The sequence below is a fragment of the Pseudomonas sp. Pseusp11 genome, assembly GCF_047304405.1.
GTDB lineage: Bacteria > Pseudomonadota > Gammaproteobacteria > Pseudomonadales > Pseudomonadaceae > Aquipseudomonas.
In genome coordinates this window covers 1-179,329 of record NZ_JBGLZF010000010.1, presented here as the reverse complement: position 1 = coordinate 179,329, position 179,329 = coordinate 1, and the positions used below count along the sequence as shown (strand labels likewise).

At 59.4% G+C, this 179,329-nt stretch carries 142 protein-coding genes, 1 tRNA gene and 2 pseudogenes; 71 read left to right on the top strand and 74 right to left on the bottom strand.

Annotated features, from left to right (window positions below):
- The first annotated feature begins 295 nt into the window (after positions 1-295).
- Positions 296-2,188: a penicillin-binding protein 2 gene (mrdA, locus tag ACCC96_RS11040; RefSeq protein WP_258672930.1), complete on the top strand. Its 1,893-nt coding sequence runs from the start codon at positions 296-298 to the stop codon at positions 2,186-2,188.
- Positions 2,189-2,199: 11 nt separating this feature from the next.
- On the opposite strand, the gene ACCC96_RS11035 is transcribed toward mrdA, so the two are convergent.
- A complete protein-coding gene (locus tag ACCC96_RS11035; RefSeq protein WP_413695816.1) occupies positions 2,200-3,159 on the bottom strand; it encodes a LysR family transcriptional regulator in 960 nt (319 codons plus the stop codon).
- A gap of 156 nt (positions 3,160-3,315) precedes the next feature.
- On the opposite strand from ACCC96_RS11035, the gene ACCC96_RS11030 reads away from it, so the two are divergent.
- The 9 genes from ACCC96_RS11030 to ACCC96_RS10990 all read left to right on the top strand — a co-directional run bounded on the left by ACCC96_RS11030 (position 3,316) and on the right by ACCC96_RS10990 (position 12,724).
- A complete protein-coding gene (locus ACCC96_RS11030) occupies positions 3,316-4,617 on the top strand; it encodes an MFS transporter (protein WP_413695815.1) in 1,302 nt (433 codons plus the stop codon).
- Entirely contained in the window at positions 4,614-5,369 is a 756-nt protein-coding gene (locus tag ACCC96_RS11025; RefSeq protein WP_007940199.1) for a class II aldolase/adducin family protein, read from the top strand. Before ACCC96_RS11030 ends, ACCC96_RS11025 begins: the two co-directional genes overlap by 4 nt.
- Positions 5,366-6,307, top strand: a complete 942-nt coding sequence (locus ACCC96_RS11020; protein ID WP_413695814.1) for a 2-hydroxyacid dehydrogenase — start codon at positions 5,366-5,368, stop codon at positions 6,305-6,307. Before ACCC96_RS11025 ends, ACCC96_RS11020 begins: the two co-directional genes overlap by 4 nt.
- Before the next feature lie 128 nt (positions 6,308-6,435).
- Positions 6,436-7,815 carry an MFS transporter gene (locus ACCC96_RS11015; protein WP_413695813.1) on the top strand — a complete coding sequence of 460 codons (1,380 nt, stop codon included), beginning with the start codon at positions 6,436-6,438 and terminating at the stop codon, positions 7,813-7,815.
- 18 nt (positions 7,816-7,833) lie between these two features.
- Positions 7,834-8,226, top strand: a complete 393-nt coding sequence (locus ACCC96_RS11010) for a RidA family protein (RefSeq protein ID WP_007940202.1) — start codon at positions 7,834-7,836, stop codon at positions 8,224-8,226.
- Complete coding sequence (locus ACCC96_RS11005) at positions 8,219-8,839, top strand: RraA family protein (protein ID WP_413695812.1); 621 nt, start codon at positions 8,219-8,221, stop codon at positions 8,837-8,839. The genes ACCC96_RS11010 and ACCC96_RS11005 overlap by 8 nt, the downstream gene beginning before the upstream one ends.
- A 46-nt stretch (positions 8,840-8,885) precedes the next feature.
- Entirely contained in the window at positions 8,886-10,196 is a 1,311-nt protein-coding gene (locus ACCC96_RS11000) for an OprD family porin (protein WP_413695811.1), read from the top strand.
- A gap of 85 nt (positions 10,197-10,281) precedes the next feature.
- Positions 10,282-11,511 carry a Zn-dependent hydrolase gene (locus tag ACCC96_RS10995; protein WP_413695810.1) on the top strand — a complete coding sequence of 410 codons (1,230 nt, stop codon included), beginning with the start codon at positions 10,282-10,284 and terminating at the stop codon, positions 11,509-11,511.
- A 187-nt stretch (positions 11,512-11,698) separates the two neighbouring features.
- Entirely contained in the window at positions 11,699-12,724 is a 1,026-nt protein-coding gene (locus tag ACCC96_RS10990) for a histone deacetylase family protein (protein WP_413695809.1), read from the top strand.
- A 104-nt stretch (positions 12,725-12,828) separates the two neighbouring features.
- Here the strand turns inward: ACCC96_RS10990 and ACCC96_RS10985 are convergent, their stop codons facing one another.
- Genes ACCC96_RS10985 through mfd form a run of 3 tightly spaced genes read right to left on the bottom strand, consistent with a single transcriptional unit; the run spans position 12,829 to position 19,569 of the window.
- On the bottom strand, positions 12,829-15,519 hold the full coding sequence (locus ACCC96_RS10985) for an SNF2-related protein (RefSeq protein WP_413695808.1): 2,691 nt from the start codon (positions 15,517-15,519) through the stop codon (positions 12,829-12,831).
- An 11-nt stretch (positions 15,520-15,530) separates the two neighbouring features.
- A complete protein-coding gene (locus ACCC96_RS10980) occupies positions 15,531-16,109 on the bottom strand; it encodes a CsiV family protein (RefSeq protein WP_019649614.1) in 579 nt (192 codons plus the stop codon).
- Between the two features lie 10 nt (positions 16,110-16,119).
- Complete coding sequence (gene mfd, locus ACCC96_RS10975) at positions 16,120-19,569, bottom strand: transcription-repair coupling factor (protein WP_258672933.1); 3,450 nt, start codon at positions 19,567-19,569, stop codon at positions 16,120-16,122.
- A 354-nt stretch (positions 19,570-19,923) separates the two neighbouring features.
- On the opposite strand from mfd, the gene ACCC96_RS10970 reads away from it, so the two are divergent.
- Complete coding sequence (locus ACCC96_RS10970; protein WP_413695807.1) at positions 19,924-21,387, top strand: glyceraldehyde-3-phosphate dehydrogenase; 1,464 nt, start codon at positions 19,924-19,926, stop codon at positions 21,385-21,387.
- A gap of 99 nt (positions 21,388-21,486) precedes the next feature.
- On the opposite strand, the gene ACCC96_RS10965 is transcribed toward ACCC96_RS10970, so the two are convergent.
- From ACCC96_RS10965 to ACCC96_RS10955, 3 genes are all read right to left on the bottom strand, one after another.
- Positions 21,487-22,176: an endonuclease gene (locus ACCC96_RS10965; protein WP_413695806.1), complete on the bottom strand. Its 690-nt coding sequence runs from the start codon at positions 22,174-22,176 to the stop codon at positions 21,487-21,489.
- A gap of 4 nt (positions 22,177-22,180) precedes the next feature.
- The gene (locus ACCC96_RS10960) at positions 22,181-22,471 is read right to left on the bottom strand and encodes a DUF1654 domain-containing protein (RefSeq protein ID WP_007940214.1); all 291 of its coding nucleotides are present in this window, start codon (positions 22,469-22,471) and stop codon (positions 22,181-22,183) included.
- A 164-nt stretch (positions 22,472-22,635) separates the two neighbouring features.
- Positions 22,636-23,724: an asparaginase gene (locus tag ACCC96_RS10955; protein WP_019582839.1), complete on the bottom strand. Its 1,089-nt coding sequence runs from the start codon at positions 23,722-23,724 to the stop codon at positions 22,636-22,638.
- A 336-nt stretch (positions 23,725-24,060) separates the two neighbouring features.
- On the opposite strand from ACCC96_RS10955, the gene ACCC96_RS10950 reads away from it, so the two are divergent.
- From ACCC96_RS10950 to ACCC96_RS10915, 8 genes are all read left to right on the top strand, one after another.
- Positions 24,061-24,513, top strand: a complete 453-nt coding sequence (locus ACCC96_RS10950) for a hypothetical protein (protein WP_413695805.1) — start codon at positions 24,061-24,063, stop codon at positions 24,511-24,513.
- 175 nt (positions 24,514-24,688) lie between these two features.
- Positions 24,689-25,645, top strand: a complete 957-nt coding sequence (locus ACCC96_RS10945; RefSeq protein WP_019582837.1) for a sugar ABC transporter substrate-binding protein — start codon at positions 24,689-24,691, stop codon at positions 25,643-25,645.
- 56 nt (positions 25,646-25,701) lie between these two features.
- On the top strand, positions 25,702-27,255 hold the full coding sequence (locus ACCC96_RS10940) for a sugar ABC transporter ATP-binding protein (RefSeq protein WP_413695804.1): 1,554 nt from the start codon (positions 25,702-25,704) through the stop codon (positions 27,253-27,255).
- Positions 27,252-28,229 (top strand): ABC transporter permease, encoded by a 978-nt coding sequence (locus ACCC96_RS10935; RefSeq protein WP_007940220.1) that lies wholly within the window; start codon positions 27,252-27,254, stop codon positions 28,227-28,229. The genes ACCC96_RS10940 and ACCC96_RS10935 overlap by 4 nt, the downstream gene beginning before the upstream one ends.
- A gap of 3 nt (positions 28,230-28,232) precedes the next feature.
- On the top strand, positions 28,233-29,252 hold the full coding sequence (locus tag ACCC96_RS10930) for a LacI family DNA-binding transcriptional regulator (RefSeq protein WP_019649606.1): 1,020 nt from the start codon (positions 28,233-28,235) through the stop codon (positions 29,250-29,252).
- Between the two features lie 59 nt (positions 29,253-29,311).
- On the top strand, positions 29,312-30,229 hold the full coding sequence (rbsK, locus tag ACCC96_RS10925) for a ribokinase (RefSeq protein WP_413695803.1): 918 nt from the start codon (positions 29,312-29,314) through the stop codon (positions 30,227-30,229).
- On the top strand, positions 30,226-30,630 hold the full coding sequence (gene rbsD, locus ACCC96_RS10920; RefSeq protein ID WP_413695802.1) for a D-ribose pyranase: 405 nt from the start codon (positions 30,226-30,228) through the stop codon (positions 30,628-30,630). Before rbsK ends, rbsD begins: the two co-directional genes overlap by 4 nt.
- 33 nt (positions 30,631-30,663) lie before the next feature.
- Positions 30,664-31,692 (top strand): nucleoside hydrolase, encoded by a 1,029-nt coding sequence (locus ACCC96_RS10915; RefSeq protein ID WP_258672939.1) that lies wholly within the window; start codon positions 30,664-30,666, stop codon positions 31,690-31,692.
- 38 nt (positions 31,693-31,730) lie between these two features.
- Here ACCC96_RS10915 and ACCC96_RS10910 read toward each other — a convergent pair whose 3' ends face one another.
- Positions 31,731-31,937: a hypothetical protein gene (locus tag ACCC96_RS10910; RefSeq protein ID WP_019582831.1), complete on the bottom strand. Its 207-nt coding sequence runs from the start codon at positions 31,935-31,937 to the stop codon at positions 31,731-31,733.
- A gap of 132 nt (positions 31,938-32,069) precedes the next feature.
- Between ACCC96_RS10910 and ACCC96_RS10905 the strand changes: the two genes are divergently transcribed.
- Together ACCC96_RS10905 and ACCC96_RS10900 are read left to right on the top strand one after the other, a co-directional pair.
- A complete protein-coding gene (locus ACCC96_RS10905; protein ID WP_258672940.1) occupies positions 32,070-32,375 on the top strand; it encodes a hypothetical protein in 306 nt (101 codons plus the stop codon).
- A 166-nt stretch (positions 32,376-32,541) separates the two neighbouring features.
- Positions 32,542-32,859, top strand: coding sequence for an I78 family peptidase inhibitor (locus tag ACCC96_RS10900; protein ID WP_413695801.1), 318 nt, complete (start codon positions 32,542-32,544; stop codon positions 32,857-32,859).
- A gap of 72 nt (positions 32,860-32,931) precedes the next feature.
- Here the strand turns inward: ACCC96_RS10900 and ACCC96_RS10895 are convergent, their stop codons facing one another.
- Positions 32,932-33,144: a cold-shock protein gene (locus tag ACCC96_RS10895; RefSeq protein WP_003179963.1), complete on the bottom strand. Its 213-nt coding sequence runs from the start codon at positions 33,142-33,144 to the stop codon at positions 32,932-32,934.
- Positions 33,145-33,434: 290 nt separating this feature from the next.
- Entirely contained in the window at positions 33,435-33,737 is a 303-nt protein-coding gene (locus ACCC96_RS10890; RefSeq protein ID WP_018930277.1) for a hypothetical protein, read from the bottom strand.
- Between the two features lie 373 nt (positions 33,738-34,110).
- Here ACCC96_RS10890 and thrS point away from each other — a divergent pair, with 373 nt between their 5' ends.
- From thrS to rz1, 10 genes and pseudogenes are all read left to right on the top strand, one after another.
- On the top strand, positions 34,111-36,033 hold the full coding sequence (gene thrS / locus ACCC96_RS10885) for a threonine--tRNA ligase (RefSeq protein WP_413695800.1): 1,923 nt from the start codon (positions 34,111-34,113) through the stop codon (positions 36,031-36,033).
- A complete protein-coding gene (infC, locus tag ACCC96_RS10880) occupies positions 36,033-36,584 on the top strand; it encodes a translation initiation factor IF-3 (protein WP_172435341.1) in 552 nt (183 codons plus the stop codon). Before thrS ends, infC begins: the two co-directional genes overlap by 1 nt.
- Before the next feature lie 60 nt (positions 36,585-36,644).
- On the top strand, positions 36,645-36,839 hold the full coding sequence (rpmI, locus tag ACCC96_RS10875) for a 50S ribosomal protein L35 (protein ID WP_002553160.1): 195 nt from the start codon (positions 36,645-36,647) through the stop codon (positions 36,837-36,839).
- A 28-nt stretch (positions 36,840-36,867) separates the two neighbouring features.
- The gene (rplT, locus tag ACCC96_RS10870; protein WP_007905879.1) at positions 36,868-37,224 is read left to right on the top strand and encodes a 50S ribosomal protein L20; all 357 of its coding nucleotides are present in this window, start codon (positions 36,868-36,870) and stop codon (positions 37,222-37,224) included.
- 109 nt (positions 37,225-37,333) lie between these two features.
- Positions 37,334-38,350, top strand: a complete 1,017-nt coding sequence (gene pheS / locus ACCC96_RS10865; protein ID WP_007940232.1) for a phenylalanine--tRNA ligase subunit alpha — start codon at positions 37,334-37,336, stop codon at positions 38,348-38,350.
- A gap of 26 nt (positions 38,351-38,376) precedes the next feature.
- Positions 38,377-40,758: a phenylalanine--tRNA ligase subunit beta gene (gene pheT / locus ACCC96_RS10860; RefSeq protein ID WP_413695799.1), complete on the top strand. Its 2,382-nt coding sequence runs from the start codon at positions 38,377-38,379 to the stop codon at positions 40,756-40,758.
- Between the two features lie 3 nt (positions 40,759-40,761).
- A complete protein-coding gene (ihfA, locus tag ACCC96_RS10855) occupies positions 40,762-41,064 on the top strand; it encodes an integration host factor subunit alpha (RefSeq protein WP_002553164.1) in 303 nt (100 codons plus the stop codon).
- Positions 41,045-41,401 (top strand): MerR family transcriptional regulator, encoded by a 357-nt coding sequence (locus tag ACCC96_RS10850; RefSeq protein WP_003179985.1) that lies wholly within the window; start codon positions 41,045-41,047, stop codon positions 41,399-41,401. Before ihfA ends, ACCC96_RS10850 begins: the two co-directional genes overlap by 20 nt.
- 89 nt (positions 41,402-41,490) lie before the next feature.
- Positions 41,491-41,567 (top strand) — tRNA-Pro (locus ACCC96_RS10845).
- 478 nt (positions 41,568-42,045) lie between these two features.
- A pseudogene (rz1, locus tag ACCC96_RS10840) lies at positions 42,046-42,156 on the top strand (lysis system o-spanin lipoprotein Rz1); the annotation flags it as partial.
- Here rz1 and ACCC96_RS10835 read toward each other — a convergent pair.
- From ACCC96_RS10835 to ACCC96_RS10825, 3 genes are all read right to left on the bottom strand, one after another.
- On the bottom strand, positions 42,133-43,011 hold the full coding sequence (locus tag ACCC96_RS10835; RefSeq protein WP_258672943.1) for a sterol desaturase family protein: 879 nt from the start codon (positions 43,009-43,011) through the stop codon (positions 42,133-42,135). The pseudogene rz1 and the gene ACCC96_RS10835 overlap by 24 nt on opposite strands.
- A gap of 200 nt (positions 43,012-43,211) precedes the next feature.
- Positions 43,212-43,838, bottom strand: a complete 627-nt coding sequence (locus ACCC96_RS10830) for a LysE family translocator (RefSeq protein ID WP_026345860.1) — start codon at positions 43,836-43,838, stop codon at positions 43,212-43,214.
- Positions 43,839-44,157: 319 nt separating this feature from the next.
- Positions 44,158-44,547, bottom strand: coding sequence for a MerR family transcriptional regulator (locus tag ACCC96_RS10825; RefSeq protein WP_019582817.1), 390 nt, complete (start codon positions 44,545-44,547; stop codon positions 44,158-44,160).
- A 74-nt stretch (positions 44,548-44,621) separates the two neighbouring features.
- On the opposite strand from ACCC96_RS10825, the gene ACCC96_RS10820 reads away from it, so the two are divergent.
- Complete coding sequence (locus ACCC96_RS10820; RefSeq protein ID WP_258672945.1) at positions 44,622-45,701, top strand: SDR family oxidoreductase; 1,080 nt, start codon at positions 44,622-44,624, stop codon at positions 45,699-45,701.
- A 259-nt stretch (positions 45,702-45,960) separates the two neighbouring features.
- Here ACCC96_RS10820 and ACCC96_RS10815 read toward each other — a convergent pair whose 3' ends face one another.
- From ACCC96_RS10815 to ACCC96_RS10770, 10 genes are all read right to left on the bottom strand, one after another.
- On the bottom strand, positions 45,961-46,167 hold the full coding sequence (locus ACCC96_RS10815; protein ID WP_018930267.1) for a hypothetical protein: 207 nt from the start codon (positions 46,165-46,167) through the stop codon (positions 45,961-45,963).
- Between the two features lie 93 nt (positions 46,168-46,260).
- Positions 46,261-47,652, bottom strand: a complete 1,392-nt coding sequence (locus tag ACCC96_RS10810; RefSeq protein ID WP_413695798.1) for an aldehyde dehydrogenase family protein — start codon at positions 47,650-47,652, stop codon at positions 46,261-46,263.
- A gap of 23 nt (positions 47,653-47,675) precedes the next feature.
- A complete protein-coding gene (locus ACCC96_RS10805; protein WP_413695797.1) occupies positions 47,676-48,500 on the bottom strand; it encodes an HpcH/HpaI aldolase/citrate lyase family protein in 825 nt (274 codons plus the stop codon).
- Positions 48,497-49,339, bottom strand: coding sequence for a MaoC family dehydratase N-terminal domain-containing protein (locus ACCC96_RS10800; protein WP_413695796.1), 843 nt, complete (start codon positions 49,337-49,339; stop codon positions 48,497-48,499). The genes ACCC96_RS10805 and ACCC96_RS10800 overlap by 4 nt, the downstream gene beginning before the upstream one ends.
- Before the next feature lie 25 nt (positions 49,340-49,364).
- Positions 49,365-50,321: an electron transfer flavoprotein subunit alpha/FixB family protein gene (locus tag ACCC96_RS10795; protein WP_413695795.1), complete on the bottom strand. Its 957-nt coding sequence runs from the start codon at positions 50,319-50,321 to the stop codon at positions 49,365-49,367.
- Positions 50,322-51,071, bottom strand: coding sequence for an electron transfer flavoprotein subunit beta/FixA family protein (locus tag ACCC96_RS10790; protein WP_413695794.1), 750 nt, complete (start codon positions 51,069-51,071; stop codon positions 50,322-50,324).
- Between the two features lie 37 nt (positions 51,072-51,108).
- Entirely contained in the window at positions 51,109-52,311 is a 1,203-nt protein-coding gene (locus ACCC96_RS10785) for a CaiB/BaiF CoA transferase family protein (protein ID WP_413695793.1), read from the bottom strand.
- 20 nt (positions 52,312-52,331) lie between these two features.
- Entirely contained in the window at positions 52,332-53,495 is a 1,164-nt protein-coding gene (locus ACCC96_RS10780; protein ID WP_413695792.1) for an acyl-CoA dehydrogenase family protein, read from the bottom strand.
- Positions 53,496-53,561: 66 nt separating this feature from the next.
- The gene (locus ACCC96_RS10775) at positions 53,562-54,158 is read right to left on the bottom strand and encodes a thiamine pyrophosphate-dependent enzyme (protein WP_019581903.1); all 597 of its coding nucleotides are present in this window, start codon (positions 54,156-54,158) and stop codon (positions 53,562-53,564) included.
- Positions 54,146-54,685: a thiamine pyrophosphate-binding protein gene (locus ACCC96_RS10770; protein WP_018928360.1), complete on the bottom strand. Its 540-nt coding sequence runs from the start codon at positions 54,683-54,685 to the stop codon at positions 54,146-54,148. The genes ACCC96_RS10775 and ACCC96_RS10770 overlap by 13 nt, the downstream gene beginning before the upstream one ends.
- A 344-nt stretch (positions 54,686-55,029) precedes the next feature.
- Between ACCC96_RS10770 and ACCC96_RS10765 the strand changes: the two genes are divergently transcribed.
- Positions 55,030-56,334: a dicarboxylate/amino acid:cation symporter gene (locus ACCC96_RS10765; protein ID WP_258672956.1), complete on the top strand. Its 1,305-nt coding sequence runs from the start codon at positions 55,030-55,032 to the stop codon at positions 56,332-56,334.
- 71 nt (positions 56,335-56,405) lie between these two features.
- Here the strand turns inward: ACCC96_RS10765 and ACCC96_RS10760 are convergent, their stop codons facing one another.
- From ACCC96_RS10760 to ACCC96_RS10725, 8 genes are all read right to left on the bottom strand, one after another.
- Positions 56,406-57,011 carry an RraA family protein gene (locus ACCC96_RS10760; protein WP_413695791.1) on the bottom strand — a complete coding sequence of 202 codons (606 nt, stop codon included), beginning with the start codon at positions 57,009-57,011 and terminating at the stop codon, positions 56,406-56,408.
- A gap of 137 nt (positions 57,012-57,148) precedes the next feature.
- Positions 57,149-58,495 (bottom strand): MFS transporter, encoded by a 1,347-nt coding sequence (locus ACCC96_RS10755; protein WP_019649585.1) that lies wholly within the window; start codon positions 58,493-58,495, stop codon positions 57,149-57,151.
- Between the two features lie 399 nt (positions 58,496-58,894).
- The gene (locus ACCC96_RS10750; RefSeq protein ID WP_019649584.1) at positions 58,895-59,647 is read right to left on the bottom strand and encodes an SDR family oxidoreductase; all 753 of its coding nucleotides are present in this window, start codon (positions 59,645-59,647) and stop codon (positions 58,895-58,897) included.
- Between the two features lie 147 nt (positions 59,648-59,794).
- Positions 59,795-60,694, bottom strand: a complete 900-nt coding sequence (locus ACCC96_RS10745; protein ID WP_413695790.1) for a LysR family transcriptional regulator — start codon at positions 60,692-60,694, stop codon at positions 59,795-59,797.
- A gap of 93 nt (positions 60,695-60,787) precedes the next feature.
- A complete protein-coding gene (locus ACCC96_RS10740; RefSeq protein ID WP_413695789.1) occupies positions 60,788-62,002 on the bottom strand; it encodes a pyridoxal phosphate-dependent aminotransferase in 1,215 nt (404 codons plus the stop codon).
- On the bottom strand, positions 61,999-62,637 hold the full coding sequence (locus ACCC96_RS10735) for an RraA family protein (RefSeq protein WP_413695788.1): 639 nt from the start codon (positions 62,635-62,637) through the stop codon (positions 61,999-62,001). The genes ACCC96_RS10740 and ACCC96_RS10735 overlap by 4 nt, the downstream gene beginning before the upstream one ends.
- Complete coding sequence (locus tag ACCC96_RS10730) at positions 62,637-63,299, bottom strand: RraA family protein (RefSeq protein WP_413695787.1); 663 nt, start codon at positions 63,297-63,299, stop codon at positions 62,637-62,639. Before ACCC96_RS10730 ends, ACCC96_RS10735 begins: the two co-directional genes overlap by 1 nt.
- Positions 63,299-63,964 (bottom strand): RraA family protein, encoded by a 666-nt coding sequence (locus ACCC96_RS10725; RefSeq protein ID WP_413695820.1) that lies wholly within the window; start codon positions 63,962-63,964, stop codon positions 63,299-63,301. Before ACCC96_RS10725 ends, ACCC96_RS10730 begins: the two co-directional genes overlap by 1 nt.
- 121 nt (positions 63,965-64,085) lie before the next feature.
- Here ACCC96_RS10725 and ACCC96_RS10720 point away from each other — a divergent pair, with 121 nt between their 5' ends.
- Both ACCC96_RS10720 and ACCC96_RS10715 read left to right on the top strand, forming a co-directional pair.
- Positions 64,086-64,979, top strand: a complete 894-nt coding sequence (locus ACCC96_RS10720) for a LysR family transcriptional regulator (protein ID WP_258672962.1) — start codon at positions 64,086-64,088, stop codon at positions 64,977-64,979.
- A 161-nt stretch (positions 64,980-65,140) separates the two neighbouring features.
- Positions 65,141-65,956, top strand: coding sequence for an alpha/beta fold hydrolase (locus ACCC96_RS10715; RefSeq protein ID WP_413695786.1), 816 nt, complete (start codon positions 65,141-65,143; stop codon positions 65,954-65,956).
- A gap of 75 nt (positions 65,957-66,031) precedes the next feature.
- Here the strand turns inward: ACCC96_RS10715 and ACCC96_RS10710 are convergent, their stop codons facing one another.
- On the bottom strand, positions 66,032-67,408 hold the full coding sequence (locus ACCC96_RS10710) for an MFS family transporter (RefSeq protein WP_413695785.1): 1,377 nt from the start codon (positions 67,406-67,408) through the stop codon (positions 66,032-66,034).
- A gap of 497 nt (positions 67,409-67,905) precedes the next feature.
- Here ACCC96_RS10710 and ACCC96_RS10705 point away from each other — a divergent pair, with 497 nt between their 5' ends.
- Positions 67,906-68,847, top strand: a complete 942-nt coding sequence (locus ACCC96_RS10705) for a LysR substrate-binding domain-containing protein (protein ID WP_413695784.1) — start codon at positions 67,906-67,908, stop codon at positions 68,845-68,847.
- Positions 68,848-68,983: 136 nt separating this feature from the next.
- Positions 68,984-70,093 carry an MFS transporter gene (locus ACCC96_RS10700; protein WP_413695819.1) on the top strand — a complete coding sequence of 370 codons (1,110 nt, stop codon included), beginning with the start codon at positions 68,984-68,986 and terminating at the stop codon, positions 70,091-70,093.
- Positions 70,094-70,134: 41 nt separating this feature from the next.
- Here the strand turns inward: ACCC96_RS10700 and ACCC96_RS10695 are convergent, their stop codons facing one another.
- Positions 70,135-71,037 (bottom strand): LysR family transcriptional regulator, encoded by a 903-nt coding sequence (locus ACCC96_RS10695; protein ID WP_413695783.1) that lies wholly within the window; start codon positions 71,035-71,037, stop codon positions 70,135-70,137.
- A 117-nt stretch (positions 71,038-71,154) separates the two neighbouring features.
- Between ACCC96_RS10695 and ACCC96_RS10690 the strand changes: the two genes are divergently transcribed.
- The 6 genes from ACCC96_RS10690 (at position 71,155) to ACCC96_RS10665 (ending at position 76,636) form a co-directional block, all read left to right on the top strand.
- The gene (locus tag ACCC96_RS10690) at positions 71,155-72,345 is read left to right on the top strand and encodes a CaiB/BaiF CoA transferase family protein (protein WP_413695782.1); all 1,191 of its coding nucleotides are present in this window, start codon (positions 71,155-71,157) and stop codon (positions 72,343-72,345) included.
- Between the two features lie 14 nt (positions 72,346-72,359).
- Positions 72,360-73,328: a hydroxymethylglutaryl-CoA lyase gene (locus ACCC96_RS10685; RefSeq protein ID WP_413695781.1), complete on the top strand. Its 969-nt coding sequence runs from the start codon at positions 72,360-72,362 to the stop codon at positions 73,326-73,328.
- Positions 73,325-73,720 carry a VOC family protein gene (locus tag ACCC96_RS10680; protein ID WP_007995886.1) on the top strand — a complete coding sequence of 132 codons (396 nt, stop codon included), beginning with the start codon at positions 73,325-73,327 and terminating at the stop codon, positions 73,718-73,720. Before ACCC96_RS10685 ends, ACCC96_RS10680 begins: the two co-directional genes overlap by 4 nt.
- Positions 73,717-74,658, top strand: a complete 942-nt coding sequence (locus ACCC96_RS10675) for a D-2-hydroxyacid dehydrogenase (RefSeq protein WP_413695780.1) — start codon at positions 73,717-73,719, stop codon at positions 74,656-74,658. Before ACCC96_RS10680 ends, ACCC96_RS10675 begins: the two co-directional genes overlap by 4 nt.
- Positions 74,659-74,824: 166 nt before the next feature.
- Positions 74,825-75,208: a VOC family protein gene (locus tag ACCC96_RS10670; RefSeq protein ID WP_026345858.1), complete on the top strand. Its 384-nt coding sequence runs from the start codon at positions 74,825-74,827 to the stop codon at positions 75,206-75,208.
- A 96-nt stretch (positions 75,209-75,304) separates the two neighbouring features.
- On the top strand, positions 75,305-76,636 hold the full coding sequence (locus tag ACCC96_RS10665) for a dicarboxylate/amino acid:cation symporter (protein ID WP_413695779.1): 1,332 nt from the start codon (positions 75,305-75,307) through the stop codon (positions 76,634-76,636).
- Between the two features lie 97 nt (positions 76,637-76,733).
- On the opposite strand, the gene ACCC96_RS10660 is transcribed toward ACCC96_RS10665, so the two are convergent.
- The 7 genes from ACCC96_RS10660 to ACCC96_RS10630 form a co-directional block, all read right to left on the bottom strand.
- Positions 76,734-77,642 (bottom strand): MurR/RpiR family transcriptional regulator, encoded by a 909-nt coding sequence (locus ACCC96_RS10660; protein ID WP_007940239.1) that lies wholly within the window; start codon positions 77,640-77,642, stop codon positions 76,734-76,736.
- Positions 77,643-77,761: 119 nt separating this feature from the next.
- Complete coding sequence (locus ACCC96_RS10655) at positions 77,762-78,526, bottom strand: ABC transporter ATP-binding protein (RefSeq protein ID WP_413695778.1); 765 nt, start codon at positions 78,524-78,526, stop codon at positions 77,762-77,764.
- 18 nt (positions 78,527-78,544) lie between these two features.
- A complete protein-coding gene (locus ACCC96_RS10650; RefSeq protein WP_413695777.1) occupies positions 78,545-79,657 on the bottom strand; it encodes a succinylglutamate desuccinylase/aspartoacylase family protein in 1,113 nt (370 codons plus the stop codon).
- A 9-nt stretch (positions 79,658-79,666) separates the two neighbouring features.
- A complete protein-coding gene (locus tag ACCC96_RS10645) occupies positions 79,667-80,365 on the bottom strand; it encodes an ABC transporter permease (protein ID WP_018928327.1) in 699 nt (232 codons plus the stop codon).
- Between the two features lie 14 nt (positions 80,366-80,379).
- A complete protein-coding gene (locus ACCC96_RS10640) occupies positions 80,380-81,069 on the bottom strand; it encodes an ABC transporter permease (RefSeq protein WP_413695776.1) in 690 nt (229 codons plus the stop codon).
- Between the two features lie 91 nt (positions 81,070-81,160).
- Positions 81,161-81,937: an ABC transporter substrate-binding protein gene (locus ACCC96_RS10635; RefSeq protein ID WP_019581928.1), complete on the bottom strand. Its 777-nt coding sequence runs from the start codon at positions 81,935-81,937 to the stop codon at positions 81,161-81,163.
- Positions 81,938-82,230: 293 nt separating this feature from the next.
- On the bottom strand, positions 82,231-83,934 hold the full coding sequence (locus tag ACCC96_RS10630; protein ID WP_413695775.1) for an ABC transporter ATP-binding protein/permease: 1,704 nt from the start codon (positions 83,932-83,934) through the stop codon (positions 82,231-82,233).
- Between the two features lie 106 nt (positions 83,935-84,040).
- Here ACCC96_RS10630 and fhuF point away from each other — a divergent pair, with 106 nt between their 5' ends.
- Entirely contained in the window at positions 84,041-84,787 is a 747-nt protein-coding gene (gene fhuF / locus ACCC96_RS10625) for a siderophore-iron reductase FhuF (protein ID WP_413695774.1), read from the top strand.
- Here the strand turns inward: fhuF and ACCC96_RS10620 are convergent.
- The 8 genes from ACCC96_RS10620 to ACCC96_RS10585 all read right to left on the bottom strand — a co-directional run bounded on the left by ACCC96_RS10620 (position 84,778) and on the right by ACCC96_RS10585 (position 122,159).
- Positions 84,778-86,421, bottom strand: coding sequence for a cyclic peptide export ABC transporter (locus ACCC96_RS10620; RefSeq protein ID WP_413695773.1), 1,644 nt, complete (start codon positions 86,419-86,421; stop codon positions 84,778-84,780). The two genes, fhuF and ACCC96_RS10620, sit on opposite strands and share 10 nt — an antisense overlap.
- Positions 86,418-90,245: a non-ribosomal peptide synthetase gene (locus ACCC96_RS10615; protein WP_413695772.1), complete on the bottom strand. Its 3,828-nt coding sequence runs from the start codon at positions 90,243-90,245 to the stop codon at positions 86,418-86,420. Before ACCC96_RS10615 ends, ACCC96_RS10620 begins: the two co-directional genes overlap by 4 nt.
- 58 nt (positions 90,246-90,303) lie before the next feature.
- A complete protein-coding gene (locus ACCC96_RS10610; protein ID WP_413695771.1) occupies positions 90,304-99,408 on the bottom strand; it encodes an amino acid adenylation domain-containing protein in 9,105 nt (3,034 codons plus the stop codon).
- An 87-nt stretch (positions 99,409-99,495) separates the two neighbouring features.
- A complete protein-coding gene (locus tag ACCC96_RS10605) occupies positions 99,496-113,448 on the bottom strand; it encodes a non-ribosomal peptide synthase/polyketide synthase (protein ID WP_413695770.1) in 13,953 nt (4,650 codons plus the stop codon).
- 58 nt (positions 113,449-113,506) lie between these two features.
- Positions 113,507-116,569, bottom strand: coding sequence for a non-ribosomal peptide synthetase (locus ACCC96_RS10600; protein ID WP_413695769.1), 3,063 nt, complete (start codon positions 116,567-116,569; stop codon positions 113,507-113,509).
- Between the two features lie 112 nt (positions 116,570-116,681).
- Positions 116,682-117,728 carry a TauD/TfdA family dioxygenase gene (locus ACCC96_RS10595; RefSeq protein ID WP_019649560.1) on the bottom strand — a complete coding sequence of 349 codons (1,047 nt, stop codon included), beginning with the start codon at positions 117,726-117,728 and terminating at the stop codon, positions 116,682-116,684.
- 17 nt (positions 117,729-117,745) lie between these two features.
- Positions 117,746-121,174 (bottom strand): condensation domain-containing protein, encoded by a 3,429-nt coding sequence (locus tag ACCC96_RS10590; RefSeq protein WP_413695768.1) that lies wholly within the window; start codon positions 121,172-121,174, stop codon positions 117,746-117,748.
- Between the two features lie 7 nt (positions 121,175-121,181).
- Positions 121,182-122,159 carry a TauD/TfdA family dioxygenase gene (locus ACCC96_RS10585; protein WP_413695767.1) on the bottom strand — a complete coding sequence of 326 codons (978 nt, stop codon included), beginning with the start codon at positions 122,157-122,159 and terminating at the stop codon, positions 121,182-121,184.
- Positions 122,160-122,417: 258 nt separating this feature from the next.
- Here ACCC96_RS10585 and ACCC96_RS10580 point away from each other — a divergent pair, with 258 nt between their 5' ends.
- Both ACCC96_RS10580 and ACCC96_RS10575 read left to right on the top strand, forming a co-directional pair.
- Entirely contained in the window at positions 122,418-124,478 is a 2,061-nt protein-coding gene (locus ACCC96_RS10580) for a TonB-dependent receptor (protein WP_413695766.1), read from the top strand.
- A gap of 117 nt (positions 124,479-124,595) precedes the next feature.
- The gene (locus ACCC96_RS10575; RefSeq protein ID WP_413695765.1) at positions 124,596-126,017 is read left to right on the top strand and encodes a diaminobutyrate--2-oxoglutarate transaminase; all 1,422 of its coding nucleotides are present in this window, start codon (positions 124,596-124,598) and stop codon (positions 126,015-126,017) included.
- 101 nt (positions 126,018-126,118) lie between these two features.
- Here ACCC96_RS10575 and ACCC96_RS10570 read toward each other — a convergent pair whose 3' ends face one another.
- The 3 genes from ACCC96_RS10570 to ACCC96_RS10560 all read right to left on the bottom strand — a co-directional run bounded on the left by ACCC96_RS10570 (position 126,119) and on the right by ACCC96_RS10560 (position 127,638).
- On the bottom strand, positions 126,119-126,385 hold the full coding sequence (locus tag ACCC96_RS10570) for a FecR/PupR family sigma factor regulator (RefSeq protein WP_026345856.1): 267 nt from the start codon (positions 126,383-126,385) through the stop codon (positions 126,119-126,121).
- Between the two features lie 135 nt (positions 126,386-126,520).
- Entirely contained in the window at positions 126,521-126,982 is a 462-nt protein-coding gene (locus ACCC96_RS10565) for a MarR family winged helix-turn-helix transcriptional regulator (RefSeq protein ID WP_192351466.1), read from the bottom strand.
- A gap of 197 nt (positions 126,983-127,179) precedes the next feature.
- Positions 127,180-127,638 carry an Ohr family peroxiredoxin gene (locus tag ACCC96_RS10560; RefSeq protein WP_413695764.1) on the bottom strand — a complete coding sequence of 153 codons (459 nt, stop codon included), beginning with the start codon at positions 127,636-127,638 and terminating at the stop codon, positions 127,180-127,182.
- A 252-nt stretch (positions 127,639-127,890) separates the two neighbouring features.
- Here ACCC96_RS10560 and ACCC96_RS10555 point away from each other — a divergent pair, with 252 nt between their 5' ends.
- Positions 127,891-128,898, top strand: a complete 1,008-nt coding sequence (locus ACCC96_RS10555; RefSeq protein ID WP_413695763.1) for an Ldh family oxidoreductase — start codon at positions 127,891-127,893, stop codon at positions 128,896-128,898.
- Positions 128,899-129,093: 195 nt separating this feature from the next.
- On the opposite strand, the gene ACCC96_RS10550 is transcribed toward ACCC96_RS10555, so the two are convergent.
- From ACCC96_RS10550 to ACCC96_RS10475, 16 genes are all read right to left on the bottom strand, one after another.
- Complete coding sequence (locus ACCC96_RS10550; RefSeq protein WP_413695762.1) at positions 129,094-130,674, bottom strand: aldehyde dehydrogenase (NADP(+)); 1,581 nt, start codon at positions 130,672-130,674, stop codon at positions 129,094-129,096.
- A gap of 204 nt (positions 130,675-130,878) precedes the next feature.
- Positions 130,879-132,276 carry a fosfomycin efflux MFS transporter AbaF gene (gene abaF / locus ACCC96_RS10545; RefSeq protein ID WP_413695761.1) on the bottom strand — a complete coding sequence of 466 codons (1,398 nt, stop codon included), beginning with the start codon at positions 132,274-132,276 and terminating at the stop codon, positions 130,879-130,881.
- Between the two features lie 71 nt (positions 132,277-132,347).
- Entirely contained in the window at positions 132,348-133,265 is a 918-nt protein-coding gene (locus ACCC96_RS10540; RefSeq protein WP_018928306.1) for a dihydrodipicolinate synthase family protein, read from the bottom strand.
- A 325-nt stretch (positions 133,266-133,590) separates the two neighbouring features.
- Positions 133,591-134,619 carry a trans-3-hydroxy-L-proline dehydratase gene (locus ACCC96_RS10535; RefSeq protein WP_413695760.1) on the bottom strand — a complete coding sequence of 343 codons (1,029 nt, stop codon included), beginning with the start codon at positions 134,617-134,619 and terminating at the stop codon, positions 133,591-133,593.
- A gap of 25 nt (positions 134,620-134,644) precedes the next feature.
- Complete coding sequence (locus ACCC96_RS10530) at positions 134,645-135,367, bottom strand: amino acid ABC transporter ATP-binding protein (RefSeq protein ID WP_019581950.1); 723 nt, start codon at positions 135,365-135,367, stop codon at positions 134,645-134,647.
- Positions 135,360-136,010, bottom strand: coding sequence for an amino acid ABC transporter permease (locus ACCC96_RS10525; RefSeq protein WP_205890706.1), 651 nt, complete (start codon positions 136,008-136,010; stop codon positions 135,360-135,362). Before ACCC96_RS10525 ends, ACCC96_RS10530 begins: the two co-directional genes overlap by 8 nt.
- A gap of 10 nt (positions 136,011-136,020) precedes the next feature.
- Complete coding sequence (locus ACCC96_RS10520; protein ID WP_413695759.1) at positions 136,021-136,686, bottom strand: amino acid ABC transporter permease; 666 nt, start codon at positions 136,684-136,686, stop codon at positions 136,021-136,023.
- The gene (locus ACCC96_RS10515) at positions 136,679-138,457 is read right to left on the bottom strand and encodes an aconitase X (protein ID WP_413695758.1); all 1,779 of its coding nucleotides are present in this window, start codon (positions 138,455-138,457) and stop codon (positions 136,679-136,681) included. Before ACCC96_RS10515 ends, ACCC96_RS10520 begins: the two co-directional genes overlap by 8 nt.
- A gap of 10 nt (positions 138,458-138,467) precedes the next feature.
- On the bottom strand, positions 138,468-139,286 hold the full coding sequence (locus tag ACCC96_RS10510) for a transporter substrate-binding domain-containing protein (protein ID WP_019581953.1): 819 nt from the start codon (positions 139,284-139,286) through the stop codon (positions 138,468-138,470).
- A 426-nt stretch (positions 139,287-139,712) separates the two neighbouring features.
- Entirely contained in the window at positions 139,713-140,072 is a 360-nt protein-coding gene (locus ACCC96_RS10505) for a DUF6124 family protein (protein WP_413695757.1), read from the bottom strand.
- A 450-nt stretch (positions 140,073-140,522) separates the two neighbouring features.
- Positions 140,523-141,272: an AraC family transcriptional regulator gene (locus ACCC96_RS10500; RefSeq protein ID WP_105347244.1), complete on the bottom strand. Its 750-nt coding sequence runs from the start codon at positions 141,270-141,272 to the stop codon at positions 140,523-140,525.
- 71 nt (positions 141,273-141,343) lie between these two features.
- A complete protein-coding gene (locus ACCC96_RS10495) occupies positions 141,344-142,597 on the bottom strand; it encodes an FAD-dependent oxidoreductase (protein WP_413695818.1) in 1,254 nt (417 codons plus the stop codon).
- Entirely contained in the window at positions 142,594-142,830 is a 237-nt protein-coding gene (locus tag ACCC96_RS10490) for a (2Fe-2S)-binding protein (RefSeq protein ID WP_008074690.1), read from the bottom strand. The genes ACCC96_RS10495 and ACCC96_RS10490 overlap by 4 nt, the downstream gene beginning before the upstream one ends.
- Complete coding sequence (locus tag ACCC96_RS10485) at positions 142,823-143,938, bottom strand: NAD(P)/FAD-dependent oxidoreductase (protein WP_413695756.1); 1,116 nt, start codon at positions 143,936-143,938, stop codon at positions 142,823-142,825. The genes ACCC96_RS10490 and ACCC96_RS10485 overlap by 8 nt, the downstream gene beginning before the upstream one ends.
- Positions 143,935-144,867 carry a 4-hydroxyproline epimerase gene (locus ACCC96_RS10480; RefSeq protein ID WP_019649542.1) on the bottom strand — a complete coding sequence of 311 codons (933 nt, stop codon included), beginning with the start codon at positions 144,865-144,867 and terminating at the stop codon, positions 143,935-143,937. Before ACCC96_RS10480 ends, ACCC96_RS10485 begins: the two co-directional genes overlap by 4 nt.
- Positions 144,868-144,981: 114 nt before the next feature.
- Entirely contained in the window at positions 144,982-145,653 is a 672-nt protein-coding gene (locus ACCC96_RS10475; protein ID WP_007935506.1) for a GntR family transcriptional regulator, read from the bottom strand.
- Positions 145,654-145,802: 149 nt separating this feature from the next.
- Between ACCC96_RS10475 and ACCC96_RS10470 the strand changes: the two genes are divergently transcribed.
- Complete coding sequence (locus ACCC96_RS10470; RefSeq protein ID WP_019581959.1) at positions 145,803-146,150, top strand: hypothetical protein; 348 nt, start codon at positions 145,803-145,805, stop codon at positions 146,148-146,150.
- Between the two features lie 109 nt (positions 146,151-146,259).
- Here the strand turns inward: ACCC96_RS10470 and ACCC96_RS10465 are convergent, their stop codons facing one another.
- Positions 146,260-148,383, bottom strand: coding sequence for a TonB-dependent receptor (locus ACCC96_RS10465; protein ID WP_413695755.1), 2,124 nt, complete (start codon positions 148,381-148,383; stop codon positions 146,260-146,262).
- Positions 148,384-148,572: 189 nt separating this feature from the next.
- Between ACCC96_RS10465 and ACCC96_RS10460 the strand changes: the two genes are divergently transcribed.
- The 5 genes from ACCC96_RS10460 to ACCC96_RS10440 all read left to right on the top strand — a co-directional run bounded on the left by ACCC96_RS10460 (position 148,573) and on the right by ACCC96_RS10440 (position 153,247).
- Positions 148,573-148,935, top strand: a complete 363-nt coding sequence (locus tag ACCC96_RS10460; protein WP_019581961.1) for a metalloregulator ArsR/SmtB family transcription factor — start codon at positions 148,573-148,575, stop codon at positions 148,933-148,935.
- Positions 148,936-148,982: 47 nt separating this feature from the next.
- A complete protein-coding gene (locus ACCC96_RS10455; RefSeq protein WP_413695754.1) occupies positions 148,983-149,987 on the top strand; it encodes an ArsJ-associated glyceraldehyde-3-phosphate dehydrogenase in 1,005 nt (334 codons plus the stop codon).
- 9 nt (positions 149,988-149,996) lie between these two features.
- On the top strand, positions 149,997-151,217 hold the full coding sequence (gene arsJ, locus ACCC96_RS10450) for an organoarsenical effux MFS transporter ArsJ (protein WP_064616862.1): 1,221 nt from the start codon (positions 149,997-149,999) through the stop codon (positions 151,215-151,217).
- 338 nt (positions 151,218-151,555) lie between these two features.
- Positions 151,556-152,155 carry a trypsin-like peptidase domain-containing protein gene (locus ACCC96_RS10445; protein ID WP_018928290.1) on the top strand — a complete coding sequence of 200 codons (600 nt, stop codon included), beginning with the start codon at positions 151,556-151,558 and terminating at the stop codon, positions 152,153-152,155.
- Between the two features lie 189 nt (positions 152,156-152,344).
- Complete coding sequence (locus ACCC96_RS10440; protein WP_413695753.1) at positions 152,345-153,247, top strand: universal stress protein; 903 nt, start codon at positions 152,345-152,347, stop codon at positions 153,245-153,247.
- Positions 153,248-153,416: 169 nt separating this feature from the next.
- Here ACCC96_RS10440 and ACCC96_RS10435 read toward each other — a convergent pair whose 3' ends face one another.
- On the bottom strand, positions 153,417-154,595 hold the full coding sequence (locus ACCC96_RS10435; protein WP_413695752.1) for an O-antigen ligase family protein: 1,179 nt from the start codon (positions 154,593-154,595) through the stop codon (positions 153,417-153,419).
- Between the two features lie 651 nt (positions 154,596-155,246).
- Here ACCC96_RS10435 and ACCC96_RS10430 point away from each other — a divergent pair.
- Positions 155,247-156,293 (top strand): glycoside hydrolase family 99-like domain-containing protein, encoded by a 1,047-nt coding sequence (locus ACCC96_RS10430; RefSeq protein WP_413695751.1) that lies wholly within the window; start codon positions 155,247-155,249, stop codon positions 156,291-156,293.
- A gap of 315 nt (positions 156,294-156,608) precedes the next feature.
- On the opposite strand, the gene ACCC96_RS10425 is transcribed toward ACCC96_RS10430, so the two are convergent.
- Positions 156,609-157,736 (bottom strand): FAD-binding protein, encoded by a 1,128-nt coding sequence (locus ACCC96_RS10425; RefSeq protein ID WP_413695750.1) that lies wholly within the window; start codon positions 157,734-157,736, stop codon positions 156,609-156,611.
- Positions 157,737-158,276: 540 nt separating this feature from the next.
- Entirely contained in the window at positions 158,277-158,693 is a 417-nt protein-coding gene (locus ACCC96_RS10420) for a hypothetical protein (RefSeq protein ID WP_258674159.1), read from the bottom strand.
- Positions 158,694-158,971: 278 nt separating this feature from the next.
- On the opposite strand from ACCC96_RS10420, the gene ACCC96_RS10415 reads away from it, so the two are divergent.
- On the top strand, positions 158,972-159,808 hold the full coding sequence (locus ACCC96_RS10415; protein ID WP_413695749.1) for an undecaprenyl-diphosphate phosphatase: 837 nt from the start codon (positions 158,972-158,974) through the stop codon (positions 159,806-159,808).
- Between the two features lie 69 nt (positions 159,809-159,877).
- Here the strand turns inward: ACCC96_RS10415 and rfaH are convergent, their stop codons facing one another.
- From rfaH to galU, 3 genes are read right to left on the bottom strand one after another with little or no spacing between them, the layout of a single operon-like run.
- Positions 159,878-160,384, bottom strand: a complete 507-nt coding sequence (rfaH, locus tag ACCC96_RS10410) for a transcription/translation regulatory transformer protein RfaH (protein WP_413695748.1) — start codon at positions 160,382-160,384, stop codon at positions 159,878-159,880.
- The gene (locus tag ACCC96_RS10405; protein WP_413695747.1) at positions 160,381-160,812 is read right to left on the bottom strand and encodes a phosphomannomutase; all 432 of its coding nucleotides are present in this window, start codon (positions 160,810-160,812) and stop codon (positions 160,381-160,383) included. Before ACCC96_RS10405 ends, rfaH begins: the two co-directional genes overlap by 4 nt.
- Positions 160,813-160,861: 49 nt before the next feature.
- Entirely contained in the window at positions 160,862-161,695 is an 834-nt protein-coding gene (gene galU / locus ACCC96_RS10400; protein WP_018928284.1) for a UTP--glucose-1-phosphate uridylyltransferase GalU, read from the bottom strand.
- A gap of 659 nt (positions 161,696-162,354) precedes the next feature.
- On the opposite strand from galU, the gene ACCC96_RS10395 reads away from it, so the two are divergent.
- The 16 genes and pseudogenes from ACCC96_RS10395 to ACCC96_RS10320 form a co-directional block, all read left to right on the top strand.
- The gene (locus ACCC96_RS10395; RefSeq protein ID WP_172901207.1) at positions 162,355-162,795 is read left to right on the top strand and encodes a low molecular weight protein-tyrosine-phosphatase; all 441 of its coding nucleotides are present in this window, start codon (positions 162,355-162,357) and stop codon (positions 162,793-162,795) included.
- Positions 162,796-162,841: 46 nt separating this feature from the next.
- On the top strand, positions 162,842-165,067 hold the full coding sequence (locus tag ACCC96_RS10390; RefSeq protein WP_413695746.1) for a polysaccharide biosynthesis tyrosine autokinase: 2,226 nt from the start codon (positions 162,842-162,844) through the stop codon (positions 165,065-165,067).
- 122 nt (positions 165,068-165,189) lie between these two features.
- The gene (locus ACCC96_RS10385; protein ID WP_413695745.1) at positions 165,190-166,575 is read left to right on the top strand and encodes a flippase; all 1,386 of its coding nucleotides are present in this window, start codon (positions 165,190-165,192) and stop codon (positions 166,573-166,575) included.
- A 146-nt stretch (positions 166,576-166,721) separates the two neighbouring features.
- Positions 166,722-167,855: a polysaccharide pyruvyl transferase family protein gene (locus ACCC96_RS10380; protein WP_413695744.1), complete on the top strand. Its 1,134-nt coding sequence runs from the start codon at positions 166,722-166,724 to the stop codon at positions 167,853-167,855.
- 373 nt (positions 167,856-168,228) lie between these two features.
- Complete coding sequence (locus ACCC96_RS10375; RefSeq protein WP_413695817.1) at positions 168,229-169,251, top strand: glycosyltransferase family 4 protein; 1,023 nt, start codon at positions 168,229-168,231, stop codon at positions 169,249-169,251.
- On the top strand, positions 169,241-170,365 hold the full coding sequence (locus ACCC96_RS10370) for a DUF1972 domain-containing protein (protein ID WP_413695743.1): 1,125 nt from the start codon (positions 169,241-169,243) through the stop codon (positions 170,363-170,365). Before ACCC96_RS10375 ends, ACCC96_RS10370 begins: the two co-directional genes overlap by 11 nt.
- Positions 170,366-170,367: 2 nt before the next feature.
- Positions 170,368-171,438 carry a dTDP-glucose 4,6-dehydratase gene (gene rfbB, locus ACCC96_RS10365; RefSeq protein ID WP_413695742.1) on the top strand — a complete coding sequence of 357 codons (1,071 nt, stop codon included), beginning with the start codon at positions 170,368-170,370 and terminating at the stop codon, positions 171,436-171,438.
- Between the two features lie 45 nt (positions 171,439-171,483).
- On the top strand, positions 171,484-172,362 hold the full coding sequence (gene rfbA, locus ACCC96_RS10360; RefSeq protein ID WP_258673008.1) for a glucose-1-phosphate thymidylyltransferase RfbA: 879 nt from the start codon (positions 171,484-171,486) through the stop codon (positions 172,360-172,362).
- Positions 172,359-172,898 (top strand): dTDP-4-dehydrorhamnose 3,5-epimerase, encoded by a 540-nt coding sequence (gene rfbC / locus ACCC96_RS10355; protein WP_019649523.1) that lies wholly within the window; start codon positions 172,359-172,361, stop codon positions 172,896-172,898. Before rfbA ends, rfbC begins: the two co-directional genes overlap by 4 nt.
- A 431-nt stretch (positions 172,899-173,329) precedes the next feature.
- The gene (locus ACCC96_RS10350) at positions 173,330-173,623 is read left to right on the top strand and encodes a hypothetical protein (protein ID WP_258673009.1); all 294 of its coding nucleotides are present in this window, start codon (positions 173,330-173,332) and stop codon (positions 173,621-173,623) included.
- Positions 173,624-173,710: 87 nt separating this feature from the next.
- Positions 173,711-174,823 carry a polysaccharide biosynthesis/export family protein gene (locus ACCC96_RS10345; protein ID WP_413695741.1) on the top strand — a complete coding sequence of 371 codons (1,113 nt, stop codon included), beginning with the start codon at positions 173,711-173,713 and terminating at the stop codon, positions 174,821-174,823.
- 14 nt (positions 174,824-174,837) lie between these two features.
- On the top strand, positions 174,838-175,497 hold the full coding sequence (locus ACCC96_RS10340; RefSeq protein WP_413695740.1) for a YjbF family lipoprotein: 660 nt from the start codon (positions 174,838-174,840) through the stop codon (positions 175,495-175,497).
- On the top strand, positions 175,494-176,261 hold the full coding sequence (locus ACCC96_RS10335) for a capsule biosynthesis GfcC family protein (protein ID WP_413695739.1): 768 nt from the start codon (positions 175,494-175,496) through the stop codon (positions 176,259-176,261). The genes ACCC96_RS10340 and ACCC96_RS10335 overlap by 4 nt, the downstream gene beginning before the upstream one ends.
- A gap of 8 nt (positions 176,262-176,269) precedes the next feature.
- Complete coding sequence (locus tag ACCC96_RS10330) at positions 176,270-178,360, top strand: YjbH domain-containing protein (protein ID WP_413695738.1); 2,091 nt, start codon at positions 176,270-176,272, stop codon at positions 178,358-178,360.
- Entirely contained in the window at positions 178,357-178,716 is a 360-nt protein-coding gene (locus ACCC96_RS10325) for a VanZ family protein (protein WP_413695737.1), read from the top strand. Before ACCC96_RS10330 ends, ACCC96_RS10325 begins: the two co-directional genes overlap by 4 nt.
- A gap of 230 nt (positions 178,717-178,946) precedes the next feature.
- Positions 178,947-179,171, top strand: a pseudogene (locus ACCC96_RS10320) (VanZ family protein); the annotation flags it as partial.
- Positions 179,172-179,329 lie beyond the last annotated feature (158 nt).

Genomic DNA, 179,329 nt, shown 5'->3' with positions numbered 1-179,329 from the left:
ATCGCCGATGGTAGTGTGGGGTTTCCCCATGTGAGAGTAGGTCATCGTCAAGATTAAATTCCGAAACCCCTATCTGCATACGCAGGTAGGGGTTTTGTTTTGTCCGCAGGAAAAGTGCTTTGGCAGTAGAGGGCTAGCGGATGGCCATCCCTGGTAACGGTCGCATCGTTCGTGAAACTTCGGCAGAGCGCGCTAAAAACCACGCCGTTTTTGGTATGGTGCAGCTCGTTTCAACGGACTGACTGCAAGCCTACGGATCGGTACTCCCGTTTATAGTCAAAGAGTTGCTGCAGAAATGCCCGAACCGATACCAATCAAGGACCACGAGAAAGAGACGCTCCTGGTCAACAAAAGACTGATGGCCTGCGCCTTGTTCGTCGCCGCCATTACTTGCGCGCTGGTGGTGCGCATGTACGTCCTGCAGGTTGTCGAGTTCGACTATCACTCGACAATCTCCGAAAACAACCGCGTCCATGTCCTGCCGATCACTCCAACTCGTGGGCTGATCTACGACCGCAATGGTGTGGTCCTGGCAGACAACCGGCCCAGCTTCAACCTGACCATCACCCGCGAACGCGCTTCCGATGTCAAACGCGAGCTGGATGAAGTGGTCAACCTCCTGCACCTGCCGGCCGAGGACCGTACGCTGTTCGACAAGGCGATGAAGCAGGCCAGGCACCCCTTCGTCCCGGTCACGCTGTTCTATGAGCTCAGCGAAGAACAGATAGCCGTACTCGCGGTCAACGAGTTCCGTCTGCCCGGAATCGATGTAGAGCCGCAGTTCGTTCGCCACTACCCCATGGGCGCGCACTTTGCGCATTCGATCGGCTACGTCGGTCGCATTAACGAAAAAGAATCCAAAGCCCTGGACACGGTGGAATACCGTGGCACCCAATCCATTGGCAAAACCGGTATCGAGAAATTCTACGAATCAGAATTGCACGGCCATGTGGGTTACGAAGAAGTCGAAACCAATGCCCAGGGCCGCGTGCTGCGAGTGCTCAAGCACACCGACCCGATCCCCGGCAAAAACATCGTCCTGAGCCTCGACGTCAAACTTCAGGAAGCCGCCGAGGAGGCATTGGGCGATCGGCGTGGCTCGGTGGTCGCTCTCGATCCGTCGACCGGCGAAGTATTGGCCATGGTCAGCAAGCCAAGCTTCGACCCGAACTTGTTTGTGACGGGCATCAGCTACAAGGAATACGCGGCACTGCACGACTCCATCGACCGGCCGCTGTTCAACCGCGTGCTGCGCGGGCTCTACGCACCTGGCTCGACCATCAAGCCGGAAGTGGCGATCGCCGGCCTTGACGCCGGAGTCGTAACCCCGCAGACCCGCGTCTTCGATCCGGGCTATTACCAGTTACCGGATTTTGATCATAAATACCGTAACTGGAATCACAGTGGTGATGGCTGGGTGAACATGGACACGGCGATCATGCGCTCCAACGACACCTACTTCTACGATCTGGCCCACAAGCTGGGAATCGATCGTCTGCACGACTACATGGCGATGTTCGGCCTTGGCGAGAAGGTCTCGCTGGACATGTTCGAAGAGTCTCCCGGTCTGATGCCGTCTCAGGCCTGGAAGCGCGCCACGCGTCGGCAGGCATGGTTCCCCGGCGAGACAGTGATTCTCGGCATTGGCCAGGGCTACATGCAGGTCACTCCTCTGCAGCTGGCACAGGCCACCGCGCTGATCGCCAACAAAGGTGTATGGAACCGGCCGCACCTGGCCAAGACCGTGGACGGTGTCGCGCCGGTGGACGAACATCCGATGCCAAACATCCTGCTCAAGGATCCGCGTGACTGGGAGCAGGTCAACCACGGCATGCAGATGGTGATGCACGACGCCCGCGGGATTGCCCGGGCGGCGGCGGAGGGCGCGCAGTACCGCATCGCCGGCAAAAGTGGCACCGCGCAAGTGGTGGCGATCAAGCAGGGTGAGCGCTACAACCGGGCGAAAACCCTTGAGCGCAACCGCGACAACGCCTTGTTCGTCGGTTTCGCCCCGGCTGAACATCCGCAGATTGTCATCTCGGTGATGATCGAAAACGGCGAGGCCGGTGGTCGCGTCGCCGGCCCTGTGGTGCGGCAGATCATGGATGCCTGGCTACTCGATCAGGGCGGCCACCTGAAGCCGCAATACGCCGCGCCGAGCAAAGCCCCGGGCGACCCTCACGTTTAAGGATCAAGGCTTCACAGCACAGGCTCACGAATGCTGAGCATGTGCTGGAAGCTTTCCAGGAACACGGTTTCGGCCTGACTCATCTTCTGCTCGCGATTCCACAACAGCTGGATATCGAAATCCACCACGCCATCTTCCGGCGGCAAACGCCACAGCAAACCTTGCTCGACATCCCTGCGCACCAGATGAGTCGGCAAACACCCGATACCAAACCCTGCGCAGATCAAGCGGTAAATCTCTTCGAAACTGGTGGATGAAGCAACGATCTTGCCGGTAAAACCTTGCTGGTCGCGAAACAGGGTCAGGGGTGAAAGGTTGCCGCCGAGCTGATCGCTGGTGAAGCTGACGAAATTCTCTGCAGCGAGCTGTTCCAGGGTCAGATTCTCTTGTCCAAAAAGTCGATGACGTTGCCCGCAAAAGTACGCATAGCGCTCGCGAAACAATACCCGCTGTTCCAGTCTCGGTTGCGGTAAACGGCACAATCCGACGCCAATGGTCGCGGTCTTTTGCAGCAACGAACTGATGATGTTCGAACTGCCCATCACCTCGACTTCCAGCTCGACTTTCGGGTGGGTTTCATGGAAATCGGCGAGGAATTCATCGTAGTGCCGTGCTTGCACGCCGCTGACGGTGAGGATGCGAATCTTGCCGACTACGTCGTCGTGTCGACTCTCCAGTACCGTTCCCAAGCGCGAAATATCGCCGTAAATGTCCGTCGCGATGCGCAGGACTTCTTCCCCGGTTTCCGTCAGATCGAACCGTCGCCCACTGCGGGCGATCAACACACATCCCAGTTGCTCTTCCAGGCGCTTCAAAGCCTGGCTGACCGCCGACTGAGTGATGTGCAGCCGCGCGGCAGCCCGACTCATGCTGCCTTCCTGACTGATTACCAGATAAGTGCGCAGCAGGTTCCAGTCGAGACGGTCATTCAGAAAGCGGCGGCCGACCCACGGGTTGGAGGTGGAGGACATAGAAACCCCATGTAGTAGCAGTACTAATAGTAAAGATAAGAATATGAAAATTGACTAATCCTGGCACGAAAGCGATAAAGCTCACAAGCGCCACAGAGTGCAACCGTAACCAGCCTTCAGTACCTGCCCAAAACTATAAATACACAGGGTCCTTGCATGCACACTACTCCCCAACCGCGACGAGCCGCGGCCGCAGCTTTCATTGGCACGACCATTGAGTTCTACGACTTTTACATCTACGCCACGGCGGCGGCGCTGGTGCTCGGGCAAGTGTTCTTTCCCAGCAGCGACCCAGTGATGAGCACGTTGGCAGCCTTCGGCAGTTTCGCCGTTGGCTTCATTGCCCGTCCCATGGCCGGTATGGTTTTCGGACATTTGGGCGATCGCCTGGGCCGCAAGAAAATGTTGCTGGTGACCATGGCACTGATGGGCATCGCCACCGCCGGCATCGGCATGTTGCCGAGCTACGCCAGCGCCGGTATCTGGGCACCGATCGGTCTGATTGTGCTGCGATTGATTCAGGGAATTTCGGTCGGCGGCGAGTGGGGCGGGGCGGTGTTGATGGCCAGCGAACATGCGCCGGCCAAGCGCAAAACCTTTTACGCCTCATTCGCCCAGCTCGGCAGTCCGGCCGGTTTGTTGCTGGCTTTGATCGCCTTTCGTCTGGTGACCGCCCTTGAGCCGGAGGACTTCCTCGCCTGGGGCTGGCGTCTGCCGTTTCTCGCCAGCGGTGTGCTGATGATGGTTGGGCTGATGATTCGTTCCGGCGTCCACGAGTCTCCGGAATTCGCCAAGGCGAAGGACAACAACGAAACGGCGAAATACCCGGTGAAGGACGTGATCCGCACCTGCTGGCGGCAGATCCTGTTTGCTGCCGCAGCCGTGACCATCGGTTCGGCCGGGTTCTTCTTCACCAACACCTTCATGATCACTTACGTCACCCAATACCAGGGTATCCCGCGCTCGACGATCCTCGATTGCCTGTTCCTGGTGACTGTCATTCAACTGCTCTCGCAACCGCTTTCCGCACTGCTCGCCGAGCACATCGGCGAAGGCCGTTTCCTCAAGCTCGTCGCGCTGCTGTGCATGGTCACGCCGTATCCGATGTTCTTGCTGGTGAGTACGCAGAACATTGTGCTGATGACCGTCGGCATTGCCTTGGCGGTGGTGATCCTCTCGGCGCTGTACGCGGTGATTGCCGGTTACATGACCCAGGCGTTCCCGGTGCACCTGCGCTACTCGGGCATTTCCATCGCATACCAGTTGAGTTGCGCGCTCGCCGGCGGCACCACGCCGCTGATCGGCACGCTCTTGGCGAGCAAGTTTTCCGGGCAGTGGCTGCCATTGGCGGTGTTCTTCACATTGCTGTCGGCCCTGTCCTTGATCGGTGTTTGCGGCCTGGCCCGCCTGCGCGCTAACCCGGTCGTCACCCACGCTGCTAAAGAGGTGTATTCGTGAGTAAACCTGAACACATCGGTCCGGTTGAATGGCAAGCCCGTTGCGAACTGGCCGCGCTGTATCGCCTGGTCGCGCACTTTCGCATGACCGACCTGATCGACACCCACATTACCCTGCGGATTCCAGGGCCTGAGCATCATTTTCTGATCAACCGCTACGGGGTTATTTTCGACCGCATGCGCGCCTCGGATCTGGTGCGCATCGATCAGGAAGGGCGAGTGGTCGATCCGGCTTACGAAGGTCATCGGGTCAATGCCGCAGGCTTTGTGATTCACTCGGCAATCCACATGGCTCGCCCGGATCTCAACTGTGTGATTCACACCCACACCGCCGCCGGCATGGCCGTCGCCGCGCAGAAGCACGGTTTGTTGCCGATCAGTCAGCACGCGCTGAAGTTCTACGGCAAGTTGGCCTATCACACCTATGAAGGCATTGCCTTGTCGCTGGATGAGCGCGAGCGTTTGATTGCCGATCTAGGGCCGCACCGGGCGATGATCCTGCGCAATCATGGCCTGCTGGTCGGCGGCTCAGGCGTGGCTCAGGCGTTTCAGGAAATTCACTTCCTGGAACGCGCCTGTCAGGCACAGGTCCAGGCGCTGGCCGGTGGCTCGGCACTGCATTACCCGTCCCCGGAAGTCTGTGCGCACACCGCCGAACAGTTTGACCGCGATGAACAGGACAACATCATCGACCTGGCCTGGGAGGCCGCTCTGACCCTGATCGAATCCCAGCGCGAGTCCTACTTATCGTGAACACCGTCATCAACACCGTGGTTTTGCTGTCCCGCGACAGTCTGCTGCTCAAGCAATTGCAGGCTGCGTTTGCCCGCAGCGCGCCGCAACTCAAGGCTGTGTTGGCCGATGATCCACAAGCGGTCGACGCGCAGATTGCCGCATGCTGGTTCCCCTTGCCGGGCAGCCTCGGTGCGTTGCCGAACCTGCAGGTCATTCACTCGGTGGCCGCCGGTATCGATCACTTGGAGCACGACCCGTCGTGCCCGGATTTGCCGGTATGCCGGGTGGTCGATCCCGGCCACCGTCAAGGCATGACCGAGTATGTGCGTTGGGCGGTGATTCACTATCACCGTGGTTTTGATCGAGTGCTGGAGCAACAACGGGAACAGCGCTGGGAGCGCCCGCTGCAACGGGCGGCGGGCCAGTTCAAGGTCGGGGTGATGGGGCTTGGCTCGTTGGGTAGCGCCATTGCCGAGGATCTGGCCGCCGCTGGTTACGACGTACGCGGTTGGGCTCGCCGCAGCAAGGACTTGCCGGGCGTGCAGACTTTCGCCGGGGCCGAGGCATTCAATCCTTTTCTCGACGGTGTGGAGTTGCTGATCAACCTGCTGCCGCTGACCAGCGAAACCCGCGGCATTCTCGGCAATGCAACGTTCGAGCGATTGGCCAACGGCGCCGCGCTGGTCAATTGTGGCCGGGGCGGTCATCTGAACATCGACGACCTCGAACAAGCGCTCAAGCGAGGAAAACTGCGCGGTGCTTTGCTGGATGTTTTCGAACAAGAACCGCTGCCGGTCGATCACCGCCTCTGGAACATGCCCGGCGTCACTATCACGCCGCACATGGCGTCGGCCGCCTCCCATGACTGTATTGCCGAACAAGTGGCGGAGAACTTCCGCCGTTTAAATGCCGGTGAGCCGTTATTGAATTGTGCGGACAGAACACTGGGTTATTAATAAAAAAGTGCCTTGCAAACTCGCCCGCTTAGTTGGGCGAGATATAACAACAATCCCTCACATCAAACGTTTTACTGCCAGTAAAAACAATTAAATAACGAGTTCTTGAAGAATTCCTGGAGACAGTGATGAGCGATCTATCGCCTGTAGAAAAGTCCGGCGCGCCGCCGGAAGTTGCAATCAGCATGAAGAAAGTGGCCGTGGCCAGTGTGATCGGCACCACGGTGGAGTGGTACGACTTGTTCGTTTTTGCCACCGCCTCGGCGCTGGTGTTCAACAAAGTGTTCTTCCCGGACTTCGTGCCATTGATTGGCACGTTACTGGCCTTTGGTACTTTTGCTTCGGCGTACCTGGCGCGGATCGTCGGCGCTGCCTTGTTCGGGCATTTCGGTGACCGTTTGGGCCGCAAGTCGATGTTGCTGATATCGCTGCTGACCATGGGCGCCGCCACTTTCGCGATCGGCTTACTACCGAACTATGCGGCCATTGGTATCTGGGCGCCGATCCTGTTGTTGCTGTTAAGGGTGATTCAAGGCCTGGCATTGGGCGGCGAGTGGGGCGGGGCGGTGCTGATGGCGGTGGAACATGCGCCGGCCAACAAGCGCGGCTTGTACGGTTCATGGGTACAGATCGGCGTTCCGGCCGGGACCATGATTGCCAACCTGGCCTTCCTGCTGATCGCGGCGTGGCTGTCGCCTGAAGACCTGTTGGCCTGGGGCTGGCGCATTCCGTTCCTGGCCAGCGTGCTGCTGATCGCCGTGGGCTTGTACATCCGCTTGAACATCGCTGAAACCCCGGCCTTCAACAAGGTCAAGGAAGCCGAAGTCCAAGTGAAAATGCCGCTGGCTGAAGTCTTCCGCAAGTACTGGAAACAAGTGGTACTGGGCGGGATCGCAACGATGTCGACCGGTGCGTCGTTCAATATCATCGTCGCGTTCGGCTTGACCTACGGCACGCAGAATCTCGGCTTCAGCCGCAGCGTGATGCTCGGCGTGGTGCTGCTGTCCTGCGCCTGGTGCATCGTCATGTTGCCGGTGTTCGGCGCGCTGTCGGACCGCTTCGGACGCAAGCCGATTATTGTCGCCGGCATCATCGCCGAAGCCTTGGTGGCGTTCCCGATGTTCTGGTTGATGGACACCAAAGAGTTGCCCATGGTGATCTTCGGCTACTTGCTGTTGATGACCGCATTCGCCGCCAACTACGGACCGATCGCGACGTTCCTCGCCGAACTGTTCGGCACGCGTGTGCGTTATTCGGGATTGTCCATCAGCTACATGTTGTCCGGCCTGCTCGGCAGCGCCGCGACACCTATCGTCACCACCGCATTGCTTGCGGCGACCGGCAAAGGTTCGTCAGTGGCCTGGTACATGATCGGCGCGGCGTTGATTTCGCTGATAGCGCTGTTGTTGCTGACCGAGACCTTCAAGCGAGACATCAGCGACGTCCCAACGGCAGTGCCGGCGGACGAGCCAGCCCTCGGCAAACCAATCAAATCGGCTGCCGCCTGATTAATGGAGTTCAACAACATGCGCAGAATTCAGTCAGCCCCAGGCTTTATCGGCCCGGTCGGCCCTTACTCCCAGGCGGTGGTCAGCGGTCACCTGGTGTTCACCGCCGGGCAAATTCCGGCCCAGAGCGGGCTCGATGACCAACCCGCCGATTTCTCCGAACAAGTACGGCAAACCTTACGCAATCTGGAGGCGATCCTGATTGAAGCCGGGTCCGACTTCAGCCACGTGATCAAGGTTAACGCCTACCTCACCGATCCCGCGCAACTGGAGCCGTTCAACGCGGTGTATCGCGAGTTCCTCGGCCATGCGCCGCCGGCTCGCACCACGGTCTGCGTGGCCCTTTGGGGCGTGTCGCTGGAAATCGACTGTGTCGCCGAGCTGATTGCGAAGGAGCCGCAGCATGGATGAGTCCCGGTTGATCGAGCAGCTCAACGCGGTGAGCTTTCCAACCCTCGGGCATTTTCTCGAGCAGGGTTTTGCCGACTCACAACTGCGAGCCATGGTGCCTAATGTGAGACTGGTCGGCCGCGCGCTGACCCTGAAACTGGTGGGCGCCGACGCCATCGCGGTCAACCAGGCATTGGCGCTGATCCAGCCCGGCGATGTGTTGGTGATCGACACTGACGGTGACTGGCAACACGCCCCCGTGGGCGCCGTCACCAGTTGCGCCGCGAGTTGCGCGGGTGCGGTGGGCATTGTGGTGGACGGTGCGGTGACCGACTTGCTCGAACTGCGTGAAGCCGGGCTACCGGTCTTCGCTCGGGGCACCAGCCTGCTGACCACCAAGTTGCATGGCCGTGGCGACAGCCAGATCAATCAGCCGATTCACTGCGCCGGTGTCACGGTGCATCCCGGCGATCTGGTGCTGGCGGACGACAACGGTGTGTTGTTTCTCGATCCGGCTACCGCGCAAGACGTCATCGAGCGCGCACTGGCATCGGACCGAGCAGAACCGCAACTGCTGACCCGGCTGATGGCGGGTGAGCCGGTATCCAGTGTCTTGAGCATAAATCTCTCTTAATGACCGGCCGCCAGCCAGACCGCTGGCGGCTCAGGAACTTCAATCAATGAATAAACAACCGTTGGCACTGATTGCGATCGGCAGTGCTCTTTTCAGTTCGTTGAGCATGGCGGACTTTATTAAAGACAGTAAAGCGACCCTCGGGATGCGCAACTTTTACTTCAATAACGATAATCGCGATGGCGCCGCGAGTCCTTCCAGAACCGAAGAGTGGGCTCAGGGATTCATGCTCAACTATCAGTCGGGATACACCGAAGGCACGGTCGGCTTTGGCGTTGATGCACTCGGCTTGTTGGGTGTTCGCCTGGACAGCGGTGACGGTCGCCATGTTGGCAGTTCGATGATCCCCAGTGATGGCAATGGCGCCGCCGAGCAATGGGCGCGTTTCGGTGCGACGGCGAAGATGCGCTTTGCCCAGACTGAAATGCGTTACGGCACCCTGACACCGAAGTTGCCGATTCTGCAAGCCAACGACGGCCGGCTGCTGCCGCAGACGTTCGAAGGTGGGCAGATTGTTTCCAACGACTTCGAACACCTGACCCTGACCGGTGGCCATCTTGAACACGCCACGGGTCGCGGCTCCAGCGACAGCACCGGCCTGGCCGTGGCCGGCGGTACTCGGGAAAGCAACGCGTTCAATTTTGCCGGTGCCGATTACAAGGTCAGCGATGCGCTTCTGGCGCAGTACTACTACGCCAATCTCGAGGACTATTACCAACAGCATTTCGCTGGCCTGGTTCATAACCTGAAACTGGGGGATTTCGGTGCGCTGAAAACCGATCTGCGCTACTTCAAGACCACCGCCGACGGCGCCAATGACTCGGCCGCCGGGCGGGCCAGCGGCTATCGCACCAGTGGCTATACGCAGAACGGCGACGGCAAGATCGATAACAACACCTGGAGCCTGGCGTTCACCTGGAGCATTGGCGCTCATGCGCTGATGGCCGGTTATCAGCAGGTGTCCAGCGACAGCGGCTTCGTGCAGCTCAATCAGGGTGGTTTGCCGGATAAAGGAGCTGCGGGCGCAAGCGTCTACCTGCTGACCGACCGTTACATCCAGAACTTTACCCGCGCCGGAGAACGTACCGGTTTCGGCCAATACACCTACGATTTCGCCGCCCTAGGCCTACCAGGGCTCAAGGCCTCGGCGATGTATCTGTCGGGGCGTGGGATCCGGACGACGGCCGGGCCTGAGCAAGAGGAGTGGGAGCGGGACCTGAGCGTCGATTACGTGATCCAGAGCGGGCCGTTGAAAAACGTTGCCCTGGGTTGGCGCAATGGCGTGTCGCGCAGTGAGGCGTCACGCGATGCGGATCAGAACCGCTTGGTGGTCAGCTACAGCCTGCCGCTGTTCTGATCGGCTTGTCCATTACCCGTCGCCATGCCAGCGCTCAGCGTTTGGAAATGGCCTGCGTTTGATCAAAAAACTCCAGGAGTGACTCATGTTGAAGATTAATGGTGAACGCCTGTGGGCGAGCCTGATGGCCATGGCTGAAATCGGTGCGACGGCTCGTGGCGGCAGTTGCCGTCTGGCGCTGAGCGATGAAGACAAGGCCGGTCGCGAGCTGTTCTCCCAGTGGTGCCGCGAAGCGGGCATGACCTTGAGCGTGGATGCCATCGGCAACCTGTTCGCCCGCCGCGCCGGCACCGACCCGGATGCCGAGCCGGTGATGATGGGCAGTCACCTCGACACCCAGCCTGAAGGCGGACGTTTTGACGGCGTCTATGGTGTGCTCGCCGGTCTGGAAGTGGTCCGTTGCCTCAACGACCTCGGCATCCAGACCCGTAAACCGCTGGAAGTGGCGGTGTGGACCAACGAAGAAGGTGCGCGTTTTACCCCGGCGATGTTCGGCTCGGCAGTGTTTACCGGGATCATGGAACTGGACGCTGCATTGGCGGTGCGTGACGTGGATGGCATCAGCGTTGCCGAGGCGCTGCAACGCACCGGTTATGCCGGCGAGAGGCCGTTGGGCGGGGCCGTGGATGCGTATTTTGAAGCGCACATCGAACAAGGGCCGATCCTTGAAGACAACGCCAAGAGCATCGGCGTGGTCAGCGGCGGCCAGGCGATTCGCTGGCTCGACGTGCGGGTCGAAGGCATGGCCGCCCACGCGGGCACCACGCCGATGCCGTTGCGCAAGGACGCCTTGTACGGCGTGGCGCGGATGATTCAGGCAATTGAAGGTTTGGCCACGGATTTTGCCCCTGAAGGCCTGACCACGGTTGGCGAGTTGAGCATCAACAAGTCGTCGCGCAACACCATTCCGGGCCTGGTGAACTTCACAGTTGACCTGCGTCATCACCGCGACGAAGCCATCGAGGCGATGGAGCAGCAGGTCCGCGCACGGCTCCAGGCGATTGCCGACGGTCGCGGTTTGACGGTGACGATCACCCCGCACTGGATCAGCCCGGCGACCCCGTTCGACGCCGATTGCGTGGCGGCGGTGCAGTACGCGGTGGATGCGCTGGGCTACGCTCAACAATCGATTATCAGCGGTGCCGGGCATGACGCGATTCACCTGGCGCGGTTCTGTCCGACGGCGATGGTGTTCATTCCTTGTGTTGGCGGATTGAGCCATAACGAAGCCGAAGACGTGCTGCCTGAAGATGTGCGTCAGGGCACCGACGTGTTGCTGAACGCCGTGCTGTCCCGCGCTGGCGTTGTCAATTAAAGAACGGTGTAGTGAACACAAATCCTGTGGCGAGGGAGCTTGCTCCCGCTTGAGTGCGCAGCACTCACAAAACCAGTGAGGACTGCCAGTGTTTTGGGGCCGCTACGCAGCCCGGCGCGAGCAAGCCCCCTCGCCACAGAGTGTTCATCCAGGCAACGATCTACGTTAACTGACAGGTATTAACCCCATGCGCAGTTTTTTCCATCCCGAACAATTGCTCCACCATCCGCGCAGCTACTACTCCCGCGGGCAGATGCGCACGCCGCAGGAAGTGCCCGAGCGCGCACAACGGCTGGTGCAGGCGTCAAAGGCGTTGGGCTTTACGGTCGAGCAACCGGTCGATACCGGGCTTGCCCCGTTGCTGGCGGTGCACGGTGCGCCGTACCTGACGTTCTTGCAGGAAGCGCATCAGCGCTGGAAGGAAGTCCCCGAAGATTGGGGCGATGAGGTGATGTCGAACATCTTCGTGCGCGAGCCCAACGCGTTGCGCGGGGTTCTCGCTCAGGCCGCGCGTTATCTGGCGGACGGCAGTTGCCCGGTGGGTGAGCAGACCTGGCGCTCGGCTTATTGGTCGGCGCAAAGCGCGATTGCCGGCGCCCAGGCATTGCTCGATGGCGATCCGGCTGCGTATGCCTTGTGCCGTCCGCCGGGTCATCACGCTCGGGCCGAAGCAGCCGGTGGGTTCTGCTATGTGAACAATGCTGCAGTGGCCGCTCAGGTGTTGCGTGCAGGGTTTGAGCGAGTCGCGGTGCTCGACACCGACATGCACCATGGGCAGGGAATCCAGGAGATTTTCTACGACCGCAATGACGTGCTGTATGTCTCGGTGCACGGCGATCCGACCAACTTCTATCCGGGGGTTGCCGGGTTCAGCGATGAGCGCGGTGTCGGGGTGGGAGAGGGATTCAATCTGAACTTGCCGATGGCCCATGGGGCGAGTGAGGCTGACTTTCTTGGGCAGCTTGAAGTGGCGTTGGCGGCGGTACAAGATTTTGCCGCCGAGGTATTAGTGCTGTCCCTGGGGTTCGATATTTTCGAGCTGGACCCGCAAAGCAAAGTGGCAGTAACCCGTGAAGGCTTTGCGCGACTGGGCGAGCAGATTCGCAGCCTGGGGTTACCGTGCCTGATTGTGCAGGAAGGCGGGTATCACCTGGAGAGTCTTGAGGATAATGCCCGGGCGTTTTTTGTCGGACCAGAAGTTTGGCAGCTCTGAGTTCGATGGAGGCCAGAAGGCCGCTTTCGCGAGCAAGTTCCCGCAGGATGGATGCTCACCCTGTGGGGGCAAACTTGCTCGCAATGGCGATCTGACTGTCCCTGCTACTTATCAATTTTTTCCGGCAACGGCGCAAACAACGCCTCGATATCATCGCTCTGCAACTTCCAGTCCCCGGTCTTGCGTCCATCCAGCACGCCTGCGGCCAGATCGGATTTTTCCTTCTGCAGATGCTGAATCTTCTCTTCCACCGTGCCCCTGGCAATCATCTTGTAGACGAACACCGGCTTCTCCTGACCAATGCGATACGCACGATCCGTCGCCTGATTTTCCGTCGCAGGGTTCCACCAAGGGTCGTAGTGAATCACCGTATCGGCTTCGGTCAGGTTCAGACCCACACCGCCAGCCTTCAGGCTGATCAGAAAGATCTGACGCTTGCCGCTCTGGAACTCCTTCACTGGCGTGCGTCGGTCACGGGTCTGGCCGGTCAGGATCGCATACGCCACGCCGCGTTTGTTCAGTTCGTCCTCGATCAGCGACAGCATTGAAGTGAACTGCGAGAACAGCAAAATCCGCCGCCCTTCCTCGAACAGCTCTTCAAGCATTTCCATCAGGCTATCGAGTTTGCCGGAGGTGCTGCCGCGAGCGGGCAGGGCGGCATCGTTGACCAGGCGCAAATCACAGCACACCTGACGCAGCTTCAACAGCGCCTCAAGAATGATGATCTGGCTGCGCGCCACGCCTTTGCGGGTGATCTCGTCGCGGACTTTTTTGTCCATCGCCAGGCGCATGGTTTCGTACACGTCGCGCTGGGCTTCGTTGAGTTCGACCCAATGGACGATCTCGGTTTTCGGCGGCAGTTCGGTGGCTACTTGTTCCTTGGTCCGGCGCAGCAGGAACGGTTTGATCCGACCGTTCAGGTGTTGAAGTCGTACTTCACTGGCACGCTTTTCTATCGGCACGCGGTAATCGCGGTTGAAGCTTTTCACGTCACCGAGCCAGCCCGGAAGCAGGAAGTGGAACAGCGACCACAGCTCGCCCAAGTGATTTTCCAGCGGCGTGCCACTCAGGCACAAACGCTGGCGAGCATTCAGCTCACGGGCCGCATGGGCGGCCTTGCTGTTGGGGTTCTTGATGTACTGCGCTTCATCCAGCACCAGTACGTGCAACGGCTGCGCGGCCAGGCGTTCGACGTCTTTGGGCAGCAGTGCATAAGTGGTCAGGATCAGGTCGTAATCAGCCAGATTGTCGAAATGCTTTTTGCGGCTGATGCCGTACAACGCCAGCACTTTAAGCTGTGGCGTGAAGTGCGCTGCTTCATCGAGCCAGTTCGGAATCAGGCTGGTGGGCATGACCACCATGCACGGCCGATCGAGGCGCCCGGCATTCTTCTCGCTGAGAATGTGCGCCAGGGTTTGTAGGGTTTTGCCCAGGCCCATGTCGTCCGCGAGAATCCCGCCGACTTCCAGTTGTCGCAGCGACTGCATCCAGCTCAGGCCTTCCAGCTGATACGGGCGCAAGGTGGCATTCAGGCCTTCGGGCGCGGCGGCGGTGTGGTCCTTGATGTCGCGCAGGCGCTGGGCAAAGGTGCGGATCTGCTCGCCACCTTCCCAGAGCAGTGGCAGGCCTTCCAGCGGGTTCAGTCGCGTGGCGTCGGCCTTGCTCAGGCGCAGCGTGGTTTCGCCGGGCTCTTGCAGATAAAACTCGCCGAGGGTGGCCAGCACCGGTTTCAGGCGGCCGAAGGGCAGGGCGACCTGCAACGGGCCCTGGTCGGTGCTGCGGCGTTGCGGAATGTTCACCAGGATCAGTTCGTCGTCGCGACGTCGGGCGAGTCGTTCCGGGTTGAGGATTTCGGTGTGGGAGCGCACCAGGTTCAACAGGATCGGCAGCAGGCTCAGGCGTTCGCCGTTGACGATGATCCCCAGTTCCAGGTCGAACCAGTCGCGTTCCGGTGCCTGCTCGACGGTGGCGTACCAGTCGTCCACGGCGGTCAGGTCGAAGCCGAAATCCTCGTCGATCTGCAACTCCCAGCCTTGGGTGCGCAACTTCGGCAGCTCATTGAGGGTGAAGGTCAGCCAGGCGCTGTCGTTGACCATCTCGTAGAGTTCGCCGGCACTTTCCGGCAAGGCTTTGCTTTGTCGGGTGGCGACTTTGAAACCGAGGATCCGCAGCTGTTCCCTGTAGGTCTGTTCGACTTCCGGGTGACGTTTTATCCGCAGCGTCTGTGTTTCCTGACGAATCAGGATGTCAGCGTTTTTCTGTCCGCTGACGTATTCGTCCAGATAGCTGAAGGACAGCGCCGCGCGATGCTGAATGTAACGCTGCATTTTGCCGTTGCGCGGTTCGAAGGCGCTGAACTCGATGCTCGCCAGCCACAGGCGCGGCACCGGTTGCACGTTGTCCACCAGCACTTGCGGCGGCGCTTTCGGGTTACGGTTTTCCAATACGGCCTGAAGTTTTTCCAGCAGTTCGGCGTCTTTCGCGGCGGCCGGATACGCGAGGGTTTCCTGCACTTGCAGTAGCACCGCCGCGCAATGTTTACAGTTGCTGTGAACCGGGCAGGTGCACGTGGCGTCGATCATCAGCAAGGTGCCTTTGGCCGACTCGCGCAGGCGAATGGTCTGACGGTAAACGTTGCCGCCAGAGCCTTCGCAACTGGCGGTGATGGTGGCGTCGCCGACTTCGACGATCCTGACGCGGTTCTCCAGTGCGTAGCGGCGGCCCCTCTCCAGGCTCTGTTCCTTGAATCGGCTGACCCAGGATGTTGCCAGGGGTTTGCTCAGGGTCGGGGGCATAAAGAAGTCAATCAGTCCGGAATTTCATCAGGGACTGGCCGAGGCGCAGGGGCGGTCAGCGAGGTGATCTTGATCAACAGGCCCAGGTGGCCGTTGTCGAGGAAGTTCAGCAGGCCGTTCTTGGTGTGGCTTTCCTGTTTCAGGCGTTCGCTGGCGGTAACCATGCCATTGGCGTCAATGTTATTGACCCAGAAGTCGGCGTCGACGTCAGTGAAGCGCCCCAGTTTCAGGCTCAACGTGCCTTCGATCGGGAACTGGCCAAACTGTTCCTTGCCTTCGCTGATCGCGATTTTGCTGGCTTCTTCACCCAGGTTCTGTTGCCAGGCCTTGTGCAGCAACACCGTGTATTCGTTGCTCGCGGTGAGTTTTTCCACTTCGGCATTCAGGCTTGGCGTACGAAAGCTGTCGGGGCTGATGCGTTGGGCACCGGCAGCCCAGTCCTCTGGCGCGGCGCGGCTGACGATGGCAGGCACGGCGTTTTGCCGTACCAGAATCATTTCAACCTGATACAGGTCATCGGCAAACGCGGTCGAGGCGAGCAGCGACATCAACAACGTCATCAACAAGGTCAGTGAGCGAAACAGGCGCATGCGGCGTCCTTCAAGCAGTGGTCGGAATGAGACGCTCGAATAGCGCCTCTACAGTATTAAAGCGTTCTTCCGGGCGTTCCATCGGTACGAGGAATTTGAACATCGTAGCGCCTTCGAATTTGTAGCGTTTAGGCTGGCTCTGGATCAGTTTGATCAGTGTCAGCGGGTCGACCGGGGTCTGTGCCGCGAACTCGATACGACCGCCTTGCGGGCCGCCGTCGACTTTCTTGATGCCCAGCTGTTCGGCCTGCAATTTCAGCGCCGTGATCCGCACCAGGTTCTTGGTCGGTTCCGGCAACAGGCCGAAGCGGTCGATCATCTCCACTTGCAGATCCTTGAGGCCTTCCTCATCGGTGGCCGAGGCAATGCGTTTGTAGAGAATCAGTCGAGCATGAACGTCCGGCAGGTAGTCTTCGGGAATCAACGCCGGTACACGCAGATTGACTTCCGGACCGCCACCCAGCGGTTGATCGAGGTTCGGCTGTTCGCCCTTGCGGATCGACTTCACCGCGCGCTCGAGCATTTCCATGTACAGCGTGAAACCCACAGCCTGGATCTGCCCGCTCTGGCCGTCGCCCAGCAGTTCGCCGGCGCCACGGATTTCCAGGTCGTTGGTGGCGAGCACGAAGCCCGCGCCGAGGTCCTGGGTATTGGCGATCGCTTCCAGACGTTTTTCCGCATCGGGAGTGATTTGCTGGCGCGGTGGTGTCAGCAGGTAAGCATACGCCTGGTGGTGACTGCGACCGACCCGGCCACGCAACTGGTGCAACTGGGCCAGGCCGAACTTGTCCGCGCGTTCGATGATGATGGTGTTGGCGCTCGGCACGTCGATGCCAGTCTCGATGATGGTCGAGGCGATCAGCACGTTGAAGCGCTTGTGATAGAAGTCGCTCATCACCTGTTCGAGTTCACGTTCGCGCATCTGCCCGTGGCCGATGCCGATCCGCGCTTCCGGCACCAGTTCAGCGAGGTCTGCGGCGCATTTCTCGATGGTCTTCACGTCGTTGTGCAGGTAGTAGACCTGGCCGCCACGCAGCAGCTCACGCAGCAGGGCCTCTTTGACTGTGCTCTTGTTCTGTTCCATGACGAAGGTGCGCACCGACAAGCGACGGGCCGGCGGTGTGGCGATGATCGACAGATCGCGCATGCCCGACACCGCCATGTTCAGCGTGCGCGGTATTGGCGTGGCGGTCAGCGTCAGGATGTCGACTTCACTGCGCAGTGCCTTGAGCTGTTCTTTCTGACGGACACCGAAACGGTGCTCTTCGTCGATGATCACAAGCCCCAGGTTTTTGATTTTTACATCGTCTTGCAGCAGCTTGTGCGTGCCTATGACGATGTCGATCTTGCCTTCGGCCAGGTCCGCAACTGCGGCGTTCACTTCCTTGGCCGACTTGAAGCGGCTCATCACTTCCACGGTCACCGGCCAGTCGGCAAAGCGGTCGCGGAAGCTGTTGTAGTGTTGCTGGGCGAGCAGGGTGGTCGGCACCAGAATGGCCACCTGACGACCGCCGTGCACTGCGATGAACGCCGCACGCATGGCCACTTCGGTCTTGCCGAAACCGACGTCGCCGCAGACCAGGCGATCCATCGGTTTCGGCGCGAGCATGTCTTCGCGCACCGCTTCGATGGTGGTTTGCTGGTCCGGGGTTTCTTCGAACGGGAAACCGGCGCTGAAGGTCGCGTAATCGGCTTTCGGGTCTGCGAAGGCATAACCCTCGCGAGCGGCGCGGCGGGCATAGATGTCGAGCAACTCGGCGGCTACATCGCGCACCTGTTCGGCGGCTTTGCGCTTGGCTTTCTGCCAGGTCTCGGAGCCGAGGCGGTGCAGCGGCGCGAGGGCGTCGTCACTGCCGGTGTAGCGAGCGATCAGGTGCAGGTTGGCCACCGGCACATACAGCTTGGCGCCTTCGGCGTATTCGAGGGTCAGGAACTCGGCGGCCTGGTTGTCGATTTCCAGGATCGTCAGCCCCAGATAGCGGCCGACACCATGATCGATGTGCACCACCGGCGCACCTTCGCGCAGCTCGGTGAGGTTTTTGATCACCGCATCGTTGTTGGCGTCGGCGCGTTTCTCGCGGCGACGGCGCTGCATTACGCGCTGACCGAACAATGGGCTTTCGGCAACCAGGGCCAGCGCTGGGTCGTCCAGCAACAGGCCTTCGTCGAGTGGTGCAATGGTGATCGCCAAGCGCTCTTTGCTGGCGACAAAGTCCGGCCAGCTGTCGACGGTTTTCGGTCGCAGCTTCAAGCGTTCGAGCAATTCCAGCAGCACTTCACGACGGCCCGCGGACTCGGCGGTAAACAGCACGCGGCCGGGGAATTCGTCGAGGAAACTGGCCAGCGCCGCCAACGGCTGAGTGGCCTTGGCTTCGATGGCCAGGTTCGGCAGAGGCTGAGCCGGGAAGCGCTCGCGGCCGACACCAGTTTCGACGTCTTGTTGACTGGCCACCACACGGGGCCAGCTCTTCAGGCGCGCAAAGCAGTCTTCCACCGGCAGGAACAACTCGGCCGGTGGCAATAAAGGACGGGACGGATCGACGCGGCGCTCTTCATAGCGGTTGCGCACATCGTTCCAGAAATTCTCCGCGGCCTGTTCGATGCCCGGCAGGGAAAACACTTGCGTGTCCTGGGGCAGGTAATCGAACAGGGTGGAGGTTTCCTCGAAGAACAGCGGCAGGTAGTACTCGATGCCCGCCGGCGTAATCCCGCTGCTCAAATCCTGGAAAATCGGGCAGCGACGGAAGTCGACATCGAAGCGCTCGCGAAACCGCGCCTTGAAGCGGGTCACGGCTTCTTTCTGCAGCGGGAATTCCTTGGCCGGTAACAGCTTGACCGAGTCGACCTTGTCGATGGAGCGCTGGTTTTCCGGATCGAAAGTGCGCAGGGTTTCGATTTCGTCGTCGAACAGGTCAATGCGATAAGGCAACTTGCTGCCCATTGGGAACAAGTCGATCAGCGAGCCGCGCACAGTAAATTCGCCATGCTCGTACACGGTATCGACGTAGCGATAACCGGTGGCTTCAAGCCGGGTGCGCATCTGCTCGACATCGAGTTTCTGGCCGACATCCAGCACCAGGCTGCTGCCGAGCAGGAATTTGGTCGGCGCCAGGCGATGCAGGGCAGTGGTGATCGGCACCACCAGCACGCCGTGCACCAGCTCCGGCAACCGATACAGGCTGGCGATGCGTTGCGAGATGATGTCCTGGTGTGGCGAGAACAGGTCGTAGGGCAGGGTTTCCCAGTCGGGGAAGTGCAGGACAGGCAAATCCGGGGCGAAGAAACTCAGCTCCTGTTCCAGCCGTTCGGCACTCTGGCTGTCGGCGGTCAGTAGCAAGGTAAAGCGCTTGGCAGCGCTGGCGGCCTCGGCGATGGCCAGGCTCAGGGCGGCACCGGGCAGGTTGCCCCAGTGCTGTTTACCTGCCGCGGCAGGGAGAAGCGGTAGACGCAGAACGGGCACGGAAGGTTGAGCTCCAAGCGTTGCGACAAAGTCGGTAATTGTAACGGTCTCGAGTGCCGGCTGTCAGTTGCAGACTGTGTCTATATACACAGGTCGAGCAAAATGTAGTGGTAATGACAAAAACTGGCGATTTAATACTGAAAATGTAGTGCCAAAACCGCCCAGTGTTACGGAGGGTTACGGACACTGTGGCGTTATCGTCGAAAAATTGACTGTGCTGAAAGCCCCGTATTTACTGGGCTGGCGCGGGGCGTGATTTTTTTGAACGGAATTTTGTTACCGCTCGTGCGACAGGCGCGCATTGCTACGGGAGGCTCTCGGCGGCATAATGTAGCCCCTTTTTTCTGCCCCTACATGTGGAAGGTTACCGTGACTCAGAAGCCCGACCAGTGTCTTGGTGAATGGATCGACCGTGAAGCACTCGCAGAAGCGATGATTCCGCTTATCGGTCAGCTCTACCGCAATAACAACGTGGTGAGCTCGATCTATGGCCGCAGTCTGATCAACCAGTCTGTCATCGCGATTCTCAAAGCTCACCGCTTTGCTCGCCATCGCCAGTCCGATGACAGCGAATTGTCCGTCCACGAAACATTCCCGCTGCTCAAGGCAATGAGCGAGCTCAAGCTCGGCGCTGCTTCGGTAGATCTGGGCAAGCTGGCTGTCAAATTCAAAGCCGAAGGCAATGGCCGTACCGCCGAAGCGTTCGTCCGTGACGAACTGGCTGATGTGGTCGGCAAGCAGAATGGTTCCGGCCGTACCGGCACCGACGTTGTGCTGTACGGCTTCGGTCGTATCGGTCGTCTGCTGGCGCGCATCCTGATCGAGAAAACCGGTGGTGGCGACGGCCTGCGTCTGCGCGCCATCGTTGTCCGCAAGGGCGCCGAGAACGATCTGGTCAAACGTGCCAGCCTGCTGCGTCGCGACTCGGTGCACGGTTCGTTCAATGGCACCATCACCATTGATGAAGCCAACAACACCATCACCGCCAACGGCAACCTGATCCAGGTTATCTACGCGAAGAACCCGACTGAAGTGGACTACACCCAGTACGGCATCAAAAACGCGCTGCTGGTGGACAACACCGGTGTATGGCGTGACGCCGACGGCCTGGGCCAGCACCTGGCCTGCCCGGGTATCGACCGCGTTGTTCTGACCGCGCCTGGCAAAGGCAAGCTGAAGAACATCGTTCACGGCATCAACCACGGTGAAATCACCGCTGACGACAAGATCGTTTCCGCCGCTTCCTGCACCACCAACGCCATCGTGCCGGTGCTGAAAGCTGTCAACGACAAGTTCGGCATCGTCAACGGTCACGTTGAAACGGTTCACTCGTACACCAACGACCAGAACCTGATCGACAACTTCCACAAAGGTGATCGTCGTGGCCGTAGCGCCGCGTTGAACATGGTTATCACCGAGACCGGTGCTGCCACTGCTGCCGCCAAGGCGCTGCCTGAGCTGGCCGGCAAGCTGACCGGTAACGCGATTCGCGTTCCGACGCCAAACGTGTCGATGGCCATTCTCAACCTGAACCTTGAGAAAGCCACCACCCGTGAAGAGATGAACGAGTACCTGCGCTACATGGCGCTGCACTCCGATCTGCATAAGCAAATCGACTTCGTCAACTCGCAGGAAGTGGTTTCCACCGACTTCGTGGGCTCGCGCCACGCAGGCGTAGTGGACGCTGAAGCGACCATCTGCAACGACAACCGCGTTGTTCTGTACGTTTGGTACGACAACGAGTTCGGTTACAGCTGCCAGGTAGTTCGCGTGATGGAAGACATGGCCGGTGTAAACCCGCCAGCATTCCCGCGCTAAGCCTTAGCCGCACATGAAAACGCCCCGACTTCGGTCGGGGCGTTTTTGTTTGGGCGCCCGGCGAGGGCGCAATCTGCCGGGGAAAGTCCTGGCAGCCGGTTAGCCGCAGGCCTTCATGTCTACTGGCCCGACAAACTCATTGCCGCGGCCCATCACGCACGCCACGCTCTGATTGCGCTGACGTTCCCAGGCCTGAACCGGGTAGGTCTTGTTCCAGGCTTCGTACAATTGCCGATCCTGTTTCGACAGGCGCAAGCCGTACTGTTTGCTCATGTAGAAATACGTTCGGGCGATCATGCCGCGTATGGAAGGCCGGGGCATGACCTTCTTCGCCTTGAAGTCGACCTGAGTCAGGCACGAGCCATATTGACCCGATTGCACGGGTAGCCAGCCGAAACTGAAATTGCTCCGATCGCCATTCACTTCGCCGATGCTGGGTACCAGATTGTGCAGGTCTGCCTCAGCTTTTTGATAGGTTGGGTCGTAGCGCGTGCAGTTCTTGCGACCTCCCTGTTGCCAGCACTGACGCTGATGGCCGATCTGCCAGGCCGGGACAATGTGTTCCCACTCGATGCGCGAGGCGCGCTTGGCGTTTTTGCGTGGTACATAACCACAGGCGGCGAGGTTCACGCGGTTGCCGGTGTATTTGCAGCCGCAATAAAACTCGGTGGATTGTGGAGCGTACAACTTCCAGGCGACTTTCTTGGCTTCGTTGAAGGTGCGTGGCGCGCCAGCCTGGGCACCAAGGGTGATGAGCAGAAACAGCAAAGCAAACCAGCGGACGCCCATTGACTCAATCTTCCTTCGGCACAACCCAGAAAATCTGCACGCCGCCATCGTCGCGATGGGCGAGGGTGACGTTGTCGTTCTCGTCGATTTCTTCGAGCAAACGCTCCCACTCATCCACGGGCTCGTCCGGAAGACGGAAGATCAGTGCGGCTTTGGCTTTCTGGGCGGTGGGGGAATTGATGATTTTCTGAACGCGCATACCCAGGCGTTCGTAAGCGTCAGGAGAGGCGGAGGTAGTGGCCACGGAGTTATCCTTATTAAGCTGTACGTGCATACAGTATTTAACTGTAGGCATTTTCGCAACTGCTTAAAATTCAAGAAAATCCTCTGACAGTGGTTTTTTCCGTTTGGTGTAGGGCGAAGGGAGATTTTTTATCGGAAAGAGGTCGTGAACCACTCGCCAGGACTGGCGAGTGGTGACAGCGGTGCCCGACCGCGAACGGGTGGGGCGAGGGCGTATCAGTACTCCCAGAACATCCGTTGCAGCTCTTTGCTGTCGTTGGTCTTGGTCAGTGCGACCATGGCCAGGATGCGGGCTTTTTGCGGGTTCAGGTCGTTGGCCACAACCCAGTCGTACTTGTCGTCAGGTTGTTCGGCGTTACGCAGAACGAAACCGCCAGCGTTGACGTGGGAGGAGCGAATGATTTGTACGCCGTCCTTGCGCAGAGCCTGCAGGGCGGGAACCACGCGGGACGACACCGAGCCATTGCCGGTGCCGGCGTGGATGATGGCTTTGGCGCCCGATTGAGCCAGGGCTTTGTAGGCGGTGTCGCTGACGTTGCCATAGGAGTAGGCAATTTCGACGTCAGGCAGACTCTTGATGGTTTTGATGTCGAATTCCGAGTCCATGGTGTGACGCTTGGCCGGCAGGCGGAACCAGTAGGATTTGCCTTCGACCACCATGCCCAACGGGCCCCAGGCACTTTTGAACGCCTCGGTCTTGATGTTGATCATTTTGCTGACATCGCGACCCGACTGGATTTCATCGTTCATGGTCACCAACACGCCTTTGCCACGCGCGTCCTTGCTACTGGCCACGGCGACGGCGTTGTACAGGTTCAGCATGCCGTCGGCCGACATGGCGGTGCCAGGGCGCATGGAGCCGACGACGATAATCGGCTTGTCGGTTTTCTCCACCAGGTTCAGGAAGTAAGCGGTTTCTTCCAGGGTGTCGGTGCCGTGGGTGATGACAATGCCATCGACGTCTTTGCTGTCGGCCAGTTCAGCCACGCGACGTCCCAGTTGCAGCAGGTTGTCGTTGGTGATGCTTTCGGATGCGATCTGCATGACTTGTTCGCCGCGAACGTTGGCCAATTGGCTCAGTTCCGGAACTCCTGCGATCAATTGTTCGATGCCGACTTTCGCCGCTTGGTAGGTGGCGCTGTTGGCGGCGCTGGCGCCCGCGCCGGCAATGGTGCCCCCGGTGGCCAGGATCACCACGTTCGCCAGTTTCTGTCGGGTTTCGACTTCTTTTGCCTGAAGGGCTGTGGGCAGAAGCATAAGCAGGGCCAAAGCGCCCGGAATAAAAGTGTTGAAGGCAGATTTCATTATTGTTTTCTCTAGTAGTGAGACGGTGCAGATGCAGGTTCATCTAGAAGCGCCCCAAGCAGATCTGAACGCCGGGGGTGGAGAGGAAGAGCAGGATCTGTACCAGTCGGACGCTGGAGAAGGTGATCTTTTAACCTGATGATTTTTATCAATATTGTTGTCGTGGCTGGCGATACTTCGCGCCTGGCTGTCCGGGTTTCCGAATATGTTCAGCTTTTATGTTCGGCTCACCGACCTTCATTGAGAAGGTCGCCTTGCATAATCGAAAATCGGTGCTAAAGAAAACCCCGCACAGGTCGATGCTCCTTTAAAGGATCTATTTTTTCAGGAGTTCACATGTCGTTTACTGTCGGTTTTGCAAATGCAGGCGCAATCACTATCGGGGGTAAATCCCCGGCGACCATCAACGACTTGAGTGAAGCAACATCCGACGCCTCGGCCCAGGCGCTGGGCGAAGAGCAGGGCGACGACAAGCAGGTCAGAACCGGTGGCGGCGCGGCGGCTCAGAGCGAAAGCAAATCCGAGAAAACCAGCAGTCAGAGTATTGCGGTGCAGATATTGCTCAAGCGCATGCAGGAACTGCAGCAGCAACTGCGCGAACAGCAGCAACAATTGGCGGCCGCTCAGGCGGCGAATTATTCGACCCCGGAAGCCAAGGCCAGCGCAGTCATGACAATCCAGGGGCAAATCGCCAATACCAGCGCTGCGCTGGCGCAAGTGACCGGCAATCTGGTCAAGGAGCTGGCCAAGGATTCCAGCGGCGGCGGTCTGGTCAACACCACGGCGTGAGGCAAAACGGGTTGGCTTTTGCCAACCGAGACGCGGAACGGGGCGTTGACAAATCTCGGCAGGGTTCGCATAGTTCGGTCTACGCAAACGTTTGCGCGGTCGCCGTCGATGGGTTGATCCATTGATGATCCAGCGCAAGCGTTGCTAAGAATAATCATAAGATCGGAGTGAACCCATGAAGCTGCCATTCGCTGGACGTCTTCTCGCTGTCGCTATGCTGGCTGCCGCATCCGCCGCGTTGCCTGTCTCTTCGGCATTCGCCGCAACCCCTGAAAAACCTAAAGTCGCGCTGGTCATGAAATCTCTGGCCAACGAGTTCTTCCTGACCATGGAAGACGGCGCCAAGGCCTACCAGAAAGACCACTCCGGCGACTTCGAGCTGATCTCCAACGGCATCAAGGACGAAACGGACACGGCCGGCCAGACGCGCATCGTCGAGCAAATGATCCTGTCCAAGGTCAACGCGCTGGTCATCGCTCCGGCAGACTCCAAGGCCATGGTCCCGGTCATCAAGAAAGCAGTCGATGCCGGTATCACCGTGATCAACATCGATAACCAGCTGGACCCGGCTGTCGTCAAAAGCAAAAACATCACCGTTCCATTCGTAGGCCCGGACAACCGCAAAGGTGCGCGCCTGGTGGGTGAATACCTGGCCAAGCAACTGAAGGCCGGTGACGAAGTCGGCATTATCGAAGGCGTTTCCACCACCACCAACGCCCAGCAGCGCACTGCCGGCTTCAAGGATGCGATGGAAGCGGCGCAGATCAAAGTCGTGTCCCTGCAGTCCGGCGATTGGGAAATCGACAAGGGCGGCAAGGTGGCCTCGTCGATGCTTAGCGAATACCCGAACATCAAGGCCCTGCTTGCCGGCAACGATAGCATGGCGGTCGGCGCGGTCTCCGCCGTGCGTGCCGCCGGCAAGGCCGGCAAGGTGCAAGTGGTCGGTTACGACAACATCAATGCGATCAAGCCAATGCTCAAGGATGGCCGCGTCCTGGCCACCGCCGACCAGTTTGCTGCCCGGCAAGCAGTGTTCGGCATCGAGACCGCGCTGAAAATCATCAAAGGCGAGAAAGTCGATAGCGGCGCCAACGGCGTCATCGAAACTCCGGTAGAGCTGGTTACCAAGTAGTCTTTCTGGCGACACAACGGTGCTCGCCCCTTGGGGCGGGCGCATGGAGAGTTTTTATGTCAGTTTCCGCCCCGAACGCTGTCCTCTCGGTCAGCGGTATCGGTAAGACCTACGCTCAACCTGTCCTGACCGGCATCGACCTGACGCTGATGCGCGGCGAAGTGCTGGCGCTGACCGGCGAGAATGGCGCCGGCAAAAGTACGCTGTCGAAAATCATTGGCGGGCTGGTCACGCCGACCACCGGCCAGATGCGATTCCAGGGGCAGGATTACTGCCCCGGCAGCCGCAGCCAGGCCGAAAAGCTGGGCGTGCGCATGGTCATGCAAGAACTCAATCTGTTGCCGACATTGTCGGTGGCGGAAAACCTGTTCCTCGACAACCTGCCCAGCCTCGGTGGCTGGATCAGCCGCAAGCAACTGCGCAGGGCGGCGATCGAGGCCATGGCTCAGGTCGGCCTCGATGCCATCGATCCGGACACCCTGGTCGGTGAGCTGGGTATCGGTCACCAGCAGATGGTGGAAATCGCCCGCAACCTGATCGGCGATTGCCATGTGCTGATCCTCGACGAGCCGACCGCGATGCTGACGGCCCGTGAAGTTGAAATGCTCTTCGAGCAGATCACTCGCCTGCAGGCGCGCGGCGTGGCGATCATCTACATTTCCCACCGCCTCGAAGAACTGGCACGGGTGGCCCAGCGCATCGCGGTATTGCGCGACGGCAACCTGGTCTGTGTCGAGCCGATGGCCAATTACAACAGCGAGCAACTGGTCACCCTGATGGTCGGCCGTGAGCTGGGCGAGCACATCGACATGGGTCCGCGCAATATCGGTGCCCCGGCGCTGACGGTCAAAGGGCTGACCCGTTCCGACAAGGTTCGCGATGTGTCCTTCGAAGTGCGCGCCGGCGAGATCTTCGGGATCTCCGGTTTGATCGGGGCAGGGCGCACCGAATTGCTGCGCCTGATCTTCGGTGCCGATACAGCCGACAGCGGCACCGTTGCGCTGGGTTCGCCGGCTCAGGTGGTGGATATTCGTTCACCGGCCGACGCAGTCGGTCATGGCATCGCGCTGATCACCGAAGATCGCAAGGGCGAAGGCCTGCTACTGACGCAATCGATCAGTGCCAACATTGCCTTGGGCAATATGCCGGTGATTTCCAGCGGCGGCTTCGTCAACAACGGTGACGAGATGTCGTTGGCCCAGCGTCAGATCGACGCCATGCGCATTCGCAGTTCCAGCCCGACGCAATTGGTCTCGGAATTGTCCGGCGGCAATCAGCAGAAAGTGGTGATCGGCCGTTGGCTCGAACGCGAATGCACGGTAATGCTGTTCGACGAGCCGACCCGAGGCATCGACGTCGGCGCCAAGTTCGACATCTATACATTGCTCGGTGAGTTGACCCGTCAGGGCAAAGCACTGGTGGTGGTGTCCAGTGACCTGCGCGAACTGATGCTGATCTGTGACCGCATTGGCGTGCTGTCGGCAGGGCGTCTGATCGACACCTTCGAGCGTGACAGCTGGACCCAGGATGATTTGCTTGCCGCCGCGTTCGCCGGCTACCAAAAACGTGATGCGTTGCTCAACGAAGCAGCGCCTAGGGATCTTCCATGAATACTGCAACTCTGGTCGGCAAACGTAGTGGCAATTTTTACGGCCTCGGCACTTACCTGGGCCTGGCCGGTGCCTTGCTGGCGATGGTCGCGCTGTTCTCTGTGTTGAGCAGCCATTTCCTGTCTTACGACACCTTCAGCACCCTGGCCAACCAGATTCCCGATCTGATGGTGCTGGCGGTCGGCATGACCTTCGTATTGATCATCGGCGGAATCGATTTGTCGGTGGGTTCGGTGCTGGCGCTGGCGGCGTCGACAGTCAGCGTGGCGATTCTCGGCTGGGGCTGGAGCGTGCTGCCGGCGGCGTTGCTGGGAATGGGTGCCGCGGCACTGGCGGGCACCATCACCGGTTCGATTACCGTGGCCTGGCGGATTCCGTCGTTCATCGTGTCCCTCGGTGTTCTGGAAATGGCGCGGGGCCTGGCATACCAGATGACCGGTTCGCGCACCGCCTATATCGGTGATGCCTTCGCCTGGCTGTCCAACCCGATCGCGTTCGGCATCTCGCCGTCGTTCATCATTGCCTTGCTGATTATCTTCATCGCCCAGGCTGTGCTGACGCGTACGGTGTTCGGTCGCTACCTGATCGGCATCGGCACCAACGAAGAAGCGGTACGTCTGGCGGGGATCAATCCGAAGCCCTACAAGATCCTGGTATTCAGCCTGATGGGGCTGTTGGCCGGTATCGCTGCGTTGTTTCAGATCTCTCGCCTGGAAGCGGCGGACCCGAATGCCGGCTCCGGTCTGGAGCTGCAAGTGATCGCCGCGGTGGTGATCGGCGGTACCAGCCTGATGGGCGGGCGCGGTTCGGTGATCAGCACCTTCTTCGGCGTACTGATCATCTCGGTACTGGCGGCGGGTCTGGCGCAGATCGGCGCGACCGAGCCAACCAAACGCATCATTACCGGTGCGGTTATCGTGGTGGCGGTGGTGCTCGATACCTATCGCAGTCAGCGCGCAAGCCGGCGGACCTGAGTCATGGCAACGATCAAGGATGTAGCGGCGCTCGCGGGCATTTCCTACACCACGGTTTCCCATGTGGTGAACAAGACGCGGCCAGTCAGTGAGGAAGTGCGGATCAAGGTCGAGGCGGCAATCAAAAGCCTCGACTACGTGCCCAGCGCCGTGGCTCGCTCGTTGAAGGCGAAAACCACCGCGACCATCGGCCTGCTGGTGCCCAACAGCCTCAACCCGTACTTCGCCGAGCTGGCCCGTGGCATCGAGGATTACTGCGAGCGCAATGGCTATTGCGTCATCCTCTGCAATTCCGATGACAACCTGGACAAGCAGCGCAGCTACCTTCGCGTGCTGCTGGAAAAACGCATCGACGGCTTGATCGTAGCCTCTGCCGGTGGTGACAGCAGCCTGGCCGAAGGCCTGACGGGCGTGCGTACGCCGATGGTGATCGTCGACCGTGACCTGGAGGGTGTCGATGCGGACCTGGTGCGCATCGATCACGAATACGGCGCCTATCTGGCGACCCGGCACTTACTGGAGTTGGGGCATCGGGACATCGCCACGATTGGCGGGCCGGCGAGTACCAGCGTGGCGCAGATGCGTCTGGCCGGTTATTGCCGGGCGTTGAAAGAGGCGGGGGTCGAGGTGCCGCGCGAGCGCATGCTGGAGAGCGATTTCACCAGCACCGGCGGTTACAACGCCGCCGCGATCCTGCTGGAAAAGAACCCGCCCAGCGCGATCTTCGCCGGCAACGACATGATCGGCATCGGTGTGTTGCGTGCCGCTGCCGAGCGCAATATTCGTGTGCCCACCGAGCTGTCGGTGATCGGCTTCGACGATATCCAGATGAGCCGTTACGTCTATCCGGCGCTGACCACCGTGGGCCAGTCAATCCTGCAACTTGGCGAGATGGCGGCCGAGGTGTTGCTGCGCCGGATCGCCGCGCCGGATCTGGCGACCGATCAGCGCATCGTGACGCCCAGTATTGTCCTGCGGGAATCGACCGCGCCGCTGGCCGGTGTGTTTGCCCAATATCGCTGAGCCGAAAGCACCGCTAAACAAAAAAGCACCGCTGAAATCGAATTGATGAGTAAAGATGTATGCCAGCAAAAGTAGTGGTAATAGGCAGCCTGAACATGGACCTGGTGACCCGGGCGCCACGGCTGCCCCGTGGTGGTGAAACGCTGATCGGCCAGTCATTTGCCACGGTTTCCGGCGGCAAGGGTGCGAACCAGGCCGTGGCCGCGGCGCGGCTGGGAGCGCAGGTGTCGATGGTCGGTTGTGTCGGCAGCGATGCTTATGGCGAAGCGCTGCGCGGAGCGCTGTTGGCCGAGCGGATCGATTGCCAGGCCGTCAGTACGGTCGAGGATTCCAGCGGCGTGGCGTTGATCGTGGTCGATGACAACAGTCAGAACGCGATCGTGATTGTTGCCGGTGCCAACGGTGCGTTGACCCCCGAAGTGGTCGACCGTTTCGACAACGTATTGCAGACGGCAGATGTCATCATCTGTCAGCTGGAAGTGCCGGATGCCACGGTCGGCCATGCTTTGAAACGCGGTCGTGAGCTGGGCAAAACCGTGATCCTCAATCCGGCACCGGCCAGTCGCCCGCTACCGGCGGATTGGTATGCGGCCATCGATTACCTGATTCCCAACGAAAGCGAAGCCTCGGCCTTGAGCGGTTTGCCGGTGGACTCCCTGAGTACTGCCGAAGCTGCCGCGACCCGCTTGATCGCCATGGGCGCCGGTAAGGTGATCATCACCCTTGGCGCTCAGGGATCGCTGTTCGCCAATGGCATAACCTTCGAGCATTTCCCGGCACCGAAAGTGAAGGCAGTCGACACCACCGCGGCCGGCGACACGTTTGTCGGTGGTTTCGCAGCGGCGCTGGCGGCCGGCAAAAGCGAGGCCGAGGCGATCCGTTTCGGTCAGGTCGCCGCTGCGCTGTCGGTCACCCGGGCTGGCGCGCAACCTTCGATTCCTACCTTGTCCGACGTACAGGCGTTTAAAGCACCATGAAAAAGACACCTTTGCTCAACGTCGCGTTGTCGCGGCTGATCGCATCTCTGGGCCATGGCGACACCGTCGTGATCGGCGATGCCGGCCTGCCGGTACCGCCCGGCGTCGAGTTGATTGACCTGGCCTTGACCCATGGCATTCCGGATTTCATCAGTACCTTGAAGGTCGTGCTCAGTGAAATGCAGGTCGAAAGCCATGTGCTGACCCATGAGATTCTGGACAAAAAGCCGTCGGCCTTGAGCACCCTGGATGAACTGAATGCCGACGGTGCTCTGGGCCGGCGGGAACTGCTCAGCCATGACCAATTCAAAGCGCTCAGCCGACAGGCACGGGCGATTGTTCGTACAGGCGAATGTCAGCCGTACTGCAACATCATTTTGGTGGCTGGCGTAACGTTCTGACTTTCTGATCTTCCCACGCACAAGGAGTGCGCTATGCACCGCTACGCTCAGAAACTGCATCACCTGCTTCGGAGTCTGCTGCTTTTGTCCCTGATTACCGCAACAAGCGCCCACGCGGCGGAAAAGATCGATTTGATCATCGACACCGATCCAGGTGCCGATGACGTGGTCGCCTTGCTGTTTGCCCTGGCCTCGCCGGAAGAACTGAACATTCGTGCGCTGACCACCGTCGCTGGCAACGTGCGTCTGGACAAAACCTCGCGTAATGCGCGACTGGCCCGCGAATGGGCGGGCCGCGAAGAAGTGCCTGTTTACGCGGGTGCACCGAAACCGCTGATGCGCACGCCGATCTATGCCGAGAACATCCACGGCAAAGAAGGTCTGTCGGGTGTCACCGTGCACGAGCCGAAGAAAGGCCTGGCCAAAGGCAATGCGGTCAACTACCTGATCGATACCCTGAAAGCCGCCAAGCCCCACAGCATCACCATCGCCATGCTCGGCCCGCAGACCAACCTGGCCCTGGCGCTGATCCAGGAACCTGAAATCGTTCAGGGCATCAAGGAAGTGGTGATCATGGGCGGTGCGCACTTCAACGGCGGCAACATCACCCCGGTGGCCGAGTTCAACCTGTTCGCCGACCCACAGGCGGCGGAAGTGGTGCTGAAGAGTGGCGTCAAGCTGACGTATCTCCCGCTGGACGTGACCCACAAGATCCTCACCAGTGAAGCGCGCCTGAAGCAGATCGCTGCACTGAACAACAATGCCAGCAAGCTGGTGGGCGATATTCTCAACGAGTACGTCAAGGGCGACATGGAGCACTACGGCATTCCGGGTGGCCCGGTGCATGACGCCACGGTCATCGCTTATCTGCTCAAGCCGGAACTGTTTACCGGTCGTTCGGTAAACGTGGTGGTCGACAGTCGTGAAGGGCCGACCTTCGGTCAGACCATTGTCGACTGGTATGACGGCCTGAAGGCGCCGAAGAATGCCTTCTGGGTTGAAAATGGCGACGCCCAGGGCTTCTTCGACCTGCTGACCCAGCGCCTGGCTCGCTTGAAGTAATCCAAAGACCCGCAGGTGCCAGCCTGCGGGTTTTTCCGCTACTCGGTATCCGTTACGCCCATGTAGTCGGCAGGGTATCTCTCGAGAACCTGGGTAATGAAGGTCTGGGCGGCCTGCGTCCCCAGTTCCTTGACCAGCAAATCGATACCAATGATTGCCAGCTCTTCCGGAGTGCCCGGGCTGTAAGAGCTGTGACCCTGTGGCCACTTGATTGTGATATTGGCGTCGATGCTTACGGTGGTCATGATGGGGCTCGTGAAGTCGGGAAAGTCTGAGTGTCGAGTTAACCATTTTGCAGGACGTTTGGCACTCCGACTTAGGCATCAGGGGAGGGCTATGCGACACTTGGTCTTTGACGAATTTTCAAGGATTGTGCTGTGCAGATCGATTTGAACACTCCTGACGGCTTGACCCTCGAAGCAGTGCGTCAGCTACTGGCCTCTGCCAGCGACGATGAGCACACCCAGTTGCGGGTCACCAAGGGCGGCATCGCCTACATTTCGTCGGGTGTCGTGGGCGGTACTGATATCGACGGGCTGCGGTTTCGCCTGGAAACCTGGGCCAAGGGCTCGGGCTATGTCGGATTAGTCGCAGCCAGCGACGAGGTCTGGGTCATGCAGATCTTCAACGCGTTGAAAGACAACTGGCCGAATCCGCCGTTCGATTACATCGACGTCTATTGAACGCTGTTCATATTCAGTCACGATTGCGGGATGAACGGTAGGGCGATGCTCAGGCAAACTCGCCACTCGTCCAGACTGAGGGCAGGGTGATAGCGCCCGCCTTGAAACCAAACGCCAAAATGGCGGTCGCACGATCTCTGCTTAATTTTTGAAAAAAGGAGGCTTCATGCCTTGGAAGCTCGCGTCATTGGGTACGTTGTTGGCCGCCACTCTGCTGGCTGGTTGCAGCAGTACGTCCACCGATTCGGCAAAAGACCCTGTGGCGACCGATACCGGCCACAGCCGTTGTGAAGCAAAGGCTGCCGAATTCACCATTGGCAAAAAGGCTTCGCCCCAATTGCTGGAGCAGGCACGAACCCGTGCAGGCGCGCAGAATGCCCGGTTCCTCAAGCCTGATGACATGGTGACCCTGGAATACCGCTCAGACCGCCTGAACCTGAACACCGATAACAGCCTGGTGGTCACTCGAGTCAACTGCGGCTGATTGTTTCAGGCTTTTGTTTCGCCCATAAAAAACCCCGTCACATGGACGGGGTTTTTTTAGTGCGCCAGAAAATTACTCTGGGCGAACTTGTGCAGCTTGCATACCCTTTTGGCCTTTCTCAGCCACGAAGGAAACGGTTTGGCCTTCTTTCAGGCTTTTGAAACCGTCGCTTTCGATAGCTTTGAAGTGTACGAACAGGTCGTCACCGCCACCTTGAGGAGTGATGAAGCCGAAGCCTTTTTCATCGTTGAACCATTTAACGGTGCCGGTTTGGCGATTAGACATGGTGTATCTCCAAGAAACATATATTTTCAGTAGTACTGTGCTGCTCAGGCCAACTGGGCACACCGGAGTATCATAGTCGAAATGTTCGCTTTGGGAGCCCCCCGGACGTGCTGTTTGCCCTACAGTCGCGTTCTCTTTGTTGCTCTGTATGGCTGAAAGCCCCGTTTTAAAAGGCTTTCAGCCGAAAGTAAAGACAATAAAAAAAGCTGTAAAACCTGCATAAATCGTACGAAAAAGCTGAAATCCATCACTTTTTATCAGCGTTGGGCCGAGTCAAAAGGACTTTTTCCTCACTTTTTCGCCGGTGCATTGGCCTTGCATTTGGCGATCTCGCCCAGTGCCTTCTGTTGCAGTTCCGGGGTGGCCTTGTTGTCCATCAGCGACTGAATATCGCTGGCCGGGTAGGATTTGATCGCGTCGGCGCCACAAGCGCAGTGGGATTTTGCCGCAGCAGCGCCAATCTGAGGGGAAGCCGCCTGTGTGCACTGAGCCATGTACTTCTCGCGCTCACCCTTTGGCCAGTCGGCGTGGGCCGCCAGCGGCAGCAACAGGACGACGGGTGCGACTACTGCGAATAAACGATTCAGACGCATGCTGAGATGCTCCTTTCGGGTCAATGTCTTTTATCTGATGGGTGACACGGGGTTCAAGTTCAGCACTCTGGCACAAAAAAGCCTGATTTGCCCCAGCAGAAAACCTCAGTGCATCGATGACCGTTCATCTGTGCTAGCATGCCTGGCTCGGGTGTTTGCAGGCTCCGGATGACCTTCCGTCCCGGCAGCGGCAAATGCGCGAATAACCCTGATTTGAATCCCAGTCACTCTGGTTCGGTTTTCCGGTTGGCCGCAAGGCTCCTGCCGCTGTAAGGCAGGCGTTCGTCATTGAATGGCCTGGATCGGATCTTGTACTGGCTCATCCCAACCCACGTGACCTTTGGTAGGGGTCACCACTAGGAGAGGAGGCGCCATGCCAACTATTACTCTTCCCGACGGCAGTCAACGTACATTCGATCACCCGGTTTCCGTAGCCGAGGTCGCCGCATCCATCGGTGCAGGCCTGGCCAAGGCCACCGTAGCCGGCAAGGTCAATGGCAAGCTGGTCGACGCCAGCGACATCATCGACAGCGATTCTTCGCTGCAAATCATTACGCCAAAGGATGAAGAGGGGCTGGAGATCATTCGCCACTCTTGCGCCCACCTGGTTGGCCACGCGGTCAAGCAGCTGTACCCGACGGCCAAGATGGTCATCGGTCCGGTCATCGAAGAAGGCTTCTATTACGATATCGCCTTCGAGCGTCCTTTCACGCCCGACGACCTGGCCGCCATCGAACAGCGCATGCAGCAGCTGATCGAAAAAGATTACGACGTGATCAAGAAAGTCACTCCGCGCGCCGAAGTGATCGAAGTGTTCAAGGCTCGTGGCGAAGACTACAAACTGCGCCTGGTCGAAGACATGCCGAACGAGCAGGCCATGGGCCTGTACTATCACGAAGAATACGTCGACATGTGCCGCGGTCCGCACGTGCCGAACACGCGCTTTCTGAAATCCTTCAAGCTGACCAAGCTGTCCGGCGCCTACTGGCGTGGCGATGCCAAGAACGAGCAATTGCAGCGCGTTTACGGCACCGCATGGGCGGACAAGAAGCAGCTGGCGGCTTACATCCAGCGCATCGAAGAAGCTGAAAAGCGCGATCACCGCAAGATCGGCAAGCGCCTGGGCCTGTTCCACACCCAGGAAGAGTCGCCGGGCATGGTGTTCTGGCACCCGAACGGCTGGACTCTGTACCAGGTGCTCGAGCAGTACATGCGCAAGGTTCAGCGCGACAACGGTTATCTGGAGATCAAGACTCCACAAGTCGTTGACCGCAGCCTGTGGGAGAAATCCGGGCACTGGGCCAACTACGCCGACAACATGTTTACCACTCAGTCGGAAAACCGCGACTACGCCATCAAGCCGATGAACTGCCCGTGCCACGTGCAGGTGTTCAATCAGGGCCTGAAAAGCTACCGCGAGCTGCCAATGCGTCTGGCCGAGTTCGGTGCCTGCCACCGTAACGAGCCGTCGGGTGCGCTGCACGGCATCATGCGCGTTCGCGCCTTCACTCAGGACGATGCTCACATCTTCTGTACTGAAGAGCAGATGCAGGCCGAATCCGCCGCGTTCATCAAGCTGACCATGGACGTCTATGCCGACTTCGGCTTTAAAGAAGTCGAAATGAAACTGTCCACTCGTCCGGAAAAACGCGTCGGTTCCGACGAGTTGTGGGATCGCGCCGAAGCGGCATTGGCCGCAGCCCTTGATAGCGCGGGCCTGCCGTACGATCTGCAGCCGGGCGAGGGTGCGTTCTACGGTCCGAAGATCGAGTTCTCGCTGAAAGATTGCCTCGGTCGCGTCTGGCAGTGTGGTACCCTTCAGCTCGATTTTAACCTGCCTGTCCGTCTGGGAGCCGAATACGTCTCTGAAGACAACAGTCGCAAGCACCCGGTGATGTTGCACCGGGCGATCCTGGGTTCCTTCGAGCGCTTCGTCGGAATTCTGATCGAGCACTACGAGGGTGCATTCCCTGCGTGGCTGGCGCCGACCCAGGCAGTGATTATGAATATCACTGATAAACAAGCCGATTTTGCCGCCGAGGTTGAAAAAACTCTCAACGAAAGCGGATTTCGTGCCAAGTCTGACTTGAGAAATGAAAAGATCGGCTTTAAAATCCGCGAGCATACTTTGCTCAAGGTTCCCTATCTCTTGGTTATCGGAGATCGGGAAGTCGAGATGCAGACTGTCGCTGTGCGTACTCGTGAAGGTGCTGACCTGGGCTCGATGCCCGTCGCCCAGTTCGCTGAGTTTCTCGCGCAAGCGGTTTCCCGGCGTGGTCGCCCAGATTCGGAGTAATTATTATTAAGCGTGAAATGAGACAAGATAAACGAGCTGCACCGAAAGCCCCGATCAACGAGAATATCTCGGCACGCGAGGTTCGGTTAATTGGGGCTGAAGGTGAACAGCTTGGGATTGTGTCAATTGAAGACGCGCTTCTTAAGGCTGAAGAGGCCAAACTGGATTTGGTGGAAATTTCCGCCGATGCAGTACCCCCTGTTTGCAAACTGATGGACTACGGCAAATCGATCTTCGAAAAGAAGAAGCAGATTGCCGCGGCCAAGAAAAACCAGAAGCAAATTCAGGTTAAAGAAATCAAGTTTCGTCCAGGGACGGAGGAAGGGGATTACCAGGTAAAACTGCGCAACCTGGTACGTTTCCTGAGTGACGGGGACAGGGCCAAGGTATCCTTGCGATTCCGCGGCCGTGAGATGGCCCACCAGGAGCTGGGGATGGAACTCCTCAAGCGAGTTGAAGGTGACTTGCTCGAGTACGGTTCGGTCGAACAGCATCCTAAGATGGAAGGACGCCAGCTGATCATGGTCATCGCCCCGAAAAAGAAGAAGTAATCAACAGGGCACGGCAGGCCTTCTGATTATGTTTATCAACTGAATGCGGAGTATCCGAACATGCCAAAAATGAAAACGAAAAGTGGTGCTGCTAAGCGGTTTTTGAAAACTGCTAACGGTATCAAGCACAAGCACGCTTTCAAGAGCCACATCCTGACTAAAATGTCGACCAAGCGTAAGCGTCAACTGCGCGGTAGCAGCTTGCTGCATCCGTCTGACGTGGCAAAAGTCGAGCGCATGCTGCGCCTTCGTTAATTTTAGTCAAGAATAGAGGAAGTAACTCATGGCTCGTGTAAAGCGTGGCGTCATTGCCCGTAAACGTCACAAAAAAATTCTGAAACTTGCTAAAGGCTACTACGGCGCTCGCTCGCGCGTATTCCGTGTTGCCAAGCAAGCGGTAATCAAGGCAGGCCAATACGCCTACCGTGACCGTCGTCAGAAAAAACGTCAGTTCCGCGCTCTGTGGATCGCTCGTATCAACGCTGGTGCACGTATCAACGGTCTGTCCTACAGCCGTTTCATCGCCGGCCTGAAAAAAGCGTCCATCGAGATCGACCGTAAGGTTCTGGCTGATCTGGCAGTGAACGAAAAAGCGGCGTTTGCTGCGATTGTCGAGAAAGCTAAAGCCACCTTGGCTTAAGTACCCCCGACAGTCACCCGGCCTCACCTCTGTGGGGCCAGGTGTTAAACGTCATAAATAGGGGAAGAGCCTTCAAGCTCTTCCCCTATTTTGTATCTGGAGTCTGTACATGGAAAACCTGGATGCGCTCGTCTCTCAAGCACTAGAGGCTGTGCAAAGCGCTGAAGATATCAATGCCCTGGAGCAAATCCGGGTTCACTACCTTGGTAAAAAGGGTGAATTGACTCAGGTGATGAAGACCCTGGGGAATTTGCCGGCAGAAGAGCGTCCGCAAGTCGGTGCGCTGATCAACGTTGCCAAGGAGCGTGTCACAGAGGTTCTCAATGCGCGCAAGGCGTTGTTCGAGGAGGCCGATCTTGCGGCCAAGCTCGCCGCCGAATCCATTGACGTGACCCTGCCTGGCCGCGGCCAGACCTCAGGCGGTCTGCATCCGGTTACCCGGACTCTGGAACGTATCGAGCAGTTCTTTACCCACATCGGCTACGGCATCGCCGAAGGCCCTGAGGTCGAAGACGATTACCACAACTTCGAAGCGCTCAACATCCCAGGCCATCACCCGGCCCGGTCGATGCATGACACCTTCTATTTCAATGCCAACATGCTGCTGCGCACCCATACCTCGCCGGTACAGGTCCGCACCATGGAATCGAAACAGCCGCCGATCCGCATCGTCTGCCCAGGCCGTGTGTACCGTAGCGACTCCGATATCACCCACTCGCCGATGTTCCACCAGGTCGAAGGCCTGCTGGTCGACCGCGATATCAACTTCGCCGACCTGAAAGGGACCATCGAAGAGTTCCTGCGCGTGTTCTTCGAAAAAGAACTGGCCGTGCGTTTCCGTCCTTCGTACTTCCCGTTCACCGAGCCATCCGCTGAAGTCGACATGGAATGCGTGATGTGCAGCGGTAAAGGCTGCCGTGTCTGCAAACAGACTGGCTGGCTGGAAGTCATGGGCTGCGGCATGGTTCACCCGAACGTGCTGCGTATGTCCGGGATCGACCCGGAAGAGTTTTCGGGCTTTGCCTTCGGCATGGGCGTTGAGCGTCTGGCCATGCTGCGTTACGGCGTGAACGACTTGCGTCTGTTCTTCGACAACGACTTGCGGTTCCTCGCGCAATTTCGCTAGTCGTAACGAATTCTTAGGAGAGCAGGATGAAATTCAGTGAACAATGGCTGCGTGGCTGGGTAAGCCCGCAGGTAAATCGCGACGAGCTGGTTGCTCGTCTGTCGATGGCCGGTCTTGAGGTCGATAGCGTTACGCCGGCCGCCGGTGAATTCAGTGGTGTGGTAGTGGGCGAGGTGCTGAGCACCGAGCAGCACCCGGACGCCGACAAGCTGCGCGTTTGCCAGGTCAGCAGTGGCGCGGAGACCTTCCAGGTTGTGTGCGGTGCGCCAAACGTGCGCCCGGGCCTGAAGATCCCGTTCGCCATGATCGGTGCCGAACTGCCAGGCGATTTCAAAATCAAGAAAGCCAAGCTGCGTGGCGTTGAATCCAGCGGCATGCTGTGCTCCCAGGCTGAGCTGCAAATTGGCGAAGGCAACGACGGCCTGATGGAATTGCCGGCCGATGCGCCGGTCGGTCAGGACATTCGTGAATACCTGAACTTGGAAGACGCCAGCATCGAGGTCGACCTGACCCCGAACCGCGGTGACTGCCTGTCTCTGGCCGGTCTGGCCCGTGAAGTCGGTGCGCTTTATGCTGCTCCGGTGGTGCGCCCGGCCATTGCCAGCGTTCCTACCGTGCACGACGAAGTGCGTTCGATCGAAGTGCTGGCGCCGAACGCTTGCCCGCGTTACCTGGGTCGCGTGATCCGTAACGTTGACCTGTCCAAGCCTACGCCACTGTGGATGGTCGAGCGCCTGCGTCGCGCCGACGTGCGCAGCATCGACGCCGCCGTCGACATCACCAACTACGTGATGCTGGAACTGGGCCAGCCGCTGCACGCATTCGATCTCGCCGAAATCAATGGCGGCATCCGCGTGCGCATGGCCGAAGATGGCGAGAAGCTGGTGCTGCTTGACGGTCAGGAAGTCAGCCTGCGTAGCGATACGCTGGTGATCGCCGACCACACCCGCGCCTTGGCTATCGCCGGCGTCATGGGTGGCGAGCACAGCGGCGTCAACACCGCGACCACCCGCGATATTTTCCTGGAAAGCGCGTTCTTCGACCAGATTGCCGTTGCTGGCAAGGCGCGTTCCTACGGCCTGCACACCGACGCTTCGCACCGCTACGAGCGTGGCGTGGACTGGAAGCTGGCCCGTGAAGCCATGGAGCGCGCCACTGGCCTGCTGCTGGACATCACCGGTGGCGAAGCCGGCCCGATCGTCGAAACCGTCAGCGAGCAGCATCTGCCATCGATCGCTCCGATCACCCTGCGTGCCCAACGCATCACCCAGATGCTGGGCATGGAAATGGATTCGGTCGAAGTCGAGCGTCTGCTCAGCGCTTTGGGCCTGACCATTACTGCCGATGGGGCAGGGCAGTGGCGCGTTGAAGTGCCAAGCTTCCGTTTCGATATCAGCCTGGAAGTCGACCTGATCGAAGAGCTGGCCCGTCTGTACGGCTACAACCGTCTGCCGGTTCGCTACCCGCAAGCCCGTCTGGCACCACAAGCCAAGGCTGAAGCGCGCAGCGATCTGCCTGAGCTGCGTCGTCTGCTGGTGGCCCGTGGTTATCAGGAAGCGATCACCTATAGCTTCATCGATCCGAAACAGTTCGAGTTGTTTAATCCGGGTGTCGAGCCGCTGCTGCTGGCCAACCCTATTTCCAACGACATGGCGGCCATGCGTTCGTCCCTGTGGCCAGGCCTGGTCAAGGCGCTTCAGCACAACCTGAACCGCCAGCAGGATCGCGTCCGCCTGTTCGAAAGCGGCCTGCGTTTCGTCGGTCAGCTGGAAGGCCTCAAGCAAGAGCCGATGCTGGCCGGTGTGGTGTGCGGTAGCCGTCTGCCGGAAGGCTGGGCGCAAGGTCGCGATGTCGTGGATTTCTTCGACGTCAAAGCCGATGTGGAAGCAGTGCTGGGCTTCGCCGGTGCACTGGACGCGTTCACGTTTGTGCCGGGTAAACACCCAGCGTTGCATCCGGGTCAAACCGCACGCGTCGAGCGTGATGGTCGCTTGGTCGGCTACGTCGGTGCCATCCACCCTGAATTGTCGAAAACCCTCGGTCTCGACCGTCCGGTCTTCGTTTTCGAGCTGGTTTTGGCCGAAGTGGCTTCGGGCAAAATGCCAAAATTCAGCGAGTTGTCGCGCTTTCCTGAAGTGCGTCGTGACTTGGCATTGATTGCGGCCACGGACGTGGCAGCCAGTGCTGTGCTGGATGTAATCCGTGAAAATGCAGGCGAATGGCTCACGGACCTCAGGCTATTTGACGTGTATCAGGGTAAAGGCATTGATCCTGATAGAAAAAGCCTTGCGGTCGGCTTGACCTGGCAGCATCCATCGCGCACTCTTAATGATGATGAGGTGAATACCGCAACGCAAAACATCCTCACCTCGCTCGAACAAAGGTTGAACGCCACGTTAAGGAAGTGACGTATGGGGGCTTTGACGAAAGCTGAGATGGCGGAACGTCTGTACGAAGAGCTGGGCCTGAACAAGCGGGAGGCCAAGGAATTGGTCGAACTGTTTTTCGAAGAAATCAGGCACGCGCTCGAAGACAACGAACAAGTCAAATTGTCCGGTTTCGGCAATTTCGACCTTCGGGACAAACGCCAGCGGCCTGGCCGCAATCCGAAAACGGGAGAAGAAATCCCGATCACGGCTCGCCGTGTGGTCACCTTTCGTCCAGGGCAGAAGTTGAAGGCCCGAGTTGAGGCTTATGCTGGAACCAAGTCATAACGACGAACTACCCGTCATCCCGGGCAAACGCTACTTCACCATTGGTGAAGTCAGCGAGCTGTGTGCGGTAAAACCACACGTGCTGCGCTACTGGGAGCAGGAGTTTCCTCAACTCAACCCCGTCAAACGCCGCGGAAACCGCCGGTATTATCAGCGCCAGGACGTGCTGATGATCCGGCAGATCCGCGCGCTTCTTTACGATCAGGGGTTCACCATCGGCGGCGCACGCTTGCGTTTGTCCGGCGATGAAGCCAAAGACGACACCACCCAATACAAACAAATGATCCGCCAGATGATCGCCGAGCTGGAAGATGTTCTGGTGGTCCTCAAGAAATAAATTCCTGCTTTTAAATACTTCCAGTTTTCAAAAGCTTGCGATATATTCTTGAGCGTTCCTCGAGATGAGGGACAGAGTCAACGCCTAGTCGGGGCGTAGCGCAGTCCGGTAGCGCACTAGCATGGGGTGCTAGGGGTCGAGTGTTCGAATCACTCCGTCCCGACCATATTTTTCAATGACTTAGCCACCTTTTGGTGGCTTTGTTATTTCTGCCCCAGTGACTTTCCAAGCGAGCTAGGGCTTTTATCAAGCTGACTCCGGCACTGCATTCCCCCCAACTCTACCGAAGTTTGCCGACACTTCCTGGCATACAGGTTCAAGACCCGAATGATCCGCGGAAGCGCGATGTTCAGCGGTATATGGCATTTATCAGCCGACCACCGGAAGCCATCACGCTGAATGCGTTTCTGATGGGCAATCCTGATGTGGCAGTCATCCTGAAATAGAGCTGAAGCAATCATGCATACCCGCCATTGAGCGAGTTTATTTTGACCGGAGAAAAGTGATACCGAGCTCAACCAGAAAGCCCAGAAGGAAAAGACCGATGGCCTTACCGAAAATGAAAAGCTTCGCCGCGATGCTGCTGACTCTGCTCGCCGGCTGTGCAATAAGGGAAGTGCCAGTGGTGGGTATGGTGCCCGGTACCGCTAGCATCGCCCGCTTGGGCGATGCAGGAACCATCGAACTCTCTGCCGCTTCTGGATCAACTGCTTTCGATATCCGCGCCGGGATTATTGTCGATCAAGCAGCTCTGAGGACGCTGCAGCAGTATGTGCGCGAGGTGTGCTTGCGGTAGATGCACTGTCATTGCGCCAAGACAAAAATGCTTGCTTGAATGGCTTCTGAGGCGAGACATCGTTGAGAAGGCCCGTTTCCACCCATTCTGCTTTTTTCGGCAATCGTAGTGTGCCAAACACCAGGTCTAAAATCGGAAAGAACGCTGCATAGTTTGAGTTGTGATATTGAGCTTCCTTCCCGTGATGCAGTCTGTGCCATTGTGGGCCCGATATTATTCGGGTGAAGGGTCCTAATGAGAAGCGGACATTTGCGTGATTGAAGTAGCCCCAGCCACTGAACAGTATCAATGAGCCTAGATAGGGAACCATGTTACCTCCGCATATTATTGCGGTCGGTATGTGGGCAAGAAAAAAGCCGATTAATGCACCTCCTACGCTCTGGCGTAGAGAGGTTGAGGCATTCATATGCGTATCGCTGTGATGCACCCTATGGAATGCCCATAGAGCTACATACTTGTGCTCAAGTCGATGGGTCCAGTATTGGAAAAAGTCCCAAATGAATGCATATACAAGAGTGGCAAGGATGCCACCTAATATGCCTTTTGATTGCCAGTCCGGTACGATGCGTTCAAGCAGAGATATGCTGGGTAAAAGTTGCGCGCATCGATTCAATAGCGGTGCGGCAAGGGCTAAGCCGACTAGCAATAGAATGAAGACTTTGACGTTGTGCCACCTACCGCTTAGGCCCGAATCGGTTACAGCTGGTCTGCACCATTCAAATAACCAAACGCCACCCGTCATCATGACTGCGACCATCACTTCCTTCGAGTTGCCTTGAAACACCTGAATGATGTATTGCAGGAAGTCGTTCATTGCTGCCTCATTTTTTGTGGGCGAGTCTACAGAGAGCCAGCTAGGCAGGTCCAATGCAATCGATGGTTGTCGGGCCAGAACCGATCACCCCGCGCCTCGATTTCAAGCAGTCTGGCGCGAAGCCTTAAAGTCGTCAGCGTCATAATCACAGAAACCCAGCGAGGCTGGAATTCCAGCCCCGCAGCGCCAAGACATTGATCCTATTTTTGGCTGAGCGCCGCTATCGATACTCCCGAAGCGACGAAGGTGAGTCCTGCCCCTACGTTCAGGCCATTTACCAGCCGTGGGCTCTGACGCAAAAATCGGGACAGTACAGTGGCAAATACGCCCATAAGTGCGAATCCCACTGCCGTAAGTGCGGCGAACCATATGCCGTACACCAGCATCTGCACGCTCACTGAGCCGCGTTGTGGGTCGACGAACTGCGGGATGAACGCAAGGACGAAAAACCCAGGCTTCGGATTGAGTGCCGCCGAGAGTAATCCAGTGAGGAAAATGCTCGGCAGTGATTGCCGAGTCGCTGGCTGGAAGCTAATCAGGCTACGAGAGCGCAGGACTTTTATGCCAAGCCAAAGCAAATAGCCGGCGCCGATAAGCTTGATGACCCAGAAGGCAACGGCGGACGTCTGCATCAGCAAAGTCAGTCCTAGCGAAGCGGTTGCCACATGAAAGAGAATTCCCGCGCCAGATGCCATCCCCGACACGATAGCGGCGATCTTGCCCTGGCTGAGTCCTCGGCCTACGGCCAGCAGATTGTCCGGGCCTGGTGCGAGCACCAATAGCAAGCACGCGGCAGTATAGGCAAGCCAGATATTGATCGGAAACACGGCATTCTCCTTAAGCCTCACCGAGGCATCCATCCTCACGTAGCACCAGAATGTGCTCGTACCAGGCTGCAAAGTCAAAGCCACTGCATTTGAGAATATGTGTTTGAAGAGCCTATTCGCGGGCTTGTTACGCAGCGGCTAACGTGCGGCTGCGATTATGAGTTTGAACCAGTCGGCACGGCTTGACGGCCATTTAACCACGCAAGGTCTGTTGGGCGGACGCTTACTGTCCAGGGCTGGCCAGAAGGTTTTAGAAAGTGCGTTAGGGGGCTTGAAACTCTAAGCAGGCTGCAGCTTCCGTCTTCTAGATGCTGACAGTTCAGTTGGAAGAGTTGTTCAGTTGCTGAAGCTCAAGTTGCTTGGCAGCACTGGCTTCGAGGTTTGCACGCTCTTCATCCAGATACCGATAAATGCTTTGGAGGTTGGCGATTTTCTGTTTGATTTCTGCCATCTTCTTTTCAATTAGCTTAGCGCCGTCAGCACAATCGATCAGCTTGTTCCGCTGCGCATCCAGAATCTCGCCTATTTCCCCCAGGGAAAACCCCATGCTTTGCGCGCGCTGGATAAAGTCCAGATCCTGCAGAGTTTGCGCTGTGTAAACGCGATAGTTGTTAGTTTGCCGCAGCGATGAGATCAGGCCGATTTGCTCGTAGTAACGCAGCGTATGGCGGCTGGCGCCACTGCGGGCTTCGAGTTCGCCGATTTTCATGAAAACACCGCTTGACTGTAGAGTTGGGTCGATAGTTTACGCTTGATTTCTCACCTTAAACAAGGAACAGGGAAATGAGCGTGGAGTGCTTTGTCACGGGGGGGACCGGCTTCATCGGTCAACATTTGGTGGCGTACCTGAGTGCAAAAGGTCACACCATTCGGGTGTTGATGCGTCGCCCGGAGCGACTAGATGCACTGCGCGAGCAAGTCGACAATTTGGGAGGGAACGCAACCCGGGTATTTGCCGTAGCTGGCGATCTAGAACGGGACAACCTCGGGTTGAGTCTTGCTGACCGAGAAGTGCTAAGGCACGCCAGAGTCGTATTCCACCTGGGCGCCCATTTCGCTTGGGGGCTTTCAGTGGAGCATTCTCGTGCGGTGAATGTGGAAGGGGCAAAGCGCGTGGCGCTGTTGGCGGCTGAGCAAAAAAGCCGGTTAGTGATGATCGGCGGCTACATGCTGAAAAATCATGAACATCTGCAGCGCATCGGAATTGATCCTCGTTATCCGGAGCTGACGAATTGGCCTGCCGTCTACCGACATGTCGGTGGTTACGAGGGGAGCAAGCTGGAGGCGCATTTTGCGACCCTGGAGGTCATGTCCGCCAAGGGCGGGGAGATGACCGTTGTCCACCCCGCGACGGTTTGTGGCCACAGCCGCACGGGGCATATCCTTGACGGTCAGCCGCTGGTGGAGCTGATACGCAACCTTGTGCAGGGAAAGCTGACTGCAGTGCCCGGTACTGCCGAGCACTGGCTGCCACTGGTTACCGTGGATTACCTGGTTGAGCTGGTGGCGGTTTGTGCTTTTGATCCTGCCATGGTGGGCCAGGAACTGCTGGCGCTTGATGACCAAACTCCCAACTTGCGAGAACTCCTGGTACAGGTGGCACAGCCCGTTGGCTTAAAGTCTCCCAAGTATTACATTTCGCTCCGATTGCTGAAGTTGCTACTGAGTATTCCTCCCGTCGCGCGGTTTTTGAATACAAAACCTGAAGCCTTGGACTTTATCCAGACCACTCGTTTTGATACAGCGGCGGTCGAGCAATTTGCCAACAGGCATGGAATAGCCAAGCCGGATATACGTCAGTCATTGCAGCACACTGCCACGTTCGTCAACTCAAATTGCATAGCCAAGGGCAAGGCTCGCTAGCAATGACGGCAGAGCACGCGGAAGTTGCTAAGCGATTGCTCATCCCATGTGACGGTGAAGTAATGAATATCCAAACCGTAAGGAGCGAGAGCAGGTACCTGGAAAATGGCCAGCTCTGCTGAAATAGTTGGCATTCGGGTTCAAAAAGGCTTCGATAGATGACTTTGATAGCGCTATGAGGACGGGGAAAGCATCCAAAAAATTTGCACCTGGGTTATTCGCCCAGCCTTCACCTCAACCGCCGTTTGACTCATGCGTCTTAATGCAGAGTCGAAATCCTTCGACTCTCTCCAATCCTGATCCGATCAAGCGCCCGATTTAGTGCATCCAAGGCATCCAGGAGGGCTTTCGCCTCAGCTTCCCGGCCATCACCCCAAAGGCGTTCTGCCATTTTGTTCAGGGCCTGGATGGAGCGCTCAATTTCAGCAGCAGTCGCCGCTTTGCTTTCCGGTTGCTTCTTCAACATGAGTACCCAGGGAGGACGAGAATTAATTAAAAAGGGTCGCGAGATTTTACCTCGCGACCCTTTTTATTTGTCTCAGTTTTACTATTGATGCAATCAGCGCCGATCCAACCAAACCGTCTGCGCATTGCAAAACTCTCGCACCCCAAAATGCGACAGTTCCCGGCCAAAACCGCTTTTCTTCACACCACCAAACGTGACACGCGGGTCCGTCGCGCAATATCCATTGATGAACACACCACCAGTTTCCAGTTCACCAGCCATCTGCTCCGCAAGCTGAACATTGCCTGTGTAGATAGTTGAGGCGAGTCCGAATTCGCTGTTGTTGGCCAATTCCAGCGCATGGGCGGCGTCGCGTGCGGTGATGATCGAGGCTACCGGGCCGAACAGTTCCTGTTTGAATGAGGTCATTTGGTCAGTGACGTCAGCGAAGACGGTGGGCTCGTAAAAGTTGCCGGGGCCTTCAGCTTTCTTGCCGCCCATCAGCAATGTCGCGCCTTCTTCCAGGGTGTTGCGAACCTGACGATCCAGTTCATCGCGCAGGTCGAAGCGGGCCATGGGGCCAATATAGGTGTCTGGGGCCAGTGGATCGCCGACGATCAGTTGGCGGGTGGCTTCGACGAACTTGCGGGTGAATGCCTGGGCAATGCCTTGCTCGACGATCAGGCGCTTGGCGGCTGCGCAGACTTGGCCGGTGTTCTGATAGCGGCCAATGACGGCGGCTTTGACTGCCTCGTCGAGGTCGGCATCGTTGAGCACAATGAACGGATCGGAGCCGCCCAGTTCCAGCACACACTTTTTCAAGGCCGCACCGGCCTGTGCGCCAATGGCAATGCCGGCCCGTACGCTGCCGGTGAGCGTCACCGCGGCGATGCGTGGGTCGGCGATGGCTGTGGAGACGCCGTCCGGCGTGACGTTGATGACCTCGAAAACACCTTCGGGAAAGTCAGCGTGCTTGAAGGCATCCCGCAACAGCCAGGCGCAGCCCATCACGTTGGGTGCATGTTTGAGGACGTAGGTGTTGCCAGCGATCAGTGCTGGAACGGCGCCGCGCAGGACTTGCCAGATCGGGAAGTTCCACGGCATCACGGCGAGAATCGGGCCGAGCGGGCGGTATTCAATGCGTGCCTTGCCGCCCTCGACCATTGTCGGTTCGGCGCTCAGCATGGCAGGGCCGTGTTCGGCGTACCACTGGCAAAGCTGCGCGCACTTTTCGATTTCACCGCGTGCCTGAGTGATGGGCTTGCCCATTTCCTGGGTGATCATGTTCGCCATTGTGGCGGCGTTGTCGCGCAATACCTGAGCCAGGGTGATCAACAACTGCGAGCGTTGATCGACGGGTTTGCTGCGCCAGACGCGGAACCCGGCAGCGGCGCGCGACAATGCGGCGTCCAGGGTCGATGGGGATTCGAAAGGGTAGTGGCCGATCTGCTCGCCAGTGGCGGGGTTGATCGAAATGGCATGGGTGAGGCTGGAAATTGGGGTCATGACACCGTCCTGCAGGGTGAGAATCAAAATGGCTGGTTCGCGCGCGCCAGAATGGCTTGGGCACGACCAATGACCGGTGCATCGACCATTTGCCCATCCATCACGAACACGCCTTCCCCGGAGCTGGCGGCATCGATGATGCGTCGCGCCCAGTGCAATTCTTCAGCGGTGGGTTGTAATGCCTGATGGATGATCGCCACTTGGCTCGGATGGATGCACAGTGCGCCGCCGAAGCCCATGTCGCGGGCAAATTCAACGGCGGCGTGCAGGCCGGTGGTGTCCTCGATCGAGGGAAAAACACCATCCAGCGCAGGCGCCAGTCCGGCAACCCGGGTCCAGAGCAACACGGCATAACGGGCGTGGCTGAGCACTTCATCGGCGGCGCGGCTGCCGGTGGTCAGGTTCAGGTCCAGGCCCAGATCGAGACTGCCGAACGACAGCCTCTCAACACCTTGGGCGTTGGCAATCGAGCCAAGTGCAGCCAAGCCTTTGGCGCTCTCGATGATCGGCCAGACCGGTTTGCCGGTACTGCCTGCGGTGTGCACTTGCGCACAGGTTTCAGCCTTGGGCAGCAGAATGGCGGTCACACCGGCATGGCGTCGGCAAAGATCCAGGTCTGCAGCGTGTGCCCAGTGATCCGGGGCATTCACGCGAACCAGAATCCGGGCGTCCGGGTTGTCACTCAAGAAGCGCTGCAGGTTATCCCTGGCCTGTTCCTTGAGGTTTTCCTGTACGGCATCTTCCAGGTCGACGATGACCCGGTCCGCGCCGGTGGCGATGGCTTTGGGGATGCGCTCTGGACGCGTGGCCGGGACAAACAGGGCAGTGCGAACGATCGATGGATTCATGGGGTTTCTCCCTGGCTGAACTCGACTTCACCGATTTGTGCGGTGCCGTCCTGATTGCCCGCCCAAACCTGCGCCTTGCCGCTGTCGATCAGACGCCCGCCCACTTCGAAGGGTTGCGGTGAAATCAGCGGCCTGACACCTCGGAAAGCGAAGCGCTTCAAGCGTGCGGTCGGGTGCGCTCTGGTAAAGGCCCGCAAGTTGAGGGTGGCGATCAATGGGCCATGCACTACCAGCCCCGGATAGCCTTCGGTCTCTGTGACGTAGGGCCAGTCATAGTGAATCCGGTGGCCATTGAAGGTGACCGCGGAATAGCGGAACAGCAGGGTCGGGGAAGGTTCGACCGGGTTTCGCCATTGGCCTTCAGGGAGCGTTTCGGTGCCGCTCAGTTTGGGCGGTGTCGGTTCCCGGTAGACGATGTCCTGCTCATCTTGCAGGGCGCGTTGGCCGTCCTGGAAATACTCATGGCGTACCGTGACGAACAGCAACGATCCGGTGCGACCGTGCTTCTCTTCGACGTTGAGAATGGTCGATACGCAGGTCACATCCGCCTCTACCTTCAGAGGCTGGTAGAACTCGATTCGGCTACCGGCCCACATGCGATTGCGGTTGCGGGCTGGTGGCAGGAAGCCGCCGAGCGCGGTATGGCCGTCCGGGCCCAGTTCGCTGGCGGCAACCGGCTCCTGAAAGAACGCCCAGTGCCACAGGGGCGGCAGCGCTTCGCCAGGCAGCGGTGCCACTTCACTCAAGGTGGCGGCAATGCGTTTGACCAGGTTGAAGCTGATCCGGTCCTGGCTTTCCTGACGACGTCCGATCCACGCTGAAAAATCGATATTGCTCATACATGTCGCTCCTGTCGGTCGGTGATCAGGCCAGGGCGGCCATTTCTGGAATCGCTTCGAACAAATCCGCCACCAGGCCGTAATCGGCCACCTGGAAGATCGGCGCTTCTTCGTCCTTGTTGATCGCCACGATCACTTTGGAGTCTTTCATGCCGGCCAGGTGCTGGATCGCGCCGGAGATCCCGACGGCGATGTACAGCTGTGGCGCAACGATCTTGCCGGTCTGACCGACCTGCATGTCGTTGGGTACGAAACCTGCGTCAACCGCAGCGCGCGAAGCACCAACGGCGGCGCCCAGCTTGTCGGCCAGGGCGTACAGGTGTTTGAAGTTGTCACCGTTCTGCAGGCCGCGACCACCGGAAACGACGATCCTGGCGGCGGTCAGTTCCGGACGATCGGACTTGGCCAGCTCTTCACCGACGAAGCTGGATTTCCCCTCGTCGAAAACGGTGGCGACCGCTTCGACGACCGCTGAATCACCTTCAGCCGCCACCGGGTCGAAACCGGTAGCCCGCACGGTGATTACTTTGACCGCAGCGTTCGATTGAACAGTGGCGATGGCGTTACCGGCGTAGATCGGGCGCTTGAAGGTATCGGCGCTTTCTACCGAGATGATCTCGGAGATCTGGTCAACGTCCAGCTGAGCAGCAACGCGCGGCAGGATGTTTTTGCCGTTGGAAGTGGCGGAAGCCAGCACATGGCTGTAAATCGTGCGTTGCTCGATCACCAGACCTGCCACTAACGGGGCAACGTTTTCCGGCAGTTGATGCGCGTAGGCGGCGTTGTCGGCCACCAGCACTTTCGCCACCCCGGCAATTTTCGCCGCGGCTTCAGCCACGGCACCAACACCTGCGCCGGCCACCAGAACGTGGATGTCGCCACCGATTTTCGCGGCGGCAGCCACGGTGTTCAGCGTGGCCGGGGCCAGCACTTTGTTGTCCTGCTGGTCATTTGAATAGTCAGCAATTACCAGGATCGTCATTCAGATCACCTTCGCTTCGTTCTTCAATTTCTCCACCAGCTCAGCCACCGACTTGACCTTGATCCCCGCGCTGCGTGCAGCTGGCGCTTCGACTTTCAAGGTTGTGTTGGTGGAGGCGGTGGAAACGCCCAAAGCGTCCGGAGTCAGCACTTCGAGAGGCTTCTTCTTGGCTTTCATGATGTTTGGCAGGGACGCGTAGCGCGGCTCGTTCAAACGCAGGTCGGTGGTGACGATGGCCGGCAGTTTCAGGGAAACCGTCTGCGCGCCGCCGTCGATTTCGCGGGTCACGGCAACTGTATCGCCGGACACTTCGACTTTCGACGCGAACGTGCCCTGACCGTAGCCGCTCAATGCCGCGAGCATCTGGCCAGTCTGGTTGTTGTCGCTGTCGATGGCTTGTTTGCCGAGGATCACCAGCTGTGGCTGCTCCTTGTCGACCACCGCCTTGAGCAGCTTGGCCACGGCCAGGGAAGTCAGGTCTTCAGCGGATTCGACGAGGATGGCGCGGTCGGCACCCAGCGCCAGCGCGGTGCGCAGTTGCTCTTGAGCGGTGGACGGGCCGATGGAGACGACGACGATTTCAGTCGCAATACCGCTCTCTTTCAAGCGTACGGCTTCTTCCACGGCGATTTCGCAGAACGGGTTCATCGACATCTTGACGTTAGCGAGGTCGACGCCGGAATGGTCCGCCTTGACGCGAACCTTGACGTTGTAATCGACCACGCGTTTCACAGCTACGAGGATCTTCATTGGGCAGTGTTCTCTCGAAAATCTTTGATCGTTGCAGTCAGATGGCCCCGGCGGCGCGCATTTCTTCAATGCGCTCCGCGCCCAGCCCCAGTTCCCTGAGCAGCTGTTCGGTGTGTTGACCAAGACCCGGTACGGCATCCATGCGTGGCTCGAACGCGCTGTTGCTGCCGGGCGGGATCAGACTTGGAATGGGGCCGGCGGAGGTTTCAACGGCTCGCCAACGGTCACGGGCCTGAAGTTGCGGGTGGTCCCAGACACCTTGCATGTCATTCACCCGGGCGTTGGCAATTTGCGCATGGTCGAGGCGATCGATCACCGCATCGAAGTTGAGCGTGGAGAACGATTCGATGATCAGTTCCCGTAGGGCGTTGCGGTTCTCGACGCGTTTGAAGTTGGCCGAGAAACGCGGGTCTTTTGCCAGTTCGGGGGCAAGCAGCACCTTCTCGCAAAACAGCTGCCATTCACGCTCGTTCTGCAAACCCAGCATCACGGTGGTGCCGTCACCGATGGGGAAGGGGCCATAGGGGTAAATGGTGGCGTGCGCTGCACCGGCGCGAGGGGGTGGAGGCGCACCGTCGTAGGCGTAGTACAGCGGGTAGTTCATCCATTCGACCAGGCTTTCGAGCATCGACACATCGAGGTGGCTGCCTTCGCCGGTCCGTTCGCGCAACAGCAGCGCGGACAGAATCCCGGTGTAGGCGTACATGCCGGCCGCGATGTCGGCGATGGAGCAACCGGCCTTGGCCATTTCGTCCTCGCCCGGGCTGCCGGTGACCGACAGAAAGCCGCCTTCACTCTGGATCAACAGGTCGTAGGCTTTCTTCTTCTCGTAGGGACCACCGACGCCATAGCCTGAAATGTCACAGACAATCAGGCGCGGAAAGCGCTGGTGCAACGCCTCAAATGACAATCCCATCCGCGCAGCGGCACCGGGCGCCAGGTTCTGCACGAGCACGTCGGCAGTGGCGAGCAAACTGTCCAGCACCTCGGTGGCCGAGTTCTGCTTCAGGTCGAGGGTCAGGCTTTCTTTCGAGCGGTTGGTCCAGACGAAGTGCGAAGCCAGGCCGTTGACGCGTTGGTCGTAGCCCCGGGCGAAATCACCTGTGCCTGGACGTTCGACCTTGATTACCCGGGCGCCGAGGTCGGCCAATTGGCGTGTGCAGAAGGGCGCTGCAATAGCGTGCTCAAGGCTGACGACGGTCACGCCATCGAGCGGGCGGATGCCTTTGGGCTGGCTCATGATGTTTATCTCTCTTGTTATTAGAAAGAGCGCGGCAGTTCGAGCAGGTGTTCGGCAACGTACGACAGGATCAGGTTGGTGGAGATGGGGGCGACCTGATACAGACGGGTTTCGCGGAACTTGCGCTCGACGTCGTATTCGCAGGCAAAGCCAAATCCGCCGTGGGTTTGCAGGCAAGCATTCGCGGCCTCCCAGGACGCCTTGGCCGCCAGGTACTTGGCCATGTTGGCGCTGGCCCCGGCGTTGAGGCCGCTGTCGTATTCCTCGCAGGCACGCCAGCGCATCAGGTCGGCCGCTTCGATTTCGATGTGGGCTTCGGCGATCGGGAACTGCACGCCCTGGTTCTGCCCGATCGGGCGCCCGAACACCACGCGGTCGCGGGCATAGGCACTGGCCTTTTCGATAAACCAGCGACCGTCACCGATGCACTCGGCGGCGATCAGGGTGCGTTCGGCATTCAGTCCGTCGAGGATGTACCGGAAGCCTTTGCCTTCTTCGCCAATCAGGCTGTCAGCGGGGATTTCCAGGTTGTCGAAGAACAACTCGTTGGTCTCGTGGTTGACCATGTTCGCGATGGGTTGCACGGTCATGCCGTTGCCGATGGCTTCACGCAGGTCGACGAGGAAGATCGACATGCCTTCGGACTTTTTCTTCACGTCGGCCAACGGCGTGGTGCGCGCCAGCAGGATCATCAGGTCGGAATGCTGGATCCGCGAGATCCACACCTTCTGCCCGTTGATCACGTACTTGTCGCCTTTACGTACGGCGGTGGTCTTGATCTTGGTGGTGTCGGTACCGGTGGTGGGCTCGGTCACGCCCATCGATTGCAGGCGCAATTCACCGTTGGCCAGCTTCGGCAGGTAGTAACTTTTCTGCGCCTCGCTGCCGTGTCGCAGCAGGGTGAACATGTTGTACATCTGCCCGTGCACGGTCCCGGAGTTGCCGCCGCAGCGGTTCACTTCTTCGAGGATCACCGAGGCCTCGGCCAGCCCCAGGCCGGAGCCGCCGTATTCAACCGGAATCATTGCCGCCAACCAGCCGGCATCGGTCAGGGCCTTGACGAAGGTTTCCGGAAAGCCTTTTTCTTCGTCGATTTTGCGCCAGTAAGCGGCATCGAATTCTGCGCAAAGAGCGCGTACGCCCTCGCGGATGGCATTGAGTTCTTCAGCGTTGTGATCAGTCATTATTATTCTCCTCAACGTGCCACGCCTGGCATCAGCCCGGCGTGACTCGGTCCGGGTAGGGCGCAATCAGATCGGGTTGAAACCCAGCGCAGCACGAAAGCGATTTTTGATGTAGTGACCATCACGCGGTGGCAGCACCCGTGGCGGGTTTTCCGCTTTGATCTTGATCGTTGCGAGCTTGACGCCGTCGCGGGTGGCGAAGCGCTCGCGCAGGTCGTGCACGCCTTGCATGTCGCGAATTTCGTCGGTCCAGCTGAAGCCGCAGGTCTTCGCCACCTGGTCCAGGGAAATACCGAAACCCGCGTGGCTGACTTGCATGCCGGTTTCGCCAAAGTGACCGTTATCCAGCACGGCGATGGTCAGGTTGGCGGGTTTTTGCAGCGCGACGGTGGCCAGTGCGCCGAAGCCCATGAGCAACTCGCCGTCGCCGGTGACCACCACCACTGACTTATCCGGCTGGGCATTCGCCAGGCCCAGGCCGACCGTGATGGCGCTGCCCATGGCAGCCCAGAGGTAGTAATTCAGATCATGGTCGCCGGCGGCCATGACGTCATAGGACGCTGAGCCCAGGCCGGTCACGACCAGTACGTCTTTACGGTCGGCCAGCAAGGCCTTGACCACTTCGCGGCGGCACAGGGTGTGGTTGGCGCTTACTTGACCCATTTCTTTTCTCCAATCAGGCGCTGGCCGAGCAGCAGGGCAGTGGACGAATCACCGTTGAAGGCCATGGTCGCGGCACCGTGTAGCAGCGGGGCGACGTCTTCGGGAACGTCCGCGCGCCAGGTCATGACTTTCATCAGGTTCAGGGAGGCTTCGGTGGCCTGGCCCATCGGGTTCTGCCACGCGTTGAACTCGGCCCAGTCACCGCGCATGGTCACCACCATCAACAGTGGGAAACCAGCGCAGACTTGGAGCGCGAGGGTGTTGATGCAGTTACCGACACCGCTGGACTGCATCAACAGGGCACCGCGTTCACCGCCCAGCCAGGCGCCGGCGAGGTAGCCGATACCTTCTTCTTCGGTGGTGAGGACGACGGCCTTGATGTCCGGGTCGGCATACGACATGCGGATGGCCGCCGAGTGGCCTGCATCCGGTACGAAGACCACATGTTTGACGTCGTGGGCCTTGAGCACGCGGAACACGTCCTCCTGCCAATCCTGTCCTACGGTTTGTTCAGCTTCTGTTGACATGCCAGTCTCCCAAGCAGTGCTGCTTTTGTGTTTTCACACATTCTGGGAGTGCTGATTGCTGCCGACGACTACCGTTTTTGTCTTTGAGATATGCCTGTTTTGTATAGCTTGGAGGTGAGTGCGTGGCGCAGCAGGGAACGGCGATAACCACACATTATGGGAAGAGCAAAACCGAGCAGCAGCCTTGCGCAAAGGTGCCGAGCCTGGGCGCCGGGCCATAGCATTCGGGCATATCAGCTAGAGCGTGATCCGCTCTTATTGAGGAGGTGGGGCTAGGGTAGTTTTCCGGCTACGGGGTTACAGCGCGTAACCGACGCAACAACAATAAGAAGGGGTTACACCTAATGAAAAACAGGCTACCGGCTGCGGCAGGCATTCTGATCGCCATGCTATTGGGGGTTCTTATCGGTTACATGATTTTCCTGAACTTCCCGGACAAAGCGATGGCGACCAGGATCGCCGGTTATATCTCGATCATCTCTGACATTTTTCTACGCCTGATCAAAATGCTCATCGCTCCTCTGGTGTTCTCGACCCTGGTGGTGGGCATCGCTCATATGGGGGATGCAAGCGCTATCGGCCGGGTATTCGGCAAGGCACTGGGCTGGTTCGTGACAGCCTCATTGATCTCGCTGTCGGTGGGGTTGGTCATGGCGAACATGTTGCAGCCCGGGCACAACCTGGGATTGCCGCTGCCAGACGTGACCAGTACGACCAACTTGCAAACGTCGGTATTTACCCTCAAGGATTTCATGACCCATCTGGTGCCCAAATCCTTCGCGGAGGCCATGGCCACCAACGAAATTCTGCAAATCGTGGTGTTCTCGATATTTTTCGGCGTCGCGTTGGCCTCCTTGGGCAAGAAAGCCGCCGGCCTGGTGAATGTCATCGAAGACCTGTCCCACGCAATGTTGAAGGTCACCGGTTATGTGATGAAGCTTGCACCACTGGCGGTGATGGCGGCCATGGCAGCGACCGTTGCAATCAATGGCCTGTCCATTCTGGTCAAGTTCGCCGTGTTCATGCGCGACTTCTATCTCGGGCTGATCGTGCTCTGGGGCATGTTGGTGTTTGCCGGCTGGATGTTCCTCGGACGGCGTGTGTTCAAACTGGTGGTGTTGATCAGAGAAGCGTTCCTTCTGTCTTTTGCCACTGCCAGTTCCGAGTCGGCTTACCCGAAGATTCTTCACGCGCTGGATCGTTTTGGAGTCAAACGCAGAATCTCCAGTTTCGTCATGCCCATGGGCTATTCCTTCAATCTGGATGGCTCGATGATGTACTGCACCTTTGCCGTGCTGTTCATCGCTCAGGCGTATGGCATCGAGATGTCTATCGGTACGCAGATCACCATGCTGTTGACGCTGATGCTGACCTCCAAAGGCATGGCCGGCGTGCCGCGTGCTTCGCTGGTGGTCATTGCAGCGACCCTAACTCAGTTCGATATCCCCGAAGCCGGTCTGCTGCTGATTCTAGGGATCGATACCTTTCTGGACATGGGCCGCTCGGCGACCAACGCGGTGGGCAATTCCATCGCAACCGCGGTGGTGGCCAAATGGGAGGGCGAGTTGGTGAGTGAGGATGAGGCCGAGCGTCATGCAACTGCGCTGGATGTTCAGGGTGATACAGGAGAAAAACCGCTGACGGTCTGACCTGTTATCGGTGCATCTTCAAGATCAAAGGGTGAGCATTCACAGAGGTGGGTGCTCGCCCTTTCTCGTGATCAGGACTTGCGTTGGAGGGTGTGGTAACCCAGCTCTGACCTGGCTTCCCTGAGGGATTTGCCTTCAGCGATCAGGGCGCGGATACGGGCTTCCACTGCTTCGATCGAGCGGGCGCAGGCGGCCACTTCACTGGCACGCTCCCGAGGCACGATGACCACGCCGTTGGCATCGGCGACCACAATGTCTCTGGCGCACACGCGGGCCTGGCCGATGGACACCGGCTGATTGACCGACGCTACTTCGACCCGATCTTTCCCGGTACGCATGAACCGGCCTTTGCTGAACAGTGGATAGCCATCACCGAGTGCCTTGCTGACATCTCGGCAGACACCGTCGATAACGGTCGCTGCAATCCGTTGGCTCCCGGCATATTGGGTCATGATGTCGCCCCAGACGGTGCAATCGGTGCGCCCGTCGTTGTCGATCACCACCACGTCGCCTTCGGCCACATCGTCGATGAAATCTCCGACCGTTCCCGGCGGGCAACTGGCGGTGACGTAGCGCACGGTGAAGGCCGGCCCGACCACCACTTGCCGATAGTTATCCAGTGGCATGATGCCCAGGCACTGGCCAGGCAGGCCCAGTTTATCCAGGGCATCGGACACACCCGGCGTATCCAGGCCTTCAAACAGGGCACCAATTCTTTGTCTTGGGGGGACATGTGTAACACCTCGCAGTGATGACAGAATCGTTCAGACAAAAGCCGCTCACATGAGCGGCTGGGCTTTGTTCGCAATGCACTTCAAACCGGGGCGTTCAATCTCGCCCGAGGCTCGGAAATGGTCAGCAAGAGGATGAAGCTGATAAATGAGCCGACTGCCAGCCAGGCGAACACATAGTTCCAGCCATAGTTGTCCAGCAGCAGCCCGGTAATGAAGGGGGTGGCCGCCGCGCCCAACTGACCGACCATGTTCACGATGGCGTTGGAGATGGGGAACGTCTTTTTGGTGGTCAGGCCCATTGGGTAAACCATGTAGGAGGAGAAGCCCAGGCTCAGCACAACGCCGGTCAGCATCAGCAACAAGCCATAGGGCAGGGGTTCGGCGGGCGAATTGATCAGCAGATACATCATCAGCGACGTGCCGAGCGCAGACAGCAGCATGCCGGGTTTGCGCCGCCCGCCCATTAGCCGGTCCGAGCAGAAACCACCCAACAGGTTGCCGAGCACGGCGCCCACCCATGGCGCAGCCGACACCAGCCCCATGTTCATGATCGAGAACTGTTTGACCGTCATCAGGTAGGTCGGAATCCAGGCCAGCAGTACGCTCGATACGCCCAGTTGGAAACAATAACTGGTGGCGCAGCCCCAGATATTCCAGGACTTGAACACCTGCCGGTTGGTTTCCAGGGGCGTTTCATGGCGGGCACGTATGACTCGATCAAGTTTGCCCACCCAGGCTGGAATCTTCCGTGGGCGGGCTTGCTGAGTAGCCTCAGTACTGCCGGTTTCTTCGATGATGTGGTTGAGCTCGGCTGCGTTGACGAACCGGCTCCGGGAAGGGTGATCGGTGACCATGAAGTACCAGATCACCGCCAGTACGATGCCGGGCAGGGCGAAAAAGTAGAAGATCTCTCGCCAGCCCCATACCGAAATGATCACTGCACAGAGCGGTGGCACGATCACTGGCCCGAACTTGACGGCGGACAGAAATATCCCTGACGCGGTGCCTTTTTCCCGCGCTGGAAACCAGTTGTTGATGGTCGTGGTCATGCTGATCGGCAGTGGGCCCTCAGCGACGCCAAGTCCCAGGCGATACAGTTTCAATGCCAACAGTGAGCTGGCAGTACCCACCAGGCCGGTCAGCAATGAGGTCAGCACCATGGCGCCAGGCAGGATCCTGCTGACGCCGAAACGGCCGAAGGCAAACCCGGAAGGGATTTGTGCCAGGGCATAGGCCAGCAGAAACAGGCTCATCAAGCCACCGGCCTCGGCATTGCTCATTTCAAACTCTTTACGAATAAACGGCAGCGCGACACCCAGGTTGGCCCGGTCGGCGGCTGCGATGGTGTAAATCAGAAAAATCAGGGCCGCAACCACCCAGCGGTAATTGCTGCGCACAGCAGGTTTTATGACTTCAGGCATAGACATGGGGTGGACCTTGTTTTTGTCGGTGTTGTCCGGCCAAAGTAATGAGTGTGAATCTGCAAAAAAAGCGACAAATATTCCGCTCAACAGATCACTTTTATTGATGAAAAAGCGTGGCCGAATGGCCAAAGTTTTTCGACCGGGTGCGCTTGCCTTCGGATTGATTGCACCACTAGAGGGCTATCCGGGAGCTTTCCCATCCACGAGAGCGCCTTTTACGGACCACTGGAGGGCCCGAATGCGCCATTACGCACAGGTCGTGGATTACACGCAGGTCGCAATGCGTTGATCGATTTGTGGGAGCGCCAACGTGAAGAGCCGTTTTCATCTGCATTTCTCCTTCTGCTCAAGGGCAGGGAACCATCCGATCGTGGCGGTGGCCCGAGCCCTGAGGCGGGTGAGTTAGAACGAGTAGCGACGCATACCGCCATCCACCAGCAATACAGTGCCGGTGATGTAGCTTGCGCGAGGGGAAGCAAGGAAGGTCACTGCGTTAGCCACATCTTCAGGCTGGCCAAAGTCACGCAGTGCAATCTCTCGGTCGGCGAATTTTTTACGCTCTTCGCCCGGATACAGACGGCGGATCTGAGCCGTATCGATCAGCCCAGGCTGTACACAGTTCACCGTGATACCGTGCTGGCCAAGCTGTTCAGAAAGACCTTTTGACCATACGACGATACCGGCTTTAGCCACCATTGCCGCGTTGACGACTTCCGGCTCAAGATTGCCGGAGAGGCTGATGATTGCTCCGGACTTACGCTGAAGGAAGTTTGGCAACAGTTTTTGGGTCAGCTGACGATGACGGTCAAAGTTCAGCGTCATGCCTTCGATCCATTGTTCTTCAGGAGCATCAATGTCCATCGGACGGCTGCCGCCCGCGTTGTTGACCAGGATGTCGATGTGACCCATAGCGGCCAGAGCAGCACTTGCAATTCTTTCTGGGCCGTCAGCTGCGACAAAATCCTGAACGAACGTGATCGGTGCTATACCACCCGCATCGGTGATTTCGCCTGCCAAACTGACCAACAGCTCTTCGTTTCGCGCAGTAGCAAATACCTTCACACCTTCAGCGGCCAGGCTTTTGACAATGGCTCGTCCGAGCCCTTGGCTAGCACCGGTTACCAAAGCAGTTTTTCCAGCAAGTTGCATATCCATGGCGAGTCCTCGAATAGACAGATTGAAAAATACAGTGGGGACGAACTGAGTGTTCGCCCTGATTCGAGGAGCAATTTAGGCCTTGCTGAATGGGGGATAAACGGCCCGATTAGAACTTGATTAGTACTGTGTCGTTACCAATCGCTCTCACTTAAGACCTGCCTCGGAGAACAGTTCCATCAACCACTCCATGAACACACGAACTTTTGGTGAAAGGTGACGACGGTCGGTCAGGAGCATTGATACGGGCTTTGCGACTGTACGCAGTTGCGGAAGGACTTCAATCAGTTCTCCCGAGTCGATATGCCTCTGTAGCGAGGGCCGCAATCCTTGAAGCAATCCGAGCCCGGCCAGGCCGCAAGAGAGAAAAGCTTCGGAGTCGTCGACCACGATCCCGCTTTGGACTTTGACGGAAATGACGCCATCTCCATCCTGAAATTTCCACGGCATGATCTTGCGTCGATGCTCAATGAGGAAGTTGACTGCCAGGTGGCTATCCAGTTCATCCAGGGATTTAGGCGTACCGAATCGCTCAAGATAAGAAGGCGCGGCACAGGTCACCATAGGCACCAACCCGATACGGCGCGCTATCAAACTCGAGTCGTCCAGCTCGCCCAGGCGGACGGCGCAATCTATGCCCTCAGCAATGAGATCAATTTGATGATCAGTCGATCCCAGCGTCAGTTCGACTTGTGGGTAGAGGTCTCGAAATCCGGGAAGCGCAGGAATGATGATCGCTTTTGCCAGTACGACAGGAACGTCCACCCGTAGCTTGCCTCGCGGTGGGCGTGTGGGCGAAAACCAGTCGAAGGTATCTGCAAGATCGCCCAACAATTGCTTACATCGGTTGTAAAACTCCTCACCCTCCGGAGTGACGTTGACCCGTCGAGTGGTTCTATGAAGCAGCTGGACGTTCAACTCACTCTCAAGGTTCTGGATAGCCTTCGAGAGTGCAGGGCGGTGCAACTGGAGAGCTTCCGCTGCGCGCGTGTAGCTACGTTGCTCAACAACAGCAACGAATATCTCCATCGCCTCGATCATATTCATCTAGAAGCCTCGAAGCCGCCATTCTCAGCGGGAATCTGCCGATCGCTGCAAGTGTAATCGAGTGCGAAATGTTGCACGTTCTTCACCTACGGGTTAACGCAGGGCGCTACAGAACGCCCGGATGGCCTCGCAAGCCTGACACAATGAAGCGTCATCCAGAGCATAGGCAATGCGAATATAGGGGCCAAGGCCAAAAGCGCTGCCATGCACCACGGCCACATCTGCTTCGTCGAGCAGCGCATGGGCCACATCTTCGTCGGTGTGCAGCACTCGACCGCCCGCCGAGGTACGGCCGATCAAGCCGGCACAGGAGGCAAATGCGTAAAAGGCTCCGGCCGGACTCACGCATTCAAGACCTGGGGTGTCGTTGAGCAGCGCCACCATCAGATCGCGACGACTCTGGAACGCGACACGGCTTTCGCGAATGAAGTCTTTCGGCCCTTCCAGCGCGGCGAGTGCGGCTTGTTGCGAGACAGAACTCGCACCAGAGGTCTGCTGGCCCTGGAGTTTTTCCATGGCCTCCAGCAGCCAGCGCGGCCCGGTGGCAAAACCGATGCGCCAGCCGGTCATGGAGTAGGCCTTGGAGACACCGTTCATGGTCAGGGTTCGTGGAGCCAGCCGTGGTTCAACCTGAGCCAGGGTGTGGAACGCTTGATCGTCGAAGATCAGGTGTTCATAGATGTCATCGGCCAGGATCAGTACATGGGGATGATCCAGCAACACCGCCGCCAGAGCGCGAAGTTCAGCCTCGCTGTACACCGCGCCAGTGGGATTGGACGGTGAATTGAGGATCAACCAACGGGTTTGCGGGGTGATCGCGGCGGCCAGCGCCGTGGGCGTCAGTTTGAAACCGGTATCGGCGTCGCAGGTAACGATCCGCGCTTCACCACCGCACAGTTGCACCATCTCCGGGTAACTGACCCAGTACGGCGCCGGCACGATCACCTGGTCGCCCTCGTTGAGGGTCGCGGCCAGGGCGTTGTAAATCACCTGTTTGCCGCCGTTGCAGACGAGGGTGTCTTGCCAGGTGACGTCCAGGCCATTCTCGCGGCGGAATTTGGCGGCCACCGCTTCTCGCAGTGAACGGACCCCGGCGACCTGGGTGTAGCGGGTATGGCCGTGTTCAATGGCATTAATGGCCGCTTCGCGCACATGCTTGGGCGTATCGAAGTCGGGCTCGCCAGCGCACAGCGAAATGATCTTCGCGCCTTGTGCCCGGCGTTCCGCCACCCGGTCCATGATCCGGTAGGTCGCGGAAGGTTGCGCGCTGGCCAGGCGCTGGTTCAGTCGTTGGATATCAACGCTCATGCGCGGGTTCTCCACTCGGTCAGGTTCATCAGTTCCAGGGTCGAGCGGCCTTCGGTCAGCGCCTGCATCATCTGCGTTTCCTTGTTCGCGCGTGCCTCGCCTTCAGCCAGGGTGCGTGCCGCATCCGCCTTGGGGATGATGATGACGCCGTCATCGTCGGCCACCACCAGATCGCCCTGAGCCACCAAGGCACCGTTGAAATTGAACGGTTGCCCCACCGACGGTGCGCTGGCCTTGACCGTGCCTTTCACCGAGATACCCCGGGCAAACACCGGGAACTGGCGTTTCTTCAGGGCCGCGATATCGCGTACGCCGCCATCGATCACCAGACCGACCACGCCAGCCGCCTCGGCTGCCACGGTGAGCACTTCGCCCCAATAACCGGCGATGAAACCACCCGTGCCCACGACCAGTACGCTGCCACGGGGCACTCGTTCCATCGCCAGGTGCAGGGCCAGGTTGTCGCCCGGCGAACATTCCAGAGGGTAGGCGGGGGCGGCGATGAAGGCGCCGTCCCAGATCGGGCGGATCGCACTGTCGACCGCGCAGGGCAGATGGGACGCTTCATACAGCGTCGAACTGCCCAGTACTTTTGCCCGTTGGTGAAAATCCGTGGGGAAGGGGAGCGTGCTCATCAGGCTTTCCTCTGCAGGCTGTGGTAACCCAGGGCGGCCCGGGCTTCTTTAAGGGTTTTGCCCTGAGCGATCAGGGCGCGAATGTCGGCTTCGACCGATTCGATCTGAAGGGCACACGCCGCCACTTCCGCCGCGCGCGCGCGAGGCACGATCACCACGCCATTGGCGTCGGCGACCACAATGTCACGGGCACAGACCCGCACCGTGCCGATCGACACTGGCTGGTTGACCGACTGCACCTGTACGCGGTCCTTGCCGGTGCGCATGAAGCGGCCCTTGCTGAAGATCGGATAGCCATCGCCCAGCGCCTTGTTCACGTCACGGCAAACACCGTCGATAACGGTGGCGGCGATCTGCCGGGTGCCGGCGTACTGGGTCATGATGTCGCCCCAGACGGTGCAGTCGGTGCGACCGCTGTTGTCGATGACCACCACGTCGCCGGGCGCCACGTCTTCGATGAAATCGCCCACGGTGCCAGGCGGTACGCTGGCCGAGACGTATTGCACGGTGAACGCCGGACCGACGATGACCTTGCTGTAGTTGTCCAGTGGCGCCACACCGAGGCATTGGCCGGGCAGGCCGAGTTTGTCCAGGGCATCGGAGACGCCCGGGGTGTCCAGGCCTTCAAACAAGGCGACCAGTTCTTTGTCTTCGATATTCATCAGGCGTGCTCCACGTGGATCGCTTCGAATTGGCTGTCATGCATCACTTCGGCTACCGAGCGACCGCTGCGGACCGCCCCGACCATGCCGTCCTGGCGGCGGGCGATACGCTCGCCAAGGTCGACCACTTTCTCTATATGGGTTGAGGGCACGAACACCGTGCCGCAGGTATCGGCGATGACATAGTCGTTCTCGCTGACATCGACGCCGGCGACGTTGATCGTCACGCCAGCATCGATCTGCACCACCCGATTGCGCGCGCTGATCATGGTCACGCCACGGCCGTAAACCGGGTAGCCGATGGCTTCGCTACCGTCGATGTCACGACTGAAACCGTCGATCACCGTGCCGCGCACTTTCTTGCCGGCCGCTGCGTTGGCGAGGATGTCACCCCAGCAGGAGATGCCTTCGATACCACCGGCGATCACCAGCACGCGATCGTCGCTGTCGATCTGTTCAACCACCGGGGTAATCAGGTGCACTGTGGGCGCACTGTCGGATTTTGGCGCCAGCAGCACCGTACTGGCGCGGCCGACGATCCTTGGGCAGTTCCACAACGGGCGCAGCCCGACGGTGGCACCCGGCAGGCCGAGGAAGTCGAGCGCATCGGAAACCGTGTTGGTATCCAGCGCCGCCAAGCGATCCAGCAAACTCTTGTGGATCATGCTCTTGTTAATCATTGGAAAAGCCCCTGTGGTGACGGAGGCGCCCAGTGTCTGCGAGAGCATTTGATAGGTATATTACGAATCACAGAAGCGTTGGATACGCTAAACCTATGGATTAATCATGATCAATTTTCGTCTGATTCGTCATCTCTGGTTGTTCCTCGCGGTGGCCGAAGAACAGAATTTCGGCCGCGCGGCCAAGCGTCTGGGCATGTCCCAGCCACCGCTGAGCGAGCAGATCCAGGTGCTGGAGCAGGCGCTCAAGGTCAAGCTGTTCGACCGTTCGCGACGCGGGGCGAAACTGACCCCTGTTGGCGCCGCGATCCTGCCGGCGGTGCGCAAGTTCGCCGACCAACTGGAGCGCCTGGAACTCGCCGTGGAGGAGGCGGTGGCGGGGCAGTCGGGGATGTTGACCATTGGTGCGATTTCCACGGCGATGTTCGATGTGTTGCCGGGGCTGATTGAGCAACTGAAAAACGATTACCCGCACCTCACCGTGTCCGTGCGCGAGATCGACAGCGTCGAAGCCGTCCCGGCGCTGGAGGCTGGTGACATCGATTTGGCCTTCGCCCGGCTGGACGGTGATCTTGGCGCTTCGATCCATTCACTGCCGCTACTGGAGGATCGCCTGGTGGTGGCGCTGCCCAGTGATCATCCCTTGGCTTCGCGCACACGCATCAGTCTGTCCAGTCTGTCCAACGAGCCGCTGGTAATGTTTTCCCGCAAGGTCAGCCCGGTGTACTTCGACAATCTGATCGCGACCTGCCGGGCCAGCGGGTTTTCCCCTCGGGTGCTGCATGAAGTGCGTTCCGTCGCTTCGCAGATTGCCTTTGTCAGCTATGGCCAAGGCATCGCACTGGTGCCGGCGTCACTGAAAAAGCTGGCGCCGGACAACGTTGTGTTTCGAGCGCTGAGCCAGAAGCTCAATGTCGTGACCACCGCAGTGGCCTGGAATGCCGATCGGCCCAATCCGGTGGTGGAGGACGTCGTTGCCCGGTTCCGGGCCAAGGCGTGAGTTGGCCCAGGGATTGTGTGTGAACACCGATTGATAGGATTGGCCTATGAAAGCCTTCCTCAATCAGGAATTTACAGAACACTCGATTGCCTTGAAATTGCGAGCCTGGCTGCCGGCAACCCAGGCTCGGCGCAACCTTTCCGCTCAAGGAGTCCAACATCGTGCCCTCACCAGAAACGTTCACTCACGTGCAACTCCCTCTGACGGTGGAGGGTGTCCAGTTGAACGTGGCCACTATCCATCGCGACGGCGTGCTGGCGCCGATTGTGTTCCTGCATGGGTTTGGTTCGACCAAAGAGGACTATGCCGACATCGTGCGGCAGCCCGCGTTTGCCGGTCACCCTTTTGTTGCTTACGACGCACCGGGTTGCGGTGAAAGCCAGTGCAGTGACCTTTCCAGGATTTCCATTCCCTTTTTGTTGCAGACGGCGCTGCAGGTGCTGGCGCATTTCGGTATCGAGCGCTTCCATCTGGTCGGCCACTCGATGGGCGGGCTGACCGCGCTGATGCTGGCCCATCAGCTCCCGGATCGGGTGCTCAGCTTTGTCGATATCGAGGGCAATATCGCCCCGGAAGACTGCTTCCTCAGCCGGCAGATAGTCGATTATCCGAGCGACGATCCTGAGGCGTTTTTCGCCGCTTTCATCGAACGCGCCCGACACGCCCCGGCGTATGCCAGCGCACTCTATTCCGCGAGCTTGCGGCACAAGGTGCGTGCCGGTGCGGTGCGAGGGATTTTTCAGTCGATGGTCGACCTCTCCGATAACGCCGACCTGATGGACAAGTTCCTCGGTTTGAAATGCCCGCGCATGTTCATGTACGGCGAACAGAACGCGTCATTGTCCTACTTGCCCCACATCCAGGCTGAAGGTGTGCGGCTGGCGCCCATTCCGGAGTGCGGGCATTTCCCGATGTATTCCAACCCGATCGCGATGTGGCAACAGATCGCCGATTTCCAGGCGAGCACTGCGCAATAACAAAACAGGGCGCAGAACCTGTGGGATCGCCGCACCGCACGCTCCCACAGGACTTTTGGCGCTCAAACTTCTTGGTCAGACCCCGGCAGCGCTCGGTTTTGAATAACCCTTGAGCCCGGTGCGCTCTTCGACTTCACCCGAACCGCTGATGTACCCGTAGCGAGACAGATTCGGCATCAACATCGCGGCGATGAAAGTGATGGTGACTACCGCGGCGACATAGAAAAAGAAATACTCCTCGATCCCCTGCGAACGAAGCGACAAGGCGACGTACTCGGCAGTGCCGCCGAATGCCGCATTGCCGACGGCATACGGAAAGCCCACACCCAAAGCGCGTACGGCCGGCGGGAACAGTTCGGCTTTGACGATCCCGGCGATCGGGGTGTAGAGCGAGGCAATGGCCAGCCCGCCAAACACCAGCAGAAACGCCATAAACGGGCTGCTGACCGACTGCAATGAATAGAGCAGGGGAATCACCAGCAACATGGCCAACCCGGAAAACATCAGCATGTGCGCCTTGATCCCGATACGGTCGGCGAGCAAACCAAAGAGCGGCTGGCAGAGCATGAAGCCGACCAAGGCGGCGGTCATGATGAAGCTCACCGTTTCCGGGCTGAAGCCTGCGGAGATCACCAGGAATTTCTGCATGTAGGTGGTGAAGGTGTAGAAGTACAGCGATCCGCCGATGGTGAACGCCACCACCAGCGCGACTGCCCGTTTGTGTTTGAACAGGCCGCGCAGAGAGCCGGCATCTTTGCGGTTCATGTCTTTTTTGGTCGCGGTTTCATGCATGGCCCGCCGCAGATACACCACCACGATCGAGCTCACGGCGCCGATGAAGAACGGAATCCTCCAGCCCCATTCGCGCAACTCTTCGCCGGTCAGGGTTTGCTGGAGAATGACCACGGTCATCAAGGCCAACAGCTGCCCGGCAATGATGGTGAAGTACTGAAACGATCCATAGAAACAGCGGCGACCCGGTGTCGCGATTTCGCTGATGTAGGTGGCACCGGTGCCGTACTCCGCGCCGACGGACAGGCCCTGAATCAACCTGGCCACCACGAGCAGAATCGGTGCCGCGACGCCTATGGTTGCGTAGGTGGGCATGACGGCGATCAGCAGTGAGCCGGCGCACATCATGAACACCGAGATAATCATCGACACCTTGCGGCCACGGGTGTCGGCAATCCAGCCGAAGATCCAGCCGCCGAGCGGGCGCATGAAAAAGCCGACGGCGAAGACACCCGCAGTCGACAATAACTGGCTGGTGGTGTCCCCCTTGGGGAAAAACGAAGCGGCAAAATAGATGGCGGTGTAGGCGTAAATGAAAAAGTCGTACCACTCCACCAGATTGCCCGAGCAGGCACCCATGATGGCTTTGACGCGGTTCGGCGCTCTCATCGGAGCGGCTTCGCCAGCGTGGTCTTTGGCGTCTGTGTTTGATGCGGACATGCTGTTCACCCTTTCTTCAAGGCGAGGCGATACGAGGAGCACGCTGATGCGTGTCCGACGTGACGGGCTCGATGGGTTGTCGGGTTTAACGAAGCGGCGTGAACCCGTTCATGGCCGGGTTTACTGAAGAGAAAGGGGAGGGAGGATGCACGAGCATGGCGAGCTGTACGTGGCCCGGGGAAACCGGACAGGTCAGGTAAGACGAAGCATTGAACATCATGGCGCGAGCCCTCGAATCTTATTCTTGTAGTGAGTCGGACGCTCTTTGGCGCCGACGTTGATTGCACGCTACCGCAGAGTCAGGAGGCTAATAAGCCGTCAGGCAGGCCTAACTGATATACCTGAATTCTATAGCTTGGCATGCAGCCCCGGCGCGCTGGGGGATACAGCCGACTCGCCAGTCCTGAGGCCTCGCGATACACGGTTGGCGAGGCATTCCAAGGTGCGCAAATGCGATTACACTCACAACACTTTCGACGCATATCGCGCCGAGCCCGATGCTGACTGGCCTGGTAATGGATGTCGTTCAACTCAAGACCCTGATTCATGTGGCCGAGCTGGGCAGTCTCAGCAAGGCCTCGGATCGTCTTCACATCGCGCAGCCGGCCCTGAGCCGGCAAATCCGGTTGCTGGAAAAGGAACTCGGCACCTACCTGTTCGACCGACATGGGCGAGGCATGGAAATTACCGAGGCCGGCCGCGAAGTGCTGGCCCATGCCACCCGAATCATGGAAGAGATGGAGTCCATCCGAAGCTCGGTGGTGGGCGGAAAAACCTCTTTCCGGGGAACGGTGGTCATCGGGACAACGCCGACGGTCGCGGAAATCGTCACCGTCCCTCTGGTGCGCAAGATCAAAGAGGCGCATCCGAATCTCGGCATCAGGTTTTCCTCGGCCTTCAGCGGCTACCTGCTGGATTGGGTTCAGCGTGGCGAGTTGGAACTGGCGATTTCCTACGATCCGCAACCCCTGCACACGCTGCGTATCGTACCGGTGATGATGGAAAACCTGCTGCTGGTCGGCCCTTCCAGCGCCAACCTGCGTCTTGATACGCCGGTGTCGTTCGCGTCTCTGGCCGAGCAGCAATTGGTACTGCCCAGCGCCCGACATGGCCTTCGGGTGATTCTGGATAACTGTGCGCGTGAAGTCGGGATCAAGCTCAAGACCAGCGTTGAAGCCGACTCCTTTGGCGCGATGATCGACCTGGTCCGCAATGGCTTCGGTTTGACCGCGTTGCCGTTGGCCTCGATTTACGCGCAAATCGAAGCGGGCGTGCTCAGTGCGGCACCGTTGGTTGACCCCGCTCCCATGCGTAAATTGGTCCTGGTCTTTCCCGCGGACAGGCGCGTCAGCCCGGCCGCGAAATTTGTCGGGGATGCCTTTATCGAAATTGCAGCCGATCTGGTCAATCGCAAAATCTGGGCCGGGCACATGCTTTGAGCCATCGGCCAATCTATTAGCCCCTACCCGTTGTTGCGCAGCTGCTCACGACTTCTGCTTTTTTCTCACCACTGATGACACTGTCTTGAACCATCAAACGCGACTGCCTGGCGTATTCGGCATTTTTATATTGGGGATGCTGCAAGTTCTGGTCTGGGGAGGTTCGTTCTTCCTGATGGCCGTCATGGCTGAGCCAATCATGAAAGAGACCGGCTGGGCCAGCCAATGGGTGTATGGCGCGCTGTCTCTGAGCATTCTGGTTTCTGCAATGCTGGCGCCATTGACCAGCCGACTTATCGCCCGCTACGGCGGCCGCCCCATCCTTGCCAGTAGCGGCCTGGGCGTCGCCATCGGGTTGTTTCTGATGGCGAGCTCGACCTCGTTGCCGATGTTTCTTTTGTCTTGGGCAGTGATTGGCGTCGGTATGGCGCTGGGGCTGTATGAAGCGTTGTTCGCCGCTTTAGGTTCTCTGTACGGGGAGCGGGCGGGCAGTGCGATTACCGGGATCACGCTTATTTCAGGGTTTGCGACAACGCTGTCGTGGCCAGCGGTTGCGTTGGTTATCGAGCATGTTGGCTGGCGCACGACGTGTGTGGCTTATGGGGTGTTATTGATCATTGCCGTGGCACCGCTTTATCTCTGGGTACTGGCGCGGGGCACGGGGTCACTCGCAAAAAGCCATGCCATGAGTGATGAAAGCCTCTCGATCGACCGGCGGATCTACTTGCTGCTCACACTGATTTTTGCGTTGGGTGCAGTGATCATGACGGCGATGTCTGTCCAGCTGATTTCATTGTTGCAGGGGCAGGGCTATTCGCTTGCAGCCGCCATCGGACTGAGCGCCTTGCTGGGTCCAAGTCAGGTCGGTTCACGTGTTCTGCAAGTGTTTTCGCGAAAGAGACATCCAATCTGGACGACATTGATCTGCGTGGTATTCGTGGCAGTTGGTCTGTTGCTGGTGACCATGGCGCCGGCAATGACCGCAGTGGGGCTGGTGATCTACGGCGCGGGTAATGGTTTGCGGGCGATCGTTCGAGGCCTGCTGCCGCTGGCCCTTATGTCGCCCACCCATTATGTTTTGCTGATGGGGCGCATGGCTCGGCCTTCGCTCATTGGACAAGCCTTGACCCCCCTCGCTGGCGGCTACCTATTGCAGACCTGGGGCGCCGGCGGAGTGCTTGCGGGCTTGAGTTCGTTGGCCGTATTGAATGTGCTGTTGGTCTTGCTGCTCATTAGGCTGGTGTGAAAGGCTGGTGTGAAAACAACAGTGCCGACCCTGCGACAAGGTCAGCCATGCACGCTGCTCAGATACTCGAACAACTTGGCCGCTTCCGGGGTCAGTTGCGCCTGACTCGCAACCCCCACGAACAAGGTGCGGTGCGCCCAGTCATCGCTCAGGTCGACAGCAATCAGACGGCTGCCGAGCAATTCGGCACGCACGGATGACAACGGTAAAATCCCGATGCCCAAGCCTGCTTCGATCATGCGACAGATGCCGTCGAAGCTGCTGACCTGGATCCGTACCTTGAGGATCTTGCCCGCACTCACGGCAGCATCAGTGATTCTGCGCAGCAACGAGCTGCCTTGGTTGAGCGCGACATAATCGAAGCCAAGCGTGTCGGCAAAGGACACGCTGCGCTCATTCGCCAGTTCATGGCCGACCGGCACCAGGAGCACGAGTCGGTCGTCACGATAGGGCAGTTTGTACATGCCCTCGGCCGGTACGTTGTCGGCAAAAATGCCGATGTCGGCGCGCCCGTTTTCCACGGCTTGAATAATCGGTTCGCTGAGTGCTTCTTCCAGCCCAATACGCACGTTCGGGTTGGCGCGCAGGAAAGACGCGAGGTCGTCCGGCAGAAACTGGACGACGGCGGAAGTGTTGGCGAACAACCGCACATGCCCGCGCACCCCGACCGCGTAATCGCTGGCGTCGCATGCCATCCGGTTCACGCCTTCCAGAATCGTTCTGGCATGTTCAACGATCCCTTGTCCCGCGGCGGTCAGTTCGAGCCCCCTTGGCAGGCGCACGAACAGTGGGCACTGGGTGGTTCGCTCCAGCTCGGCTAACCGTTTGCTGGCCGCCGAGACCGTCATGTTGGCCTTTTCGGCGGCACGGGTCAGGTTGCCGGATTCGGCGGCGAAGATCAGCAGGCGCAACGACAGCAGATCGAAATGCAGGGGATTGATCATCAAGAGGATCCAAGGTTTTCCATTCTGGAAAGAGTAGTGGCGAAATTTGAAATTTTCATCTGCCCGGTTTGTGTCGATTATCCATGCCACAAGCACTCAACAAGAACGGGAAACGTCATGAGGTTACCTCTGCAAGGTGTCAAGGTCGTGGAGCTCGGTCAACTGATTGCCGGGCCATTTGCGGCGAAAATGCTCGGTGAATTTGGCGCCGACGTGATCAAGATCGAGCCTCCGGTCACCGGTGACCCATTGCGCAAATGGCGCTTGCTGCATGACGGTACTTCCGTCTGGTGGGCCGCGCAATCGCGCAACAAACGCTCGCTGACCCTTGATTTGCGCCAGGCTGAAGCCCAACAAGTGGTGCGCCAGTTGCTGGCCGACGCGGATGTACTGATAGAGAACTTTCGCCCAGGGACTCTGGAAAGCTGGGGCCTGGGTTGGGACACGCTGCACGCCCTGAATCCAAAACTGATCATGCTCCGGGTCTCGGGTTACGGCCAGACCGGGCCATACCGTGACCGCCCTGGATTTGGCGTGATTGGTGAAGCGATGGGCGGGCTGCGGCATCTTTCCGGAGAGCCCGGGCGCACGCCGGTCAGGGTTGGCGTTTCCATCGGCGACTCGTTGTCGGCCTTGCACGGGGTGATCGGGATTCTGCTTGCCCTGCGTCATCGCGAGCAGAACGGCGGTGACGGCCAACAGATCGACGTGGCGCTGTACGAGTCGGTGTTCAACATGATGGAAAGCCTGTTGCCCGAGTACTCGGTGTTCAATGCCGTTCGCGAGCCTGCCGGCAGCAGTTTGCCGGGTATCGCGCCGACCAATGCCTATCGCTGCCGTGACGGTGGTTTTGCCTTGATAGCCGGCAATGGCGACAGCATCTATCAGCGCCTGATGGAGGTGATTGGTCGCCGTGATCTGGGGGCTGATCCAGCGCTCGCGCAGAACCACGGCCGAGTGTTGCAGGTTGAGCGCATCGATGCCGCCATCTCCGAATGGACCGCGCGGCTCAGCCTCGACGAAGTCTTGTCGATCCTGACCGAGGCGCGCATCCCGGCCGGCCGGATTTACAACGCTGCCGACATTGCCCAGGACCCGCATTACCGGGCGCGCGACATGCTGCTCGACAGCCAGCTGGACGACGGCACGCCGGTGACCTTGCCCGGCATCGTCCCCAAGCTGGGTACCACGCCTGGCAGTGTGACTCGCTCGGCGCCGACCCTTGGTCAGCATACCGCCGAGATTCTTGGCGAGCTTGGCATCGACGCTGCGCAGCAAGCCGACTGGCGCCAGCGCGGCATCATTTGAACCGGAGAATCAACATGCAACGTCTTTTCTTGCAGGAAGTCGCCACCCGTGATGGCTTTCAGAATGAAGCGCGCTTTATCGAAACCGTCGACAAGATCGCCATGATCGATGCGCTCAGTCAGTGCGGTTTCGCCAAGATCGAGGTCACCTCGTTCACATCGCCCAAGGCCATTACCGCGCTGCGCGACGCCGAGGCAGTGATGCAGGGGATCCGCCGCAACCCGGCGGTGGAATACACCGTGCTGGTGCCCAATGTGCGAGGGGCCGAACGAGCCCTGGCGTGCAACATCGATGAAGCCAACCTGGTGATGTCGGTCAGCGAGCCGCACAACCGTTCCAATCTGCGCATGAGCCGCGAGCAGTCGTTTGCCCAGCTCAGCGAAGTGGTCAGCGTGATCGGTCAGGGGCCGGTGGCGATCAACGTGTCGTTGTCGACCGTGTTCGGCTGCCCGATGCAGGGCGATGTACCGGTGGGGGAGGTGCTGCATTGGGTCGAGCGTTTCGCCGAGCTGGGAGCTCGCGGCGTGACCTTGTGTGACACCACCGGCATGGCGTACCCGAGTCAGGTCGAGATGCTGTCCCGGGCCGTCCGTGAGCGTTTTCCGGCGCTGCAGCTGACCCTGCATTTTCACAATACCCGTGGCATGGGCCTGGCCAATGCGCTGGCGGCCATCGAGGCCGGGGTCGATCGTTTCGACTCGTCCCTTGGCGGCCTGGGCGGTTGCCCTTATGCGCCGGGGGCCAGCGGCAATGTGTGCACCGAAGACCTGTTGCACATGCTGCAGTTGATGGGCTTCAACACCGGGGTTGATCTGGACCGGGTGCTGGCAGTTGCCGCGCAGTTGCCGGGTTTGGTCGGCCACGACATTCCCAGCCAGATCCTCAAGGCCGGCAAACGCTTGGACTTGCACCCGATACCCGCCCATGTCGCCAGCCTGGAAAAACAGGTGCCGTCGGCCCGAGCCCAGGAGCTGCACTCATGATCGATCATCTCGACCATCTAGTGCTGACCACCATCGACCCCGTGGCTGCCGAGGATTTTTACGTGCGGGTCATGGGCATGCAGGTGCAAACCTTTGCTGGTGGGCGCAAGGCGTTCGCTTTCGGCCAGCAGAAAATCAACCTGCACGTGCGTGGCCACGAGTTCGAGCCCAAGGCGCATTTGCCGGTGCCGGGAGCGCTGGACCTGTGTTTTATCGCCTCGATCCCACTGGACCAAGTGATTGCGCACCTGGCCCGTGTCGACTGGCCCATCATCGAAGGCCCGGTGTTACGTACCGGTGCCACCGGGCCGATACGTTCGGTGTATGTGCGTGATCCGGACCTGAACCTGATCGAGATTTCCGAACCCGTCCAGCCGGAGCGTGCAGCATGAAAGTGGTATTTCTTGATAGCGATAGCCTGCCCGTAAGCATTGCTCGCCCGGCCTGGGTCACCGACTGGCAGGACCGCCCCGACACGGCGCCGGACCAGGTGGTGGACGCTGCACTGGGGGCCGATGCGGTGATCACCAACAAGGTGCGCATCGGCCGGGCCGAACTTGAGCAACTGCCGAACCTGCGCTTCGTCTGCGTCGCGGCCACCGGTTACGACTGTATTGATCTGGCGGCCTGCCGTGATTTTGCCGTGACGGTGTGTAACGTCCCGGCCTACTCGGCACAAAGCGTCGCCGAGTCGGTGATCGCGTCAATCTTCGCCCTGCGTCGACAGCTGTTCGCTTACCAGTCTGCTGCGCTGCGGGACTGGTCGGACTCGCGGCATTTCTGCGTCCATCGCGCGCCGATCCGCGATGTTCAGGGCAGTGTGTTGGGCATCGTCGGGCGGGGCGGAATCGGTTTGGCTACGGCGCGTCTGGCGAGTGCGCTGGGCATGCAGTTGTTGTTTGCCGAACACCGTGGCGTGGTCCCGGTGCGCAAGGGGTATCAGTCCTTTGAAACGGTGCTGGCGCAAAGCGACGTGATCTCATTGCACTGTCCTCTGACCGAGCGTACCCGACACCTGATCGGGGCCCTGGAACTGGCGCAGATGAAACCCGGCGCGTTGCTGATCAATACCGCTCGCGGACCGCTGGTGGACGAAGCGGCGGTGCTCGATGCGCTGGACAGCGGCCGCCTCGGTGGCGCGGCCCTCGATGTGCTTTGCCAGGAGCCACCACCGGCCGACCACCTTTTGCTCAATAGCCGCCACGCCAACCTGATCGTCACGCCCCACGTGGCCTGGGCCAGCCAGAGCAGCCTGCAACGGCTGGCCGACGGCATCCTTGGCAACCTGCAGGGCTACCACTCGGGGAACCTGATCAACCTCGTGTCGTGAAGGCTCCACCACCCAACAAGAAGGTCCACTCATGAAAACAATAACAATCACACCGGTCCGTCAGTTTGTCTCGTTGTTCATTGCCGCGCTGTCCCTGGGCGCATTGCTGCAGGTAACGCCTGCCGTGGCGACCGCCATCGTGCCGCCAGGTGCTCCGGTGGTTGGGATGATCGATCACGTCGACCACATCGTCCTGACTGCCACCGACCCGCAAGCGACCATTCATTTCTACACCGAGGTGATGGGCATGCACCTGGAGAAATTCGGCGAGGGCCGGGTGGCTTTCACGTTCGGCAACCAGAAAATCAACATGCACGTGCGCGGTCATGAAATCGAACCCAAGGCCCACGTGCCCGTGCCAGGGGCCCTGGACCTGTGCTTTATCGCCAGCGCGCCACTGGACGAAGTCATCGCCCACCTCAAAACGGTGAACTGGCCGCTGGTGGAAGGTCCGGTGACCCGAACCGGGGCCCGGGGGCCCATTCGCTCGGTGTACCTGCGCGATCCCGATCTCAACCTGATCGAGATTTCCGAGTACATCCAGAAGTAATCATTCCCCCGAACACTCTTTCCCAGGCGATCGGTCGTGCACCGATGTGGCGGTCGGCTACCTGGGGAAATGCATCACGCCTGCGAGGAAGCCATCATGACAACAACAATTACACCCTCGATTGCCGAAAAAAAGCCGAGCCATTCACGCCTGCGCCGAGTGTTCCGCCACCTGTATGTGCAGGTGCTGCTGGCGATTGTGCTGGGCATCATCTTCGGTCATTTCTATCCCAGTCTCGGCGAAGAAATGAAGCCCCTGGGCGATACGTTCATCAAGCTGATCAAGATGCTGATTGCGCCGATCATCTTCTGCACCGTGGTCAGTGGCATTGCCAGCATGCAGAGCCTCAAGCGCATCGGCCGGGTTGGCTTCAAGTCGTTGCTGTACTTCGAAGTGCTGACCACCCTGGCGCTGGTGATCGGGCTGATCGGGGTCAACCTGATGCAGCCTGGTACGGGCATGCACATCAACCCGGCGACCCTCGACGGCCATGCCATCGACAGCTACAGCAAGTTGGCCCATGAACAGAGTGTGGTGGGCTTTCTCACCCATATCGTGCCCAGTACCGTGTTCGGTGCCTTTGCTGAGGGCGATATTCTCCAGGTGTTGTTCATTTCCATTCTGTTTGCCTTCGCCTTGCAGATGCTCGGTGCTGCCGGCAAGCCGTTGCTGAGCCTGATCGATCTGGTAGCCCAGGCGTTCTTCCGCATGGTCAAGATCGTGATGTATGTCTCGCCGCTGGGGGCCTTCGGCGGCATGGCCTTTACGATCGGCAAGTACGGTGTCGGCTCCCTGGGGGCGTATGGCAACTTGCTGATCTGCTATTACGTGACGGCGCTGTTTTTTGTGTTCGTGATTCTCAACCTGGTCGCGCGCCTGGCCGGTTTCAGCCTGTGGCAGTTTCTCAAGTACATCCGCGATGAGCTGTTTCTGGTGTTGGGCACCTCATCTTCGGAGTCGGCCTTGCCTCGGTTGATGGGCAAGCTCGAGCGCCTGGGGTGCGAGAAGTCGGTGGTGGGGCTGGTGGTGCCTTCGGGATACTGTTTCAACCTCGATGGCAGCTGCATCAACATGACGGTGCTGGCGATTTTCATCGCCCAGGCGCTGGATATCCCCCTCGACCTGTGGCACCAGGTCACCTTGTTGTTGATTCTGTTGCTGACCTCCAAGGGCGCGGCCAGTGTCACCGGCGGTGCGTTCATTACCCTCGCGGCCACCCTTGGCAGCCTGGATGTGATTCCGGCGGCCGGGTTGGTGTTGGTGCTTGGGGTCTACCGGTTTATTTCCGAGGGCGGGGCGTTGATCAACGTCATCGGCAACGGTGTCGCCACGCTGTTCATCGCCAAGTGGGAAGGGGCGCTGGACGAACAGACGTTGGCGTCAGAGTTGCGCAATGGTTGTGCCCGGGAGGTTGAGGCACAGTCCTGAACGAGTTGTCGCAAGACAGCCCCAAGACCGCTCGGTCCACGAAAGCCAGGCGGTTTTGGGTTTCCAGATTGCCCATGGGGCAAGCCCTCGTCAGATATCACTTCTTCGACGATTTACTGCTGGCGGGGATGTGCAAGTAAGACATCACGCTCTCGGTCAGCTCGGTCGCCAGCTTGACCGCTTCTTTATTGCGCGCCATCACACCCGCCACCAATCCTTCGATCAAGGCGAGCACGGCGATGTTGGAGCTGGTCATTACCGGATGGTCGGCGGGGGCAAACAGCACGTGTTCGGCAATGCTGGTGAGCGGCGATGCGGGTGAGTCGGTGATCGCCAGCACCGAGGCGCCGCGTTCATTGGCGAAGCGTGCGAGTTGCAGGGTATCGAGGGAATAGCGCGGCAGGGAGATCGCCAGCAACACATCCTGATCGGTGATGGCGGCCAGGCGGTAAGCGGCGTTTTCGTTGCCGCCCTCCATGCTGATGGCGGTGGCGTCTGCACAGAAGGGCATCAGGGTCGAGGCGGCGAGGCCTGCGAAGTAGACGCTGTTGCCAAAGCCCAGGATGTAAATTTTGCGCGCTTCGATCAGGCGGGTGACGAACGCTTCAAAGGTGTCGGCGTGGTTGTTGGTGGCTGCCGTGGCGAGGTTGCTGGTGGCGCTCTGGATTTGCTCATGCAGGCCAAATGCACCGCCGGGACGATGCGCCAGTTCGTTGCGCAGTTTGTCGACCGGCGACACCATCTGCTGCAACGTCGCGACCAGCTCGGCCTTCATGCCGGTGTAGCCACCCAGGTTCAGCGCCTTGGCCAGACGATTGACCGCGGCCGGCGAGGTGGAGGTTTCATGGGCCATTTCTTCGATGGTCAGCGTCGCGGCCCTTAGCGGGTGACGCAGGATAAAATCCGCCACCTTGCGCAGTGAAGGCTGTAGATCGGAAACGATTTCCGCCAGTTTACGCATCACCGGCGCGGCATAGACCGTGGTGTCTTTCGAAGGGGTCGGCATGTCCGGCTCTACAGTTCCTGAAGGGTTGGAGAAGGCTTGGTTCGAGGTTGGCTGGAGTGTATCGCATGCCAAACCTCGTTGTGCATCGCCAAGCCAGGGAGCGGCGAGCGAGCCGGTGGTTATTTCAAGCTGCCGGCCAGAAACTGCCGAAGCCGCTCGGACTGTGGATTGACCAGCACTTCACGCGGATTGCCGCGCTCCTCGACCAGGCCCTTGTGCAGGAACACCAGCTGGTTCGAGACCTCGCGGGCAAAGCCCATTTCGTGGGTCACGACCACCATGGTGCGGCCTTCGAGTGCGAGGTCCTGCATGACTTTCAGCACCTCGCCGACCAGCTCGGGGTCGAGGGCTGAGGTTGGTTCATCGAATAGCATCACTTCCGGCTCCATGGCCAGCGCCCGGGCAATCGCTACCCGCTGCTGCTCACCACCCGACATATGTGCCGGCCAGGCGTCCATGCGGTGCGCCACGCCGACTTTGTTCAGGTAATGCTCGGCCTTTTCCCGCGCCTGTTTCTTGTTCATTCCCAGCACATGCACTGGGGCCTCCATGACGTTTTCAAGGGCGCTCATGTGCGACCAGAGGTTGAAATGCTGAAACACCATCGACAGTCGCGAACGCATGCGTTGTAGTTGTTTGGGCTCGGCAGCCTTGAGCCCGCCGAGTTTGTTGGTCACCAGCTTGAGCTGTTCGCCATTGAGCACGATGCTGCCGGCGTTGGGCTGCTCCAGCAGGTTGATGCAACGCAGGAAGGTGCTTTTGCCGGAACCGCTGGAGCCGATGATGCTGATCACGTCACCGGCCTTCGCCTCCAGGGACACGCCCTTGAGCACTTCGTGGGTGCCGTAGCTTTTGTGAAGATCCTGAATTTCAAGTTTGTACATGGTTTCAACTCTCTGGAATCAGTCGCTGAGCAAGCGGCCTTGGCGAATAGGGCGAGTACCGGCCACTTTGGCCAGCCACAAACCGGGCTGGGCAAAGCGCAGACGTTCACGGGCATAGAGGATGCCGTCGGTGCTGGCGCGCACGATGCTGTGGCGATCGGTCAGCGGATCAATCACTTCGAACAGCGGGTCGCCGACCCTGACCCGGGCACCCAGCGGTTGCAGAAAACTCACCACACCCGGGTGCGGTGCGTAGGCGTACTGCGCGCCGGCGAAGGGTGTCGCTTCACACTCGGTCGGTGGCGCGGCCGGCCAGTCACCGCTGATCAGGCCTTGCTCGGCGAGATAGCCGAGAATGGCCTGCGCGCTGTCGATGCAGGACTCGCGTTCGGTATCGGCCATGCCGCGCAGTTCAATGGTGGTCGCCACACAGGCCAAAGAAATATCGGCTTCAGGAAAGAGTTCGGCCAGACGCAACCAGGGAATCGCGCAGGCTTCATCAAAGGCACTGCCGCCCGCATCCTCGGCCAGCAATGCGGCGCCGGCACCCAGTCGAGCGGCCAATGAGCGCAGGCGCGGCCAGTGTTGCGGCATGGCGTAAAGCAGCATGATCGACTCGAAATCGCAGTGCAGGTCCAGCACCACATCGGCGTCACAGGCATGTGAAAGCAACAGGCGGCGCAGGCCATCGAGTTCCGAGGTCGGCGGTGGCATGTCGGCGAGAACATCGGCCATGGCGCGGCGGATCAACCCGGTGTTGACGTCGGCGTGGGTGCCCAGTTGACCTTTCACCAGCGCCGCCACAGCTTCGGCCAGCTCTGGAAAATCACGATTGAAGTTCTTCCCGCTGGAGAACTCAAAACGGCCTTGATGGGTGGCCTGGAACATCTGGGCGATGCCAATCGGGTTGGCCATCGGCACCAACTCGACGACCCCATTCAGGCGACCTTGTTCTTCCAGCACGCGCAGACGCTGCTTAAGTTCAACCGCCACGCGCATCCCCGGCAACTCGTCGGCATGCAGGGAGGCCTGGATGTAGGCCTTGCGTGGCCCGCTGCCAAAACGAAACAGCGACAGCCGTCGTTCTGTGCCCGAGGCACCCCACGGCAACAGGTATTCAATGTGCTCCATAACAGCTCCTTAGTGCTTGCGCGGTGCCAGATACGCCAGCCAGCGGCGCTCGGCCAGCTTGAACAGACGAACCAGGATGAAGGTCAGGGCCAGGTAGATAAGGCCAGCGGTGATGAACGCCTCGAATGGCAGATAGAACCGCGAACTGACCGTACGAGCGGCTCCGGTGATGTCGACCAGGGTGACGATCGACGCCAGGCTGGTGGTTTGCAGCATCATCAGCACTTCGTTGCTGTATTGCGGCAGTGCCCGGCGCAAGGCGGACGGCAGGAGCACGCGGCGGTACAAGGTAAAGCGCGACATGCCCATGGCCTTGGCGGCTTCGATCTCGCCGTGGGCCGTGGCCTTCAAACTGCCGGCCAGCAGTTCCGCGCTATAGGCACTGGTATTGATCGCGAAGGCCAGGCAGGCACAAAAGGTTGCGCTGGACAGGTAAGGCCAGAGCACGCTTTGGCGTACCGCTTCGAACTGCGCCAAGCCGTAATAGATCAGGAACAATTGCACCAGCATCGGGGTGCCGCGAATCACATAGGTGTAGAGCCAGGCCGGGAAGCTGATCAACGGCGATCGGGAGACGCGCATCAGCGCTAAAGGAATCGCCAGCACCAGGCCAACGGCCAGGGAAATCAGCAGAACTTTGAGGGTCAACAAGGCGCCATTGAGGTACAGCGGCAGGTTTTCCCAGATCAGGTTGTAGTCGAGAATCATGGCTGTGCTCCCCGTCACAGTTCGGCGGCTTTGACGCCGACCGAGTAGTGGTTTTCCAGATAGCGCAGCACCAGCAATGACACGCTGGTCAGCATCAGGTAGAGCGCGGCCACCGCGAGGAAAAACGTGAACGGCTCATGGGTGGCGTCCGCTGCGTTTTTGGCTTTGAACATCATGTCCTGCAACCCGATCACCGAGATCAGCGCGGTGGATTTGGTCAGCACCAACCAGTTGTTGGTGAACCCCGGAATGGCGAAACGAATCATCTGCGGCACCAGAATCCGCCAGAACACCTGAGCGCCGCTCATGCCATAAGCCACGCCGGCCTCGCCCTGGCCTTTGGGGATCGCCATAAAGGCGCCGCGAAAGGTTTCCGAGAGATAGGCACCGAAAATGAAGCCCATGGTGCAGACGCCGGCGATAAAGGGGTTGATGTCGATGTAGCGGGTGTAACCGAGCGCGAGGGCAACGCGGTTCACCAGATCCTGGCCGCCGTAGAAAATCAGCAGGATCAACACCAGGTCGGGAATACCGCGAATCAGGGTGGTATAGCCTTCGCCCAGCACCGCCAGCCATTTGAACGGTGACAGACGAAAGGCGGCGCCGATCAGACCCAGGGCAATCGCCATGGTCATGGAAGTCAGGGCCAGATTAATGGTCAGCCAGGCGCCATCGAGAATGCTCGATCCGTAGCCGTGAAGCATGATGAAGTTCCTCAAGCGAGCGCCGGGAGGCGCGCGAGACAAGCCAAAAGTGGCACCCGCAAACGCCGGCGCCAGGGTTTCGGATAACGGCTTATTCGCCGTAGATATCGAAGGCGAAGTACTTGGCCATCACTTGCTGGTACTTGCCATTGGCGCGGATGGCGTCAATCGCTGCGCTCAGGCGTGCAACGTTCGCACTGTCGCCTTTACGCACCGCGATCCCGGCGCCTCTGCCGAAGTATTTCGGGTCGTTGATGTCCGGCCCAACCAGAGCGAAACCTTTACCTATGGGGGTTTTGATGAAGCTCTCATCGGTGTTGACGATGTCGGCGAGGGTGGCGTCCAGGCGACCTGATGCCAGATCGAGGAAAGCTTCATTTTGTGAGCCGTAGCGGACCACTTCGACACCGGCTTGCGCCAGCTGCTCGGTGGCGAAACGGTCGTAGGTCGAGGCGCGTTGCACGCCGACTTTCTTGCCTTTGAGATCGACCAGCGGGTCGTTGATCACGCTGCCGCTCTTCATCGCGAACTTGCCCGGCGTGTGGTAGTACTTTTTGCTGAAGTCGACCGACTTCATACGGTCTTCAGTGATCGACATCGACGACAGCACTGCGTCGATCTTGCGCACTTTGAGCGACGGGATCATGCCGTCGAATTCCTGGATGACCCACTCGCATTTGACCTTCATCTCTGCGCACAGCGCGTTGCCGATGTCGTAATCGAAACCACTGACATTGCCCTCCGGCGTCTTGAAGGAGAAGGGCGGGTAGGCGGCTTCGATGCCGATACGCAGGCTGTCCTCGTCGGCGTGCGCCAGCAAGCTTGCGGCGCACAGTGCCAGAGCACCTAGAAGTTCTGTCTTGTTCATATTGTTGACTCCTTGGATGGGGCGTTGGTGATACGGGGCTGCCGTCCGGTCTGGCGAGGTGGACTGTCCTGATGATTTACGAGGCTATAAATGACATAAAATATTTCACAAATCAACTGTGTGAAAATAAACATATCAAAGTGGGGCGACAGCTAACCGCTGCAAGACAGGTTTGGCTGCGGGGTGAAGGCGACATTGAAAGAAAAAAGGCAGTCGCCCGTTCAGGTTGACTGCCTTAGACCCGACCGGGGCAAGCCCCTAAAGCCGGTTCGACGTTATCCAGCGTCTTGCCCTCAGAATTCCAGCGTGGTGGACGGGATTGGCTTGGGCAAGGATGGCGACGCGGCTGGCACCACATCGACCACACGGGTGTGGTAGCCACCGAGGCTTTCACGATGGCCGATGCTGACCACCGTAATGTCGGTGGCCGCCAGCGCCTTGTACAAACGTCGTTCTGCAATGTCGTCCAGCCCCGAAGTGGCTTCGTCAAGAAACAGCAACGGTGGCTGTATCAGCAAGGCGCGGGCCATGGCCATGCGCTGTTGCTCACCGGGGCTCAGACGTCGGCTCCAGTCATCGGTGCTGTGCAGCGGAAGGTGCTGCAACTCTGCCAGTTTGAGTACCTCTTCCAGGCGCGTTTCATCGATGTCGACAGCGCTGGCCTCGCCAGTTCGATGCAGCAGCTCATGCAGCGAACCGCTTGGCAGATAAGGCCTTTGAGGCAGAATGAGCAGGCCCTCCCGGTCCAGTTCGGCACTGCCCTGGTGCCGTGGCCACAATCCGGCCAGTGAGCGCAGCAGGGTGGTCTTGCCCACGCCCGAAGGACCGCGCAGCAGCAGCCGTTCGCCGGGTGCCAATATCAGCGTCAGCGGTTCGAACAGCGGTAAGCCGTGCTCGTTCAGCGGTGCAAAGTCATGTAGCCGCAAGCCGGCAGTACGACCGGTGACGGGGTCAACCGGAGCGGGCAGCGCTTCGAGTTCACGCCAGAAACTGCACAAGCGCGTCTTGGTCGCGCGCCATTCGGCGATCTGCGGGTAGCTGCGAATCAGAAACGACAGCGACGCCTGTATTTCACCAAACGCTGAAGCGATCTGGGTCAGTTGCCCCAATTGAATCTCCCGCGAGAAGAAGCGCGGCGACACCAGCAGCAAGGGGAGGGTGAAAGCGAACCGCTCATAGGCCGCGTTAATGCCCAGCAGGTGTTTTTTCGAGCGAACCAGCTTGGCGTAATTGCTCAGCAGCAGTCCCAACTGCCCCAGTAACTGCTTGCTTTCCCAGCCGTGGCCACGGGAAAGGGCGACGTTTTCGGCGTCTTCACGCAAGCGCGTCAGGCCGAAACGGAAATCCGCCTCACGGCGTTGTTGCAGGAAGTTGAGCCCGATCAGAGGTTTGCCGATCCAGTGCGCAATGCCGCTGCCAATCACGGCGTAGATCAAGGCGAGCCACAACATGTAGCCGGGGATGGCGACGGCATGCCCGGCGACTTCGAACTCCAGCGTGCCGGAAATGCGCCACATGATAAGGCAGAACAGTACCACCAGAATGATCGCCTGCAGCAGGTTCAGGCCCAGCTCCAGGGTCTGCTCGACGAAGATTTTGCAGTCTTCGGCTATGCGCTGGTCGGGGTTGTCGTAGGTCACGCTGTGAAAGCGGCTGCGGTAGTAACGCTGGCTGTCGAGCCATTTGGCGAGAAAGGCCTGGGTGAGTTTTTCTCGCCAGTTGATCAGCAAGCGCTGCTGCACCTGGAACTTGGCCATGGTGCAGGCGATGAAGGCGACGTCCAGCACCAGTAGTTCCACGACGTGATACCCGAACGCGGCGGCATCCAGGCTTTGCAACGAGTTGTAAAAACCCAGGCTCCACTCGTTCCAGCGCACCTGGATCGCAATAATGCCGGCCACCGCCAGCATGGCCATGGTGAGAGTCAGCCAGGCGCGACGGCGGCCTTCAGCCGACCAGTAAGGCGCGGCCAGCAATTTCATATCATGGATGAACATCAGAGCGTCCTGCCTGGCAAACTCGGGGGATGACCCGCCGTGTAGAGTCTTCGGAATTCAAAAAACGTGGTAGGTTAACAGTTCTCAAACTCAGTTACGAAACCTCATGACGTCTCTTCAAACCACTGCCCGCATGCTCGACGAAACCCTGCTCGATCAGTTGTTTCGTTTCGAGGGCGCCTTTTTGCGCAGTACGTGCCGAATGAGCAGCCAGGTCGAAGGTCGTGGATTGATTGAGTTTCGCGACCCGCAAACCTGCACTGAGCTGTTGGGTTTGTACGCCCACTACTATCCCGCCGCGCCGCGTGCCGCGCTGGTGTCGCAATGGTCGATGGATTTGATTTGCGTGACGCTGGCCTTGCCGCTGGCCGCCGCTGCGCAGAATGTGCGCTGCACCGTGCGTGATCCTCACGTGGTGCTGGAAGGAGGCATGCCCGTGGCTCAGCTGTTTGCAGCAGGCGAAGTGGTGCCCTTGAGTGACCCGCTGGCCTTCGTGCAACAACTGCTGGTTGAAGATATGGCGCATTTGGTCCTGGCCTTGGCCAGTGCCGGGCGGGTGGCCCAGCGCTTGCTGTGGAATAACGTGGCGGCCGCCATCGATGTTGCGCTCGACTACTTCCAGATGCCGCAAGCTTCACAGTGGCGCGATCATCTGTTCCGGGAGCGGCACTGGGCCGACGGTACGCGCAATCCACTGTACGGCTTCCTGCAACTGGCTCCCGGCCCGAGTGGCGTGCCGTTGCTGATGCGCAAGGTATGCTGCCTGCACCACCAGTTGGGTGATGCGCGCCCGTACTGCGACAACTGTCCGCTGGTGCCGGGCGCTGACATCACGCAGCCTTATCAGGCATAAGCCGCATGGGCCTCGACCTGGGTGAGGCGGCCATTTTCGACTTTCAATACTCGGTCGGCTTGTTGGAAATAGGCGTCGTCGTGGGTGATCACAATCACGGTTTTGCCCCGGGCTTTTAACTCCGGCAACAACTCCATATAGAACACTCGCTTGAAGGTCGGGTCCTGGTCGGCGGCCCATTCGTCGAACAGATAAAACGGCTTGTCGTCCAGATACGCCGACACCAGCGCCAGCCGCTTGCGTTGACCCGTGGACAGATCCACGGTGGAAAAACGATCGTCGACGATGCTGACCTTGTGCCCCAATCCCAAGGCTTTTACATAGCGCGTCGCCTCGGCGGTGCGCTGTTCTGCGCCCGGTCCGTCGTCGCCCAGCAGATGTTCGAACAGATGGAAGTCAGCGAACACGGCGGCAAAGTGCTGACGGTATTGCTCACGGTTGTCGTCGTCCACCTCCACACCGTTGAGCACCATACAGCCGCTTTCCGGCGCATACAGCCCGAGCAGCAGCATGGAAAGCGTGGTCTTGCCACTGCCGTTACCGCCGACCACAAACACCAGTTCACCCTGTTCCAGCGTCAGGTCCACCGGCCCGAGCATGAAGGGATGATCCTCATGTTCGCCGGGATAGCGATGGCACACACCGTTGAGCAACAGGCGCATCGGGCCTTTACTGGCGAACACGTTACCGACCGGCGCGGCCGCCTGGGCTTCAGCACTCAGTTCGGCGTCCAGTTGGCGAATGCGATTCAGGGCGATACTGGCCTGCCGCAGCGAGGGCAGGGCGATCATCAGATCGGAAATCGGTCGCACCAGATACAGCAACGTCACGGTGAAGCTGGTCAGCACGGTAATCGATTGCGGCAGCCAGAACGGTACGACAAACAGCAGCACGCCAAGGTTGAGGTAGAACAGCAGCGTGCCGAGGTTGGCCACCACCGAATACCCGGCCATGCCGCGCAGGAACCGCACGCGAAACTCATCGGCGCCCGGACGGATGACCCGCTCGACGAAGGCTTCGCCACGGGCGTTGCTCAGCTGCAATTCCTTGCTGCCTTCGATCAGGCTGCGAAAGTGCTGATAAAGCACATCCTTTTGTTGGCGTACCCGCTCCAGATGGCTTAACGGCCCGCGTTCGGCCAGGTGAAACGCGATCAGGCCGACCAGCAGGAACAATGCCAGAATCAACAGCAACGACCATGACAACCACGCCAGGTAGGCGAAGCACGCCAACGTCACCACGGCGTTGACGAACAACAGCGGCACCCACTCGAACGCCGCGGTAAAGGTGTGCACGTCTTCGGTAAGGATCACCAGCAAACGGTGTTTGCCCATGCCTTGCAGGCGTTTGAGCGGGGTGGCGAGCAGTTTGCGCGAGAGGTCGATGCGCATCTGGAAAATCGCGCTTTGGGTCAGGTGCAGCAGCGACAGTTCCGAGCAGAGTTTGCTCAGCAGCATGCCGACGCACAGCCCGAAAAACCCCAGGGCCAGTTCCGGCAATTGCTGCGGGTTGGCCAGCCCGCGGTTGATCAGCATCACCAGCCCCGCACCGGCCAGCCCGCCCAGTGCGCCGGTGATCGAGGCCAGTGCCAGCAGGCGTGCCGATTGGCGGTAGAGATAAAGAATCAGGTTCATGCGACGGCTTCCGTCGAGGCCACGGCCAGCGACTTGTTGAGTTGTTCATGGAAGACAGGCTGCTCGAGGATCGTGTCGTGATCGGCAGCGACCTGATGATGACAGGTTCGCTGGCTGATCGCGTCCCACTGCGCAGGCAGGGTCGGGCGCTCGACAAGAGTCTGTTCGGCCCACCACAGATGCAGGGAGGCGCGTACGGCGGGCACTGAGTAGCCGCTGACCCAACGACGTGCGTCGGCCATCACATTCAAGGTCTGTTCGATGTATGCCAGCGGTGCATTGAGGTCCAGGCCGTTGGCGCTCGTCCATTGCAGCAAGGCGAAACGCAATTGCTCCATGCGGCCCAATTCAGCGGTGGCTGTACGCAGTTGGGTCAAACGCTCCGGGTCGAGCGTGGCCAGTCGCTGGCGACTGTCGCTGCTCAATTCTTGCTGCACGACTGAGTACAACGCCTCCCACGCCAGTGTTTCGTCCTCGGCGTGGAACGTGCTGTCGAACAGGCCCAGCCACTCAACCGTTTGCCCTAGCGCCTCCAGTTGTCGAGTCAGTTCCAGTGCGAGTAATCCACCCATGGACCAACCGCCCAGGCGATACGGACCTTGCGTCTGAGTCTGCTGGATCAGCGGCAAGTATTCGCTGGCCAATGCGACGAGGTCCTGGTTGCGCAGCGACTCGGGCAACGCAATGCCGTACACCGGCATCGCCTGCGGTAACCCGGCGACCATCGGTAAATAGTGGTGAACTCCCCCCGCAGGTTGGTGCAGGCAGAACAACGGCGTCTGTCCTGCTTCGCCGGCCTGCAAGGTGATGACAGCCGCGTGGTCGTGCGACCGGGTAATCTGCTCGGCGAGCCCCATCAGCGTCGGGTGCTGGAAGATGATGTTGACCGGCACCTCGATGCCCAGCGTGGCACGCAGCCTTGCGGTCATGCGCACCACCAGCAACGAATGGCCACCAAGGGCGAAAAAGTCGTCGTGACGACCGATCACCTTGGCCTCCAGCAGTTCTTGCCACACCGCCGCGAGTACCTGTTCGACATGACCTTCGGGCGCCGCGTAAGCCGCCAGGCTGCGGTTCGGCACCCGGGCCAGCAAGGCACGATGATCGATCTTGCCGTTGGCGGTGCGCGGCAGTTGCGCCAGCCATTGGATGTCCGCGGGAATCATGTGCGCTGGCAACAGGGTCGCCAGGGACTCACGCACGGTGTTGGCTTGAAGCTCAGAGGCCGATTCAACGAAGGCACGCAAGCTCGGTTCGGCCTGGATGGTGTCCAGCAGGACGACGGCCAGTCTGGCGCCGCTGACGCTGCACAGCGCGGTTTCGATTTCGCCCAGCTCGATGCGGTAACCGCGCAGTTTGATCTGCGAATCGGTGCGCCCGAGGAACACCAGTTGCCCGTCCAGATCCTGCCAGGCGAAATCGCCGGTGCGGTACAGCCGTTGGCCGTCGAGAGAGGGATGACAGGCCTGGATGAATTTCTCGGCGGTCATCTGCGGCAGGCCCAGATAACCTTCGGATACGCCAGGCCCGGCTATATGGATTTCACCCTTGAGCCCCCGGGCCACGGGGGCGCCGTCGCTGTCGAGCACATACACCCGAGTGTGGGCAATGGCGCGGCCGATGGGTACGGATGCTGTGCGCTGATCCGGCCGGCAAAGCGCGACGGTGCTCCACACCGAGGCTTCCGTCGGTCCGTATTCGTTGTACAACTGCGCGTCGGGCTGGCGGTGATAGTGGCTGTCGACCAGCGCTGGCGGGCAGCTTTCACCGGCGACAATCGCGGTGTTCAGCGGGCTCGGGCTGTCGCCCAATTCGTCCAGCAACAACGCGTACAGCGAAGGCAGCGCCAGCAGGTGCGACACGCCGTGGCCGCGGATCAACCGGGCCAGTTGCAGCGGGTCTTTTTGTTCGGCTTCGCTGGCCAGGTGCAGGCACCCGCCCTGGGCGAGGCTCCAGAACAGCCCGGCGATGGAGCTGTCGAAGGCGAACGATGACAACAGCAGAAAGCGTTGCACCGGTTGCGGATACCCCGCCAGCCGCGCCGCCAGCGAATGCAAAGCGTTGGCATGGCTGATGACCACGCCCTTGGGCTGACCGGTACTGCCGGAGGTGTAGATCAGATAGGCCGGTTGGTCTCGGGAGATGTTCGGTTCGTCCTGTAACGGCACTGTCGGCATCGCTTGATCAATCGCCAGCGCACTTGGCTGCCAGTCCGCCGGCAGGTCTTGCACGCGAGCGTGATGGGTCAGTACCAGACGTGCCTGGCTGTCGCGCAGAATATGTTCGATGCGCTCGGTGGGGTAGGCCGGATCGATCGGTACGTAGCAGGCACCGGCGCGCAGAATGGCGACCAGCGCCACGACCGCATCGATGTCGCGCGGCAGGAAATGCGCGATCCGCGTACCGGGTTCCAGGTCTTGGGCGAGCAGTTGTTGGGTGAGGGCACTGACACGCTGATCAAGCTCGGCGTGGCTCAAGGTGCCGCTCGGGCCGGTCACCGCCGGGCGTCCGGCATGGGGGGCCGAACCCCTGGAGAAGCAGGCGGCCAGGTTTGGCAGGGCGAAGGTGGCTGCATAAAGGCGTTCTTGCGCCGGGTTCAGGGTCGGTGCAGTGGCCAGTACGCCGGTCACCCGTTGTTGCTCGGCGGCGCTGCAAGTCGCTAGGCGACTCAGGCTGGCGGACGGCTCGTGCAAACTGTGTTCGATCACGCTCAGCAGTTGTTCGGCGAGGATCTCGACATGGGCGGGCATGTAAAGCGCGGCATCAAAATGTAGCGACAAACCACTGGCCGAGCGCGGCTGATACTGCAACAGCAATGCGCTACCGGCGCTGACACTGTCGGCCTGTTCGAGCTGCCAACCGGCATCGTTCAGGGCACTGTGCGGCGCCAGCGAGAGTTCTCGAAAACCCACGCCCGACAATGGCGGCACATTGCTCAAGTGGCTCGGGTAGCTGTCCCGCGCATCGTTGAGCAGGCCGACACGCTCGCTCAGTTGCTGGCACAGCGCGGCAAACGATAGCTCGGGCGCGGTGTCGAGGGTCAGCGGCAACGGTTCGGAAAACAGCCCGAGGGCATCGCCCAGTACGTCCGGGCGTGCCTGGTTTTCGTAGGCGAGCGTCAGGCGCTCGGCTTCGCTGTAGCGTTGCCACAAGGTGACCCAGGCGGCGAGCACGACAGTGCCGCTGCTGACACCGAGGCGGGTCGCTTGCTGATCGAGGCGTTGCTGGGTTGAGTCGTCGAGCGGCAGTTGTACCCGGCCCGGCTCCACCAGCCCGGAGGTTGTCGGGTTCTGGCGCTGCCAGGGCAAAGGCACGTCCGTGACCACTGCGTTGAACTGCTGCTCCCAGAACTGGCGACCCGCGTCGTCTACCGACTCCAGGCGCCAGGCCGCGTAGTCGGCGTATTGCAGGGGCGGGTCTTGCGGCGCCGCTTGCAAGTAGCCCAGCGCCCATTCTTCACCGAGGTAGCCCAGGCTGGTGCTGTCCAGATGCAACGCCGGCAGGTGCAGCGTCGCTGACTGGGCGTCCACCTGCAGTTCAATTCCCAGCGCCTGCCAATCAGTGGCCGAATCGTCGATCACCTGCATCGGCAGCGACAGGCCCGGCAGTTGCTGGTAACGGGTGCGCAGAATTTCGTGGCGTTGCATCAGCGCCAGCAAACTGTTCTTCAGTCGTGCGCCGTCCAGCGGTTGTTCACTGCGAATGCGCAGTGTCGCCCGCTGGGCTGACGGCGCCAGGCGGGTTTGTTGCAGGCGCCACAGATGAGCCTGTTGCGGCGACAGTTCGAAGCCTTCGAACGGCGTGTCTTGGTGAGTCTGAGTCATGCTGAGACCTGTACAAAAAAGTTGGACATGAGCGAGCGGGGCGATTGGCCGATGACCATCATTGTTCGGCCTCCTTCACGACACTGCGACGACGGGCCTGGCCCAGGGTGCCTTGACGCGCATTGCCGGCTTCACGCAGCGCGGCTTGCGCCTGGTCGCGGCGGGACTGTTGCAGTTGATTGAGTGGCAGCAGCAACTGGGCGACTCGGGTGTCGGCGTTCAGCACAAGTTGCTCCAGCAGACAGACGAACAGGCTGTCGAGCAGTTCGATGTAGGCACTGGCGTAACGCCCGGTGTCGTAGTCGTACACCACCAGCAGGCTCTCGCCGTCATCCACGACGTTGATCAGCAGGTCCACGTCCGCAGCTTGTGGCTCCAGCGCCCGCTCGCTGATTGCCAGGCCTGGCAAATGCAGGTCCTGTTGGCGGGTGTTCTGCACCACCAGTTTGACCTGGAAGAATGGCGTATACCGTGCGTCACGCTGCGGCAGCAGGTCGGCGACCAGGGCGTCGAACGGCAAGTCCTGATGGGCAAAGGCATCCAGCGCCACGCGCCGGGCATCGCTCAGCAGCTCATCGAATGTCTGCTCGGGCGTCACGCGGCAACGCAGGACCAATTGGTTGACGAAGAAGCCGACCATGTCTTCGGTCTGTTGCTGATGCCGGTTGGCGATGTCGGTGCCGACCAGCAGGTCTTCGCGCCCGGTCTGCTGATGCAGCAACACGTTCAGCGCACTGTGCAGCACCATGAACGGCGAAGCCTCGCGGGCCGTCGCCAACTCGGCGATGGCCCGGGCCAGCGACGCGGGCAGGCGGCTGCGATGACGTGCACAACCGCCGTGCTCGCGGGTTTGCGCACCCGGCAATAGCAGCGGCGCCGGACTGGCTTGCAACTGCTGGCGCCAGTAGGCCAGTTGTTGCTGCCAGACCGGGCCCGGCAGGTGCGTGCGTTGCCACACGGCAAAGTCGGCGTATTGCAGGGCCGGGGTTTCGATGCGGGCAGCCGCGGTGCCGAAACCGACGTAGTCCGCGGCCAATTGCTCCACCAGTTGGGCAATGGACCAGGCGTCCACGGCAATATGGTGCATGGCAATGGCCAGCACATGGGTCTGCGCATCCAGCTGCAATAACCGCGCACGCATCAACGGCGCTTGGGTCAAGTCGAATGGCCGGCCAAAGACATCGGCCAATTGCATCTGGATGGCCGGCTCCTGTTCGTGCGCCGGGACCTGTTGCAGATCGGTGACCGGCAAGGCAAACGCCTGCGCTGTTTCGATCCGCTGCCAGGGTTCACCATGATCGCTGTGTACGGTGCTGCGCAGCACTTCATGGCGGGCGATCAGTTGTTCGAACGCCAGGCGCAGGGCTTCGACATTCAGCGCTCCGGTCAGGGTCAGGGCGAACGGAATATTGAAACCGCTGGAGCCAGGGTTCAACTGCTCAAGGAACCATAAACGCTGTTGGGCAAACGACAACGGCAACGGTTGCGAACGGTCGGTCGCGGTGATCGCGGGCAGGGCCAGAGGCGCCGCCTGCAAGCGCGCGCTGTCGATGGCGCGGGCCAGGTTTTCCAGTACCGGGTGATCGAACACCGCACGCAGTGGCAAGTCCACCGAGAGCTGGCTGCGAATCCGCGAGACCACCAGCGTTGCCAGCAACGAGTGCCCGCCGAGGGCAAAGAAGTTGTCGTCGGCGCCGACCGCCGTCACGTTGAGAATCTGTGCCCAGATCGCGCCCAGCTGCTGTTCGGTGTCGCTGCTCAGCGGTCGTTGCTGATTCAGGTCGCTGTGGTCCAGCGCACGTGCGGTCAGCAGTTTGCGGTCGACCTTGCCGTTGGCGTTCTGCGGCAATGCCTCCAGTTGTTGCCAATGCGCCGGCACCATGTACGACGGCAGGCGTTGGCTCAGCCATTCGCGCAGTTCGGCCACCGGTGTGTCGCCGCCGGTCCAGTAGGCGACCAGTTGCAGGTCGCCACGCTGGTCAGCGTTGACGATCACGGCCACCGCTTGCACGGCGGGATGACGGCCCACGTGATCTTCGATTTCACCCAGTTCGATCCGGTGACCACGGATTTTTACTTGCTGATCGCGGCGACCGAGGAATTCGATCACCCCGTCCGCACGCCAGCGCCCCAAGTCACCGGTGCGGTAGAAACGCGCGCCGGGTTCGAACGGGTGCGCCACGAACGCCGCTTGGGTTTTCTGCGGATCGTTGAGGTAGCCACGACCGACGCCGACACCACCGACGCAGATTTCTCCCGGTACGCCCACCGGCACCGGGCGCAGTGCCGCATCCACCAGATACAGGTGGTTGTTGGCGGTCGGCCGGCCAATCGGCATGGCATTGCCGACTTCGCTCGGCACGCTGGTCAGCGAATGGAACGCCACGTCGTCCGAGCACTCCGCCGGGCCGTAGGCATTCATCAGCGGCACATGGGCAAAGCGACTCAGCCAGGCTTGAGCCAATGCCGGCGGCAGGGCTTCGCCGGTCGGCAGCAGCCAGCGCAGGGCCGACAGTTGTGTGTCGGTGCGGGCCAGGTCGAGCAGGGCGCGGATCATCGTCGGTACCGCTTCGAGGACCGACAATTGTTGGTTCTCCAGTGCTTCCAGCAGGCGCTCGGGATCGTGGGCGATCACGTCCGGCAGGATGTGCACGGTGGCGCCGAGGATCGGTGCGGCAAGGAATTGCCAGACCGAAATGTCGAACGCCGGCGAGGCTGTCTGGGCAATCCGGTCCGCGCTCGACAGGCCCAGCGTCGGCACTTTGCCGAAGATGTTGTTGAGCATGCCCCGTTGCTCGACCATCGCGCCTTTGGGCGTGCCGGTCGAACCCGAGGTGAAGATCACGTAGGCCAGGTCGTCAGGGCTGCCCGCCACGTTCAGTGGTGTTGCATCACCCGCCAGCCACAGGGCTTCAGTGCGCAAGCGGCGTGGGGTTGCGGAGCTTGAAGCCAGCGCCGGTTCGATCACCGAGTCGGCACTTTCACTGGTCAACAGAATCGTTGCTCCGGACAGTTCGAGAATCTCGCTCAGGCGCTGCGGCGGATGCTTGATATCCAGTGGCAGGTAGGCCGCGCCGGCCTTGAGCACGGCGATCATCATGCTCAGCAGCGGCAGGCCACGTTCGGCGGCCAAAGCCACCAGGGTGTCGCGACCGGCGCCCGTTTCAATCAGTGCTCGCGCCAGGCGGTTCGAGCGCTGATCCAGTTCGACGTAGCTCAGGCTGTCGGCACCACACACGGCGGCGATGCGCTGCGGATGCTCCGCCACCTGTCGGGCGAACAGCTCGGCGTAGGTTTGATCCAACGGGAAGTCGAGCTCACTGCGGTTCCAGTCCACCAGCAGGGTCTGGCGTTCATCCGGCGTCAACAGCGACAGTGAAGCCAGTGGTGCGTCAGGCTGGGCGACCATTTGCGTCAGCAACTGGCGCAGGTGGCCGAGCATGCGCTGCACGGTATCGGCGTCGAAACGCGCGGCATCGTAAGTCAGGCGAATGCCCAGGCGATCGCCGGGGTAAAGCACCACGGTCATCGGGTAGTTGGTGTGCACGCGGTCTTCATAGATGTCGACGTTGAAGTCGACCTGACGATCCGACAGGCCGGCGTCGAACGGCGCGTTTTCAAACACCACCAGGCTGTCGAACAGCGAACGACCGTGCTCGATTTCACTCCAGCGCTGAATGTCCACCAACGGTGCATGTTCGTAGGCACGCAACTCGAAGTTGTGCGCGAACAGCGCTTGTAGCCACGGCACCACGGTCTGCGAGTCGTCAACTTTCACCCGCAGCGGCAGGCTGTTGATGAACAGCCCGACAATGTCTTCCACGCCCGGCAAATCGGTCGGACGGCCCGACACCGTGACGCCGAACAGCACGTCGTCGCTGCCGCTGTAACGGGACAGCAGCAAAGCCCAGGCGCCCTGAATCCAGGTGTTGGGCGTGAGTTGGTGCTGTTGGCACAATGCGGTCAATGCGCGGGTGTCGGCAATCGACAGGGTGACATCCAGGTTAGCCACCACTTCGACTGCCTGTTCGGTCACGACCGGGCGATCCACCACCAACGGCGTCGGCGCGCTGAACCCGGCCAGTTCGCGGGTCCAGAATTGTTCGGTGATAGAGCTGTCCTGACATTGCAGCCAATGGATGTAGTTGCTGAACGATGGCAGCAATGGACGGGCGGCCGGCTGGCCGAGCACCCGAGCCTGGTAGTGGGCGAACAGGTCGGCCATCAACAGGCCGAAGCACCAGGCATCGGTGAGAATGTGATGGAAGCTGCGCACGATCAGGAATTCCTGATCGGCCACCTGGAACACCCGCAGGAACGTCAGCGGCGGGCGGCGCATGTCGAAACCCTGGCGGCATTCGGCGTCCAGCACGGCATCCAGTTGGCGCTGGCGGGTCGCTTCATCAAGGCCGCGCCAGTCGTACCAGGCGAATGCCGGGTCGGTGTCGTGGTAGACACATTGCAGCGCAGCCTTGCCGTCTTGCCACCAGAAACCGGTGCGCAGCATCGGGTGCCGGGCCAGTTGTTGTGCCCAGGCGTATTCGATGGCGCTATGGTCCAGTTCGCCGTCCCAGCGATAACGTTGCTGCATCAAATAAATGCCGCTGTTGGGACGTAGCAGAGTGTGCAGCAGCATGCCTTCCTGCATCGGCGACAGGGGCAGCAAGTCGTCGATGCCGGCCCAGTCGAAGTTCGCGCCCAGGGCCGTGAGGTCGTGGCCGGCGGCGCGGCACAACGGGAAAGCATGCGCACCGGGAATGGCTTGCCCGGCGTCGGCGGCCAGCAGGCTCAAGCGCTGCTCCAACGCCAGGGCCCAGTGTTCGGCGTTGGCGCCACGGCAGTCGATCTGCAATTGACCTTGTTGCAGGCTGACAGACAGGGTCAGCCCGGTGGCATCGATTGGCGCGCTGGCGGCGATGACCTCGCTCAGCGGCCCTTCATATGCCTGCCATTCGCCGGCCATGACGATATGCACAGTCGGTTGCGGCAGGCTCAGCAGTGGCTCACGCAGGTAGTCGTTGTCGGCGAGGTAACGCAGCACACCGTAATCGTCACCGGCGTGCGGTGCGGCGGCCAGTTGCGCGTCAATCTGTGCGAGCAACTGCGCAGCGCTGGCGGTCTGTGTCACGGTCAGGCGCAGGGGAACGGCGTGGCTCAGGGCGCCGATCACCGTGGCCGGGTTGAAATCGGTGCGGCTCAGGGGGCAGGTGAGCGGCAGGCGTGTGCGTTCACAGCGGCCGCGGTCCAGGCTCAGCCAAACGTCTTGCCCGGCACTTTGCTGCGCCAGTTCCGTGGCGACCGCCGTGGCGACCAACGAGGCCCAGGGCGCATGGCTGCGCCGTTGCAGCAGGTTCAGGCGAGCGCTGAGTGACGCCGAAATCTGCACGCGGGATTCAGTCACCACCGAGTCTTGCGGCGTGGTCGATGGCAGGGTTTCACCGGCGTATTGCAGCCAGTATTCCCAGGCCGATTCCAGACCGTCTTCATCGCTGGCGTAATTATTCTGATGCTCGGCCCATTCATCCAGGTGCCCACCGTGACGCGGCAGTTCGATCGCACGATCGTATTGCGCTTGAGCCACGGCCAGCGCCAGGTCGGTCATCAGCAACGCCCAGGAGGCAGCATCCAGGCGTAGTGCATGGCTCACCAGCAGCACGGCGTCACCCTGTTGCGAAAGACAAGCGTGCCAGCCTTCGCCCGCCGCGTGATCCAGCGTGGCCAGGGTGGTTTCGGCCAGAGCGTTCAGTGCGTTCGAGTCGTCAATGTTCAGTGGCTGGCGGCTGGCACTGACCGGTTTAGGCGCGGCGGGCAGGGTTTGCACCCAAGTGCCGTCAGCCTGCTGGATGAGGCCCAGTTGCAGCGCGCGGTGTTGCTGTTGCAGGGCCAGCACCGCGCGGTTCAACACCTCGACGCTGACCGGCGCATTCAGCGCCACGCAGCGCCAGTCCGCCGCCAACGGCCCGGCTTCGAGACGGGCGTGTTGACCGGCGGTCAGCGCTACATTTCGCGCAGCGCTGCTGGTGTCGCGGCTGTAGTTCGCGCCTTGGCTGATCACCGCGGAGATCTCAGCGATGGTGCGGTTTTCGAACAACTGCTTGGGCGTCAGCTTCATACCGCGCTGGTGGGCGCGGGCAATGATCTGCAGGTTGAGAATCGAGTCGCCGCCCAAGGCAAAGAAATTGTCGTGAATGCCCACGCGCTCGACCCGCAACACATCCTGCCAGATCTCGGCGAAGGCGATTTCCACCGCATCGCGTGGGGCCTCGTAGTTGTCCTGACTGGCGGGGGCATCGGGTAATGGCAGGCGTGCGATGTCCGGTTTGCCATTGGCGTTCAGCGGGATCGCATCCAGCGCGATGAAATCCGACGGCACCATGTAACCCGGCACGCGCAGCGCCAGGTCATGGCGCAGTTTGTCGACGGACATCGAGGTGCTTGCCACCAGCCAGGCGACCAGGCGGGGCGCCTCGTTGGCCGATTGCACCACGCGCACCAGCACTTGCTGGAGGTTGCTCGACAGGCGTTTGATCTGTGCTTCGACTTCGCCCAGTTCGATGCGATAGCCGCGCAGCTTGATCTGGTTGTCGACGCGCCCGAGGAACGCCAGTTCACCAGATTCCAGCCAACGCACACGGTCGCCGGTGCGGTAGGCGCGGGGCAGGTCGGCGACGGCGGTGAAGCGTGCGGTGGTTTGCGTTGGATCGCCCAGGTAGTCGATGGCCAGGCCTTCGCCGCCCACCCACAGTTCGCCCGGCACGCCGACCGGCACGGCGTGGCCGTGGCTGTCGAGGATCCGCAGTTGTCGGTTCGGTTGCGGATGGCCCAGCGGTTGCACACCGGCCAGTGGCGAGTCGATGCGCGACAGGCAAATGCCCACGGCGCTTTCGGTCGGGCCGTAGTGGTTGTAGACCGCGAGCTCCGGGCGCAGCGCCCGGATCGTGTCCAGCAATGCAGCTTGCAGTGCTTCGCCACCGAGCAATAACGCGCGGCGCGGCAGCAGGCCGGCGTCAGGGTGAGCGGCGAGCAAACCGTGCAGATGGTTGGGGGTGAGCTTGATCAGATCCGGGGTGAATTGGGCAAAGCACTGCGCCAGGGCATTCGGGTCGGCGCGGGTGTCGTCGTCCACCAGCAGCAGGCTGCCGCCGCTGACCAGCGCGCCGAACAATTGGGTGTAACCGAGGTCCGCCGCCAGGGTCGAGAGCAGCGCATGGCGCCACGGTTGTTCAGCCTCGGCGCAACCCAGTTCAGCGAGAATGCCCATGACATAGGCGACGATGGCGCGATGGGACAGGCGTACGCCTTTCGGCGTACCGGTGGAGCCGGAGGTGTAGATCACATACGCGCAGGCCAGTTGATCCACCGTCGGCAGGTCGATGCCGGCGGCGCGGGCCGAGGCGTCGATCACTTGTGCGGAGGCGGTGTCGAAGGTCGGCGCACCGATGATGAAATCCACGTCGGCACTGGCCATCAGCGCACTCAGGCGCGAGGCCGGTTGGCCCAGGTCCAGCGGCAGGAAGCAACCGCCGGCCTGCATCACGGCCAGCAGCGAGATCACCGCATCGTTGCAACGGGGCAGGGCCAGCGCTACGCGATCACCCGGTTGCAGACCGCGCTGGCGCAAGGCGCTGGCCAGTCCGGTCGATGCTTCAAGCAGTTCGTCGTAACTCAAGGCGCCGTTGGCGTCGCGCACGGCTTCACGCTCGGGGTGGCGACGGGCCTGGGTGGCGATCAGTTCATGCAGCGCAGCATCAGGCAATTCGAGGGGCGCACCGTTGCCCCAGGTACGAGTCAAGTTCAGTTCCTGTGGCGGGCACAGCGGCACCTCGGCCAGTGGTCGATGGGCGTCGCGGCTCAGTTCCTCGATCAGCGCCACCAATTGCTGCAGCAGACGCGCACCGGCGGCATCGGACAAGCGTTTGCGCTGATGCACCAGGTGCAGATGCAGGCTTTCACCTTCCATCGAAGCGATCAGCGACATCGGATAGTTGTTGCGTCCACCGGTGTGGCGCAACGGCGCGGTATGTTCGGTCTCCGGCAATCCGACAAGGCCATCGTCGATCTGGTCCAGCTCGCGGGGGAACGGGAAGTTTTCGAACACCATGATCGCTTCGAACAACTCACCACCGGGCGGCAGCGCGGTCAATGCCCGCAGACTGCTCAGCGGTGTGTGTTCGTGCTCGCGCATCTCGGCGTTCCAGTCCTGGATGCCCGCCAGCCATTGGCCAACGGTCGGCGCATCGTTCCAACGCACCCGCAACGGCAAGGTGTTGATGAACAGACCGACCATCCGCTCGACACCGCTGAGGCGCTGTGGACGCCCGGCCACGGTGACGCCGATCAGGGCTTCGTCGCTGCCGTTGTGGCGGCCCAGCAGGTAAGCGTAAGCCGCTTGCAGCAAGGTGTTGATGGTCAGGTTGTTATCGCGGGCGAAGCCGGACAGGCGAGCGGTGGTGGCGGCATCCAGCACACACTGATGTTCGGTGCAGGGCAGGTGCGCTTCCACGTGGTCGATGAGCAGACCGCGTGGGTCCGATTCGGGTATGCGCGTGGTGTGGGCGAAGTCTGCCAGGCGGTTGCGCCAGAACTGATCGGCCGAGGGCCGTTCGCTGAGGTACGCCACGTAATCCTGGAACGGACGCACGGTCTCCAGCGCGGCGTTTTGCCCGCGACGGGCCGCGCGATACAGATCGCGCCAGTCCGCCAGCAACGAACCGACGCTCCAGCCGTCGAGCAACAGGTGATGGTGCGTCCACACCAGCGACCACTGCGCTTGTCCGTTCACATCGTCCAGACGCGCCAGGGTCAAGCGCATCAGCGGCGCGGCGCCGAGTTCGAATGCCTGTGCGTGATCTTCAGCCGCCAGGGTTGCCAGCCCTTGCGGGTTGCCGCGCAAGTCGACTTCGCGCAGCGGCAAGTCGACTTCCTTGAGGATGACCTGATAGGCGTCGTCCAGCTCTTCCCAGAGGAAGGCCGTGCGCAACACCGCGTGGCGTTGCATCAAGGCCAGCCAGGCCTGGCGGAAAGCATTGAGGTCGAGGTCGCCGGCCAGCCCGATGTTCATCTGCTGGTAGTAGACCCGGGACTCGGGCGCATAGGCCTCGTGGTACAGCAGGCCTTTTTGCAGGGGCGTCAGCGAATAGATGTTTTCGATTTGGTCATGCATGGCGGCAGTGTTCAATCCAGAAAAACGAGGAGGCATGTGCGCCGCGGACGGCGCACTCCGAAGTCAAATACAGGTCGATGCCGGGGCTCACTTCTTCGGCCCCAGGCGTTTGAGCAGGGTGTCGAGGGTCGCCTGGTTCATGCCTTTGGCCAGCGGGAAGTCTGACGGCATCAGCGTTCCGGCTTGCGGGTCGAGGCAATGCCCGACCAGCGCTTGCAGATGCTCCAGCAGGCGGCCGGGCAAGCGGCTGTCGGCGCTCGGCGTGACGCTGTGCCACTCGACACGCAGTACGCCGCCTTCCAGCCAGGCCACCACTTCGCGGCCATGGGTGACCCTGTTGGCCAGCGCCACTTCCGGCGGAGGGGGCAGGCTGCTGGCGCGCAACCAGCCGCCGGTCGATTGCTCATGCCCGAGGTAGTTGAACAGCACATCGCCATGCCCCGGCGGCAACTCGCCGCGCTGGCGTAGCAACCCGTGACCGAGACCGAGACCCAGGCCCGGGACGGCGCGCAGGGCTTCCTTGGCGTTGCGCACCCGATCGCCGGGGGCGCCGCTGGAATTCACGCGTAGCGGGTACAGGGTGGTGAACCAGCCGACGGTGCGGCTGACATCCAGGCCTTCGAACGGCGCATCGCGACCGTGGCGTTCCAGGTCCACCACGATCTCGGCGCGGCTTTCGGCTTCTGCCAGCGTGGCGGCGAGGGCGGCGATCAACAGTTCTTCCGGTTGTGTGCGGTAAGCGGCATGGGACTCGGTCAGCCATTGGTGGGTGCGGGTGGCATCCCAGCGGGCTGACAGCGTTTGCCGTTCGGCGAGCGTGGCCACCGGCCTGGCGTTCGCGACTGTCTGGGTGCTCCAGTAGCGGTGTTCGTTGCTGACCGTGCCGGCATGGGCGTGCAGGTGTTCGGCCCACTGACGATAGGACGTGGTTTTCGCCGGCAGGCTCGGGTTCTCGCCACGTTCCAGCCCTTGATACAGCTGCTGGAAATCTTCCAGCAACGGCGTCCACGACACCGCGTCAATCACCAGGTGATGCGCGACCAGATACAGACGTTGCGGTTCGCCTTCCAGCAACGCAGCGGCGAACAGCGGGCCGTGTTGCAGGTCCAGGCTTTGCGCGACGTGTGCCAGTTGCTCCGGATGGTCGCAGCAGGTCAATTGCACAGGCTCGGCCTGCGCAAAGTGCGCTTGCCATTGCCCATCAACCTCGGTGAAACGCAGACGCAAGGCGTCGTGGTGGGCGACCAGCCGATCCAGCACGGCCTGAATGATAGCCGGCTGCAGACGACGGTCGCTGTCGGCCAGCACCGACTGGTTCCAGTACGCTGCTTGCGGTTGTTGTTGGTCGAAGAACCACTGATGCAACGGCATCAATGGCATTACGCCGGTGATTTCCCCTTGTTCGGCCAATGTCAGCAATGGGCTGGCCACCTGAGCCAGTGCTGCCGGAGTCGGCGAGCGGAACAGGTCTTTTGGCGTGAGCGAGTAGCCCTGTTCGCGCAATCGGGAGATCAGCTTCAAACCGAGAATCGAATCGCCGCCCAACGCGAAGAAACTGTCCGAGGTGCCGACTTCGCGGCCACCGGTCAAGGTCTCGCCGAGCAGTTCGCCGAACAACTGGCAGAGCAGGGTTTCCAGGTCGTTGCGCGGCGCGGCGTAGTCTTCCTGGGTTTGCGGCAATGGCAGGGCGGTCAAGGCCTTGCGGTCGATCTTGCCATTGCTGGTCAGCGGCAAGGTCGGCACTTCGACCCACACCGCCGGTACCATGTACGCCGGCAGCTGGTTTTTGAGTTGGGCGGCGAGCAGGGTTTCGAGTCCCGCTTGCGCTGCACTGCTGCTATAGAACGCGACCAACCGGTTGTCGATCACCAGGGTGCAGGCACCGGTGATTGCAGGTTGATTCAGCAGCGCGGCATCGATTTCCCCCAGTTCGATCCGCTGCCCGCGCAGTTTCACCTGGTGGTCGAGACGGCCGAGGTATTCGATGTTGCCATCGACGAGGAAGCGGCAGCGGTCGCCAGTGCGGTACAGGCGATCACCGTCGATGAACGGGCTGGCGAGGAAGCGTTCCTGCGTCAGGTCCGGTCGTTTCAGGTAACCGCGCGCCACGCCGACACCGCCGATGTACAGCTCGCCGATACTGCCGATCGGCAGCGGCTGCATGGCTTCGTCGAGGATGTACAAGCGCAGGTTGGCGATCGGTTTGCCGATCGGCACGATCGCGTCGTTCACCGAACAACGCCACACCGAGACGTCGATCGCCGCTTCGGTCGGGCCGTACAGGTTGACCAGGGCGGCCGGGTGTTGCGTCATGAAACGCCGCACCAGATCCACCGGCAGCGCTTCACCGCTGGCGAACACCTGACGCAGGCTGCGGCAGTTGACCAGGCTCGGTTCCTCGACAAAGGCGCGCAGCATCGACGGCACGAAGTGCAGGGTGGTGACCTGTTGCTGCTGGATCAACTGGCTGAGATAGGCCGGGTCGCGATGACCGTCCGGACGCGCCACCACCAGCGTGGCGCCGGTGATCATCGGCCAGAAGAATTCCCACACCGACACGTCGAAGCTGTACGGAGTCTTTTGCAGCACACGATCATTCGGGCCAATCGGGAAGGCGTCCTGCATCCAGTACAGACGGTTCATCAAGGCGCCGTGTTCGTTCATCACGCCTTTGGGTTGGCCGGTGGAGCCGGAGGTGTAGAGCACGTAGGCCAGGTCATTGGCGCTGACATTGATCGGCTCGAACGCTGGCGCTTGCGGCAATGCGTCGAGGGTCCAGGCGGCGTGCCCGGCCGGCAGACGCGCCAGCCACTGCGGCTGAGTCAGGGTGACCCGGGCGTCGGCGTCCTCGATGAGGAAGGCCAGGCGCGCGGCAGGCAGTTCCGGGTCCAGCGGCAACCACGCGGCGCCGGCATGCACGATGCCGAGCAAGGCCACCACCATCTCCACGGAACGTTCCATGCACACCGGCACGATGGCGCCGCTGCCGATACCGGCAGCGCGCAAGGCCCGGGCGACGGTTTGCGCGCGTTGATCCAGTTCGGCGTAACTCAGGCGCTGGCCTTCGAACACCAGCGCCGGGGCATTCGGACTGAGCGCGGCTTGTTGGCTCAGGGCGGTGTGCAGGTTGGTCGGGCCGCTGTAGTGACGTTCGGTGGCGTTCCACAGGTCCAGTTGCTGTTGGTCCTGTTGTTGCGGGAACAACTCGACCAGCGCTAGCTCCGGCGTGGCCACCAGTGCATCCAGCAGCGCGCACCATTGCGCGCTCCAGCGCTGCATCGTCGACTCGTCAAACAGCGCTGATTGGTATTCCAGCGCGAGGGTCATGTCGCTGCCGTCGTCCTGGACTTCCCAGCTCTGTTCGAACTTGGCGTCGATTACCGGCAGCGTCTGCTCTTCGATGTTCAGCCCCGGCCATTGGCTGCTGTCCATGCGGCCGTGGTTGAGGGAGAACATCACCTGGAACAGCGGTGTGCGATTCAGGTCGCGGCGCTGGGCAATGGCGCCGACCAGCGTTGCAAACGGCAGGTCGGCATGGGCTTGGGCCGCGCGCAGATCAGCTTCAAGGCTGGCCAGTAATTGCTCGGCCGGGGCCTGTTGATCGACTTCGCTGCGGATCACCAGCGTGTTCACCAGGCAGGCCAACAGCGCTTGAGATTGCGGCTGGTCGCGTTGGTCCGCCGGGGTGCCGAGGCGAATGTCTCGCTGACCGCTGTAACGCGCAAGCAATGCACTCAGGGCACTGGCCAGCACCACATACGTGGTGGTGCCACGTTGACGGGCGAACTGGCGGATCGCTTCAGCCCGCTGGGCACCGAGGCGCACGGTCAGTTGCCGGGCACGAGGATCCGCTTCGGCGGCGCGTGGATGGTCGAGGGGCAGATCGAGTTGGTAGTCGTCTTGGCCGAGGTGATTTTTCCAGTAATCCAGACTGTCAGCGCGTCGGGCTTGAGTGTCCGGGTGCTGTTGCCACAGGGCGAAATCGACATAGTCGACGTCCAGCGCCTTCCAGGCGGGTGACTGCCCCTTCAGACCGGCGCTGTAGGCCTGGGCCAGTTCGTCGATCAACAATTGCATCGCCCAGCCGTCGGTGGCGCTGTGGTGCAGGCAAACCAGCAACAGGCTTTCGTCGCTGCCCTGACGTTGCAGCAGATGCGCACGCCAAGGTGCGGCGGTGGCCAGATTGAACGGTGTCATCAGCTCGGTCCGGGCACTGGCGCAAGACGCTGTCCAGTCCTGAGCGGCGACCGAAGTAACCGCGAGCACCGGGCCATGATCGTCGATCAGCAACTGCGGCTCGCCCTGGACTTCGACAATGCGGCTGCGCAGCACCAGATGGCGCTGGCTGACCTGCTCGAAGGCCTCACGCAAGGCCAGGACCTGAAGGTCGCCACGCAAGGTCAGAGCGAACGGCATGTGGTACTCGCGTGAATCCGGTACCAGACGGCTGAGCATCCAGAACCGTTGCTGAGCCAGGCCCAGCGGTAATTGTGCCGGACGCGGTTGCGCGGTGATCAGCTCGCCCGGCATCGCCGCGCGCAGATGACCGGCCAATGCCGCCACCGTCGGTTGAGCGAACACCAGTGCCAGCGGCAGGGTGACGCCCAGGCGCTCACGGACCCGAGCGACCAGGCGGGTGGCCAGCAAGGAGTGGCCGCCGAGATGGAAGAAGTGATCGTCGATTCCTACCGAGGAACATTCCAGCACTTCGCTGAACAACTCACAGAGCACTGTTTCAGTGGCATTGCGCGGCGCCACATGAGGTTGGCCTTCGCCGGCATCTGGCAATGCAGTGGCGGCCAGCGCCTTGCGGTCGAGCTTGCCGTTGCTGTTGAGTGGCAGGCTGGCGAGTTGCACAAAAAGGCTTGGCAGCATGTGCGAGGGCAGGTCGTCGCTCAATGCGTTTCGTACTGCGGATTCATCGGCGTCACCGCACCAGAAACTCACCAGACGCTGATCGAGCAACAAGGTGGTCGCATCGCGAACGCCCGGTTGCGCGAGCAATTGAGCGTCGATTTCTCCCAGTTCGATCCGCTGGCCACGCAGTTTCACCTGATGGTCAAGACGCCCCAGGTACTCGATGTTGCCATCGGCGAGGAAGCGGCAACGGTCGCCGGTGCGGTACAGGCGATCACCGTCGATGAACGGGCTGGCGAGGAAACGTTCCTCGGTCAGGTCCGGACGTTTCAGGTAACCACGCGCAACGCCGACCCCGCCGATGTACAACTCGCCGATGCTGCCGATCGGCAGCGGTTGTTGAGCTTCGTCGAGGATGTACAAGCGCAGGTTGGCGATCGGTTTGCCGATCGGCACGATCGCGTCGTTCACCGAACAACGCCACACCGAGACGTCGATCGCCGCTTCGGTCGGGCCGTACAGGTTGACCAGGGCGGCCGGGTGTTGCGTCATGAAACGCCGCACCAGATCCACCGGCAGCGCCTCGCCGCTGGCGAACACCTGACGCAGGCTGTGGCAGTCGGCCAGGCTCGGTTCCTCGACAAAGGCGCGCAGCATCGACGGCACGAAGTGCAGGGTGGTGACCTGTTCCTGCTGGATCAACTGGCTGAGATAGGCCGGGTCGCGATGGCCGTCCGGACGCGCCACCACCAATGTGGCGCCAGTGATCAGCGGCCAGAAGAATTCCCACACCGACACGTCGAAGCTGTACGGAGTCTTTTGCAGCACACGATCATTCGGGCCAATCGGGAAGGCGTCCTGCATCCAGTACAGACGGTTCATCAAGGCGCCGTGTTCGTTCATCACGCCTTTCGGTTGGCCGGTGGAGCCGGAGGTGTAGAGCACGTAGGCCAAATCATTGGCGCGGACGCTGATCGGCTCGAACGCTGGCGCTTGCGGCAGGGCGTCGAGGGTCCAGGCGTTGTGCCCGACCGGCAGACGCGCCAGCCACTGCGGCTGAGTCAGGGTGACCCGGGCGTCAGCGTCCTCGATGAGGAAGGCCAGGCGCGCGGCAGGCAGTTCCGGGTCCAGCGGCAACCACGCGGCGCCGGCATGCACGATGCCGAGCAAGGCCACCACCATCTCCACGGAACGCTCCATGCACACCGGCACGATGGCGCCGCTGCCGATACCGGCGGCGCGCAAGGCCCGGGCGACGGTTTGCGCGCGTTGATCCAGTTCGGCGTAACTCAGGCGCTGGCCTTCGAACACCAGCGCCGGGGCATTCGGACTGAGCGCGGCTTGTTGGCTCAGGGCGGTGTGCAGGTTGGTCGGGCCGCTGTAGTGACGTTCGGTGGCGTTCCACTCGACCAGTTGCTGTTGACGCTCAGACGCCGCCAACGGTGACCAGTCGCCGAGGCGGGTCTGTGGCGCGTCGAGCATGGCTTCGAGCAGTTGTTGCCATTGCGCCAGCCAACGCTTGGCCGTGGTTTCACTGAACAGCGCGGCGCGGTATTCCAGCAACACCGACAACACCTCGCCGTCATGCACTTCCCAGTTCAGGTCGTACTTGGTGGCCTGAGCGGTCACTGCCCGTTCGCGCACCTGCAATTGCGGCCAGTGGCTGGCCGACGAATCGGCGTTCTGCATCACGAACAACACCTGGAACAGCGGCGTCTGGCCGAGGTTGCGTTCCGGTGCCAGGTGTTCAACGACCTGATCGAACGGCACGTCCTGGTGCTGCTGGGCATCCAGCACGCGGTTGCGCACCTGGCTCAACAAGCCTTCGAAGTCCAGCGCCGGATCGAGGTCGGCACGCATTACCAGGGTATTGACGAAGCAACCGATCAGCGGCTGCAGCTCGGCCAGCGGACGCTGGGCCACCGGGCTGCCGAAACGCACGTCGCGCTGGTTGGCATAGCGCCCCAGCAACAACTGCGCCGCGCTGAGCATCAGCATGTACAGGGTGGCGCCGCGTTGCTGGGCGAACTGACGCAAGCGTCCCGCCAGTTCTGGTGGCAGTTGCAGTTGCACCGCGCCGGCGCCCGGTTCGAGCAGGCTTGGGCGACCCTGCTCGGTGGGCAGGTCCAACAGGTAATTACCGTCTTCCAGTTGGGCGCGCCAGTATTCGAGTTGGCTACGGAACACAGTTTGTTGACCGGGCTCGCGCTGCCAGAGTGCGTAATCCGGGTATTGCAGGGCCAGCTCCGGCAATGCAGCGACGGTGCCTTGGCATTGAGCGGTGTAGAACTGTGCCAGTTCATCCAGCAGGGTCTGGCTGGAGGCATCGTCAGTGGCGCAGTGGTGCACGGTCAGCAACAGCAACGCCTGGGCGAAACCGCTGCGTTGAATCAGCGTGGCGCGGATCGGCACTTGGCTGGCGAGGTCGAAACGGTGTCCGGTTTCGGCGTGGATGGCATCAAAGGTCAGCTGTTGCCAGATCTCGTCGGTGGTCGCGTTCAGTGCCGCCACGGGCAAGGTGATGTTGACCTGCGGCTCGATGACCAATGCCAACTCGCCGTCGCCATCGCGAACGATGCGGCTGCGCAGGATTTCGTGGCGTTGAACCACGCTGTTCAGAGCGGACTGCAAGGCCAGCGTGTTGAGTTCACCGTCGAACTGCACGGCGCTGACCACGTTGTATTCACCACCGCCAACACTCAGTTGTTCAAGGAACCACAAGCGTTGCTGTTCAAACGACAACGGCAGGCGCGCCGGGCGTGCCGTCGGGACGAAGGTCGCCGCCGGGGTATGCAGGGGATCGCCGAGCAATGCGGCCAGGGCGTCGAGGGTTGGGTGTTCGAACACCGCACGCAGCGGCGGAACCGTGGCGAACTGTTGGCGCAGTCGGGCAAACAGCACGGCCGCCAGCAACGAATGACCACCAAGGTAGAAGAAGTGACTGTCGCGACCGATCTGCGTCAGCGGCACGTTCAGCAGCTCGGACCACAGGGCGGCGAGTTGTTGTTCGGCGATGGTCCGCGGCGGGTCCTGGGCGTCCGGTTCAGCCTGGATGTCCGGCGCGGGCAACGCCTTGCGATTGAGTTTGCCGTTGTCGGTCAGCGGCAACTCATCGAGCAGCACAAATGCCGACGGCACCATGTAGTCGGGCAGGGCGGCGCCGATGGTTTTGCGCCAAGCGTTGATATCGGCCTGCTGGTCGCAGGTGACGTAGGCCACCAGGCGCTTGTCGCCGGGCACGTCTTCACGGGCCAGCACCACCGCCTGACGCACACCCGGCTGGGCGCCGATCAAGGCTTCGATTTCCCCCAGTTCGACACGGAAACCACGGATTTTTACCTGATGATCCATGCGCCCCAGGTATTCGAGCTGGCCGTCGGGCAGCCAGCGCACCAGGTCGCCGGACTTGTACATCCGCGCACCGGCCAGCGGCGAGAACGGATCGTCGATGAATACCTTGGCGGTCTGTTCGGCGCGGTTGAGGTAACCCTGGGTCACGCCGGCACCGCCGATGTGCAGTTCCCCTGGAACGCCGACCGGCATCGGATTGAGAAAAGCATCGAGCACGTAAGTGCGCACGTTGGCGATCGGCCGCCCGATGATCGGGCGCTGCGGGAAGTCGTCGACCGCACACCCTGTAGCGTCCACGGTGCATTCGGTCGGGCCGTAAGTGTTGAAGAAACGGCTGCCGGCAATCGACGGCAGTCGCTGCCAGAGTTGCGCGTCCACCGCATCGCCGCCGAACAGGATGAAGCGCGGCAGGTACACCTCGCCACGACGCACGCCGTCACTTTCGAGCAGGGCCTTGAGCTGCGCCGGGGTGCACTCGAAGGCTTCCAGACGGGTTTCGCGGAAGAACTGCGCCAGGGCGTCGGGGTCGTAGCGCACGTCTTCCGGGGTCAGGTACAAGCTGTGGCCGTCGAGCAGCAGGATGAGTTCGGCCACCGAACTGTCGAAGGCAAACGAGTAGTTGAAACTGCTGCGCATCGGCTGATCGGTGTAGCGCCGATACAGACCATGGATCCGCGCCCAGGCCAGGTTGACCACCGAGCCGTTGGTGACCAGGGTGCCCTTGGGCTTACCGGTCGAGCCGGAGGTGTACATGATGTAGGCGAGGTCGTCGGGACCGGCGAGTGGCGTGAGGTTGCAGTCCGGTTGATCGGCGAACAGGGCGGCGTCGCTGTCCAGGCGCAGGCGCGGCAGTTCGGCGCCCAACTGCTCCAGCAAGCCCTGCTGGCCGAGGAACAGCGCCGGTTGCGAATCTTCAAGCATGTACGCCAGACGATCCACCGGGTAGGTCGGGTCCAGCGGCACATAGGCACCACCGGATTTGAGAATGCCCAGCAGGCCGATCAACAACTCCAGCGAGCGCTCGACGCACAGCGCCACCGGGCGATTGGCGATCACGCCGCGGCTGCGCAGGTAATGCGCCACCTGGTTGGCCCGACGGTTCAGTTCGCCGTAGCTCAGGCTGCGGCCTTCGAAGCACAACGCATCGCGATCCGGGGTGCGCTCGGCCTGCTGTTCAAACAACTGGGCGAAGGTCAGGTGCTGCGGCACGTCCATCTCGGTGCGGTTCCACGCGACCACGGTGCGCTGCCATTCCGCCGCCATCAGCAGCGGCAGGGCGGCTACCGGGCGTTGCGGTTCGGCGAGCATTTGCTCGAGCAAGTGCTCCAGGCGGGCGAGGGTCTGACGCGCGCTGTCGGCGACGAACAGGTCCAGCGCGAACATCAGCTCCAGTTGAATCGGCGCGTTGGCCGGGCACAGCACATGCAAATCCAGATCGCATTCGGAGTGCTTGAGCGGCGTGTCCAGGGCTTCAAACTCCAGCCCCGGGAAGCGCAGCCGCGATTCCATGGCCAATTGCTGCGCGACCATCACTTGATACAGCGGCGCATGACTGAGGCTGCGCGGCAGTTGCAGGCTGTCCACCAGTTGCTCGAATGGCAGGTCCTGATGCAGCAGGCCATCGCGCAGTCGTTTGGCCACCTGGCTCACCAGGGCAGTGAAATCCGCTTGCTGATCGAAGTCAGCGCGGATCGCCAGGTTGTTCAGCAGAATGCCGAGCAGGCCTTCGGTGCCCGGTTGTTCACGGTGGGTGACCGGGGTGCCGATCAGCACCGTGGCGTCGCCGCTCAAACGGTGCATCAGCACGGCGAACCCGGCGAACAACACGGTGAACGGTGTGGTGCCCAGGCGGCTGGCGAAGGCTTGCACACGCGCACTTAGGTCGGCGCTGAGTTCACGCTGCACGATCCCGGCGCGGTAGGTTTGCATCGAGGGCCGCGGATGGTCGGTGGGCAGCGCCAGCAGCGGACTGCCTTCGCTGTCGCGACGATCCAGCGTGGTGGTCCAATAGTCGAGTTGGCGCTTGAGTTCGGCGCCTTGCAGGTGTTCGCGTTGCCACAGGGCGAAGTCGGCGTATTGCACCGGCAAGGCCGGCAGTTCGGCGGCGGCGCCGTTGCAACGGGCTTCATACCCCAGGGCCAGTTCCCGCAGGGCAATGGTCGCAGACCAAGCGTCCGAGACCAGGTGATGCAAGGCGATGCCCAGTACGTGTTCACCCGGTGCCAGGCGCAGCAGGCGCGCACGCAGCAACGGCGGCTGGGTCAGGTCGAACGGCTGCTCGAAGGTTTCTTGCAGGGCGTTGAATTGTGCACCGGCGCGAGCGGTGGCGCCGAGGTCCGACAGGTCTTCGAATGGCAGTTCGATGTTCAGCGAATCGCTGATGTGCTGGCAGGGTACGCCGTCGGTGCTGCGGATGCCGGTGCGCAGGATTTCATGGCGCACCAGCAGGTCGTTCAGGCTGGCGTGCAAGGCTTCGACGTTGAGTTCACCTTTGAGGTGCAGGGCGAACGGGATGTTGAACAACGTCGTGCCCGGCGTCAGTTGTTCGATGAACCACAGGCGCTGTTGCGAGAACGACAGTGGCAGCAGCGCCGGTCGCGCCTGGGCTTTCGGCGCGCTGATCGTGGCGGCCTGCGGTGCGGCGGCGTCGGCCTGGCGAGCGGCGATGGCCATGGCCAGCAGCGCCACCGTTGGTTGTTCGAACAGCACCCGCAACGGCAGGTCGAGTTTGAAATGCGTGCGCAGGCGCGCAACGATCTGGGTGGCCAGCAGCGAGTGCCCGCCAAGGGTGAAGAAGTTGTCTTCCACCCCTACAGTGTCGCGACCCAGCACCTCGGCCCAGATGGTCGCCACGGCGGTTTCCAGCTCGTTGCGCGGCGCGATGCTTTGCTGGGTGTCGGCCTGCCAGTTCAGTTCCTGGGCGGCCAGGGTCTTGCGATCGACCTTGCCGTTGTTGTTCAGCGGCAAGCGCTCCAGGCACACGAAGGCAGCCGGCACCATGTACGGCGGCAATTGCGCGCGCAGGTGTTCGTTGAGTCCGTCGCTGCCCAGTGTGTCGTCATGGGCCGACCAGTACGCCACCAGCCAGGCTTCGCCCACGCTGTTTTGCCGCAGCAGTACGGCGGCTTCGCGCACGTTCGGGTGCTGCGCCAGACGGTGTTCGATTTCGGTCAGTTCGATCCGGTGTCCGCGCAATTTCACCTGCTGGTCGCGGCGGCCGAGGTATTCGATCACGCCATCGTCACGCCAGCGTCCGAGGTCACCGGTGCGGTACACGCGACCTTCAAGCTGCGGGTGGTCGATGAACGCGTCAGCGGTGCGCTGCGGATCGTGCAGGTAGCCACGACCGACGCCGACGCCACCGACACAGATTTCCCCGGCAACGCCAACCGGCACTGGCCGCAGGGATTCGTCCAGCACGTACAAGCGGTTGTTGGCGGTGGGCTGGCCGATCGGCATGTGGCTGACGTTGGCGTGCGGCGCTTCGAAGATTGGCTGGAAGGCCACGTCGTCGGCGCATTCGGCCGGACCATAGGCGTTCATCAAGGCGATGTCGGGGAAGCGCGCAAACCAGTCCCGCGCCACGGTTGGCGGCAGGGCTTCACCGGTGGGCAGCACCCAGCGCAGGCCTGGTAATTGCAGGTCGCACGGGCACAGCGCGAGCAGCGTGCGCATCAGGCTCGGGACAATTTCCAGCACGCTCAGACAGTCGCTGGCGATCACTTGCAGCAGGCGTTGCGGGTCGTGCGCGACTTCGTCCGGCAGGATCTGCACCGTGGCGCCGAGTACCGGCGCGGCGAGGAATTGCCACACGGAAATGTCGAACGCCACCGAAGCGGTTTGTGGAATCCGGTCTTCGGCGTTCAGCCCCAGGGCCGGCACTTTGCCGAAAATGTTATTGAGCATGCCCCGTTGTTCGATCATCACGCCTTTGGGCGTACCGGTCGAACCCGAGGTGAACAGCACGTAGGCCAGGCTGTCCGGGCCGCCGAGCAGCGGCAGCGGCGAATCGTTGCCGGATGTCCAGCAGGCTTCGGCGAACAGCGCTTTGGGCGCCTGATCGAGGCCGCTGAGCAACTGATCGAGCAAGCCGTTGCAGTCTTCGCTGGCCAACAGCAACGGTGCGCGGGACAGGCTGAGGATTTCCCGCAGGCGCTCGGGCGGATGGTTGACTTCAAGGGGCAGCATCGCCGCGCCAGCCTTGAACACGGCAATCATCATGGTCAACAACGCCAGACCCCGGGGAGCAACCAGCGCGACCAATTGATCTTTATCGATACCGGCGTCGCGCAAGACGTGCGCCAGGCGAGTGGCTCGCCGATCCAGTTCGGCGTAGGTCAGGGACTCACCGTCGCAGATCGCCGCAATCTGCTCGCCACGTTGGGCGACCTGCGCGGCGAACAGTTCGGCGTAGCTTTGATCCAGTGGGAAGTCGTGCGGGTTGACCGCCCACTCGCCCAACAGTTGCTGGCGCTCATCAACGGCCAGCAGTTCGAAACTGCCCAGCGGTGCGTCCGGCGCGGCGAGCATCCCGCGCACCAGGCTGGCGATGTGGCCGAGCAAGCGTTGCACGGTCGGCGCCTCGAAACGTTCGCGGTCATAGGACACCCGAATGCCCAGTTGCTCGCCGGGCAGGATCACCACGGTCAAGCCGTAATGGGTGTGCACGCTGTGATCCATGCCTTCGAGGCTGAACTGGAAACCGCCTTCCAGGATCTGTTCGTCAATCGGGGCGTTTTCGAACACCAGGATGCTGTCGAACAGGGTTTCGCCCCGTGGGAAGTCACTCCAGCCCTGAATGTCGGTCAAGGGTGTGTGCTCAAAGTCGCGCATGTCGACGTTCAGCCCTTGCAGGGCACTGAGCCAATTGCCCAACGACGCTTGGGGATCCACCGACACTCGCAGCGGCAAGGTGTTGATGAACAGGCCGATCATCTCCGCCACGCCGGTCAGTTCTGCCGGTCGACCGGCCACGGTGACGCCGAACAGTACGTCCCGTTGACCGCTGTAGCGCGACAGCAGCAACGACCAGACACCCTGGAAAAACGTGTTTGGCGTGATCCGGCGGCTACGACAGAACGCCGCCAGCGCCTGAGTTTCTTGCTCGGTCAGGTGAATCAGTTGATCGTCCACCAGCACCGCGTCGGTGTAGCGGTCGCGGGCCACGCCGTTGTCCACGGTCAGCGGCGTTGGGGCATTGAGCCCTTGCAACTGGCCGCGCCAGAACTGCTCGGCCTTGCCCGCGTCCTGGCGTTGCAGCCACTGAATGTAATCGCGGAACGGGCGCGGGCTCTTGAGCTCCGGCTTGCGGTCGTTGCACAGCGCTTCGTAGACTTTGAGGAAGTCCACGGTCACCAGTGAAATGCACCAGGCATCCATCAGGATGTGGTGAAAGCTGCGAATGAACTCATAGGACTCGTCGGCCAGCCGCACCAGCCGGAAGCGAATCAATGGCGGCTTCGACAGGTTGAAACCGACTTTCTGTTCATCCTCCAACAGCGTGCGGATCCGCGCTTCTTGCTCATGCGGGGTGAGCCCGCGCAGGTCAAGGGTGTCCAGCGGCACTTTGACTTCGCGATGGATCACCTGCACCGGTTGCTTCTGGGTTTTCCATTGAAAACTGGCACGCAGGGAAGGGTGCAGCGCCACCACCTGGCGCCAGGACTCAAGGAACGCCACTTCATCGATGGCACCGCCGATGCGGTAGCGATCCTGCATCAGGTACACACCGGAGTCTTCGTGCAGCAGGGAGTGGAACAGCATCCCCTGCTGCAGCGGCGACAGCGGGTAGATGTCTTCGATCGGATTGCGGGTGGTTTTTTCGGTGGTCATTGAAAGCGTCCTGCAAGAAATGGGGCAACGGTGAGGGCGTGGTGGCGAGGGAAACCGGTCACAGGTCGGCCTCGTTCAGTTCGGCCATCAGCGCTTGCATTTCGTCGTCGGACAGTCCCGAGGCGCTGAACTCGGCGCTGTCGGCTTGCGGCTCTACAGTGCCTGCGGCCAGCGGTTGCGCGACCTCGGCCATGCCCGCGATGGTCTGGCGTTCGAAGACATGCTTGGCCGAGAGCGCAATACCTTGCTCGTGGGCCTGCGCCACCACTTGCAAGCTCAGGATCGAGTCGCCGCCAATGGCGAAAAAGTTCTCGGTGACGCTGACGGTCGAGAGCTTCAAGACCTTGGCCACGATCGCTTGCAGGGTGGTTTCCATCGCGTTGCGCGGTGCCACATGGGCGCCTTCGTCGAACTGGTCCGGGTCGGGCAGCTGACGGGTATCGAGTTTGCCGTTAGGGGTACGCGGGAAGGTCGCCAGGGTCAGCACCCGGGCCGGCACCATGTATGACGGGAGGCGTTCGCCGAGGAAGCGCTTGATCGCTTCCGAGTCTGGCGCGTAGCCGTGAGCAGCCAGGATATAGGCCAGCAGACGCTTGCCGGCGGCGTGTTCTTGCACAATCACCGCGGCTTCGCGCACGTCACTGTGGCTGCACAGTTGACGTTCGATTTCGCCGAGCTCGATGCGGTAGCCGCGCAACTTGACCTGATGGTCCTTGCGGCCGAGGAACGCCAGGCGCCCGTCCGCCAGCCAGCAGGCCAGGTCGCCCGTGCGGTAGGCGCGGGTGCCATCGGCCAGGGTGACGAAGGCTTTGGCGGTTTCTTCGGTTTTGTTGCGGTAACCGCGGGCCAGGGTCGGGCCGGCGAGGACGATTTCCCCTGGTTCGCCGATGCCGCTGGCAAGGCCGTGTTCGTTCAGCACGCGCAGGTCCATGCCGGCGATTGGGCGGCCAATGGTCAACGCCCGGCTTGGGTCCAGCACTTCATAGGTGGCCCAGACCGTGGCTTCGGTGGGGCCGTATTCATTGACCAGTCGAGCTTGCGGCAAGGTCTTGCTGTGCTGTGCGATCAACGACGGCGGGCACGCCTCGCCGGCGACGATCCAGCACTCTAGGCTGTCAGCACCACCGGTGCGCTGTAATTGATCGAGCAACGCCTGATACAACGAGGGCAGCGACAGACCGTGGCTGACCCGATGCTGGGCAATCAACCGCGCCAGACGGGACATCTCCAGCTCTTCGCCGGTGGCCGGTAGCACCAGACGCCCGCCCTGGGCCAGGGTCCAGAAAATCCCCGCGACCGAGCTGTCGAAGGCAAACGATGACAGCAGCAGGTAGGCGCGCACCGGCGCCTCATAAGCGGCCATGCGCACCTGGGTCGAGAAACTCAGTGCACCGTGGCTGATTTCCACGGCTTTCGGCGCGCCAGTGGAGCCAGAGGTGTAGATCAGATACGCAAGGTCGTCTGCGTCGGGCAACGGCAGTGGCGGCAAGTCGCTGGTTTTTTCAATTGTCAGATCGTCAAGCACGAAGCATTGCAGGCTGGCAGGCACGCTGTCGGCCAGTTCGGCGCTGACCACGATGTGCGCGATGGCGCTGTCGGCGAGCATGTAGGCGCGGCGATCCGCCGGGTAGGTCGGATCAACCGGCACATAAGCGCCACCGGCCTTCAACACCGCGAGCATGGCGACGATGGCGGCGTTGCTGCGGGCGAACAGAATGCCTACGGGCACCCCCGGACCAATTCCGGCCGCCACGAGTTGATGGGCCAGATGGGTCGCGCAGGCGTCGAGGCGGGCGTAGCTCAGGTCGCTGTCCTTGTCGCTGAGGGCGATGGCGTTCGGCTGTTGCTGAACCTGACGGGCAATCAGCTCGACCAGGGTCACCGGTTCGATCAATGGCAGGTCGGGTCGGGCATCGAGCATGTTGGCTTGAAGCGGCCCGCTCAACGGCAGTTGCGCCCAGGCTTGCCGCAGGTCGGCCAGTGCGCCCAGCAGCAGTTGCAGCCATTGCTCGGCGAGGCAGGTCGCCGCTTCACTGCTCAACGTATGGCGGTCGTAAACCATGTGGGCCTGCAAGCTGCCAGGCAACTGGCGCACGTTCAGGCAGGCTTTCACCGGGTTCATCACCGCGCCGGCATAACGTTCCTGGGCATCGCCCGAACGCCAGGCAAAGGCGTAACCGCCGTTGAGATCCTGGGTGTAATAGTCCTGCCAGCCGACCGTCCGTTCGATCATGGCGGCGACGTGTGTGCTTTGCTCCAGCAGGGTCGTGCGGGCATCCAGTTCGATGCGCACCGGCAGGCACTGTTCGAACAGCCCCAGGGCATTTTCCAGTTCCGGGCCACGGCTTTCGTGGATCAAGGTGATCGGCACTTGCTGTTGGCCGGCCAGGCGTCCGAGTACCACGGCCCACGCCGTCAACATCAGGTTCGAGGTCAGGGCCGGGTGGCGGGCGAGGTCGGCCGGTAATGCCAGATCCACCCGCGCTGGTGCAAACCCGTTGCTGGTGGTCGATTCAAGCGATAGTTGCAACGTCGGCTGCTCGCTCTCAGCCAAAGGTCTCCAGAAGTTCACGCCCGGATGGTCCGGCTCATCTTCTGTCAGGCTCCAGCGCCACTCGGCGTAGTCGGCGTATTGCAGTGCTTCGGACAGGTCCGGGGTGACGTCTTGCAGCAGCGCGCCGGCCAGCAGTTTCAGGCTGGCGAGGTCGAAGTGGCTGCTCGCGGCGGCCAGGTCCAGCACCGAGTGTTCATCCGACAGGCGCACCAAGGTCACGGACAGTGGGTTCGTCCAGTCACGGGGCTGCGCGGCGAGGTTGGCCAGTGCGGCGTCCTGATCGGCGAGGCTGTGCTGACGCAAGTCCTGCACCGTCATGGGCAGGGTGCAGGTTTCGTGGATCACCTGTACCGGGTGACGCAAACCCGGCACCGGCATCAGGCGTGTGCGCAGGATTTCACTGTCGGCCAGCAGCGCCAGTAGACGACTGTTCAGCGCCTCAACGTCCACCGACCGGGACAATGACCATTGCAAATGGCAACTGAACGGGTGTTCAGCCGCGCCGTTGAGGTGCGGGTACACCGATGCCTGTTGCGGCGAAATACGAAAACCTTGGAGTCCGTTCATGTTCAACTCGACTAAAAATTGGGCGTGAATCTGGGCCATGGCGCAGGCGCCGACGCTCGCTGACCGAGTGTCAGTCAAGCCTCTTGCGAACAGCGGTTGCGCCCGTTGAAGGTCAGACGGCGACGTCGCTCGACAGCAGGGCTTCGGCCATGCCGGTCATGATTGCGCGCTTGCCGGTGAAGGGTTCGCGACCGTGAACCGCGAGCATGTTGTCAATGAACAACACGTCGCCCTGCTGCCAGCTGAACCGCACCAGCGAGTCGAGGTAGGCCGCGCGTAGCGACTCCAGTACCTGCGGCTCGATCGGTTCGCCGTCGCCGTAAAAGGTGTTGGTGGGCAGGTCGAGGTCGTTGAAGTTGCTTTGCAGCGAATCGCGGATCGCCGGGGGCAGGGTGCTGATGTGGAAGAAGGTCGCATGGTTGAACCAGACTTCTTCGCCGGTACGCGGGTGGCGCACCACGGCCGGCCCGCGCTGGCGAGTGCGCAGGCGGTTGTTGTCTTTCCATTCCACTTCGATGCCGACACTGGCGCAGTAGGCTTCCACTTCGCTGCGGTCTTCGGACTGGAACACGGTCTGCCACGGCAGGCCGAAACCATCGCCGTAGTTGCGCACGTACAGCACGCCTTTTTCACGGAACCGTGCTTCGATTTCGGGGCTGATGCCGGCCTTCACCGCGCGGGTCGAGCCGATCGGTGTTTCGCCACCGGTCTCGGATGGAATGTGGCAGTAGAAGAACAGTCGCAGTGGAAAGCGCGGCGAATAGGAATGTTCGTTGTGCGGGAAAATCATCTGATCGGCTGGGTAGTCGGTCGAGGTGTAGATGTTGCCGCCGACCCGGGTGCGGGGCGAGGCGCGGAACATGTATTCCAGTGCACCGGGGGAGAGCGCGGCGATGACCTGGTCGAATTGCTCCACGGACAGCACCGAGAACCCGCGAAACAGCAGGGCGCCGTATTGCAGCAGTTTCTGCTCCAGGGATTCGCGTTCCCTGGCCGCCCAGGCGACCAGGTCGACGCCGCTGACCGCCGGCTCGATCACCAGTGGCAAGGCGTGGTCCGGGCTGAGCAGGCGCTCGCTGACCAGTTGCTGTTCCGAGACGTTCATGGCTTTGCGGCGCACGGCGCCGAGGGCGCGAGACGATGGGGGCACGATAGACATAAAGGCATCCAACTCGGTTAAAGGGTCAATGAGCGACGTTTGGTTTGCATCATCTGGCTGCGACCGGCCAGCGCCTGGGCCTGTTGGCGTTCACGCTGGAAGGTCTGGTCCCAGGCGGCGAGCCGTTCGGCCAGTGCCGGCAGCGGTTCGTCCAGCAGGTTTTGGGTCTCGTCCAGCAGGCGCGTCCACAGGTGTTGCAGGCGCAGGGCGCGGTCCTGATCGAAATATTCGCCGCGGTACTTGAGGGTGGCGTCGATGCCTTCGGCGCCGTGCACCAGATCGAGCACCAGATGGAAATCTCCCGGCGCCTGCGCCACGTCCAGCGCGGTCATGTGTGCACCTGCGATAGTGGTCGGCGTTATCCGGGAAGGTTGATAGTTGAGCTTGACCTGGAACAGCGGCGAATGACCGGGGCGGCGTTCCGGCGCCAGCGCCGACACCACCAGATCGAACGGCAGGCCCTGATGGGCGTAGGCCAGTCGTGCTTCGTCACGAACCCGTTCGAGGAAGCCGGCCAGGGTCGGTTCGCCGTGCAGGTCACAGCGCAGGGTCAGCTGATTGACGAAGAAACCGATGACGTCGTTGTGTTCTGCCAACGGCCGGCCACTGACATCGGTGCCCAGCAGAAACTGTTGCTGCCCACCGAGTTGCTTGAGTACCAGTTGATAGCTGGCCAGTAGCAGCATGAACAGGGTCATGCCTTGCTCGCGGGCCACGGTTGCAAGGTGTTCGCAAGTGGTTTGCGGCACCGTGAAGTTCAGGCTGTGCTCGCCCGGGGGCTGCCCGCTGCCACCCAGTTCGAGGGTTTGCGGCATGCTTGCCAGATGCTCTCGCCAGAAGCCTTGTTCGGCGGCGATCCGCTGTTCGCTCCAGTGATCGGCTTCCCATTGGGCGAAATCCAGGTACTGCACCGGCGGTTTGGCGTCGGTGGCGCCTGCCAGTTCCGCCAGCAACACTTGCGCCGAACGCCCGTCGAAAGCGATGTGGTGCAGGGTCAGCAGCAGGTCATGCTGCTGGTCATTGCGGCTGAGCAGTTGCGCGCGCAGCAGCGGTCCGGTTTCGAGTTCGACCGGTGTGGCGTGTTCGTTGGCCAGGCTGTCGCTGAGTGCTTGTTGCTGCTGCGACTCGCTCTGATCACGCAGGTCATGCCAGGTCAGCGGTACGTCCGTGGCCGGCAAAACCTGTTGCCGAGGGCCATCGATACTGTCGCGATACACCGTGCGCAATACGCTGTGGCGCATGACCAGATTGTTCAGCCGCAGCGCCAGGGTTTCAATGTCCAGTGGGCCTTGCAGGCTCAGGTGCAACACCAGGTTGTGCCGCGTGTCGTCCGGGTTCAATTGGCGCAAGAACCACAGGCGATTTTGCGCAAATGATTGACGACTTTGGCTGACGCTTGTGCGTTCGGTGGATGCGCTGGTTTTCGGCGATGGCTCGCTCAAGAACACCTGCAAGGCCAGCGCCCATTCAGCCAGCGTTTGTTCGCCAAACAGACGTTGGGTGTCGAGGCTCCAGCCCAGATCCTTGTGCAGGCGAGCGGCGAAGTCGGCCACGCTGATGGAGTCCAGGCCCAGGCCGATCAGGCTGAGTTCGAAGTCTGCCACGAGATACGGATTGACCTCGCGCAGGGTTTGCTCAATCCATTGGCGGCAAGCGGTTTGCGCGAGTTGCGGCACATTGCTTACGCGGTGCTTCAGTTGAATGAGGTCAATGGTTTCGCTGTTCGGCGCGATCTGCCCACCGCTCTGGGCAATGATGCTTAACGTCCCCGCGGCCAGTTGCTTGCGCGCGCCTTGACGGGCGATCTTGCCGCTGGTGGTCATCGGGATGGTGCCGGCTTCCACCAGCACAATCTGATCGATGCCGCAGTCGGCGGCTTCGCGCACGGCGTTTTGCATCGACGCAAACAGCGTCGGGTGATGCGCCGGGTCGACGAACTTGCGTTGCGGCTCGGCGACGATCACCAGTTTCTCGCGACCCAGTGCCGGGTCCATTTCCGAGAACGCGGCAATGCGCCCGGTGCGAATGCCCGGCTCGGCATCGGTAATGGCGAATTCGATGTCGTGAGGGTACAGATTGCGCCCGTTGAGAATCAGCAGATCCTTGAGCCGTCCGCAGATCACCACCTGGCCATAGTGCATGAAACCCAGGTCGCCGGAGCGCAGGTAGTTGTCGGCTTCGCCGACAATCCGTGCCTCAAAGGCTTCGCGACTGGCCTCGGGGTTTTTCCAATAGGCTTCGGCGTTGCTCGGGCCCTTCAGCCAGACTTCGCCGATGCGATCGGCGGCGCAGCGTTCATGGCTCTGCGGGTCGACGATGGCGATGCTGTGCAAGGCTTGTGGATAGCCGCAGGCGACGAACTCCACGGCGGCGTCATCGGTTGTAGCCAGGGCCACACGCCCGGTTTCCAGTACGGCCTTGTCCAGGCTCAGCACCAGTGGCAGCGCGTCGGCCGGCGTGGCGCTGACACACAGCGTCGCTTCGGCCTGGCCATAACCGGGGCTGATCGCCAAAGGATTGAGGCCACAAGCGGCGAAGCGTCTGGCGAAAGCGTCGAGAGTGCCGGGGTGGATCGGTTCGGCGCCGTTGATTGCGTGTTGCCAGGCGCTCAAGTCGAGTTGCGCGATCAGGTTGTCGCTGACCACCCGGTTGCACAGGGCATAGGCGAAGTTGGGGGCAAAACTGGCGGTGGCGCGATAGCGGCTCAACGCCTGCAGCCAGGTCGACGGCGCGTTGACGAAGGTCTGCGAAGCCATCAGGTAGCAGGGCATGCCGCTGTAAAGCGGGGCCAGCATGCCGCCGATCAACCCCATGTCGTGGTACAGCGGCAGCCAGTTGACCATGGCGCCATGCTCATCGAAACCGTAGGCCTGGCGCATCAGTTCGACGTTGGCGATCAGGTTGCGCTGACGCACTTCCACACCTTTCGGCGTGCCGGTGGAACCCGAGGTGTATTGCAGGAAGGCCACGGTCGCAGCGTCGACATCCGGACGTTGCCACTCACTGGCCAGCGGTGTGCCGAGGTCCTGGACCGTCAACACATCGGCCCGGTCTTGCACCAGTTCCAGCAAGCCCTGGCAATGATCCGCCGGTGCGAGGATCAGTGCCGGTTCGGCATCCACCACCACATTGCGCACGCGGTCGAGGTGGCGCGGCTTGCGTGACGGCGGTGGAAACAACGGCACGGCGATCAGGCCGGCATATAGACAGGCACAAAACGCACGGGCGTAGTCGAGGCTGCTGGGCAGCATCAATAGCACGCGATCGCCCGGTGCGTAGCGCGATTGCAGGGCGGCCGCGAGGGAGCGGGATTGCTCGTGCAGTTGGGCAAAGGTCAGGGTTTCGCCGATCTCGACGCCGTCCGGCAAAAAGTGCAGGGCAGCACGCTGCGGGAAGTGCAGGGCGTTGGCCTCCAGCACTTCGATCCAGTGATTGAATGAAAACATGTGCAATTCACGCCATGGCAACGATGACTTTGCGGTCACCGGTGTAAGGATTGCGGCCGTGTGCGACCAGTCGATTGTCGAGCATCAGGATGTCGCCGGGCTGCCAGGGGAAGCTGATGGCGGTCTGGCGATAGACCTCGCGCACAGTGTCGAGCACGTCGTCGGGAATGGCCGAGCCGTCGCCGAAGTAGACGTGGCGCGGCAGGTTCTCTTCACCCACCGCCGCCAGCAGGCTGGCGCGTATGCTGGGTTCGATGGCCGATACGTGAAACAGGTGCGCCTGATTGAACCAGACCCACTCACCGGTATCGGGGTGCTGCTGCACGGCGGCGCAACGCTGACGGGTGCGAAGGTCGCCATCGGCTTTCCATTCCCACTCGATGTCGTTGTCCTGGCAGTAGCGTTCAACCTGGGCGCGGTCTTCAGTGTTGAAGACTTTCTGCCAGGGCAGGTCGAGGGCGCCGCTGTAATTGCGCACATAGAGAAGCTCGCGGCTGGCGAACAACTCGCGAATCTCGGCGGGCATGCGCTGGTAGATCAGGCGGCTGTCGGCAATCGGCGTTTCGCCACCGGTTTCACTGGCCTTGATGCAGTGGAACCAGATGCGCGAAGGCCATGGCCGGGTATAGGCCTGCTCGTTGTGCAAGGGGATGAATTGATGGGCCGGGTATTCGGTGGAGCTGTACACCCCGGCGAAGACTTTGCTGCGTGGCGTGGAGCCGAATTCGTAGCTGGCCAGCGGTACGCCGAAACTGGCGGCGAAGCGCTTGAAGTCGATGGGGGTGGCGACGGTGAATCCGCGAAACAGCATCCCGCCAACGGTGGTCAGTGCATGGGGCAGGCTGTCGCGGATCGATGCGTCGAGATCATGAATCGACTGTCCCGGCACCGCCTGCACCAGCACGGGTAACGACAGCTCGCTGCCATCCGCCGGAGCAATGGAAAAAGGCTCGGAACGCCCGCTCAGGTGTTCGATTGAGGTCATCCTTTACACATCCTTTTTATCTTTTTCGACCAGTCGGAGCGGCTTGGGCAGACCTTGAAAACAGGGCAGAGGTCGCCGGCGCAGAGCTCGACTGAAATGTATTCGCTCAGATACACGGCGGCATCTTAGTTACAAATGAGATGGATTATCAATCTTATTCCTTTAAATTTTTTTTTCGATTAGACTCCGCCCCGCTGGCGCCGAACAGCATTCAGCCAGTTGAAAAAACAACAAGTATCTGTCGCATGGGAGCGGGGCGTGAATTTCAAAAAGAATACGATTGCGTTGGCTGTGGGGTCGGCGGTATGCCTGATTAACAGCGCATGGGCGGCTGAACAGTCGAACACAATGGAGATCGCTCCGATCACCGTGACGGGTGAAAAAATCAACCGCACCCTTGAGCAAACCCAGTCCAGCGTCGTGGTCGTCACCGAACAGCAATTACGCGAGAAGGCCGACCACAGCCTGGTCGATGTGTTCGCCCGCACGCCGGGCGTGTACAGCCAGGCCGGTAACGAGAACTGGGGTATTCGTGGTGTGCCGGTGTCAGGTTTCGATGACCAGGGCCCGGCGACTCTCAACGGTGCGGTCTCGGTGTATGTCGACGGCGCCGTGCAACCGAACCGCGCACTGACCCTCAGCCCGATCCCGCTGTGGGATGCGGAACAGGTCGAAGTGTTCCTCGGCCCGCAGTCCACCACTCAGGGACGTAACTCTCTGGCTGGCGCGGTGGTGATCCAGACCAAAAATCCAACCTTCCAACCGAGCTTCTCGGCGCAAACCAATGTGGGGAACTATGGTGAGCGCGGAGCAGCTGTTGCGGGCGGCGGTTCGATCGTCGACGACAAGATCGCCGGGCGTATCGCCGTGGATTATCAGGACGGCGACGGTTACATCGATAACGTCACCACCCAAGACGATGCCAACCCGCACCGTACGAGCAATGCCCGCGGTAAATTGCTGATCCTGCCTAATGACGACACTGATGTATTGCTGACCTACGCCCACAGTGAACACCGTCAGGGCGACAACTCGGTGATGCGCGTCAACGACAAGGTCCGCTATTACAAGGTTGCTTCCAACACCAAGGCCTTCGATAACCTCAAGCAAGACACCGTCAGCGCCAAGGTAGACTATCGCCTGAACGATGCATGGTCCCTGACCAGCCTTACCGCCAACACCCGTTCGGACTACAGCAATCGTCTGGACTTCGACCAGACCGCTGATGCCAACGAAGTCATTCTGCGCAAGCAGGACGGCGACCTGTTCAGTCAAGAGCTGCGTCTGAATTACGCCTCGGACACGGTCAAGAGCTTTGTCGGTGCCTACTATGGCCACAACACCAACAACTTCCACGACAAGTTGTTGTTCGATAACGAACTGTTTGCGACCGTCAAGGGCGACACGACGATTGAAAACAAGGCGGTTTTCGGTGAAATCAACTGGACCTTCGCCCCGCGCTGGACGTTGATTACCGGTCTTCGCTACGACCACGAGACGAACGATACCGACGTCAATCAGGATGACTTCTCCAGTCCCGGGAAAGTCAGCAAGTCGTTTGATGCCGTGCTGCCGAAGCTCGGTATTAACTACGAGTTGGCGACCGGGCAGTACCTTGGATTCATGGCGCAGAAAGGCTATCGCGGCGGCGGCGTCAACGTCCGCGCCGGAGGCGGTCACGAGGCCTACGACCCTGAATACACCACCAACTACGAACTGTCGTACCGCGGTTCATTCTTCGACGAGACCCTGCGTACCCGCGCCAACCTGTACTACACCGACTGGAAAGACCAGCAGGTCAGTGTGCAGGACCCGGACACTCAGTTCGCTCGCGTCTTCAACGCCGGCCGCAGCGACATCAAGGGTCTGGAAGTCTTTGTTGAAAAAGACCTCACTGAACAGCTGACGCTGACCGCCGGTGGCGCCATCACCGATGGCAAGTACAAGGACTTCGTCACGGGCGATGGCCGGGACATGAGCGGCGAATCGTTCCTCTATTCGCCCAAGTACAAGATGTCGGTGGGCGGCACCTATCGCTTCGACGACCGCCTGACCTTCAACACGGACGTCACCTACCAGAGCACCACCCCGTCGGAATACAAGTTCGGCGCGGACGGCAAGGTCACCGGCGAGCGCAAGAGCGACAACTACTGGCTGGTCAACTTCAACACCGAATACAAGGTCACCAAGAACGTCGCGGTGTCCGGTTTCGTGAAAAACGCCTTCGACAAGGAATACGTCACCAACAACCGCAGCGGCGACATCATCGACGTCGGCGCGCCGCGCACGGTGGGTATGGTTCTGCGCTACGACATGTAAACCCATAAGCGCGGGGAGGCAGGCTCCCCGCGTTCGGTTTCAAGGTTGTCGCTGCCTGAGACGTTCGTATTCAGGCAGCCCCGTTCCCTTCCAAACCCAGTCTCCATGGAGGAAATCATGAGTGCTTTTTCGAATGTCACGGCGGGTGGCGCGCAACAGCTACGTCTGTTGCATAGCGGTCTGTCGAGCTCTTACTGCCTGGATTCCACGCCGCTGCTGGAACGTCAGCAACAGCAGGAATCCAATGCCCGCAGTTACCCGCGACGCATTCCACTGGTGCTCGAACGAGCCCATGGCATTTATGTGCAGGACAGTCGGGGGCAAGTGTTTGTCGATTGTCTGGCCGGTGCCGGAACCCTGGCGCTGGGCCACAACCATCCGGTGATTATCGAAGCCATCACCCAAGTCATGGCGGCCGGTGTGCCGATGCATACCCTGGACCTCATGACCCCGGTGAAGGACGCCTTCGTACAAGAGATTTTTGCTTGCCTGCCCAGCGAATTCGCTCGCAATGCGCGCATCCAGTTTTGCGGCCCAAGCGGTGCCGACGCGGTCGAAGCGGCGCTCAAACTCACCCGCACAGCCACCGGGCGGCACTCGGTGCTGGCGTTTGAAGGGGCTTACCACGGGATGACCCTGGGGACGTTGGCCATCAGTGGCAACCTGTCGCCGAAAAATGCCCTCGGTGCGTTGATGCCAGGCGTACAACGCTTGCCGTTCCCCCACGATTACCGTTGCCCGTTCGGTGTGGCCGGCGATCAGGGGGTAACGCTGAATGTGCGTTACCTCGAGCATTTGCTCAACGATCCGGAAAGCGGCGTCACCGCGCCGGCGGCAATGATCCTGGAACCGATTCAAGGGGAGGGCGGGGTGATTGCCGCGCCGGACCGCTGGCTTCAGGAACTTCGCCGATTGACCCAGGCTCACGGCATTCCGCTGATCGTCGACGAGATCCAGTGCGGCATCGCCCGCAGCGGCCGGATGTTCGGCTTCGAGCAATCGGGCATCACGCCTGACGTCATCACCTTGTCCAAAGCCATCGGTGGTGGTCTGCCGCTGTCGGTCATGGTCTACAACGATTCGCTGGATGTCTGGCAGCCGGGTGCCCACGCCGGCACCTTCCGTGGCAATCAGCTGGCGATGGCGGCCGGCACCGCGACCTTGCGCTTCATCCGCGATGAAGGCCTGGTGGCCCACGCCGAGACCGCTGGCGCACACCTGCGCAAACAGTTGCAGATGCTGCAAAGCGAGTTCACCTGGATTGGCGATGTACGTGGTCGCGGTCTGATGCTCGGCATGGAAATCGTCGATCCGCAGGGCGCTCTCGACGTACAGGGGCATCCGCCGGTGGACACCGCACGGGCAAAAGCCTTCCAGCAGGCATGCTTGAAGCGCGGCCTGATCGTCGAGCTGGGTGGACGCTTTGGCGCGACCGTGCGCTTTTTGCCGCCGCTGATCATCACCGAACAGGAAATCGATTTCGTCGCGCAAATCCTGTTCCAGGCAGCCAGCATGATCAACGAGCACCCCGCGCGTTAATGATCCGTCGATGTCCAGGAGCTTGCCGATAGGGACCGGCAAGCCCATTTTGTCGGGATCAGGGAACGATTGCCGATGGTGCGGGTGCTGCAGCCCTCAAGTTACATTTTGCGGACGCCGTCATGCAGGGGCGACGTGTCGGTCAGCAGTTTTTTCGACGTGCTTTTATTGTTCGGCGATCCATCACTGAGTTCCCAGATCTCAAGCATTTTGGCGTACTCAAATGCATGGCGTGGATCGATCTGGATCCAGTGCTGGAAGGCCAGACGCTCTTCGGTCGTACAGGTATCATCCTGCAAACGCATGCACCAATGCGCGGCTTGAGTGAGAATTTCTTCGTCCATCTCGCAAGGGCTGGGGGCTTTCATTGACAGTTACCTATAGGGCCAGACAAGCCACTCTACGGGTGAGATTGGCAAAAAAATGTCAAAAAAGGTCAGCGTAAAAACCAGGTCTGGCGACCTGGGCTCGAAGAGTCAGTAGGGCGCAGAGGAAGCAGCCGCTCATCCTTCGGCTTTCGTCGATTTGATGAGGTTGTTGCGCAGTTTCACGATCGCGTTCTGCAACTGTGCGAACTCTTCCGGTTCCAGACCCGTTGCGTGGGAAAGGCCCTTCTCGGGGCGGTCTTCGCGTAGCTGTCGACCGCTTTTCGTCAGGCTGATCCGCACCTGCCGTTCGTCCTCGGGATCACGTTGCCTCTGCAGATAGCCCATCGCTTCCAGTTTCTTCAGGATCGGTGTGAGCGTGTTCGATTCGAGAAACAGCTTCTCGCCCAGGCTGCCCACGGTTTGGTGGTCTTCCTCCCATAGCGCAACGATGGTGATGTATTGCGTATAGGTGAGCCCCAAGTGCTCGAGTATCGGCTTGTAGGCCTTGCCGAAGGCCAGGTTCGTGGAATAGACCGCAAAACACAGGAAGTCGGAGAGCTTCAGATCAGCGGGGACTGTCTTGTCAGTGCGTTTCATGTGCTTCCTCGTTGGCCAAAGTAGAAGGCTCGCAAAGGCAAAATATACCTCGTATACGATTGTGTCGGAACAGCTCTGATTTGTTGACGGTGGCCGGTCTGACAGCAACGTCTGACCGGCCGCATGCATGGGTTTGTGATTCGCATGCGCTTAAAGCGCGTGCGATGTATTTGGAGAAAAAATGCAATCGCTGTGCGTCAAACCGTGAGGACGTTCAGGGCAACGTCGATATTGCCGCGCGTCGCCTTCGAGTACGGGCAAATCTGATCGGCGGTGTGCGCCAGTGTCGTCGCAACGTCGTGCGCCAGACCCGGCACGCGGAGCGTCAATCGAGCCTGAAGGAAGTAGGCCGCACCGGTCTGGCCCAGATCGACTTCGATGTCGACCGACAAATCAGACGGCAGCACCACGTTCATGTCATTGGCCACCAGCCCGACGGCGGCGGTGTAACAAGCTGACCATGCACCGGCGAACAGCTGCTCGGCGGTCGGGTGTGGCTGAATGGCGGTGAACACGTGCGCCGGTTTCGCGCTTCCAGGCGACGACAGCGTAATGTCGAGGCTGCCGTTATGACCACGCGACGTGTTGCCAGCGGCGCTGGCGCTGGCGGTGGTGTGAGTCTTGCCGGTCATCAGGACTTTTTCGATCTTGCTCATGGGGTGGATCCTCAGTGTTTCGAATGATGTGATTTGTGTGTCGTATACGTTTATATCGCATGCGATTTAATAATAATTGCCCAGGCACCCATCGATGTCAATCAGTCGGGTTGCGCCGCCCGACGAGTGGCCGGGCAACACGCGGTCGGCCGTTTCAGCGATATGCCGAATTCGTCATCAACCCGAACTAAAGCGATCAAGCCGTGAGCCTTGGACTTGGCCAGTCTGAACGGTCTGTCCAAGGAGATGACCATGATTCGACTGACCCTGATCGAAGCCCGTGAATTGGCCGAATCGATCCTGTTGCACAACGGTTTTAACCTGGCCCATGCGCAAGCGGTGGCGGCGACGGTGATCGCTGGCGAGCGCGATGGCTGTGCCTCCCACGGCTTGTACCGGATTCTGGGCTGCGTGAATTCCCTGCGGGCCGGCAAGGTGTCGGCGGATGCCGAGCCACGGGTGATCGACCAGGCGCCGTCGATTGTGCGGGTGGATGCCGGGGGTGGTTTTTCGCAGTTGGCGTTCCAGGCAGGTTTGCCGCTACTGGCGGAGAAAACCCGGGCCAACGGGGTTGCGGCGTTGGCGATCAATCGCTGCGTGCATTTCTCGGCGCTGTGGGTGGAGATCGAGCAGTTGACCGCCGCCGGGCTGGTGGCGCTGGCGTGTAATCCGAGTCATGCCTGGGTAGCGCCGGCCGGGGGACGGGTGCCGGTGTTCGGCACCAATCCCATTGCCTTTGGCTGGCCACGCGTGGGGCAGGATCCGTTCGTGTTCGACTTCGCCACCAGTGCAATTGCCCGTGGCGATATCGAGTTGCATCGGCGTGCCGGCAAGGCGATTCCCGAGGGCTGGGGCGTGGACGCCGAGGGGCGGCCGAGCACCGATGCCAACCTGGTGCTCGACAGCGGCGCGATGCTGACGTTCGGTGGGCACAAGGGCTCCGCGCTGGCGGCGATGGTGGAGTTGATTGCCGGGCCTTTGATCGGTGACCTGACTAGTGCCGAGTCACTGGCTTACGACGCGGGCAGCAAGTCATCGCCCTACCATGGCGAGTTGATCATCGCGCTGGATCCGCGACGTTTTCTGGGAGCGGCCACTGAAGAGCACTTGGCCCGGGCCGAGGTGTTGTTTCAAGGAATTGAAGGGCAGGGGGCGCGCTTGCCGTCGCAACGGCGTTATGCGGCGCGGGCGCACAGTTTGGTGGAGGGCGTGCAGATTCCCGAGGCGCTGTACAACGATCTGAAAGCGCTGCTGACTTGATAATCCGAACTCCTGTGGAAGCGAGCCTGTGTGGCGAGGGGGCTTGTGTGGTGAGGGGGCTTGCCCCCGTTGGGTTGCGAAGCGGCCCCAAAACCAGCAATCGCGCTGTGTCAGGTACACCGCATGTAATGTTTTTACGACTGCTACGCAGCCGAACGGGGGCAAGCCCCCTCGCCACACAGGAGCGTTGTGTTGTCAGACCGGTTCGCGGTGGCTGGCGCCATCAACCAGGCGGGCAATACCCAGCGGGTTGGCGTTTTTCAGGGCGTCGGGCAGCAAGGCATCCGGGCAGTTCTGGTAGCACACCGGGCGCAGGAAACGCTCGATGGCCAGGCTGCCGACCGACGTGCCGCGGGCGTCGGAGGTCGCCGGGTAAGGACCGCCATGCACCATCGCATCGCACACTTCAACGCCGGTGGGGTAGCCATTGAACAGCACCCGGCCGGCCTTTTGTTCCAGCAGCACCAGCAGGTCCGCATGTTCCAGCAGGTCCTGCGTTTCGCCGATCAGGGTGGTGGTGAGTTGCCCGTGCAGACTGTGCAGTGCCTGTTGCAGCTGCGCCTTGTCGGCCACTTCGACGACGAGGGTGGTCGGGCCGAACACTTCTTCCTGCAACAGCGGATCACCCTTGAGCAGCAGGCTGACGTCGGCCTTGAACAGTTGCGGCCGGGCTTGATTGCCGTGCTGGTCCTGGCCTGCCAGATGGCTTATCCCTGGATGGTCGACTAACGCCTGCACACCTTTTTCGTAGCTGGCGAGGGTGCCGGCGTTGAGCATGGTTTGCGCCGGTTGTTCGGCCATCAAGGCGCTGAGCCGCGCGGTGAACGCGCTGAACTGCGGTGAGCGGATACCGATCACCAATCCCGGATTGGTACAGAACTGACCGCACCCCTGAACCACCGACGCCACCAGTTCACCGGCGATTTTTTCGCCCCGTGCGCGCAGGGCTTCAGGCAATACCAGCACTGGGTTGATGCTGCTCATTTCGGCGAATACGGGAATCGGTTGTGGTCGTGCGGCGGCCATGTCACAGAGGGCGCGACCGCCTTTCAGCGAGCCGGTGAAACCGACGGCCTGGATTGCCGGATGCTTGACCAGCGCTTCACCGACGCCCGCACCGTAGATCATGTTGAACACGCCTTCAGGCATGTCGGTTTGCTCGGCGGCGCGGATGATTGCGTCGGCCACGCACTCGGCGGTCGCCATGTGTCCGCTGTGGGCCTTGAACACCACCGGGCAACCGGCGGCCAGGGCGGCGGCGGTGTCCCCGCCAGCGGTGGAAAAGGCCAGCGGGAAGTTACTGGCGCCGAACACGGCCACCGGGCCGACGCCGATCCGGTATTGGCGCAAGTCGACCCGTGGCAGAGGCTGACGTTCGGGCAACGCGCGGTCGATGCGCGCACCATAGAAATCTCCCCGGCGCAGCACCTGGGCGAACAGGCGCATCTGGCCGCTGGTACGGCTGCGTTCGCCCTGGATGCGTCCGGTTGGCAGGGCGGTTTCGCGGGTGACCAGGGCGACGAATTCGTCATCGAGGGCATCCAGTTGCGCGGCGATGGCTTCGAGAAACTCCGCACGGCGCGTCGCTGGCAGATTGCGAAAGGTCGGGTAAGCGGCAGCGGCGGCCTGGGCGGCGGCATGCACTTCCTCGGCGGTGGCTTGCATGAACGAGTAGGGCAGTGCTGCGCCGGTGCTGGCGTCATGGCTCTGCATCGCGATGTGGCCAGCGGCGCTGCGGGCACCGCCGATGTAGTTGTGGCCGATGATCTCGGGCATGGAAAACTCCTGTCGAAAAAGGTGAGGCAGGACCCTTGCAGGTCAATCAAGGTGCTGAGTCGTGCGCTGTCTTGTGGCGAGCGAGCTTGCTCGCGTTGGGCTGCGTAGCGGCCCCAAAATAGTGGCAACCGTTGCCTCTTTTGCGAGTGCTGCGCACTCAAGCGGGAGCAAGCTCCCTCGCCACAGGGTCTGCAGGTACAAGGTTCAAGCCAGCGAATCACCCCGGCGCGCAGCGGCCGGCACGGTGTTGTCCAGAGCAGCAATGCGCGCAGCGGATTCGGCATCCACCAGGTGCAAAGACTTGCCACGGGTTTCCCGGGTCAGGCCGACGGCCACGATGGAGATCAGCGCGGCGCCCACCAGGTACCAGGCGATCGGTGTCGAGCTGTGATACTTGTTGAGCAGGGTGATGGCGATCAGCGGCGCGAGGGATCCGGCGAAGATCGGCGCCACCTGGTAGCACAGCGAAAGGGCGGTGTAGCGCACGTGGGTCGGGAACATTTCGGCCATCAGCGCCGAGTAGGGCGCATAGGTCATCGACTCGATGGCCAGGCCCAGGGTGATGGCGCCGATGATCAGCCAGTTGTTGCCGGTGTCCATCATCGGGAAGCCGATGAAGCCCCAGAACGCAGTGAGCACCGCGCCGATCAGGTACACCGGTTTGCGCCCCACGATATCCGACAGATAGCCCATCAACGGGATCAGGAAAAAGTGCAGCAGGTGCGCGCCGAACATCAGCAACAGAATCTCTGAAGTGTCCTTGTGCACCACCAGTTTCAGGTAGGTGATCGAAAAGGTGACCACGGTGTAATAGAGGATGTTCTCGGCAAACCGCGCGCCGATCCCCACCAGCACCGCGCGCCAGTGATGACGCAGCACTTCCACCACGCCCAGTTGTTGTTGCTTGGTCTGCGCTTGCCGGGCCTGGGCCTCCTTGAAAATCGGCGCGTCATCGACGCTGGTGCGAATCCAGTAGCCGATCAGCACCACCACCGCCGAGAACCAGAACGCCACGCGCCAGCCCCAGGCGAGGAATTGTTGTTCCGACAGGTTTGACGACAACAGCAGCAGGGCGACGGTCGCCACCAGGTTGCCGGCCGGCACCCCGGCTTGCGGCCAACTGGCCCAGAAGCCCCGGCGATTGTCCGGGCAGTGCTCGGACACCAGCAGAATCGCGCCACCCCATTCGCCACCGAAGGCAAAGCCCTGGATCAGCCGCAGCAGCACCAATAACACCGGCGCGGCATAGCCGATGCTGTCGAAGCCGGGCAGGCAACCCATCAGGAACGTGGTGATGCCAACCACCACCAGGCTCAGTTGCAGCAGGCGCTTGCGGCCGAACTTGTCACCGTAGTGACCGAACACCAGACCGCCCAACGGACGGGCGAGGAAGCCGACGGCGTACAGGGCGAAGGCGGCGATAATGCCGTCGATCGGACTGTCGGTCTGACGGAAGAACAGCTGGCCGAAGACCAATGCCGAGGCGGTGCCATAGAGAAAGAATTCATACCACTCGGCGACAGTGCCGGCCATGGCGGCGGCCACCACGCGTTTGAGTCCCGAGGGTGTGGTTGCGCTGGACGTGCTGTGAGGATGGGACATGCTGACGTTTCCTGTAGAGGCGCGAAAACAGGTAGCCGGGCCGGACCCGCAAGGGTCCGCCCGGCAATCACTCAGAGACCGACGTCCGGCAACTCCGGACGGTTGGCCATGGCCTTGGCCATGATCTGCTCGACGAACTCCCGATCGGCTTGCGGCAGTGCCAGGCGTGGCGGACGGGTCAGGGCGCTGCCGCGACCGGCGATGGCTTCGCAGAGTTTGATGCACTGCACCAGGTCGGCACGGGCATCGAGGTGCAGGATCGGCATCAGCCATTCGTAGATCGGCATGGCTTCGGCAAAGCGACCGGCCTTGGCCAGGCGGAAGATGGTCTCGCCTTCTTTCGGGAATACGTTCGACATGCCCGAGACCCAGCCTTCGGCCCCCACCGCGATGCTTTCCAGCACCACGTCATCGAGACCTGCGAACAGCACGAAACGGTCGCCGACTTCGTTGCGCACGTCGATGAAACGACGGGTATCGCCGGAGGAATCCTTGAAGCACACCACGTTGTCGCAGTCGGCCAGGGAAATCAGGATGTCCGGGGTGACGTCGTTTTTGTAGATCGGCGGGTTGTTGTAAACCATCAACGGTACGTCGGCGTTCTTCGCCACGTAGCGGTAATGCTCGGCGGTCTCGAACGGCTTGGAGCCGTAGACCAGCGCCGGCATCAGCATCACGCCGTCGACACCGACCCTGCGCACCGCGTTGGCCACCTTGGCCGCTTGCACGCTGGTGAATTCGGCCACACCGCAAATCACTGGCACGCGACCGCGAGAGGCGTCGACCGCAACTTCGGTCACGGCGATTTTTTCTTCGGCGGTCAATGAGGTGTTTTCCCCCACCGAACCACACACCACCAGGCCCGATACGCCGTCACGGATCACGTTGGAAATCACCTGGTGGGTTTTTTCCAGGTTGATGGAGAAGTCATCGTTGAATTGAGTGGTCACCGCGGGGAAGACGCCACTCCAGTTAATGCGCTTGCTCATTGTTGCCTCCGGTTCGTTTTTGTATTTCGTATACGATATTTTAAATGCCGATACTCGGCCAGTGGTTTTTTCAATCAATCAGGGTTTTTTGCTACTGGTGAAATCCCTGTGGCGAGGGAGCATGTGTGGTGAGGCAGCTTTTGTGGCGAGGGAGCTTGCTCCCGTTCGGCTGCGCAGCAGTCGTGAAACCAGACCACCGATTGTTTCAGACAAACCGCGATTACAGCATTGGGGCTGCTGCGCAACCCAGCGGGAGCAAGCTCCCTCGCCACAAAAGCTGCTTAGCCACAAAAACTCTCCTCTCCACACAAGCTCCGGTTCAGTGTCAGGCACCCGGCCAGGTGTCTGACAGGCGATAGCCCTGTGGCCAGGGATCGCTCGGGTCGAGCAGTAATTGGTGGGTGCCGGTGATCCAGGCCCGGCCGGAAATGCACGGGTAGATCGCCGGGCGGCCGGCCACTTCGGTCATCGAATCGATGCGGCAATGGAATTCGGAACCGAGGATCGAACGGCCGATAAAGCGCTCGCCCACCTGCATCAATCCCTTGGCCTGCAACACCGCCATACGCGCCGAACAGCCAGTGCCGGTGGGGGAGCGGTCGATCTTGCCGGGTTGAATCACCACTGCGTTGGCCCCGGTGGCGATGCCGTTTTCAACGACGATGGGCGCGGCAATCTGGCAGAAGGAAATATGCGACCACTCGGAGTTCAGCGGATGGACGAAGCCCAGCTGTTCGTTGGCTGCGCGAGTGATTTTCAACCCGACCTCGACCAGTTCAGCGGCCTCGTCAGGGCGGATGGCAAAGCCCAGGCGTTTGGCGTCGGCGATGACAAAACTGTCGCCGCCGTACGCAGTGTCGACCTGCAACGAGCCGAGGCCTTCGACTTCGATCCAGGCGTCGAGGCGGTCAGCGAAGGAGGGCACGTTCTTGATTTCCACCCGTTCGACCTTGCCGTCACGGCAGTCGGCTACGGCCTCGATCAACCCGCCGGGCGCTTCGAGCACCAGCCGGGTTTGCGGTTCGGTCATCGGCAGGATGCCGCTGTCGAGCAGCACCGTGGCGACGCACAGCGAATTGGAACCGGACATCGGTGGCGTGTCCGCCGGCTCCATGATGATCCACGCCATTTGCGCCCGAGGGTCCTTGGCCGGCACCAGCAGATTGACGTGGCGGAACACGCCACCACGGGGTTCGTTGAGGACGAAATTGCGCAGGGTTTCATCCTTGGCGATCCAGCGCGATTGTTCCCACACGGTGGCGCCCGGTGGTGGGGCGACACCGCCGACGATCACATCGCCGACTTCGCCTTCGGCGTGGCAGCTGACCACATGAATGACTTTCGATGAACGCATGGCTTACTCCTTTTATCGCCGGTCGTTATTTCACTGATTTGAGAAACGCCGCTGTTTCAGCATGCACCGGATTACCGATCACCTGATCCGGCGAGCCGATCTCGTGCACCAGGCCATTGCGAAAGAACGCCACGCGGTCGGACACGTCGCGGGCAAAGCGGATTTCGTGGGTCACCAGCACCATGGTCATGCCGTCTTCGGCGAGCATGCGCATGGTGTCCAGCACCTCGCCGACCAATTGCGGGTCGAGGGCCGAGGTGGCTTCGTCGAACAGCATGTAGTCCGGCGACATGGCCAGGGCGCGGGCGATGGCCATGCGTTGCTGCTGGCCTCCGGACAACTTGCCGGGGAAGGTCTTGAGCTTGTCGCCAAGGCCCACGTGGGTCAGTTGCTGCACCGCCAGCTCTTCAGCTTCGGCCTTGCTTTTACCCAAGACCTTGCGCGGCGCCAGCATCACGTTTTCCAGCACGGTCAGGTGCGGGAAGGCATTCCATTGCTGGAACACGATGCCGATTTTCTGCCGCAGGCGGTTGAGGTCGGTGGCGCTGTGATGGACCTCGACGCCATCGACGCGAATGTTGCCTTTCTGGATCGGCTCCAGGCCGTTGATGCACATCAGCAGGGTCGATTTGCCGGAGCCCGAGCCGCCGATGATCGACACCACTTCGCCCTTGTCCACCGTCAGGCTGACACCCTTGACCACGGCCAGATCGCCGAAGGATTTATGTACGTTGTCGATCTCAATCATTTTCTTGCCACCTTCTTTCCAGACGAGCACCCAGGCGTGCGACCACCAGGCTCATGACGTAATAGATAAGGCCCGCGACGCACAGCACCAGCAACGGTTCCTGAATGCGGGTGACGATGGTTTGCGAGGCGCGCAGCAGTTCGACGATGCCGATCCACATCACCAGCGCGGTGTCTTTCATCACCCCGAGCACCAGGTTCAGCCAGCCGGGGAAGGCCACGCGGGTGGCCATCGGCAGGACGATCCAGCGCAGGTCCTGCAAAAAACTCAGGCCCAGCGAACGACTGGCCCGACGCAGGGTGAACGGCACCGACAGCACGCCGCTGCGCACGATCTCGGTGAAGTACGCGGCGGTGTAGACCCCCAGCACAATGCAGCCGACGCTGAAGGCGCTGAGGTTCAAACCGACAATGCTTTTGAGCGAGTTGAACAGCACGAACTGGATCAGCAGCGGCACGCTGCGAAACACGTCCAGCACCCAGGCCAGAGGCAGGCTGGCGCGTGGCAACAGTGCCCGCAGCAGGCCAAACAACAGCCCGGCGACGGAGCCGAGGATGATCGACCAGAACGTCAGTTGCAGGGTGACCCAGGCGCCATCGAGCAGGAACAGCAGGTCATTCCAGGAAAAACTGGTGGAAAACATGGTCAAGCCCTCAGTAACGGAACAACCGCCAGGCCATCAGCCGGGCTGACGCGACGATCGCCTTGGCAATCAGGTAATACAGCGCGGCGGCGATAGCGAAGTATTCGAAGGTGCGGAACGTTTTGACGTTGTAGTCCTGGGTCACCCCGGTCAGGTCATTGTTCAGCCCGACGATCACCCCCAGCGACGTCATCAGCACCGCCCAGACCATTTGATTAGTCAGCGGGTAGAAAACGATCCGCAACAGCTGCGGGACGATGATCATGCGGTAAGCCTGGAAGGCACTCATGCCCAGCGAACGTGCGGCGCGCACTTGAGTGTCGGGGACGGCCTTGAGGCCGCCGCGAAAGTTCTCCGCCAGATACCCCGCATTGTTGAAGGTGATCCCGGCGAGCAGGGCGAACCATGAGCTGACGTGCAGGCCTAGCGAGCCGAGGCCGAAGTAGAGGACGTAGATCTGAAACAGCGATGGGGTGTTGCGCGCGATCGATACCCAGCCGCTGCCGATGCCGCGCAGCAGCGGGGTTTTGCTTTCGCGCATCACCGTCAGGGCCAGGGCGATCAGCACGCCGAAGATCATCGACAACGCGGCGGTCTCGAAAGTGACCCAGGCACCGGCGAGCATGTCCGGCAGGGCGCGCAGGGTGGCGCGCCATTGGAAGGTGTAATCAAACATGCGCGAGCGTCTCCAGAGGGGTGGCAATGTTCAGCCAGGCCGGCAGACGACCGCTGGCCGTGGCACTGCAAGCGGTATCGACACATTCAGCCAGGCTGGCGAAATGCACCTTGCGACCCACCAGGCCGGGTGCGTAATGGGCGTATTTGCCGGAGTTGGTCATCAAGGTTGTTGCGCCCGGCGGGATCACCGGTTCGCCGAGCATGCACCAGCAGGTATCGGTCACCAGGGTGGCGCCGAAGGCTTCGATCACGGCGATATGCCCGGCTTCGCGAGCCTGCTCCAGCACGGCGCGGCCGCAGGTAATGGCGAGGACCACGTCAGGGTGTTTGTGCCGACCGAGGCACAGTCGCGCCAGGTGAGCGAACTCGCTGAGGGAGAAATGCGGGTTACCCAGCGAGACCACATCCACCCGGCTGTCGCGGGCACTGTTGAGTTCGCGCCAGCTGACTAACAGATCGTTCAGGCGGATTGTTTCCACGGGGATGGACACCTCCATTTCCAGCACCTGTTCCGGGTCGATAGCCTCCGGGGTGATCCCGGCGATATGGAATAACGGGGCGGCGGAAGTGGTGGCAAACGCCGCGCCGAACGCCTTGAGGTCGTCCAGGCTCGGCTTGCGGTTTTCCAACCCGCGCACCAGTGGAATCCGGCTGCCCGCCAGCGCGCCGATGTGGTAACCGAGCAACGGGTAGAAGGCATCGTCCAGTTCCCCCAGGGCGGGCACCTCGACCTGCAGTCGGGCCTTGCGTTGGGCGTCCAGGTGGCAGCCGATCAACGGGGCGCGGCCGGTCAGGGCGATGCAGATATCCAGGTAGTCCGGGTACTTCAGGGTGCGTGCACCCAGCACGCTGTTGGCGTAGACCACCGCGTTGGATTCGGCCCAGACGATCTGCTCGCCCGCCTTCGGCGCACTGTCGAGCAGGTAGGGCGCGCAGGTGAAACTGAGTTGCGCACCCATCGCCATATAGACATCGCCCAAGGCGCTGGCCGGTTCGCCGAGCGCCGGGTCGATGCCCAATTCGCGCCAGCGGCGCTGGTCCACGGAAATTGAATTGAGGGTGGTGGGCACCCGCACGTTGGCGCCCCATTGCACCAGTTGTTCGGCAAAGCGCAGGCTCGCAGGTCCGGTGTAGATGCAGCCGTCGATATGTGCCTGGGTGACATCCACCAGGCGGCGGGCACCTTGCAGCTCGGCCATGCGCAGGACGATCTGCATGGCCACTTGCGCAGCCTTGCCATGCTGGCCGTCGAGCAGCGCCCGATCGTGTTCGGTGAGTTCGATCGGGGCGCTTGGGTCTTGCGTTTGCAATGTGCTGTCGAGTGCCTGCCAGGCATCGCCCGGCAGGTGTTCGAACACGGTTACCGAGGCTCCGTCGACCCGAGCGAAGGCCTTGCCGCGCAACGCGGCGAAGGCCTCCCGGCCGATGCACAGCACCGGCAGGGAACGCTCGAAAATCGTCTGCGCCACGAGCACGCCCAAGGTCAGGATCTCATCGGGTTCGGCCAGCACCAATGCAGCCGGTGCGTGGCCGTTGCTGATCAGTTCCATCAACACGCTGCTGCCGGTGCACGAGCCGCGACCGCTGGGAATGGCCAGCACGCGGCCGGCCAGGTGTTCGCCGCTGAGCGGGTGGTGACGGTCAATGATCTCACCGCTAAACGGATCGACCCCGCCCCAGAAACTCAACCCGATATCGGCGAACAGCAGGGCGCCCTCGGCGGCGCCCGCGACCAGGCTGCGACCGGTCAGAGAAGTGGGCCTAGGCATGCCGGACACCTCAGTAGTAGACCTGTGGCACGGTCAGGTTGGTCGGAGGGATTTCAGTGCCGACCCATTTGACGAACAGCTCTTTGTAACGACCGGTGCGTACCTGTTGGTTGACGAACAGGTTGAGGTAGTTGAGCAGGCCATACTCGTTACGCTTGGCGCCGAGGGAGACGTAGTCGATCACGTACGGCGCGTTACCGGCGACTTTCAGGTTTTTGTATTTGCCCGATTTGAGGGTGGCGGCGGCCACGGTGTTGGTGACCACGGTGGCGTCGATATGGCCTTGGGCGACGGCCAGCAGGGTGTCGTTCTGCGACTGATAGGCGCGGAAGGTGCCGGTGCCCCAGTTCTTCACGTCTTTCTCTAGCGCGATGGCCTCATAGGTGCCGCTGGTGTTACCCACGGGTTTGCCCTTGAGGTCATCGAAGCTGTTGATGCCGGTGTCGTCGCGGGTCAGCACCACCATCTGGAAGGCGAAGTAGGGCACGGTGAGGCCGACGGTCTTGGCCCGTTCGAGGGTGTCGGAAGTGGAGGCGACGATCACATCGGCCCGCCCGGAGACCAGCGCCGGAATACGGTCCGGGAATGGCGTCTCGACCACTTCGGCCTCGACCCCGAGGATTTTCGCCAGGTCACGGCAGTAGTCCACGTCGAAACCGGCCGGGTTGTTACCGGCATCGCGGAAACCCATGGGCGGGAAGTCCAGGGTCACGGCGCAGCGCAGCTTGCCTGAACCGATGATGTCGTCGAGCTTGTCGGCCTGGGCGGTGGCAATGAAGGAGGTACTGAGAACAGCGCTGAGGGCTACGGCAAATGCGGGGTTTTTCATAGAGGCCTCGTTGATGTGAAGTACTGTTGGATATCGTATTGGGGATTTCGTATACGATATTAAATATAGCAATCAACGTGCCCGTTTCCAGGCCGAGGCGTGAATTAATCGTCAGGCCTTGAAGTAGAGGTGTTGCGGTGCGTCAGGGGGATGTTGTGAGGGGCGAGGTCCGCGATGGCGGGTGTTACAGATGGGAGCAATGGTTGTGCGGGGCGCCCCTTTAGGGAACATCGGCGCCCTGCGATCACCCCGTGCTCTGACACACCCATGTGGCGAGGGAGCTTGCTCCCGCTGGGTTGCGAAGCAGCCCCAAATCCAGCAACCGCATTTTTCTGGCACACCGCATATGCCGGTTTTGCGACTGCTGCGCAGCCGAGCGGGAGCAAGCTCCCTCGCCACAGATGCCCAATCACTTCAGATCCAGTGTCAGTCTTGTGGATCGAAATTATCCAGCACCCGGTTCACCGCCAGCTCCCCGAGCATGACCACCGATTGAATCCCCAGCATCATGTTGCGATGAGGCATGTCCATCAACCCGGCGAACTCAGTGAGCATCATGCTGGCTGACGCCAGGGATTCGCAGGCATTGACCAGCAGGGTTTCGTTATCGACCTTCTCACCCACATGGTAAATGGTGCTGGGTTTGCGCTTGGTGTCTTTGGGGATGGGTGGTTTGAGGTAGTGGTCCAGGGCGCGGTCGGCGGCTGCGTGGAGTTTTTTCGAATCGAGGGATTCGTAGGGGGAAACGTCGTCGGTTTCCGGAGGATTTGGCGTTGGTTTGAACATGTGAAGCTCCTTGATGAGTGGAGCTACCGCCGTTCGCGGTCAAACGAACAAGGTGGCAGCTGTACGCGGGTTGACCGACCGGACATCAAGGAATCCGGCACACCGAAGGTGTCCCACGCACAGCCACCGCGACACGATATATCAGGCAATGCCTGAAAAGGTCTTGGACGCTGGCGCGCCTTGATTTATTCGGACGGTCAAATCCGATCGCTGATTCGTCAGCGACCCGGAAACGATAGAGCCCGGCATCAAGGCGCACAAGCCGGCGGATTCTGGCGTAGTCGTAGGCAGAGGCGCAAGGATGTGTAGCCTGGGTGAGTATCTGGAAGTGTCGTTTAAACATCACCGTTTAAGATCAAAAGATCGCAGCCTTCGGCAGCTCCTACAAGGGTTCACCATTCCTCTGTAGGAGCTGCCGAAGGCTGCGATCTTTTGATCTTTCCTGCTGGCCTAACGCTGTGTGTCCCGATACTGGCTCGGTGACAGACCGGTCAATGCACGAAACTGCCGGCTAAACGCACTGTGATCGGTGTAACCGCAGCGCAGGGCGATCTCGGTGATCGGCAGGTCGCTGTGCAGCAACAGCCGAGAACCTTCTTCCAGGCGCGCCTTGTTGATCATCTGCCGTGGGGTGAGCTGGAACACCCGTTTGCAGTGACGCTCCAGTTGCGCCACGGAATAACCGGCGATTGCGGTCAATTCAGCGAGGCTGACGGGGCGGGCGAAGTGGCTGCGGATGTGCGCATCCACCGCGGCGAGTTTCTGGAATGCGGGGTGATTGGACTGTGGCGATTGCAGGTCGCGGGAGATCCCGGCCAGGCCCACGATGTGACCCTGTTCATCCTTCAAGGCGAGTTTGTGGGTCAGGCACCAGATCGGCTGGTTGCCGTAATACAGGTGCAGCTCCAGTTGGTCAGCCAGTTCGCGGCCGCTGGACAGCACCCGCCGATCCTGTTCGGTGTACAGCGGGCCGAAGCGTTCCGGGAAGACCATTTCAGCGGTGAGCCCCAGCAGATCCTCGCGATGTTTGAAACCGCAACGCCGGGCCAGGGTCTGGTTGACGAAGGCGTAGCGGGCTTCGCGGTCCTTGATGAAAAAAACCACATCCGCCAGGGTGTCGAGCAGCGGCGCAATCGGCTGCAGGCTGTTCAACAGCGTGGGCAGGTCGCAGGGTTTGAAGGTGCTGAGCGAGGGGTACATGGCGCTGGGGTCTGAGGGCGACCCCGGGATCATAGAGGCTCGACAGCGCGGCTGAAACCCCCGAGGGGGAATCAGGTTGGCGGGGTGTCGTCCAGGCACATCAAGGTCTCGATTCGGGCCGGGCTGAAGGGCGGGGGGGGCGCCGAGGGTTGCCAGCCAAACAGGTGCTGCGCCGCGCCGCCACACACCCGGCCCTGACAGGCGCCCATGCCGCAGCGACTGGCCAGCTTGGCTTCGCGCCAGTCGGTGTGCCCGGTCAATGCGCCGTAGGGCACGTCTTCGCAGCGGCAGACCAGGGTGTCGGGGCGGGCCAGGGATTTAAGTTGCGGGTCGAGGGCGAAGGCCTGATTCAGTGCCTTGGCGAAACCCTGCCAGCGTGCCCGGCGTGGCCACAACTGGCGGGCGGCTTCAAGGTCACCGACCGCCGCGTGGCCCGCAATGGCACCTTCGACCAACGCCAGTTCACTGCCACCAAACCCGGTGCATTCACCCGCGGCATAATGATCGACGCGACTGGCCTGCCAGGCATCCACGGCCAACGCCTGACCCTCGACGGCGTAACCCAGTGCCTGGCCCAATTGAATGTTCGGGATCAAGCCGAAACCACAGGCCAGCCGATCACAGGCCAGTTCGATGATTTTGCCCTGCTGTTGCAGGCGCACACCTTCCAGCCGGTCAGTGCCAAGGGCGGCCAGCACATGCGTCGCGGTGCGGTAATGGCGGTCGAACAGGCTGAACGATTGCAGGCATTTGCCAGGCCAGCGGGGCAGTTGCGCGGCGAAACCGGCGACGGCGGTGCGCGAGGCTTGCTCGGCGATGCGCTGGATCTGCGCGCCGTGTTTTTTCGCGGTGGCGGCACTGGCCAGTAACAACGGGCCGCTGCCAGCAATTACCACGCGCTCACCCTGCACCGGCAGACCCGCCTTGATCAGCGCCTGCAAGCCACCGGCCCCGGTCACGCCAGGCAACGTCCAGCCGGGGAAGGGCAGCAGCAACTCGCGGGCGCCGGTGCACAGAATCAACCGGTGATAACTGATCAGCCAGCCGTCATCGTCATTTTCGACCAACAGTTGTTTCGGACCGGGACTGGCGATCACCCGAGTGCCGGCGTGGCGGCGGATGTTGCTGCAAGCCTGCAAACGTTCACGCAGGCGACGGGCCTGATCGGGCACATTGGCTTGCGGACCGTCACGCCAGATTTGCCCGCCCGGCAGCGGATTGTCGTCGAGTATGACGATGCGTGCGCCACTGGGGGCGGCGGCAAGAGCAGCGGCCATGCCAGCGGGGCCGGCTCCGATGATCAGCAGATCGGCGTATTCGTTCATGGGCATGTCTGCACCTGCATGCCGTCGCGGCACAGAGTCTGGCAGGCCAGGCGTCGCCGACCGTCGATGGTCACCCGGCATTCCTGGCAAATGCCCATGCCGCACAGCGGTGCGCGGCGTTGGCCACTGACCGAAGTGCGTGTGCATCCGTCGCTGCCCAGCGCCAAGGCTGCGGCGACGCTGGTGCCCTCGGCCACCTTCAAGGCGCGGCCGTCCAGCAGTAATTCAGGCATAGGCGGGTTCTCCGAGGAAACGCTGGGGCAGATAGGGTTGCGCGGCCAGTGGCGGGGTTTCGTTGAACAGCTGCGCCACCAGCAAATCGGCGGTGCCGGGGGCCGTAGTGACGCCCAACCCTTCGTGCCCGACCGCCAGCCACAAACCCTGCTGCTGTGGGTGCTGGCCAACCAGCGGCAGGCCGTCGGGGCTGGCGGCGCGAAAGCCGGTCCAGGCGCGGATGCCGTTGAGCCGGGCCAGCCCAGGCATGTACTCGGCGGCACGCTTGAGCATTTTCGCCAGCATCCAGCCTTCGACCTGCGGGTCGGTGGTGCCGAATTGCCGCGAGGCACCGATGAACAATTGCCCGGTCGGGCGCGGCTGAATATTGCAGGCGGTCGATGGCCCGGTGGCGTTGTGCGCGCTGGTGACGTAACCCAGCTCCACCAGGGTGTGGGTGACGGTGCGGGGGTAGCGGTCGGTAATCAGCAGGTGGCCTTTTTTCGGCTCGATGGGCAATTCCGGGCACAGTTCGTTGGCCTGAATGCCGTTGGCCAACACCACCGCTTCGGCCCGCAACCAGTGGCCGTCATCGAGGCAAACGCGGTGACCATCGACGGCGCTGACCCGCGCCCGATGCTGACGGATGTTCGGTGTGTCGAGCATCCAGCGGGCCGTCGCCGGCGCATACAGAATGCCGTCGCCATTGATGAGCAAGCCGCCTTCCAGATCCTCGCGCAGTTCCGGTTCACGCTGACGCAAGGCGCTGGCACTGACCAGTTCGCACGCCACGCCCTGGGCTTTCAGGTTCAGGTATTTGCTGTGGGCGACTGCCATTTCCTCGGCGTTGGCTGCCAGCCACAGTGTGCCGTTGTTGCGGTAAGCGCAGCCGTCGGGCAGGTCCGGCGCCAGTTCACGCCAGCGTTGCAGGGAATATTGGCTCAGGGCCAATTCGGCCGGGTTGTCATCGAGCACCAGCAGGTGGCCCATGCCCGCCGCCGTCGCACCGTGCAGGCCGGCGTCCAGCACCAGCACCTGCAAGCCACGACGGGCCAGCGCCTGGGCGCAGGCGGCGCCGATGATGCCGGCACCGATCACGATCACATCGGCCACCAGGCCCTCGCTCATGGGCGAATGCCCCAGGCGAACGGGTCATCCTGTTCGATGATCAAACTGGCTTCGGCGCTGATAAAGGCACGGCCACGAATGGTCGGAACGATGCGCTCGCCTTGCCATTCATAAGAACCTTCGAACTCGCTGCCGATGACACTGGCCTGACGCCAGATCTGCCCCGGTTGCAACTTGTCGTCCGCCGCCAGGCACGCCAGTTTGGCACTGGTGCCGGTACCGCACGGTGAGCGGTCATAGGCCTTGCCGGGGCATAGGACAAAGTTGCGACTGTCGGCGTGATCGTCATCGGCGAACAGCTCGATATGATCGATTAGCCCGCCGTCTTCGCCACGAATGCCCTGGGCTTCCAGCGCTTGCTGCACGGCGTAGGTATAAGCGGTCAGCGCGTCGAGGTTGTCGCCGGCGACCCTCAGGCCATGCTCGGCAATCAGGAAAAACCAGTTGCCGCCCCAGGCGATATCGCCGACCACCTGGCCGATGCCCGGCACCTGCAACACCAGCGCCTTGCGGTAACGGTAGGCCGGCACATTGCGCACGCTCACCGAATGGTCTTCGTGCAGGGTCGCCTGCACCGTGCCCACCGGCGTTTCGATGCGGTGCACGCCGGGGCCGATCTTGCCCAAGTGCGCCAACGACGCCACCAGGCCGATGGTGCCGTGGCCGCACATGCCCAGGTAACCGCTGTTGTTGAAGAAAATCACCCCGGCACAGGCGCTCGGGTCTACCGGTGTGCAGAGCAAGGCACCCACCAGCACGTCGCTGCCTCGTGGTTCCAGCACACAGGCCGCGCGCCATTGATCGTGATGGTCGGCCAGCCGCTTGCGCCGTTCAGCCATGCTGCCGGTGCCCAGGTCAGGAAAACCGGCGGTCACCAGGCGGGTCGGTTCGCCGCCGGTGTGGGAGTCGATCACGGTGATGCGTTTCATGGGAGGGCCACGTCCGTTCAGATGAGTGAACGCAAGAGTGGCCTGTGCGGCGGGGTGCCGGCTTGATGGATTTATCCTGTGCCGATGACGAAATCGGCACAGCATCCTGAGCCGTCAGTGGGCGTGGGGCAGGTGTTCGAACAGGGTCTTGCAGACCCCGGCAATGTGTTCGTCCAGCAGCTTCACCGCCAGCTCCACATCGCCGGCACGACAGGCCGCGAGGATCTCACGGTGTTCGTGATCGGCCCGTTCCTTGCCGGCCGACAGGCTCATCTGCATGCGCAGGTAGCGCTCCAGCTTGTCGTTGACCGATCGAATCAGGCTGACCAGAAACGGCCGTTGTGCCGGTTCGTAAAGGCAGGCGTGCAGCTCCCAATTGAGCTCGGCCCAGCGGCCCACGTCGTCCTCGCCGATGAACTCCTGACAGATGCGCTCGGCACGGGCGAAGGTTTCTTCGGTCATGTTGGGAATGGCCAGGCGCAGTATTTTATCTTCCAGCAACATGCGCACTTCGAACATCTGCGCCAGCTCGGCATCGGAAACCCGCGTGACCATCGCCCCGCGATTGCGCTGGAACATCACCAACCCTTCGGCTTCCAGCCGCTTGAGGGCCTCGCGCACCGGAATCTTGCTGACGTTGAACTGGCGGGCAATGTCGTCCTGGCGAATCGGCTCATCTTCGGCGAAATGCCCGGCGACGATCGCGTCGCGCAGATGACGGGTGATGATTTCCGAGGTCGAAGGCGTATTGCCAAGGTCGGGAGCGTTGAGTTTGGGTAGGTTCACGGCGGCGATCGTTTGAAGTGAGATAGCGATAGGGTATACGAAATCCTTTCGCTGATCTTCCTTGGGCCGTATGAACCTCAGGACGTATGCTGTACCCCGGATCGCTTCGCCACGCAGTGCAGGCTCGACCAATCCCGACTTCAAGGAACATGGATGTGAGAAACAAATACGCAGCGGGTCTGTTTTTTTTACTGACGATTGTGGCTGTTCAATGTGCTTATTCCAGCGGTATGGACGAGTCCGTCGAGAACGCCTCACTGCTCAGCAAAATACTGGATGGGAATGACACGATGAACTTGACCCAGGCTAGCGAATACTCAGCCGAGAATCGTTCGGTCAACATCGATGTAGATCACTCTCCGGAGGAGGCCAAAAAACTCTGCTCCGAAATCAGTGCCATCGTTGAGTATCACGACTTGGTTTTTGCCCCAGGCTGGACTGTGCAGATGACCACCCCAAGCACTGATGGTGCAGTTATCGCAGTCTGCCCGCTTTAAAACGAATGCCTGTCAGTAAACTGCGCAAAACGCGTGGGGGCGAGCAGACTCGCTCCCACGGGTATTTTGCTTACCTGACCGGCAAGGGCGTTTGATTTCAGGTGTTCAGTCAGAACCGGTAGTTGGTACTCAACTCCAGGGTCCGTGGCGCTCCGGGGGTGATCAGGTCCACGGAGCCATGGGCCGAGGCGTAATAGTCCTTGTCGAAGACGTTGCGCAAACGCAGGGCCATGTCCCACTTCGGCAGGTTATAGAGCAATGCCGCGTCCACGGTGGTGTAAGCGGGCATGACCACCTGATTGTCCAGGGCGGTGTAGCGGTCATCGACATAGTTCGCGCCCATGCCGACACGCCAGGTGTTGGTCAGCGAGCGCACCAGCCAGAGGTTGGCACTGTGACGCGGGGTCAGGGTCGGTGTCTGGCCTTCGTTGGCGACGCCGTTGGTACGGCTGTTGGACTTGGTGATCTCGGCATCCAGGAAGGCGTAGCCGGCATAGACCTGCCACTTGTCGCTCAACTGCCCGCTGGCGGTCAGTTCCAGGCCGTCGGTGCGCTGCTCGCCCGACAGGACCAGTTTGGTCGGGTTCGCCGGATCGGTGGTTTTCATGTTGGTGCGTTCCAGGCGGAACAGCGCTGCCGTCAACGCCAGGCGATTGTCGAGCAGGTCCCACTTGCCGCCGATTTCGAAGTTAGTGGTTTGCTCCGGTTCAAGGTCCTGGTTGGTGGTGCTCAGGGCGAAGACTTCGGAAGACGGCTGGTAAGAGCGACTCACCGAAATGTAGTAGGACTGGACCTGATCAGGCTGGTAGACCAGGCCTGCACGCGGGCTCCAGGTGTTGTCGGTTCGAGACATGGTGGCGCGGGTCAGGTCATCCGAATATTCCTGGTCGAACACGTCATGGCGCACGCCCAGCAGCGCTTTCCAGTGCGGGGTCAGTTCAATCAGATCCTGGACGTAGAAACCGGCCGTGTCCTGGGTATTGGTGCCCTTGGCGGTTTGCCGATTAGCCTGGAACGGTACGTCGACCAGAGCATCGCGGTACACCGGAACCCGCGCTACGTTGTTCTGGCTGAAGACGGATTGATCCTTGACCTGGCGCCCCAGTTCCACACCATAGAGCAGGTTGTGGTTCATCCCGGCGAGCGTGGCCTGTTGCTTGAGTTCGGTCTGGTTGAACCAGCCGTCTTCCTTGCGCTGCACGTTGCCGCGGTTGAGCTTGACCAGCAATTCGCCGTTGGGGGCAGTGACGAAGCGTGTCGGGCTGGAGTCGGCGAGGGTGTTGTTGCGATCCAGGTCGTAGTGGTAGTAGCGGCTGGTGTTGCTCAGGGTGAAGTCGTCGTTGAGGCGGTAGTCGACGCCCGCCGTGAACGAGAACACTTCGCTGCGAGTGTAATCATCATCCGGGTCGGCGGCACCGAAGCGCTTGTCCCGGTCGACATTGACCGGACGGTTGCCCAGCGCGGGGATGCCGAAGTCGATCAGGCGTTTATCGTAGAGGTACGTGGCGCCCAGATTCAGCTCAAGATCATCGGAGAGCTTGAAGTAGGCCGAAGGTGCAATGGCCTTGCGGTCGATGTAACCGTCATCGCGGAAGGTGTCGCTGTTCTCCAGAGCGCCAGTTACCCGGAAGGCCTTGTCGTTTTGCTGCTGATCGGCCCAGCCCGCGTCGAACTGCGTGCGCTTTTTGCCTTCGCTGTCGAAGCTGACACCCACTTCCTGCTTGGGAGTGAAGTTGGGTTTCTTGCTGATGCTGTTGATCAGGCCACCGGATGAACCGCGGCCATAGAGCACCGCTGCCGGCCCCTTGATCACTTCCACGCGTTCGACGTTAGACAGATCGCGGAAGTACAGCGCGTCGTCGCGGACACCGTCGACGTACATGTCGCCAATCGCACTGAAGCCGCGAATGGTGACCTGATCGCGCTGGCCATCGCCATTGGAAAGACCGATGCCAGGAACGTTTTTCAGCACGTCTTCCATCGATTGCGCGCCCTGGTCCTTGATCACGCTCTGCGGGATCACGTTCACCGTTTGCGGAATGTCGCGCAGCGGGGCATCGATCTTCAGCGCACTGCGGCTGTCGGTCGGCCTGTAGCTTTGTTCGCTGTAATCACTGGTCACAGCGGTGGCAGGCAGGGTGACTGCCGATTGGGTTTCTGCCTGTAAATCGGGGACTGCCAACAGCCCCAGCAGCGAGAGAGAGGCGGGGTAAATGCGCGGTAAAGCCACCATGAGCTCCTTTTTAGCTATGGTGCTAATGATAACGATTACCTTTTGTAAGTAAATAAATATCATTCAGCTATGAAGTCGACACACTGACTGTTGGTGCTTTACCGCACATACGGAAAAACATATATTCGGCCAAGCGCATATAAGCTGATGCTCCGTTGTGACGCATAGCCCAAACCAGCGAGAACCGAAATGTCTGACTCTCTGACGCCGACTACCGTTTTCAAATGCCTGGCTGACGACAACCGCGTGCGCATGATGCTGCTCATCGCCCGTGAGGGTGAGTTATGTGTCTGCGAGCTGACCTGCGCGTTGAACGAGAGCCAGCCGAAAATCTCCAGGCACCTGGCGCAGTTGCGCACCTGCGGATTGCTGGTGGACCGTCGACAAGGCCAGTGGGTTTACTACCGATTGCACCCGACTCTTCCTGACTGGGTGAATCAGATGCTGATCGTGGCGCTTCAAGCCAACACGCACTGGTTGAGCCCCGATGCCAAACGCCTCGAACAAATGGGTGACCGTCCTGAACGGGCAGCCGCCTGCTGTCCGGCTTGATGATTGCCAAAGCACCCTCCCTGACAACCGCTACAGAGCACCTCGACATGACTATCAAAGTGGGCATCAATGGTTTTGGCCGCATCGGTCGTCTCGCCATGCGCGCCGCCTGGCACTGGCCGGAGTTTGAGTTCGTGCAGATCAATGACCCGGCAGGCGACGCGGCGACGCATGCGCACCTGCTGAACTTCGATTCGGTGCATGGTCGCTGGAATGATCAAGCCAGCGCCGAGGGCAACTGTATTGTCATCGACGGCAAGCGCATCAAGGTTTCTGCCAACAAGGCGATTGCCGATACCGATTGGTCGGGCTGCGATCTGGTGATTGAAGCCAGCGGCAAGATGAAGACTGTCGCGGTGCTTCAGGCGTACCTCGACCAGGGCGTCAAGCGCGTGGTGGTCAGCGCTCCGGTGAAAGAAGAGGGCGCGCTGAACATCGTCATGGGCGTCAACCATCAACTGTTCAATCCGGCGGAACATCGCATCGTTACCGCTGCGTCGTGCACCACCAATTGCCTCGCGCCAGTGGTCAAGGTGATCCATGAAGCGCTAGGCATTCGCCACGGCTCGATCACCACCATTCACGACTTGACCAACACCCAAAGCATTCTCGACCAACCCCACAAGGATCTGCGTCGTGCGCGGGCTTCGGGCATGAGCCTGATCCCGACCAGCACCGGTTCGGCCACCGCCATCGCGGAAATTTTCCCGGAGCTGCGCGGGCGTCTGAACGGTCACGCGGTGCGCGTACCGTTGGCCAATGCGTCGCTGACTGATTGTGTGTTCGAGGTCGAGCGCGTCACCACGGTTGACGAAGTGAATCGGTTTCTCAAGGACGCGTCCGAGAACGAACTCAAAGACATCCTCGGCTTCGAGGAGCGTCCGCTGGTGTCCATCGACTACCGCACCGATCCGCGCTCATCGATCATCGATGCGCTATCGACCATGGTCATCAACGGCACCCAGGTCAAAATCTATGCCTGGTACGACAACGAATGGGGTTACGCGAACCGCACCGTCGAATTGGCCAGGATGGTCGGTCTGGCCGTTTAAGGAGCGTTGATGAAAGCCTTGTCAGCCCTCGCGCCGTCAGTGCGGCAATACCTGCTTGTTACGGGCAATTACTGGGCTTTTACCCTCACCGACGGTGCCTTGCGCATGTTGGTGGTGCTGCACTTTCACGGGTTGGGCTACAGCCCGTTGCAAATCGCGGCGTTGTTTCTGTTCTACGAACTCTTTGGCGTGATCACCAACCTGCTGGGCGGTTATCTCGGCGCACGACTGGGGCTGAACCGGACCATGAACATCGGGCTGGGGATGCAGGTGGTGGCGCTGTTGATGCTGACGGTGCCGGTGGCCTGGCTGACGATCCCTTGGGTGATGGGGGCGCAGGCACTGTCGGGGATCGCCAAAGACCTGAACAAGATGAGCGCCAAAAGCTCGATCAAGCTTCTGGTGCCCGACGGGCAACAGGGCACGCTTTATCAATGGATAGCCATCCTCACCGGCTCGAAGAATGCCCTCAAGGGCGTCGGTTTCTTTCTCGGCGGGGCATTGCTCGCCCTGATCGGTTTCAGAGGGGCGCTGCTGGCCATGGCAGGCGTTCTTTCGCTGATCTGGCTCGGCAGCCTGATCCTGTTGAAAAAGGACCTGGGCAAGGCGAAAGCCAAGCCCAGGTTCCGCGACATCCTCTCCAAGAGCCGGGCCATCAACATTTTGTCGGCGGCACGGATGTTCCTGTTCGGTGCCCGCGATGTCTGGTTCGTCGTGGCTTTACCGGTGTACTTGAGCAGCGTTTTTGGCTGGGACTTCTGGAAGGTCGGTGGATTCCTCGCGGCCTGGGTGATTGGCTACGGCATCGTGCAATCGCTCGCGCCGCGGATCACCGGCAAGCAACGAGGGCATGTCCCGGATGGTCGCGCGGCGTTTCTTTGGGCGGTTGCCTTGGCAGGCCTGCCAGCGGCAATCGCGCTGGGGCTGAACACCGGGTTGTCGCCGCAGTGGGTGCTGTTGGGCGGTTTGATGATCTTTGGTGCGTTGTTCGCGGTGAATTCCTCGCTGCACAGCTACCTGATCGTGTCCTACGCCAAGGAAGACGGCGTATCGCTGGATGTGGGCTTCTACTACATGTCCAACGCCATGGGACGGCTGATCGGCACCGTGCTCTCCGGTTGGGTTTTTCAGGTCTTCGGGCTGGAAGCGTGTTTATGGATATCCAGCGCATTTGTTATTTTCGCGGCACTGATTTCTGTTAGGTTGCCGCGGCATTCCAACGTGCTCTAAATCGCTCTAAAAGTGCTGTTTCACGCGTTTTACACTTATTAAGTGCAACTTCCATTTATATTTATTTTGGCGCGTGTGACATTTTTCAGGCGCCAAATATTTGAAGTTTTTTATATGTAACGAAAAGCGATTGTTCTTAGCGCAATTAATTCATACACACGCTTACAACCTAAGCCATACATTACCCACCAGAACAGGCGGCGAGGAATAACTACAACAACCTGATCACTAAAAACCTGACACAACAAAAACTAAAATCTCCTTATAAGTCGGTGAACATCATGATTAAAATCATGGCCTACTTTTTAATAGGAGCTGGTATTGCAGGATGCAACGGTATGGTAAAACCCGACTTGTCGGGACCTGCCAATGATTCATATTTCTCAGTCTTCTCAGGCTTTCCCTTGCCCTATCTGTACACCGCCTCGGCCGTGCAATGGAACGAGGATTACGCCGTCACCACCCGCCACACCCCCCTCATCCGCAACGTGATATACAGCTGCAGCACCGGTTGCGATCTGGTCTTCATCAAGCACAAGGCCGACGGCCATTATCCGTCATGGCGCGCACCGCGCGTGGGTGAGCACATCACTGCCGTGGGAACGAGCCCGTATATGACAACGGTCAGCGGGCAAGGCAAGGTGTATCCGGCGCCTTTCATCAACAGTGATGAAGGCAGCGGCGAACGCTATGCCATCCATGATGCCCCGATGATCAAGGGGATGTCGGGCGGGCCGGTTATCGCCAATGACGGCAGCATTGTCGGTATTAATGTCGGATTCTTCTCCACCACACTTCACGATGTGAGTTTTCACCCTGGGGTAAAGGGCGCTGAACGGATCAGTATCTTTATTCCTTACTCGATCATTCAGCGGGAGTGGGGGTTGATGCAGGCACAGCTTAACGATTCGCACGGCACGAAATACGCGCAGAAGTAGCGTTGGTTCATCACCGAATCCGGAACATCGGATTCGGTGTGACGTGGCACGTCTATCACTCGCTTATTCAATCAAGGCGTATATTGATAGTGTCGATCCCGTTAGTTGAGGCAATAGCCAATCGTCGGTGGTGTGACAGGCGAGAGCGTTGGGGGGAGTTAGATATCCCGGAACGTTTGGAGGTGTTACATGAGCCAATATCAACGACTCTTTCTGATAGCCGGCCCAGCCTTGCGTCACACCCCGGCGTTGGAACGAGCTGTCGCCATTGCCGAAGCCACTGGCGCCGCGCTGCACATCACGGTGTTTATCGAAGACTCTCATCTTTTGGGTTTGATGAGCGCCGGTGCGCGGTTTCGTGAGGCCTGTCAGCAAGAGAACGAAAAGTGGCTGAAGGATGAAGCAGATCTGATACGCGGGCGCGGGGTCACGGTGAGCACCGAAGTGCTTATAACCCGCAGCGCGTTGCAAGAAATCCTTCGGCACGTGGCAGAAATGCAGCCGGATCTGGTGATCAAGGACGTGCAGCACGAGTCTGCACTCAAGCGTGTTTTCGTTACGCCTCTGGATTGGCACCTGTTGCGCGAATGTCCGGTGCCTGTGCATCTGATCAGCGAACTCAGGTGTCCGCTGCCGCGGGTGATCGTGGCGGCGGTCGATCCGTCGCAACCCGAGACGCAGATCACCGGCATCAACGACCGCATCATCCAGGCAGCGAACGGACTCGCCATGCAATGCAACGCAGAACTGCATTTGCTGCATGCCTATGATCTGTCGCTGACGCATATAGCCGACGCAGGCGCGGGTGCAGTGACGATGCCAGGCTTCAACAGTGACGTGCGCAAGTCTCTGCATCAGTCATTCATCGCATTGGCCGACCACTTTGGCGTGCCCACCGAGCGACAACACTTCGTTGCGGGGCCGCCCGGCAAAGCGCTGGCTGACTTTGCAGCGCATCACCGGGCCGATGTGATCGTCATGGGCAATGCGCATCGCAAGGGGGTGGGCAAGTGGGTAGGCAGTACGACAGAGCATGTTCTGTATCGAGTGCCCTGCAACATCTTCGCGGTCACGGGGTCAGCGGATCAGTGAATGAATCCGTTATCAAATGACTCGCAAAACGCGTCTCGACGGCTGGGGCGGGATTTTTTGAGGGCGCGTTCCGAGATATCCCGGTAGGTATCGCTATCGGTTGCTGCCAGGAATTAGCACCTCAATTATTAAAAAGATGAAAGAAAACTATTTTTCTCTACTTTATATGCTAGTCCTTTAAAGATGAGGAGTTACTCAGTGTAGAAAAGCGCTCAGTAAGTGCTATACAGACCCAAAAAATGGCAATGGAGTGTGCCGGAATAGACTGGCTTGAAAAGACCATTGCCATCAAGAATGCTACAAGCGCCGCACCAATTTTTACTTGATAAATATCAGTCGTCCGGCTTACTGCAGACTTACGAACAGCTACTAAACCACGCCGAATGACAGAAATCATAAAAAAGAAGAAAAGTAGTAAGCCAAAAATACCAGTGTCATGAAGTAACGCCAAAGGTAGATTTGATATCCATGCGCTACGATGGCTATCCGAACCTACTAATTCTGGAGCGAATGAATATATTTCACTAAAGCTATAGATTCCATTTCCTAAGAAAGGGTTCTTGAGTATCGACTCAGCGGCAAGCCCCCACATGATAAACCTTGTTCTAACAGAGTGCGTTCTGCCAATTATTTCATTGTCGCCAAATTCGGCCATTACAAAATAGGATGCTGCAACTATAAGGCCAATCAGCAATAATGCCGCAAGCGTGTACCAAACGAAGCTTCTGGCCTTGTAATGGCTTCGCTTAATCAGCGCATAATATATCCCGACAGACAATATATAGGAAATCCAAGGAGCTCGAGAGAAGGAAAACAGCAAAGAAGTATGCAGTCCCAAGACCAGAATCCACCACCAAACCTTCTTGGTTTTGCCAAGCGCAACCACAGCCAGCGTTATGAGGGAAACAAACACGCCAAACAGATTAGCCTCAGTTATACCCCCTCTGATTCGTGTACCACCACTCCCTTCTTGAAGCCAATGAAGTGCAACCTCGGGGAGTTGTAAGTGAAGCAGTGACGCCACGTAAACTATAGAAAGAAATGGCCCACAAAACCACGCCAAGGATAAAAAAGCTCTAGACTTGAATATGGTGAATGGGTTAGCCCTAAGCCAGATAGTCATATAATAAAAGCTGATGGCAAAAAGAAGTCCCAAGAACATTTTGAGAGACCAGGTAGGAACGGGACCCATTGCAGATGAAAAAAACGTTAGCACGATCCATACAAGAAGAATCAATCCAGTGTTAGGAAGTTTAAGCGGAATTTTTGATCCAATTAACAATACGCAAATGATTAAGAAGAGTGGAACGGATAGTATCCGTTCCAGGGTCAAGGTGTTACCACCCAAGGACCACTCTATATTATTAAAAGTTACGGTAAAGCCTATGATTAGAGCTAGCACATACCGAGTTGATAGTCTTGAGGTCGGGATGCTATAGGCGTGTAACGATGTCATAATGTTCCTGCTTTTTAACTTTATTAATTAGTTGCAAGGGCATGGTGAGGAGGGCCCCAGGAGGAAGTTTTCATGGACTTTATTCGCTTGAGCAAGTGCATCGCCCTCGTATTTCTGATAAGGTTTTCATCAAAAGCAAGACACGAAATTCAGAACATTAAACGATATAATCTTTGACATCACGTTCTCATCTGTCTCGGCATGATTTGAAATGGAGTAGAAAACCACCAGTCAGTTGAATCACACAAGTACGCATAAACAGATTCGGAGTCCACAGGACTATTATAAAAGCCATTGCAATTTTTAGCATAAAAACACCCTTGTTGCGAGAGTGCGTAGGTGACTAAAAATAACAGTGCCCTGTCAAAATCGGCCATTCTCTCTCTACGATGGTTTTGTAAATAACAAGAGGTCCCATTTGAGTTTTGCATTATTTTCTTGGCGCGGCATGAAAAATGTTAGTATTTGTCTGTGTTTGCAGGTGGTGTCAGCTTGATTGTTTTGTCAAGATTCTGATAGGCAATTATTTTTATAGGACTCCCGATGAAATATTTCACCCTGGCAATATCTTTTTGCTTGATGTTATTCGTCAGGGGTGCAGGGGCGACTGATGTAGGTGTTTTCTACTACCCTGGATGGAATAAGCCGAACATCGATTCTTGGGCTAGAATTAAACCTTACTCGGACAGGGAGCCGTTATTGGGGTGGTATAAGGAAGGAACTGACACATATACCAAAACGTATATTACATGGATGAAGAAATATGGAGTTGATTATGTCATTTATGACTGGTATTGGGAAAAGAATGGTGGGGTAAAGGATACAACTTACGCGGTTGATTCGTTTATAAAAAATTCGAACTCATCCTCCATTGGATTCTCCTTGCTCTGGGCTAACCACTCCGGAACACCAGTCAGTTACCAGCAGTTCGATGAAATCGTCAACTACTGGATTACTCATTATTTTGGTAACGAGCGGTACAAAAAAATCAACGGCAAACCGGTGGTTTTTGTATTTTCTCACGATCGACTGAGCGCTGACGCGAAAACATTTGGAGCAACACCTAAAGAATTGCTTGAGCGCGCCCGAGTGGCAGCGGTAAAAGCTGGATACAAAGGTATATACTTTATAGGTTCAGCATCAGCAGATAAAAAACTTTTGGACTTCGCAGATTTAGGAAGTACATATGATGCCTTATCAGCTTACAACTACCACCTCGGGTTTGCTGAAAAAAAATCAAGCAGGAAGCTATCTGTCAGCTATCCGGATCTTGCCGCTGGTTATGCTCAGTCATGGAAGTGGATTATCAAAAACAGTAATATCCCCTACATCCTGCCATTAACTTCAGGTTGGGATCGATCCCCTTGGGGGGGTAGCGTCGATCCAAATCATGACAAATCAGTAAGCACGCCTGAGAAGTTTTATGAACACTTACAAAAAGCCAAGAGTATTCTAAATAGATATCCCGATAAAACGCTAAACTCAGTTGTTATTTGCTGTTGGAATGAGTACGGGGAGGGTTCATATATAGAGCCAACAAAGCAGCATCAATTTAAATACCTGGAGGGGGTTCGAAAGTACCTGAAGTAGGAAGATTTTATTGTGGCTATCGCAGGGGGCTAATGGTCGTATAGGCGGTATTTTTAGCATTTATACTGAGTTTTCTGAGTTTTTGGCAGTGCGATGTGGCAGAGCCAATAAATATTTTGTGGCATTCATAGTAGGAAATATTAAATCAGAAAATCAGTGTCTGCCTGCATAAAATGAAGCCGGACTTGAATGGCCCGGCTTTTTATGGATGTGTAGAATAAACACCTGATCAGATCCTTCTGATACAATCTTACCTATCTTTCACAGGATATTCCGACTCTGGCAGCTTCTATTTTTTCAGAGTTATTTGTGTTTTTACTTGGTTTTTGATGATAGAAAACTGATTATTTTTGCGTGATTAGACTTAAACCCATTCTCTACGCGATAGGCGGGCTCAATAATCATTTCGTTTTCTATGCTAAATCGATCGCCTAGCCGTTTCTCAAACTCCATAATGTATTTTAGGTGCGATTCGACTGAGGTTTTTCCATCGTTAATTAGTATGTTCAGGCTTTTATTAGAGGGTGTGTACTGCGTGTGTTTGAACCTGTCAAAGAACAAGCTATTCATTGCTGTGTTTCTAGGTCTCTTCCTGTTAATGAATTTTACCATTGGGTTTTTATATAGTAATTTGAATATGTAATAAATGACTCTCTCCACTCTTCCTTCGTGCTTAAGCAGTGCACCATAAGGGTCGCCGCTTATGGAGAACATGCTTCCTAGATTAGGATATACAAACTCTTGATACGAGTGGCGAGCAATATGGAACGTCTCGATATTGTCCGCGATTTTTTTTGCGCTCCCTTTAAAGAATTTAAAGCGGGCGCAAAGGATTATAAGATCGCGAGTTTGAAATAGGGATTTCCGATGGCTAAAGCCGCATTCTTCTTTTGTCAGCGTTATTGCATTTCCACTTTCATCTATGCAATCTACTGATATGATGTTTTGAGATATTGCATATCCGTATGCACCCGCATTCATGCATACCCCGCCGCCGATACTTCCAGGGATTCCTTCTAATCCCTCAAATCCGTTTGCTTCTTCAAGCACAGCAATGCGAACAAAGTCCTGCAAAGAATAACCGCTGTCTACCTCAACTACACCGTCTTTCTTGGTTATACTGGTCAGGTTTTTCGTTGATAAAATTATGGAGTATTCGATCTGATCGAAAAATAGCACATTGGAAGTAAACCCAATTACTTTGTATGCGACTTTGCTTTTAATTAGCTTTTCAGTTATTTTTTTCATCTTTCCTCGTGTTTGGGGACAGATGAAAAGCTTTACTAATCCGCCGGACTTAAAGTACGTGTCGTACTTTATGTCGTAGTTTTCTTTAAACCAGATTTCTTCTTGGATCAAGAACGTTCTCACGTCAAACAGTTCCTGGTCCATTGAGTGTACATCTCTGCTTTGGATTTTTTCGATCGATTTTTCCGCGTTCATTTTTTTTCCGAATTAGCACTTGTTAAAGTGAAGGTTTATTTCAAGAATTTACATGAGGTCCAGTATCAAGCGATAACTTTGTCCTCGCTCGACTAATAAATCTCAACTTGCAAGACGCTCACTCAATTATGATGCTAAATAATCCCCTCTAGCTTTTAGAGCCAAGCCATTCAACTAGAAATCCAACGCTTCGTTGCTCGATTGCGCTGACTCATGATCTGCTAGCTACATCATATGGGCAGCACATGCAAAGGCATACGAATGTTAAAAAAAGTCTACATTCTTCTTAAAAGATAGCGGCACTGGCCTTGAAAGTGGTGCCTTTACGGGAGTAGCAGTTAAAGCCGCCGTTGCATTCGCGCCGCCCCCGATCTTGCTAGCGCAACGCTTTACTTATTAACTATATCGTCATATGCCAACTTTAACACTTATCAGATTCCCAGCATTGCTGAAGAGTTGATCAGTTTGTTTTTCGAGCCATAAGTGGCTCAAGGATGAGGTCGATCTAATCCGTGGGCGCGGGGGCAAGGGGTCAGCGGATCAGTGAATGAATCCGTTATCAAATGACTCGCAAAGCGCGTCTCGGCGGCTGGTGCGGGATTTTTTGAGGGCGCGTTCCGAGATATCCCGGTAGGTATCGCTATCGGTTGCCGCCAGGAGCTTGGCGCCGCCCTTCAGGGTGGCCATGAAGGTCACCTCGGTGCTCTTGCCGGCCAGCAGATAGCCGGCGATGGCTCCGACCGGACCCAGCAACATAGCGCCCGCAATGCCAAAGCCGATGGCGCTCGTTAGATTTTTACTGGAGTCTGTGCTCTGGACCGTCAGATCCTTAAGTTCCGAGACGGAGAAACTCTTCCCCTGTCGTGGTTTAAGGGCTGTTTTGAGCGTGATGGTTCCCGAGTGATACTCCCCATCGCACTGCGGGAAATCACCGGCGAGCACTATGATCTTTGCCATGTTGAGTGTTCTCTCCGGGCGATCATTTTTTGGGGTAGACATTGCGCGCGTCCAAACTCAAAACGTCAACGAGCTGACGATGAGTGGCGAGTCCTCCAGTCATGAACGCAAAGCGTAGCAGGCGGACGGAGTCGTAGAAGTGGTCATCGCCCTGGTCATGGACGTTTTATAACGTTTGGCTCAAGCCGGCGGGTAATGCGTTTTAATTCTCCGTTGACCCGACAGCTGCTCGGAACCAACAACAGACCTTTCAGCCGAAAGGGGTTAACGGGGGATTAATGGACTTCTGGACCACCACGCAAGTATCGATTCTAGGGCTGGTTGAAGGACTCACAGAGTTTTTGCCGATCTCCAGTACAGGCCACCAGATTATTGCCGCGGACCTGCTCGACTTTGGCGGTGAGCGAGCCATGGCGTTCAATATCATTATTCAATTGGGAGCTATTCTGGCGGTCGTCTGGGAGTTCCGTCGCAAGATTCTGGACATCACCACGGGTTTGCCGACCCAGCGTAATGCGCAACGTTTTACTCTGAATTTGCTGATCGGTTTTTTGCCGGCGGTGGTCCTGGGGGTGATGTTCGCCGACAAAATCCATCAGTATCTGTTCAACCCGATCACCGTGGCCGTGGCGCTGGTGATCGGGGGGATCATCATGTTGTGGGCCGAACAGCGCGAGCACGTGGTAGTGGTCGATCACGTGGACGAGATGCGCTGGACCGATGCCTTGAAAGTCGGTTGCGCACAATGCCTGGCGATGATTCCCGGCACTTCGCGCTCGGGATCGACGATTATCGGCGGGTTGCTGTTTGGCCTGTCACGCAAGACGGCCACCGAGTTTTCGTTCTTCCTGGCGATGCCGACAATGGTGGGGGCCGCGGTGTACTCGGGCTATAAATATCGCGACCTGTTCCAGGCCGCAGATTTGCCGGTGTTTGCCCTGGGGTTTGTCGCCGCTTTCGTCTTTGCGATGATTGCCGTGCGCGGGTTGCTCAAGTTCATCGCCAACCATAGTTATGCGGTGTTTGCCTGGTACCGGATCGCCTTCGGTTTACTGATTCTGGCGACTTGGTTTTTGGGTTGGGTGGACTGGAATCACTTCTCGGAAGGGGCGTAGGTTTTCCTGTGTTGATAAAAAACGCCGCTTGTTGTTGAGCGGCGTTTTTGTGTGAGCAGCTAAAAGCATCTAAAGCTTGTTGACCCGCGCCAGTGGCAGGCTGATTTGCTGTTCACGCTGCAGCAAATTCATCATCAGCAGCACCCGTTCTTCGCCGTCCATGGCCAGGAACACCGCTTCGAGATCGCAGAACGGACCTTCAGTGATGCGCACTGCATCTCCGTGTTTCAACAGCGTGGTCACAATCGCCTGGCTGTCCGGTTCCTGGAGTTCGTCGATCAGCGCATCGCGGATCGGCAGTGGCTGACCGCCGAACCCGACGACCCGCGAAACGCCGCGGGTCGAGCGCAGTGGACCCCAGCTGTCCTGAAGGCTCAGTTGAATAAACAGGTAGCCCGGAAACAGCGACTCGCTGATCACTCGACGTTGCCCGCGCAACATGCGCTCACGTCTGTAGGTCTTGCGAAAGCAGGCATAGCCTTGGCGCTGTAAATGTTCTTCGGCGCGCTCATCTTGTTTGGGCTTGCACTGGACCAGGTACCAGGCTTTGGTGGCGTGTTCGGCAGTCGCGTTCATTCAAATGCCCTCCCTGCATCGATCTGCTCCAGCAGCTCGGCGGTTTTGCGCTGCAGGAGTGAGCTGTCGCCCCGACTTTCCACGGTCAGGCAAGCTACGCAACCCTCGCCCGAGAGGCGCAAGCTGAAGCGCCAGTCGGCAAAGACCAGGTTCAGCCCGCTGCTCTCGTTGAGGTCAAGGGCGTCGCGGGCGTAACGCTGCTTGATGCTCGCCAGCAGCGCCGGACCATCCTTGACTTGGCGGCGGATCTCCCCGGAGGAGGGAAACGCGCCGATGCGTTCCACCAGCAGTACCGGTGGTTTTCGCACGCGAGGGAAAATCAGTTCCGACGCATAGGCGCGCACGATGCGGTACGCGAGGTTGTGCTTAAGGTCAGCGCTATACGGGTGGCGACTGTCATCTGCCTTGAAACCGCTCAACGTATTCATAGAGGCTTCGTCCATAAGGTGATAAAGACCATATCGGGGGACAGCAACATCACAGGGCGTTTTGATGCAGATGCTCGAAGCAGAAGTTGGTGGCTTCGATATAACCTTCAGCACCGCCACAGTCGAAGCGTCGACCCTCGAACTTGTAAGCCAGCACGCAGCCGTTCTGGGCCTGCTTCATCAGCGCATCGGTGATCTGGATTTCACCGCCCTTGCCAGGTTCGGTGTCAGCGATCAGGTCAAAGATGTCGGGGGTCAGAATGTATCGACCGATGATCGCCAGGTTGGACGGAGCGTCTTCCGGACGGGGTTTTTCGACCATGCTGTTGACCCGGTAAATCCCCTCGCGAATCAACTCGCCGGCAATCACGCCGTACTTCTGAGTCTGCTCGCGGGGTACTTCCTGGATCGCAACGATCGAACAGCGGAACTGCTCATAAAGCTTGAGCATTTGCGCCAGAACTCCATCCCCCTCCAGGTTCAGGCACAGGTCGTCGGCCAGCACCACGGCGAATGGCTCATCACCGATCAACGAGCGGCCGCTGAGAATGGCGTGCCCCAGGCCTTTCATTTCCACCTGACGGGTGTAGGAAAAGCTGCAGGTATCGATCAGCTCGCGAGTGCCGTGCAGGAACTTTTCCTTATCGGTGCCACGAATCTGGTGCTCCAGCTCGTAGCTGGTATCGAAATGATCCTCCAGCGCGCGCTTGCCGCGACCGGTCACGATGGCCATGTGTTGCAGGCCGGCGTCACGCGCTTCCTCGACGGCGTACTGGATCAGCGGCTTACTGACGATCGGCAGCATCTCCTTCGGCATGGCCTTGGTGGCGGGTAAAAAGCGGGTTCCATAGCCGGCGGCGGGGAACAGGCATTTACGAATCATGGAAGCGTCCTTGAAAGTAGACTGATGGAATGGCTAATGGCAGTAGGAAAGGTTCGATCCAGGCTGGCCGAACCGGTCACGCTGGGGAGTGCGGGCTCGAAGCGGCCCGGTCACTCGAGAAAAATGTTCGCAACGCGCCAGGGGCTGCGAATGGTCTGCACGCCATGCTTCTCGCCAGGCGTGGGTAGGGGAGACATCGAGCAGCCGATTGGCCGGCGAGCATGACCGGTTGTTCCACGGCATGCTCGCGACGTAACCCGCTGTACATAGAGTTATTGCCCGAGGCGTCCCTTATCCAACTACTAACCAAATGTTCGACACCCTGGCAATGCATTAGCGGAACGGCTATACATTAGTCATTCGCTATTTCAGTGTAATTTAGATTGAACGGTCGCCAGAAAACGACAACCGTTAGAAATTGTCTGGATAAATTCACCAACTGTTATTTTCACACTCTGGGGAGTGTGGTGTTATTTTTTGTCTGGATAAAAAGTTGGGGGCTGTTCAAACCTCATGGTAATAAATACGCATTGATTGTCTGAAAGTTTCAGTCGCAGTTCCTGGCCATTATAAGTGCCCGGGCTCATTCGTAATTTAAAGCTCTTATGTTCGGCAAGTGCTAGGTCACCGCCAATGTTGACAAGACGGGGAAGGTCATCTTGCTTAAAAGGGTTTTGATTGTCTGTGTTGGCAATATATGCCGCAGTCCCACCGCGGAGCATTTGCTGCGTGGGGCACTCGTCCATTCCGATATTCAGGTCAGTTCAGCCGGCCTTGCCGCCCTGACGGGCAAGCCCATCGAGCCGACAGCGCACGCCGTACTTACGGAGCATGGTCATCTGCCCCATGAGCACCAGGCCGTTCAGCTCACTTCTCAAGCCGTCAGTGAGGCGGACTTGATTCTGGTGATGGAGCGGCGGCATGTCAGTGGCGTGCTCAACATTGCCCCTGAAGCGCGGGGCAAAGTGTTGCTGTTGGGCAAATGGCAGGACGATCGAGAGATCAGCGACCCCTACCGTCAAGGCAAACCTGCTTTTGTGCACGCTTATGCGTTGATCGAAGAAGCCGTACACGCATGGGCACAGCGTCTGGCACGCTGATGGCCACTTCCTTTTTGAATCGTAATCAAGGCAAAGAATCCGACTTATGCAGCAAGCACCGGTAGTCAACGTGCGGGACGACGACAATGACGAGATTGATCTTCTCGGCCTGTTTGGAACACTCATCGACCATAAATGGCTGATAGGTGCGATTACCGGTGCCTTCATGGTGGCCGGGGCCGCGTATGCGGTGCTGGCGACACCGGTATTTCAGGCGAATGCGCTGTTACAGGTCGAAGCGAAGAAGAACGACTTACTGGGCTTCTCGGATATCGGCAGCATGCTGGGCAAGGAGTCTCCTTCGGCCACCGAAATCGAGTTGATCCAGTCCCGCTCCGTGATTGGTAAAACTGTCGATAACTTGAAACTTGATATTGTCATACAGCCGAAGTATTTCCCGGTTTTCGGTGAGTTCCTGGCGCGTCGATTCCAGGATAAAAATCCCGGTGAAATAGCCGACCCCTTGTTGGGGTTGAACAGTTTCGCTTGGGGAGGGGAGTCGCTGAAGATATTCAAACTGGATCTCCCCGACTCGCAACTGGGCAAGAAATTGACCCTGACCGCGGGTGAAAATGGTCACTTCACGTTGGTGGATGAAGATGACAACCTATTGGCCGCCAGTCGGGCCGGAGAGCTTTTCGAGCAAAATGGCGTAACGTTTCAAATAGAGGAGCTGCACGCCAATCCTGGAACCCGCTTCCGTATTATTCGTAACTCCCGCCTGACCAGTATCCTCGACTATCAAGAGGCTCTGGATGTAGTCGAGCGCGGAAAAGACTCGGGCATGATCGGTCTGGCACTGGAAAGTACCGATCCGGATCAGGCCATTAACATACTCAATGAAATTGCAGCTATATATGTTCGGCAAAACGTAGAGCGCACTTCAGCAGAGGCAGCGCAGAGCCTGGCGTTTCTCAAAGAGCAACTTCCGGAGGTCAAGAAGGACCTGGAAAAAGCCGGAAATGCGTTGAATGAGTACCAGACGCGCAGCAAGTCTGTGGACATCACGCTTGAAACCAAAGCCATTCTCGATCAAATAGTCGGGCTCGATACCAGTATTTCCGAGTTGAAGTTGCAGCAAGCCGAGATGGACCGCAAGTTTACCCGTCAACATCCTGCCTATCGAGCATTGTTGACCCAGATCGGTGAGTTGAGCAGCAAGCAGAAAAGTTTGGCGAGCAAGGTGGAAGGGCTTCCTTCCACTCAGCAGGAACTGTTGAGCCTTACCCGGGATGTAGAGGTCGGTACGGCCATTTATACCCAGTTGCTGAACAAGTCTCAGGAGCTGGATGTTATGCGCGCGGGGACTGTCGGTAACGTGCGTCTGATCGACGCGGCGGACGTCAATTTCCTCAAACCGGTCAAGCCGAAAAAAGCCTTGATTGTATTGATCGCCACTATTCTTGGCGGCTTCCTGGCGGTGGCCCTGGTGCTGGTACGCAAGGCACTGAACCGCGGGCTGGAGAGTCCGGAAGCCATCGAGCAACTTGGGTTGCCGGTCTATGCGTCGATTCCCTACAGCACTCTGCAGAAAGCCGAAGAAGATAAAGTCTCCCGCGGACGAGGGCGTTCCAATGGGGCTTCATTGCTGGCCGTCACTCATCCTACCGATCTGGCAATCGAGGCATTGCGCAGTTTGCGTACCAGTCTGCACTTCGCCATGCATGAGGCCGACAATAACCGCTTGATGATTTCCGGGCCCAGCCCTCAGGTGGGCAAAACGTTTGTCTCGGTCAACCTCGCGGTGGTGATAGCACAGACCGGGCTGCGGGTATTGTTGATCGATGTCGACATGCGCAAAGGCTATTTGCACAAAGTGTTAGGTGTTTCTTCAGACAATGGGCTCTCCGATGTTCTGGCCCGACGCTGTGATGTGGCCACCGCCATCCACAAGACCCCAATCGACAACTTCGATTTTGTCAGTCGAGGCCAGATCCCGCCCAATCCTTCCGAGTTACTGATGCACGCCAATTTCAGCGCGCTATTGGAGCAGGTGAGTGAGCAATATGATTTGGTGATTCTCGATACACCGCCACTACTGGCAGTGACAGATGCGGCGATCGTCGGGCGTCTGTCCGGGACCAATCTGATCGTGACGCGCTATGGCCTGAACCCGGCGAAAGAAATCGAGTTGACAGTGCGCCGGTTCACCCAGAATGGCGTTGTCATTAAAGGTGCGATTTTCAATGGCGTGGAGAGAAAGGCTTCCAACAAGTATGGCTACAGTGATTATGGTTATTACCACTATGCCTACGCCTCCGACAGAAACTGATGGGGATTGAAGAGGTCGCGTCATAAGTTCAGATTTTTGACGCCGCTGTTGTTGCTCTTGAGTTTTTATCGTTATTGCTACGCCGGATCAAAAGCCAATAGGCATGATCAAACCGATATTTCATGGAAACACCACGTCCTGAGGAAAATGACGAAAAATCCTGGGGCGGTAGCGTGATTGCGAATGGCAGGTCAATGAATAAAACCACAGCGTTCAAGGCTATATCGCTCCTCTGGGTCGGTTCCCTGGCGGGAGCCGGGTTCGCTTTTCTCACTCAGGTATTTCTGGCTAGAAAGTTGGGCAGCAATGATTTCGGCGCTTTTTCGTCAGCACTCAGCACCATCACGCTATTCGCGCCCCTGGCGGGTTTCGGGATATCGCAGTATTGGCTCAAGGCTTTTGGCCAAGAGGGCTGGGCGGCGCAACGCTGGTTGAAGCCGTCATTTCAGTTCATTGCCTTAAGTACTCTGTTTCTCATCTGCTCTATTGTGGCGTGGGCGCTTTATTCCAGCCATGACCGGTTAACGCAGAACCTGCTGTTGATCCTGTCCCTGTACATACTCGGTCAGCTGTCGGTAGAACTGGTGAGCAGCAAGTTTCAGCTTGAAGAAAAATATTTGCATCTGGCGCTTTGGCAGTTTTTTCCGCATTTTCTTCGTTGCTCAATGGTCTTCGTCACGACGGTCATGAGTGCTACGCCGATCGCCGCGGAATACTACGCGATATTTTTCTCGGTCATTGCAGTGGTGTTTTTTTTGTTGGCCGTCCCCCAGTTACTGCACATGACAGGTGGAAAGTTGGCCCTGAAAGGCCACGAAGTGACCCCTGAATTCGTAACTCCGTCGGCGAACCCGAGCATGTTAAGCGTTGCCGGCGCCAGTTGGCCGTTCGGTGTCGCTGCGTTCTCTTATCTGATTTATTTTCAAAGCAACATTATCTTGCTCAAACATCTCTCAAGTAACAGCGCTGCCGGTATCTACAGCGTTGCGTTCACCATCATGACCGCCGTGTATTTGTTTCCGAGCGTGATTTATCAGCGGTTCCTGCTACCCAAGATGCATCGTTGGGCGAACCATGATCGAGAAATGTTTTATCAGATATACCGAAAGGGCAACTGGTTGATGCTGCTGCTTGGAACGCTGGCCATGTTGGTGATTCTGGTCTGTGCGGATTGGGCCGTGCCGTTGTTGTTTGGTGAGGCTTATCGAGACGCTGCGTCGATCTTGAAAATTCTTTCGCTGTCGGCACCTATTATTTTTCTGGCCTTCAGTGCTGGCGCCACATTGGTGACCCAAGAACACATGAAAGTGAAAGTTAAATACATGGCGATGGTTGCGATCATCAATGTATTGCTCAACCTGGCCTTAATCCCTCGCTTTGACCTGCGTGGTGCCGCGGTTGCGACTGTGGTCAGTAACCTACTGCTGTTGTCGTTATATTTTTATGGCGCCCAACGGTTGGTTTTCAAGAATAAAGTTCCGATAGCAGGTGCTGCGCCCCATGCCTAAATTACTTAGGACCACCGACAGTGGCGATCGGTTATCCGAACGAGCAAAACACGGTCTGTGCTTCGTCACGTCGCCCCATCAGTGAAGTGTATACCAGGCTGTTCGGTCAGTAAGTACTCACCCTTAGTCGCAAAGGATTCAGCACCTTGAAAATTGCATTGATCACCATACACCATGCCAACAGTTATGGCGGAACACTACAGGCGCTTGCCAGCCAGAATGTGCTATCGAAATATGGTGATGTCAACATCATCGATTACAAAAGCAAAGAGTTAGAAAATACGTTGAAACTGATTCGGGTTGACAGTAACCCGCGCAGTATTTTGAGAGCCGGTAAGGACTTTTTTCGAATTATTCCTCGCAGGAGGTTGATCGCGAAATTTAGAGAGTTTATGCGGGCTCACTACAAGCTGACCCCTGCATGCCAGGATTTTCAAGCACTTCAAACCCTGTCCGGTGATTTTGATTGTGTGGTGTGTGGCAGCGACCAGATATGGAACCCGATGATTACGGGCGAGCTGGACCTGAACTATATGCTGGCGTTTTCTCGAGCGAAAAAGAAGATTTCGTTTTCCTCAAGTTCGGGCTCTTACCGCTATTCCGACGAGGAGGAACTCAAGGTCAGAAAGGCGTTGTCGACCTTTGACAGTATTTCCGTTCGGGAGGAGGACACGGCGCAAAGGTTGCGCAGTATGTTGGGTAATCAAAAGATTGATCATACCCTCGACCCCACCTTAATGCTTAACAAGCAAGAGTGGATGCAGAGCCTGCAGCTTTCCAGTCAGGCGCCAGGCAACGATGATAAATACATTCTCGTTTATACCCTGAAGAAAGATACACTGGTCCGGGAGACCATCAACAGAATAAAGAGTGTTTTAGGGTTCCGAGTTGTGGCGATCGATCAAGACCCATTCCTGGGCTACAAAAGCGATCGGCACATAATGGATGCCAGTCCGGTTGATTATGTTTCGCTATTCGCCAATGCCTCCTTTGTGATCACTAATTCGTTCCATGGCACCGCCTTTGCCTTGAATTTTGGTATTCCATTTGTTACCGCATTGCCGGAAAGTGGATTGAACAGAATCAAGGGGCTCCTGGATAAAGTCGGTTTGGCCGATCGTCTGGTGAGCAGCTTAAGTGATGTCAACTCGGTTGTCGTAAAACCCATCAATTTTACGCACAGTCATCAACAATTGGAGGCGCTGAGGCAGGTAACCTGGAATTATCTTGATGGGGCGCTTGCCAGTAATGTAGTAACGAAGCCAATCGAATTTTCATGATGAGCCAGCCTGGCGCTAGCTTGAGTCCCTCAAGTATCAATATACGCATGTGCTGGCAGTCATTGTTGGCATCACCGTGGGGTTCAATAATATTGGCTGTACTTCTTTCGGTTAGTTCGAATACCTTTTTGCGTCTTCCGGAAGTAGCGATAATTTTGGCGTGGGTGGTTGCGTTTTTCCTGGCCATGACCTTCTCGAGTCAGACTATTCCAGCGCATTCGATCGCCATTTTTTGGGTGTGTCTGGCGCTCACCGAGCGGTTCACCACACTCAGTCGCTCACTTATTAAAAGAACTTAAACATGCACTCAAAGAAGTTGGTGTTCATTCATCTGTTCAACGACAGAAGTGGGAGCCCAAAAGTCTTGTCTCAAGTGGTCAAGGCGGCGGCGAATAACAATATTGCCACCGAGGTGATCACCAGTGCTCATGGCGACGGCTTCCTGGCCGGCGTGGCCGATGTGCAGAGCAGGCTTTTTTATAAGAGATCAGAAAATAAGTTGCTGACCCTTGGCTACTATCTGGTCTCGCAAGGGTTGTTGTTTATTCAGTGCCTGAAATACAGGCGGCAGGATGTGGTGTTTTATGTCAATACCATGATGCCCTTTGGTGCGGCACTGGCGGGGAAATTGTTGAAAATCCCGGTCTATTATCATGTGCATGAAACATCGATAAAACCGAATATCCTGAAGCGGTTTCTCAGGCTGGTTATTGAGAAGACCAGTACCAAGGTTGTCTTCGTCTCAAACTATCTGATGCAGGTGGAGGGGTTCACCAAACTCCCCCAGGTGATTATTCATAATGCGCTGGATAGCGAGGTCGAGAAGCAGTATCGAGTCAAGGAAGAGGCCGGTTTCACTTCGTTGATGATCTGCTCCTTGAAGGCCTACAAGGGCGTTATGGAGTTCCTGGCGCTGGCGCGGCGCAGCAAGGATGACAAGCACTTGAATTTCACCTTGGTACTCAATGCCAGCCTGAATGAGATTGATGATTTCTTCGCCAGCATCGACATTCCGGGAAATGTAGCGATTTATCCTCGTCAAACAGACCTGTCGGGTTTTTATTCTCGATCCGACTTGCTGCTGAATCTTTCTCGACCCGATGGCTGGATAGAAACATTCGGTTTGACCATTCTTGAGGGGATGTCCCACGGTTTACCTGTGATCGTTCCTCCTGTCGGTGGCCCCACCGAATTGGTACGCAGTGATATCGAAGGTTATTTAATCTCTTCGTACGACATCGAGGCGCTTTACAGTGCATTGTGCAGGATCTCGTTGGATCCGAAGAAGTACAAGATGCTGTCTGATAATGCGTTATCCCGTACTCGGGACTTCAGTCTGGAAGTATTTGAAAGCAAGTTCACAACATTATTCAACGAGATGCAGCATGACACCTAGAAAACTTTATATCCTTGGCATTAGAGGTGTCCCGGCTCAACACGGTGGTTTTGAAACTTTTGCGGAAAAGCTATCGCTGTATTTAACGGCGCACGGCTGGCAGGTGTATGTCTATTGCCAGGAAGAGGGCCGCGGGGAGTTCACGTATAGCACTTGGAACGGTGTCAACAGGATTCATATCCCGGTGACCCAGGCGGGTGCGCTGGGGACGGTGGTTTTTGACTGGAAAGCCACGCGTCATGCGGCATCGCAACAGGGGTTGTTCCTGACCTTGGGTTACAACACTGCTGTATTCAGTTTGCTGCAAAGACTTAAAGGCCAGACCAATATCATTAATATGGATGGTATTGAGTGGCGGCGTGACAAATGGGGAACCATTGCCAAGACCTGGTTCTGGCTCAATGAGCGGGCCGGTTGCTGGATGGGCAATCACTTGGTCGCCGATCACCCCAAGATCAAAGAGCACCTCGCGACACGGGTTTCCGCATCCAGAATCACGATGATTCCTTATGGCGGGGATGAGGTCACCGGCGCTGATGCAACGTTACTGGCAACTTATGCCCTGGAGCCGGGTCGGTTTTCGGTGATTATTGCCCGACCCGAACCCGAGAACTCGTTCCTGGAGATGGTGCGCGCGTTCAGTTCCACTTTGCGCAACCACACACTTGTCGTTCTGGGTAACTTTCAACCGAATGATAATCCATACCATAAACAGGTTATGGAAGCGGCCAGTGCAGAGGTCATCTTTCCCGGGGCGATATATGAGACTGCAGTCGTGCAGGCGCTGCGCTTTTACTGCCGGTTTTACCTGCACGGGCATCGTGTCGGTGGAACCAATCCATCGTTGGTCGAGGCGCTCGGCGCAGGTTGTGCAGTCATTGCCCATGACAACCCATTTAATCGCTGGGTAACGGAAAGTGGCGCCGCGTACTTCAAGGATGAAGCCTCTTGTTCTGCTTTGTTTGCTCAACTTTTGGCGGATGATTCAACACAACAGCAGATGGAGGCGGCCAGTCGCACACGCTTTCATCAGCGGTTTACGTGGAATCAAATCCTGCTTCAGTATGAAGAATTATTGGCTGAGTGGTATCCCGATCAGCCGGTAGGGAGATGACGATGACGATGCGTATTCTGCTGACGGGTGGAGCCGGTTTTATTGGTTCTGCCGTCGTCAGGCACCTGATTGAAAATACTCGATTCGAAGTTGCGAACCTCGATAAGTTAACGTACGCCGGCAATCTGGAGTCGTTGATCGACGTCGCCGAGTCACCGCGTTATCACTTTTTTAACGTCGATATCTGTGACGCTCAGGCGCTGGATCAGGTATTCGTGGCATTTCAACCGGATGCAGTGATGCACCTGGCCGCGGAGTCCCATGTCGACCGTTCCATCGACGGCCCCGCGGACTTTATCCAGACCAATATTGTTGGCACCTATACGTTGCTCGAAGCGACCCGGCGTTATTGGAGCGGACTGTCGGAGGAGGTCAAACAGGATTTTCGCTTTCACCATATCTCCACCGATGAGGTGTATGGCGATCTGGAAGGGACCGATAGTCTGTTCAGTGAAACCACGCCTTATGCGCCCAGTTCACCTTATTCGGCGTCCAAGGCCAGTTCGGACCATTTGGTTCGGGCCTGGCAACGTACGTATGGCCTGCCGGTGTTGCTGACCAATTGCTCGAACAACTACGGCCCTTATCACTTCCCCGAAAAGTTGATTCCCCATGTGATTCTGAATGCCATTCACGGCCGGCCTCTGCCGGTCTATGGCGACGGCTTGCAGATTCGCGACTGGTTGTTTGTAGAGGATCATGCGCGCGCTTTATGTGAGGTCGTGTGCCGGGGCGAGGTCGGTGAAACTTACAACATCGGTGGCCATAACGAGAAAACCAATCTCGAGGTGGTGGAAACCCTGTGCGATCTCCTTGAAGAGTTGGCGCCCAACAAGCCTGCGGGCGTCGAGCGTTATCGCGACCTGATTACGTTCGTCAAGGATCGGCCCGGCCATGATCTTCGTTACGCCATCGATGCAGGCAAGATCGAGCGCGAACTCGGTTGGCGACCACAGGAAACCTTTGAGAGCGGTATACGCAAAACGGTTCAGTGGTACCTGGAGCATCAAGGTTGGTGGCAACGGGTCCTTAACGGTCAGTACCGGCCGGTCCGTCTTGGCCACACCGGCTGAACCATTCAAGCCCTGCCTTTACTTATTTTCGAAGGGAATCCTCACATGAAAGGTATCATTCTGGCGGGAGGCTCCGGCACCCGCTTGCATCCCATTACCCGTGGTGTGTCCAAACAGCTGCTGCCGGTCTACGACAAGCCGATGATTTATTATCCGCTGTCGGTATTAATGCTGGCGGGCATTCGCGAGATATTGATTATTTCCACGCCGCAGGACTTGCCCAACTTCCAGAACTTGCTGGGTGATGGTTCTTCTTTCGGCATTGAACTCAGTTATGCAGAACAGCCTTCTCCTGATGGCCTGGCGCAAGCCTTTCTGATCGGCGAGGAGTTCATCGGCGACAGCAATGTGGCGCTGATCCTGGGTGACAACATCTTCTACGGTTATGGCTTCAGCGCCTTGTTGCGCGAAGCGTCTCAACGACAAACCGGTGCCACCGTCTTTGGTTATCGGGTCAGCGACCCGGAGCGTTTTGGCGTTGTCGAGTTCGACGAGAGCGGCAAGGCGATCTCGATCGAAGAGAAGCCTGCACATCCGAAGTCCGACCATGCTGTCACCGGTTTGTATTTCTACGACAAAGACGTGGTGAGCATCGCCAAGCAAGTCAAGCCTTCGGTACGCGGTGAGCTTGAAATCACCGACGTGAACAATGCTTATCTACAACGCGGGGATCTGCACGTCAGTGTGCTGGGGCGTGGTTTTGCCTGGCTGGACACCGGCACCCATGATTCGTTGATGGAGGCCGGACATTTCGTCCAGACCATCGAAGCGCGGCAGGGCTTGAAAGTGGCCTGCCTTGAAGAAGTGGCCTTTCACCAGGGTTGGTTGTCGGCTGCGGAACTGGATAAACAAGCCACCGCGTTACACAAAACCGGTTACGGACAATACCTGGCGCGTGTACTGACGATGGAGCCTTCGAGATGAATGTCGTCAACACCCGGTTGCCCGGCGTACTGATTATCGAGCCCAAGGTGTTTGGCGATGCCCGTGGGTTCTTTCTCGAGAGTTATCACGAACAGCGTTATCGCGACGCCGGCATCGAGTTGCCTTTCGTCCAGGACAATCACTCACGCTCGCAGTATGGCGTACTGCGTGGTTTGCACTTCCAGCGGACCCGGCCCCAGGGCAAGTTGGTGCGGGTTACCCAAGGTGCGGTGTACGACGTGGTGGTGGACATCAATCCCGAATCGGCCACTTGTGGTGAACATGTAGGGGTCAAGTTGACCGCCGACAACCATCTGCAGCTATGGGTGCCGCCGGGTTATGCCCACGGCTTCTGCGTGCTCAGCGATACCGCCGATTTTCAATACAAATGCACCGATCTGTATTTCCCCGAGGATGAGGGTGGGCTGCTCTGGAATGATCCGGAGCTGGGCATTACCTGGCCCATTGAATCGCCTCAACTCTCGGAAAAAGACTTGCGCAACCCTCGCTTGCGCGCGGTGTTGAACGGGGAATGACGGGCTAATAATGGTCTATAGTTAACATTAACTATTTATGACCTGATGTTATTTAGCCTTGAATGTTCAGTCACAATAGAACCTTGCGGGACAAGATGCCGGGAAAATCCTGACTAATAATAACAATGGGCGCGAAGGGTGAGTGATTTTTGCTCGGGAGTTTGTGCCGAAAATACCTTGTCATGTAGTAAACATCTTGGAAAATCACCTTTTTCCGTCAATAAGTCCTGCCCGGTGCAAGCGCTTTTGTCCATGATGTGACGAGGTTTGGCGTATGGCATGCACTCCCTATAAATGACATTCTCCAAAGGAGGCAATGTGCATGAACTGTCTCGTTCAATTGACGGGTGTCAGTTCATTCACCTGCTGTTCCATTCCCGGTCCCTTAGTCTCAAATCTAATGCAGAGTTGATGTCGAGAAGGAGTCTGATATGAAGAAACTACTTACGGCCGGCTTGCTGGCTGTCATGAGCACTGCAGCGTTGGCGGTGGAAGAGCCGGCGAGCGAAACGGCTAGCGAAGCGTCGAGCGAAGCAGTGAGCGAAGCAGTGAGCGAGCCATTGTCCTTGAGTACCCCGCTGGTTGGGGGAGTGACGGTCGCCGAAACCGTGGTGATCGGTGCGGCCATTGTCGGCGCTGCGGCGGCCGCTTCAAACTCCGGTGGCAGTTCCAATGGCGGAACGACGGGGTCCACTGGTACTACCGGTACTACCGGTACCAACTAATACCCTACGAAGTATGTTGTTCAAGATCACTCAGAACTTTCTGGGTGATCTTGTTTTAGATTTGCCCTCGACTAGCGTAGTGCCATTATGATCCGTAGATTATCTGTTGTTATGCTGGCAAGTATCAGCTTGCACGGCTGTATGTTTTCGCCTGGTCAACACATGGACACCAGTCAAATGGTTAGTGACGGCTCTCCGGAAAGTAGCCGGGTGGAGCTTATTCCCATCACGCCTAAATTGATTGCCATGGATGCCGCCACGCAAGTTCGCGAATCCGTTCCCCCGGCATTGTTGTCTTATGTTCCAGGCGGTTACCGCGTGGGTGCCAACGACCTGTTGTTTATCACCGTCTGGGATCACCCCGAGTTGACGGCGCCATCGGGGCCGCAACAGCAAATCGATGCCAACGGGCGTCTGGTACGTCCGGACGGCACGTTGTTTTATCCCTACATCGGTAATATTCCGGCCGCCGGTAAAACCATCGAAGAGTTGCGAGCCTTTATTGCCGAGCGCTTGTCGCAATTTGTCGAAAGCCCCCAGGTCGACGTCAGCGTATTGCGCTTCGCCAGCCAGACCGTGGTGATTTCCGGTGCGGTGCTCAAAGCTGGGCAACAGCCGATCACTACCACACCGCTGAGCGTGGTGGAGGCCGTTGGCGCGGCCGGTGTGGATCCTTCGAACGCAGACCTGTCAGGCCTGACGCTGACCCGGGACGGGCGCGAATACAAGCTCGATCTGGACACCCTCAATCGCCAGGACTCACAGCTGCAAGCCGTTTACCTCAAGGGCGGCGACCGGCTGTACTTGCCCTATAACGATCAAAAGCGGATCTATGTCATGGGTGAGGTCAACTTGCCTCGCGCGCTGAGCTTCAAAGGCAAGTCGATCAACCTGACCGATGCGCTGGGCACAGTGGGGGGCTTGAACCAGACCACCTCTAACGGCAATGCGGTGTATGTGATTCGCGGCGCCGATCACCTGGAAACTGAACCGGCCAAGGTGTTCCAGCTCGACGCCGAATCCCCGTCGGCCCTGGTACTGGCCACCCGTTTCGACTTGCAACCGCAAGACATCGTCTATGTCGGCCCGGCCGGCGTGACGCGCTGGAACCGTCTGATCAGCCAGCTTCTGCCTACGGCCACTATCTTGGGGACCGGTGCCAGCTCACTTAACGATCTCAGCGAAGCCAACAGCAGATAAGGCTCAATCCCGCCGTGAAAACTTTGCCTACCTGCGCCAGTCTGACGATGGCGCTCTTGCTGTGCGGGTGTAACCCGTTGATGAAGGCCTCCTGGGACACTCTTGAGACATCCGTCGCGGGGCCTGCCTCCATCAATTTGACCCGTGCTCAGGTCGACGCCGTGCCGTACCCGCAGATCCTGGTCACCACCCCCTCCAGTGAGGGCGTGATGGCCATGGCTCGTCGGCGGGGCGACCTGCAGTTCTGGGTCGCTTCTGGCAAGCAAGTGCTGCTGATGCGCGACGGCCTGGTGGTGCGCACTGTCGGACTGGGCGTTTCCCTGGATGGCACTCGCTTCAATGAAGAGTCGCCCTTCAAGCGCGGCCTTCAGCATTTGCCCGACGGCTATACCAGCACGCGCTGGATCGACATCTATAGCGGCAACCGCATTGGTATCGCGGTCAACAGCCGTTTCAGTCCTCGCGGTATCGAGACCATCAGCATTCTGGACAAGGATTACGCCTTGCTACGCATCGACGAGCAGGTGGATGCACCCACCCTGAATTTCCGAGCCACCAACCGCTACTGGGTTGACCCCCAGGACGGTTTCATCCTGCGCAGCGAGCAGCATCTGACGCCGCAACTGTTTCTGAAAATCGTGCAGGTGCGCCGTGATCGGGGAGTTGCCCGGTGAAGCGTTCAAACCTTTTCTTGCTTGGCCTGCTGTTGATCGGCCCGGGCCTGGGCCAGGCGGCCGTCACGGTCAGCGGTGACGTGCGCAGCCCAGGCCAATTCGAAATCAAGCCCGGTGCGCGCTTGCTGGATGTCATTCGTAACGCCCAACCCAATGCCGAAAGTTACTGGCTGGGTGCGGCGTGGCTGCACCGTTCATTAGTGGACAAGCAGACGCGCTTGAAGGCAGGTGTTCTGTTCGATCTGAAACTGCTGCAACGAGGGGCCTTGCTCGATGGCAAAAACACGCGAGCAGAATTGAGCGCGCGCCTATATGAGCAGGTCGCGCAACTGCCGGTCACCGGACGTCAGGTCGCGGTGCTCGATCCGATCGCTGTGGAAACGGGGTTCGCCCGCAACGCGCTGCTGGATGATGGCGACCATCTGATTTACCCCCAGCGGCCGTCCACCGTGGAGGTTTTCGGGGCGGTCGCGCAGCCTTGTCAGGTGCCTTACCGAGCCCTGCAGGAAGTGCGTGCCTATGCCCGTGACTGCGCCATTCTTGGCGACGCCGAGGGCGACTATCTGTGGCTGATCCAGCCTGACGGCCAGGTACGGCGCCTGGGCGTGGCGGCGTGGAATCGTGAGGACGGCGTCGTGGTGGCGCCCGGCAGCAAGATCCTGGTGCCGATCAGGAGCGACGATCTCGAGACGCCGACCCCTGAGCTCAATCAACAACTGGCCGAGTTTCTCGCCACTCAACCGCTGGCTGAGGTGGCCCCTTGAAGTGCCCGTTGAAGTTACGTTTTGCTGCTGCGTTGCTCCTGCCCTGCGGATTGGCTCACGGTGAACCGCGCTACACCCAGAGTGATTTTGGTGGCGTCGGTCTGTTACAGACCCCCACCGCGCGCATGGCCCCGGCGGGGGAGTTGAGCGTCACGGCCAGTCGTACCGACCCTTATTCGCGCTACAGTTTTTCCTTGCAGCCACTCGATTGGCTGGAAGGGTCGTTTCGTTACACAGCGATCACCAACCGTAAGTACGGCACCGAGCAATTGAGCGGCGACCAGAGCTTTAAAGACAAGGCCATCGACTTGAAGGCGCGGCTTTGGGAAGAAACTCACTGGGCGCCCCAGGTCGCTATCGGCGCCCGGGACATTGGTGGTACCGGGCTGTTTTCCAGCGAGTATTTCGTCGCCAACAAGCGTTATGGCGATCTGGATTTCAGCCTCGGCATTGCCTGGGGTTATCTGGGTAATCGTGGGGATTTCAGTAACCCGCTGTCGGTATTGGGCAGCCAATTCAACGACCGGCCGCAGAGCACGGCGGCTGTGGCCAGGGCAGGGGACGTGAACACCAACGCATACTTCAGGGGCCACCCTTCGTTGTTTGGCGGGATTGCCTATCAAACGCCTTGGGAACCACTGAGCCTGAAGATCGAGTACGAGGGCAACGATTACAAGAACGAGCCACTGGACAATCCGCTCAAGCAAGACCTGCCGATCAACGTCGGTGTGGTCTACAAGCTGGCCGACAGCGTCGACCTGAGCGCTGGTTGGGAGCGTGGCAATACGGCGATGTTCGGCATTACACTGCACACCAACTTTGTCAGCCGCAAGGCACCGGTCAAGACCTATGATCCTCCCGCCGAGCCGCTGCCGGCGCAGGCACCGTCGACTCCGGCCGACCAGGTCAACTGGGCCGATGTCTCCAATCGGTTACAGCAAAATGCTGGCTATAAGGTCAAACGCATTACCCAGCGCGGTTCGGAGCTGATGGTGTATGGCGAGCAGTCTCGCTATTTTTATTCGGCCAAGGCTGTCGGGCGGGCCAGCCGGATTCTCGATAACAGCGTCAATCAGGACATCGATTGGTTCACCTTGGTGAATCAGCGTTATGACATGTCTATCGAAGAAACCAGCGTACCGCGAGAAACCTTCCGCGCGGTGGTGAACAACGACCAGCCGCTGAAGGATCTGCACCGTACGACCGAGGTCAATCCGGCGACTGCACACCGGGAAACCACGCTCTATACCCAGGCGCTGGAGCCGTTCAGCTATGGTTTGGGCCTGGGCTACAAACAGAACATCGGCGGCCCCGACGGCTTGCTCTATCAGTTCACCGCCGATGCCGACGCGGAGTACCGTTTCACCCGCAACACCTGGTGGAGCGGCCTGCTCAGCGCCAACCTGCTGAACAACTACGACAAGTTCACCTACGACGCACCGAGCGGGTTGCCGCGAGTGCGCACCGATTTGCGTCAATACCTGACCACCTCCGATGTGACGATGCCGACGTTCCAGTTCAACCACGCGGCGCAGCTGGATCGGGACTGGTATGGCATGGTCTATGGCGGCTATCTGGAATCGATGTATGCCGGGGTCGGCAGCGAAGTGCTGTATCGACCCACGGGGAAACGCTGGTCATTGGGCGCCGATCTGAATTTTGTGCGCCAGCGGGATTTTGATCAGGGCTTTGGCCTGCGCGATTACCAGACCATAACGGGTCATGTCACCAGCTATACTGAATTGCCCAATGACATGCTTGCAGCGGTCAGCGTCGGGCGTTACCTGGCACGGGACTGGGGTACTACCGTCGACTTGTCGCGGGAGTTCAAGAACGGCGTGAAGTTTGGCGGCTGGGTCACCCTGACCACTGCGTCGAAGGCAGAATATGGCGAGGGCAGCTTTGACAAAGGCATCTACATTTCCATCCCGTTCGACGAGTTGATGAGTACCTCGACCATGCGTCGTGCCAATATCGTCTGGGCGCCACTGACTCGTGATGGTGGTGCGCGTCTGAACCGTGCCTACTCATTGCAGACTATGACCGATGGGCGTGACAGCAGCTTGTTCTACAACAACTTCGAGAAAATTACCGAATGATCACGTGGCTTAAAGGCTTGGTCGAGTTGCCATTCTGGCTCCGGTGCCTGGCCTTTGCCATGGTGACGGCGATTCTGCTGTTCGCGGGATTGCGCTCGCAGCCGATCCCGGAACTGTTCGCCGAAGAGGACAAGATCCATCACTGGATCGGCTTTCTGGTGTTTGCATGCAGTTGCCGTCTGGCTTTCCCCAATGTGAAGTTTGTCTGGACAGCCTTGGGGTGTTTGCTCATCGGCGTACTCATTGAACTCGCGCAAGGTTTGATGCCGCTGCGCACGGCTTCGCCCTACGACATGCTGGCAAATAGTATCGGCGTGTTGATGGGGTTATTGATTTCAAGGTACTGGGTACGTTGAAAAGGCGTTAGACACCAGGCAGTTCGTCGGCATGTTGTAACCGTTGATCCTCGCTATATCCCCCTCCAGCAACACCTCTCTTGCCACTCCATCCGGCATATGTTCCGTAATGCAATCTGTAGCAGCTGCCGAGCCTGCGAGGCTGCGTTCGGCTGCGCAGCAGTCGTGAATCCGGCTGACGCGATCTGCCTGATACACCGCAAGTTCTGGCTGGACGACTGCTGCGCAGTCGAACGCAGCACTGGATCGGCTTTCTGGTGTTTGCATGCAGTTGCCGTCTGGCTTTCCCCAATGTGAAGTTTGTCTGGACAGCCTTGGGGTGTTTGCTCATCGGCGTACTCATTGAGCTCGCGCAAGGTTTGATGCCGCTGCGCACGGCTTCGCCCTACGACATGCTGGCAAATAGTATCGGCGTGTTGATGGGGTTATTGATTTCAAGGTACTGGGTACGTTGAAAAGGCGTTAGGCACCTGGCAGTTTGTCGGTATGTTGTAACCGTTGACCCTCGCTATATCCCCTCTCCAGCAACACCTCTTTTGCCACTCCATCCGGCATATGTTCCGTAATGCAATCTGTAGCAGCTGCCGAGCCTGCGAGGCTGCGTTCGGCTGCG

Excerpts from the sequence above, each read along its gene's own strand:
- mrdA (WP_258672930.1), top strand. The coding sequence starts at position 296 with ATGCCCGAACCGATACCAATCAAGGACCACGAGAAAGAGACGCTCCTG.
- ACCC96_RS11035 (WP_413695816.1), bottom strand. The coding sequence starts at position 3,159 with ATGTCCTCCACCTCCAACCCGTGGGTCGGCCGCCGCTTTCTGAATGAC.
- ACCC96_RS11030 (WP_413695815.1), top strand. The coding sequence starts at position 3,316 with ATGCACACTACTCCCCAACCGCGACGAGCCGCGGCCGCAGCTTTCATT.
- ACCC96_RS11015 (WP_413695813.1), top strand. The coding sequence starts at position 6,436 with ATGAGCGATCTATCGCCTGTAGAAAAGTCCGGCGCGCCGCCGGAAGTT.
- ACCC96_RS11010 (WP_007940202.1), top strand. The coding sequence starts at position 7,834 with ATGCGCAGAATTCAGTCAGCCCCAGGCTTTATCGGCCCGGTCGGCCCT.
- ACCC96_RS11005 (WP_413695812.1), top strand. The coding sequence starts at position 8,219 with ATGGATGAGTCCCGGTTGATCGAGCAGCTCAACGCGGTGAGCTTTCCA.
- ACCC96_RS11000 (WP_413695811.1), top strand. The coding sequence starts at position 8,886 with ATGAATAAACAACCGTTGGCACTGATTGCGATCGGCAGTGCTCTTTTC.
- ACCC96_RS10995 (WP_413695810.1), top strand. The coding sequence starts at position 10,282 with ATGTTGAAGATTAATGGTGAACGCCTGTGGGCGAGCCTGATGGCCATG.
- ACCC96_RS10990 (WP_413695809.1), top strand. The coding sequence starts at position 11,699 with ATGCGCAGTTTTTTCCATCCCGAACAATTGCTCCACCATCCGCGCAGC.
- ACCC96_RS10985 (WP_413695808.1), bottom strand. The coding sequence starts at position 15,519 with ATGCCCCCGACCCTGAGCAAACCCCTGGCAACATCCTGGGTCAGCCGA.
- ACCC96_RS10980 (WP_019649614.1), bottom strand. The coding sequence starts at position 16,109 with ATGCGCCTGTTTCGCTCACTGACCTTGTTGATGACGTTGTTGATGTCG.
- ACCC96_RS10970 (WP_413695807.1), top strand. The coding sequence starts at position 19,924 with ATGTGGAAGGTTACCGTGACTCAGAAGCCCGACCAGTGTCTTGGTGAA.
- ACCC96_RS10965 (WP_413695806.1), bottom strand. The coding sequence starts at position 22,176 with ATGGGCGTCCGCTGGTTTGCTTTGCTGTTTCTGCTCATCACCCTTGGT.
- ACCC96_RS10960 (WP_007940214.1), bottom strand. The coding sequence starts at position 22,471 with ATGCCTACAGTTAAATACTGTATGCACGTACAGCTTAATAAGGATAAC.
- ACCC96_RS10955 (WP_019582839.1), bottom strand. The coding sequence starts at position 23,724 with ATGAAATCTGCCTTCAACACTTTTATTCCGGGCGCTTTGGCCCTGCTT.
- ACCC96_RS10950 (WP_413695805.1), top strand. The coding sequence starts at position 24,061 with ATGTCGTTTACTGTCGGTTTTGCAAATGCAGGCGCAATCACTATCGGG.
- ACCC96_RS10945 (WP_019582837.1), top strand. The coding sequence starts at position 24,689 with ATGAAGCTGCCATTCGCTGGACGTCTTCTCGCTGTCGCTATGCTGGCT.
- ACCC96_RS10940 (WP_413695804.1), top strand. The coding sequence starts at position 25,702 with ATGTCAGTTTCCGCCCCGAACGCTGTCCTCTCGGTCAGCGGTATCGGT.
- ACCC96_RS10935 (WP_007940220.1), top strand. The coding sequence starts at position 27,252 with ATGAATACTGCAACTCTGGTCGGCAAACGTAGTGGCAATTTTTACGGC.
- ACCC96_RS10930 (WP_019649606.1), top strand. The coding sequence starts at position 28,233 with ATGGCAACGATCAAGGATGTAGCGGCGCTCGCGGGCATTTCCTACACC.
- rbsK (WP_413695803.1), top strand. The coding sequence starts at position 29,312 with ATGCCAGCAAAAGTAGTGGTAATAGGCAGCCTGAACATGGACCTGGTG.
- rbsD (WP_413695802.1), top strand. The coding sequence starts at position 30,226 with ATGAAAAAGACACCTTTGCTCAACGTCGCGTTGTCGCGGCTGATCGCA.
- ACCC96_RS10915 (WP_258672939.1), top strand. The coding sequence starts at position 30,664 with ATGCACCGCTACGCTCAGAAACTGCATCACCTGCTTCGGAGTCTGCTG.
- ACCC96_RS10910 (WP_019582831.1), bottom strand. The coding sequence starts at position 31,937 with ATGACCACCGTAAGCATCGACGCCAATATCACAATCAAGTGGCCACAG.
- ACCC96_RS10900 (WP_413695801.1), top strand. The coding sequence starts at position 32,542 with ATGCCTTGGAAGCTCGCGTCATTGGGTACGTTGTTGGCCGCCACTCTG.
- ACCC96_RS10895 (WP_003179963.1), bottom strand. The coding sequence starts at position 33,144 with ATGTCTAATCGCCAAACCGGCACCGTTAAATGGTTCAACGATGAAAAA.
- ACCC96_RS10890 (WP_018930277.1), bottom strand. The coding sequence starts at position 33,737 with ATGCGTCTGAATCGTTTATTCGCAGTAGTCGCACCCGTCGTCCTGTTG.
- thrS (WP_413695800.1), top strand. The coding sequence starts at position 34,111 with ATGCCAACTATTACTCTTCCCGACGGCAGTCAACGTACATTCGATCAC.
- rpmI (WP_002553160.1), top strand. The coding sequence starts at position 36,645 with ATGCCAAAAATGAAAACGAAAAGTGGTGCTGCTAAGCGGTTTTTGAAA.
- rplT (WP_007905879.1), top strand. The coding sequence starts at position 36,868 with ATGGCTCGTGTAAAGCGTGGCGTCATTGCCCGTAAACGTCACAAAAAA.
- pheS (WP_007940232.1), top strand. The coding sequence starts at position 37,334 with ATGGAAAACCTGGATGCGCTCGTCTCTCAAGCACTAGAGGCTGTGCAA.
- pheT (WP_413695799.1), top strand. The coding sequence starts at position 38,377 with ATGAAATTCAGTGAACAATGGCTGCGTGGCTGGGTAAGCCCGCAGGTA.
- ihfA (WP_002553164.1), top strand. The coding sequence starts at position 40,762 with ATGGGGGCTTTGACGAAAGCTGAGATGGCGGAACGTCTGTACGAAGAG.
- ACCC96_RS10850 (WP_003179985.1), top strand. The coding sequence starts at position 41,045 with ATGCTGGAACCAAGTCATAACGACGAACTACCCGTCATCCCGGGCAAA.
- ACCC96_RS10835 (WP_258672943.1), bottom strand. The coding sequence starts at position 43,011 with ATGAACGACTTCCTGCAATACATCATTCAGGTGTTTCAAGGCAACTCG.
- ACCC96_RS10825 (WP_019582817.1), bottom strand. The coding sequence starts at position 44,547 with ATGAAAATCGGCGAACTCGAAGCCCGCAGTGGCGCCAGCCGCCATACG.
- ACCC96_RS10820 (WP_258672945.1), top strand. The coding sequence starts at position 44,622 with ATGAGCGTGGAGTGCTTTGTCACGGGGGGGACCGGCTTCATCGGTCAA.
- ACCC96_RS10815 (WP_018930267.1), bottom strand. The coding sequence starts at position 46,167 with ATGTTGAAGAAGCAACCGGAAAGCAAAGCGGCGACTGCTGCTGAAATT.
- ACCC96_RS10810 (WP_413695798.1), bottom strand. The coding sequence starts at position 47,652 with ATGACCCCAATTTCCAGCCTCACCCATGCCATTTCGATCAACCCCGCC.
- ACCC96_RS10805 (WP_413695797.1), bottom strand. The coding sequence starts at position 48,500 with ATGAATCCATCGATCGTTCGCACTGCCCTGTTTGTCCCGGCCACGCGT.
- ACCC96_RS10800 (WP_413695796.1), bottom strand. The coding sequence starts at position 49,339 with ATGAGCAATATCGATTTTTCAGCGTGGATCGGACGTCGTCAGGAAAGC.
- ACCC96_RS10795 (WP_413695795.1), bottom strand. The coding sequence starts at position 50,321 with ATGACGATCCTGGTAATTGCTGACTATTCAAATGACCAGCAGGACAAC.
- ACCC96_RS10790 (WP_413695794.1), bottom strand. The coding sequence starts at position 51,071 with ATGAAGATCCTCGTAGCTGTGAAACGCGTGGTCGATTACAACGTCAAG.
- ACCC96_RS10785 (WP_413695793.1), bottom strand. The coding sequence starts at position 52,311 with ATGAGCCAGCCCAAAGGCATCCGCCCGCTCGATGGCGTGACCGTCGTC.
- ACCC96_RS10780 (WP_413695792.1), bottom strand. The coding sequence starts at position 53,495 with ATGACTGATCACAACGCTGAAGAACTCAATGCCATCCGCGAGGGCGTA.
- ACCC96_RS10775 (WP_019581903.1), bottom strand. The coding sequence starts at position 54,158 with ATGGGTCAAGTAAGCGCCAACCACACCCTGTGCCGCCGCGAAGTGGTC.
- ACCC96_RS10770 (WP_018928360.1), bottom strand. The coding sequence starts at position 54,685 with ATGTCAACAGAAGCTGAACAAACCGTAGGACAGGATTGGCAGGAGGAC.
- ACCC96_RS10765 (WP_258672956.1), top strand. The coding sequence starts at position 55,030 with ATGAAAAACAGGCTACCGGCTGCGGCAGGCATTCTGATCGCCATGCTA.
- ACCC96_RS10755 (WP_019649585.1), bottom strand. The coding sequence starts at position 58,495 with ATGTCTATGCCTGAAGTCATAAAACCTGCTGTGCGCAGCAATTACCGC.
- ACCC96_RS10750 (WP_019649584.1), bottom strand. The coding sequence starts at position 59,647 with ATGGATATGCAACTTGCTGGAAAAACTGCTTTGGTAACCGGTGCTAGC.
- ACCC96_RS10745 (WP_413695790.1), bottom strand. The coding sequence starts at position 60,694 with ATGAATATGATCGAGGCGATGGAGATATTCGTTGCTGTTGTTGAGCAA.
- ACCC96_RS10740 (WP_413695789.1), bottom strand. The coding sequence starts at position 62,002 with ATGAGCGTTGATATCCAACGACTGAACCAGCGCCTGGCCAGCGCGCAA.
- ACCC96_RS10735 (WP_413695788.1), bottom strand. The coding sequence starts at position 62,637 with ATGAGCACGCTCCCCTTCCCCACGGATTTTCACCAACGGGCAAAAGTA.
- ACCC96_RS10730 (WP_413695787.1), bottom strand. The coding sequence starts at position 63,299 with ATGAATATCGAAGACAAAGAACTGGTCGCCTTGTTTGAAGGCCTGGAC.
- ACCC96_RS10725 (WP_413695820.1), bottom strand. The coding sequence starts at position 63,964 with ATGATCCACAAGAGTTTGCTGGATCGCTTGGCGGCGCTGGATACCAAC.
- ACCC96_RS10720 (WP_258672962.1), top strand. The coding sequence starts at position 64,086 with ATGATCAATTTTCGTCTGATTCGTCATCTCTGGTTGTTCCTCGCGGTG.
- ACCC96_RS10710 (WP_413695785.1), bottom strand. The coding sequence starts at position 67,408 with ATGTCCGCATCAAACACAGACGCCAAAGACCACGCTGGCGAAGCCGCT.
- ACCC96_RS10705 (WP_413695784.1), top strand. The coding sequence starts at position 67,906 with ATGCTGACTGGCCTGGTAATGGATGTCGTTCAACTCAAGACCCTGATT.
- ACCC96_RS10700 (WP_413695819.1), top strand. The coding sequence starts at position 68,984 with ATGCTGCAAGTTCTGGTCTGGGGAGGTTCGTTCTTCCTGATGGCCGTC.
- ACCC96_RS10695 (WP_413695783.1), bottom strand. The coding sequence starts at position 71,037 with ATGATCAATCCCCTGCATTTCGATCTGCTGTCGTTGCGCCTGCTGATC.
- ACCC96_RS10690 (WP_413695782.1), top strand. The coding sequence starts at position 71,155 with ATGAGGTTACCTCTGCAAGGTGTCAAGGTCGTGGAGCTCGGTCAACTG.
- ACCC96_RS10685 (WP_413695781.1), top strand. The coding sequence starts at position 72,360 with ATGCAACGTCTTTTCTTGCAGGAAGTCGCCACCCGTGATGGCTTTCAG.
- ACCC96_RS10680 (WP_007995886.1), top strand. The coding sequence starts at position 73,325 with ATGATCGATCATCTCGACCATCTAGTGCTGACCACCATCGACCCCGTG.
- ACCC96_RS10675 (WP_413695780.1), top strand. The coding sequence starts at position 73,717 with ATGAAAGTGGTATTTCTTGATAGCGATAGCCTGCCCGTAAGCATTGCT.
- ACCC96_RS10670 (WP_026345858.1), top strand. The coding sequence starts at position 74,825 with ATGATCGATCACGTCGACCACATCGTCCTGACTGCCACCGACCCGCAA.
- ACCC96_RS10665 (WP_413695779.1), top strand. The coding sequence starts at position 75,305 with ATGACAACAACAATTACACCCTCGATTGCCGAAAAAAAGCCGAGCCAT.
- ACCC96_RS10660 (WP_007940239.1), bottom strand. The coding sequence starts at position 77,642 with ATGCCGACCCCTTCGAAAGACACCACGGTCTATGCCGCGCCGGTGATG.
- ACCC96_RS10655 (WP_413695778.1), bottom strand. The coding sequence starts at position 78,526 with ATGTACAAACTTGAAATTCAGGATCTTCACAAAAGCTACGGCACCCAC.
- ACCC96_RS10650 (WP_413695777.1), bottom strand. The coding sequence starts at position 79,657 with ATGGAGCACATTGAATACCTGTTGCCGTGGGGTGCCTCGGGCACAGAA.
- ACCC96_RS10645 (WP_018928327.1), bottom strand. The coding sequence starts at position 80,365 with ATGATTCTCGACTACAACCTGATCTGGGAAAACCTGCCGCTGTACCTC.
- ACCC96_RS10640 (WP_413695776.1), bottom strand. The coding sequence starts at position 81,069 with ATGCTTCACGGCTACGGATCGAGCATTCTCGATGGCGCCTGGCTGACC.
- ACCC96_RS10635 (WP_019581928.1), bottom strand. The coding sequence starts at position 81,937 with ATGAACAAGACAGAACTTCTAGGTGCTCTGGCACTGTGCGCCGCAAGC.
- ACCC96_RS10630 (WP_413695775.1), bottom strand. The coding sequence starts at position 83,934 with ATGTTCATCCATGATATGAAATTGCTGGCCGCGCCTTACTGGTCGGCT.
- fhuF (WP_413695774.1), top strand. The coding sequence starts at position 84,041 with ATGACGTCTCTTCAAACCACTGCCCGCATGCTCGACGAAACCCTGCTC.
- ACCC96_RS10620 (WP_413695773.1), bottom strand. The coding sequence starts at position 86,421 with ATGAACCTGATTCTTTATCTCTACCGCCAATCGGCACGCCTGCTGGCA.
- ACCC96_RS10615 (WP_413695772.1), bottom strand. The coding sequence starts at position 90,245 with ATGACTCAGACTCACCAAGACACGCCGTTCGAAGGCTTCGAACTGTCG.
- ACCC96_RS10610 (WP_413695771.1), bottom strand. The coding sequence starts at position 99,408 with ATGCATGACCAAATCGAAAACATCTATTCGCTGACGCCCCTGCAAAAA.
- ACCC96_RS10605 (WP_413695770.1), bottom strand. The coding sequence starts at position 113,448 with ATGACCACCGAAAAAACCACCCGCAATCCGATCGAAGACATCTACCCG.
- ACCC96_RS10600 (WP_413695769.1), bottom strand. The coding sequence starts at position 116,569 with ATGAACGGACTCCAAGGTTTTCGTATTTCGCCGCAACAGGCATCGGTG.
- ACCC96_RS10595 (WP_019649560.1), bottom strand. The coding sequence starts at position 117,728 with ATGTCTATCGTGCCCCCATCGTCTCGCGCCCTCGGCGCCGTGCGCCGC.
- ACCC96_RS10590 (WP_413695768.1), bottom strand. The coding sequence starts at position 121,174 with ATGTTTTCATTCAATCACTGGATCGAAGTGCTGGAGGCCAACGCCCTG.
- ACCC96_RS10585 (WP_413695767.1), bottom strand. The coding sequence starts at position 122,159 with ATGACCTCAATCGAACACCTGAGCGGGCGTTCCGAGCCTTTTTCCATT.
- ACCC96_RS10575 (WP_413695765.1), top strand. The coding sequence starts at position 124,596 with ATGAGTGCTTTTTCGAATGTCACGGCGGGTGGCGCGCAACAGCTACGT.
- ACCC96_RS10570 (WP_026345856.1), bottom strand. The coding sequence starts at position 126,385 with ATGAAAGCCCCCAGCCCTTGCGAGATGGACGAAGAAATTCTCACTCAA.
- ACCC96_RS10565 (WP_192351466.1), bottom strand. The coding sequence starts at position 126,982 with ATGAAACGCACTGACAAGACAGTCCCCGCTGATCTGAAGCTCTCCGAC.
- ACCC96_RS10560 (WP_413695764.1), bottom strand. The coding sequence starts at position 127,638 with ATGAGCAAGATCGAAAAAGTCCTGATGACCGGCAAGACTCACACCACC.
- ACCC96_RS10555 (WP_413695763.1), top strand. The coding sequence starts at position 127,891 with ATGATTCGACTGACCCTGATCGAAGCCCGTGAATTGGCCGAATCGATC.
- ACCC96_RS10550 (WP_413695762.1), bottom strand. The coding sequence starts at position 130,674 with ATGCCCGAGATCATCGGCCACAACTACATCGGCGGTGCCCGCAGCGCC.
- abaF (WP_413695761.1), bottom strand. The coding sequence starts at position 132,276 with ATGTCCCATCCTCACAGCACGTCCAGCGCAACCACACCCTCGGGACTC.
- ACCC96_RS10540 (WP_018928306.1), bottom strand. The coding sequence starts at position 133,265 with ATGAGCAAGCGCATTAACTGGAGTGGCGTCTTCCCCGCGGTGACCACT.
- ACCC96_RS10535 (WP_413695760.1), bottom strand. The coding sequence starts at position 134,619 with ATGCGTTCATCGAAAGTCATTCATGTGGTCAGCTGCCACGCCGAAGGC.
- ACCC96_RS10530 (WP_019581950.1), bottom strand. The coding sequence starts at position 135,367 with ATGATTGAGATCGACAACGTACATAAATCCTTCGGCGATCTGGCCGTG.
- ACCC96_RS10525 (WP_205890706.1), bottom strand. The coding sequence starts at position 136,010 with ATGTTTTCCACCAGTTTTTCCTGGAATGACCTGCTGTTCCTGCTCGAT.
- ACCC96_RS10520 (WP_413695759.1), bottom strand. The coding sequence starts at position 136,686 with ATGTTTGATTACACCTTCCAATGGCGCGCCACCCTGCGCGCCCTGCCG.
- ACCC96_RS10515 (WP_413695758.1), bottom strand. The coding sequence starts at position 138,457 with ATGCCTAGGCCCACTTCTCTGACCGGTCGCAGCCTGGTCGCGGGCGCC.
- ACCC96_RS10510 (WP_019581953.1), bottom strand. The coding sequence starts at position 139,286 with ATGAAAAACCCCGCATTTGCCGTAGCCCTCAGCGCTGTTCTCAGTACC.
- ACCC96_RS10505 (WP_413695757.1), bottom strand. The coding sequence starts at position 140,072 with ATGTTCAAACCAACGCCAAATCCTCCGGAAACCGACGACGTTTCCCCC.
- ACCC96_RS10500 (WP_105347244.1), bottom strand. The coding sequence starts at position 141,272 with ATGTACCCCTCGCTCAGCACCTTCAAACCCTGCGACCTGCCCACGCTG.
- ACCC96_RS10495 (WP_413695818.1), bottom strand. The coding sequence starts at position 142,597 with ATGAACGAATACGCCGATCTGCTGATCATCGGAGCCGGCCCCGCTGGC.
- ACCC96_RS10490 (WP_008074690.1), bottom strand. The coding sequence starts at position 142,830 with ATGCCTGAATTACTGCTGGACGGCCGCGCCTTGAAGGTGGCCGAGGGC.
- ACCC96_RS10485 (WP_413695756.1), bottom strand. The coding sequence starts at position 143,938 with ATGAGCGAGGGCCTGGTGGCCGATGTGATCGTGATCGGTGCCGGCATC.
- ACCC96_RS10480 (WP_019649542.1), bottom strand. The coding sequence starts at position 144,867 with ATGAAACGCATCACCGTGATCGACTCCCACACCGGCGGCGAACCGACC.
- ACCC96_RS10470 (WP_019581959.1), top strand. The coding sequence starts at position 145,803 with ATGGATGTGAGAAACAAATACGCAGCGGGTCTGTTTTTTTTACTGACG.
- ACCC96_RS10465 (WP_413695755.1), bottom strand. The coding sequence starts at position 148,383 with ATGGTGGCTTTACCGCGCATTTACCCCGCCTCTCTCTCGCTGCTGGGG.
- ACCC96_RS10460 (WP_019581961.1), top strand. The coding sequence starts at position 148,573 with ATGTCTGACTCTCTGACGCCGACTACCGTTTTCAAATGCCTGGCTGAC.
- ACCC96_RS10455 (WP_413695754.1), top strand. The coding sequence starts at position 148,983 with ATGACTATCAAAGTGGGCATCAATGGTTTTGGCCGCATCGGTCGTCTC.
- arsJ (WP_064616862.1), top strand. The coding sequence starts at position 149,997 with ATGAAAGCCTTGTCAGCCCTCGCGCCGTCAGTGCGGCAATACCTGCTT.
- ACCC96_RS10445 (WP_018928290.1), top strand. The coding sequence starts at position 151,556 with ATGGTAAAACCCGACTTGTCGGGACCTGCCAATGATTCATATTTCTCA.
- ACCC96_RS10440 (WP_413695753.1), top strand. The coding sequence starts at position 152,345 with ATGAGCCAATATCAACGACTCTTTCTGATAGCCGGCCCAGCCTTGCGT.
- ACCC96_RS10430 (WP_413695751.1), top strand. The coding sequence starts at position 155,247 with ATGAAATATTTCACCCTGGCAATATCTTTTTGCTTGATGTTATTCGTC.
- ACCC96_RS10425 (WP_413695750.1), bottom strand. The coding sequence starts at position 157,736 with ATGAACGCGGAAAAATCGATCGAAAAAATCCAAAGCAGAGATGTACAC.
- ACCC96_RS10420 (WP_258674159.1), bottom strand. The coding sequence starts at position 158,693 with ATGGCAAAGATCATAGTGCTCGCCGGTGATTTCCCGCAGTGCGATGGG.
- ACCC96_RS10415 (WP_413695749.1), top strand. The coding sequence starts at position 158,972 with ATGGACTTCTGGACCACCACGCAAGTATCGATTCTAGGGCTGGTTGAA.
- rfaH (WP_413695748.1), bottom strand. The coding sequence starts at position 160,384 with ATGAACGCGACTGCCGAACACGCCACCAAAGCCTGGTACCTGGTCCAG.
- ACCC96_RS10405 (WP_413695747.1), bottom strand. The coding sequence starts at position 160,812 with ATGAATACGTTGAGCGGTTTCAAGGCAGATGACAGTCGCCACCCGTAT.
- galU (WP_018928284.1), bottom strand. The coding sequence starts at position 161,695 with ATGATTCGTAAATGCCTGTTCCCCGCCGCCGGCTATGGAACCCGCTTT.
- ACCC96_RS10390 (WP_413695746.1), top strand. The coding sequence starts at position 162,842 with ATGCAGCAAGCACCGGTAGTCAACGTGCGGGACGACGACAATGACGAG.
- ACCC96_RS10385 (WP_413695745.1), top strand. The coding sequence starts at position 165,190 with ATGGAAACACCACGTCCTGAGGAAAATGACGAAAAATCCTGGGGCGGT.
- ACCC96_RS10370 (WP_413695743.1), top strand. The coding sequence starts at position 169,241 with ATGACACCTAGAAAACTTTATATCCTTGGCATTAGAGGTGTCCCGGCT.
- rfbB (WP_413695742.1), top strand. The coding sequence starts at position 170,368 with ATGACGATGCGTATTCTGCTGACGGGTGGAGCCGGTTTTATTGGTTCT.
- rfbA (WP_258673008.1), top strand. The coding sequence starts at position 171,484 with ATGAAAGGTATCATTCTGGCGGGAGGCTCCGGCACCCGCTTGCATCCC.
- rfbC (WP_019649523.1), top strand. The coding sequence starts at position 172,359 with ATGAATGTCGTCAACACCCGGTTGCCCGGCGTACTGATTATCGAGCCC.
- ACCC96_RS10350 (WP_258673009.1), top strand. The coding sequence starts at position 173,330 with ATGAAGAAACTACTTACGGCCGGCTTGCTGGCTGTCATGAGCACTGCA.
- ACCC96_RS10345 (WP_413695741.1), top strand. The coding sequence starts at position 173,711 with ATGATCCGTAGATTATCTGTTGTTATGCTGGCAAGTATCAGCTTGCAC.
- ACCC96_RS10325 (WP_413695737.1), top strand. The coding sequence starts at position 178,357 with ATGATCACGTGGCTTAAAGGCTTGGTCGAGTTGCCATTCTGGCTCCGG.